General features: G+C 34.3%; 208 protein-coding genes, 2 tRNA genes and 1 pseudogene (2 of these 211 cut by a window edge). 95 read left to right on the top strand and 116 right to left on the bottom strand.

Going from position 1 to position 230,686, the window contains the following annotated elements; translation table 11 throughout:
- Positions 1 to 331 carry the end of a uroporphyrinogen-III synthase gene (locus P2W75_RS07340; protein WP_071635369.1) on the top strand. It extends 419 nt beyond the left edge of the window, so 331 of the gene's 750 nt are visible here — the last part of the coding sequence; the start codon falls outside the window, past its left edge; its stop codon occupies positions 329 to 331.
- Between the two features lie 359 nt (positions 332 to 690).
- The gene (locus P2W75_RS07335; RefSeq protein ID WP_012022648.1) at positions 691 to 1,161 is read left to right on the top strand and encodes an Lrp/AsnC family transcriptional regulator; all 471 of its coding nucleotides are present in this window, start codon (positions 691 to 693) and stop codon (positions 1,159 to 1,161) included.
- Between the two features lie 122 nt (positions 1,162 to 1,283).
- Here the strand turns inward: P2W75_RS07335 and P2W75_RS07330 are convergent, their stop codons facing one another.
- From P2W75_RS07330 to P2W75_RS07320, 3 genes are all read right to left on the bottom strand, one after another.
- A complete protein-coding gene (locus P2W75_RS07330; RefSeq protein WP_207294518.1) occupies positions 1,284 to 1,970 on the bottom strand; it encodes a zinc metallopeptidase in 687 nt (228 codons plus the stop codon).
- Positions 1,971 to 2,067: 97 nt separating this feature from the next.
- A complete protein-coding gene (locus P2W75_RS07325; protein ID WP_207294517.1) occupies positions 2,068 to 2,703 on the bottom strand; it encodes a response regulator transcription factor in 636 nt (211 codons plus the stop codon).
- Complete coding sequence (locus P2W75_RS07320; protein ID WP_276379837.1) at positions 2,696 to 4,708, bottom strand: ATP-binding protein; 2,013 nt, start codon at positions 4,706 to 4,708, stop codon at positions 2,696 to 2,698. Before P2W75_RS07320 ends, P2W75_RS07325 begins: the two co-directional genes overlap by 8 nt.
- A 168-nt stretch (positions 4,709 to 4,876) precedes the next feature.
- On the opposite strand from P2W75_RS07320, the gene P2W75_RS07315 reads away from it, so the two are divergent.
- On the top strand, positions 4,877 to 5,281 hold the full coding sequence (locus P2W75_RS07315; RefSeq protein WP_207294515.1) for an MmpS family transport accessory protein: 405 nt from the start codon (positions 4,877 to 4,879) through the stop codon (positions 5,279 to 5,281).
- A gap of 78 nt (positions 5,282 to 5,359) precedes the next feature.
- Here P2W75_RS07315 and P2W75_RS07310 read toward each other — a convergent pair whose 3' ends face one another.
- From P2W75_RS07310 to leuS, 4 genes are all read right to left on the bottom strand, one after another.
- Positions 5,360 to 5,956: a hypothetical protein gene (locus tag P2W75_RS07310; protein WP_276379836.1), complete on the bottom strand. Its 597-nt coding sequence runs from the start codon at positions 5,954 to 5,956 to the stop codon at positions 5,360 to 5,362.
- The gene (locus P2W75_RS07305) at positions 5,943 to 6,416 is read right to left on the bottom strand and encodes an RNA polymerase sigma factor (protein ID WP_207294513.1); all 474 of its coding nucleotides are present in this window, start codon (positions 6,414 to 6,416) and stop codon (positions 5,943 to 5,945) included. The genes P2W75_RS07310 and P2W75_RS07305 overlap by 14 nt, the downstream gene beginning before the upstream one ends.
- 2 nt (positions 6,417 to 6,418) lie before the next feature.
- Entirely contained in the window at positions 6,419 to 7,267 is an 849-nt protein-coding gene (locus P2W75_RS07300) for an alpha/beta fold hydrolase (protein ID WP_276379835.1), read from the bottom strand.
- 327 nt (positions 7,268 to 7,594) lie between these two features.
- Positions 7,595 to 10,504: a leucine--tRNA ligase gene (leuS, locus tag P2W75_RS07295; protein WP_276379834.1), complete on the bottom strand. Its 2,910-nt coding sequence runs from the start codon at positions 10,502 to 10,504 to the stop codon at positions 7,595 to 7,597.
- A gap of 413 nt (positions 10,505 to 10,917) precedes the next feature.
- On the opposite strand from leuS, the gene P2W75_RS07290 reads away from it, so the two are divergent.
- The 4 genes from P2W75_RS07290 (at position 10,918) to truB (ending at position 13,719) form a co-directional block, all read left to right on the top strand.
- Positions 10,918 to 11,793 (top strand): ABC transporter permease, encoded by an 876-nt coding sequence (locus tag P2W75_RS07290; protein ID WP_207294510.1) that lies wholly within the window; start codon positions 10,918 to 10,920, stop codon positions 11,791 to 11,793.
- 114 nt (positions 11,794 to 11,907) lie between these two features.
- A complete protein-coding gene (locus P2W75_RS07285) occupies positions 11,908 to 12,159 on the top strand; it encodes a DUF3098 domain-containing protein (protein WP_207294509.1) in 252 nt (83 codons plus the stop codon).
- Between the two features lie 73 nt (positions 12,160 to 12,232).
- Positions 12,233 to 13,030, top strand: coding sequence for an undecaprenyl-diphosphate phosphatase (locus tag P2W75_RS07280; protein ID WP_207294508.1), 798 nt, complete (start codon positions 12,233 to 12,235; stop codon positions 13,028 to 13,030).
- A complete protein-coding gene (truB, locus tag P2W75_RS07275) occupies positions 13,030 to 13,719 on the top strand; it encodes a tRNA pseudouridine(55) synthase TruB (RefSeq protein WP_207294507.1) in 690 nt (229 codons plus the stop codon). Before P2W75_RS07280 ends, truB begins: the two co-directional genes overlap by 1 nt.
- Before the next feature lie 456 nt (positions 13,720 to 14,175).
- On the opposite strand, the gene P2W75_RS07270 is transcribed toward truB, so the two are convergent.
- Complete coding sequence (locus tag P2W75_RS07270; RefSeq protein ID WP_276379833.1) at positions 14,176 to 14,793, bottom strand: thioredoxin family protein; 618 nt, start codon at positions 14,791 to 14,793, stop codon at positions 14,176 to 14,178.
- 190 nt (positions 14,794 to 14,983) lie between these two features.
- Between P2W75_RS07270 and pyrH the strand changes: the two genes are divergently transcribed.
- The 3 genes from pyrH to P2W75_RS07255 all read left to right on the top strand — a co-directional run bounded on the left by pyrH (position 14,984) and on the right by P2W75_RS07255 (position 18,938).
- On the top strand, positions 14,984 to 15,691 hold the full coding sequence (gene pyrH, locus P2W75_RS07265) for a UMP kinase (protein ID WP_207298697.1): 708 nt from the start codon (positions 14,984 to 14,986) through the stop codon (positions 15,689 to 15,691).
- A gap of 74 nt (positions 15,692 to 15,765) precedes the next feature.
- Entirely contained in the window at positions 15,766 to 16,329 is a 564-nt protein-coding gene (frr, locus tag P2W75_RS07260) for a ribosome recycling factor (protein WP_207294505.1), read from the top strand.
- Positions 16,330 to 16,448: 119 nt separating this feature from the next.
- Positions 16,449 to 18,938 carry a DUF5686 family protein gene (locus tag P2W75_RS07255; RefSeq protein WP_276379832.1) on the top strand — a complete coding sequence of 830 codons (2,490 nt, stop codon included), beginning with the start codon at positions 16,449 to 16,451 and terminating at the stop codon, positions 18,936 to 18,938.
- 263 nt (positions 18,939 to 19,201) lie between these two features.
- On the opposite strand, the gene P2W75_RS07250 is transcribed toward P2W75_RS07255, so the two are convergent.
- The 3 genes from P2W75_RS07250 to P2W75_RS07240 form a co-directional block, all read right to left on the bottom strand.
- A complete protein-coding gene (locus P2W75_RS07250; protein ID WP_207294503.1) occupies positions 19,202 to 21,472 on the bottom strand; it encodes a cation:proton antiporter in 2,271 nt (756 codons plus the stop codon).
- Between the two features lie 113 nt (positions 21,473 to 21,585).
- Positions 21,586 to 22,305, bottom strand: coding sequence for a LytTR family DNA-binding domain-containing protein (locus P2W75_RS07245; RefSeq protein ID WP_207294502.1), 720 nt, complete (start codon positions 22,303 to 22,305; stop codon positions 21,586 to 21,588).
- Positions 22,268 to 23,029: a sensor histidine kinase gene (locus P2W75_RS07240; protein ID WP_207294501.1), complete on the bottom strand. Its 762-nt coding sequence runs from the start codon at positions 23,027 to 23,029 to the stop codon at positions 22,268 to 22,270. Before P2W75_RS07240 ends, P2W75_RS07245 begins: the two co-directional genes overlap by 38 nt.
- A 229-nt stretch (positions 23,030 to 23,258) precedes the next feature.
- On the opposite strand from P2W75_RS07240, the gene P2W75_RS07235 reads away from it, so the two are divergent.
- The 4 genes from P2W75_RS07235 (at position 23,259) to rpoN (ending at position 29,254) form a co-directional block, all read left to right on the top strand.
- On the top strand, positions 23,259 to 25,625 hold the full coding sequence (locus P2W75_RS07235) for an RND family transporter (RefSeq protein ID WP_276379831.1): 2,367 nt from the start codon (positions 23,259 to 23,261) through the stop codon (positions 25,623 to 25,625).
- Between the two features lie 237 nt (positions 25,626 to 25,862).
- Positions 25,863 to 26,054, top strand: coding sequence for a hypothetical protein (locus P2W75_RS07230; RefSeq protein WP_207294499.1), 192 nt, complete (start codon positions 25,863 to 25,865; stop codon positions 26,052 to 26,054).
- Between the two features lie 163 nt (positions 26,055 to 26,217).
- A complete protein-coding gene (asnS, locus tag P2W75_RS07225) occupies positions 26,218 to 27,663 on the top strand; it encodes an asparagine--tRNA ligase (protein ID WP_207294498.1) in 1,446 nt (481 codons plus the stop codon).
- Positions 27,664 to 27,793: 130 nt separating this feature from the next.
- On the top strand, positions 27,794 to 29,254 hold the full coding sequence (gene rpoN / locus P2W75_RS07220) for an RNA polymerase factor sigma-54 (RefSeq protein WP_207294497.1): 1,461 nt from the start codon (positions 27,794 to 27,796) through the stop codon (positions 29,252 to 29,254).
- Positions 29,255 to 29,655: 401 nt separating this feature from the next.
- Here the strand turns inward: rpoN and P2W75_RS07215 are convergent, their stop codons facing one another.
- Together P2W75_RS07215 and P2W75_RS07210 are read right to left on the bottom strand one after the other, a co-directional pair.
- Positions 29,656 to 30,093: a hypothetical protein gene (locus P2W75_RS07215; protein WP_276379830.1), complete on the bottom strand. Its 438-nt coding sequence runs from the start codon at positions 30,091 to 30,093 to the stop codon at positions 29,656 to 29,658.
- Between the two features lie 42 nt (positions 30,094 to 30,135).
- Positions 30,136 to 30,726, bottom strand: a complete 591-nt coding sequence (locus tag P2W75_RS07210; protein ID WP_207294495.1) for a thymidine kinase — start codon at positions 30,724 to 30,726, stop codon at positions 30,136 to 30,138.
- Positions 30,727 to 30,958: 232 nt separating this feature from the next.
- On the opposite strand from P2W75_RS07210, the gene P2W75_RS07205 reads away from it, so the two are divergent.
- The 8 genes from P2W75_RS07205 (at position 30,959) to P2W75_RS07170 (ending at position 39,535) form a co-directional block, all read left to right on the top strand.
- Positions 30,959 to 32,086 (top strand): hypothetical protein, encoded by a 1,128-nt coding sequence (locus tag P2W75_RS07205; RefSeq protein ID WP_276379829.1) that lies wholly within the window; start codon positions 30,959 to 30,961, stop codon positions 32,084 to 32,086.
- A 113-nt stretch (positions 32,087 to 32,199) separates the two neighbouring features.
- A complete protein-coding gene (rsmI, locus tag P2W75_RS07200) occupies positions 32,200 to 32,919 on the top strand; it encodes a 16S rRNA (cytidine(1402)-2'-O)-methyltransferase (protein ID WP_276379828.1) in 720 nt (239 codons plus the stop codon).
- A 116-nt stretch (positions 32,920 to 33,035) separates the two neighbouring features.
- Entirely contained in the window at positions 33,036 to 33,380 is a 345-nt protein-coding gene (locus tag P2W75_RS07195; protein ID WP_207294492.1) for a HopJ type III effector protein, read from the top strand.
- 116 nt (positions 33,381 to 33,496) lie between these two features.
- Positions 33,497 to 35,200 carry a single-stranded-DNA-specific exonuclease RecJ gene (recJ, locus tag P2W75_RS07190; protein ID WP_276379827.1) on the top strand — a complete coding sequence of 568 codons (1,704 nt, stop codon included), beginning with the start codon at positions 33,497 to 33,499 and terminating at the stop codon, positions 35,198 to 35,200.
- Complete coding sequence (locus tag P2W75_RS07185) at positions 35,187 to 36,470, top strand: MFS transporter (protein WP_276379826.1); 1,284 nt, start codon at positions 35,187 to 35,189, stop codon at positions 36,468 to 36,470. Before recJ ends, P2W75_RS07185 begins: the two co-directional genes overlap by 14 nt.
- 240 nt (positions 36,471 to 36,710) lie before the next feature.
- Positions 36,711 to 37,625 (top strand): alpha/beta fold hydrolase, encoded by a 915-nt coding sequence (locus P2W75_RS07180; RefSeq protein WP_276379825.1) that lies wholly within the window; start codon positions 36,711 to 36,713, stop codon positions 37,623 to 37,625.
- 258 nt (positions 37,626 to 37,883) lie between these two features.
- On the top strand, positions 37,884 to 38,240 hold the full coding sequence (locus P2W75_RS07175; RefSeq protein WP_276379824.1) for a hypothetical protein: 357 nt from the start codon (positions 37,884 to 37,886) through the stop codon (positions 38,238 to 38,240).
- A gap of 83 nt (positions 38,241 to 38,323) precedes the next feature.
- A complete protein-coding gene (locus P2W75_RS07170) occupies positions 38,324 to 39,535 on the top strand; it encodes a cytochrome c3 family protein (RefSeq protein WP_276379823.1) in 1,212 nt (403 codons plus the stop codon).
- Here P2W75_RS07170 and P2W75_RS07165 read toward each other — a convergent pair whose 3' ends face one another.
- From P2W75_RS07165 to P2W75_RS07150, 4 genes are all read right to left on the bottom strand, one after another.
- A complete protein-coding gene (locus tag P2W75_RS07165) occupies positions 39,536 to 40,279 on the bottom strand; it encodes a UDP-2,3-diacylglucosamine diphosphatase (RefSeq protein ID WP_276379822.1) in 744 nt (247 codons plus the stop codon).
- Between the two features lie 105 nt (positions 40,280 to 40,384).
- Positions 40,385 to 40,837: a 6-carboxytetrahydropterin synthase gene (locus P2W75_RS07160; protein WP_073415753.1), complete on the bottom strand. Its 453-nt coding sequence runs from the start codon at positions 40,835 to 40,837 to the stop codon at positions 40,385 to 40,387.
- A 33-nt stretch (positions 40,838 to 40,870) separates the two neighbouring features.
- Positions 40,871 to 41,047 (bottom strand): hypothetical protein, encoded by a 177-nt coding sequence (locus tag P2W75_RS07155; protein WP_207294485.1) that lies wholly within the window; start codon positions 41,045 to 41,047, stop codon positions 40,871 to 40,873.
- Between the two features lie 123 nt (positions 41,048 to 41,170).
- Positions 41,171 to 41,935, bottom strand: a complete 765-nt coding sequence (locus P2W75_RS07150; RefSeq protein ID WP_276379821.1) for an enoyl-CoA hydratase/isomerase family protein — start codon at positions 41,933 to 41,935, stop codon at positions 41,171 to 41,173.
- 195 nt (positions 41,936 to 42,130) lie between these two features.
- Between P2W75_RS07150 and P2W75_RS07145 the strand changes: the two genes are divergently transcribed.
- A tRNA-Ala gene (locus tag P2W75_RS07145) sits at positions 42,131 to 42,207 on the top strand.
- 62 nt (positions 42,208 to 42,269) lie between these two features.
- Here P2W75_RS07145 and P2W75_RS07140 read toward each other — a convergent pair.
- On the bottom strand, positions 42,270 to 42,446 hold the full coding sequence (locus P2W75_RS07140) for a hypothetical protein (RefSeq protein ID WP_276379820.1): 177 nt from the start codon (positions 42,444 to 42,446) through the stop codon (positions 42,270 to 42,272).
- A 179-nt stretch (positions 42,447 to 42,625) separates the two neighbouring features.
- Here P2W75_RS07140 and P2W75_RS07135 point away from each other — a divergent pair, with 179 nt between their 5' ends.
- The 4 genes from P2W75_RS07135 (at position 42,626) to P2W75_RS07120 (ending at position 45,401) form a co-directional block, all read left to right on the top strand.
- Entirely contained in the window at positions 42,626 to 43,081 is a 456-nt protein-coding gene (locus P2W75_RS07135; RefSeq protein ID WP_276379819.1) for a hypothetical protein, read from the top strand.
- 4 nt (positions 43,082 to 43,085) lie between these two features.
- Positions 43,086 to 44,114, top strand: coding sequence for an oxidoreductase (locus tag P2W75_RS07130; RefSeq protein WP_276379818.1), 1,029 nt, complete (start codon positions 43,086 to 43,088; stop codon positions 44,112 to 44,114).
- A 62-nt stretch (positions 44,115 to 44,176) separates the two neighbouring features.
- On the top strand, positions 44,177 to 44,761 hold the full coding sequence (locus tag P2W75_RS07125) for an SMI1/KNR4 family protein (protein WP_276379817.1): 585 nt from the start codon (positions 44,177 to 44,179) through the stop codon (positions 44,759 to 44,761).
- A 70-nt stretch (positions 44,762 to 44,831) separates the two neighbouring features.
- Entirely contained in the window at positions 44,832 to 45,401 is a 570-nt protein-coding gene (locus P2W75_RS07120) for a hypothetical protein (RefSeq protein ID WP_276379816.1), read from the top strand.
- 84 nt (positions 45,402 to 45,485) lie between these two features.
- Here P2W75_RS07120 and P2W75_RS07115 read toward each other — a convergent pair whose 3' ends face one another.
- From P2W75_RS07115 to P2W75_RS07105, 3 genes are all read right to left on the bottom strand, one after another.
- The gene (locus P2W75_RS07115; protein WP_276379815.1) at positions 45,486 to 45,683 is read right to left on the bottom strand and encodes a hypothetical protein; all 198 of its coding nucleotides are present in this window, start codon (positions 45,681 to 45,683) and stop codon (positions 45,486 to 45,488) included.
- 112 nt (positions 45,684 to 45,795) lie between these two features.
- On the bottom strand, positions 45,796 to 46,272 hold the full coding sequence (locus P2W75_RS07110) for a hypothetical protein (protein WP_207294477.1): 477 nt from the start codon (positions 46,270 to 46,272) through the stop codon (positions 45,796 to 45,798).
- A gap of 97 nt (positions 46,273 to 46,369) precedes the next feature.
- Positions 46,370 to 46,921 (bottom strand): RNA polymerase sigma factor, encoded by a 552-nt coding sequence (locus P2W75_RS07105; protein WP_207294476.1) that lies wholly within the window; start codon positions 46,919 to 46,921, stop codon positions 46,370 to 46,372.
- A 298-nt stretch (positions 46,922 to 47,219) separates the two neighbouring features.
- On the opposite strand from P2W75_RS07105, the gene P2W75_RS07100 reads away from it, so the two are divergent.
- A complete protein-coding gene (locus tag P2W75_RS07100) occupies positions 47,220 to 47,615 on the top strand; it encodes a helix-turn-helix domain-containing protein (protein WP_276379814.1) in 396 nt (131 codons plus the stop codon).
- A 68-nt stretch (positions 47,616 to 47,683) separates the two neighbouring features.
- On the opposite strand, the gene P2W75_RS07095 is transcribed toward P2W75_RS07100, so the two are convergent.
- From P2W75_RS07095 to P2W75_RS07085, 3 genes are all read right to left on the bottom strand, one after another.
- On the bottom strand, positions 47,684 to 48,103 hold the full coding sequence (locus tag P2W75_RS07095) for an arsenate reductase ArsC (RefSeq protein WP_207294474.1): 420 nt from the start codon (positions 48,101 to 48,103) through the stop codon (positions 47,684 to 47,686).
- 133 nt (positions 48,104 to 48,236) lie between these two features.
- Entirely contained in the window at positions 48,237 to 48,707 is a 471-nt protein-coding gene (locus P2W75_RS07090; protein ID WP_276379813.1) for a DUF6428 family protein, read from the bottom strand.
- A 58-nt stretch (positions 48,708 to 48,765) separates the two neighbouring features.
- The gene (locus P2W75_RS07085) at positions 48,766 to 49,092 is read right to left on the bottom strand and encodes a helix-turn-helix transcriptional regulator (protein ID WP_276379812.1); all 327 of its coding nucleotides are present in this window, start codon (positions 49,090 to 49,092) and stop codon (positions 48,766 to 48,768) included.
- 529 nt (positions 49,093 to 49,621) lie between these two features.
- Between P2W75_RS07085 and P2W75_RS07080 the strand changes: the two genes are divergently transcribed.
- Entirely contained in the window at positions 49,622 to 50,023 is a 402-nt protein-coding gene (locus P2W75_RS07080) for a hypothetical protein (protein WP_276379811.1), read from the top strand.
- Between the two features lie 22 nt (positions 50,024 to 50,045).
- Here the strand turns inward: P2W75_RS07080 and P2W75_RS07075 are convergent, their stop codons facing one another.
- Genes P2W75_RS07075 through P2W75_RS07065 form a run of 3 tightly spaced genes read right to left on the bottom strand, consistent with a single transcriptional unit; the run spans position 50,046 to position 52,886 of the window.
- Entirely contained in the window at positions 50,046 to 51,008 is a 963-nt protein-coding gene (locus P2W75_RS07075; protein ID WP_276379810.1) for a lipid A deacylase LpxR family protein, read from the bottom strand.
- A complete protein-coding gene (mtgA, locus tag P2W75_RS07070; RefSeq protein ID WP_276379809.1) occupies positions 50,992 to 51,774 on the bottom strand; it encodes a monofunctional biosynthetic peptidoglycan transglycosylase in 783 nt (260 codons plus the stop codon). The genes P2W75_RS07075 and mtgA overlap by 17 nt, the downstream gene beginning before the upstream one ends.
- Complete coding sequence (locus tag P2W75_RS07065; RefSeq protein WP_276379808.1) at positions 51,774 to 52,886, bottom strand: FAD-binding oxidoreductase; 1,113 nt, start codon at positions 52,884 to 52,886, stop codon at positions 51,774 to 51,776. The genes mtgA and P2W75_RS07065 overlap by 1 nt, the downstream gene beginning before the upstream one ends.
- 373 nt (positions 52,887 to 53,259) lie before the next feature.
- On the opposite strand from P2W75_RS07065, the gene P2W75_RS07060 reads away from it, so the two are divergent.
- Positions 53,260 to 55,161 carry a S9 family peptidase gene (locus P2W75_RS07060; protein ID WP_276379807.1) on the top strand — a complete coding sequence of 634 codons (1,902 nt, stop codon included), beginning with the start codon at positions 53,260 to 53,262 and terminating at the stop codon, positions 55,159 to 55,161.
- 181 nt (positions 55,162 to 55,342) lie between these two features.
- On the top strand, positions 55,343 to 57,784 hold the full coding sequence (locus P2W75_RS07055) for a hybrid sensor histidine kinase/response regulator (protein ID WP_276379806.1): 2,442 nt from the start codon (positions 55,343 to 55,345) through the stop codon (positions 57,782 to 57,784).
- Here the strand turns inward: P2W75_RS07055 and P2W75_RS07050 are convergent.
- From P2W75_RS07050 to pdxA, 12 genes are all read right to left on the bottom strand, one after another.
- Positions 57,781 to 59,142 (bottom strand): sigma-54 dependent transcriptional regulator, encoded by a 1,362-nt coding sequence (locus tag P2W75_RS07050; protein WP_207294462.1) that lies wholly within the window; start codon positions 59,140 to 59,142, stop codon positions 57,781 to 57,783. The two genes, P2W75_RS07055 and P2W75_RS07050, sit on opposite strands and share 4 nt — an antisense overlap.
- 130 nt (positions 59,143 to 59,272) lie before the next feature.
- The gene (locus P2W75_RS07045) at positions 59,273 to 59,569 is read right to left on the bottom strand and encodes a hypothetical protein (RefSeq protein ID WP_207294461.1); all 297 of its coding nucleotides are present in this window, start codon (positions 59,567 to 59,569) and stop codon (positions 59,273 to 59,275) included.
- Between the two features lie 15 nt (positions 59,570 to 59,584).
- Positions 59,585 to 59,881 carry a PepSY-like domain-containing protein gene (locus P2W75_RS07040; protein ID WP_207294460.1) on the bottom strand — a complete coding sequence of 99 codons (297 nt, stop codon included), beginning with the start codon at positions 59,879 to 59,881 and terminating at the stop codon, positions 59,585 to 59,587.
- Positions 59,882 to 59,899: 18 nt separating this feature from the next.
- Positions 59,900 to 60,190 carry a hypothetical protein gene (locus P2W75_RS07035; RefSeq protein ID WP_276379805.1) on the bottom strand — a complete coding sequence of 97 codons (291 nt, stop codon included), beginning with the start codon at positions 60,188 to 60,190 and terminating at the stop codon, positions 59,900 to 59,902.
- 28 nt (positions 60,191 to 60,218) lie between these two features.
- Positions 60,219 to 60,515 (bottom strand): hypothetical protein, encoded by a 297-nt coding sequence (locus P2W75_RS07030; RefSeq protein WP_207294458.1) that lies wholly within the window; start codon positions 60,513 to 60,515, stop codon positions 60,219 to 60,221.
- A 108-nt stretch (positions 60,516 to 60,623) separates the two neighbouring features.
- Positions 60,624 to 60,920 carry a hypothetical protein gene (locus tag P2W75_RS07025; protein ID WP_276379804.1) on the bottom strand — a complete coding sequence of 99 codons (297 nt, stop codon included), beginning with the start codon at positions 60,918 to 60,920 and terminating at the stop codon, positions 60,624 to 60,626.
- 304 nt (positions 60,921 to 61,224) lie between these two features.
- Positions 61,225 to 62,571, bottom strand: a complete 1,347-nt coding sequence (gene accC / locus P2W75_RS07020) for an acetyl-CoA carboxylase biotin carboxylase subunit (protein ID WP_207294456.1) — start codon at positions 62,569 to 62,571, stop codon at positions 61,225 to 61,227.
- Between the two features lie 110 nt (positions 62,572 to 62,681).
- The gene (gene accB / locus P2W75_RS07015) at positions 62,682 to 63,167 is read right to left on the bottom strand and encodes an acetyl-CoA carboxylase biotin carboxyl carrier protein (RefSeq protein ID WP_207294455.1); all 486 of its coding nucleotides are present in this window, start codon (positions 63,165 to 63,167) and stop codon (positions 62,682 to 62,684) included.
- 23 nt (positions 63,168 to 63,190) lie between these two features.
- Positions 63,191 to 64,189, bottom strand: coding sequence for a beta-ketoacyl-ACP synthase III (locus P2W75_RS07010; RefSeq protein ID WP_207294454.1), 999 nt, complete (start codon positions 64,187 to 64,189; stop codon positions 63,191 to 63,193).
- Positions 64,190 to 64,363: 174 nt separating this feature from the next.
- The gene (rpmF, locus tag P2W75_RS07005) at positions 64,364 to 64,558 is read right to left on the bottom strand and encodes a 50S ribosomal protein L32 (protein WP_008465217.1); all 195 of its coding nucleotides are present in this window, start codon (positions 64,556 to 64,558) and stop codon (positions 64,364 to 64,366) included.
- Positions 64,559 to 64,567: 9 nt separating this feature from the next.
- Positions 64,568 to 65,110 carry a DUF177 domain-containing protein gene (locus P2W75_RS07000; protein ID WP_207294453.1) on the bottom strand — a complete coding sequence of 181 codons (543 nt, stop codon included), beginning with the start codon at positions 65,108 to 65,110 and terminating at the stop codon, positions 64,568 to 64,570.
- Between the two features lie 105 nt (positions 65,111 to 65,215).
- Positions 65,216 to 66,265 (bottom strand): 4-hydroxythreonine-4-phosphate dehydrogenase PdxA, encoded by a 1,050-nt coding sequence (gene pdxA / locus P2W75_RS06995; RefSeq protein ID WP_276379801.1) that lies wholly within the window; start codon positions 66,263 to 66,265, stop codon positions 65,216 to 65,218.
- A 57-nt stretch (positions 66,266 to 66,322) separates the two neighbouring features.
- Between pdxA and P2W75_RS06990 the strand changes: the two genes are divergently transcribed.
- Entirely contained in the window at positions 66,323 to 66,913 is a 591-nt protein-coding gene (locus P2W75_RS06990; RefSeq protein ID WP_276379799.1) for a riboflavin synthase, read from the top strand.
- Between the two features lie 34 nt (positions 66,914 to 66,947).
- Here the strand turns inward: P2W75_RS06990 and P2W75_RS06985 are convergent, their stop codons facing one another.
- On the bottom strand, positions 66,948 to 67,157 hold the full coding sequence (locus tag P2W75_RS06985) for a hypothetical protein (protein ID WP_276379797.1): 210 nt from the start codon (positions 67,155 to 67,157) through the stop codon (positions 66,948 to 66,950).
- 541 nt (positions 67,158 to 67,698) lie between these two features.
- Here P2W75_RS06985 and dcm point away from each other — a divergent pair.
- A complete protein-coding gene (gene dcm / locus P2W75_RS06980; protein ID WP_276379796.1) occupies positions 67,699 to 68,688 on the top strand; it encodes a DNA (cytosine-5-)-methyltransferase in 990 nt (329 codons plus the stop codon).
- Here dcm and P2W75_RS06975 read toward each other — a convergent pair.
- From P2W75_RS06975 to P2W75_RS06955, 5 genes are all read right to left on the bottom strand, one after another.
- Positions 68,685 to 69,104, bottom strand: a complete 420-nt coding sequence (locus P2W75_RS06975; protein WP_207294448.1) for a very short patch repair endonuclease — start codon at positions 69,102 to 69,104, stop codon at positions 68,685 to 68,687. The two genes, dcm and P2W75_RS06975, sit on opposite strands and share 4 nt — an antisense overlap.
- Positions 69,105 to 69,253: 149 nt before the next feature.
- A tRNA-Ile gene (locus P2W75_RS06970) sits at positions 69,254 to 69,327 on the bottom strand.
- Between the two features lie 146 nt (positions 69,328 to 69,473).
- A complete protein-coding gene (mce, locus tag P2W75_RS06965) occupies positions 69,474 to 69,878 on the bottom strand; it encodes a methylmalonyl-CoA epimerase (protein WP_276379793.1) in 405 nt (134 codons plus the stop codon).
- Between the two features lie 6 nt (positions 69,879 to 69,884).
- On the bottom strand, positions 69,885 to 72,245 hold the full coding sequence (locus tag P2W75_RS06960) for a hypothetical protein (protein WP_276379791.1): 2,361 nt from the start codon (positions 72,243 to 72,245) through the stop codon (positions 69,885 to 69,887).
- On the bottom strand, positions 72,205 to 73,209 hold the full coding sequence (locus tag P2W75_RS06955) for a hypothetical protein (protein WP_276379789.1): 1,005 nt from the start codon (positions 73,207 to 73,209) through the stop codon (positions 72,205 to 72,207). The genes P2W75_RS06960 and P2W75_RS06955 overlap by 41 nt, the downstream gene beginning before the upstream one ends.
- Before the next feature lie 152 nt (positions 73,210 to 73,361).
- Between P2W75_RS06955 and P2W75_RS06950 the strand changes: the two genes are divergently transcribed.
- Positions 73,362 to 75,050, top strand: a complete 1,689-nt coding sequence (locus tag P2W75_RS06950; protein ID WP_276379787.1) for an Ig-like domain-containing protein — start codon at positions 73,362 to 73,364, stop codon at positions 75,048 to 75,050.
- On the opposite strand, the gene P2W75_RS06945 is transcribed toward P2W75_RS06950, so the two are convergent.
- The gene (locus P2W75_RS06945) at positions 75,047 to 75,814 is read right to left on the bottom strand and encodes an amidohydrolase (protein ID WP_276379785.1); all 768 of its coding nucleotides are present in this window, start codon (positions 75,812 to 75,814) and stop codon (positions 75,047 to 75,049) included. The genes P2W75_RS06950 and P2W75_RS06945 overlap by 4 nt on opposite strands.
- Before the next feature lie 233 nt (positions 75,815 to 76,047).
- Here P2W75_RS06945 and P2W75_RS06940 point away from each other — a divergent pair, with 233 nt between their 5' ends.
- From P2W75_RS06940 to P2W75_RS06905, 8 genes are all read left to right on the top strand, one after another.
- Positions 76,048 to 79,203, top strand: coding sequence for a SusC/RagA family TonB-linked outer membrane protein (locus P2W75_RS06940; RefSeq protein ID WP_276379783.1), 3,156 nt, complete (start codon positions 76,048 to 76,050; stop codon positions 79,201 to 79,203).
- 11 nt (positions 79,204 to 79,214) lie between these two features.
- Entirely contained in the window at positions 79,215 to 80,744 is a 1,530-nt protein-coding gene (locus P2W75_RS06935) for a SusD/RagB family nutrient-binding outer membrane lipoprotein (protein ID WP_276379780.1), read from the top strand.
- A gap of 12 nt (positions 80,745 to 80,756) precedes the next feature.
- Positions 80,757 to 82,076, top strand: a complete 1,320-nt coding sequence (locus P2W75_RS06930; protein WP_276379778.1) for a GntP family permease — start codon at positions 80,757 to 80,759, stop codon at positions 82,074 to 82,076.
- A 4-nt stretch (positions 82,077 to 82,080) separates the two neighbouring features.
- A complete protein-coding gene (locus P2W75_RS06925) occupies positions 82,081 to 82,548 on the top strand; it encodes a RidA family protein (protein ID WP_053473321.1) in 468 nt (155 codons plus the stop codon).
- Between the two features lie 198 nt (positions 82,549 to 82,746).
- The gene (locus P2W75_RS06920; RefSeq protein ID WP_276379767.1) at positions 82,747 to 83,778 is read left to right on the top strand and encodes a sugar kinase; all 1,032 of its coding nucleotides are present in this window, start codon (positions 82,747 to 82,749) and stop codon (positions 83,776 to 83,778) included.
- A 14-nt stretch (positions 83,779 to 83,792) separates the two neighbouring features.
- Complete coding sequence (locus P2W75_RS06915; protein WP_276379766.1) at positions 83,793 to 84,440, top strand: bifunctional 4-hydroxy-2-oxoglutarate aldolase/2-dehydro-3-deoxy-phosphogluconate aldolase; 648 nt, start codon at positions 83,793 to 83,795, stop codon at positions 84,438 to 84,440.
- A 3-nt stretch (positions 84,441 to 84,443) separates the two neighbouring features.
- Complete coding sequence (locus tag P2W75_RS06910; RefSeq protein ID WP_276379764.1) at positions 84,444 to 85,559, top strand: D-TA family PLP-dependent enzyme; 1,116 nt, start codon at positions 84,444 to 84,446, stop codon at positions 85,557 to 85,559.
- Positions 85,560 to 85,576: 17 nt separating this feature from the next.
- Positions 85,577 to 86,647 carry a dipeptidase gene (locus P2W75_RS06905; protein ID WP_276379762.1) on the top strand — a complete coding sequence of 357 codons (1,071 nt, stop codon included), beginning with the start codon at positions 85,577 to 85,579 and terminating at the stop codon, positions 86,645 to 86,647.
- Here the strand turns inward: P2W75_RS06905 and P2W75_RS06900 are convergent.
- Positions 86,644 to 87,420 carry a DeoR/GlpR family DNA-binding transcription regulator gene (locus P2W75_RS06900; protein WP_207294435.1) on the bottom strand — a complete coding sequence of 259 codons (777 nt, stop codon included), beginning with the start codon at positions 87,418 to 87,420 and terminating at the stop codon, positions 86,644 to 86,646. The two genes, P2W75_RS06905 and P2W75_RS06900, sit on opposite strands and share 4 nt — an antisense overlap.
- Before the next feature lie 188 nt (positions 87,421 to 87,608).
- On the opposite strand from P2W75_RS06900, the gene P2W75_RS06895 reads away from it, so the two are divergent.
- Complete coding sequence (locus P2W75_RS06895; protein ID WP_276379759.1) at positions 87,609 to 89,909, top strand: family 20 glycosylhydrolase; 2,301 nt, start codon at positions 87,609 to 87,611, stop codon at positions 89,907 to 89,909.
- A 60-nt stretch (positions 89,910 to 89,969) separates the two neighbouring features.
- On the opposite strand, the gene P2W75_RS06890 is transcribed toward P2W75_RS06895, so the two are convergent.
- The 3 genes from P2W75_RS06890 to P2W75_RS06880 all read right to left on the bottom strand — a co-directional run bounded on the left by P2W75_RS06890 (position 89,970) and on the right by P2W75_RS06880 (position 93,493).
- Positions 89,970 to 90,716 carry a succinate dehydrogenase/fumarate reductase iron-sulfur subunit gene (locus tag P2W75_RS06890; protein WP_207294433.1) on the bottom strand — a complete coding sequence of 249 codons (747 nt, stop codon included), beginning with the start codon at positions 90,714 to 90,716 and terminating at the stop codon, positions 89,970 to 89,972.
- A 95-nt stretch (positions 90,717 to 90,811) separates the two neighbouring features.
- Positions 90,812 to 92,812: a fumarate reductase/succinate dehydrogenase flavoprotein subunit gene (locus P2W75_RS06885; RefSeq protein ID WP_207294431.1), complete on the bottom strand. Its 2,001-nt coding sequence runs from the start codon at positions 92,810 to 92,812 to the stop codon at positions 90,812 to 90,814.
- A gap of 15 nt (positions 92,813 to 92,827) precedes the next feature.
- Positions 92,828 to 93,493: a succinate dehydrogenase cytochrome b subunit gene (locus P2W75_RS06880; protein WP_276379756.1), complete on the bottom strand. Its 666-nt coding sequence runs from the start codon at positions 93,491 to 93,493 to the stop codon at positions 92,828 to 92,830.
- A gap of 361 nt (positions 93,494 to 93,854) precedes the next feature.
- On the opposite strand from P2W75_RS06880, the gene P2W75_RS06875 reads away from it, so the two are divergent.
- Entirely contained in the window at positions 93,855 to 95,216 is a 1,362-nt protein-coding gene (locus P2W75_RS06875) for a hydroxymethylglutaryl-CoA synthase family protein (protein ID WP_276379754.1), read from the top strand.
- A gap of 345 nt (positions 95,217 to 95,561) precedes the next feature.
- On the opposite strand, the gene P2W75_RS06870 is transcribed toward P2W75_RS06875, so the two are convergent.
- Positions 95,562 to 96,398 carry a tail fiber domain-containing protein gene (locus P2W75_RS06870; RefSeq protein WP_276379753.1) on the bottom strand — a complete coding sequence of 279 codons (837 nt, stop codon included), beginning with the start codon at positions 96,396 to 96,398 and terminating at the stop codon, positions 95,562 to 95,564.
- A 41-nt stretch (positions 96,399 to 96,439) separates the two neighbouring features.
- Complete coding sequence (locus tag P2W75_RS06865; protein ID WP_207294427.1) at positions 96,440 to 96,655, bottom strand: hypothetical protein; 216 nt, start codon at positions 96,653 to 96,655, stop codon at positions 96,440 to 96,442.
- 85 nt (positions 96,656 to 96,740) lie between these two features.
- Between P2W75_RS06865 and P2W75_RS06860 the strand changes: the two genes are divergently transcribed.
- Entirely contained in the window at positions 96,741 to 97,097 is a 357-nt protein-coding gene (locus P2W75_RS06860) for a hypothetical protein (protein WP_207294426.1), read from the top strand.
- Positions 97,098 to 97,401: 304 nt separating this feature from the next.
- On the opposite strand, the gene P2W75_RS06855 is transcribed toward P2W75_RS06860, so the two are convergent.
- The 4 genes from P2W75_RS06855 to P2W75_RS06840 form a co-directional block, all read right to left on the bottom strand.
- Positions 97,402 to 98,190, bottom strand: a complete 789-nt coding sequence (locus P2W75_RS06855) for a hypothetical protein (protein ID WP_276379751.1) — start codon at positions 98,188 to 98,190, stop codon at positions 97,402 to 97,404.
- Positions 98,191 to 98,375: 185 nt separating this feature from the next.
- The gene (locus P2W75_RS06850) at positions 98,376 to 98,813 is read right to left on the bottom strand and encodes a GNAT family N-acetyltransferase (protein ID WP_276379749.1); all 438 of its coding nucleotides are present in this window, start codon (positions 98,811 to 98,813) and stop codon (positions 98,376 to 98,378) included.
- 3 nt (positions 98,814 to 98,816) lie between these two features.
- Positions 98,817 to 99,428 carry a hypothetical protein gene (locus tag P2W75_RS06845; RefSeq protein ID WP_276379747.1) on the bottom strand — a complete coding sequence of 204 codons (612 nt, stop codon included), beginning with the start codon at positions 99,426 to 99,428 and terminating at the stop codon, positions 98,817 to 98,819.
- A 111-nt stretch (positions 99,429 to 99,539) separates the two neighbouring features.
- Positions 99,540 to 100,145: a hypothetical protein gene (locus tag P2W75_RS06840; protein WP_276379745.1), complete on the bottom strand. Its 606-nt coding sequence runs from the start codon at positions 100,143 to 100,145 to the stop codon at positions 99,540 to 99,542.
- Positions 100,146 to 100,621: 476 nt separating this feature from the next.
- Here P2W75_RS06840 and P2W75_RS06835 point away from each other — a divergent pair, with 476 nt between their 5' ends.
- Entirely contained in the window at positions 100,622 to 101,914 is a 1,293-nt protein-coding gene (locus P2W75_RS06835) for an aminopeptidase P family protein (protein ID WP_276379744.1), read from the top strand.
- 59 nt (positions 101,915 to 101,973) lie between these two features.
- On the opposite strand, the gene P2W75_RS06830 is transcribed toward P2W75_RS06835, so the two are convergent.
- Entirely contained in the window at positions 101,974 to 102,492 is a 519-nt protein-coding gene (locus tag P2W75_RS06830) for a ferritin (RefSeq protein WP_207294418.1), read from the bottom strand.
- Positions 102,493 to 102,581: 89 nt separating this feature from the next.
- Complete coding sequence (locus tag P2W75_RS06825; RefSeq protein WP_276379740.1) at positions 102,582 to 102,938, bottom strand: hypothetical protein; 357 nt, start codon at positions 102,936 to 102,938, stop codon at positions 102,582 to 102,584.
- Positions 102,939 to 103,266: 328 nt separating this feature from the next.
- On the opposite strand from P2W75_RS06825, the gene P2W75_RS06820 reads away from it, so the two are divergent.
- Positions 103,267 to 104,043, top strand: coding sequence for an alpha/beta fold hydrolase (locus tag P2W75_RS06820; protein WP_276379738.1), 777 nt, complete (start codon positions 103,267 to 103,269; stop codon positions 104,041 to 104,043).
- A 65-nt stretch (positions 104,044 to 104,108) separates the two neighbouring features.
- Here the strand turns inward: P2W75_RS06820 and P2W75_RS06815 are convergent, their stop codons facing one another.
- Positions 104,109 to 104,483: a hypothetical protein gene (locus P2W75_RS06815; protein WP_207294415.1), complete on the bottom strand. Its 375-nt coding sequence runs from the start codon at positions 104,481 to 104,483 to the stop codon at positions 104,109 to 104,111.
- A gap of 23 nt (positions 104,484 to 104,506) precedes the next feature.
- Positions 104,507 to 104,827 (bottom strand): hypothetical protein, encoded by a 321-nt coding sequence (locus P2W75_RS06810; RefSeq protein WP_207294414.1) that lies wholly within the window; start codon positions 104,825 to 104,827, stop codon positions 104,507 to 104,509.
- Positions 104,828 to 105,108: 281 nt separating this feature from the next.
- Between P2W75_RS06810 and P2W75_RS06805 the strand changes: the two genes are divergently transcribed.
- Positions 105,109 to 105,252 carry a hypothetical protein gene (locus P2W75_RS06805; RefSeq protein WP_207294413.1) on the top strand — a complete coding sequence of 48 codons (144 nt, stop codon included), beginning with the start codon at positions 105,109 to 105,111 and terminating at the stop codon, positions 105,250 to 105,252.
- A 428-nt stretch (positions 105,253 to 105,680) separates the two neighbouring features.
- Here the strand turns inward: P2W75_RS06805 and P2W75_RS06800 are convergent, their stop codons facing one another.
- From P2W75_RS06800 to P2W75_RS06775, 6 genes are all read right to left on the bottom strand, one after another.
- On the bottom strand, positions 105,681 to 108,443 hold the full coding sequence (locus P2W75_RS06800) for a PD-(D/E)XK nuclease family protein (RefSeq protein WP_276379736.1): 2,763 nt from the start codon (positions 108,441 to 108,443) through the stop codon (positions 105,681 to 105,683).
- Positions 108,444 to 108,507: 64 nt separating this feature from the next.
- Complete coding sequence (locus tag P2W75_RS06795; protein WP_207294411.1) at positions 108,508 to 109,974, bottom strand: OmpA family protein; 1,467 nt, start codon at positions 109,972 to 109,974, stop codon at positions 108,508 to 108,510.
- A gap of 113 nt (positions 109,975 to 110,087) precedes the next feature.
- Positions 110,088 to 111,281, bottom strand: a complete 1,194-nt coding sequence (kbl, locus tag P2W75_RS06790; RefSeq protein WP_207294410.1) for a glycine C-acetyltransferase — start codon at positions 111,279 to 111,281, stop codon at positions 110,088 to 110,090.
- A gap of 82 nt (positions 111,282 to 111,363) precedes the next feature.
- Complete coding sequence (locus tag P2W75_RS06785; RefSeq protein WP_276379733.1) at positions 111,364 to 114,519, bottom strand: exodeoxyribonuclease V subunit beta; 3,156 nt, start codon at positions 114,517 to 114,519, stop codon at positions 111,364 to 111,366.
- Between the two features lie 162 nt (positions 114,520 to 114,681).
- Positions 114,682 to 115,281: a lipoprotein signal peptidase gene (locus tag P2W75_RS06780; protein WP_276379731.1), complete on the bottom strand. Its 600-nt coding sequence runs from the start codon at positions 115,279 to 115,281 to the stop codon at positions 114,682 to 114,684.
- A 116-nt stretch (positions 115,282 to 115,397) separates the two neighbouring features.
- Positions 115,398 to 115,604 carry a hypothetical protein gene (locus P2W75_RS06775; protein ID WP_207294407.1) on the bottom strand — a complete coding sequence of 69 codons (207 nt, stop codon included), beginning with the start codon at positions 115,602 to 115,604 and terminating at the stop codon, positions 115,398 to 115,400.
- A gap of 177 nt (positions 115,605 to 115,781) precedes the next feature.
- Between P2W75_RS06775 and P2W75_RS06770 the strand changes: the two genes are divergently transcribed.
- Together P2W75_RS06770 and P2W75_RS06765 are read left to right on the top strand one after the other, a co-directional pair.
- Positions 115,782 to 116,138 (top strand): roadblock/LC7 domain-containing protein, encoded by a 357-nt coding sequence (locus P2W75_RS06770; RefSeq protein ID WP_207294406.1) that lies wholly within the window; start codon positions 115,782 to 115,784, stop codon positions 116,136 to 116,138.
- 30 nt (positions 116,139 to 116,168) lie between these two features.
- Positions 116,169 to 116,549 carry a hypothetical protein gene (locus P2W75_RS06765; RefSeq protein ID WP_207294405.1) on the top strand — a complete coding sequence of 127 codons (381 nt, stop codon included), beginning with the start codon at positions 116,169 to 116,171 and terminating at the stop codon, positions 116,547 to 116,549.
- A gap of 236 nt (positions 116,550 to 116,785) precedes the next feature.
- Here the strand turns inward: P2W75_RS06765 and P2W75_RS06760 are convergent, their stop codons facing one another.
- The 5 genes from P2W75_RS06760 to gdhA all read right to left on the bottom strand — a co-directional run bounded on the left by P2W75_RS06760 (position 116,786) and on the right by gdhA (position 125,265).
- Positions 116,786 to 117,166, bottom strand: a complete 381-nt coding sequence (locus tag P2W75_RS06760; protein WP_012022792.1) for a TraR/DksA C4-type zinc finger protein — start codon at positions 117,164 to 117,166, stop codon at positions 116,786 to 116,788.
- Between the two features lie 7 nt (positions 117,167 to 117,173).
- Positions 117,174 to 120,575 (bottom strand): isoleucine--tRNA ligase, encoded by a 3,402-nt coding sequence (gene ileS / locus P2W75_RS06755; RefSeq protein ID WP_276379721.1) that lies wholly within the window; start codon positions 120,573 to 120,575, stop codon positions 117,174 to 117,176.
- Between the two features lie 130 nt (positions 120,576 to 120,705).
- Complete coding sequence (gene recO, locus P2W75_RS06750; RefSeq protein WP_276379719.1) at positions 120,706 to 121,419, bottom strand: DNA repair protein RecO; 714 nt, start codon at positions 121,417 to 121,419, stop codon at positions 120,706 to 120,708.
- Positions 121,420 to 121,509: 90 nt separating this feature from the next.
- Positions 121,510 to 123,789 (bottom strand): T9SS type A sorting domain-containing protein, encoded by a 2,280-nt coding sequence (locus tag P2W75_RS06745; RefSeq protein WP_276379717.1) that lies wholly within the window; start codon positions 123,787 to 123,789, stop codon positions 121,510 to 121,512.
- Positions 123,790 to 123,921: 132 nt separating this feature from the next.
- Positions 123,922 to 125,265: an NADP-specific glutamate dehydrogenase gene (gene gdhA / locus P2W75_RS06740; RefSeq protein ID WP_207294401.1), complete on the bottom strand. Its 1,344-nt coding sequence runs from the start codon at positions 125,263 to 125,265 to the stop codon at positions 123,922 to 123,924.
- 322 nt (positions 125,266 to 125,587) lie between these two features.
- Here gdhA and P2W75_RS06735 point away from each other — a divergent pair, with 322 nt between their 5' ends.
- Positions 125,588 to 126,382, top strand: a complete 795-nt coding sequence (locus tag P2W75_RS06735) for a glutamate dehydrogenase (protein ID WP_207294400.1) — start codon at positions 125,588 to 125,590, stop codon at positions 126,380 to 126,382.
- Positions 126,383 to 126,462: 80 nt separating this feature from the next.
- On the opposite strand, the gene P2W75_RS06730 is transcribed toward P2W75_RS06735, so the two are convergent.
- On the bottom strand, positions 126,463 to 127,605 hold the full coding sequence (locus tag P2W75_RS06730; RefSeq protein ID WP_276379714.1) for a cystathionine gamma-synthase: 1,143 nt from the start codon (positions 127,603 to 127,605) through the stop codon (positions 126,463 to 126,465).
- A 104-nt stretch (positions 127,606 to 127,709) separates the two neighbouring features.
- On the opposite strand from P2W75_RS06730, the gene P2W75_RS06725 reads away from it, so the two are divergent.
- Positions 127,710 to 128,453 carry a DUF3298 and DUF4163 domain-containing protein gene (locus P2W75_RS06725; RefSeq protein ID WP_276379712.1) on the top strand — a complete coding sequence of 248 codons (744 nt, stop codon included), beginning with the start codon at positions 127,710 to 127,712 and terminating at the stop codon, positions 128,451 to 128,453.
- Between the two features lie 41 nt (positions 128,454 to 128,494).
- On the opposite strand, the gene P2W75_RS06720 is transcribed toward P2W75_RS06725, so the two are convergent.
- The 3 genes from P2W75_RS06720 to P2W75_RS06710 form a co-directional block, all read right to left on the bottom strand.
- Positions 128,495 to 129,637: an ATP-binding protein gene (locus P2W75_RS06720; RefSeq protein WP_276379710.1), complete on the bottom strand. Its 1,143-nt coding sequence runs from the start codon at positions 129,635 to 129,637 to the stop codon at positions 128,495 to 128,497.
- 90 nt (positions 129,638 to 129,727) lie between these two features.
- Positions 129,728 to 130,483, bottom strand: coding sequence for an SDR family NAD(P)-dependent oxidoreductase (locus tag P2W75_RS06715; RefSeq protein WP_276379708.1), 756 nt, complete (start codon positions 130,481 to 130,483; stop codon positions 129,728 to 129,730).
- 199 nt (positions 130,484 to 130,682) lie between these two features.
- Positions 130,683 to 131,558 carry an aldo/keto reductase family oxidoreductase gene (locus P2W75_RS06710; RefSeq protein ID WP_276379707.1) on the bottom strand — a complete coding sequence of 292 codons (876 nt, stop codon included), beginning with the start codon at positions 131,556 to 131,558 and terminating at the stop codon, positions 130,683 to 130,685.
- A gap of 213 nt (positions 131,559 to 131,771) precedes the next feature.
- On the opposite strand from P2W75_RS06710, the gene P2W75_RS06705 reads away from it, so the two are divergent.
- From P2W75_RS06705 to P2W75_RS06665, 9 genes are all read left to right on the top strand, one after another.
- A complete protein-coding gene (locus P2W75_RS06705; protein WP_008465328.1) occupies positions 131,772 to 132,776 on the top strand; it encodes a MoxR family ATPase in 1,005 nt (334 codons plus the stop codon).
- A gap of 78 nt (positions 132,777 to 132,854) precedes the next feature.
- Positions 132,855 to 133,718, top strand: a complete 864-nt coding sequence (locus tag P2W75_RS06700) for a DUF58 domain-containing protein (protein ID WP_276379703.1) — start codon at positions 132,855 to 132,857, stop codon at positions 133,716 to 133,718.
- Between the two features lie 74 nt (positions 133,719 to 133,792).
- On the top strand, positions 133,793 to 134,149 hold the full coding sequence (locus P2W75_RS06695) for a four helix bundle protein (RefSeq protein WP_207294391.1): 357 nt from the start codon (positions 133,793 to 133,795) through the stop codon (positions 134,147 to 134,149).
- Positions 134,150 to 134,236: 87 nt separating this feature from the next.
- Entirely contained in the window at positions 134,237 to 135,871 is a 1,635-nt protein-coding gene (locus tag P2W75_RS06690; RefSeq protein ID WP_276379699.1) for a hypothetical protein, read from the top strand.
- The gene (locus P2W75_RS06685; protein ID WP_207294389.1) at positions 135,871 to 136,875 is read left to right on the top strand and encodes a VWA domain-containing protein; all 1,005 of its coding nucleotides are present in this window, start codon (positions 135,871 to 135,873) and stop codon (positions 136,873 to 136,875) included. The genes P2W75_RS06690 and P2W75_RS06685 overlap by 1 nt, the downstream gene beginning before the upstream one ends.
- A gap of 91 nt (positions 136,876 to 136,966) precedes the next feature.
- Entirely contained in the window at positions 136,967 to 138,001 is a 1,035-nt protein-coding gene (locus P2W75_RS06680) for a VWA domain-containing protein (RefSeq protein ID WP_207294388.1), read from the top strand.
- Between the two features lie 41 nt (positions 138,002 to 138,042).
- Entirely contained in the window at positions 138,043 to 138,813 is a 771-nt protein-coding gene (locus P2W75_RS06675) for a tetratricopeptide repeat protein (RefSeq protein ID WP_276379696.1), read from the top strand.
- Positions 138,814 to 138,908: 95 nt separating this feature from the next.
- Positions 138,909 to 140,654 carry a BatD family protein gene (locus tag P2W75_RS06670; protein ID WP_276379694.1) on the top strand — a complete coding sequence of 582 codons (1,746 nt, stop codon included), beginning with the start codon at positions 138,909 to 138,911 and terminating at the stop codon, positions 140,652 to 140,654.
- A 71-nt stretch (positions 140,655 to 140,725) separates the two neighbouring features.
- Positions 140,726 to 141,472 (top strand): tetratricopeptide repeat protein, encoded by a 747-nt coding sequence (locus tag P2W75_RS06665; RefSeq protein WP_276379692.1) that lies wholly within the window; start codon positions 140,726 to 140,728, stop codon positions 141,470 to 141,472.
- A gap of 161 nt (positions 141,473 to 141,633) precedes the next feature.
- Here the strand turns inward: P2W75_RS06665 and P2W75_RS06660 are convergent, their stop codons facing one another.
- Both P2W75_RS06660 and P2W75_RS06655 read right to left on the bottom strand, forming a co-directional pair.
- Complete coding sequence (locus P2W75_RS06660) at positions 141,634 to 142,203, bottom strand: 5-formyltetrahydrofolate cyclo-ligase (protein WP_276379689.1); 570 nt, start codon at positions 142,201 to 142,203, stop codon at positions 141,634 to 141,636.
- Positions 142,190 to 143,170 (bottom strand): succinylglutamate desuccinylase/aspartoacylase family protein, encoded by a 981-nt coding sequence (locus P2W75_RS06655; RefSeq protein ID WP_276379687.1) that lies wholly within the window; start codon positions 143,168 to 143,170, stop codon positions 142,190 to 142,192. The genes P2W75_RS06660 and P2W75_RS06655 overlap by 14 nt, the downstream gene beginning before the upstream one ends.
- Before the next feature lie 137 nt (positions 143,171 to 143,307).
- On the opposite strand from P2W75_RS06655, the gene uvrC reads away from it, so the two are divergent.
- The 14 genes from uvrC (at position 143,308) to P2W75_RS06585 (ending at position 160,880) form a co-directional block, all read left to right on the top strand.
- Positions 143,308 to 145,101 carry an excinuclease ABC subunit UvrC gene (gene uvrC, locus P2W75_RS06650; protein WP_276379685.1) on the top strand — a complete coding sequence of 598 codons (1,794 nt, stop codon included), beginning with the start codon at positions 143,308 to 143,310 and terminating at the stop codon, positions 145,099 to 145,101.
- Between the two features lie 10 nt (positions 145,102 to 145,111).
- A complete protein-coding gene (locus P2W75_RS06645; RefSeq protein ID WP_207294381.1) occupies positions 145,112 to 147,412 on the top strand; it encodes a patatin-like phospholipase family protein in 2,301 nt (766 codons plus the stop codon).
- Positions 147,413 to 147,670: 258 nt separating this feature from the next.
- Positions 147,671 to 148,828: a homogentisate 1,2-dioxygenase gene (locus P2W75_RS06640; protein ID WP_207294380.1), complete on the top strand. Its 1,158-nt coding sequence runs from the start codon at positions 147,671 to 147,673 to the stop codon at positions 148,826 to 148,828.
- A gap of 140 nt (positions 148,829 to 148,968) precedes the next feature.
- Positions 148,969 to 149,328, top strand: coding sequence for a four helix bundle protein (locus P2W75_RS06635; RefSeq protein ID WP_276379682.1), 360 nt, complete (start codon positions 148,969 to 148,971; stop codon positions 149,326 to 149,328).
- 96 nt (positions 149,329 to 149,424) lie between these two features.
- Complete coding sequence (gene hppD / locus P2W75_RS06630) at positions 149,425 to 150,585, top strand: 4-hydroxyphenylpyruvate dioxygenase (protein WP_207294378.1); 1,161 nt, start codon at positions 149,425 to 149,427, stop codon at positions 150,583 to 150,585.
- A gap of 298 nt (positions 150,586 to 150,883) precedes the next feature.
- Positions 150,884 to 151,660: a DUF3108 domain-containing protein gene (locus P2W75_RS06625; protein WP_207294377.1), complete on the top strand. Its 777-nt coding sequence runs from the start codon at positions 150,884 to 150,886 to the stop codon at positions 151,658 to 151,660.
- The gene (locus P2W75_RS06620) at positions 151,657 to 152,589 is read left to right on the top strand and encodes a tryptophan 2,3-dioxygenase family protein (RefSeq protein WP_276379678.1); all 933 of its coding nucleotides are present in this window, start codon (positions 151,657 to 151,659) and stop codon (positions 152,587 to 152,589) included. The genes P2W75_RS06625 and P2W75_RS06620 overlap by 4 nt, the downstream gene beginning before the upstream one ends.
- 33 nt (positions 152,590 to 152,622) lie before the next feature.
- Positions 152,623 to 153,846 carry a peptidoglycan DD-metalloendopeptidase family protein gene (locus tag P2W75_RS06615; protein ID WP_207294375.1) on the top strand — a complete coding sequence of 408 codons (1,224 nt, stop codon included), beginning with the start codon at positions 152,623 to 152,625 and terminating at the stop codon, positions 153,844 to 153,846.
- A 138-nt stretch (positions 153,847 to 153,984) separates the two neighbouring features.
- Complete coding sequence (locus P2W75_RS06610) at positions 153,985 to 154,605, top strand: hypothetical protein (RefSeq protein ID WP_276379676.1); 621 nt, start codon at positions 153,985 to 153,987, stop codon at positions 154,603 to 154,605.
- Between the two features lie 39 nt (positions 154,606 to 154,644).
- Positions 154,645 to 154,953, top strand: coding sequence for a hypothetical protein (locus tag P2W75_RS06605; protein ID WP_276379674.1), 309 nt, complete (start codon positions 154,645 to 154,647; stop codon positions 154,951 to 154,953).
- Between the two features lie 117 nt (positions 154,954 to 155,070).
- A complete protein-coding gene (gene pgi / locus P2W75_RS06600) occupies positions 155,071 to 156,714 on the top strand; it encodes a glucose-6-phosphate isomerase (RefSeq protein ID WP_276379672.1) in 1,644 nt (547 codons plus the stop codon).
- Between the two features lie 313 nt (positions 156,715 to 157,027).
- On the top strand, positions 157,028 to 159,775 hold the full coding sequence (locus P2W75_RS06595) for a TonB-dependent receptor domain-containing protein (RefSeq protein ID WP_276379670.1): 2,748 nt from the start codon (positions 157,028 to 157,030) through the stop codon (positions 159,773 to 159,775).
- A 107-nt stretch (positions 159,776 to 159,882) separates the two neighbouring features.
- Positions 159,883 to 160,308 (top strand): hypothetical protein, encoded by a 426-nt coding sequence (locus P2W75_RS06590; protein ID WP_276379668.1) that lies wholly within the window; start codon positions 159,883 to 159,885, stop codon positions 160,306 to 160,308.
- An 83-nt stretch (positions 160,309 to 160,391) separates the two neighbouring features.
- On the top strand, positions 160,392 to 160,880 hold the full coding sequence (locus P2W75_RS06585) for a septal ring lytic transglycosylase RlpA family protein (protein ID WP_276379666.1): 489 nt from the start codon (positions 160,392 to 160,394) through the stop codon (positions 160,878 to 160,880).
- A 31-nt stretch (positions 160,881 to 160,911) separates the two neighbouring features.
- Here the strand turns inward: P2W75_RS06585 and P2W75_RS06580 are convergent, their stop codons facing one another.
- Positions 160,912 to 161,367 (bottom strand): DinB family protein, encoded by a 456-nt coding sequence (locus P2W75_RS06580; RefSeq protein WP_276379664.1) that lies wholly within the window; start codon positions 161,365 to 161,367, stop codon positions 160,912 to 160,914.
- 79 nt (positions 161,368 to 161,446) lie between these two features.
- Here P2W75_RS06580 and P2W75_RS06575 point away from each other — a divergent pair, with 79 nt between their 5' ends.
- The 5 genes from P2W75_RS06575 (at position 161,447) to P2W75_RS06555 (ending at position 164,834) form a co-directional block, all read left to right on the top strand.
- On the top strand, positions 161,447 to 161,794 hold the full coding sequence (locus tag P2W75_RS06575; RefSeq protein ID WP_276379662.1) for an arsenate reductase family protein: 348 nt from the start codon (positions 161,447 to 161,449) through the stop codon (positions 161,792 to 161,794).
- Positions 161,795 to 161,967: 173 nt separating this feature from the next.
- Complete coding sequence (locus tag P2W75_RS06570) at positions 161,968 to 162,828, top strand: YicC/YloC family endoribonuclease (protein WP_207294367.1); 861 nt, start codon at positions 161,968 to 161,970, stop codon at positions 162,826 to 162,828.
- Positions 162,829 to 162,883: 55 nt separating this feature from the next.
- The gene (gene gmk, locus P2W75_RS06565; protein ID WP_207294366.1) at positions 162,884 to 163,456 is read left to right on the top strand and encodes a guanylate kinase; all 573 of its coding nucleotides are present in this window, start codon (positions 162,884 to 162,886) and stop codon (positions 163,454 to 163,456) included.
- An 82-nt stretch (positions 163,457 to 163,538) separates the two neighbouring features.
- Positions 163,539 to 164,120: a nicotinate (nicotinamide) nucleotide adenylyltransferase gene (gene nadD / locus P2W75_RS06560; RefSeq protein ID WP_276379659.1), complete on the top strand. Its 582-nt coding sequence runs from the start codon at positions 163,539 to 163,541 to the stop codon at positions 164,118 to 164,120.
- Positions 164,121 to 164,834 carry a hypothetical protein gene (locus P2W75_RS06555; RefSeq protein WP_276379657.1) on the top strand — a complete coding sequence of 238 codons (714 nt, stop codon included), beginning with the start codon at positions 164,121 to 164,123 and terminating at the stop codon, positions 164,832 to 164,834. It begins immediately after the preceding gene.
- Positions 164,835 to 165,122: 288 nt separating this feature from the next.
- Here the strand turns inward: P2W75_RS06555 and P2W75_RS06550 are convergent, their stop codons facing one another.
- The 14 genes and pseudogenes from P2W75_RS06550 to P2W75_RS06485 all read right to left on the bottom strand — a co-directional run bounded on the left by P2W75_RS06550 (position 165,123) and on the right by P2W75_RS06485 (position 176,047).
- Positions 165,123 to 166,592 carry a nicotinate phosphoribosyltransferase gene (locus P2W75_RS06550; RefSeq protein ID WP_276379655.1) on the bottom strand — a complete coding sequence of 490 codons (1,470 nt, stop codon included), beginning with the start codon at positions 166,590 to 166,592 and terminating at the stop codon, positions 165,123 to 165,125.
- An 11-nt stretch (positions 166,593 to 166,603) separates the two neighbouring features.
- The gene (locus P2W75_RS06545; RefSeq protein ID WP_276379653.1) at positions 166,604 to 167,536 is read right to left on the bottom strand and encodes an ADP-ribosylglycohydrolase family protein; all 933 of its coding nucleotides are present in this window, start codon (positions 167,534 to 167,536) and stop codon (positions 166,604 to 166,606) included.
- A gap of 1 nt (position 167,537) precedes the next feature.
- The gene (locus P2W75_RS06540; protein WP_276379651.1) at positions 167,538 to 168,269 is read right to left on the bottom strand and encodes a metallophosphoesterase family protein; all 732 of its coding nucleotides are present in this window, start codon (positions 168,267 to 168,269) and stop codon (positions 167,538 to 167,540) included.
- A gap of 2 nt (positions 168,270 to 168,271) precedes the next feature.
- A complete protein-coding gene (locus tag P2W75_RS06535; RefSeq protein WP_276379649.1) occupies positions 168,272 to 168,820 on the bottom strand; it encodes an RNA 2'-phosphotransferase in 549 nt (182 codons plus the stop codon).
- Positions 168,821 to 168,891: 71 nt separating this feature from the next.
- A pseudogene (locus P2W75_RS06530) lies at positions 168,892 to 169,410 on the bottom strand (O-acetyl-ADP-ribose deacetylase).
- On the bottom strand, positions 169,407 to 169,820 hold the full coding sequence (locus P2W75_RS06525; protein ID WP_276379648.1) for an ADP-ribosylation/crystallin J1: 414 nt from the start codon (positions 169,818 to 169,820) through the stop codon (positions 169,407 to 169,409). The pseudogene P2W75_RS06530 and the gene P2W75_RS06525 overlap by 4 nt, the downstream one beginning before the upstream one ends.
- 7 nt (positions 169,821 to 169,827) lie before the next feature.
- Positions 169,828 to 170,355, bottom strand: coding sequence for an NADAR family protein (locus P2W75_RS06520; RefSeq protein WP_276379647.1), 528 nt, complete (start codon positions 170,353 to 170,355; stop codon positions 169,828 to 169,830).
- Positions 170,352 to 171,425, bottom strand: a complete 1,074-nt coding sequence (locus P2W75_RS06515; protein ID WP_276379645.1) for an adenylosuccinate synthetase — start codon at positions 171,423 to 171,425, stop codon at positions 170,352 to 170,354. Before P2W75_RS06515 ends, P2W75_RS06520 begins: the two co-directional genes overlap by 4 nt.
- A 168-nt stretch (positions 171,426 to 171,593) precedes the next feature.
- Positions 171,594 to 172,463: a hypothetical protein gene (locus P2W75_RS06510; RefSeq protein ID WP_276379643.1), complete on the bottom strand. Its 870-nt coding sequence runs from the start codon at positions 172,461 to 172,463 to the stop codon at positions 171,594 to 171,596.
- 2 nt (positions 172,464 to 172,465) lie between these two features.
- Complete coding sequence (locus P2W75_RS06505) at positions 172,466 to 172,801, bottom strand: hypothetical protein (protein ID WP_095928446.1); 336 nt, start codon at positions 172,799 to 172,801, stop codon at positions 172,466 to 172,468.
- Between the two features lie 152 nt (positions 172,802 to 172,953).
- A complete protein-coding gene (gene prs, locus P2W75_RS06500; RefSeq protein ID WP_276379638.1) occupies positions 172,954 to 173,787 on the bottom strand; it encodes a ribose-phosphate diphosphokinase in 834 nt (277 codons plus the stop codon).
- A 74-nt stretch (positions 173,788 to 173,861) separates the two neighbouring features.
- On the bottom strand, positions 173,862 to 174,554 hold the full coding sequence (locus P2W75_RS06495; protein WP_276379636.1) for an NUDIX domain-containing protein: 693 nt from the start codon (positions 174,552 to 174,554) through the stop codon (positions 173,862 to 173,864).
- A 109-nt stretch (positions 174,555 to 174,663) separates the two neighbouring features.
- On the bottom strand, positions 174,664 to 175,026 hold the full coding sequence (locus P2W75_RS06490; protein ID WP_207294353.1) for a PKD domain-containing protein: 363 nt from the start codon (positions 175,024 to 175,026) through the stop codon (positions 174,664 to 174,666).
- Positions 175,027 to 175,141: 115 nt separating this feature from the next.
- Positions 175,142 to 176,047, bottom strand: a complete 906-nt coding sequence (locus P2W75_RS06485) for a LysR family transcriptional regulator (RefSeq protein ID WP_276379634.1) — start codon at positions 176,045 to 176,047, stop codon at positions 175,142 to 175,144.
- A gap of 85 nt (positions 176,048 to 176,132) precedes the next feature.
- On the opposite strand from P2W75_RS06485, the gene P2W75_RS06480 reads away from it, so the two are divergent.
- The 3 genes from P2W75_RS06480 (at position 176,133) to P2W75_RS06470 (ending at position 179,584) form a co-directional block, all read left to right on the top strand.
- Positions 176,133 to 176,894 carry a type 1 glutamine amidotransferase domain-containing protein gene (locus P2W75_RS06480; RefSeq protein ID WP_276379633.1) on the top strand — a complete coding sequence of 254 codons (762 nt, stop codon included), beginning with the start codon at positions 176,133 to 176,135 and terminating at the stop codon, positions 176,892 to 176,894.
- A 181-nt stretch (positions 176,895 to 177,075) separates the two neighbouring features.
- A complete protein-coding gene (locus P2W75_RS06475) occupies positions 177,076 to 178,233 on the top strand; it encodes an iron-containing alcohol dehydrogenase (protein WP_276379631.1) in 1,158 nt (385 codons plus the stop codon).
- A 355-nt stretch (positions 178,234 to 178,588) separates the two neighbouring features.
- On the top strand, positions 178,589 to 179,584 hold the full coding sequence (locus P2W75_RS06470) for an NAD(P)H-dependent glycerol-3-phosphate dehydrogenase (protein ID WP_207294349.1): 996 nt from the start codon (positions 178,589 to 178,591) through the stop codon (positions 179,582 to 179,584).
- A gap of 194 nt (positions 179,585 to 179,778) precedes the next feature.
- Here P2W75_RS06470 and P2W75_RS06465 read toward each other — a convergent pair whose 3' ends face one another.
- The 4 genes from P2W75_RS06465 to P2W75_RS06450 form a co-directional block, all read right to left on the bottom strand.
- Positions 179,779 to 180,186, bottom strand: a complete 408-nt coding sequence (locus P2W75_RS06465; protein WP_276379629.1) for a hypothetical protein — start codon at positions 180,184 to 180,186, stop codon at positions 179,779 to 179,781.
- A 90-nt stretch (positions 180,187 to 180,276) separates the two neighbouring features.
- A complete protein-coding gene (locus P2W75_RS06460) occupies positions 180,277 to 181,296 on the bottom strand; it encodes a phenylalanine--tRNA ligase subunit alpha (RefSeq protein WP_276379627.1) in 1,020 nt (339 codons plus the stop codon).
- A 138-nt stretch (positions 181,297 to 181,434) separates the two neighbouring features.
- Positions 181,435 to 181,884, bottom strand: coding sequence for a hypothetical protein (locus P2W75_RS06455; protein ID WP_276379625.1), 450 nt, complete (start codon positions 181,882 to 181,884; stop codon positions 181,435 to 181,437).
- 153 nt (positions 181,885 to 182,037) lie between these two features.
- Positions 182,038 to 182,394, bottom strand: a complete 357-nt coding sequence (locus P2W75_RS06450) for a hypothetical protein (protein WP_207294345.1) — start codon at positions 182,392 to 182,394, stop codon at positions 182,038 to 182,040.
- 396 nt (positions 182,395 to 182,790) lie between these two features.
- On the opposite strand from P2W75_RS06450, the gene P2W75_RS06445 reads away from it, so the two are divergent.
- On the top strand, positions 182,791 to 183,336 hold the full coding sequence (locus P2W75_RS06445) for a CvpA family protein (protein WP_276379623.1): 546 nt from the start codon (positions 182,791 to 182,793) through the stop codon (positions 183,334 to 183,336).
- Positions 183,337 to 183,467: 131 nt separating this feature from the next.
- Here P2W75_RS06445 and P2W75_RS06440 read toward each other — a convergent pair whose 3' ends face one another.
- From P2W75_RS06440 to P2W75_RS06390, 11 genes are all read right to left on the bottom strand, one after another.
- Entirely contained in the window at positions 183,468 to 185,876 is a 2,409-nt protein-coding gene (locus tag P2W75_RS06440; protein WP_276379621.1) for a glycoside hydrolase family 95 protein, read from the bottom strand.
- A gap of 216 nt (positions 185,877 to 186,092) precedes the next feature.
- Complete coding sequence (locus P2W75_RS06435) at positions 186,093 to 188,039, bottom strand: sialate O-acetylesterase (RefSeq protein ID WP_276379619.1); 1,947 nt, start codon at positions 188,037 to 188,039, stop codon at positions 186,093 to 186,095.
- 113 nt (positions 188,040 to 188,152) lie between these two features.
- Entirely contained in the window at positions 188,153 to 189,652 is a 1,500-nt protein-coding gene (locus P2W75_RS06430) for a cellulase family glycosylhydrolase (protein WP_276379617.1), read from the bottom strand.
- 145 nt (positions 189,653 to 189,797) lie between these two features.
- Positions 189,798 to 192,035 carry a glycoside hydrolase family 3 C-terminal domain-containing protein gene (locus P2W75_RS06425; protein WP_276379615.1) on the bottom strand — a complete coding sequence of 746 codons (2,238 nt, stop codon included), beginning with the start codon at positions 192,033 to 192,035 and terminating at the stop codon, positions 189,798 to 189,800.
- A gap of 281 nt (positions 192,036 to 192,316) precedes the next feature.
- The gene (locus P2W75_RS06420) at positions 192,317 to 193,879 is read right to left on the bottom strand and encodes a glycoside hydrolase (RefSeq protein ID WP_276379614.1); all 1,563 of its coding nucleotides are present in this window, start codon (positions 193,877 to 193,879) and stop codon (positions 192,317 to 192,319) included.
- Positions 193,880 to 193,991: 112 nt separating this feature from the next.
- The gene (locus P2W75_RS06415; RefSeq protein ID WP_276379613.1) at positions 193,992 to 195,998 is read right to left on the bottom strand and encodes a glycoside hydrolase family 97 protein; all 2,007 of its coding nucleotides are present in this window, start codon (positions 195,996 to 195,998) and stop codon (positions 193,992 to 193,994) included.
- 76 nt (positions 195,999 to 196,074) lie between these two features.
- Positions 196,075 to 198,474, bottom strand: coding sequence for a TIM-barrel domain-containing protein (locus P2W75_RS06410; protein ID WP_276379611.1), 2,400 nt, complete (start codon positions 198,472 to 198,474; stop codon positions 196,075 to 196,077).
- Between the two features lie 119 nt (positions 198,475 to 198,593).
- Entirely contained in the window at positions 198,594 to 201,077 is a 2,484-nt protein-coding gene (locus tag P2W75_RS06405; protein WP_276379610.1) for a glycoside hydrolase family 2 TIM barrel-domain containing protein, read from the bottom strand.
- 138 nt (positions 201,078 to 201,215) lie between these two features.
- Entirely contained in the window at positions 201,216 to 202,070 is an 855-nt protein-coding gene (locus P2W75_RS06400; protein WP_276379608.1) for a hypothetical protein, read from the bottom strand.
- A gap of 18 nt (positions 202,071 to 202,088) precedes the next feature.
- The gene (locus tag P2W75_RS06395; protein WP_207294334.1) at positions 202,089 to 203,669 is read right to left on the bottom strand and encodes a RagB/SusD family nutrient uptake outer membrane protein; all 1,581 of its coding nucleotides are present in this window, start codon (positions 203,667 to 203,669) and stop codon (positions 202,089 to 202,091) included.
- 12 nt (positions 203,670 to 203,681) lie between these two features.
- Positions 203,682 to 206,771: a TonB-dependent receptor gene (locus tag P2W75_RS06390; RefSeq protein WP_276379604.1), complete on the bottom strand. Its 3,090-nt coding sequence runs from the start codon at positions 206,769 to 206,771 to the stop codon at positions 203,682 to 203,684.
- 493 nt (positions 206,772 to 207,264) lie between these two features.
- Here P2W75_RS06390 and P2W75_RS06385 point away from each other — a divergent pair, with 493 nt between their 5' ends.
- The 5 genes from P2W75_RS06385 to P2W75_RS06365 all read left to right on the top strand — a co-directional run bounded on the left by P2W75_RS06385 (position 207,265) and on the right by P2W75_RS06365 (position 212,619).
- On the top strand, positions 207,265 to 207,981 hold the full coding sequence (locus P2W75_RS06385) for an NUDIX domain-containing protein (RefSeq protein ID WP_207294332.1): 717 nt from the start codon (positions 207,265 to 207,267) through the stop codon (positions 207,979 to 207,981).
- A gap of 19 nt (positions 207,982 to 208,000) precedes the next feature.
- Positions 208,001 to 208,735 (top strand): NUDIX domain-containing protein, encoded by a 735-nt coding sequence (locus P2W75_RS06380; protein WP_276379601.1) that lies wholly within the window; start codon positions 208,001 to 208,003, stop codon positions 208,733 to 208,735.
- Between the two features lie 162 nt (positions 208,736 to 208,897).
- Complete coding sequence (gene lepA, locus P2W75_RS06375; RefSeq protein ID WP_276379599.1) at positions 208,898 to 210,694, top strand: translation elongation factor 4; 1,797 nt, start codon at positions 208,898 to 208,900, stop codon at positions 210,692 to 210,694.
- A 241-nt stretch (positions 210,695 to 210,935) separates the two neighbouring features.
- On the top strand, positions 210,936 to 211,550 hold the full coding sequence (locus P2W75_RS06370; RefSeq protein WP_207294330.1) for an outer membrane beta-barrel protein: 615 nt from the start codon (positions 210,936 to 210,938) through the stop codon (positions 211,548 to 211,550).
- Positions 211,551 to 211,656: 106 nt separating this feature from the next.
- Positions 211,657 to 212,619 carry a YafY family protein gene (locus tag P2W75_RS06365; protein ID WP_276379597.1) on the top strand — a complete coding sequence of 321 codons (963 nt, stop codon included), beginning with the start codon at positions 211,657 to 211,659 and terminating at the stop codon, positions 212,617 to 212,619.
- Between the two features lie 44 nt (positions 212,620 to 212,663).
- Here P2W75_RS06365 and P2W75_RS06360 read toward each other — a convergent pair whose 3' ends face one another.
- Positions 212,664 to 213,164, bottom strand: a complete 501-nt coding sequence (locus P2W75_RS06360) for a DinB family protein (protein WP_207294328.1) — start codon at positions 213,162 to 213,164, stop codon at positions 212,664 to 212,666.
- Positions 213,165 to 213,210: 46 nt separating this feature from the next.
- Positions 213,211 to 213,690 carry a DinB family protein gene (locus P2W75_RS06355; protein ID WP_207294327.1) on the bottom strand — a complete coding sequence of 160 codons (480 nt, stop codon included), beginning with the start codon at positions 213,688 to 213,690 and terminating at the stop codon, positions 213,211 to 213,213.
- 259 nt (positions 213,691 to 213,949) lie between these two features.
- Between P2W75_RS06355 and thiL the strand changes: the two genes are divergently transcribed.
- The gene (gene thiL, locus P2W75_RS06350) at positions 213,950 to 214,996 is read left to right on the top strand and encodes a thiamine-phosphate kinase (protein ID WP_276379594.1); all 1,047 of its coding nucleotides are present in this window, start codon (positions 213,950 to 213,952) and stop codon (positions 214,994 to 214,996) included.
- Positions 214,997 to 215,079: 83 nt separating this feature from the next.
- On the opposite strand, the gene P2W75_RS06345 is transcribed toward thiL, so the two are convergent.
- The 5 genes from P2W75_RS06345 to P2W75_RS06325 form a co-directional block, all read right to left on the bottom strand.
- Positions 215,080 to 215,766, bottom strand: a complete 687-nt coding sequence (locus P2W75_RS06345) for a response regulator (protein WP_276379593.1) — start codon at positions 215,764 to 215,766, stop codon at positions 215,080 to 215,082.
- Position 215,767: 1 nt separating this feature from the next.
- Complete coding sequence (locus P2W75_RS06340) at positions 215,768 to 217,567, bottom strand: tetratricopeptide repeat-containing sensor histidine kinase (protein ID WP_239023066.1); 1,800 nt, start codon at positions 217,565 to 217,567, stop codon at positions 215,768 to 215,770.
- 354 nt (positions 217,568 to 217,921) lie between these two features.
- The gene (locus P2W75_RS06335) at positions 217,922 to 218,164 is read right to left on the bottom strand and encodes a hypothetical protein (protein WP_276379592.1); all 243 of its coding nucleotides are present in this window, start codon (positions 218,162 to 218,164) and stop codon (positions 217,922 to 217,924) included.
- Between the two features lie 178 nt (positions 218,165 to 218,342).
- Positions 218,343 to 219,152: a LytTR family DNA-binding domain-containing protein gene (locus tag P2W75_RS06330; RefSeq protein WP_207294322.1), complete on the bottom strand. Its 810-nt coding sequence runs from the start codon at positions 219,150 to 219,152 to the stop codon at positions 218,343 to 218,345.
- Positions 219,153 to 219,435: 283 nt separating this feature from the next.
- A complete protein-coding gene (locus P2W75_RS06325; protein WP_276379589.1) occupies positions 219,436 to 220,977 on the bottom strand; it encodes a glycine--tRNA ligase in 1,542 nt (513 codons plus the stop codon).
- A 161-nt stretch (positions 220,978 to 221,138) separates the two neighbouring features.
- Between P2W75_RS06325 and P2W75_RS06320 the strand changes: the two genes are divergently transcribed.
- The gene (locus tag P2W75_RS06320; protein WP_306801521.1) at positions 221,139 to 221,759 is read left to right on the top strand and encodes a phosphoribosyltransferase family protein; all 621 of its coding nucleotides are present in this window, start codon (positions 221,139 to 221,141) and stop codon (positions 221,757 to 221,759) included.
- An 83-nt stretch (positions 221,760 to 221,842) separates the two neighbouring features.
- Here P2W75_RS06320 and P2W75_RS06315 read toward each other — a convergent pair whose 3' ends face one another.
- Complete coding sequence (locus P2W75_RS06315; RefSeq protein WP_276379586.1) at positions 221,843 to 224,512, bottom strand: reprolysin-like metallopeptidase; 2,670 nt, start codon at positions 224,510 to 224,512, stop codon at positions 221,843 to 221,845.
- A 202-nt stretch (positions 224,513 to 224,714) separates the two neighbouring features.
- Between P2W75_RS06315 and P2W75_RS06310 the strand changes: the two genes are divergently transcribed.
- From P2W75_RS06310 to P2W75_RS06295, 4 genes are all read left to right on the top strand, one after another.
- The gene (locus P2W75_RS06310; protein ID WP_276379584.1) at positions 224,715 to 225,647 is read left to right on the top strand and encodes a bifunctional riboflavin kinase/FAD synthetase; all 933 of its coding nucleotides are present in this window, start codon (positions 224,715 to 224,717) and stop codon (positions 225,645 to 225,647) included.
- Positions 225,648 to 225,763: 116 nt separating this feature from the next.
- Positions 225,764 to 226,201, top strand: coding sequence for a hypothetical protein (locus P2W75_RS06305; protein WP_207294318.1), 438 nt, complete (start codon positions 225,764 to 225,766; stop codon positions 226,199 to 226,201).
- Positions 226,202 to 226,377: 176 nt separating this feature from the next.
- Entirely contained in the window at positions 226,378 to 227,466 is a 1,089-nt protein-coding gene (bioB, locus tag P2W75_RS06300; RefSeq protein ID WP_276379583.1) for a biotin synthase BioB, read from the top strand.
- Between the two features lie 78 nt (positions 227,467 to 227,544).
- Complete coding sequence (locus P2W75_RS06295; protein ID WP_207294316.1) at positions 227,545 to 228,411, top strand: cupin-like domain-containing protein; 867 nt, start codon at positions 227,545 to 227,547, stop codon at positions 228,409 to 228,411.
- A 65-nt stretch (positions 228,412 to 228,476) separates the two neighbouring features.
- Here the strand turns inward: P2W75_RS06295 and P2W75_RS06290 are convergent, their stop codons facing one another.
- Positions 228,477 to 230,686 carry the 3' portion of a T9SS sorting signal type C domain-containing protein gene (locus tag P2W75_RS06290; RefSeq protein WP_276379581.1) on the bottom strand. Its footprint extends 1,336 nt past the window's final position, so the window shows 2,210 of its 3,546 coding nt (coding positions 1,337-3,546); the start codon falls outside the window, past its right edge; the stop codon is at positions 228,477 to 228,479.

The following is a 230,686-nucleotide window of genomic DNA, read 5'->3' as shown; positions in this document are numbered from 1 at the left end:
AAATGCCGATGCTCCTATTACACTAAACAGCCTTAAAGTAGATTGGGCACAAGCTATTTTTTACAGAACTGTAATGAGTGACTTATCTGATCTTGCAGATGTTTATTACGATGTTTTAGCATTTTTTAGTCCAACCGGAATTAAATCATTGTTTAAAAACTTTCCTGATTTTCAACAAAACAATACCAGAATAGCTGTTTTTGGAAGTACAACTCAAAAAGAGGCTTTAGATCACGGTTTAAGAATTGACATTCTTGCTCCAACACCTGAAACTCCTTCTATGACAATGGCTTTAGAAAAATATATTGCTGAGGCAAACAAAGGAAAATAAGTTCCTTAAAAATAAAGAATTTTTAAAATTCCAAATTCCAATTTAATCACTTGGAATTTGGAATTTTCTTTTTGCGGGAATTTCAAATCAAATTCCAAATCTTAATTCCAAATTCCAACCTAAACAACTCTGCGTACTCAAGGTTGAAACCTTGGGCTATGTTTTTTAAATACACAAATCTTAAATTCCAAATCCCAATTAATCGCAACGTGATTGGAATTTGGATTTTTAATATTGGTATTTCCTCTTTTTTGGAATTTGGAATTTAAAAAATTGGAATTTTCTTTTCTACAGCATTTTAATTACATTTGATTTCTATTCTAAACCCAAATCACAAAAATAGTTTCAAATTATAAGTTATGAAAATCAACTCCCTTTTAATTGAAATTGACGGTATCGACAAAGAGATTCTCCGTTATCTTATGGACGACGCCCGAAAACCTATACTTCAAATCGCTAACAAAATTGGGATTTCTGGAGCAGCAATTCATCAGCGATTAAAAAAACTGGAACAATCTGGCGTAATTTCAGGATCTAAATTTACCGTAAACCCAAAAGTGTTAGGATATAATACAATGGCATTTATTGGTGTTTACTTAGACAAAGCTTCTCGAAACTCTGAAGCTGTAAAAGAATTACGAAAAATTCCTGAAGTTTTAGAATGTCATTATACCACGGGAAACTGGTCGGTTTTGATTAAAATTATCTGCCGCGACAACGAACACTTAATGCAGCTTTTAAATACTAAAATTCAGGCGATTGAAGGAGTTTCCAGAACGGAAACTTTTATTTCACTGGATCAACAGATTGATAGACAGATACAGCTTTAGAATTAGAAAATGTGCCAATTTGATAATTAGATAATTCCTAAAAAACAAAAAACCCGACAGGTTTTAAAACCTGTCGGGTTTGCTACTAATTATCTAATTGACTAATTATCTCAATTAACTAATTAATTCCTCCTGCTTCCAGAATAAATAGATATATAGTACAGCAGCGTTGCGATTGAACCTAAAGCCGCTACTACATACGTTCTTGCAGCCCATTTTAAGGCATCTTTTGCTCCTGCTTGTTCTTCTGCTGTAAGCATGTGTTTGTTTTCAAGCCAAGCTAACGCTCTGTTACTTGCATCGTATTCTACGGGCAAAGTAACAATTGAAAATAATGTTGTTACCGCAAAAATGATAATTCCCACTAATAATAACTGTGGAAATGTTCGTATCATTAAAATTCCGGCTAACAAAATCCACTGCATAAAGTTTGAAGCCACACTAACAATCGGAACTAATTTAGAACGCATAGTAAGCCATTCATAACCAATGGCATGTTGCACAGCGTGCCCGCATTCGTGCGCCGCCACAGCCGCAGCCGCAGCATTTCGATGATTATAAACTGCCTCGCTTAAGTTTACTGTTTTATCTGCCGGATTGTAATGATCTGTTAACTGACCCGGCGTTGAGATAACACGAACATCAGTGATTCCGTTATCAGCAAGCATTTTTTCTGCGATTTCTCGGCCGCTCATTCCATTTCGTAATTGCAGCCTTGAATATAATTCGAATTTACTTTTAAGTTTTGAACTCACCATCCAGCTAAATAACATAATAGCTCCGGCAAGAATTAAATATCCACTTCCCATTTTATTAACTTTTTTTGATTGATTTTAAATTTACAAAAGAAACAGCAAATTATAAACCATTTTAACAAAATGTCATTTTGGCATTTTTTCGGACATTTTAGTCCAAAAGATTATTCTTTAAAAGCAATGTTATTAGTTCTGCTACGTTTTTGGTCTTGTATTTTTGGAGAATATTACGTCGGTGTGTTTGTACGGTTAAGAAACTCAAGAAAAGTTCATCGGCAATTTCTTGTGTCTGTTTTCCTTTTGAAAGCAGTATTGCAATGTCTTTTTCCCTTCTGCTTAAACTCGGAACTACATCCAAATCTTCAGATAAAGGCTGGCTTACAATTGTTTTAACTTCATCGCTAAATACAATTTCACCATCAATAGCTTTGTAAATACAATCTTTGAATTCGTCAAAAGAAGCATTTTTAAGAATATAACCGTTTCCGCCGTTTCGGATAAACTGCATTACTAAACTTCTTTCAGACTGGCTGCTCATACCGATAATTACAATTTCAGGAAACTTCTGTTTAATGGATTTACATAAATCAATTCCTGTAATAACCGGCAGAAAAATATCTACTAGAATCACATCTACTTTATTATTTTCAATATAATCCAAAAGCGTTACGCCCGAATGCATTTTCTGTACAATTTCAACATCATCCAGATCCGAAAGCAATCCTGTAATTCCTGATATTACAATTGGATGATCGTCCACCACGACCATTTTATATTTTTTACTCATTTTCCTGTTTTTCGTTTAATACATTCAATTCAATATAAATTGAAGTTCCTTCGTTTATTTTACTATCAATTTCGAGTTTTCCGTTTAGGAATTCCACGCGATTTATAATGTTTTTTAATCCCATTCCTTTTTTCTTTTTAGAATCCGAAACATCAAATCCTAGTCCGTTATCTTCAACAGTTATAAAAAACACATCTTTATTCTGCGAACAGGAAACCAAAACCTGAGAGGCATTGGCATATTTCAAAGCATTATTCAAAAGTTCCTGAATAATTCTGTAAATCATAATTTCGTCAGTTTTAGACAATTTTGATTTTTTAATCAGATATTGAAATTCGATTTTGGTAACTGCATTTGAATTTGCAGCACATAAATCTCTCAAAGCATGCTCCAGACTCAGTTCTAATAATGTTTCAGGCATTAAATTCTGAGATATATTTCGAAGTTCTTTAATTGAATTATCCAATAAATTCCCTACTCCTGGCAACGCCTCTCCTTTTTCTTTCTGCGCCAGATTTAAATGAATTTTCAAACTCGAAAGCATACTTCCTAAACCATCGTGTAAATCTCTGGCAATACGCTTTCGTTCTACTTCTTCGCCTTGAATCAATGCTTTTGAAACAGATAATTTATGTCGGTTTTCAAAGGCTTTTAATTCCTGCTTTAAATTGATTTCTTTCTGGGCACTTAATTTCTTTTGGTTTTTATTGAAAATCCACAGAAACAAAACGGTAAGAAATAAAAGAAAAGACAAAACGGCAAAAAGAATTGAGTTCAAGTGATTGTTATACACCATTAAAGCTGCTTTTTCGTTTTCTGACTGCAGCAGTGTAATTTTCTTTTCGCTTTCGGCTTTTTTGTATTTGGCCTCAAGTTCTACAATTTCAGTTTTAAACTTGGTATTGTTTAAACTGTCATTGATCACATTATATTTGTTAGAATAGTAATAGGCTTTATCGTATTCTTTTGTAGCGTTATAAAGTTTAGCCATTTCATTGTAGTAATCTTTTTTTTCCACAATAAAAGGCGTGTTGGCTAATAAATAATCAATATTATTTTTGGCTTTCTCGTAATTCTTTAATTTAAAAAGTACTTCATATTCAGCAAACTTTAATCGGTTTAAGGCAATTGTATTGTGATGTTTTTCTGCTGCCTTAATTCCTTTTTCGTAACTTTTTAATGCTTCGGTACATTTATTTTGTTTGGCAAAATAAAGTCCTTCCGAATAATAATACGAATCGTTAAGATTGGATTCTGGGAAATCTTTTAAAGTCGAAAAAGCTTTATCGAGAACTTTTTTGGCATCATAAAAATGCTTCAGCTCGACTAAGTTTTCGGCATTTATAATATAGGTTTCCATTTTCGATTCGGCCAAAGTAGGCGTTTTTCTCAATGCCCTTTCGATGTATTTTTGAGCTTCACTTAAATATTCATTGGCTTTTTCGCGTTCGCTGGTATTCATAAAAATAATAGCAACCGCTTTGTAAAGACCGCTTATAAGTTCGTAATCCCTGCTTTTTTTGGCTATTGGGATAGCTTCATTAATCAGCAGTTTCATATATGCCTTTTCGTTGTTTTTTCGCTGCTGCATAATACCATAATTCTGAAGTATTACGGCACGAAGTCTAAAAGCTTCGGTATTAAAATATTTTTTAAGCTTTTCGTTTGCTCTTAAAAGTTCTTTTTCAAAACCATCAACATCGCCTTTTTCTAAAAAGCTGGTAGAATTGTAATAAATGGAAGCATCTTGTAAAAAAGGGAATTTATTTTTGAGTGCATTCGCTTGTTTTAAATATTGTTTTGATTTTTCGGCATCCTGAACCATCAAATACAATTTCGATAATCTAAAACTATAAAGACTTTTCAAGCTGTCGGACTTTGTATTTTTAGTCACCTTTGCGATACTATCAATATAAACAGAGTCATCATCGAGAGAAAGAATAACCTGTGAATATGAAAAGGCGGATAAAAATAAAAAGAGGATTACAAAGTAGTTTTTCTTCATAGAATGAGATTTCTCCAAATTTATTAAATTAAAAACCGTACAAAAAAGGATTTTTACTTTTTTACCTGATTACAGGTAATATAAAATGCATTTTATCAGGTATTGCCCTCTCTCTAATAAGCGCTTAATTTTGTTTAAACAAATTTATTAATTATAAAAATGTTTATTATGAAATCAGTTTTAAAAACACTTGCTATTGTATTAACACTTGCTTTTACAGCAGTTTCTTGCAGCAGCGATAACGATAAAGATGACAATTCAGCAGGAGCTTCAAGAGATGTAAAATACGAAATTACAGGAAATTACACCGGAAGTCTTTCTGCAACCTACATTGAAAAAGGTGGAAATGCTTTAAATGAGGACGTTAACTCTCTTCCATGGACTAAAGAATTTACAGCTGAACCTAAATCTATGGGAGCTTCAGTAAGTGCTAGCGGAAACGGAGGAGTTACAGGACAAACAATTACTGTAAAAATGATAGTTGGCGGTAAAGTAGTAAACGAGTTAACTGCCACAGCAGATAACAGTGGAATTATTGTAGCAGCGCTTACTGCTCACGTATTTCCTCAATAAATTTTAAAGGTTAGAATTTAATTTTTTGTTTTTGGTAAGAGTAAAGCTTCGTAATTTTTTTTACGAAGCTTCTTTTTTTTATCCTTCTAACTGATTGTTTACTTCTTCAAACTTTTCAATCAGGCTGTTTATTTTATCCTGCTGCTTTTTAATTTGTTTTGGACGAATGAAGAACCAGTTGAACAACATCCACAATAGTGTAATTCCGTAGGTTAAACCTGCTCCTAAAACACTCATTCGGCTGGCGTATTCATACATGTACAAACAAATGCCTGCGGTTAACATTACAAAGTAGAAACTCATCATTTTGGTTTGCAAAAATTGTTGTTTCTTTTTAATAACAATTAGCTTTTGCAGATATTCTTGATTGGTTTGCGTTGCATCAATATTTTTATAACTGCTTAGTAATTTGTTATACACAAACAGATAAATCACCATGGCAAGAATTACTAGAACAATTCCAATTTTAGTCGAAATAAATTGCGGCTGATAATATATCCAAATAAATATTATAAAAGCACTTGTCAAGCCAAGCAGAATATTGCTAATCCATAAACTGCGCAAAGCTGCTTTTTTAAACTTACTCACTCTAATTAGCAAATCCTGCATATCGGGTTGATTTATGGTTTGTTTTTTCCATAAATCTTTAAAATTTATAGTGTTATCGTTGTCCATTTTCTTTAAATTTTTGAGTCAGTTTTTCTTTTATTCTGTGAATTTTCACTCTAACATTGGCTTCTGAAAGTCCGACGATTTTAGCAATTTCATTTTGTTTGATATCTTCTAATTCTAATGAAATAATGATACGATCGGTTTCTGGAAGCTCAGCAATACATTTATACAAAAACTGAATTTGTGGTTCTAATGAATACTGTTTTTCTTCTGAAAGATGAATTGGCAGTTCTGATTTTGGGAAACGCTTTTGTTTTTCAATCTGCCTTAAGCAATTATTAGAAGCAATTCTAAAAATCCAAGTTCCAATTGCTGATTCGTTTCTGAAGGTTTCGAGTTTCTGCCAGACAATTATAAAAGTTTCCTGAGCCAGATCCTGCGCTGCATCGTAATCGTTGACAAATCCCATGCAAAGCCTGAAAATTCGATCCCAATACGTTTTGTAGATTTGTTCAAATTCCATTTTTACGATTTTAAAAAAGCACTTAATTGCTGTAAATACCAAGCTGTATCATCGTACATAATAAAATGCAGCCCATTTGTGGCGTATTGAAAATTAGCCGTTTTTAAATTTTTATACTGATCTTCGATAGTTGGTTTTAAATTTATAAAATAAGATTCTAATAGAATTAAAGCTGGACATTTTATCTGTGCGATTCTGTTTCTTAAATCGACATTATAGAAATCACAAAACATTTGTCCAAAAGTCGTTCTGTCTGATTTCATACTCCAGTCTACCACCATATCCAATTTGGTTTGATTTTGCAAAAGTCTTGGCATGGTTTGTTTCTGCATATCGTAAAATTGATCATTGGTCATTCCTGTGATTTGACTTACCGAAGCCGAACAATCGTTATTTTCTTTTGATTTAAAAGCAGGGTCAGTCATGGCAGCCAGACAAGGAAGCGCATCTACGACTACAATTTTACCAATTAAATCGGGATAATCAGATGCAAGAGCAAGTGCCAGTCCGCCGCCCATACTGTGACCAATTACAATGGGTTTGTCAATTTTATTTTCTTTAATATAATTGGCAATTCCGGTTTTCCAGTTTTCAAATGAGGCATTTGGCTGAGGCTGTCTTCCGGCAAAACCAGCCATTGTAAGTGTATAACAAGTAAATTGATTTTCGAATGTGGCTCTGGTTTCATTCCAAACGTCACCAGAAGAGGCGAAACCCGGAATAAATATAATAGATTGATCTCCGCTTCCGGTTTTTAAAACTTCAAACGGAAATTGTTTGGTTTGTCCGAAAACATTTAAACATAATGCTGAAAATAAAAATGCGATAATTAAGATGATATACTTTTTCATTTTTAATAGTTTTTAAGTTGTTAATTAAATCGGATCCATGCTTTTGATACGACAACTATTAAAATGTTACAGATTTTTTTAAAATTTCAATAAAAAAATTCCAAATCCCAATGTTTACTTGGGAAATTCCAGTACTAAAATTTCGAATTCCAAACCGATTTGGGTAATTTTCCGCCACGACTCGAGCGATAGCGAACAGGCAAAGCAATTCACGAATGAATTGAATAAAAATTCGTGAATTCGTGGCGGAAAAAAAAACATAAAAAAAATCCCAAACCCCAATCGTAAAATTGGAATTTGGAATTTTTATATTGAAAATTAATTTGGTTATCCTACCAAATTGATGATTTTCCCAGGAACAATAATTACTTTATTTGGTGTTCTACCATCTAATTGTCTTTGTGTTCTTTCGTCTTTCATGACGATTTCTTCGATTTGTGCTGCGGTTAAATCCAAAGGCAATTCGATTGTGAAACGCATTTTTCCGTTGAAAGAAACTGGATATTCTTTATTGGTTTCAACCAAATGTTTTTCCTCAAAAACTGGAAACGCAACCTCAGAAATTGAAGTTGTATGTCCTAATTGCGACCATAATTCTTCAGCAATATGCGGCGCGTAAGGCGAAACCAAAATGGCTAATGGTTCTAAAATTGCTCTTGAATGACAGTTTTGAGAAGACAATTCGTTTACACAAATCATAAACTGAGAAACTGAAGTATTGAAAGAGAAATTCTCGATATCTTCTGCTACTTTTTTGATGGTTTTATGCAGCGATTTTAAGTTGTCTTTTGTTGGTTCGTCGTTGTTTACGATTAGACCATTGTCATCAAAATACAATCTCCATAATTTTTTAAGAAAACCAAAAACACCTGAAATACCAGCCGTATTCCAAGGTTTTGCCTGCTCCAATGGCCCTAAAAACATTTCATATAAACGTAATGTATCTGCACCATATTCTGCACAAATATCATCTGGAGTTACTACATTGTATTTCGATTTTGACATTTTTTCAACTTCGCGGCCTACAATATATTTTCCGTTATCATCTAAGATAAATTCCGCATCAGCATAATCTTCTCTCCACGCTTTGAATTTTTCAACATCTAATTCATCAGAAGAATTCACCATCGAAACATCAGCATGAATTGGCTGTACTTTATGATCTCCAATTTTATTTTTAGAAACAAAACTATTCGTTCCTTCGATTCTGTAAACAAAAGCACTAGTCCCTAAAATCATTCCCTGATTAATCAGTTTTTTGAATGGTTCTTCGGTTGGCGCAAAACCTTTGTCTTTCAAGAATTTGTTCCAGAAACGAGAATACAATAAATGTCCAGTTGCATGTTCACTTCCTCCAATGTATAAATCTACACTTTCCCAATACGCCAAAGCTTCTTTACTTGCAAATTCATTTTCATTGTGCGCATCCATATAACGCATCCAGTACCATGAACTTCCCGCCCAACCTGGCATTGTGTTCAATTCTAAAGGAAAAATAGTGACATTGTCAATCAACTGAGTACTAACAACTGAATTCTGAACACTGTCCCAAGCCCAAACTGCAGCATTTCCTAATGGTGGCAATCCGTCTTCAGTTGGCAAATATTTCTCTACTTCTGGCAAAATAATTGGCAAATACTGCGCATCAATCATTTTTGGAAGTCCATTCACATAATACACTGGGAATGGCTCACCCCAATAACGCTGACGAGAGAAAACAGCATCACGCAAACGGTAATTGGTTTTTCCAGTTCCCTGACCAATTTCTTCCAGTTTTTCGATCGCTTTTTTAGTTCCCTCTTTATAATTTAATCCGTTTAAGAAATCAGAATTTGCGATTTCAACGTTGTCTTTAGATCCGTAAGCGGCTTCAGAAATATCAACATTGGCGAAGATATTTTTAATCTCTTGCATCCCGTTTTGGCCTTTAAAGAAATTAGCAAAAGCATAATCTCTTTCGTCGCCGCAAGGAACCGCCATAACCGCTCCTGTTCCGTAACCTGCCAAAACGTAATCTCCAATCCAAACCGGGATTGGTTCTTTTGTGAATGGATGTTCCGCATAAGCTCCTGTAAATGCACCTGAAATCGTTTTTACATCAGCCATACGTTCACGTTCAGAACGTTTAGACGTTTTTTCGATATACGCTTCAACTTGGGCTTTTTGTTCTGGAGTTGTAATTTTAGCCACCAAATCATGCTCTGGTGCCAAAGTCATAAAGGTTACTCCGAAAATAGTATCAGGTCTTGTTGTGAAAACTGAAATAGTTTCTGGTTGTTGGTTGTTGGCTGTTGGAATTACATTGAAAGTAACCATTGCGCCAACACTTTTTCCGATCCAGTTTCTTTGCGATTCTTTAATCGATTCGCTCCAGTCAATCTCATTTAAACCATTAAGCAAACGCTCTGCATAAGCAGAAATTCGCATGCTCCATTGTGTCATTTTTTTACGGATAACCGGAAATCCTCCACGTTCCGAAACTCCGTTTACAATTTCGTCATTGGCCAAAACAGTTCCTAAACCAGGACACCAGTTTACTTCTGTTTCTGCCAAATAAGTCAATCTGTATTGTAAAAGGATTTTTTCTTGTTCGTCTGATGAAAGCGCATTCCATTCTTCTGCTGAGAAAACAGCAATATTATCATCAGAAACTGCATTTACATTGGCATTTCCTTCTTTTTCAAAAACAGAAACTAATGTTGCAATATCTTCGGCTTTATCAGAATTTTTATTGTACCAAGAGTTGAACAATTGAATAAAAATCCATTGTGTATGTTTGTAATAATCTGGATTTGAGGTACGCACTTCACGTGCCCAGTCAAAAGAAAAACCAATTTTATCCAATTGTTTTCTGTAACCAGCAATTTGTTTTCCTTCTTTATCTACGCCGCCGTCAATGTTTACGCGAGTTGTATCTTCTGGACGCTGACCTGTTTGAATTGCATATTGTTCTGCTGGCAATCCGAAACTATCGTATCCCATCGGATGCAAAACATTGAATCCTTGGTGTCTTTTGAAACGAGAATAAACATCTGAAGCAATATATCCCAGCGGATGCCCAACATGCAGTCCTGCTCCTGACGGATAAGGAAACATGTCTAAAACATAATGCTTCGGTTTAGCTTCGCTCTGTTCGGCTTCGCCTCGAGTTTCAGAATTGTTTTTGGCAGCAAAAGTTTGATTTTCTGCCCAATACTTCTGCCATTTGGCGTCTATTTCGTTTGGATTGTATTTCATTTCTAAGTGACTAAGATTCTAAGCTACTAAGGTTCTAAGCTTTTCACTAATTAATTTAAGCCGCAAATTTACATTTATTGTGCATTGTAGCAAAGCTATTTACATTGACAAACAAAATAAAATAACAATTATGCATTCAAGATTAGTAAAAAAGCGCATTGTTTCGATCATAAATGCTTATTTATATCAAAATTATGGATCAAAACAGACCATACACGTACAAAAATTTGGAGCTTGCGTTTTAAATAGCTCAACATTAAAATATTTTGTACTCTTTATAATTAAATTACTTTTTTACCACTAAAATGGACTTTTTATTCGATAACGAATCGTACATTTATAGTATAAAAGTTTGTTATTAACTTTAAATAAAGAAATTCTTTATTATTTTTACCACATAATTTAAGCATACTATGAGTTCTAACTTTGATAAATTTCAAAAACGCAGGTTAATTTCCTCTTATTTTTCGGTAGTATTAAGTGTCTTTCTAGTTTTATTCCTTTTAGGAGTACTAGGATTATTTATTATTAATTCTAATAAACTGGCTGACGATTTTAAAGAAAAAATTGCAATGACCGTTTTCTTTAAAAATGAAGCAAACGATAGTATTATCAAAGCTTTTAATACTGAATTGAAAAGAGCACCTTATGCTAAATCATTTGTTTATGTCACAAAAGAAAAAGCAGCGAAAGAACACACTGATATTATCGGCGAAGATTTCCTTACATTTTTGGGAGAAAATCCATTATTGAATTCTTACGATATTCATTTAAAAGCAGATTATGTTGAAAGAGACAGCATTTTGGAAATTGAAAGCAATCTGCGTAAAAACACTATGATTTCTGATATTGTTTACGACAAACAATTGGTAAATCTGGTAAACGACAACATCAAAAAAGTTAGTATGTGGATTTTGATCATCAGTGGTTTCTTAACAGTTATCGCAGTATTATTGATCAACAGTTCACTGCGTTTATCAATACACTCAAACCGTTTTATTATTAAAACCATGCAGATGGTTGGCGCGACAAAATCTTTTATTCGTAAGCCATTTGTAATGAGAAGCGTAAAATTAGGAATGCTTGGGGCAGCTTTAGCAATAATTGCTTTAATTGCTCTTTTAGGATATGTAGAAACTAATTTTCCTGGTTTAGGAATCTTAGAAGATAAAGCTTTAATCGGGTTGGTGTTAGTAGCCGTTTTTGGATTAGGGGTTTTAATTACATGGGTAAGCACACATTTTGCAACACAACGTTTCTTGAATTTAAGAACTGACGATCTTTATTAATTTTAGATTGCAGATTTTAGATTTTAGATTGAAAAAAGCCTTCGGCTTCGTTCGGGCTGACAAACATACACAAAATAGCCTCTGACTTTACTCACGCTAAAAAATAAATAAAAAATGAAAAACGATAATAATAAAGAACAACAGCAAAAACAAGAATTCCTTTTTGACGGGATTAACTACAAAATCTTATTAATCGGAATTGCCGTTATTACTTTAGGATTTATTTTAATGTCAGGCGGAGGAAGCGATAATCCAAATGTTTTCAACGAAGATATTTTTAATTTTAGACGTATTCGTTTAGCTCCAACTACTGTTTTAATTGGTTTTGGAATCACGATATATTCTATTTTCAAAAAAACTAAATAATAGATTTATAGATTTTGGACATCGCTAAGCAAAGCGAAGTATGAAATCTAAAATCTGAAATCTAAAATTCTAAATGAACACATTACAAGCTATCGTTCTTGCCATTATTGAAGGAATTACCGAATTTTTACCCGTTTCTTCAACAGGCCACATGATTATTGCCTCTTCATTTTTTGGAATCGCTAAAGACGATTTCACTAAACTTTTCACCATTGTAATTCAGCTTGGCGCAATACTTTCGGTTGTTATTTTATACTTCAAACGTTTCTTTCAAACATTTGATTTCTACTTTAAACTTTTAGTTGCTTTTATCCCTGCTGTGGTTTTAGGATTATTACTGAGCGATTTTATCGACGATTTGTTAGAAAATCCAGTTACAGTTGCGATTTCTCTTTTAATTGGGGGTATTATTTTATTGAAAGTAGACGAATGGTTCAACAAACCAAATGATCCTGAAGTTTCTTCTGAAATCACGTATGCAAAAGCACTGAAAATTGGATTTTTTCAATGTCTGGCTATGATTCCTGGAGTTTCACGAAGCGGTGCCAGTATTGTAGGTGGAATGTCTCAAAAATTGACCAGAACATCTGCTGCCGAATTTTCATTCTTTTTAGCCGTACCTACCATGTTAGGTGCAACAGTAAAAAAATGCTATGATTATTATAAAGCTGGATTTGAATTGTCTCACGACCAGATAAATCTTTTAATTATCGGGAACATTGTTGCTTTTATTGTAGCTCTTCTAGCGATTAAAACTTTTATTAGTTTTTTGACTAAAAATGGTTTTAAAGTATTTGGCTATTACCGAATTATTGCCGGAATCATTTTATTATTGATTCACTTTTTCATTCACCCGCTTACGATTATATAATGGCACCTGAAGAATATTTAAACGGACAAGTTTTATTGATTGACAAACCATTAAAATGGAGTTCGTTTCAAGCTGTCAATAAATTAAAATACCTTTTGATTAATAAAGTTGGACTTCCAAAAAAGTTCAAAATTGGCCATGCAGGAACTTTAGATCCTTTAGCAACCGGACTTTTATTAATTTGTACTGGAAAATTCACAAAAAAAATCTCCGAGCTGCAAGGTCAGGCAAAAGAATATACAGGAACATTTTACATTGGAGCGACTACTCCATCATATGATTTAGAAACTGAAATCGATCAGACTTTTCCAACTTCTCATATTGATGAAGCTTTGATTCATGAAACTGTAAAACAATTTTTAGGCGAAATCGATCAAAAACCGCCTATCTTCTCGGCTATTAAAAAAGATGGTGTTCGTTTGTACGAGCATGCGCGTGCAGGAGAATCTATAGAAATCGAAAGCCGAAAAACGACCATTCATGAATTTGAAATAACTAGAATTGCCTTACCTGAAATTGATTTTAGAGTAGTCTGCAGTAAAGGAACTTATATTCGTTCATTGGCGTATGATTTTGGAAAAGCCATGAATTCAGGTTCTCATTTAACAGTTTTGCGACGAACAAAAATTGGCGATTACGATGTAAAAAATGCAATTGACATCACGTTATTTGAAGAAAGCCTGAAATAGATTTATAAAGAATGCAGGAAGTGTAATCTTTTACAATGACTTTAAAAGATTTTTTCTGTTTGCTTGATCACATTATTTTGAACTCCCCAGAAAAGAAATTAGCACACCACTCCAAAAAGTAATGTGCCGACTTCTAAAATAATGTTATGCCATACTTATTTATTTTAATTAATAGTGAGGAACATTTTTCCCTCCGAATAAGTATGCAGAAAAAAAATCATAAAACCTTTCGAATAACTTTTTCATAATAGTGAATTTTTAAATGGTTAGAGTTAAAATAGACACCAGTACAAGCAGTAAATCAAAAAATATATAATAGAAGTGGGATCATGACAGCAAGTTACAAAATTTTATAATAGAAAAAACATTTTCTGATTTTTTTTAAATCATTATAACATTTATTATCAATACTTTAACACATCACAACTTCAGACATTTATTACAAAAATAAAAACGTTATAATCGGTTATATTTTATATTTTCCATAATCTCAACAAGCTCTTGTTGAACAGAAATTCCCTTATCGGCCAGATACCATAATTGTAAATCTGTTTTTATTTTCTCGTCAATGGCTCCAACATCTCTTTTATGATTGTTCATCAATTCTGTCGCGCCTTTTGGTCTTGGTCCCCAATCCGCACGAACAATTCCGGCTTCTTTACAAATAACAATTATTTTTGGGATTGCTCTTCCGCCATTGGTCAGATACTGGTTCATTAATTCGTCGTTTTCGTCCCGAAGTACGATTCGAAGATCAATTTTTTTATTTGATGCTAAAGCCATCTTATTTAAAATAGGTAAAATCTGTGCTGCATCTCCGCACCAGCCTTCCGAAATCACAAGCCAGATATAATGATTATTTAAGTGCTGCAGTTTTGAAATAACATCTTCAGAAATGGTGATGGTTTTTTCCAGTCGGTTCATTCTTGCTTCGTTAAGCTTAGAATAATTGGTAAGGCTTTCAGATTGTTGGCTTCCGGTTGATTTACCTTCAGAAAGCAGATCAGTAACTAATTTTCGATATTCAACATACGAATGACTATTGAATAATGCTTTGGCTACAATACTTTTCATAGATATTTATTTTGCTACTATAAAATTACGGATTTTCGAACGATCTGAGAATGACTTTTGTCACATTCAATCTAAAAAAATCAAAAAAGTCTTTATAAAAAATTCAATCCCAGGTCTAATTAATTTTTTGTAAATTATTTTTAAAAATCAGAATATGTCTATATTTGCACAAATTAACGCAACACACAATATGAAATATAAAAGAATTCTTCTAAAACTTAGCGGAGAGGCCTTAATGGGTGATTTACAATACGGAATTGACCCGAAAAGATTAGGCGAATATGCAGATGAAATTAAGCAGATTCACGACAAAGGAGTAGAAATTGCTATCGTTATTGGAGGAGGAAATATTTTTAGAGGCGTTGCCGGTGCAAGCTCAGGAATGGACAGAGTGCAGGGAGATTACATGGGAATGCTTGCTACTGTAATTAACGGAATGGCTTTGCAGGGCGCACTTGAAGACAAAGGAATGAAAACGCGTTTGCAAACTGCTTTAAAAATGGAATCTATCGCAGAACCTTATATCAAAAGAAGAGCAGATCGCCACCTTGAAAAAGGCAGAATCGTAATTTTTGGTGCCGGAACTGGAAATCCATACTTTACAACTGATACCGCAGCAGTTTTAAGAGGTATCGAAATCAATGCTGATGTAATTTTAAAAGGAACCCGTGTTGATGGTGTTTACGATTCAGATCCTGAAAAAAATGCAGCAGCCGTAAAATTTGATTTCATTTCTTTTGATGATGTAATCAAAAAAGGATTAAATGTAATGGACACTACTGCTTTTACTTTAAGCCAGGAAAACAAACTTCCAATCGTTGTTTTTGATATGAACAAAATTGGAAACCTTCTAAAAATCTGCGAAGGTGAAAACATTGGAACTGTAGTAAATATATAGTCGTCAGTAAAGTTTACAGTCACAGGTGCTGACTTTAACTGAAACTGAGAATAAAAAACTGAAAACTAAAAAAAATGACTGAAGAAATCGATTTTATATTAGAAAGTACTGAAGAATCTATGAACGGTTCTATTGCACACTTAGAAAAAGAATTTCTAAATATTCGTGCAGGAAAAGCTTCTCCAGCAATGCTTGGAGGTGTTTTTGTTGATTACTACGGATCTGCAACACCACTTTCTCAAGTATCAAAAATTAGTGTTCCTGATGCTAGAACAATTACATTACAGCCGTTTGAAAAAAACATGCTGTCTGCAATTGAAAAAGCAATTATGGTGGCTAATATTGGTTTCAACCCAATGAACAACGGAGACGTAATCATCATCAGTGTGCCACCTTTAACAGAAGAGCGCCGTCGTGATTTGGCAAAACAAGCCAAAGCAGAAGCTGAAGATGCAAAAATTGGTATTCGTAACTCTCGTAAAGATGCCAATACAGACATTAAAAAGTTAGAAAAAGAAGGAACTTCAGAAGATATCTGTAAATCTGCAGAAGAAGAAGTGCAAAACTTAACAAATGCATACATCAAAAAAATTGACGAATTATTAGCTTTAAAAGAAGCTGAAATCATGAAAGTCTAATTTTTTGAAAATGAAATTTAAAAATCCGTTTGGTCAAAGTGTGCCAAACGGATTTTTTTATTATTACTTTTGCATACCAAAATCAAATTTTATTCGTTTCTGACACTATATAATTCTGTATGAGGCTTTTTTGTTTCTTAACTTTATTTTTTACACTTAGTATTCAGGCGCAGTTTCAAATAAACGGAATTGTAACCGATGCAGACAACAAACCTCTTCCGTTTGCAACCATTACTACTATAGATAACAACAATACAATTACAGATGTCGACGGAAAATTCATTTTAAATTTCAGTTCAAAATCAAGTTTTTTTACGGTTTCTTATATTGGTTTTCAAACTAAAAAAATTGCTATAGACGAAAACAAAAAGTTTTATCCGATTTCTTTAGTGCAAAAAACAGATGATTTAAAAGAAGTGGTGGTTTCAAATGAAAATCCAGCTTTGACGATAATCAAAAAAGTTATTGCCAATAAGAACAATAACAACCCACAGAAAAAGCTCAAAACTTTCGAATATAAAACTTATAATAAACTTATTGTTACCGCAAATCCTGATTCAATTCAGGGAAGAATAGACTCTTCTGCCACTTATAAAGATCTCGAGAAAAAGAAAATCAACATCGATTCATCTGATTATAAGTTCAAAGAAATCATTACCAAACAACATTTATTTCAAACTGAAAAAGTTTCACAATACCAATTTGGCGATCGTAAGCTTAAGGAAACAGTGCTTGGCACCAAAATAGCTGGTTTTAAAAATCCTATTTATGAAGTTATAGCTTTTAACCTGCAGTCGATTTCTATTTACGATAATAAATATGAACTTTTTGAAACCAAATACGAAAACCCAATTTCGAATACCGCTCCTGCTTCGTATAATTACAAACTTCTTGACACCGTAAACATAAAAGGCCGCGAAACTTTTATGATTTATTTTAAACATAAAAGAAAAAGCTCTGGTCTTGAAGGTGTTTTGTATATCGACCAAGAAAATTTTGCCATTGCAAAAGCAGTTATGCGTATTAAAGGCGTTTTAGACATTAGCGGTATTCATGAATTTGAATATGTGCCGAGCGAAAAGATATGGTTTCAGAGCAATACCACTTTCAAAATTGTAAAAGGAAAAAATGATGATGATATTAAGATTTTAGGAGGTACCATTCAATTTGACGGCGATATCTCTGACGATTTTGAGCCGAGAAAAAAAACTGCTTCGGATTTTACCTATTTGCTTTCTGAAAGCAACAATTTCGATATTCATTATAACAATCCCACTGTTATTAAAAATCCATCACTTTATATTGAAATTAAAGATGATGCAAGCCAGAAACCTGAAGAATTCTGGAATACTTACCGAAAAGCAACATTAGACGAAAAAAGCGAAAAAACTTATGAATTGCTAGACAGTTTATCTGTAAATCGAAGAATTGAAAAACGTCTTGGTTTTGGCCGAAAAATATTAAACGGTTACATTCCAGTTGGTCCAGTTGATCTGGATTTGAAGAAAATAATCAGCTATAATAATTATGAAGGATTCCGTTTGGGACTTGGAGGCATAACCAATGAGAAATTTTCAAAAAACTTCAGAATTGAAGGATATAGTGCTTACGGAACAAAAGATGGTGTTGTAAAATACAATCTGGGCGTTGGATTTTTATTAGACAAAAACACCAACACTTGGTTAAACGGATCGTATACTGATGATATTCGAGAGATTGCGAGTACCGTTTTTGCGGTTGACAAACGTGTTTTTAAAATCTATGATCCACGACCAATCAACATTAGTACTTTCTATAAATACGACAGCTGGAAAGCCAATATTCAAACGAAAATTATTCCGAAAACAGAAGCGGTTGTTGAATTAGCCAGAACGTATGTTGAACCTAAGTTCGATTATCTTTTTAATTACAACGAACATTTGTATTCAAATTATATTATGACAACGGCAATGGTTTCTATTGTTTGGGCGCCTTTTAGCGATTTCATGCAGACACCAACCGGAAGAAATGAATCAGATAAACGATTTCCTAGATTTACATTTCAGTATACGCAAACGCTGCCAAACGTATTAGGAAATGATTTTACTTTTGGAAAAATAGATTTCAAAACCGAATACGAAAAGAAGTATTTAAACGGACAAAAAACAAGTCTGCTTTTACAAGGTGGTTATGCCATGGGCGATGCCCCGTTAACGCATTTATACAACACAATGCCCAACAACCTTACGAAAGAAACCATAATACAGCGTATTACTTTTGCGGGAAGAAACAGTTTTGAAACGATGTTTTTTAATGAGTTTTTCTCGAGTCAATACGTGTTTTTCCAAGCCAAGCACGGATTTAAACGAATGCAGATCGTGAAAAAAGTAAGTCCCTCTTTGGTTTTGGTTACCAGAATGGCTTGGGGACATATGGAAAATCCGGAACAACATGTTGGTCCTTCTTATAAAACTTTAGATAAAGGTTTCTTCGAATCTGGTCTTGAGCTCAACAAAATCTACAAAGGTTTTGGTCTAGGCGGATTCTATCGTTACGGACCGAATCAATTATTGAAATTTGAAGATAATATCGCGGTTAAGATTTCTTATGTTATTGATCTAGGGCTTTAAATTCCAATTTTAAAAATTCCAAACTCCAATACTTTCTTAAACTTTTTTTTGCCACGAATTCACGAATTTCACTTCGTAACTTTGCGCAGTTTAGCACTAGATTACACAAATTTTTACAAATAATTAAGTAGTAATTCGTGAAATTCAACTAGAATTTTAAAAGGTTAAAGCAATGAAATTCGTGAATTCGTGGCAAAAAAAATCCCAAATCCCAATCGCATTGCATTTGGAATTTAGGATTTATTTATGGGAAATTAGCCCTTCTAAGGTTTAAGTATCAAAACCGAAGGCGTATTATTCAGCCATGTACTTTGAGATTCTATAAGCTTTTTCCAGCTTTCTAAACTAATCATCATTAAATCCTGGCTTTCTAAAAATTCTTTTTTAAGCGTTCTGTCGTGCATAATCATAATGTGATTTGGAGCAATCTGTTCGATAGAACGTATTGTTTCCTGAATTTCGCGTGTATTTTTCACTTCGCCACTCGCATCCAGAACGATAATTTGTGAACCATTATTATTGATTAATTTCTTGGCATATTCAATTAAAAAAGCATCTTCTTTGGTAAAAACCGGAATAAATACCTGATTAACTTCTTCTAAATTCTTATCAATGAAAATACCAACCGGCATTTTTGTTTTCGCAAGAATATGACGGGTTCTTTCATCAAAAGGATTATTTTCAAACAAACCTTCTTTTCCAGTAAACTTATCAATCAAACGATCTGGATTTACAATTCGGGTTGTAAAACCAAGAATCTTTCCAAGCAATGTTCCGTCAAAAATCGATTGTCCCAAACCAACCAGTAATAAATCATATTCCCCTTGATTCGCAGCATCGACAATATCGGTATCAATATCATTAGACACTTTAAATAGACTTACCATATTCTGATTCAGTTTATGAGATTCATCAACAACCGGAACCAGCATTTTGCGTTCGTGTTCTTTTACATCAAACGAATGTATTTCGGTACTTAAAGACAAATGCATGGCGGTAACAATAGAATTGTCTTGTTGTTTTTTCACTAAACTATTAGCAATTTTCAACAGCTTTTTACCTCTTTCAGGTGTTGCAAACGAAAGCAGCACTTTGTATTTGCTTTTATTGCCAATTTCCTGCGGAATAGCTGTTATTTTATCTTTAAATAGAAATCCGATAAAATCCAGAGCAGGTCCAGTCATAAAAGTAGTCACAAGAGCCATAATTACCATCATGGTAAAAACTTCTGTAGATAAAACGCCTAGATCATAACCAATATTTAAAACTACAAGTTCCATTAAACCACGAGTATTCATAAGAGCTCCAATAGCCAGACTGTCTTTCCAATTTTGCCCCACAAATTTTGCCGCCAACGCGCTTCCAAAGAATTTACCAATAACAGCAACTGCGATAATCAATCCTGTAATTTTCCATAATTCAGGATCATTCAAAAGACCAATCTGCGTTCGCAAACCTGTAAACACAAAGAATAATGGTAATAATACAATGATCGAAACATCTTCTACTTTTTCAATAAATATATTTCTGAATTTATTGTTTTCCGGCATAATTGCACCTGCAAGGAAAGCGCCAAACAAAGCATGAATTCCGATTAATTCTGAAGCATAAGACGAAATTAAAAGCGTAATAAAGAAAATCGCAACAACTGGTTTGTTTAAACTTTCGCGCGTTGCATTCAAATCTCCTACTCTTTTTAGGAACGGACGCACGATTTTCAGCATGATAATCACATATAAAACCGCCATTCCAATTACATATAAAGAACTTGAAAGTGAACCTGCTTTTACAATCGCGATTACAACTGCCAGAATACACCAAGCGGTAACATCATCTGCGGCAGCGCAAGTAATGGCAATAGTTCCAAGTTTGGTTTTCTGCATGCCTCTTTCTTGAACAATTCTGGCTAAAACAGGAAAAGCGGTAATACTCATGGCAATTCCCATAAACAAACCAAAAGAAGAAAACTCAACACCTTTTGGAGCAAAAGTTTCATAAATAAAATAGGCTAATGTAACTCCTAATGTAAACGGAATTACGATACTCGCATGGCTGATAACCACCGCATCGTGTGCTTTGTTTTTTAAAACTTTCAAGTCTAATTCCATTCCAATCACAAACATGAAAAGAATTAAACCTATCTGGCTTAAAAACTGGAGATTTCCTAAAGATTCTTTTGGGAATAAAGCCGCTGAAAATTCCGGAAAGTACATTCCAACTAAAGAAGGCCCTAAAACAATTCCGGCAATCATTTCACCAATTACAGAAGGTTGTCCAATTTTTCTAAAAAACCATCCGAACAAACGTGCCGTTAGAATAATCGTTACAATTTGAGCCAGTAAAATTGCCAGAGGATGCTGAAGATTTTGCACCATCGAATTTAAAAAGTCATTCCAGTGGTTGCTTTCTACTTGCTTTTTTACAATTTCACGTCCAGTTTCAAGAGCCGCTCCTTTTGTAATAATCCAATACATCAGCGCTGTAAAACCACCAATCACTGTAACGTAGAATAAAGAGTTTTTAAACTTGTTCATAACGCATTCTTTTAATTTTATGCGGCAAATATCAGAACAGAACTTTACGTGAAAAAGTGATTTTTAAGCTAATTTTCAAACCATGTAACAAGACCGAAAAACTTTGTAATAAGTTATATTTTTACCTTTCTCAAAAAATCAGAACGATAGGTTTCGCTTAAAATCAGAGTCGTGTTTTTGTGGTTTTCTTCAACATGATGAAGTACAATTTCGTTATGATTAAAAAACTTAATGGCTTTTACAGCCACAATTTCTTTTTTATTGACACGGCAGAAATCAGTTTCGGGAAGTTCTTTTAAAAGCGTATCAAATTTTACATTTTTCAAATTCAGAAAACTGCCGTCGGCCATTAAAACCGTTTTATCACGGCTGTCACTTAGAGCTGTTTTAATGTATTGAATTTTATTAAAATACAACAGCGTCTTTCCTTTATCAGTATTTAACTGAATGAATTTTTTAGCCGAATCTGATTTGTCAAAACGTTCAAAAGCTTTTGTAATGGCTTTTTGCAGACGTTCTAATTTTACGGGTTTTGTAATATAATCGACCGCATCAATATTAAAAGCTTCTGCCGCATATTCTTTATATGCCGTGCAAAAAATCACCAGTTTGTCTTGTAGTTTTTCAGCCAGATGCAGACCATCAATACCCGGCATTTCTATATCCGAAATCAATAAATCGAAATCAAGATTAGAAACATCAGATAAAAGTTTCTCAGGATTGTTGTATGTCTTTACGATTTCCAGTTCTGGAATTTGTTCGCAAAGCATTTTCAGGTAGGTCAATCCCGGAATCTCATCGTCCAGAAGCAAGCATTTCAGTTTTGTATTCAAGTAAATCTATTTTTAGATGAGCAATATATACACCATTTTCTATAAACTTATCCAGTTTAAAATTATTCTTGTAAATGATGCGCAAACGATGTTCGAGTGTGGCTTGACCTAATCCGCTTCGTTCTTTTTTCAAAACCTTTTTATCTGAAATTTTATTCGAAACCGTCATAAAAAAAGCATTGTCTTTAAACTCAAACACAACCGAAATAAAAGCATCTGGACTTTGCAGATCGGCGTGTTTAAAAGCATTTTCGATCAGATCAATTGAAATCAAAGGCGCCATCAAAGGCTGATCGTATAATTTATCTTCTTTATTAATATTGGTTTTAACCTTCAACTCAAAAAGCGGACTGATTTTAATTTTGTTGATTTCAATTAAATTCAACGCAAAATCAATTTCTTCTCTCGCTGTGACAAATTTATTTTTGCTTTCATACAAAATGTAATCAAGCACATTTGCGAGTTTATCGAGTGCGAAATACGTTTGGTAAGCATGCGACTGAATTGAATTTAAAATATTTTTAAACAAATGCGGATTGAGTTTTGACTCTAAGTTTTCTAACTGAAGATCATTCACTTTTACTTCGAGTGCGTAGAAACTTTTTTCGGCATCATCCTTTGCTTTTTTGGCCTGCATGAGCTGGTACATCATGATACAAATAATGACAATCAGCAATAAAAGAATTGCTAAAAAAATAAAAGTTGTCGTATTGTTTTCCTGCATTGTATTTGTTTTTACTGCTGTAGATTTTGCAGATTAAAAAAATCGAATTCTTTTTCTTTCGATGTAATTTCAATACAAATATGAGAAAAGCAGATGATTCTATCGCAAAAATTACGAAATTATCGTCTGTAAAAGACACTGAAATTTGTGTTAACATTAAGTAAAATAGAGTTGATTATTTATGATTTCGAGCACTTTTCACTACATTTGCATCCATTTTTAAAGATTTATGAAAAACACTATTCAAGTTGGATTTTGGGAAAAACTAGCCCGAATTATACTTAAAAACAGAATAACAATTCTGATTATCCTTGCTGCTTTAACCATTTTTCTTGGTTTTCAGTGGAAAAACCTTTCTATGACTTATACTGAAGCAAACCTGCTTCCAAAAGATCATATCGCTAATAAAGAATATCAAAAATTCTTAGATAAATTTGGTGAAGAAGGAAATCTTGTTGTTATTGGTTTTCAAGATAAAAACTTTTTTACGCCTAAAAATTATGCGGCTTGGAATGAGTTAATGACAGGTTTAAAAAAATCAAAAGAAGTTGATTTAGTGGTTTCTTTAAATGATTTAAAAAAACTGGAAAAAGATACCGTTAACGAAAAATTTGTCTTAACTCCATTTATTGATCAAAGCAAAACCTTAGATCTTGCGTACTTAAAAAGTGTTCAGTATGATTTATTTCATAACCTGCCTTTTTACGAAGGACTTTTATTTAATAAAGAAAGCGGAAGTGTACGTTCTGCTATTTACATTAACAAAGCGCTGGTAAATACGCCTGAAAGAAAAACTTTTATACTTGAAAATTTAGTTCCGAAAATCAACAAGTTCGAAAAAACAACCGGAATTGATTTGAAGGTTTCCGGAATGCCGTACATCAGAACCATCAATGCTGACGACATGAAAGGCGAAATCGGACTTTTCATTGGTGCGGCTTTATTAACCGTCTCATTGATTTTCTTTTTCTTTTTCCGTTCGTTCAGAGCCACTTTTATTTCGATTTGTATTTTAATTGTCGGCGTAATCTGGTCCTTTGGAACACTTGGATTGTTTGGCTACAAAATCACGATTTTAACAGCAATCATTCCACCGCTGATTATTGTAATCGGAATTACAAACTGTATTTTCTTAATTAATAAATACCAGCAGGAAATTAAATTGCATAACAATCAGGCGAAAGCCTTGCAGCGTGTTATTTCTAAAATTGGAGTTTCGACTTTAATGACGAATTTGACAACGGCAATTGGTTTTGCAACATTCATGATTACAGGAAACGATTTGCTTTTCGAATTCGGAATGGTGACTTCAATCAACGTGATTTCTGTTTATTTACTGACACTTTTTATCGTGCCGATTATTTACAGTTTCCTGCCGCTTCCAAAAGAAAAACACTTATACCATTTAACGAAAACTTATATTTCAACTTTATTAAATGTGGTTGAAAATTTGGTAAAAACAAAGCGCAGATTCGTTTACATCATTTACGGTTTACTTTTAGTTTTCAGTATCATTGGAGTTTCGCAAATGAAAGTTTCAGGAAGTTTAATTGGCGAAATGCCAAAAAGCGCTTCTTTCTTTAAAGATATTTTATTTTACGAAAAAGAATTCAACGGAGTTATGCCTTTGGAAATCATGATTGATACCAAAAAGAAAAAAGGCGTTATGAAAGCTTCTACGATTCGTAAAATGGACGAGTTGCAAAATACAATTGCTGAAATTCCAGAATTGGCAAAGCCAGTTTCTGTAGTGAATTTGGTTAAATATTCGAAACAAGCTTTCTATAACGGAAATCCAGAATATTACCAATTGCCAACTTCGCAAGAGCAGACTTTCATTTTAAGTTATGCTAAAAATGCGACGAAAAACAGCAAAGAAAATCTAATGAAATCGTATGTTGATTCGACTGGACAATATGCCAGAATCACCACCTTCATGAAAGATATCGGAACGGATGAAATGGCGAAAGTGGAGAAAAAATTACATTCTAAAATTGATGAAATTTTCCCAAAAGACCGTTTTGAAGTTACCGTTACCGGAAAAGCATTAGTATTCCAAAAAGGAACTTCGTACTTGGTTGACAACTTAATCGAATCTTTAATTTTCGCAATTTTAACGATTGCTGTTCTGATTTTGTATTTATTCCGTTCTTTCAAAATGGTAATGGCCTCGGTAATTACGAATATTTTACCGCTTTGCATTACGTCTGGATTAATGGGTTATTTTGGAATTCCGTTAAAACCCTCAACAATTTTAGTATTCAGTATTGCATTCGGAATCTCGGTTGATAATGCAATTCAATTTATGGCAAAATACCGACATGACTTGCTACAAAGCGGCGGAAAAGTGAAGAAATCGGTTTTCAGTGCTTTAAGAGAAACTGGAATCAGTACTTTTTATACTTCCGTGGTTTTGATTTTAGGTTTTGCAACTTTTACCTTATCAAGTTTCAGCGGAACGATTGCTTTAGGAGGATTGATTTCTTGCACTTTAGCATTTGCGATGTTTGCTAACTTAGTGGTATTACCTTCTTTAGTTTTGACTTTTGAGAAGAAAAAAACTAAGAAAGAGGATTTGGAAAATTTGGAAAAATAAGAAATGGGATTCATTTTTAAAATTTTATACTTAACATATTTTATTTCATTAAATTATACTATTTATAAATTTTTGAATGTAAGCTTTATGGGCAACAGAAAGCAAATAATATACTTTGCAGGAAGTTTCATTCCTTTAATTCTGATTCATAAATATCTTTACATTAAAGAAATGATAAATCTGTTTTGCTTTGTTCTGTTAATCTTTTTCAGTTTATCACCAATCATAATGTATTTTATGAATAAAGATGCAATGAAATTGATTAGAAAAATGGTTGAGAAAAATCCAGATTTAAACAATTCTAAAAGATATGATTCTTTTAATAAATCGGTTGAATTTCAACAAAAGATGGTTATGCCAATAATGCTAACGCTATTTCAAGTCCTAATGATTATTAGCCCAGCATTACAAAAAGCAATTGCAAGATAACAAACATCTGCCGAGCGTTTTTTCAGAAAAACTTACTCTTTATCATTTTGTTTAAAAGATAAAGATACACGGATGACAGTAAACAACTTCTCAAATTAATTATTATCGATTATATTTGCAGTTGTTCAAAATGAATATTACTTAATATCAATTATATATAAAAATGAAACACACAAAAGTTAGAGACTTATTAAACAGTACGACGACGTTACAGGAAGTGAATGCAAAAGGTTGGGTGAGAACTTTTAGAAATAATCAGTTCATCGCTTTAAATGACGGTTCTACAATTAATAATATTCAATGTGTTGTTGATTTTGAAAATACACCAGAAGAGACTTTAAAAAGAATCACGACTGGAGCTGCAGTTTCTGTAATTGGAACTTTAGTTGAAAGTAAAGGTGCGGGTCAGAAATACGAAATTCAGGTTTCTAAATTGGAAATCCTTGGAGATTCTGATGCTGAGAAATTCCCAATGCAGCCTAAAAAACACTCTTTAGAATTTTTACGTGAAAATGCTCACTTACGCGTGCGTACAAATGCTTTTGGTGCCATTATGCGTGTGCGTTCGGTATTGTCTTATGCGGTTCACAAATATTTTCAGGATAAAGGTTTCGTATATGTAAACACGCCAATTATTACTGGAGCTGATGCTGAAGGTGCTGGAGAAATGTTCCAAGTAACATCTTTACCACTTGACAATCTTCCTAAAAATGAAGAAGGAAACATCGATTTCAAAAAAGATTTCTTTGGAAAACATACCAACTTAACGGTTTCTGGACAATTAGAAGGAGAAACTTTTGCAATGGCTTTGGGTCAGATTTATACTTTTGGACCAACATTTAGAGCAGAAAATTCAAACACTTCTCGTCACTTGGCAGAATTCTGGATGATTGAGCCTGAAGTTGCTTTCAACGACCTTGATGACAACATGGATTTAGCTGAAGATTTTATCCAGTACGTAATTAAATATGCTTTAGACCACTGTAAAGACGATTTGAAATTCTTAGAAGGAAGACTTCTTGAGGAAGAAAAATCAAAACCACAGGCAGAAAGAAGCGAAATGGCGTTATTGGAAAAGCTAAACTTCGTTTTAGAAAACAACTTCAAACGTGTTTCTTATACGGAAGCTATTGATATTTTAAGAGATTCAACTCCAAATAAAAAGAAGAAATTCCAATACCTAATCAACGAATGGGGAGCTGATTTACAATCAGAGCACGAACGTTATTTGGTGGAGAAACACTTTAAATGTCCGGTAATTTTATACGATTACCCAGCAAACATTAAAGCGTTTTACATGCGTTTGAACGACAACACAGAACCAGGAAGAGAAACGGTTCGTGCAATGGACATCCTTTTCCCTGGAATTGGAGAAATCGTAGGTGGTTCTGAAAGAGAAGAGCGTTACGATGTTCTGGTTCAGAAAATGGAAGCACTAGGAATTGACAAAGAAGAATTATATTGGTATTTAGATACCAGAAGATTCGGTTCTGCAACACACGCAGGTTTCGGTTTAGGATTTGAGCGTTTGGTATTGTTTGTAACAGGAATGACAAACATTAGAGACGTAATTCCTTTCCCAAGAACGCCTGGTAGCGCAGAGTTTTAATAGAAAGTTATAAGTTATTTGTTATGAGTTAAGCGTAAAACCTTAGCTCATAATATTTTAATAGAAAAAAAATGTTATTGGTTTTGCGTTACAATTCTTAACTCCTAACCCTTAACTCTTAACCCAAACTATGCTAAAGCAATTTTTAAATTTAAAATTATCCCAAAAATTATCTCCACAGCAAATTCAGCTGATGAAGTTAATTCAATTGCCTACGCAAGCTTTTGAACAACGTTTATTAGAAGAAATGAACGAAAATCCAGCACTTGAAGCTGGAAAAGAAGATGAATACGAAGCTGACGAATATGCTAATGAAGACTACGACGATTATGATGATGCAGAATCTGATAGAATCGAAGCAGACGATATTAACATTGACGAATACTTAAGCGACGACGATACGCCTGATTATAAAACTCAGGTAAACAATTATAGTGACGACGAGGAACGCGAAACACCATTTGCAGCTCCAATTAGTTTTCATCAGGATCTAATCAATCAACTGAATACTTTTATCTTGAATGATGAAGAGCGCGAAATCGCTGAATTCCTTGTAGGAAGTATTGATGACATGGGTTATATCCGCAGAAGCATTCCGGATATTGTAGACGATATGGCTTTTACTCAGGGAATTTATACTGATGAAGCAATGGTCGAAAAAATGATGACGGTAATTCATGAACTAGAACCTTCGGGAGTTGGTGCACGTGATTTGCAGGAATGTTTATTGCTTCAGTTAAAGCACAAAACACCAACCGAATATGTTGATCTAGCGATTGACATCATTGAAAATCAGTTTGATGCTTTTACGAAAAAACATTACGACAAACTCCTTCAAAAATACGGCGTTTCAAACGAACAGCTTAAAAAAGCAATTCACGAAATTGAAAGACTAAATCCAAAACCAGGCGGTTCTTTCACTGGAAACAATAAAGTAACTGAAAATATAGTTCCCGATTTCGCCATTAGAATTATTGACGGTGAACTGGAATTAACTTTAAACGGACGTAATGCTCCTTCCCTGCACGTTTCTAAAGACTATCAGGAAATGATGCAGACCTATAAAGATTCCAGAGATAAATCGGCGGCACAAAAAGATGCAGTTCAGTTTATCAAACAAAAACTGGATTCGGCAAAATGGTTTATCGATGCGATTAGACAGCGTCAGGAAACTCTTTTTGTTACTATGAATGCAATTATGCATTATCAGGAAGAATATTTCTTAGACGGTGACGAAACCAAACTAAAACCAATGATCCTAAAAGACATTGCCGATATGGTAGGTTTGGATATTTCAACAATCTCACGTGTGGCCAACAGCAAATATGTTGAAACCCCATACGGAACCAAACTGATTAAAGAATTCTTCTCTGAAGCCATGAAAAATGATCAAGGTGAAGATGTTTCCACTCTTGAAATCAAAAAGATTCTTCAAAATACTATTGAGGAAGAAGACAAGAGAAAACCGCTTCCAGACGATCAATTGGCAGAAATCTTAAAAGAAAAAGGATATCCAATTGCGAGAAGAACAATCGCTAAATATCGCGAACAGCTAGATATTCCAGTAGCAAGAATGAGAAAGAAAATTTAATTTTATTATATCTAAATTTAATATATCAGCCTGACAGATTTTAAAAATCTGTTAGGCTTTTTTAATAGGTTGAATATTTAGATTGTGAAGAAATTTTCATATATCACTCCTAAGGAGCTTTATATTCTTTGCGTACATTTTTCTATAGATATTTTATTACGATGGAGCATTTTATCATACAACAAATTTTAGAGTCATGTTAGTTAGATGCGCATCAAAGATCAAAACAATTGTATACAAATAAGTCGTCAATACAACATCTTTTAAATTGCCGCAGCGAGGCTAAATAGGTATAGAGTTTTATCAAGCCTAAAGATAAAAGCTCCGTAGGAGTGAAATATAAAAACAAAACCCAACAGCTTTTAAACTATTGGGTTTACTATCGAAAATTAAATTTCTATTTATTGATACTGATCAGGCAGTACATTTACTTTAAATAAAAACTTTTTCTTATTATCGTAATAACTGTAAATCAATGTATAATCATTTTCTCTAAAAACCTGTAATCCTGGATTTGCTTTTGCTGTACTCAAAATACTTTTTTTGATTTCATCTCGAATAACAGCAATCTCAGCGGTTTCTTTTTCTACTTTTACCAAAGTTAAATTGTATTGAACAGCTCTTTCTTCCGGCAGATTTACACTGTCTAAACGAATTCCTTCCTGAATTAATAAGGGACAATTTTTATTGTATTTATCAACCAGCTGCGTGATTTCAGTATGTTCGTGCTGTGTATTTTCACTTAGGTAAAACTGAAAAAAAGTAACCAAAGCCAATGCGATTGCTATGGCTACGAACAGCCATATATTTCTTTTTAATTTGCTTTCTTTTTCTTGCATAGTTATTTCGGCTTAAATCGTTTATTAGAAATTAAAAAGAACTTACTTTTCCTGACTTTTTTTCATTGCATTAAAATATGCTGCGCGGCTTAACGGCTCGTATTCTTCCGTTTCTCCAAGCATAACCAATTTGTCATTATCCGTTTTACGAAAACTATAATTTGCCAGATTTCCAGTTCGGGTGCAGACTGCGTGAACTTTCGTAACATATTCGGCTGTAGCCATAAGAGCAGGCATTGGCCCGAAAGGATTTCCTTTAAAATCCATATCCAGTCCAGCAACAATTACACGAACACCGCGATTAGCAAGATCATTGCATACGGTTACAATTTCATCATCAAAAAACTGAGCTTCATCAATTCCTACAACATCACATCCCTGCGCCAAAATAGAAATATTGGCAGCAGCCGGAACTGGTGTCGAACGAATTTCATTAGAATCGTGAGACACCACCATTTCGTCATGATAACGGGTATCGATTGCGGGTTTAAAAATTTCAACTCTTTGTTTGGCAAACTGCGCGCGCTTTAATCTGCGGATTAACTCCTCGGTTTTACCCGAAAACATTGACCCACAAATAACTTCAATCCAACCAAATTGTTCTTTGTGATTTACTGTATTTTCGAGAAACATTTTGTATTTTTCTGCCTTTAAAAATGAATAGTTTTTATTACTTTGTACTGGTAATAAATTGAGGTTAAAAACTGCTGTTTTTAGACTTTTTCAAAAGTAGACAATTTTTATCAAATCGGAAATTGGGAAACGCTTATTAACAGAAATAAAAAGCAGCTGTAAGATTTCTTTCCGAAAAAAATCAGACATTAAATACACTAAAATACCGTATTCACTATAATTTTCAACAGTTATGAAAAAAAAATTGGAAGCTGAATTAATCAGCATTGCACATCGAATTTTAAAACTTAAAAACAAATCCGATATCAATCAATTATATCTTGAAACTCAAAAATTATATGAGAAATTAGCGGTTTTAAAATTCGTGGAAGAAAACTTCGATACGCAGAAACCAACTATTGGACAAAGCGAAATCAATTCTGAGCTGGAAACTATTTTCAACAAAGAAGAAGAAATTATTCCAGTACAGATTCAATCTGAAACTCCAGCAGAAGAAGTAATTGCTCTTGAAGAATCTTACGAAGCTGAAAATACAGAAGAAGTTACCGCAGAAGAAATCACAGAACCAGTTGCTGAAAAAACGGAAGAATCGATTGCTGAAGAAAAAACAGAATCCATTATTCCAGAAACTACAGAACCTGTTTTAGAAAAAGCAGAAGAACCTATTGCTGAAGAAAAAGTAGAATTTGTGGTTCCAGAAATAATAGAGCCTATTTTCGAAAAAATAGAAGAACCTGCCGCATTGATTCCTGATCCTGTACAAGAAATCCAAAAAGAAATTGAAATACCAGAAGAACCCAAAAATACATCTGACGAACTTTCATTTACTACTGTAAGTGATTTAAAACCTATTCCAGATTTTAAACCTGCTTTTGAATTGGATCAGGAAGAAATTCAAGAAGTGGCAAAAGAAGAACCCAAAACGGAAGAAAAAACAGAACCAAAAGCAAGTCCTATTCCAATCGCGTTTGAAGATTTCGGAATTAATTATGCCGATGCACAATTTGTAAAAGTAGACAGTTTTGAACCTATTTCTTCGAATGATTCAAAAGAGAAAAAAGCAACAGAAACAACTCTTTTTGAAACCGTAAAAGAGCCTGTTAAACCTGTAAGTTTAAACGAAAAATTAGCAAGAGGTTTTCATATTGATTTAAACGACAGAATTGCTTTCACAAAGAATCTTTTCGGAAACAGTACTGAAGATTACAGCCGAGTTTTAAACCAATTATTGACTTTTGATTCTTTTGCAGAAGTAAAAGATTTTATCGAAAACATGGTAAAGCCGGATTACAACAACTGGGAAGGAAAAGACGATTACGCAGAACGTTTTCTTGGAATTATTGAGAAGAAATTCTCTTAAAAAATAAAACACCCATTTCACGAATTAGCACCAATTTTTTCTTTGTGCAATTTTTAAAGTCTTAGAATTTGTGCCAATTCGTGCAATTTGTGTCAAAATTATCAAACTAAATTATGTCCAAATTATATATCGTTCCAACGCCAATTGGCAATCTTGAAGACATGACTTTTAGAGCCATTCGGGTTTTGAAAGAAGTCGATTTGATTTTGGCCGAAGACACCCGCACAAGCGGAAAACTCTTAAAGCATTTTGAAATTGGCACGCACATGCACAGCCATCATATGCACAACGAACACAAAACAACCGAGAACCTAATTGCTCGTTTGAAAGCAGGCGAAACCATCGCTTTGATTTCGGATGCTGGAACTCCAGCCATTTCAGATCCTGGATTTTTGTTAACTCGTGCCTGTGTAGAAAATAATATCGAAGTAGAATGTCTTCCTGGAGCAACGGCTTTTGTTCCCGCTCTTGTAAACAGCGGACTGCCAAATGACAAATTTGTTTTTGAAGGTTTCCTGCCTGATAAAAAAGGACGTCAGACTCGTTTTTTGGCTTTAGCCGAAGAAACCCGTACGATGATTTTATATGTTTCTCCGCATAAACTCGTTAAAACTTTAAGCGAATTTATCCAGTATTTTGGAGAAGACCGACAAGTCTGCGTTTCGCGCGAATTATCCAAATTACATGAAGAAAACGTCCGCGGAACTGCTAAAGAAGTTCTGGCTCATTTTGAAAAAAACGCACCAAGAGGAGAAATCGTTGTGGTTGTTGCCGGAAAAACAATAACAAAAGAACCTAAGAAAAGTAAATTTTCTAAGGATGAAGAAGAATAAACTGTTGTTAGTTCAAATTCCATTTGTCACATCGAGCAAAGTCGAGATGCGCATTTGGTTCTCGACTCCGCTCGAACTGACAATGAGAACATAAAATATAATTCAAAGAATAAATCATGAGCATTCAAGCCTTTTTAGAAAAAGTAAAACAAACACCAACACAAATCACATTTCCAGAAACTATTGCAGTAATTGAAGAAAATTACAACTTTACTCCAACTGCTTTTCAAAACGGAACACAACATAACGCAGCAGGTGAAAATTCAGGTTCTTGTAAATTGTTTTCTTTTGCAAAACTTCAAAATTTAAATAAAGAAGAAACCTTAGCTTGTTTTGGCGCTTTTTATTTTGAAGAAGTTTTAGGCGATCCAAACGGAACCAATCACCAAAACATTAGAAACTTCATCAACTTAGGCTGGGACGGGATTCAGTTTGAAGGAAATGCACTTGAATTAAAATAATTATTTAAGATTTTTGATTAACGATTTTTGATTTCAGATCTTAAAATCAAGCAGTTTAAGATCTACTATAGCAACTCAAAAATCTAAAATCAACACTCTAAAATCTAAAATCAATTATGCGTTGGACATTAAAACCAAAACCTTCTGAAGAAAAAATCAAACATTTGGCACAAGCTTTAAATGTAGAAGATTTTGTAGCATCGCTCCTGATTCAGCGTGGTATTGAAACCTTTGAAGATGCCAAAAAGTTTTTTCGTCCGTCTTTAGAACATTTGCACGATCCGTATTTAATGAAAGATATGGATAAAGCCGTTGCACGAATAGAAAAAGCCATAGAAAATCAGGAAAACATTCTGGTTTTTGGAGATTATGATGTTGACGGAACAACTGCTGTTTCTCTGGTTTCCTCTTATTTAAAATCGCATTATCCTCATGTTGCCACTTATATTCCCGATCGTTATGACGAAGGTTATGGCGTTTCGTATAAGGGAATTGATTATGCAGATGATAACGGAATTTCCTTAATAATTGCCCTTGACTGCGGTATTAAATCGATCGATCATGTCGCTTACGCAAAAGCAAAAAACATCGATTTTATTGTCTGCGATCACCATAGACCTGGAGACATTCTGCCGGATGCCGCGGCAGTTCTTGACCCAAAAAGAGAAGACTGCTCCTATCCTTATGATGAATTGTGCGGCTGCGGTGTCGGTTTTAAATTGATTCAGGCCTTAGGTCAAAATCGAAATGAAACGGTAGAAGATCTTCTTCCATATCTTGATTTGGTTGCCACTGCAATCGCAGCCGATATTGTACCCATTACAGGAGAAAACCGCGTTCTGGCTTACTTCGGATTAAAAGTAATCAACAGTGAACCGAGACCTGGGATTAAAGCTCTAACGCATCAGGTAAAAAAGAAAGTTCTCGATATTACCGATGTCGTTTTTATCATTTCCCCAAGAATAAATGCTGCGGGAAGAATCAAACATGGAAATCATGCGGTGGAACTTTTAACAGAATTTGATTTAGAACAAGCCCAACAGTTTGCTTCAGAAATCGAACAATACAATGCCGACCGAAAAGATTTAGATAAAAAAATTACCAAAGAAGCTTTTCAGCAGATTCTAGAAAACAAGGAAGAAGAACGTTTTTCAACCGTTGTTTTTCAAGAAGACTGGCACAAAGGGGTTATTGGAATTGTGGCCTCAAGATTGATCGAAACCTATTATCGTCCGACTTTGGTTTTTACCAAAAGCGGAGACAAATACGCCGCTTCTGCCCGATCTGTAAAAGGTTTTGATGTTTACAATGCTCTTGATGCGTGTTCAGAACATTTGGAACAATTTGGAGGACATATGTATGCAGCCGGAATGACTTTAAAAGCCGAAAATTATCTGCTTTTTAAAGAAGCTTTTGAGAAATGTGTACAAGAAACCATTCTGCCCGAAATGCGAACTCCAGAGATAGAAATTGATGCCGAAATCAATTTCTCTGATATAACTCCAAAATTAATTCGAATCTTAAAGCAATTTGAACCTTTTGGCCCGCAGAATATGACTCCGGTTTTTATGACTGCAAACGTGAAAGATACTGGATATGCGAAAACATTAGGCGCAGAAGATGAACATCTGAGGCTTTATGCCAAACAAAACAACTCTGATGGCATTGCTGCTATTGGCTTTGGTCTCGGAAAAAAAATAAATATAGCGCAAAATCAAAACCCATTTCAAATTGCTTACTGCATTACAGAAAACGAATGGAATGGTACAATTTCAACACAGCTTATGCTGAAAGACATTAGAACAAATGGAAGAGATTAAATCAGCCAAACCAGATCCTTATCAGGCGCTTCGTTACCGAGAATTCAACGTTTTTTTACTATTGCGTTTTGCTATGGTTTTTGCCTGGTCTATGCAGTTTATTGTTATAGAATGGGAAGTGTACAGTTTAACCAAAAACCCACTTTCTTTAGGAATTATTGGCTTAATGGAAATTATTCCTGCGGTTTCGATGTCTTTGTTTGCAGGACATATTGTCGACCAAAGAGAAAAGAAAAGCTTATTGGTAAAATGTATTTTAGGATTCTCAGTAATTAGTTTTGGTCTTTTCTTATTGACTTGGCCAAGAGTAGTGGGTGATTTCTCTAAAGATTACATTTTATATTCAATTTATACTCTTGTGTTTTTTGGCGGAATCGTACGTTCTTTTATGGGACCAACCATCTTCTCACTTTTATCATTAATTATTCCTAAAAAAGTATATCCAAATGCTGCAACTTGGAGCAGTTCGGTATGGCAGATTGGAGCTGTTATGGGACCAGCGTTGGCCGGATTCTCTATCAACTGGATTGGTGTTCATTGGTCCATGTGTTTGGTTTTTGGATTTTCGATTCTTTCGTTAATTGCCTTATCACAAATCAGCCAAAAGCCAATTATAAATCCGAAAATGGGAGAATCTATAAAAGATAGTCTTATGGAAGGTTTGACATTTGTATTTAAAAACAAAATTGTTTTGGGCGCATTATCACTAGATATGATTGCGGTACTTTTTGGAGGAGCCGTTGCACTATTGCCCGTTTTTGCACAAGACATCTTAAAAGTAGGTCCTGAAGGTTTCGGCATTTTAAGAGCTGCTCCTGCTGTGGGTGCTTTTATTACGATGTTAGTTTCGGCCTATGTGCCTTTGTATGAAAATGCTGGAAAGAAACTTTTAATTGCCATTTTTGTTTTTGGTTTATCAATCATCTTATTTGGATTATCGACTTATTTCTGGCTTTCTGTTTTCGCCTTATTTTTAAGCGGATTGGCTGATGGAATTTCTGTTGTTATCCGTCAGACTATTTTACAGCTTAAAACTCCAGATCATATGCGCGGACGCGTTGGTGCCGTTAACTCCATTTTTGTTGGATCTTCAAACGAATTAGGTGCTTTTGAAAGTGGTGCAACGGCTAAGTTGATGGGCGTTGTAACATCAGTTGTTTTTGGAGGAAGTGTTACGCTTTTAACAGTAATCGTTACTGCCTTAAAATCGCCAACCTTTAGAAATTTAGATTTGAAAAGAGATATGGATGAACACCATAAATTGGAGTAAATTAATTTTATTAAACCCTTTAGGTGGAATGGAACAAAATTTAATTTAAACACACAGAAACATAGATTTTTATTGCTTTTGATTAAGATTATAGAAAAAGCAAGCTTTAACACATAGCTCTATGTGAAATATTCTAAGCGAAATACTTTTATTGATTCTCTAAAGGCTATGTTTCTATGTGTTAAAAAATTTTCATCCAACAGGTTAAATATAAATTATCAAAGAATTTCAATCTATATAATGAAATCATTAGTAACCGTTTTATTTCTTACTATTTCGCTTTTCGCACAGGCGCAAAACCTTTACATCAAAACTTACGGAAAAGAAAAGAATAAAGCTATAATTTTTATTCACGGCGGACCAAGCGGCAATGCGACTTTGTTTGAAGGAACCACAGCTCAAAAACTAGCTGATTTAGGTTTTTATGTAATTGCTTACGATCGAAGAGGTGAAGGAAGATCTGCAGATCCAAATGCGAAATTTACTTTCGAAGAAGCTTTTCAGGATTTAAATTCGATTTATGCAGCACATCATTTAAAGAAAGCAATTATATTAGGTCATAGTTTTGGCGGTTTAGTTGCAACACTTTATACCAATAAATATCCGCAAAATGTGAGCGCTTTGGTTTTGGCTGGTGCTTTGTTTTCGCAACAAGAAACCTATGATCATATTTTAAATACATTGAAGAAAAAATACAATACTGATTCTGAACAATTGAAGAAAATCAGTATTGTAGAGAATCTAAATAAAAATTCTGCCGAATATAGAAAAGGATGTTACGAACTTGCAGGAGAAAATGGCTTTTTTAAAATGCCAAATCCAACTGCAGCATCTAAAAAACTATACGCCGATTATGAAGCTGGAGAATTTTACAAGACCAACATTCGAAATAAAAATGCTCCATTGGTTTTTTATCAAAATGAAAAACAAAACAATATCGACAGCAGACCTTTTTTAAAGAAAATCAAAACTGCTGGCGTCCCTATTTATGGAATTTACGGAAAGGATGATGGCATTTTTTCATCAGCACAAATTAATTCTATAAAAGCAATAATGGGTGAGAAACACTTTGCTTTCCTTGATAATTGCTCACATTATTTATTTGTTGACCAACAGGCAGCGTTTCTTTCCAACTTAAAAAATTGGCTGAAATAATCTTTTTTTAAACCATATAAGAAATATAAGTTCATTTAACAAAGTGAGCTTTCAAGATAATTTTCTAATTCACTAGAATGAATTAAATTCAATAAGAGAATGAACTAAATTATTTCTACCTCATCTTACGCAACAAATCCAAACTTTTTAGCTCTTATAATGCATTGGCGAGTGAAAAAGTTTTTCAAACTTTTATGATTTTTTTATTTAGAATTAATATAAATAATATTTATATTTGTTGAAATAAAAGGATTTACGATGAGAGAAATAGAGCAAATATATCATAACAATTTTGGAATAGCCTTTTACTGGAAACAAAACAGTCAGCCAATTCTCGATAAAGTGCAATTGGTTTTTAAGGAAACTGGTTTTTATTTTACCATTCAAGAATTAAATCATTTTTGTGATTTAATAGAAGATAGCATGATCGAAAACACATGTTGTGAAACCTGCGAAATGAAATATTCTTGTCATAAATTTCTATTGAAAACACCATGTAATTCAATAGATTTAGCTGTTTCGATGACCGAATTAAAATCGATTAAAGATTTGGTCGAAGGTTCTTTATTTAAAATCGAACTTGACGAATATGTGTATGGCGTTGGGATGAATTAAGAAGTATTGCAAATATTTTAACAACATTTTTTCATTATTGAAATATATTTTGATTCCATTCAAAAAAAAGTATATTTACAGCAATGAAAAAAGCTGTATTTCGACTAACCTTAGCAATTCTGGCAATTCTCTTTGTCAGCTGCAATAACAAATCCGAAGAATATATTGATCCTCGCGGAACTGATTATGCAGGATCTGAAAGCTGTATTCAATGCCATAAAGTGCAATCTGAAATGGCTTTCAAAAGTTCGCATTTTAAAGCGACGGCGCCAGCTATTTTAGAAAATGTTTCTGGCGATTTCGATTCGAAAAATCATACTTTCATTTACGATAAAGACACCAGACTAGTCATGGAAAAAGATGGCGATAGTTTGTATCAGGTTTTATATAAAAACGGCAAAGAAACAGCGAGATATAAATTTGAAATCGTTTTTGGAACCAAACACGCGCAAACTTCTGTTTACTGGAAAAACAACAATACCTACGAACTTCCAGTATCTTTTTACCATTCTATAAACAATTGGGCTACAAGTCCAGGTTTTCCTGCCGACAAACCTTATTTTGACCGAATGGTAGTTAAGGATTGTTATGCTTGCCATAGTTCCAATATTAGTTCCAGAGCGCTTAATCAAAGCTCGGCAGACCGAAATTTTATGTCAATGGAAGTTGAAGATGTTGTAGACAAAAAAACAATTGTGTACGGAATTGACTGCGAGCGCTGCCATGGTCCAGCCAAAAAACACGTTGAATTTCATTTAAAAAATCCAAACGTAAAAGCTGCCAATAGCATTACGAGTTTTAAAACTTTAAGCAGAGAACAAAAACTAGACGCCTGTGCGCTTTGTCATGCAGGAAACGATGGTATGAAATTAAAATCTCGTTTTGATTTTAAACCCGGAGATCATTTATCTGATTATTTCCGTGAAACAAGAAGTATAAACGATACCACTCAATTTGATGTGCATGGAAATCAATTTCGATTAATGGCGCAAAGTAAATGTTTTGCCAACAGTCAAAAAATGGATTGTATTACATGCCACAATCCACATGAAAATGCTTCTAAAAGTATGGCTTCGTACTCAAAAATCTGTATGAGTTGTCACCAAGGATTACGACACAACGAAACGACTTTAAAAATAATGCCTGAGAAGTTAATGGCTAATAATTGTATTGAATGCCACATGCCGAAAAAATCATCAAATGCGATTAGTTTTCAGCTTTCAAACAGCAAACAATTATCGAATTATATTTTGAGAACGCATAAAATTGGGATTTATCCAAATGCGAAAAAGTAATTATTTTTTGTATTCTTTAATTTCAAATTTTTCACCATCAAAAACGCCGTACGTAAAATAGCCAATCCAATCGCCTAAATTAACATATTCGGAATTTTCACCAACGGAACGAATCATTGGCAGATGTCGATGTCCGAAGACAAAATAATTATAGTGTTTGGTTTCCAGCTTTCGCTTAGCGTACAAAATCAGCCATTCTTTTTCTTCGCCTAAAAACTTAATATCTTCATCGCCAGAAATCAATTTATTTTTAACGGATAAATATTGAGCTAAACTTACACCAACATCTGGGTGAAGCCAGCGGAAAAGCCATTTTGAAAATGGATTGGTAAAGACTTTTTTCATTCTTTTGTATCCTTTATCACCAGGTCCTTTTCCATCTCCGTGACCAATTAAAAACGTTTTTCCGTTAAAGGTAAATTCTTTATTATCATGATAGACCGGAATATTCAATTCGGTTTCGAAATAATCATTCATCCACAAATCATGATTTCCAACAAAGAAATAAATCGGAATTCCGCTGTCACGAATTTCAGCCAGTTTTCCTAAAATGCGCACAAAACCCTTTGGAACAACTGTTTTATATTCAAACCAAAAATCAAATAAATCTCCTAACAAAAAAATGGCTTCGGCATCTTCTTTAACCTCATCCAGCCAAGCCACGAATTTCTTTTCCCGCGGTAAACTCAATTCAGGAGTTGGCGCACCAAAATGCTGATCTGAAGCAAAATATATTTTTTTCATAGATGGGTTAGAAGTTATACGTTGGGGGGAGTTATGAGTCAGAAGTGTAATGTTACTCGTTTTCGGTTATAACCTTTAACTTTAAACATTTAGCTTCTAACTTAATTATAAATTATCAGAAGCGTACCATTCTGCAAATGAAGATTCGGTTTCTTGAAGTTTTAGTGAGAAAAGAGAAATTCCTTTTGGTAAACGTGCCATGATTCTTTCGGCAAAATCAACCACCATATTTTCGCTGGTTGGCTGATAATCTACTAAAATGACATGATGACCGCGGTTTTTTAATTCATTTGCCAGTTCAACATGCGGTGTAGTCTGATTGAAAACAGTTGCGTGATCAAACTGATCGACGATTTCTTCTTTTACAATCTTCTTTAGATCCGAAAAATCAATCACCATTCCGAATTTCACATTCGATCGATCCGTAATTGGAGAACCAATAACAGTTACTGATAATTTATAACTGTGCCCGTGAACATTTTTGCATTTTCCGTCGTAACCGTACAACGCGTGACCGGTTTCGAAACTAAATTGTTTTGTAATTCTGATATTACTCATCGATTTTTAATTTTAAGCTTGCAAATTTACAAATTAATAACCGTTTTCATCTCTTTTTTTAGCACGGTTATACAGCCAGTAAGCAATCCCGATTAAAATAACAAACGGAATAAAAGATCCAATCAAAACGCCTATTTGATAACCGCTGTCTGGAGCATTTTTAATTTTTTCCGCAACGTCTACGTTTTGGAATAGGGAAATGAGTTTCATTTTATTTTTTTTTATCCTGCAAGGTTTTTAAAACTTTGTAGGTATATTAATGTATTTAATTTTCTATTGTAATAATCAAAAACCTACAAGGTTTTGAAAACCTTGCAGGACATTATCCAAAGATTATTTTTTAAATTGTAATAAAGCCGTTCTTGTAAAATCAGACAAAACTAATTTTCCTGTTATAGCGGCACGTTCGAATAAAAGCGATTCCCAAGTTTCAGTTCCTTCCCAAATGATCTTTTTCATTTCGTGTAAAGCTTCGGGATTGTATGAACTTAGTTTTTGAGCATAACTTTCAACCTCTGCATCTAAAGCAGATGCTTCGCATAAAACTGAGAAAAGCCCTTTTTGAAAAGCCCATTCTGCAGATTTCCATTCGTGTGGCGCCAGCGTCATTTCGGTCATTGCTGTTTTGTCAATTTTTCTGGAAACGGCGGGTTCAATTACAAAAGGTCCAATTCCGATGGCGAGTTCTGATAATTTTACATCGCTTTCTTTCGCAGCAAAAACGTAATCACAGGCCGATATAATTCCTACTCCTCCTCCAACGGCTTTTCCTTGAACACGTCCGATTATTAATTTACTGCAGTTACGCATTGCATTGAGTAAATGAGCAAAACCAGAAAAAAATTCTTTTCCCTGTTCTTCATTTTCAACCTGCAAAAGTTCATCAAACGAAGCGCCAGAACAAAAAGCCTTAGCTCCTTCGCTCTTTAAAACAATAACAGATACGGTTTCATTTCGGCTCAACGAATTAATCTCTGCCGTAAGTTTATCCAATAATTGACGCGGAAAAGAATTGCTGGCAGGATGCCCAAATTGTACTGTTGCAATTGTATTTTGAAAAGAAGTTTCTAAACTTCCATTTAGATTTTCTAAACTCATAAAAATAGATTTAAAGGTAAAGTTACGCTTTTGAAAAATAATTCTCCTGAAACGCTGCGAAATTTGTTTTTTGACAATTAATTGATTTTATTTGTTATGACCATTTTGGGGGATTAGCTCATTTGGCTAGAGCGTCCCGATGAAAAATCGGGAAGGCGACTGTTCAAATCCAGTATTCTCAACAAAACAAAATCAGGGGGATTAGCTCATTTGGCTAGAGCGCTACGCTGGCAGCGTAGAGGCGACCGGTTCGAATCCGGTATTCTCCACCAAAATATAAACCCTTGTAAAGTAAAACTTACAAGGGTTTATCTTTTTATTGAAATTATGATTGCTATTTCTCATCTGCCGAATCCTCAGCATTCACCTCATCTTCCTCAGTTTTTTTGAAATCATTATTCAGTAAGTCAGTTAGTTTCTTTTTTTCTTTCTGATTTTTTCTAACTGTTAGAATAACCAAAATAATTACCAGTGCAGCCACTATTCCTATTATAGTCCAATTGATATCCATAGCTCTATTTTTTATTAAAAGTAAAAAATTAACCTATAGATCATATTATCAAAAGGTTAAGCATATCTTTTCTGATTATATTTCGTTTTAAAACCAATATAATTTTTGAAGGATATTTCTTTAAGAAATGTTTTATATTTTTGTGTGAATTGTAAACAAATATTACCGAAGATTTTCAAATGAGCCAACCGTTTTCAAATAAAACCATTCATCTTTTAAAGAAATACACTTTAATAGCAATACTTTTGTTTACAGCTACTTACTTAGAAATATATTGGGCAATGAGAAGTTTTTCCGAAAAAATATCGAGCGAATGTCTTGATTGTTCTTTTTCTAGCGATGTCAATTTTATTTCTATTTTCACCACTGTATTTTTAATCATTGTATTGCTTATTCTTTCATTGATCAAAAATGTCTATTGGAAAAACAGCCTACAACTTCTGTTTTTAATTGCAGTTTGGTTTTTCTGGAATTATGTCATTTTTGTAGACCGCGAATCTTCTTGGAGCACTTATACATTTAGCGAAGAAATACAACATACAATTTCATACTCTATTTTACCTATTTTAGTGTTATCTGCTGTTACGGCATTTAGTTTGCATACTATTCACAAAAATATTTCTAAACCTTTATAGTCCTATGAATTTAAAATACCACGCCATTATTGTCATTTCATTTCTTTTTATAGTTTCCTGCAAAAAAGAAGAAAATAAAACCATTGAAACACCTTCGGCAGAAAATGCAGTTGTTGAAAATGATACTTTACAAAACCAAGAACAAAGTTCACCAAAAGAAAGCATCAATTTATTTACGCTTATGCCAAAAGATAGCAGCGATGTTGCTTTTGTTTCCCTTTCGGATATTTATCCTGTAGGCGAAGAAAATGATACACTTGCGTTACCAAATATTGAAAAAATAGGCAAACTGAAGGCTCAATATTTTACGTTCGAAAAAAATTACAGAAAAAGATTTTTATCTAAAACCAATATTTCTGAAAGTGATTCGGTATTTGTTTATGATTATGCCAAAAATAAACTCGCTTCTTTTTTAGTTAAAAATCTAAAAACGGCCGCTTATTTAAACGGATATTCATCTGAAGAAGATTGGCCGTATCACAATTATGATTATATGATTGGTTTCGAAATCAATATAAAATACCTCAAAGGTTTCAGCGAATATTATCGTGATGCGATCGTATATGTAGGCAAAGAAAATCCGTTTGCGAAACAAAAATTAGTTCCGATTGACTGGAAAAAAATTACTGCTAAAGATTTTCCTTCGAAAGCCTTAAAAGGCGAAGATCAAAAAACGTTAAAAGGAACTTCAAAAGGAACTACTTACGCTTTTAAAACAGCTAATTATGATTATTTTCTTCAGGATTATTTAGACAATCGAAAAATTCTTTTTGGCAGACGTCTTTTGGTAACCGATGCTAAAACAAAAGAAATTATAATTGAAAAATTATACAGCCAGAGCGAAGGAACTTCTCCTTCTCCATTAAATTATGAAGAAAGTCCAGAAACAATTAATCAATGGACGGGGAAGCTTTTTAAAAATAAACCAGAAGTTGTGTTCGGTTTTTTATATGAATCATTTGGCTGTCCGGGAATTTCAATTATCGATAAATCAAATGAAGAAATTTATCTGCAGTGCGATAATCGTCATTAAGAGATAAGAATTACAATTACAATCACAATTACAATCACAATTACAAAATTATACTATATACAATGGAAGAAATTAAAAACCGTATTACTGAATGTGAACTTGAATATGATGAAATCCATGAATTAGCTCCTGCCACAAATGAGGAAATCGAAATGATTACGCCTTATTTTTCGCTGCCTATTCCCGAAGAATTAATCACTTTTTACAAAACGGTGGGCGGAATAGAATCGGATGAAATCTTCCGTATTTTTTCTCCTGAAAATCTTTTTAATCAAATTCAGGAACGAGCGGAACTTGAACACAACTCGATCGGAATTATCGATATGATTATTGCTTTTTGGGGAAATGACAGACCCGAATTTCAGCAATATGAACTCCTGACCGAAGAAGAAACCGAAAAAATAAACAAAGCTTTTCCTTGTATTGGCTGGATTATGTCTGAAGAAGACAATTATGAAAGCGGAGAGTATGTTATTTTTGATAAAAAGGGCCATTTCATGAATTTGTATTCTCATCAAGATGATTTGGGAAAGACTAAAAATCAACTACTTAAACTTTTAGAATCAGGTCTTCCTGAAAGATCCCTTGAAAATGTTCTTGAAGAACTTTTTGAAAGAGCCCAAGGAAATTTAAGCCGTTGGGACTAAATTGATATAAAAAATATTTCAACAAAAATTTATTTGCAATAAATATAATTAGCAACAAAACCCTAAAATCATGTCTGAATTAAGTTCATTATACTGCAAAGTCAAAATCACAAAACCACAGTTAGAAAAATTTTTAAATAGTCCGCTGGAAAAACCAGAATTAAACAAAAACTGGCTTGACTATTGGGACAGCCGTGAGATGTATTCGAAATCAGAATTGACTCAGAAAGAACTTTACACATACAATGACAACATTAATCAGGAAGTTATTGACGGTTGGATTAATTATCCAGAAGCGATGGCTTTTTCTGATTACGATGAAGCAACTGAAGAATGGCATTGGGGAATGATGTTTTTTAGTGAAAACTTTTCAGAAATGATTCCGATGTTTGCTTTTATCATCAGCATGGAAAAGTACGTTACCGAAAGTCCAGAAAATATGGCAATTGTTTTTCCTTTCTTTTGGGGAGATGATGCTGTTCATGCGCATATTTATTTCGAAAACGGAAAAGCAATATTAAATCCAAAAGCCCAAGTCTTAAAAGATGTAAATCCAGAATTTTTAGAACAAACCAAAAATTTCCTAAACAAAAAATGGGATCAGCTGGCGAAAGAAATGGATTTAGATAATCTGGATTAATTCACATTACTTCAATATATCAGAAAATAAAAAATTCCCCGTAAAGATCAGTGACTTTACGGGGAATTTTATTTTATCAGGCTTTTAATTAGCTAGTTTCTTTTTAAAAAGTTTCGAAATGTTATATCCTAAACTCATCATAACACACATTGGGCAAACGCCAAACCTGAAAAAGAAAAGGATAAATTTTTTATGAAAAGGTAAATTTGCAGGTACTATTGGACAGCTTATTCCATCGCCTTCAAACTCCTTAATACGCCAAACATTTAATGATTCTTTCATTTTTTTTCCTTTTAAATATGAATTAATTTAACCCCAGAAGTGATAAATACACATTGCTGTTAAGGCTACTGAAATAATACAAAGAATTAGTTTTGTTCTAGTTTTCATTTTTTTATGCTTTTAAAAGATTATCAATAATGGTTTTTATTTCTGCATCTGTAGCTGCGATACTTGTTTCGTTTACTACTTTAAGCGTTTTGGCATCTATAAAAGTTACGATACCAGTTACCATAGATTTATTTTTTCCGTCAACAAGACCACAGCTTTGCAGCATTCGGCCTACTCCTTTTCGGTTGGTTTTATAAATCTGTTTGTAAAGAGAAGATTTCTTCAGGTTTTCTTTTGACTGCTCGATAGTATTTTTATCAGTCATGTCGTTAATTACAATCGCTACACCTTTTGTAGTATAAGGCATAATGTTGTTTTGAAATCTTTCGCCATTTGCTTTGCAAACACTACACCAGTTGGCTTTGTTTACAACTGCAATTATTTTCGTTTCAACCGCTGTGGATTGATTACCTTTTGTTTGCTGTCCGTATGACAGAAAACTTACCGCCATTATCATATAGGCAGAAATTAATTTTAACATCGTACTTTATTTTTAAGTTATAAGTATTGATACCCATAATTTAAAAAAGTCACCCATTTAAAAAGAAAATATTTTTTTTTCAAAAAAAAAGAGGCTCTTACGCCTCATCTTCTTTTACTTTTTTTATTTGCTGAATACATTTATGTTTTTGATTGCTTGCCGAATGTGGATTTTTCCAGCCCATTTTTACCATCAAATGCTGCATTGGCACTTCATAAAAAAACAAAGCTCGGATTATATTCTGGCAATGACTTGTAATTTTTTGCAGCCAATTTTCCAGTTTTTCTTCTCTTAAATTTTCCGATTCTGTTTCTAAAAATGTTACTTCTTTTTTATAATCTGACAGACTTTGTTCATCGTCGATAATTTTTATTCTAGTATCACGAAGTTTTTTGAGCCATAAATTTTTAGAAATAGCATACAAATAGGTTTTTAAAGATGATGTTAAAACAAACTGAGGTTCTTTCACTTTTTGAAATAATACCATTATAGCTTCTTGAAAAATATCTTCGGCATCTTCAATATTTCCGTTATTTTGCTTTATATACGAAGCAACAGAAGGGAAATAAAACTTATACAGCAATCTATACGATTTGCTTTCTCCCGTTTTAAGCTCTTTCAGTAAATCATTGTCAGATATCGTTTCCATATAAACGTTTTATTTCCTTAATACCAAAAATCAAATCACTATCACCCACGTTTTCAAAATATTTTCATTTTTTTTCAATGGTACAAATTTCGAATCTATTTATATAAGTTAAAACATGAATAACTGATACACAATTTGTTAGTGCAAAGTTAGGTGTTTTAAAAATCAATTAATCTTAAAATTGTATGAAAAATTGTATTTTTGTTTCATTCTAATAAAGCAAAATTGTAATTTACTTCAAAAAAGCTGTTTTTTACGAAAGGCTATTTTGTAACCAAATTTTAAATACCTTTGAATTATGAGCACAGCAACAAAACCAAATCACATAGGGCGAAAAATAAGCCGTATTCGTGAACTTCGCGACATGAAACAAGAAGCATTAGCGTATGCTATGGGTACAAGCCAGCAAACTATATCGGCGATAGAAAACAGCGAAACTATAGACGAAGATAAACTTATCGAAATAGCAAAAGCACTTGGTGTAACGGTAGAAGCAATAAAAAGTTTTTCAGAAGAAAATGTAATTAATTACTTCAACACATTCACAGATAGTCATGGAAATTTTGGAAATTTTGCCAGTGGAGCAATTTGCAACTTTAATCCTTTAGATAAAGTTGTAGAACTTTACGAGCGATTGGTTCAAGCCGAAAAAGATAAAGTTGAATACTTAGAGAAAATATTGAAGGAGAAATAGTCTTTCAATTTAATATAGCAAAAAAGCCATTTCTTTTTCAGGAATGGCTTTTTTGTTGGTGAAAATATTTAATTCAAATTTTTCTCGACAAAATCTTGACAATATTTTTTTATCAATTGCCTCACTTTTCTAAATTCTTCTTTTACTTCTAAATCTGTTCCTGTTGCCTTTGCAGGATCTGGAAAATTGTAATGAAATTTTTCTGCTTTTGTTGGAAAAAAAGGACATCTTTCTTTTGCATTATCACAAACCGTAATAACAAAATCAAAATCGATATTATTATATTCATCAATATGGTTAGAAGTATGATTTGATATATCAATTCCATCTTCTTTCATAGTTAAAACAGCTTTCGGATTTACTCCATGAGTTTCTACTCCAGCACTGTAAATTTCGGCTTTGTTACCTGCAAAAAATCTCATATAACCTTCTGCAATCTGGCTTCTACAGCTGTTTCCGGTACAAAGTATTAGTATTTTCTTTTTCATAATTTTAAACAAACAACCACACAATATTTATAATACAGAATTTGGGATCAAAACCAAAAATGAGCTGCAATACAATAATCGAAGTGGTAATTATAATTACTTTTTTATATTTACTGATTTTTATTTTCATTTCTTAACAGCATCCTGAATTTGGCGTGCAACATGAAACATCATTTTTTAAATCTCCTAAATTTACTTTCATTTTTTCTGTTGGAATTCCACAAGAATCTTGAGCCAGACACGCTGTTGTTTTATTTTGAAGAACAAATATTTTCCCGTTAAAAGCCAAATCATACTTTCCAATTGTATCACTTTGATATTCAACTTCAATTTCAAAATCTCCAATACCAAGTTTAGATTCAGAAAGCTCTATGATGTGTAATAACTTGGCTGGTTTTAATCGGTGTTCAAAATCATTAGCGTTCCAAAGTTGAAAGTTTACAACCTGTTCTTCTCTAATTACACCACCACAATCAATGAAATGTTTTTTAATAATTCCAACTTCAGTTACGTGAAAATGTTCTGGTACAAAAGTTCCATTTTCTAATTGAAATTCAACATTTTGTAATTCTGGCAAAATCTGTTTTATTTCTGATAATTTCATATTTTCTATTTTATCGGTTAAATGCAATATTGCGATAATACATATCAAAAAAAATGTCTTAACAACATTTTGATTTCGAAATAGTTTCTGTGATATTCAAAAAGTAAGTATTTAATATTTCTATAGTTTTCTCATCAATACAATAACAAATAGCATTTCCTGAGATATTTCCTTTTATGATACCTGCAAGTTTTAATTCTTTCAAATGCTGAGAAACTGTTGCTTGTGCAAGTGGAAGTTCATTTACAATATCACCGCAGATACATTCATTTACTTTTAACAGATATTCAAGTATTGCAATTCTTGCAGGATGTCCCAAAGCTTTAGCTATTACAGCAATTTGATTTTGTGTTTCGGTAAAATGCTCTGTTTTAGTAACTCCCATCGTATTTTAATTTTATATCGCAATATTACGATAAAAGAATTAGAGATACAAAATTTTCATTCAAAAATTCAATATAATCCCTATGGGATACATTTCAGCGGTTTGTTTATATCCTACCGATATTAAACTCCTAGCGGAGCATTTCTTAGAAATTGATTATCGGTAGAATTAATATTCATAGATATTCGTGGGAATTATGCATCGAATTGATATCGGCAAATATTAAATAGTGGCGGATTTCTCCTAGCGGATTATTTCGTAGAAATGAATATTGGTAGAATTTATAGATATCCGTTAGAATTAATACAGTGGAAATTAATATCGGTAGATATTAAATATTGGTAGATCCCAAATATCCCGCATAAACATTGTCCCGTAGGGACTTTATCTTAAAAAGTTATTTCTTAAAATTTAGAAATAAACTTTTGATTTGTAGATCTGTCTTATTTTATCCATTATAAATCTTCTACGGGGATTTCATTATAAATGGTCAAGTTATTTTTGCCAAATAATTCAATAGAGAAATACAATGAAAAAGATAATTTTATTTTTCGCATTCACAATACTTACTTTAGTTTCATGTTCGTCAAACGATGACAATTCTGAAAACAAAAAACAGACAAACTCAAATCCGCCAGCGTGGATTATTGGAACATGGTCAAATGGAGATACCACGTATATTTTTACAGAAGATGATATAAAATATACGGTTAATGGCGTAACGACTTCAATGAAGGAAGTAATGAACGATTATTATAAATATAATACCGGCGTTTCTATAGCTTCAGAAGTTAAACAGACATCTAATAATAATAGTTATAATGCTATTTATACATTAGGAGATACTAAAACTACATTTAGTTTCACTAAGAATTCAAATACAAAAATTACCTCAAACAGTTATTTGGAAGGAGTTTATATCAAACAATAAAGCAGAAATTTTACACACCAAACTATCTCAACAAAAATCCCAATCGAATCGATCCGTAAAAATATCCTGAATTGGTATCGATTCCTGGATCATTTAATTCTCTTCCGCGGTAGATGAAAGAGTATGAAATATTGAAATTATTGCGTCGGTATTTTAAACCGGCTTCGGCATTAAAACGAAGCGGTTCTAAGTCGAAAGTAAGCGGACTTGTATCGTTAAACATACTGCCTTCGATTGTAGCATCGTAAAATTGATAATTGACACTTGGCGCTGCGTAGAAATAAAATTCTCGAATATCAGGTTGTGCATTGGCATTTACCGAAGCATCGTACATATTCGAATCGTATATGGGAAGCAGTTTTTTAAATCCAAATCTCGCCATAAATCCTGTAGAAACTCCTGTAAAAATAGTTCCCAGATTCGCTTCTGACTGAAAATGAAGATCTATAAAATCGTTATGTTTTGATGGAAACATTTTTTTAGAATAGACAACATGCGCCTGCAATCCCAAAGCGTTATGAATCTGGTTATCCCAGCCGTACACTTTTTTATAGCCAATCATGTTGTGAAAACCTTTCTGTAAATCTTCTCCAAGCGAATTCGGACCTACAAATCCAACCTGAAAATCAGTCTTCAAAACGGATTCACTTTGGTAGAAAAAGCTTTTTCCAACTTCAGCAAAAAGATATCCCGCAAACGGACGGTCGTTTATATCAACAGCTTCTTTATTAATAAATCGTGGATTATAAAGATACTGCCCTACTCTAAATTCGGTGATTTCTTTGTTTATTTTCTCGTTGTTGTTCTTGCTTAAAAATCGGTAAAAAATTTCAAGTCCGTTCGTGTAATACATATCATTTTTAGACGATGTGTATAAATCATTATCGGTTATAAAACCTATTTCAGTAGTTTTTCCTTGTCCAAAAGTCAACGTTGTGGTTAATATCAGAAAAGCAAAAATCGCATTTTTACTTCTCTTTGCCATTGTAATTTATTTTTCCAACGTAACGCATTTCGCGTACAATTCGTTCTTTTCTTCTATTGATATAACTTGACGAACCAGTCGCTTTAAATTTTCTTGGGTTGGGCAGAATCGCCGCAATACCTGCTGCCTGCATAGGTGTTAAACTCGAAGCATCTCGGCGGTACCAATGTTCTGTTGCGGCGTAAGCTCCGTACACTCCGTCACCCATTTCGATACTGTTTAAGTACACTTCCATGATACGTTCTTTGCCCCAGATCAATTCGATCAAGACCGTAAAATATGCTTCAAGACCTTTACGGAAATAACTTTTCCCCTGCCATAAAAAGACATTTTTAGCCGTTTGCTGCGAAATAGTACTCCCGCCTCGAATTCGGCGTCCGCGTTCGTTGCTTTTATATGCTTTTTGAAGTGCTTTAAAATCAAAGCCATTATGAGTTAAGAAAGTTCCATCTTCACTGGCGATAACGGCTTTTTGCAGATTCATCGAAATTTTCTCGATTGGTTCCCAGTCGTGGTCAAAATACACTTCTTTTCCGTCCATTTTATTTTCGATGGCGCGAATGAGCATTAAAGGTGTAAACGGAACAGGAACGTATTTAAAAAATACAACCGAAGCAATCGAAATGCCAAAAAACCACAAAGCGGCTTTGATAAAAAACCATTTTACTTTTTCGCCAAAAGATCGATTGCTTTTCTTTGGCGACGATTTTGGTTTAGATTTGCTTGCTGCGGGTTTTTTAGGTGCTGGTTTTTTGGTTGCTGCCATTATATTAAATCTGCTAATTCTGTTCCTATTAAACTTCCTATTGCTACTCCCATTCCACCCAAACGTACTCCGCAGAACACATTTTCAGAAAGTTGCGTTACAACAGGATTCTTACTATTTCCAATTCCCATAATACCGCTCCATCGGTGCGCAATCTGAAAATCCTGATTTGGTAAAATTACATTTTTCAGTAAATCTTCCAATTTATTTTGAATAATTTTCGTCTGTCCAAATTCGGTTGTGGTTTCACCTTCAAAATCAAGGTTTCGGCCTCCGCCTAATAAAATACGATCATTAATATTTCTGAAATAATAATACCCGCGATCTAAATGAAACGTTCCTTTGATATCTAAATTGTGAATTGGCTCTGTAATAAGCACTTGCGCTCGTGCTGGTCTAACCTCTCCTTTTGTCAATTCACCTGCAAAACCATTAGTTGCAAAAAGCAGTTTTTGGGTTTTAAAGCTAAAATCGTTTACGACAACTTCAACATGATTTCCAGCATCGGCATACGATTTTACAGTCTGCTGATTTAAGATTAAAATATCTGCCGAAACTGCCTGCTTCAACAATTCCTGCATCATATTTCCGGTATCAATTTGTGCTTCAAACGGATTAAAAATTAAATACTCCTGAATATTCGAAAATCCAAATCGATCTACTTCTTTCGAAAAAACATCGGCTTTAAAAAGCGGTTTTAAAATTTCATTGATAAACGGGATTTTAGAAACACATTCGCTAAACCCAAATTCGTCTTCTTTCAAAAATAATTCATATCCGCCGTGAGGTTTAAAATCAATTGCCTGATCTCCCAGCGTTTTTCGAAGTAATTGAAGTCCTTTCCAGCGTTTTTCGATCAATGCCACAACATCATCTTCTGAATGTGTTTTGAGGTCATCCATAATTTCAGACAAACTCCCAAAACAAGCAAAACCAGCATTTTTGGTACTGGCTCCTTGTGGCAGCATTCCGCGTTCTAAAACCAGAATTTTAGCAGTAGGAAATCTTTCGCGCAAGCGCAATGCGGTATGCAGACCCACGATTCCGCTGCCTACAATAGTATAATCAATATTTGCGAACCAGTTTTTTAGTTCCCAGTAGCTTAGTTCCATATTTTTGATAAATTCCAATATTTAAATTCCAAATTCCAATCTTGGGTTAAATTACAATTTTTAGATAAATTCCAATATTTTAAATTCCAAATTCCAATTAAAATTTTGCTTACGCTGTCAGGCTGAGCGGAGTCGAAGCCACTTTCTGGTTGTGCCCTTCGACTTCGCTCAGGGTGACAATTGGAATTTGAACACGAACGATAGCGAACAGCGAAGCAATTCACGAATTATTTTTGACAATCTTTGAGAATAAAAATTCGTGAATTCGTGGCGGAAAAACTTACATTAACTTTAACATTTTTGGAATTTGGAATTTAACTAATTGGAATTTAATTGTTGTATTTTTAGCACACAAAAAAATAGAATTTTTATTATGAAAAAAGTAGTAGTAACAACCTTAATAATGATGAGTTTAAATGCTATTGGACAAAATGTAATGTCTCCGGAATTGTTATGGAAATTAGGACGAGTAACTCCGCTCGGACTTTCGAAAGATGAAAAAAATATCGTTTACAAGGTTTCAACGCCTTCTGTAGCCGATAATAAATCGACTTCTAAACTTTATATTATTCCCGTAAACGGAGGTAATGCCACTGAAATCAAAGACACAAAAGATGTTCTAAAAGACAAAAATATTTCGCCTGACGGAAAATTTGTCGTTTACAATGAGGAGGTAAAAATCGAGAAAGTTTTAGGAAAAGATTTCTACCCAAGTCTGGACAAATCGGATGCTCAAATTTATAATGGTTTAGATTACCGCCATTGGGATACTTGGAATGAAGGCAAATTTAACCACGTTTTTTATAAAGAAAACAAAGACGGGGCAAAAGGAACTGACATTATGAAAGGCGAAACTTTTGATTCTCCGCAAAAACCTTTTGGTGGTGACGAAGATTATATCTGGTCGCCAGACAGCAAAAGCATTTTGTATGTGTGCAAGAAAAAAGCGGGAACTGATTATGCGATTTCGACTAACACCAATATTTACGAGTACAACTTAGAAACTCAAAAAACAACTAACAAAACCGAAGACAATTTAGGGTACGATACTGCTCCACAATTTTCTCCAACAGGAAATTTATCTTGGCTGCAAATGAAACGTGACGGTTACGAATCTGATAAAAACGATATTATTGTTGAGTTTAAAGGAATCAAAACGAACTTAACGGCAAATTGGGACGGAACTGTAGATAATTTTATTTGGAGCAAAGACGGAAAAACGGTATTTTTTGTAGCTCCAATTGATGGAACAAAACAACTTTTCTCGGTTAATTTTCCTGGTTTAACTAAAATTGCGATCAACGTTCGCCAATTGACAAACGGAGATTTTGATGTAAATGATTTAGTTGGTTTTTCTGGAGATGATATCATCGTTACCAGAACTGACATGAACCATGCAGGTGAGATTTATTCTTATAACTTGAAGAAAAACACTTGGAAACAAATCTCAAACATCAATACCGAAACCTATAAAACATTAGCCTTAAGCAAAACAGAAAAACGTTATGTTACAACAACTGACGGTAAAAAAATGTTGGTTTGGGTAATCCTTCCTCCAAATTTTGATGCCTCAAAAAAATATCCAACTTTATTATTCTGCCAAGGAGGACCACAAAGTCCGTTGACACAATCGTATTCTTTCCGTTGGAATTTCTCTTTAATGGCAGCCAAAGGTTATGTAGTAGTTGCTCCAAACCGTCGCGGAATGCCAGGACATGGCGTTGAATGGAACGAACAAATCAGTAAAGATTGGGGCGGACAAGTTATGGACGATTATCTTTCTGCAATTGATGATGTTTCTAAAGAAAACTATGTAGATAAAAGCCGTTTAGGATGTGTGGGTGCAAGTTACGGAGGATATTCTGTATTTTATTTAGCTGGAATTCATAAAAACCGTTTCAAAACTTTTATCGCTCATGATGGTGTTTTCAATACGGTTTCAATGTTAGGAACAACTGAAGAAGTTTTCTTTAACAACTGGGATTTTGGCGGTGCTTATTGGGAAAAAGACAATGCTGTAGCACAAAAAGCATACACGACTTTTAATCCGGCAACTTTGGTTCAGAACTGGAATAAACCTATTTTGATTTTTCAAGGAGGAAAAGATTTCCGTGTGCCAATTGGTCAAGGACAAGAAGCTTTTCAGGCTGCTCAATTAAGAGGAATCAAAAGCCGTTTTGTGTATTTTCCAGATGAAAACCACTGGGTTTTAAAACCGCAAAATGCACAGGTTTGGCAGGGTGAATTCTTTAAATGGTTAGATGAAACGCTGTAATTCTAAATAAAATTTTAAACGATAACCGCAGTATTATTTATATAATCTGCGGTTATTTTATTTTAGCCACATTTGAATTATGTAAATATTTGATTTGCATTTCCTTTCCTCAAATAGAATTTTTAAATAAATTGCGATGAATTCCAATTGTTAAAAACGTCCTTAACCCCAGACAAATATTATGGAGAGCAAAAAAAGTTATACAGCCCTCAAGGTTTTATTCAGCTATGTTGCATTATTGGCTCTCGTGGTTACGGTGGGATGGTTTTTATATTCGGAAAATGTGGTTTACAAAAAACTCGAAGATAAAATTGCGCATGAAAAAACCAAAATTCTACGAGTAAGTAAGTTATTTTCGAATGTGTACAAAACGGAAAGTCTGGCGCGAAAAACCATTCAGACCAATTCTGAAAGTGATTTCAAAAATTATCTTGTCGAAACCGATTCTTTAAAAGCCAGAATCGATACTTTAAAACAAATTGTTACTACCGAATATCAAAAAACACTTTTAGATAGTGTGACCTATTTATTGTCTGAAAAAACAGAAAACATCAGACAGTTAAAAACCATCAAAAACAAAGCTGAAGACGAAGTTTCTGTCAACAACGCGATTGACGAAATTACCAAAATGGAGTTTAATCTTCGAAAACTCGAACTTCAGGATTTTACCAAAAACCCAAACGAATTAGGAAGTTACCAGCGAAATGTTCTTCAAAAATATGTCGATTATCTCAATCAGAATATTCCGGATGACAGCACTAATACGTTGAGTAAAAAAGCTTCGGATTCTATTTTGGCGAATTCTAAAAAACTGCTCAGCAACGTAAAAATGAAAGCCGAGAAGAAAAAAGAAACGTTGAATTTTGAAGAAAATAAATTACTGAAAAATGAAATCGCGATTTCGGAACAGCTTCGAAAAGTACTTCGCATAATCGAACGCGAAATCATCAACAATTCTATTAAAAACAATTCTTTAAAAGAAAAATCACTTAAAAAAGTCAACGAAATTGTAACCGCTTCGGCAATCGCAGGTTTGATTCTGACTTTGTTTTTCTCTGTTTTAATTGTGAGCGATTATTCAAAATCGCAGTTATATAAAAAACAGCTTGAAATTGCGAATTTTAAAACCAAGAATTTATTAAAAAGCCGTGAACAGTTAATTTCTACGGTAAGCCACGACTTAAAAACGCCTTTGAGTACTATTGTGGGATATTCGGAACTTTTGGGAAATTCCGACATTACCACTAGACAGTCGTATTTCATCAAAAATATTAAAAATTCGTCTGAATATATTACACAGCTTGTTCAGGATTTACTGGATTTCTCCCGAATTGAAGCTGGAAAAATAACGGTAGAAAAAGTCCCTTTTTATCTTCCTGAATTGATTGAAGATACGGCTAAAAATATCCAGACGGTTTACAAACAAAAGGACATTGAACTAATTGTTAATGTTGATGAAAAACTAAATACCCGAATTGTTTCGGATCCTTTCCGATTAAAACAAATATTAACGAATATTATCGGAAACGCTTATAAGTTTACCGAAGAAGGTCATATCAAAATCAGTTCGTTTGCAACAGAAGATGAAAATTTCTTTGTCATTACAATTGAAGATACTGGAATTGGGATTGAAAAAGGCAATCAGAAATTAGTTTTTGAAGAGTTTACGCAGGCGAATGAAAGCATTGAGAAAAAATACGGCGGAACTGGTTTAGGACTTGCGATCTGCAAAAAGATCATTTCATTTTTAGGCGGAAGTTTAAATCTGGAAAGTACTATTGGAAAGGGAAGTACATTTGAAGTTAAAATTCCGTTGGTTTTTGACTACAGCCCAATTACAGTTGAGGAAGCTAAAAGAAATATTGCAAAAAACACCAAGAAACAGACTTTCATTGTGATTGATGACGACATCAATTTACTGAATCTAACGAGTGGTGTTTTACGACAAGAACAGCATCAGGTTTTATCTTTTACAAGTGCCGTGAAAGCCATTGAAGCGATTGAAGCTACACATTTCGATTTTGTAATCACTGATATTCAAATGCCGGAAATGGACGGTTTTATGTTTTTAAAACAACTCCGAAATTCTGAAAAAGGCATTTATAAAAATCAGCCTGTAATTGCCCTTACCGGAAGAACTGATCTAGATTCATCTGTATATACCGAAGCTGGCTTTACAACTGTGATTAAAAAACCATATTCGCCAAAAATTTTATTGGAGACGATTCAGCATATTTTAGATAATGATGTACTTCCACACACTGAAATAAATGACGACGAAGAAACGGTTTCCTCACAATTGTATTCTCTTGAAACGTTGAAAGATTTTTTAGGCAACGATAATGATGCTTTAAAAGAAGTTATAAAAGCGTTTATTTCCAGCAGTGAAGAAAATCTGGTTTTATTGGAAAATGCTATTACAGATGAAAATATTCCTGAAATTAATTCGATTGCACACCGAATTGCTCCAATGTTCAAACAAATTGAAGCAAGGGAAATTGGCACTATTTTAAAAATGCTGGAACAGAAAAATCTAGAAATCTCAGAACTGAAAGATGTGTATACTGATTTGAAAGTAAAAACCAGCGAACTTTTTGAAGCGCTGCAACAAGAAATCGTTTAATCGATATTGTATTGTTTCAGTTTATTGTAAAGTGTTTTTCTGGTAATTTTAAGCAGTTTTGCCGCTTCCGATTTATTATTCTGCGTTCTGTTGAGCGCGTGAATAATGGCTTCTTTTTCATTTTCTGATAATGAAAAAGCGCCTGTAAATCCTTGCTGTTGTTTTGAAACCTGAAAAAATTCAACAGGAAGCACATCGCTTTCTATAAAATCACCTTGAGATAACAATGTAGCACGTTTTACGCAGTTTTGAAGTTCGCGTAGATTTCCCGGCCAGTTGTAGTTTTGAAAAATAGAAACCACTTCAGGCGAAAATCCAATAATATCTTTATTTAACTGCTGATTGGCTTTTTCGAGAAAATAATCGGCAAAAAGCATTAAATCTTCGTCACGATCTTTTAATGATGGAGACTGAATCGAGAATTCATTGATTCTATGGTATAAATCTTCTCTAAAATCGCCGTTTTTTACTGCTTCGCGTAAATCTTCATTGGTAGCGGTAATAATACGTATATCGACGTTTATTTCTTTATTGCTTCCAACAGGTTTTACTTTTCGTTCTTGCAGCGCACGCAATAATTGAATTTGATTGTCATAAGAAAGGTTTCCTATTTCATCCAGAAAAAGAGTTCCGCCGTTCGCGGCTTCGAAATATCCCATTTTATCGTTGATCGCTCCCGTGAAAGAACCTTTTAAGTGTCCGAAGAATTCACTAGCTGCCAATTCTTTCGGAATCGCTCCGCAGTCAACCGCAATAAAATTGTTGTTTTTTCGATTGCTTTGCTGATGAATACTTTTGGCGATGATTTCTTTTCCGGTTCCGCTTTCGCCGATAATTAAAACTGACATATCGGTAGGACTTACCAATTGAATATGATCCTGCAGTTTTTTTGAAGCAACCGAAATTCCTTTTACAAATTCATTTTCACCCGTAACCGTTTTTTTTGCTGCTTTTTTTGGTTTAGGAGTTTCTTCTGTGTTTTCTTCCTCTACTTCTTGCGATGCTTTTAAGGCATTTGTAATTACAAGTAAAACTTCATCTGGATTAAAGGGTTTTGAGATATAATCAGCTGCACCATTTTTGATGGCTTTTACGGCAGTGTTCACATCAGAATAACCGGTCATTAAGATAACTGGAATATGCGGATATTCATTTTTAAACTCAGACATAAGACCAATACCGTCAGAATCAGGCAAACGAAGGTCTGTCAAAATCAAATCGAAAGATTCTTTTTTGATTGCTGATCGTGCTTCGGCAGCAGAGAAAGCGACTGTTACTTCGAATGATTTTTTTAGGAGAAATTTTTCTAATAATTTACAAAACGAAATATCATCTTCTATTACTAATATCTTGGGCATTTGTTCTAAAGGGAGTTTTTTGCTAAAATAACACTATTAAAATTGTAATTTCATAAAATTATGCAAAAAAAAAGAGATTGCACGATGCAATCTCTTTTTCACCAAAAACATAAATCTAATTTCACCTAATTTATATCTTCAACCAGTTGCCATTGACATCTGAATACACAGTAGCCTTTTGGTCTCCAACTGATATTTGTAATTTATATTCCTTTTTATCATTAATAAATGCTTTTTCCAATTTAGCATTTGGATAAGCGGTCTGCAGGGCGGTTTTTACAGCTGCCGGTACAGCATCTGTAGTAATCTCAGTATATTCTGCTTGCAGAGAAACCGAAGTTTGTACCTTTTTAGTAGAAGTCTCTGCTGTTACAGAGATTGACATGCTCCCTAAAATGATGGCTGTTGCGATGGCTAACTTTTTCATAACGCTCTGTTTTTATTATTTTTTAATGATATTTCCTGAAGCGTCTGTGAAAACAGTATACTTCTTATCTCCGCTTGAAATCTCAAGTTTGTACTCATTTTTGTCATTTTTGTATGCTTTTTCAAGTTTAGTACCTGGAAAAGATTTTTCAACAGTTGACTTTACAGCTGCCGGAACAGCATCTAATCCAACTTCAGTAAATGCATCCTGAAGGTTTACTGATTTAATAATCGAAATTGATTCTGCTGGAGCAGCTGCTTGTAGAGACAAGCCTCCTAAAACAATAGCTGCTGATAAGATTAACTTTTTCATAATGCTTAGTTTTTTATGTTATTTTTTAAGGATGTTTCCTGTAGCGTCTGTGTAGACAATCGATTTTTCACCTCTTACTGTGATTTCAATTTTATATTCTTTATTTGAATTCACAAATGCTTTTTCAAGTTTTACACCTGGATAAGCTTCGTCTAGAGATTTTTTAATCGCTGCAGGTACGGCATCTACTTCTTTATAATCATCTTGATATTTAACTGTGTTTACTGTATTGGTGGTTAAAACAGTATTTTCTGCTTGTATTGACAAACTACCCAATAGAATAGCTGTCGATAAGATTAGCTTTTTCATAATTAATAGTTTTTAGGTTAGTTTTTAATTATTTTTTTACCCAAGATCCGTCAGCATTAGCATAAAGAGCTCCTACTTTGTCTCCTACTGTAACTTCTAATTTATATTGAGAAGCACTGTTTTTGTATGCTTTATTTAGAACTGCGTCTGGATACGCTTTTTTAAGTGCGTCAGTAACTGCAGCAGGTACTTCTGTTACATTGATTTCTGTATAGTCATCTTGAAATGACGCTACTTTTACGATTGTATTTGAAATTGGCGAAGTTGAAGCAAATGATGTTAAACCTCCCAAAACGATTGCGGCTGATAAAAATAAATTTTTCATGATAATTGTATTTTAATGTTGTTAATTTAATCTTAGTATTCTTAATTTGAATTTCCACGGTTAAGACTAATTACTAAATTTTTACTATTATTTTTTTAGAATCCAGGATTATTTTTGAATCCAAGTTCCATCTGCGTTAGCGAAAAGATTTCCAACTTTGTCGCCAACTGTTACGTCCAGCTTATATTCTGACTTTTCGTTTTTATATGCTTTTGTAATTACTGCTGTAGGATAGGCTTTTTTCAAAGCTTCTGTAATGGCAGCTGGCAATTCCTCTAATTTAATTTCTGTATAATCGTCTTCAATAGAAGTAACTTTTACAATAGAATTTGAAACTGGAGAAGTTGAAGCAAATGATGTCAAACTTCCTAAAACAATCGCGGCTGATAAAAATAAATTTTTCATAATGTGTATAATTAAATAGTTAATAGTTTGTTTTACACTTTAGGTAAAGAAACTATCATGCCGAAACAAAGTAACTACACTTCAATACCCGTAAAGTATTGTTTTTAAAGGGATTTACTAATACATGCCAAAAAATAGGCATGTAAAAAAGTGTGTAACTTGAATAAAATGTGTGTAAAAAGTATACACAAATAGTGTTTACCTGCTGTACAGAATAAAAAAGCCCAACAGTGTTTTTTAAACTGTCGGGCTGAAATAGGATATATATAAAAGAAAAAAGGCCGTCGATTGACGGCCTTTTAAATTATTCTGGACTATTCATTTTGAAAGTCTCCATAAATGCAGTTGTATAATCTCCTGCAATATATTTTGGATCATCCATTAATTGTCTGTGGAAAGGTATTGTCGTTTTCACACCTTCAATTACGAATTCGTCAAGAGCTCTTCTCATTTTACTGATAGCTTCTTCACGAGATTGTGCAGTTGTAATTAACTTAGCAATCATAGAATCGTAATTTGGCGGAATGCTGTAACCAGAGTAAACGTGAGTATCTAAACGTACTCCGTGTCCTCCTGGCATATGAAGCGTAGTAATTTTTCCTGGTGAAGGACGAAAATCGTTGTACGGATCTTCAGCATTAATACGAACTTCAATAGCGTGTAATTCAGGAAGGTAGTTTTTACCAGAAATTGGAATTCCAGCAGCAACCATAATTTGCTCACGAATTAAATCGTAATCAATTACTTGTTCTGTAATTGGGTGCTCCACCTGAATACGGGTATTCATTTCCATGAAATAGAAGTTTCTGTGTTTGTCTACTAAGAATTCAACAGTTCCAGCTCCTTCATACTTAATAAACTCAGCCGCTTTTACAGCTGCCTCACCCATTCTTGTACGCAATTCATCTGTCATGAAAGGTGAAGGTGTTTCTTCAGTAAGTTTTTGGTGACGACGTTGTACTGAGCAGTCTCTTTCAGAAAGGTGACATGCTTTTCCATAAGAATCTCCTACAACTTGAATTTCGATGTGACGTGGTTCTTCAATAAGTTTCTCCATGTACATACCGTCATTTCCAAATGCTGCAGCAGCTTCTTGACGTGCGCTTTCCCAAGCTTTCAAAAGATCTTCTTCTTTCCAGATGGCACGCATTCCTTTTCCACCACCACCTGCAGTAGCTTTCATCATCACTGGATAACCAATTTCTGCAGCCGTTTTTTGTGCATGCTCGTAAGATTCTAATAATCCGTCTGAACCTGGTACACATGGTACTCCTGCAGCTTTCATTGTAGCTTTAGCAGAAGCTTTATCTCCCATTCTGTCGATCATTTCAGGAGCTGCACCGATAAATTTGATACCATGCTCTTGACAAATTTTTGAGAATTTAGCATTCTCAGAAAGGAAACCGTATCCTGGGTGTATTGCGTCTGCATTTGTAATTTCTGCAGCAGCAATAATATTTGACATTTTTAAATACGATAAGTTACTTGGAGGAGGACCAATACAAACCGCTTCATCTGCAAATTTAACATGCAGACTTTCTGCATCGGCTGTAGAATAAACTGCAACAGTTTTAATTCCCATTTCCTTACATGTACGAATTACACGAAGTGCAATTTCTCCTCTATTCGCAATTAATATTTTTTTAAACATCTTATTTTAATTAGATAATTAGACAATTTGATAATTAGATAATTTTAGATGTCTGTTGTATTAATTCTATCAGATCAATCTAAAACCTAAAATCTAAAATCTAAATTTATTTATGATGGATCTACTAAGAATAAAGGTTGATCAAATTCAACTGGAGACATATCGTCAACAAGAATTTTTACAATTTTTCCTGAAACTTCTGATTCGATTTCGTTGAATAATTTCATTGCTTCGATTACGCAAAGAACATCACCTTTTGATACTGAGCTTCCTACTTCAGTGAAAACTGGTTTGTCTGGAGATGGTTTTCTATAGAATGTTCCGATAATTGGAGATTTTATAGTAACATATTTAGAATCGTCAGAAGCAGGTTTTTCTGGAGTTACACTTACAACTGTTGGAGCAGTAACCTGCGGAACTGTTGCTTGTGGTAAAGCAGCCTGAGCTGGTAATTGCTGTACATAAGTTGCTTCTGTTACATTTGTTTCTAAGGTTGTTCTGATCGTGATTTTTACATCATCCATTTCCAACTTCACTTCTGCAACACCCGAATTTGCAACAAATTTGATTAGGTTTTGAATTTCTTTTAAATCCATAATGATTCGTTTTTAGTTTTAATTTATTTCTTATCGTAAGCCCATTTTAAATAGATAGATCCCCAAGTGAATCCACCGCCAAATGCAGCAAAGATAACATTATCTCCTTTTTTAAGCTTATCTTCAAAATCAGCTAATACTAGTGGTAAAGTTCCTGAAGTGGTATTACCATATCTTTCGATATTAACTAATACTTTAGACTCATCAAGTTCAAGTCTTCCTGCAGTAGCATCAATGATGCGTTTGTTTGCCTGATGCGGCACTAACCAGTCAACATCCTGATTAGTTAAGTTGTTTCTCTGCAAAATTAATTCGCTGGCATCTGCCATATTGGTAACTGCGTATTTAAATACCGTTTTACCATCTTGCATGATATTGTGCTGTCTGTTTTTTACAGTGTCTTCACTAGGCGGAATCAAAGATCCACCAGCTGGTATTTTAAGAAAATCACGTCCAACACCATCACTTCTTAAATATTCGTCTTGTAAACCAAGACCTTCGTAATTTGGTTCGAACAATACAGCTCCGGCACCATCACCAAAAATAATACAAGTTGCTCTATCAGTATAATCAACAATTGATGACATTTTATCGGCACCAATTAACAATACCTTTTTATATCTTCCAGACTGCACGTAAGCAGCTGCAGTTGACATTCCGTACAAGAAACTTGAACACGCTGCCTGCAAATCGTATGCGAATGCGTTTGTAGCGCCAATTTCTGTTGCAACATAAACTCCAGTTGAAGCCACCATCATATCTGGTGTTGCAGTTGCCATAATAATCATATCAATCTCTAACGGATCAATGTTAGCTTTTGCTATTAAATCCTTTGCTGCTTGTATGGCAAGGTACGATGTTCCTTTATCAGCATCTTTAAGAATTCTTCTTTCTTTAATTCCGGTACGAGTGGTAATCCACTCATCATTGGTATCCACCATGGTTTCCAACACCTTATTAGAAAGAACAAAGTCTGGAACGTAAGCTCCAACAGCGGTAATTGCGGCTGTGATTGTACTCATTATATTCTATTATTTCCTTCCAAATTAACAGTAATTTGAAAAATTTTTAAAAGACTTGAAAAATACAAAAAAAAACGAAGCGAATTTGTCTATATTTTCTTAAAAAACGAAAATTATAACCAACAAAAAAAACTCTCACTATGTGAGAGTTCCGGTATAATTTACAAAAACGTATTAAGCAACCGCTTCAGATTTATCGATAACAACTTGCCCTCTGTAGTACATTTTACCTTCGTGCCAGTAAGCTCGGTGGTATAAATGTGCTTCACCAGTAATAGGACATGTAGCGATTTGAGCTACAGTCGCTTTATAATGTGTTCTTCTCTTATCTCTTCTTGTTTTCGAGGTTTTTCTCTTAGGATGTGCCATTTTACTATATTATTTATCCGTTAATAGTTTCTTTAATTTTTCCCAACGCGGGTCAATATCTTCTTCTTTATTACTCTCTTCCTTTTGTTCTTTTACACTTAATTCATTCAATTTGGTTAAAGCATCGGTTTGTAATGTTCCGTCTTTAACACCTGGATGAATTCTTTTTTGAGGCACCGAAAGTGCAATCATTTCATAAATGTATTGTGACACATCTAATTCATGTTCTCCATGCGGCAAAATCAACAACTCTTCGTTATCATCATTAAATTCTTCTCCAAAACGAACAATCAACTTCATTTTCCCTTTTATAGGTAAATCAAAATCTTCGCCTGTTAGATCACAAGGTACATTTACAGTTCCTTTGTGTTTGAATTCTAATTCTAACATATTGCTCTTTTTATCAAAAAGCAAGTTCACTTTAATATCTGAACTCTGAAACTCATCGTACTCAAAGTCCTTAAAGAACGTGTTATTTATTTGATACTCAAAATGGTGTTTTCCTAGTTTTAATCCTACGAAAGGAATTAAAAATTCTTTTGTTTTGCTCATTTCAACATCAATTTGATCAACTCAGTTCTAAAAGCAGACATCTGAATTGGGGTGCAAAGATATAAAATTATTGTAAATTCAATAATCTTATTCACCTTTTTTTGTTTATAACTGTTTTTCTTTTATTTTAAGAGGTTTTTGGCTAATCTCCTCATACTGATTACGCGAGCGAAAAATATCAAGCGCAAGATAAACTGCTTCTTTAAACGAATTGAAATCTGCCATGTCTTTTCCAGCAATATCGTAACCTGTGCCATGATCTGGTGAAGTACGAACTTTATCAAGACCTGCCGTATAATTTACTCCTTTGCCAAAAGAAAGTGTTTTAAACGGAATCAATCCTTGATCGTGATAGGTTGCTACAACGGCATCATATTTTTCATATTGACCGCTTCCAAAAAAACCATCGGCAGAAAATGGTCCAAAAACCATCGTGCCGCTGTCAAATAATTTTTTCAAAACCGGTTTTAAAATCAAATCGTCTTCTTTTCCTATTACGCCGCCATCGCCACAATGCGGATTTAATCCTAAAACAGCAATTTTTGGCTTCACAATACTAAAATCCTGAATTAATGATTTTCGTATTGTTTCAATTTTTCTGGTAATTAATTCTTCTGTCAAATGCGATGATACTTCGTTTAAAGGAACATGATCCGTAAGCAGACCTACTCTTAAATTATCCTGAACCATCATCATTAAAGCATTTCCTTCTAATTCCTGATCCAAATAATCAGTATGTCCCGGAAATTTAAAATCTTCTGACTGAATATTGTATTTATTAATTGGCGCTGTAACCAGAACATCAATTAAATCTTCTTTTAAAGCTTTGGTCGCCGCTACAAAAGATTTTATAGCATATTCCCCGATTTTTTCATCATTTGTTCCAAAGTTAATATCTACTCCTTCTTTCCAAAGGTTATACACATTTACTTTTCCCGGAATGATTTGATCTAATTTATCTACACCATGAAACTGCACGGTTGATGTAAAACTTTTTCTAACAAAAGAAAGTATTTTAGCATTTGCGAAAATAACAGGCGTACATAATTCTAATATTCTTGAATCTTCGAATGTTTTTAGTATAACTTCGCTTCCAATACCGTTTAAATCTCCAACTGAAATTCCAACAATTATATTTTCTGCTTTTTTATTCATGAGCTCAGCTTATTTATTACTAATTTTGATGTGCAAATTTAGTAAAATAAAACTACAATGTTTACAGGAATTATCGAAACCCTTGGAAGGATTCACGAAATACAAAAAGACAAAAACAATCTGCATGTAACTGTAGATTCTTCTATCACTAACGAATTAAAAATTGACCAAAGCGTTTCTCACAATGGAATATGCCTTACAGTTGTCGCTATAAAGGATTCTTTTTACACCGTTACGGCTATTGAAGAAACTATTTTAAAAACCAATATTGGCGACTGGAAAGTAAATGATATTGTAAATTTAGAAAGAGGGATGAAGCTTGGCGATCGTTTAGACGGACATATTGTTCAAGGCCACGTTGACCAAACTGGAGTTTGTACCAAAATTGAAGAAGCAAACGGAAGCTGGAATTATACTTTTGAATACGACAGCGACCTCAACAACATTACAATTGAAAAAGGTTCGATTACAGTTAACGGAGTAAGTTTGACGGTTGTAAATTCTAAAACGAACGAATTCAGCGTTTCTATTATTCCGTATACTTTTGAAAACACGAATTTCAAAGATTTTAAAATCGGAACCAAGATCAATTTAGAATTTGATGTGGTGGGCAAATACATTTCCCGATTATATGCAATCAACAAATAGATCTGAAAAAGATATTCATAAAAAAAGCTTCAATTTAAATTGAAGCTTTTTTTGTTTTATTTCGATAAATAATTGTAAAACCTAAAATTAATCCCGCCACGATTAGATACGGAAGATCTTCATTTATTGGCAATCCTGGAGGCGGAATACCAGGTCCCCCTGGCGCAGGTGGCTGAGCCAAAACACTTGATGTATTCAATAAAATTAAAAAAAATGCTGAAAAAACAATTCTTATTATCTTCATAAATTTAAGTGCTGAAAATCAATACAATATATTACTGGCAAGTATTTTTTATTAGAAATTTCTCATAAAAAAAACTCTTTAAGGGAAATTCTTTGGCAAAAGTATACGATTTTTAGAAAAAAACAACTTTATGAGCAAAAATCTCACCTAAACTTAACATACGTATTTTACTATATTTTAGATTTTTTCAGTAAGCGTTTTTTCTGTTCAAAAACAATTAAAATAAACAGATTTTAAATCTATTTTCTGTTGCAGACCGCACTAAATAAGAACTTTAAATTATGAGGTATAGAAAACCAGCTTTATCTTAAAAACCTTTTTGATAACAACAAATCGCCGAATTTGAAAAAAAGTTCTCACAAAATAGTTTTTTCAAAAAAATGCATTAAAATCAAATAAGTCAGAAAGAACTGTAATTTTTAATATTGCATTTACATGAAAGAAACCTGCCGATTTTAGATTTTGAAAGCAAAAAAATATATTTGCATAAAATCAGGATTAAAAAACAATTTCAAACAGCCCGAAACCAAGCAAATTATAAATGGAAAATAAATACACAGTTGGAAGTTTGTATGCTGGTGTTGGCGGTATATGTTTAGGTTTTGAAAAATCTGGCTTTACTTTAAAATGGGCTAATGAATTTGATAAAAAAGCCTGCATTACCTACCGAAATAATTTCAAACACAACCTTATTGAGGGCGATGTAATGGAATTAGACGTAACTTCTCTAGAAAAAGTAGACATTTTAACGGCTGGTTTCCCTTGTCAGCCATTTTCTCTTGCGGGACATCGAAAAGGTTTTAACGACAGCAGAGGAAACCATTTTTTTAAAATCTTGGATTTTATTGACGAAATGCGTCCGAAAGTGGTGTTTCTGGAAAATGTAAAAAACCTCCGCGGACACGATAAAGGAAACACGCTTAAAGTCATTCAAAGCGAAATCAAAAAACGCAATTATACTTTCGATAGTTCTGTTTTAAACACTAAAGATTTCGGAAATACACCTCATAATCGAGAGCGGCTTTTCATGATTGCTTTTGACAAGGAGTTTATAAACAACAAAAAGTTCAAATTTCAATTTCCTGAAAAAGAGCACTTAACAAAATCTCTTAAAGATTTAATTATAACAGATAAAGTTCCTGATAAATTTTATTATACCGAAGACAAATACATGTATAATATGTTAAAAGAATCAGTTGTAAATAAGAATCACATTTATCAGTTCAGACGGCAGTATGTTCGAGAGAACAAATCGGGATTATGTCCTACTTTGACAGCCAATATGGGAACCGGCGGACATAACGTTCCGATCATTATAACCGATCATGGTTTCAGAAAACTAACCCCACGAGAATGTTTCAGACTTCAAGGTTTTCCCGATGAATATAAATTACCAGCTATATCCAATTCAAGTTTGTACAAACAAGCCGGAAATTCAGTAAGCATGCCTGTTATACAAAGATTGGCAGCCGAAATTTTTAAGGTGATTGAAAAAGTTGAAGCCAAAAAACTAAAAACCGAAAAAGCTTAAATACTTAAAAGCATTATCGTGCCTTCGATTTTTGCCAGACAAACTTCGAGATTCTTTTCGATGTCTTTACTCCAAAATCTCAAGACTGTCCAATTTTGAGAAATAAGAAAAGCGTTGACTTCTTCGTCACGTTGTATATTTCTTTCAATCTTCGGGATCCAATAGTCTCTATTCGATTTGATTCTTAATTGTTGAGTTTCCCAATCTTTTCCATGAAAAAACTCACTATCAACAAAAATGGCAATTTTATATTTGGCAAAAGTAATGTCAGGTCGTCCAAATATCTTTTTATTGTTTTTTCGATATCTGTAACCCAATTTCCATAAAGCTTTGGCAAGCCTTACTTCATCTTTTGTAGCAGTGCTTTTAATCGCCTGCATATTTCTGCTCCTTTGTTCTGGAGTCAAATTATCCATCTGAAGATTAAATTTGTTTCTTAAGGATAAAGTTAAGGGATTTTACAGAAAAGAAAGTTTAAATATTGAGGTGGAGAAATTTCAATTTTCACATTTAAAAGTAATGAAAACAAAAAAGCCTTTACATTGCTGTAAAGGCTTGAATTTTGTGGTCCCACCTGGGCTCGAACCAGGGACCACCTGATTATGAGTCAGGTGCTCTAACCAACTGAGCTATAGGACCGGTTTAGAGGATGCAATATTACTACTATTTTTCGTTCACTCCAAATATTTTATGACATGATTTGTATTTAATTTCAAATCAAATCGCAAGTCTTAAAAACAAGATTGATTTTCAACAGCTTATTTCAAAACAAAATCAACATTTTTTTATTTAATTTCTTGGCAAAGCTCTACTAAAACGCCATTTGTGTTCTTCGGATGCAGAAAAACGACCAATTTATTATCGGCTCCTTTCTTCGGAACTTCGTTTATCAGCACAAAACCTTCGTTTTTTAATCGGGAAATTTCAGCTTCGATATCATCGACATCAAAAGCGATATGATGAATTCCATCTCCTTTTTTTTCTATAAACTTTGCAATTGGACTTTCTGGGTTTGTCGCCGTCAAAAGTTCAATTTTATTCGTTCCTGTTTTAAAAAAAGAGGTTAACACTCCTTCGCTTTCTACGATTTCTTCTTTATAAGATGGAACACCAAGCAGTTTCTCGAACAATACATTCGCATCATTCATATCTTTAACTGCAATTCCAATATGTTCAATTTTGTTAACCATATATTTTTATTGTTGATTGATATATGTATTAAAGTAACCACATTCAGCTATAACATCTTTATAGTATTGCGTATCCGAATAGGAATTCTTCAATGTTTTAAACCCTTCCCAAGCGATAAAGTTTACTTTATCATCTTGAATATCCCACCAGTTTCTTACGTCGTTATATTTTTTATTGTAATATTCGTTTCTTTCGCATTTTGCCAGCAGGTAAATACATTTTGCTTTTTGCTCTTTTGTGGTAGCTGCTTCAAGTGCTTTTTGATAATACATTTTAGGAAGATCACAATTGGTAATCATTTTTTTCATAGGATTTCTAAATGAATACGGACTTGATCCATAACCCACAATATTTATTTCATAGAAAGTTCTTCCGTTTCCGAAATGTGTAATGTTGTAAAATGCATTTCCAAGCAGTAAACTATTCGTGTAAACATCTTCTTTTTGAGCTAGTTTATCCTGCATTTCTTTTATAGTAGTCAAAAATTCAAGCTGTGTGTATTTTCTTTTTTGATATGCCGCATGATCACAATCGTGGCAATCCTTAATACTTCCGTTAAACGGATTCCCTAAAAATTTATAGTACTGAACAGAATCTGCTTGCTGCATGAAAGCAATTGCTTCAGGGATTTTATTTTTGAAAGTCGACTGAACTGCCTGAAAGTTATTAATATCTTTTAATTTCAAACTATAAATTCCAGCAGCGATTTTTTCGATTTCGGTTTTGTCAGATTTCGCCAAGAATGATTTCATATCCAGCAAATTCTTTTCATTATCGTAAAAAGAATTTCCTCCATTCGAATAACCGTAATCAGATTCATTAAATAATTCTACCATTACAGGATTTTCTTTTGCTCTGTAAAGTGCTGCAATATAATTTTTACTCCACTCGGAAGCATTTGTATAACGAAATTCCTGTCCTTTATACGTTTTTGGAAGTTCAGTATACAACCAGTTCAAATCAGATAAAACGGTTTTGATGTTAGAGTCTGTTAGTTTATCAATTTTACTCAAGTTGTTTACAAAACGAAGAATTCTCAGCTGATAACTTGCCAATTGCGTTTTAGGAAGTATTTTAGCCGCTTTATCAAAGTTTTTATCCGCATTTGCATACTCTCCTTTTAAAGTCTGAAGATATCCCAAAGACAAATCCCATAAATACGGTCTTTCTGTATTTCCGGCTGCCGAAATTTTGGCAACTAAATCAAATGCTTGTTTATCAACTTTAGCTTGATTTTCTGTTTTATTTTCAGCGATGTTTAAAACTTTTTTAGGCTGATTTTCTCCGCCGTCTTTCTGAAATGAATTATTTATTGATTGTTCCAGCTTATTTACCAATCGCGTCGCGAGATAATTTAAATGTTCGCTTTTCGGATTTAACTCGTAAATTTTCTCAATCGCTTGCTTTTCATCTTTATAATAACCATGAATTGCCCAAAGCGCCGCTTTATCCTCATTACTTTTTGCCATTGCTAATGATTTATTCCAGTCGGAATCATTTTTCGGATTGAAACTGTATGCTGTTACTACACGAAGTTCCGGGCATTTATCAAAAACTTGTGCATACAAATAGTTCGCAGTTGCATATTTTTTCTGCTTATAATTAATTCCCGCAACATAAGCCAAAGCACGATAGTACAACGTATTTTTAGGAACTGAACTTTCTGTTTTATTAAAAAACTCAATTGCTTTTTGTTTGTTGTTACTATAAAAACGAGCTTTCATGGTCAAGAACCAATATCTATTTTTCAAAAACGGATCTGATAAAGTATTGTAGACATTTTCTATTGACTGAATCATTTTGGCATCATTGAAAGTTTTTTCAACACCAGGCTCGTAACTCCAATAATTTTCTAGAACAGAAACTGTTTCTATTTTCTGAGCTAAATATAAAAACTCAATGAAGTTTTTGATTTTATCATCTTTCAGATTGATTTTTTTACCCCATTTCAAAGAAACCGAATTGTCTTTTTTATTCTTATAAAAAACATGAAGCTGGGTCACTTCTTCTTTATTTTTAATCTGTTTTTTATCATCAGAATAATATCTTACACGTTCATCGCCAATTAAAAAATAATTCACGGTTGTCGTATCGGCTTTTCCTTTTAAATAAGAAGCCCAATCTGATTTTATGTTTTTATTGAAACGGGAATTATGTTCGGTATCAAAACCAATTCCATAGAAAATTCCACCCGATAAAAACAAAGGCGAATACGATTTGTCTGCGAAAGTTTCTGGCGTAAAATTCGAATTATATCCAAAAAAATCCCAGTCATCGCCGCCAGCACAGGCATATATTATTCCGTATACCGAAAGTAAACCAACACTAAAAACAAGAAATAACTTGTTTAAAAATATTCTTTTCATAATTTTTTAAATTGAATTCGTCTAAATCGTAAAATATAATTTCTTTTGGAGGCTGCGCTGTATTATCGTTTAAATCGTCAGCCATTTCTTTTAAATCTTCTGAAGAAATCGTTTCTGTTTTCAGCAGATCGTTTTCTTCATAATAAACACCGTTTTTATAATTTGATTGTTTTACCCTGAAAAAAATTGGACTTATCTGTTCAAATTTTTTGTCTTTTTTAAGTTCGCCAAAATTCAATTTTGAACGAAGTCCTAAAACTTTTTGATTTCTGATATGAATAGCCCAAGAATATATAGGCAAGGCAAAATCAAGAGAAAGCGGGTATTTTTTCAAGCTTTTTAAATACCTTTCAGATATTTCTCGGCTATAAATTGAGTTTAAAGAATCTGGTGCAATACTTCCCATATTGTAAAACATTAAAACTCCTGAATCGACATTGGGAATTTTCGTTTTTTTGAAATATTTTACCTGATGCAGTCTTATCGTAGCCGAAAGTTTTTTATGCGAAAGCTTTTTAACCTGCTCAATAAATTTCAGATAATTGTTCTTGCTGTCTAAACTCCAGTCGCAATCAATTTGAATTTCGGTGTATTTGATTCTATTGGCTGCATTAATTTCATCAATGAGATGAATGGTTTTCTGAGCCAGATCTTCAACATCAAGATTCGATTGCAGCATGACCTTGTTCTGAATAAAAACTATCGGAACAATTTCAAAGTGCTGAATACTGTCGTAAAAATGGATTGGGCTTATAGGAAACGGAACCTTTGTCTGCGGTTGTAATCCAATATCAAAATACCGGATATACAGTTTACTGACCTCATTGTCTTTTAAAACTTCTTTTTCTGTTTTTGAAAATTTCAGATTAGTTTTCCAATAATAGAAAACGATTATAGGTTTGTCATTTTTACTGCAGGAAGCCAGCAAAAGAAATAATGAAATCCAAAAAAACCTTTTTATCAAAACGGAGTAATCTTATAATTGAGATCAAAAGTAAGAAAATATATCTATAATGCCAAGCAAAAAGCAAAATTTGCAAATCCTAATAAATGGCTAAAAAATTTCAATTAAAGCAAATATAATTGTTATTTTGTGCAATCAAATTTAAAACCGCTATGTTTAAAAGCAAACTAAAGTATATTTCATTTTTATCTGTATTATTAATGATGAGCTGCGCCAAAAGGGGCAGTATTACCGGCGGATTAAAAGACACCCTTGCTCCTACCTTAGTATCGAGCGTTCCTAAAAACTTTAACACCAATTTTAAAGGAAATGTAATTACCTTAAATTTTGATGAGTATGTAAAACTTAAAAACACCAATAAGCAGCTTATTATTTCACCTCCTATGAAATACGAACCGCTTATTACTCCAACCAACGTGAGTAAGTTTATCAAAATTGAAATTAAAGACACGCTGCAGCCAAACACAACTTACAGTTTTAATTTCGGACAGAGTATTACCGATAATAATGAAGGAAATGCACTCAACCAGTTTAAATACGTTTTTTCTACTGGACCTTATATCGATTCGCTTACATTGGGTGGAAAAATTAAAGATGCATACAACAAAAACGTAGACAACTTTGTGTCGGTAATGCTTTATGAAGCAAATGACAAACTAAAAGATTCTACTATCTATAAAGAGTTTCCTAGATATATTACGAATACTTTAGACAGCATGCGCACTTTTAAATTTGAAAATTTAAAAGCTGGAAAATATCTTTTGGTAGCTTTAAAAGATAAAAGTTCAAACAATAAATTCAATCCTAAAGATGATAAAATCGGGTTTTTAAAAGGATATGTGACTGTTCCTTCAGATACGATTTATGAATTGGAATTGTTTAAGGAAATTCTTCCATTAAAAGCTTTCAAACCCATTCAGGCATCAGGAAACAGATTATTACTGCCTTACGAAGGAAAACAGAATTTTAAAAATTCGAAACCAAAAATTGTCCTGAAAAACAATAGCGAAATTTTGGAAACAATCGTAACCCAGTTTCCCAAAAAAGATTCACTTCAGGTTTGGTATAAGCCTTTGAAAGCAGACTCTTTATCGCTGGAAGTGAGCCGAGAGAATTACAACAAAAGATTTACTTTTAAGGTAAAAGACCAGAAAAAAGACACTTTGAATATTAAAGCGGTTCAAAATGGGGTTATTAATTTCAGAGATCGTTTTACATTAGAATCAGAAACGCCATTGGTTAAATTTGACAAATCAAAAATCAGGTTAGTCAATAAAGACTCTGCAGCTGTTGATTTCACTACCGAATATGATGAATTCGACCAAAAACTCTATGTTGATTTTAAGAAAGATCCTGAAGAGAAATACAATTTCACTTTTTTACCAGGCGCACTGACGGATTTCTATGAAAAGACAAACGATACTTTATCGTATAAATTAATCACTAAGGAACTCGCTGATTACGGGAATATTGTTATCAATTTAAAAAATGTAAAACGTTTCCCGATTATTGTGGAACTTACCAATAAAAAAGGAGAATCTGTTTTAGCAAGTGCCTATTCTGAGAAAGAAACCCGAATTGAATTCAATCTTGTTGTTCCTGATGCGTTTACTGTTCGCGTAATTTACGACGACAATAAAAACAAAATGTACGACACCGGAAGCTTTTTAGAAAGAAGATACGCCGAAGAAGTCTTTTACAGTCAGCAGGAATTTGATGTTCGTGCCAATTGGGACGTTGATCAAACTGTCGATCTGAGTATTCCGTTTAATCCAGAAGTGGAGAAAAAACAGGACGAGAAAAAGAAGAAAGAGGACGAAAAGAAACGAAAGGCATTCTAAATCTTAATTTCGAAATCATCTTTATCGCTTAAAAAATCGAGTTTTTTTCGCGTTTCCAACATTTCATTTCGATCTAAATCAACCACAAAAACACCTTCAGTTTCTTGTGGTTCTAGAATATAATTGCCTAAAAAATCTACTACTTGAGAATGGCCTGTATGTTCATAATCATGAGTATCCAGTCCTACTCTATTCACTCCAGCCACATAACTTAAATTCTCTATAGCGCGAGCTTTCAACAAAGCATCCCAAGCATTGGTGCGTACTTTTGGCCAGTTGGCAACGTATAGAAGCAAATCGTAATTTTCGACATTTCGCACAAAAACCGGAAAACGCAAATCGTAACACACTTGCAGACAAATTTTCCAGCCTAAATACTCCACAATTACTTTTTGATTTCCCGCAGTATAGAATTTATCTTCTCCTGCCAATGAAAACAAATGGCGTTTGTCATAATGCTGTATGCCGCCCGATGGAAAAACAAATAACATACGATTTAAATATTTTCCGTTTTCGGTTATTACTACACTCCCTGTAACTGCACTATTTTTCTGTTTAGAAACCGCTTTCATCCAGCTTACTGTTTCGCCTTCCATCGTTTCGGCAACAGCAGACGGATTCATCGTAAATCCAGTTGAAAACATCTCTGGAAGTACAATTAAATTAACTTCTGGATCGACTTGATTTATTTTCGATTCAAAATTACTTCGGTTGGCAGAAGCATTTTCCCAATTAAGATCTGATTGAATGAGTGCTATTTTCATATCTCAAAAATACACAATTTAAGCTAATTCTTATATTTTTCAAAAAAACCATATCTGCAATTTTTTCTCAAAATTCTTCCTGATACCGCATTTCTTTTCGGTTTTTAAATTCCATTGCAAAAAGTTATTGCAAAAAAAATGCATTCTTTGCAAAAAAAATGCAAATATGAAAAATTAATATTTATATTTGAATCGCCAACAAAAACCAAAAAAAACGTGAAAACCAAAAAATTATGAAAACAAAGCTTATTTCATTGGTATTTATTGGGGGGATTATCTTCTCAGCAAATGCAAAAGAGATTGCAATTAAAAAGCATCTTTTTGAACAAACGAGCAGTCAGATTGAAATTTCCGGCCAGATTTTAGGTCAGGATGATGGAATGCCAATTGCTGGAGCCACAATTTACGCAGAAAGCAATAGTAAAATCGCGACCATATCTGATGAAAATGGAAGGTTTAAATTAAATGTTCCAGAACACGAAAGCCATGTTATTGTATCTTACATGGGGTATGAAACTTTAAGTTTTCCATTAATTCAATCTACAAACTTAACCATACGATTAAAACCAGCTCAAAATGTTCTGGATCAGGTTGTCGTAACCGCATTGGGAGTTAAAAAAAGTACTAAAGCCATTTCATACGCTGTAACCGAGCTGAAAGGAACAGAGTTTACTAAAGCAAAAGAAGCCAATATATCAAACGCTTTAGTCGGGAAAATTGCCGGGGTTAACGTAAGCAGTACCTCAACGGGAGCGAATGGATCGACAAGAGTTGTAATTCGTGGAAACGGTTCATTAAACGGAAATAACCAGCCGATGTATGTTGTAAACGACCTACCAATCGACAACACACAATTGAATCTGCCAGGAATAGGAAACGGACCGGGATCGACAAGAATTAATGTGGATCGTGGTGACGGAACTTCTGTTATCAATCCAGATGATATTAAAAGTATTACGGTTTTAAAAGGAGGAACTGCTGCCGCTCTTTACGGATCGAGTGCCGCAAATGGTGTCATCCTGATTCAAACCAAAAGAGGCGCTGCGCAAAAAGGAATTGGTGTAGAATACAATTCGTCTTTTACATTTGAAACACCTTCAATTATACCAGACTGGCAGTATGAATACGGTTCAGGATCTCTTGGAAAAAAACCAACCACACAGGCAGAAGCTGTTGCTGCAGGCCGCTGGTCTTGGGGAGCCAAAATGGACGGTTCGAATGTGATTCAGTTTGATGGTGTTGCAAGACCGTATTCTCCTCAAAAAAACAATATCAAAAATTTCTATGAAACAGGAACAACTTTCATAAACTCTATTGCTTTATCTGGAGGAAATGAAAAAGCAGCCGGACGTCTTTCGTTTATGAATATGGACAATCAGAGTGTGGTTCCAAATTCAGATTTTAATAGAAAAAGCGTTAACATGGCGGGAAATGTCAACCTAACCAATTGGTTAAAGTTTGATGTTGTGGCGCAATACAATATTGACAAATCCAACAACAGAGTAACCGTTTCTGATGCCGAAGCCAATCCAAACTGGGGAACTTACATGATCGCCAATACGGTTGACATCCGAAATCTTGCCCCAGGTTATGATGCCAACGGAATTGAAGAAGCTTGGAATCCTGTTGCTGTTGCTACAAACCCTTATTTTGTAGTGAATAAAATTAAAAACAGCGATACCAAAAATCGTTTTATCGGGATGCTGAATGTAAAATTAAACTTCACACCTGACTTGTTTTTACAAGGAAGAATTGGTCAGGATTACACGAATTATGATTTCTTCGGATATATTCCAAAAACAACTTTAAACAATCCAGTTGGATATGCGCAGGGTTCAAAAATGAAATTATCTAATTTGAATACCGAAGCCATATTAAATTACACTAAGAAAAACATTTACAATAATTTCTCTTTAAATGCTTTAGTTGGGGTAAACTCAAGAACTTCTGAAAGAGACGAAACCAGATTTGAAGGATCAAATTTTGTATTGGATGATTTTTATTCCATAAGCAATCTTTCAACTTTAACGTACACGTATCCGTATGGAAAAACGAAAACAAATTCAGTATACGGAGCAGTTGATTTAGATTATAAAAACATCGTTTTCTTAAACTTTACTGGTCGTCAGGATTGGTTCTCTACACTTTCTAAAGACAACAACAGCGTATTTTATCCGTCAGTAGGAACAAGTATTATACTTTCTGATATTGTAAAAATGCCAGAATGGATTTCGTTTACAAAACTACGAACTTCATGGGCAGAAGTTGGAGGCGCAACACCAGATCCTTATGCTTTAAACCAGTCTTATACCATGGTTCAAGGCGGACACAACGGACAGCAGTTACAAGGTCCAACCAGTACAAGAGTTCCAAATGCAACATTGAGTCCGCTTACTTCAACCACATTTGAAGTAGGTACCGATTTAGGATTTTTCAACAACCGTTTAAATCTTGACTTTGCCTGGTACAACCGCGCTACAACAAATGATATTGTTGAAACCACTATTTCAAATGCTTCAGGAGCGAACACCGCTTTATTAAATCTTGGAAAAATGAGAAACAAAGGAGTGGAATTGTTATTAAGCGGCAAAATCATCAATTCGGATAATTTTTCATGGGATGCGAGTATCAACGGATCGTATAACGAAAATACAGTTGAAGCTCTTACAGATCAATTAAACTCTATCACCATGGCGACTTCTGTAAACGGATATGTAACAATTACCAGCGATGTGGGTCGTCCGTACAGTATTATAAAAGGATACAAACCTCGTAAAGATGCTAATGGAAATACGGTGTATAACGTAAGCGGCGGTTCTGCAAGTATTGCACAAGGACCTCTTGAAGAATTAGGCCAAGGTGTACATCCGTGGTCAGCGGGTATTACAAATGAATTTAGATATAAGAATTTCAATTTCAGCTTCTTGATTGATGGGAAATTCGGCGGAAGTTTATATTCAGGAACCGATTTATACGGAACTCGTATGGGATTAACCAAACTTACACTTGAAGGACGTGAAAGCGGTCTGCCAATTAAAGGAGTTGACACCAACGGAAATCCGGTTGATATGGTGATTGCCCCAGAAAACCTTAGAACCTACTATGATGGTTTAAGAAACATTTCGTCAACATTTGTGTACGATGCCAGTTTCGTAAAATTAAGACAAGTTGTTCTTGGGTATCAGCTTCCTATAGAAAAAATAAAAGGTTTATCTGTCCTTCAAAGCGCTTCGGTTTCATTCATAGCCCGAAACTTGTTCATCCTGTACAAGAAAACGCCAAACGTAGATCCAGAATCTGTATTTAGTGCTGGAAACGCTCAAGGTGTAGAACAATTTGGAGTACCAAAAACTAGAAGTTTTGGTTTAAGCTTAAATGTTAAATTCTAATTTACAAAGACATGAAAAAGATAACCCTTTTATATATCGCAGGAATACTTTTAGGAAGTATGTCATCTTGTACCAAAGATTTTGAAGAAATCAATACCAACCCCAATGCGGTTGAAAAACCAAATCCAAATTTCGTTTTCAGCAAATCACAGCTGGACGGATTAAACAACAATTACTTTTTTACCAATATTCTGGAATGCGGCGGTATGATGCAGCATTATGCGACTTACAAAGAAGCTTCTGGAGTGGGTGATAAATATTTAAGCAACGAGGTTTATTTTTCGGCTTATTTTAACCAAGCGTATCCAACTGCTATAAATGAAGTCGAAATTGTAATTGATGCGGTAAAAAATAATCCCGCAGAAAGCAACAAACTCAATATTGCCCGAATCTGGAAAGCATATTTATATCACAGAATTACCGATTTGTATGGAGATATTCCGTATTCAGAAGCGGCAAAAGCAAACAGCACCCAAGTGTTTTTACCTAAATACGATTCTCAGGAATTTATATATAAAGATTTACTGAAAGAATTGGATGAAGCAGCTACAAGTCTGGATGCGGCAAAAGCTAGTTTCGGAAAATCTGATTTTATCTATGATGGCGATGTAACCAAATGGAAAAAATTTGCTTACTCCTTAATGCTTCGTTTAGGTTTGAGACTTTCTAAAGTCGATGCTGCACTGGCTAAAAACTGGGTTACTAAAGCCGCAGCCGGAGGTGTAATCATAAACGGAACCGACAATGCGGTAATGAAATACACTGACGGACCAAATGATTTTAACCGAAATCCAGTTGGTTTCGATTCTAGAAGATGGGATTTCAGCGCTGGTTCGTACGGACAGAAAAACGTAGAAGGCGGAAAATTAGCCAAAACATTTATTGATGTTTTAAAAAATACGTTAGATCCAAGAATCAGTGTGTATGCAGGTGTTTGGGAAGGAACCACTCAAAATACAGCTCTTGCCGTTCAGAAAGGTTTTCCAAACGGACTTAAAGACGCTCCTACTCCTGCGCAACAAGCAACCTATTCTGAACCAAACCAAAGTACTGTTTTTAAATACGATGCTCCTTTAATGCTTTTAAGCAATGCCGAAACTAATTTCTATTTAGCCGAAGCTGCCGCAAGAGGATGGTACACAGCAGAAAGCGATAAAGATTTATATGAAAAAGGGGTAAAAGCATCGTTTCTAAACATGGGCATTTACGGCGCTGGTTATGCGATTACAGATGCTGCTCCGTATCTAACATTGAACCCTTATAATACTGCTGGAACATTCGACCAAAAAATGAATCAGATTCACACTCAAATTTGGATTGCTCTGTTTGTAGATGAACAAGAAGTGTATGCAAACTGGAGACGAACAGGTTATCCGGTATTGGTTCCTGTAAACTTTCCTGGAAATGTTACCAATGGCACAATTCCAAGACGTTTAAAATATCCAGTCAGCGAATATTCAGTGAATTCCAGTAACTTAGCTGAAGCACTAAAACGCCAAGGCGAAGATACTTTCACAACAAAAATCTGGTGGGATAAATAATATCGAAAATACATGAGCATTTTAATACTAACTGCGTGCATTGCCTTTTTAATCCTGCAAATTGCTTGGTTTAAAATCAACCCGTTTATTGCCTTTATCATAACTGCTTTATTGGCTGGTTTATTTTTAGGACTGCCTATAGAAACGTTATCGCAGACGGTACAAAAAGGTCTGGGAGAAATGCTGGGTTCCATTACTTTGATTATTGTTTTTGGAACCTGCATCGGGAAACTGACCGTGTCTTCCGGCGCAGCTAATGTTATTGCCAAAACCGTTATGGGATGGACGGGCAGAAAATACGTACGCCTCGGCTTAATGATTACCGGATTTATTGTTGGGATACCTCTATTTTATAGTGTTGGATTTGTTTTGTTAGTACCTCTGATCTTTTCAGTAGCCCATCAGTTCAAACTGTCAAAAGTATATCTGGGAATTCCAATGCTGGCGTCGCTTTCGGTAGCGCACGGTTTTTTGCCTCCACATCCGTCTCCAATGGCTTTAAGCAGTATTTTAAAAGCCGATATTGGTTTAGTTCTAGTCTACGGAATTATAATTGCTGTTCCTACGATTTTCATAGCAGGTCTGTTATTTTCAAACCTGCTTAAAAATATCAAAACCGAATCGAACCATGAGATTTTAAATGTAGAAGAAATAGCTAACGAAGGGAAACTTCCAAGTTTTTCCATCAGTTTATTTTCGGCATTATTTCCGGTTTTTGGTTTAACCTTGACCTCATTATTACCTTTAGTTTCAAGTAACGAAACAGTCATCAATATTTGTAAAACAGTTGGCGAACCAAGTATGATTATGCTGATTTCTTTACTTATCTGTACCTACACATTAGGCACACGCATGGATAGAAGTTTAGCTTCTGTTATGGATGATTATGCAATTGCCATTAAAGATGTCGCTCTGATTGTTTTAATTGTTGGTGGAGCAGGAAGTCTGAAAGAAGTAATGATTGTGAGTGGAGTAAACGAAACCATTGTTTCAACATTAACCATGACTAACATTCATCCCTATTTATTGGCTTGGATAATGGCCGCTATTATTCGGGTTTGTGTGGGTTCTGCTACAGCAGCAGGATTAATGACTGCCAGCGTTTTATTACCTTTACTACAAACTAACGGACTCGATCCCAATTTATTAGTATTGTCCGTTGGAGCCGGAAGTCTTATGTGTTCGCATGTAAACGACCCCAGTTTCTGGATGTTTAAGGAATATTTCAACATCAGCCTAAAAGACACTTTTAAATCATGGACTGTCATGGAATCATTAGTATCGGTTTTAGGAATTATTTTCGTTTTTATTTTAAACTCAATTATACATTAACATCATGAATTTATTACCACAGGAAAAATTTGAGACTTTAGGTTTATCCTTACCTCCGGCACCACAGCCGCTTGGTATTTACAAACCGTATTTAGTCGATGGTAAATATTTATATCTGTCAGGACATGGCCCGGTTCGCGACGACAAATCATTAATTATCGGGCGAATTGGCGATGATATGGATATCGAAGAAGGAAAACTGGCCGCAAGACAAGTAGGATTAACAATGCTTTCTACAATCGTAACCAATTTTGGAAGTCTTAACAAGGTAAAAAGAGTTATAAAAGTACTTGGAATGGTAAACTGCAACGGCGATTTTTTAAGACATCCTTACGTAATTAACGGCTGCAGTGAATTGTTTGCCGAAGTATGGGGACAAGAAAATGGAATTGGAGTAAGAAGCGCAGTTGGAATGGGTTCTCTTCCAGATAATATTCCTGTAGAAGTAGAAGCCGTTTTTGAATTGTTCTAATAAAAAACACGCCACAGAAAATAAAGATTAAAGAGTAATCTGTAATGGTTAATAGAAAATTTTTAATCCCAAATCTGTGGCTAGTTATTAAAATTGGCCGCAGATTTATACAGATTAAATGATTTTTTACAAATAAAAATTACACCGCCACAATTTGTGTGAATTCGTGTAATTCGTGGCAAAAAATAAAAATGAAAAATGAATACAAATATCCCGCAGACTAAAATTGCCACATTTGGAGAATTGTTGCTTCGAATGAGTGTGCCAAACGGAAACAGGTTTACCCAGGCCGGTGAAATGAAAATTCACGTGGGCGGAGCCGAAGCCAATGTCTGCGTTTTACTTTCGCAATTAGGAATTTCAAATGATTATATCACGCGTCTTCCTCAGAATGATCTCGCTCAGCTTGCTTTAAACGAACTTCAGAAATACAAAGTAAACACGACAAACTGTATATACGGAGGCGATCGTTTAGGTTTGTATTTTGTCGAAGCTGGAAACCAAATCAGGCAGTCGCAAGTCATTTATGACCGAAGCAATTCTTCTTTTGCCACCATCGGCGAAAAGCAGATTAACTGGGAAGAAGTTTTAAGTGATGCCACTCATTTTCATTGGTCAGGAATCAGTCCCGGAGTTTCACATGAAGCAGGTTTGGTTTGCAAAGAAGCAATTCTGGCTGCACATAAAAAAGGAATTCCAATTTCTTCTGATTTTAATTTCAGATCAAAATTATGGCAATACGGCAAACATCCGTCAGAAATCATGCCCGAACTGCTGCATTACAGTACGATAACGGTAGCTGATCTGGATTCGGTTGAAATTTATTTCGGAATCAAAACGGATCCGAAGGAATCTGAAGAAAATCGTTTTCAGAAAACATTCGAATTATTAAAAGCCAAAATGCCTTTCTTGAAAACACTAGCCATGAGTTTCAGAAAATCTGATGGGCCAGCACATTTATATTCAGGAATGTTACTGCACGATGGTAATTTTTATCAAACCAAAGAAAACAAAATACATTTGGTAACCGATCAAATTGGTTCTGGCGATGCTTTTACTGCGGGTCTTCTTTACGGCCTTTCACATCAGCTTTCTGGTCAGGAATGCATTGATTGGGCGGTGGCATGCGGTGTAATCAAACAAAGTATTCCCGGTGATTTTGCCATTACCAGCCCTGCTGAAATAAGTCATTTTATTAAAAACGGCTCAAGTAACAGAATTAACAGATAATAAATTCCCCAAATATGTACAGCATTTTAAAAACACAAGGCGTACTTCCGTTAGTAACACAAATCGACACTCAAACTGCCGAAATCATTTTGAAATCTGCTGCCGCGACAGGTATTAAAATCATCGAATTTGCCGCACGAGCCGCTAATGCAAAAGAAGTTTTCAACCATATGATTTCGTTTCGAAATGCTAATAATTTAGACTTAAAAATAGCGGTAGGCTCTATTTTAAATGTAGCCGATGCAGCTGTTTTTCATAAACTGGGAGCAGACTGTATTGTTTGCCCTCACACTGATCCTGAAATTGGCGAGTATTGTTTAAAAAACAATCTGTACTGGATACCGGGAGCGGCAACTTTAAACGAAATACTTCATGCCAACAAACTGGGTGCAGAAATAGTAAAACTTTTTCCTGCTGATAAAATTGGCGGCCCGGGATATGTAAAAGCAATCAAAGCGCCGTTTCCTGATTTGAAATTAATGCCAACTGGCGGTGTAACTTTAGAAGAAAGCAATTTAAAATCGTGGTTTAAAGTAGGCGTCGTTTGTGTGGGAATTGGATCGAATTTATTTTCAAAAGAACTTTTAGCGCAATTAACCTATGAAAAATCGGTTGAAGCTTTTCAAAATTTAATTGAAGTTATCGAAAAAACAAGAAACTAAATCATGAGAGAAAATTGGTGGAAAATTAATCCCGATACGCTTATCGACACTCCATTTTTAGCTGTCTACGAAGATCGTATCCGGTTCAATATAGAACGTGTAATAGGAGCTGTAAAAGGTGACACTACAAAACTTCGTCCTCATATTAAAACCCATAAAATGGGCGAAATACTCGAATTGTTTAAAATTTACAATATCAAAAAAGTAAAGTGTGCCACAATTGCCGAAGCAGAACTTGCCGCACTTTATGATATTCCGGATATTCTCCTTGCTTATCAGCCCGTAGGCATTAAAGCCGAAAGATGGGTTTCACTATTGCAGAAATATCCTGAGAGTCTTTTTGCGGCGATCGTCGATAATCTTGATTCGGCGAAAGCCTTAGATAAACTTGCTCAAGAAAATAATTTGACCTTGAATGTTTATCTCGACTTAAATACCGGAATGAATAGAACAGGAATTTCAGTTTCTGAAGATTGGTCTGCTTTAATTGAAAAAATTCTCAAATTAAAAAACCTTCATTTTTCCGGCGTCCATATTTATGACGGACATTTAAAAGGCACTGTTGAAGAAAGATCTGCAGCGGCTTCTGAACCTTTTTTTGCTGTTAGTGAACAAATCGAAACGCTGCAGCAAAAACTGGATTACGAATTAAAAATCGTAGCGGGCGGTTCGAATACCTTTCCTTTTTATGCCAATCAGGAAAACGTAGAATCAAGTCCGGGAACATTTGTTTTCTGGGATATTAATTACACGAATAATCTGCCGGAGCAAAACCTTAGACCAGCCGCAGTATTGGTAGGCACTATAATTTCAAAACCTACTCCATCGACTTTTTGTATTGATATTGGTTATAAAGCAGTAGCTTCAGAAAATCCTATCGATAAAAGACTCGTAATTTTAAATGATGAAAACCTGATTCCGGTTTCGCATTCAGAAGAACATCTGATAATAGAGAATCAAGGAAAAAATGAGTATAAAGTTGGCGATACCATTTATGCCGTTCCTTATCATGTGTGCCCAACCTGCGCATTATACAATACTGTTCAGGTTGTTGGAAAAGACCATCTCATTTTTAATGAATGGACAGTAGCGGCAAGAGCTCGAAAAATTACTATTTAAAATTAAAATTCGTTACTATGTTTATATTAGATGCCCATTTAGACCTGAGCATGAATGCGATGGAATGGAACAGAGATCTAAGAAATGATGTAAAAACCCTGCGTCATTTAGAAAAAGGAATGACCGACAAACCTGATCGTGAACGTGCGACTGTTTCGTTTCCGGATTTACGACGCGGCAATATTGGAATTGTCGTAGCCACCCAAATCGCTCGATTTGTAAAACCAGACAGTATTATTCCGGGTTGGAATTCTCCTGAACAAGCTTGGGCACAAACACAAGGTCAGCTGGCGTGGTACAAAGGCATGGAAGAAGCCGGCGAAATGACTGCGATTACCAATAAAGAATCGCTTTTAAAACATTTTGCTTTATGGAACGATGGAACGCCAAACGATAAAAAACCAATTGGCTATATTTTAAGTCTCGAAGGTGCTGATTCTATTGTCGACATTTCTTATTTAGAAAAAGCTTACGATTATGGTTTACGCGCTATAGGTCCTGCACATTACGGTCCCGGACGTTACGCCAACGGAACAGATGCGACTGGAAAAATGAACCAAAATGGTTTTGATTTACTAAAAGAAATGGAGCGTTTAAATATTATTCTTGATGCTACTCATTTGTGTGATGATGCTTTCTGGCAGGCAATGGATTATTACAATGGTCCAATCTGGGCGAGTCACAACAACTGCCGAAGTCTGGTGGATCATAACAGACAATATAGCGATGAAATGATAAAAGCATTAATTTCTAAAGGCGCTGTAATTGGCGGCGCTTTAGATGCTTGGATGCTGGTTCCGAATTGGAAACGCGGTGTTTCGACACCAAAAGGTACAAACTGCGATCTCGAAACCGTTTTTAAACACATGGATCACATCTGTCAACTGGCCGGAAATGCAAATCATATTGGCATAGGTTCAGATCTTGACGGTGCTTTTGGCACAGAACAATGTCCGTATGATTTAGACACTATTGCCGATTTGCAGAAATTGGTTTTGATTTTTAAAAACCACGGTTATACCGATGAAGATTTAAAGAAAATCTTTCACCAAAACTGGATTGATTTTTTAGTAAAAAACTGGGATTAAATAAATACTAAACTTGGAACTGCCTTTTTATACGACTGTAATTTTGGGTCATTCGGATCAACTTCGGTAACCACATAATCCACTTCGGATAAATTGGCAATTTTCATTTTTAGAACTGTATCCAATTTTTCAGAAATAGTCAGAATAGCCGTTTTTTCAGAAGCTTGAATCATCGCCTTTTTTACTTGAACCGTTTCCCAGTCAGAATCTGAGAAACCACCTTCAATATCTAAGGCATTCGTTCCTAAAATCAGCAAGTCAACTTTAATATTGGCCAGCTGATTGTAAACATCACCGCTTACGCACATCTGACTGTATGATGAAATACTGCCGCCAATCATAATGATTTTTACATTGGGTTTGTCTAGAAGTTCCACAGCAGATAAAACGGTAACCGTAAAAATAGTAAGATTTAAATCATTTGGAATTAAGCGGATAAATTCACGAATTGTGGTTCCGCCGCCAATTAATAAAACCATACCGTCATGAAGAAGTCCTAATGTTTTTTGCGCAATAATCTTTTTAGATTCGCCCGCATAGGTTTGATTAGATGAAGAATGATGATACGCTTTTGTCATCGCACCGCCTTTTACTTTAATAAGCAGCGATTCTGACTCAAGTTCGTTTATATCACGTCTTACCGTATCTTCTGAAACAAATAATTTAGAAGAAAGCGTTTCAAAACTTACCCTTGTATGCAGATTAATCTCTTTTAAGATAAGATTTTTACGTTCTTCTTTAGTGTAATTTACAACTTCATTGTCATTGTTCATGTAATCTCAATTTTGATAGACAAATGTAAACAAATATTGCAATATTATTGCGAAACAAAATATAACACAAAGTAATTAAAAAGTTAACAAGTCTATTTTAAAGACATTTAAATAAAAATCAAGATTGCAAAAAAAATGCAGCCTTAATATACAAACCGTAAATTTGTTTAACCAACCTGAAAACCATCATGCATAAAAACATATTTCTCTTTATAATGTTTTGCTGTTTCTTAGGAAATGCTCAAAATTCATCAGGCAATACTTCGATTATTCCAGCGCCAAATTTTTATAAAGTTTCTGGAGATAGTATTCGTTTAAATGGACAAATAAAAATTTCTTTCGAAAACAATAAGTACAGTCCAAGAGAATTGAAAACAGCACAAATTTTCGAGTCGGCTATAAATAAAAATACAAGTTCAAAAAAGAGCAACATCCAAGTTTTGTTTGTTACCAAAAATCCATCTTCTTCCACAAAAAAAGAAGCTTATAAAATCACTATTACTTCCAAAAAAATAACCGTTACCGGAAGTGAAGAAGGATTATTTTATGCGGTTCAAAGTTTAGTACAGCTTTTACCCAACAAAATCAAAAATCAGGAAATAAAATTGCCTTGCGTAACCCTTGAAGACGAGCCGAGATACAGCTACCGCGGGCTTCACCTTGATGTTTGCCGCCATTTTTTCTCTGTTGATGTTATAAAAGATTTTATAGCACAAATGTCATATTATAAATTAAATAACTTTCACTGGCATTTAACCGACGATCAAGGCTGGAGAATTGAGATCAAAAAATATCCAAAACTGACCGAAATCGGATCGAAAAGAGCACAGACTTTAGTGGGCAATAAATTCGAAAGATCGCCATACTTTTTTGATGGAAATCCGTATGGTGGATTTTACACTCAGGAACAAATTAAGGAAGTGGTAAAATTTGCCGAAGACCATTATGTAAATATTATTCCTGAAATCGAAATGCCGGGTCATGCTACAGCGGCCGTTACAGCTTACCCAAATTTATCGTGTTTTCCTGACCGAAATTATAAAGTTGTAGAATCGTGGGGTGTTTTTGAAGATATTTTCTGCGCAGGAAAAGAGGAAACTTTTACTTTTCTAGAAGATGTACTGACAGAAGTAATGGCACTTTTCCCAAGTAAATACATTCACATTGGTGGTGACGAATGTCCAAAAGCAAGATGGAAAGAATGTCCAAACTGCCAGAAACGAATCAAAGATTTAGGTTTAAAAAATGAACATGAATTACAAAGTTATCTCACCACGCGAATAGAAAAATTCCTAAACGCAAACGGCAGACAGATTCTAGGCTGGGATGAAATGCTGGAAGGCGGACTGGCACCAAATGCTGCTGTAATGTCCTGGCGTGGTGAATCGGGAGGAATCAGTGCAGCGAAACAAAAACATTTTGTAATCATGAATCCTGAACAGGTTTTATATTTAGATTACAATCAAGGATATTCACCACAAGAACCTTTAACGATTGGAAGATTAACCACAGTTGAAAAAATATACAATTACAACCCTACTCCTGTTGACAGCTTAACGGTCGATGAGCAAAAATACATTATGGGCGCACAGTCCAACCTTTGGTCAGAATATTTAACCAGCCCTGCCAAATTAAATTACATGCTCTATCCCCGCCTATTTGCTTTGGCAGAAATCACTTGGACAGAACCTCAGAATAAAAATTACAATCATTTTATTTTACATCAGATTCCGCATCATTTAGAAAAGCTGGAATCGCAAAAAAGATTGTATAAAGTCCCAACTCCATTTGGCTCTGAAGAAACTGCCTTAATTGCATCAAAATATACTTTAGATTTAAAACCTACGATTAAAAATGGAAAGATTTTCTATACTATTGACGGCTACAATCCTGATGAAACGGCTGAACTTTACAGCAAACCAGTAATTGTAAATATTCCAAAAGGGGAATTCAGGATTATCAAAGTGGTTCAAATCAGTGAAAGCGGCAGAAGAAGTTCTATTAATAAAATCATTGTCCGCAATCCCGATTCGAAACCTGCTTTGACAACTCAACCCAAAAAGAACGGTTTGAAATACGAATATTTTACTGGAAATTTTCAGCAGGTTCAAGATTTAGAATTTTCGAAACCTGTCAACTCAGGAATTTTGGAAGGCAAAATCAGCAGTGAAAAATGGAAAACAAAAATAGAGCGCTATATCGGTTTAAAATTCGACGGATATATCTTTATACCTGAAACTGGAAATTATACATTTTCAACACTTTCTGATGACGGATCGAAGCTTTTTATAGATAATGAGCTAGTTGTAAATAACGATGGGATACATTGGCTAAATGAAGCTTATGGAGCAGTGAAATTAGAAAAAGGATTTCACAAATTCAACATCAGTTATTTTGATCAAGTGGGCGGAACGGTTTTAAATTGTTTTATGCAACAGGAAGGCAAGGTAAAGCAAGAAATAAGTGCTTCACAATTATTTTACGAATAAAAACAAAAAACGCTTCCGTCGTAACGGAAGCGTTTTTTCAAATATACTAAATTGTATTCTTTATCCTTTTAAGCTCGCTGCTAAATACTCACGGTTCATACGCGCGATATTTTCAAGCGAGATTCCTTTTGGACATTCGATTTCGCAGGCTCCTGTATTAGTACAGTTTCCGAAACCTTCTAAATCCATTTGATGAACCATGTTTAATACACGGTCAACTGCCTCAACTTTACCTTGTGGTAATAATGCATATTGAGAAACTTTTGCAGAAACGAATAACATTGCTGAAGAGTTTTTACAAGTTGCCACGCAAGCACCGCAACCAATACAAGCTGCAGCATCAAATGATTTATCTGCATCGTGTTTGTTAATTGGAATTGTATTCGCGTCGATTGTATTTCCTGAAGTATTTACAGAGATAAACCCTCCTGCGTGCTGGATTCTGTCAAAAGAACTTCTGTCAACCACTAAGTCTTTAATTACAGGGAAAGCTTTTGCTCTAAATGGCTCGATAAAAATCGTATCTCCATCTTTAAACATACGCATGTGTAACTGACAAGTTGTAACACCTCTGTCTGGTCCATGCGCTTCACCATTGATGAATAAAGAACACATTCCGCAGATTCCCTCACGGCAATCGTGGTCAAATGCTACAGGCTCTTCTCCTTTGTTAATTAGATCTTCGTTAAGAACGTCTAACATTTCAAGGAAAGACATATCTGGTTCGATTCCATCGATAGGATATTCTACAATCCCTCCTTTATCTTGTGCGTTTTTTTGACGCCATATTTTTAATGTAAGTTTCATACCTTTTTCGTTTGAAAGTCATAAAGTCGAAAGTCAAAAGTCGCTTGGCACATTTTGCCTTTTGACTTTAAGACTTTGGGCTTTCGACCAAATTCTTATTTATAACTTCTTTGAACTAATTTAATGTTTTCGTAATTCAGAGGTTCTTTGTGTAATACGGCATCACTTGGTTTTCCTTTATATTCCCAAGCGGCAACGTATGCAAAGTTTTCGTCGTCACGAAGTGCTTCTCCTTCTTCTGTTTGGTATTCCTCACGGAAGTGACCTCCACAAGATTCGTTACGGTGTAAAGCATCTTTCGCGAACAATTCTCCTAATTCTAAGAAATCGGCAACACGAGTCGCTTTTTCTAATTCCTGATTGAATTCGTTAGCACTTCCAGGAACTTTTACATCTCTATAAAACTCTTCACGTAAAGCAGCAATTTCTTCGATAGCTTCAGTTAAACCTTTAGCATTACGAGCCATACCTACTTTATTCCACATAATTTTTCCTAATTTTTTGTGGAAGTAATCTACAGAATGTTTACCATTATTATTGATAAACTTGTCAATTTGATCTTTTACCGCTTTTTCAGCTTCAACGAATTCCGGTAAATCTGTAGAAATTGGACCCATTTTAATATCTGGAGCTAAATAATCTCCGATAGTATATGGCAATACAAAATATCCATCAGCTAAACCTTGCATTAAAGCAGAAGCTCCAAGTCTGTTTGCTCCGTGGTCAGAGAAGTTAGATTCTCCAATTGAGAAACATCCAGGAATTGTAGTCATTAAGTTATAATCAACCCAAGTTCCACCCATTGTGTAGTGAACCGCTGGGTAAATCATCATTGGCGTTACATAAGGATCTTCGTCAACGATTTTCAAGTACATTTGGAATAAGTTTCCGTATTTACTTTTTACGATTGCAGTTCCCAATTTAGTAACTAAAGCCGCATCGTTAGCATCTAAACCTTTTACGTAAGCTTCTTCAGTTCCGTAACGTTTGATTGCTGCTGCGAAATCTAAGTAAACTGCTTCACCCGTTTTGTTAACTCCAAAACCGGCATCACATCTTTCTTTAGCTGCACGAGACGCAACGTCACGAGGTACTAAGTTACCAAAAGCAGGATATCTTCTTTCTAAGAAATAATCTCTTTCGTCTTCAGATAAATCAGTTGCTTTTTTCTTTCCTTCGCGAATTGCCTGAGCATCTTCTAATTTTTTTGGTACCCAAATACGACCATCATTACGTAACGATTCAGACATCAAAGTCAATTTAGACTGATGATCTCCTGAAACCGGAATACAGGTTGGGTGAATTTGTGTGTAGCAAGGATTTGCGAAAAACGCTCCTTTTTTATGAATTTTCCAAGCTGCTGTTGCGTTACTTCCCATAGCATTTGTAGAAAGGAAAAATACGTTTCCGTATCCTCCAGAACCAATTACTACCGCGTGAGCAGAATGTCTTTCGATTTCTCCTGTAATTAAGTTACGAGCGATAATACCTCTCGCTTTTCCATCAACGATTACTAAATCTAGCATTTCGTGACGGTTGTACATTTTAATTTTTCCACGACCAATTTGACGGTTCATTGCAGAATAAGCTCCTAACAATAATTGTTGTCCTGTTTGTCCTTGTGCGTAGAATGTACGAGAAACCAAAGTTCCTCCAAAAGAACGGTTATCTAATAATCCGCCGTATTCACGAGCCAATGGCACCCCTTGAGCCACACATTGGTCAATAATGTTTGCAGAAACTTCAGCCAAACGGTGAACGTTTGCCTCACGTGCACGGTAGTCACCTCCTTTTACAGTATCGTAGAATAATCTGTAAACTGAGTCACCGTCACCTTTATAGTTTTTTGCCGCGTTGATACCTCCTTGTGCTGCAATAGAGTGCGCACGTCGTGGAGAATCTTGGAAGCAGAATGCTTTTACGTTATATCCTAACTCAGCAAGAGTAGCCGCAGCCGAACCTCCAGCTAAACCTGTACCAACAACGATAATATCTAAATTACGTTTGTTAGCTGGGTTTACTAAATTAATATGATCTTTATAATTTGTCCATTTGTCCGCTATAGGACCATTTGGAATTTTTGAATCTAATGCCATTATAATTGATATTAATTATTGGTTGAAATGATGAAATAAAGCGATAATTACAAAAGCTGCCGGAACAACCACTGCGAACCAGTAACCTACTTTTGCTAAAAATCTTGAGTATTTGTTGTACATCCCTACTGATTGAAGAGACGATGCAAACCCGTGCCATAAGTGAAATCCTAAAAGGATAAAAGAAATACAGTATAATGCTGTACGGATTGGGTCATGAAATTTGTGAACTAACTCACCATAATATCTTGTAGCATCTGGCGCTGTACCTGCTATATATTTGTAGCTAACTTCAGGAAACCAGAAATCATAAAAGTGCAATCCTAAGAAAGCCAAAATAACCAATCCAGAAATAATCATATTTCTAGAACTCCAAGAAGCGTTTGCAGCTCCGTTGTATTTAGCGTATGCAATTGGTCGTGCCGCGCTGTTTTGAGCCGTAAGAATAAATCCCATGATGAAGTGGAAAATTACCCCAAATGCCAAAATTGGCTGCATTACATACTGAATCAGCGGATTGTATCCCATAAAGTGAGAAGCCTCGTTAAAAACGTCTTCACTAATAATAGAAATAAAATTTAAGGAAACATGCAGCGCTAAAAACGTGATTAAGAATATTCCCGAAAGAGCCATAGCTACTTTCTTTAAGATGGAAGCATTCAATAGTGCAGATTGTGCCATAAGTGTTTAAGTAGTTTGTTTTAAAAAATTAGACAAAAATAACGCAATTACAAAAGAACTACAACCATTTCGTTGTTATTTATAATCATTTTAAAAAACATAACTTATAAGTACTTTTACGTATAAAAAATTATGCACCTCCAATTTATTTTATTATAAAATTTTGCAAACCTGAACATTAGCGATCATTTTTAACACAATAATTCACCAACAACAATTTCATAAAAGTTTATCAAATTATTATTTTATTCAAAGTTTTAATTTGTTTTCTTCAAAAGTGTCCTAAAACAGGATTTTATAAGAGTAAAAAATTGTCATTTCGACAACATAATTTTACCTTTAGCGCCTCAAAAAATAAAGAATGAAAACAGGAATTGATGCTATTTCGTTTGATGTAGCAAACATACATTTACCCATAAAAACTTTGGCTGCTGCCAGAAATATTGAACCAGAAAAATTAGAAAAAGGTCTTGGATTACTTAAAATGACTTTTCCAGACGTTCACCAAGATGCAGTGGTTTTTGGAGCAAACGCCTTAACCAAACTGATTACTGACAATAAAATCAACCTAAAAGAAATAAGCCGAATTTACGTAGGTACCGAAAGCGGCATTGACAGCTCAAAACCAATTGCTTCGTATTTAATTAGTTTAATGGAGCAGAAATTTGGCGAAGATGCTTTAGCCGAATGCGATGTGGTTGACTTTACTTTTGCTTGTATTGGCGGTGTTGATGCGATGCAAAACTGTTTGGATTTTATAAAACTAAATCCAACCAAAAAAGCAATTGTGGTAACCAGTGATTTTGCAAAATACGATTTAAACTCTGGCGGAGAATATACACAAGGCGCTGGAGCGGTTGCAATGCTGATTACAGCAAACCCAAAAATTATTGCTTTTGATGATAATTGGGCGACAAGCACAAAAGGTGTTTTCGATTTCTTCAAACCCTACAGAACAATTTCTAAAGACGACATTACCAAAAACGCCAACAACGATTCTTGGTTTGATAATTTAGAAGCTGAAATCGAAATCCACAAAGATCAGCCAGTTTTTGATGGCCAGTATTCCAACCAATGTTATATGGATCGTACGCGTAATGCGTATTTTTCATTCAAAAAATTAAAAAATACTACCGAGACTTTATACAATACTTGGACAAGTATTATCATGCATTTGCCATATTCTTTTCAAGGACGACGAATGTTGTCTGAAATTTACGCTTTAGACAGTGCCGAAAAAATTATTGCCGATGATATTGCGCCAGCAGATTATCAGACAAAAATTAAAGAAGTAGCAAAATCTGAGGATTACAAAACATTTGTAACCGAGAAATTGCAGCCTGCTGAATTGGCTTCTTCATTAATTGGAAACCTATATACAGGTTCTATTTTCATGGGATTGTTGTCGACTTTGGCTCATTTTTATGACACAAAGAAAGAAGTTGCAGGAACTAAATTCGGTTTCTTAGCTTACGGAAGCGGATCGAAATCGAAAGTTTTTGAAGGAACTATTCAACCAGAATGGCAATCTGCCTTGGCAAATGTGAAGCTTTTTGAAAACTTAGCCGAAAGCGTAGAAATTGATTTCAACACTTACGAAAGACTTCATAAAAAAGAACAAAAACAAAGCGTAAGAACTCCGAAAAACGAATGGGTTTTAGACCGAATCGAAAAAGAAATTCCTGTTTTAATTGGAGCGAGATATTATAAATGGGTGGATTAAATTTTAAAATTCCAATTTTTGAAAACCCAAATTACAAATAAAAACCGAAGCAGTAGCTTCGGTTTTTTTATTCTAACCACATAGTTTGTCCTCCTGAGCGAAGTCGAAGGAATCGCAAGTATTTCCACATGCAAAATCACAATCTTTGTAGAGCTACTAACAAGTCCTTCGACTTCGCTCAGGAAGACATACTTGATGCTAAAAAAACCTTTGTCAAAGTTTAAAACTTTGACAAAGGTCAGCTCGCAAACAAAAATAGCAATCTTAAAAACAAAAAGCTGTAAAACATTATTTTACAGCTTTTTTTATTTGATAAATGTGAGAGAAAATTTTTCTATACAACCTTTATTTACTGCTGTTTTCAACTTTTTGTAAACGATCTTTCAACCCATTAATCTCAGATTGTTGTTCTTTTACTGCATTAATAAGCACAGGTATCAACTCTGAGTAGGATATTGAATACAATGCCATATTTTCATCCTCTGGCACATTAACAGCTTCAGGGATAACCTGATACAAATCTTGAGCTAACAACCCTATATTACGACCTGTAACTTTTCCTAATTCTACCTTACCGTTTTGTATAGCATTCACTGTATGCATGTTATAGATTTTAGGCTCTAATTTCATTATTTCATTAAGACCATATTCAAGACTGCTCACTTCTGTTTTTAAACGTTTATCTGAAAGTTGGGTATAGGCTCCGTTCGAAGAAATAAAAGCTACTCTGTCTGTAAGTAAAGGGGCTCTCGTGCCAAAGAGGCTATAAAAAGAAAAACCTCCAGTACCGGTTCCAGCATAATTTATAAAGTCAGTCTCCCCTAAACCAACCCTCATTACGTTCCAACCAATAGCTGTGGCGTTAGTAGTAGATGGAAAAGAATTACCTCCATTTACCATTAGAGCACCATATACATCTAATTTAGTGCGAGGTTGTCCTCCAATTCCAACATTGCCCGTATTTGTAATACGCATTTGTTCTACTCCATTGGTCTTAAAAGGAAGATCAAAATTATCATTAGTACCTATTGTTTTGATACTTCCATTACTATTCCCATTAAGTATCCATTGAGGACTTGTGTCAACTTGTATTTTTTCACCATATGGACTAACTACAGTTTTAATTTGCGCTATTGCAAATACACTTTGAAACATTATCAGCAATAAAATAATCTTTTTCATTTTTCTTAAATTCTATTTTTAAATTATTAACTATCCGAAATTTACTTCATAGTTTTTCGCATCAGATTCATAACGGTATCTCGGTTTGCCTTTTCCATTATGGTATAGTCCTTCTTAATACTATCTGGTTTTATACCGCTCACAGTTCCGTTAATGCATTGTCGGATATAATATTTTGAAACCTTATATTTTAAAAACAAGGCTTCTAACACGGCAGCATCATAGGAATTGTAATTTTTTGTTTTACTTTTACCCATTGTTTTGTTTGTTTTAAAAATCGAAACAAATATAGAAGATAATTCTCAACAATCAAACAAATATAGAAGATAATTTCCTGCACAAATGAGTAGTATCCTTAAAAGCATACAGCAAATCGCTATCAACGAAGGCATTGGCATAACTAAATTAGAGCAAACAATTGGAGCTAGTAAAGGTGTTTTGTCACGAGCAATTGCAAGGAATAGTGACATACAAGCTAAATGGATTTTGAAAATTATTGAAAATTATCCCCAATACAACTGCGAATGGTTGATAAAAAACGAAGGACCAATGATTCGAAAAAACAATACAACCGAATCAGACACTATAATTTCTGAACAAAACATCAATTACAAAGAATTAGCAGAAGCTCGCAAAGAAACTATAGAGAGCATGAAGAAGGAAATTCTTTATTTAGAAGAGAAAATTGCTAGCAAATAAAAAACCGAAGCAATAGCTTCGGTTTTTTTTATTTACATACAGTTTTGTCATCCTGAGCGAAGTCGAAGGAATTGCAAGTATTTTCACATGCAAAATCACAATCTTTGTAGAGCTACTAACAAGTCCTTCGACTTCGCTCAGGAAGACATAATTGATGCTAAAAAAACCTTTGTCAAAGTTTAAAACTTTGACAAAGGTTTTATCTAATGATTAGGCATTTACTTTAAAAAAAGTCGAAATTTTCGGCAACAAAAAAACGGCAAGTTTTAACTACTGCCCTTTTTTATTTTTGCCTAATACATATTTATACTCCCAAGAAAATAACATCTAAACGATTTCTACCCGCTAGAGCCGCTGGAATAGTAAACGGAGCTCCGATAGCTGCAACAATTTTTATCCCTATAACATCTCCTTGGTTAGCCAAAACAATAGTTGGATAGTGAACATTCAAATAATTACCAGCTGTTACATAAGCATAAGTTTCATCACTTGAATATAACACTCCGTTCACACTTACCATAACATAAAAAGACTTCATTTCAGAAACAGATAGATTGTAAAAGAGACTATGAAAAATCAATTCATACTTTCCTGTGCTTGGCACTGTATAATCATTAATCCCCGGAATTGAAGTAGCCACATTACCCAGCAAACTTAAATCAGTGGTTAGATTACCCTTAAAAGATTTAAAATTAGACTTTTGCCCTTCCTGCCAAGTAGCTACACCATCTGCATTACTTGTCAACACCCTTCCTGCTGCCTCTGTTCCATCTTTTACTTGCAAAGCTCCGGCATTACTACTACTAATCTGGACTTTTGCATTTGTTCCGCCAGTCAAAGGTGTTGTAGTATTAATCAAAACCTGTCCTGTAGAAGTAACACGCATTCTTTCTACGTTATTAGTTTCAATTGGCAAATCAAAAGCGTCATTTGTTCCAATTGCTTTTACAGCACCATTATTATTCCCGTCAAGTATCCATTGAGGACTTGTGTCAACTTGTAATTTTTCACCATATGGACTAACTACCGTTTTAATTTGTCCTATTATGAATCCGCTCTGAATTAATAAAAGAATACATACAATCTTCTTCATATTAGTTTTTTTTAATATTAAATTCAGACGAAAGTATATTTCTTATACTTCAAAGTTTCCCTGTAAAAGTTTTTAAACTAATAGAATAGGACATTTTATTAATCCTTATTTATTGTTCCGTATAATTTTGATTTCATTTAATTCTGGTATTTTCAGTGTGTATTTAGTCTGACTAAAGCGTGCAATTACCTAGAAATCGTAAACTTATTATGACTCAAAGTAAAACCTAGATTTTCATAAATCGTCACGTTTTCTATTCGTTTTTTGTTTGTAGTTACTTCTATGCTTTTAAGATTATTTTCTTGAGCATATTTTAGAATTTCATCAATGAGTTTTCTTCCAACACCTTTTCCGCGGTGGTTTTTATCAATAAAAAATTCTTGAATTTCACCAACTAAACCGCAATGATGCAGTAAATTTTGAATGTGAAAAGTTATAAAACCCAAACTTTCATTTTCATCTTCTGCAATTAAATAAACATTGTTTGGTTTCGAAATATTTGAATTGAATATTTCACTGAAAACTTCAAAATCAAAAACCTCAGTTTCGAGTTCGCATATTGATTTGTAGACGAAATCTAAATCTTGTCTTTCAATTTTTCTGATGTTGATTTTTGAATTCATGTTTTATAAATTACCGTAAACCACGATGTAATCTGCATAAGCTAATTTATCATTCAGCCAGTTTATTAATTCGAACAGAAATCTTCTTTCTTTTTCATTATGAGTTTCAATTCTGCTTATCTTTTCAACAATAAGTTTACAGATTGCATTATCAAAGAAATTATGACCAATTTTATCAAATTCATCTTCGATAATTCCGTTCCATGGATTTTTAATTGGAAAGACAGACTGAAATGCTTTCAAAACAATCTCAAAATCTTCTGATGAAATAAAAACATCGTTTCTTTTTTCGGTTTTATAAAATTCTCCTTCTGCATTTTCCGGCCATAAAATAAACCCGATTTTTGAATCTCCATTATTACCTGTTGAAATTACAACTGGTTTCTGATTGATTCTTTCAATTGCTTTCGCGACATCATAATTGCAAATTTGATATTCTTTTCTGGCAGTTTCTTCTTCACAATCTGTCTTTTTGCAGATTTCGATAATGTTTTGATTATGAAAATCTTGTTCGGCAAGCGTTATATCGTCATTATTATTTTTAAGCAATTCAATGGCCTTGTTTAAAGGAATTGAGATTTTGGTTCTGAGTATTTTTATGTTTTCGATATTCATTTTATTTTTGAAAATCAATTGTTTTTTGGCTAAAGCCGATTTGCTTTTTGCTTTATCTAACCTCCAGCTAAAGCAGGAGGCTATTCAAAAACATTTTCGTTTCAAACTAGGTTAAAAATTAAACTCTCGTTTATTTTTTTCTAAATCGATTAGCCATTCTATTTTTATATACTTCGTACAATCTTTTTTAAGAATATCTGTCCAGTCAAATAATATTGCCGATCCTCCTTTTTCCACTTCTCTTTTCACAATCTGACCAGTTTGTTTGATTCCTTGAGAATCTTGCGCAACAACATCAAAAATTATATTTTTTGTCTTTGACAATACTGAATATAATGTAATTAATCTTCTAGGATTTCCTGGTAATATGTTTACTTTTGTTTTTTTATGAATCCACTCAATTTCATAAATTTTCTTAGCATACTCACTTTTTTCATTGGCATTTCTTTTCAAATATTCTCCAACAGTAATAGGAAAAAATCTCCTTCTAAACTCAGATTCCCTAAAATGTTTTGCATACGTTAAAGGTTTATAGATTATAACATCTTTATGCTTTACTTTTCCACTGAATATATCTATTAAACTAGATTCTGCCTCGTACGAAACAGGATGATTATCAAGATATATCAAAACTAATTCCCCTTCTCTCAACTCAAAGGGCGGAATGAAATATTGATCTGTTTGTATTCCTTTGTTTTCTAGGATTAACTCTTTCATTTATTTGGATAAAAAAATCTTTTTAAAATAATTTTAATGTATCAAGATTACACAATTCTAAATTCAAAACCAATTCGATAGTCAGAAAAATTGTATCCTAATCGATCAAAAAAATATTAATCTGAAGATTATTATGACTATTCTCATTTTGGAGTTCCTAGTGCGATTCTTCGTTCCTCAGAATGACAAACATTGCGCAGATCCCTCGACGTTGCTCAGGACGACAAAACAAGACTTAAACTTTGTGTTCCTCAACTTTTGCTAGCAAAAAAACAATCGTTGCGTACTTTGCGAAAAACCTTTGCGCTCTTTGCGTTAAAAAAATTTTCTGTCTTAGCGCCTTCGTGGCAAAAAACATCTCAACAAATAAGAAAACTTTAATAAATCAATTTCATGCTATTTACTTAAAAAACGTAATTTTGAAATTCGACTCGAGCGACAGCGACAGGCGAAGCAATTTCAAAAACGAAACAATTATGAAATATCATCAAATAAACAGCGCTCTTTTTATAAAAAACCGCAGAAAATTCATGGCAGAAATGAAACCTAATTCGGTTGCCGTGTTCAATTCAAATGACATTTACCCAATTAGTGCCGACAGTACTTTACCTTTTGCACAACACAGAGATATCTTTTATCTAAGCGGTGTAGATCAAGAAGAAAGCGTTTTGCTTTTGTTTCCAGATGCGCCTTATGAGCACCAAAGAGAAATTCTCTTTTTGAGAGAAACTAATGATCATATCGCAGTTTGGGAAGGTGAAAAATTGACTAAAGAACGTGCTTTTCAAGTTTCTGGAATTAGAACGGTTTATTGGTTACAAGATTTTCATAAGATTTTGAACGAAATGATGACGTATGCCGATACGATGTACATCAATACCAACGAACATTACCGTGCAACTGTTGAAACAGAAACTCGTGAAGCTCGTTTTGTAAAATGGTGGAAAGAGCGTTATCCAGCTCACAATGTTGCCAAAAGTAACCCAATTCTACAAAGATTGCGTTCTGTAAAAGAAAGCGAAGAAATCGATTTGATTCAGCATGCTTGCGATATTACAGAAAAAGGCTTCCGCAGATTATTAGGATTTGTAAAACCAAATGTAACAGAATATGAAGTTGAAGCGGAATTAGCACACGAATTCATTCGTAACCGCTCTAAAGGTTTTGCGTATACACCAATTATCGCTTCTGGAAACAATGCGAATGTTTTGCATTATATTGAAAACAATCAGCAATGTAAAGAAGGTGATTTATTACTATTGGACGTTGCTGCTGAATATGCTAATTATTCTAGCGACATGACGAGAACGATTCCAGTTTCTGGACGTTTTACAGATCGTCAGAAAGCAGTTTACAATGCTGTTTTAAGAGTTAAAAATGAAGCTACAAAAATGTTGACTCCAGGAACTCTTTGGAAACAATATCATGTGGAAGTAGGTAAAATCATGACGTCGGAATTACTTGGTTTAGGATTAATTGACAAAGCCGATGTTCAGAATGAAAATCCTGAATGGCCAGCTTACAAAAAATATTTCATGCACGGAACTTCTCACCACATGGGACTTGACACACATGATTACGGATTACTTCATGAGCCAATGAAACCAAATATGGTTTTCACGGTTGAACCTGGAATTTACATTCCAGCAGAAAAATTCGGAATTCGCTTGGAAGATAACGTTGTGGTTCAGGAAAAAGGAGAACCTTTTAACTTAATGCGCAACATTCCAGTTGAAGCTGATGAGATTGAAACCCTGATGAACGAATAAAAAAGCAAAGCCCTTAATAGTAATTATTAAGGGCTTTTTTAATTTATAAATCGGTTAAATTATCCGATTTTTGAAATCTGAAGATCTAATTGAAATTTACCATCAGCTTCGTTTACATTAATTAGTTCAAAAAGCTCTAAAGCTCTTCTTGCATTTTTCTCTTCTTCTCTTTGCTCCGCTACATACCACATCATAAAATCTTCTGTGGCATAATCATTTTCAGCTCTACATTTTGCGATTACTTTATTAATTGCTTGCGTAACTGCAATTTCGTTTTGTAAAGCAATTTCAAAAACGTCTCTAAAAGAAGCAAATTCTTGCTGTACTTCAGGAACCGATGGCGTAATAGCAATCCCTCCCATGTCTGTAATGAATTTAAATATTTTTAGAAAATGCTCTCTTTCTTCTTCGGCTTGCTTATATAAATACGAAGCTGTATTGTCAAAACCGTTTCTATCCAACCATGCAGCCATAGCTAAATATTTGTTAGACGCATCACTTTCTATTTTTGCTTGTAAATTCAATATATTTTCTACGCCTTCAGTTAATGACGTGTGTGTTCTTAGTAAATCTTTCATAACCTTAAATTTTAGTACTTGTAAAATTACAAAAATTAAAGGACTCAAGCCTAACTGCTTGAAAATTTGGATTTAATCTAAGTAAGAATCTAAATAAGCTCAACATTTACCATACTGCAAAGCATAGAATGTAAATTGAGCGTAAATTTTGTTCCGTTTAATAAATCTCTAAGCTGGACTATTTCACAGATGGTAAGATTTCTAGAAAAGTTTCTTTTGGTAGTTTCAATCAACTGTGCATCAGATTGATCAGACAAATCATAAAGCATATTAAGAATATCAACGTTATTGACTTTTCTTTGAAAAATCAAAAAATCATGAATTTTATAACTTGACACCGTATCAACAAAATTGATAATTATACTATTGGTCAAATCACATTGGTAACTGTATCCTTTTTCGGTTTCAAATAATACTTTGGTAGTCAAATCGCTAACTAATGCCATTCTGATAAAATTATAACGTTGCAAAAATATAGAATTAAACGCAATTAAACGCATAATTAAGACTAATTTAAAATAACAAACTTCAATTATATTTTTAAATATCCTAAGAGAACCAATAAATACAGCGTTCAAAAGAACCATTTGGCTAATTTTAAAACCACTATTTAGAAATAATGTAGACAAACGAAATAGTTAGATCTCATAGAAAAGTGACAATCGTTTCTAATTTTTGAACTCTATAACGTATATTTTTAACTGAATTGAACTTCTATTCCTTATATGATTTTTCAATTACTAACTTTGCATTTTACATTTTAAAAACATCATTTTGAAAAATATTTTATATAAAAACACCAAAATATCTTTTACCGATTCAGGAGAAGGAACTGCAATTGTTTTACTTCATGGTTTTCTGGAAAACAAAAAAATGTGGACCGAGTACGGCTCTTTTTTCTCCCAAAAACACCGTGTTATTACCATCGATTTATTAGGTCACGGCGAAACCGATTCTTTAGGTTATGTACATGGAATGGAAGATAATGCCAATGTAGTAAATGCTGTTTTAGAAAGTTTGAAAATAGAAAAAGCCATTATTCTTGGACATTCTATGGGCGGTTATGTGGCTTTGGCTTTCGCCGAATTGTATCCAGAAAAAGTCGAGAAAGTAGTGTTACAAAATTCGACTTCTAAAGAAGACAGCAAAGAGAAAAAAACAAACAGAACCCGCGCTATAAAAGCTGTAAAACAGAATTACATAAACTTTGTTAGTCTTGCGATTGCTAATTTATTCAGCGAAAACAATAGAAATCGTTTAGCAGAAGAAATCGAAAAAGCAAAAATCGAAGCTTTAAAAACGCCTTTGCAGGGAATCGTAGCATCACTAGAAGGAATGAAAATACGAAAAGACCGAGAAGACTTACTTCGAAAAAACCAATTCCCGGTTTTATTGGTTTTAGGAAAAAAAGATCCTGTTTTAAATTACGAAGAAAATCTTTCGCAGATTGAAGGCACAAATGTACAGTTGGTTTCATTTGAAGACGGACACATGAGCCATATTGAAAACAAAGAAGAATTAAAATCAGTTCTTGTAGATTTCTTCAATTAATTCATAAAGCAGAAAAGGCCATTCTGCTAAGCAGAAAAGCCTTTTCTTCATTGTGGGGGCAAAAATTATAATTTTGTGATAATGTCTTTTTTAAATTTTGACAAAGTCGCTCTTGTTAATCCAAGATTTGCTTTTTTGGCATCAACAGCAAGGTAAATAAAATAATTACCATCTTCAGAAACATCTATAATATGAATCTGATCTGTCAATGTAATTAAAATATCATTGATTTTTTGGCTTAGTCCTAAAGCTTTAATGGCGTTTAATTTTGCTTTTACAACTTCTAGATTGTAAGCAGAAGCTAGTTCAGGATCAAAATCCGGGTTTACAGAAAGTGAGCAGTAAGACATTCCTGTCTCAACCTCAGTGACTGAAACGGCAATAAATCCGTGAACATTTTCTCTTAAATCATTTTGAAAATTCTGTAAAAAATCTGACATGAGTATATATAATTTGGTTTAAATTAATTATTGAAAATAGTATCCATTTTTCTAAGCAACAGACCCATTTTACTAATGTCTTTAGAAAGAAGCGCCACACAATTATCATCTTGACTTTTGTTTGCTACTACAATTCCATCGTTGTTTTTAATCATTACTTGTTTTAAATCGCCGTTATTAACGTCCTCAGACATTTCAAGACACATTTTCAAAATCATTCCAATCATTGCAGCTACATTTCCGTCGTATTCTAAATTTACAGACTCAAGTAAAACTCCGTCTATGTTAAAAGTGATTCCAGATTCTGCTCCCGTTTCTTCTACAAGTGTATTTAAATCAACCATATACATTAATTTTGTTAAAGTATCAAAGTTATTTTTAAAAAAAAGAATAGTTCCCTAAACACTTGTTAAAAAACAGACGATAGCCAACTAACTGACACACTTTTATTTATCGTTTAGTTAAATGTAAATTTTAAAAGGAAATCTTTAAAAATATTTAACAGAAAAAATATATTTTACCGAAATTCTAACTATTTATTTGATAAAATTCAATACTTCCTTTAACATTGAGCTTTGTCGTAGATTAATCGAAGTTTTTCTTAAATTTGCGAAAAATTTTTCCAATGAAAACAGTTGACGAATTGCGTTTTGACTTAAATGTAAAACTAATGAAGTTTAGAAGATTTCGTTTTGAGAATGGGCCTATCAACAATCCTAACTTGGAAGAACCTGCTAAAAAAGGCTTCTTTAAAAAAATATTTAGTTAAAAACTACTTACAAAAAACCGCAATTATTACTTTATAATAAATGCGGTTTTTTCTTTTAAATCTGAACTTTATTTTTTCAGATAAACAATCATCGTTTACTTTTGGGATTACATTTTTAAAATTCCAATTCTAGAATCATAAACTTCAGTCTCCCACAAAGTCTATTTTTCGTAAAGAGAATATTGTAATTACTCTTCATCCAAAAAGTAGGTTTTAATACATATTGAATAGATATAAAAAAATCCTTAATAAGACGATTTTTTTATTAGAATCTACGCCGGATTGATTGGTTATTACATTTTTTAAATCTATTCAAAATCCCAAAATATACTGATTTTGTTTATCGGAGGTTATTTTACCTTCACTGAAAAACGCTGAAAAACTTAAAATTTGAATCCGTTTTAGAAATACTTAAATAGTCGTAATCGTTATACTTTTTCTTCAAAAGGAAAATTGGCATCAAATATTTCATTTAAAAGCAAAACGATTTCTTCTAAATAATATTGAAGCGTATTATGGGTTACCGTAATATCGAGATCTTTTTCTGCTCTAAACCCAAAAGGGAGAAATCCAGATTTCAAATTTTTAAAGGAAACAATCCCTACTTCGATTGGCGTTTCTCCAGCTTCTTTTTCAAACATAAAGGCATAAGCTAATACTTGAATAATTTTATCGTTTTTAAGCTCTTCTGTTAATCCATTCCATGATTTAAGCACAACGTTAGTTTTCTCTACTTTTCCGGTCTTATAATCAATTATTCGTATTCTTCCGTTACGAAGTTCAATTCTATCAACATTTCCTTTTATTAAAACCGGAAATGGCAATTTCGGATGCGTCAGTTCGCGCTCAAAAGTCTGCTCCAAAGCAATAATTTTAATTGCATCTCCATTTTTAATAGACTCTAATTCCATTTTAAGAAAATTAGAGACATTTCTCTTGGCAACTTCAAATGCTAAAAGATTACGACCTTTTTTAATTTCTCCTTCTTTATAAACCAGTTTAAATTGCTTCAACACTTCGTCATCCAATAATTTAAAACCATTTAAAAGATCTGTTTCCGAAATAAATTTTCCAATAAAGGGCTCGTACAATGCTTTAAGCGTTTCGTGAATAATGGTTCCTAAAGTATTTAAAGCAATGTTTTCTTCTACTTCTTCGACTTCTCGGATACGAAGGATTTTTTGAAAGTAAAATTCAATTGGATTTCGGATATAACTGGTCAGCGCCGAAGGAGAAAATCCTGTTAAGGCGATTTCTTTTAAGCGTTCCATCACCGCTTCCGACTTTGGAATCACCATCGGCTGATAAGCCGTTGTTGGAAGAACAGGATTATAAATATCAAAAGTAAGATTATGTTGTTTTTGTTTTTCAACTTCAAGCTGGGTAATAAAACGGCTTCTTTCTCCGGCATCGAGTCCATCATTTTCTGTATTATAAACCAGATAAATGTTTTTTGCTCTTTGCAATAAATGATAAAAGTGATAGGTATAAATAGCGTCTTTTTCTTTGTAAGTCGGCAAGCCTAATTCTTTTTTTACATCATATGGAATGAATGAATTCTGCGATTTACCAGCGGGAAATTTACCTTCATTCATCGAAGTTACAATCACGGTTTCAAAATCCAGGACACGGCTTTCCAACACCCCCATGATCTGAAGACCGCGAAGAGGTTCTCCTTCAAAAGAAACTTCGGCAATATCAATAATCTGCTTGTAAATAGCATGCAGCGTATCGATATTATCGATGTGTTTGTGTTTGGAATAATAATTAATCAGTTTATTGATGACTTTAAAAACAGCATATACAAAGGTCTTTGCTATTTTCTCTTCTTGATTATCGTTATTAAAATTACCTTTTATTAAAAGTAAAAGTGCAGAAATATTTTCCAAAACAGCAATTGATCCTTTGTCCCATTTTTCAAACAACAGCAAGAAAAGTTTCGAAGGATTGGCATTGAGTTCTAAAAGTTTATTGAGCGTAATAAAAGTATAATTGTTCTCTTTGATGATACGGACTAAATGACTGCAATTTGCATACGGTTCTACTAATGGATGAGTTAAAACATCGAGTACATCTTTGTAATAAAACACATAACTTCCACCTGTACGCGACAATGCTGTAGTATGCATTTTGAAAAATTTCGCCACTAATATCTGCGACGGATTATTCTTTCCAGAATATCCCATTGTAATATTGAGCGCTCCCACAGAAGCAGGAAGCGAATTCAAAACCGGAATCAGCAGATTTTCTTCTCCTAAAACCACCGCAACTTTATCGAGCGAAGCAACAGGATTTTGATTAATTATATCTTCAATAATACTTCCTGCTAATTTTGCCTGTCCAATTGTTTTTGGAGTACCAATTATCTGTATGTTTTTTGACTGCGAAAAATCGTCGACAATCCATTCAAAAGGATGTGATTTATAATGTTTCCACTTTTCTTTAAATCGACGCAGAAAAAGCCCCGCATCGTGAAAAGGGTCATTTAGAAAAACCTGATCTGCATCCCAATAAATTTTGGCTTGATCTAGTGCTAAAAGATGCTGTACTATTTTTTCTTCAGCGGCATTTAAAGCATTAAATCCTGCAAACACAAAATTGCGATCTTGAATAGTATTCGAAAAGTGATCCAGATTATTAACTGCTTCCCTATAAATTAACCCTTGGTATCCAATAGATTTATTTAATAAATGACCATAAAGAGATTCATAGTACAAAGGAAGAAGTTTCCAGAAATCAATATAATTTTCTAAAAGTTTGGTTTTGTTTTCTACTTCTATTCCCCATCGTTTAATATCTTCAATATCTTTCAGATAAGATAAAACATGTGAAGGTTCTAAAAGATAACGATCGATTTCATTAAAATCCTGTAAGAGTGTTTTGGCCCAGTTTGCAAACAACTCAAAAGACTGTTGGTGTTGCTTTTCTGTAATTGATAAATAAACTTCATAAAACTCAAACAAAAGTTCGATTGAATCAATAGAACGAATTGCTGCTACGTCCTGCACAAAATCTTCTATACTCACAATTTCGGGAGAAAGAATCGTTTTTGATGTTGCTTTTTTAAGAGCTTCAATAAGGAAAACTTTAGCTCTTTTATTAGGAAGTACGATTGTAGTTTCAGAAAGTCTTTCTGAATAGTTTTGTATTACGACACCCGCAATTTTTTCTAAGAAAGAAGTATTTATCATTGTATAAAAATAAAAAAAGCCATTCAATTAAGAATGGCTTTTCTATATTTATTTACAAAGTAAATTATAGTTTACCTTGGAATTTAGAACCTACGTGTTTGATTTCAGTTCTTCTGTTTTGAGCTTTACCTGCAGCAGTTTTGTTGCTTGCAACTGGCTGAGAAGATCCAAATCCTTTAGCTTCTAAGTTTTCTGGGTTAACACCTCTTTCAACTAAAGCGTTTAATACAGCGTTAGCTCTGTCTTCAGAAAGTTTTTGGTTTACTTTCGCAGAACCTGTACTATCTGTGTGACCTTCAATGCTGAATTTAGCGTTAGGGTAGTTTTTAAGGATTTCTTTAATAGCATCTAATCTAGCTGGAGTTTCTTTGTCACCAGTTTTGAAAGTAGCTTTACCAGAGTTAAAGTAGATAGCTCTTGCTTGAACTTTAAGATCTTCTAAAGCTTGAGAAGTTACTTCAGGACATCCTCTGTTACTAGCTGGACCAGGAACTGTAGGACAATCGTCATCTTTATCTAATACACCATCTTTATCAGCGTCTAAGAAAGGACAACCACCATTTTCTTTAGGACCAGCAACTGTAGGACATTTATCGTCTTTGTCAGCGATTCCATCACCGTCAGTATCAGGACAACCTTTTAAAGCAGCTAAACCAGCAGTATCTGGACAAGCGTCATCTTTATCAGCAACACCGTCACCGTCTCTATCAGGACATCCGTTTAAAGCAGCTAAACCAAATTCGTTTGGACAAGCATCAGAAGCATCAACGATTCCGTCACCGTCAGTATCAGGACATCCGTTGAATTGTTTTAAACCAGCAACATCTGGACAAGCATCATCTTTGTCATAGATTCCGTCTCCGTCAGTATCTTTACCTCCGAATTTGAAAACTAAACCTGCAGTGTGTTGGAAGTGAGATGGAGCATCTGGAGTTCCAGAAGCATCTTCTCTATCACCACTTACAGACCATTTGTATCTTGTAGCTAACTCAAGACCAATAGCATCAGTAAACCAGAAAGTTAAACCAGCACCTGGGTTAACAGTTCCGTAGCTGCTATCTCCGAAGAAAGTGTAACCACCACCAACAGATAACGAAGGATCAATCACTTTAGATTTGATTAATTCTTGGAAACTGTATTTAATAGTAGCATCAATTCCGTAGTACATTAAGTCTCCAGGATTAGTTACAATCATACCTCTTCCATCATGACCAGCAGCAGTTGGAGCGAAAATAACATATTTGTCAATTTTGTTCACAGATCCTTGTAAACCTACAGAGAAACCGCTACCAACATATCTAGACACACCAATGTAAGATAAAGAAGGAAGGATATTCCAGTTACTTTTTACGTCAAATGGCTGAGAAAAGTGTGCTGGGAAAAAGTCAACGTGATCTGGACTTGCACTAGTCCTTGTATCCACAGCATTAACCCCAAAAGAGATCGCCCATGGATTGTTACTGTCTTGTGCGTGAGAACTTAAACCCATCGCCATCAGTACAGCAACTAAAAGTTTGTTAAGATGTTTCATACTTAATTTTTTTAATTACAATTTAGTTAATTACAAGCAAAAGTAACACCAAATTTTTTAAATACAAAATCAAATGTTAAAAAAAACCTACAAAAAAACACTCAATGTGGTAATTATATAACTTTTAACATTTTACCTGTTAATATAAAAGCTTCGATAGCCTTGTCTAAATGTTCTTTGGTATGTGCTGCCGAAAGCTGTACTCTAATTCTGGCTTTATCTTTAGGAACTACCGGGAAGAAAAATCCAATAACATAAATCCCTTGTTTCAAAAGTTCGTTTGCCATTACTTGCGATAACTTGGCATCATACAACATGACTGGCACAATTGCTGAATCCCCGTCAATGATATCAAAACCTGCTTTTTTCATTCCTTCCTTAAAGTAATTAGTGTTCCACTCCAATTTATCTCTAAGCGCTGTATCTTTTTCTAAAAGTTCAAAAACTTTTATAGAAGCTCCTACAATAGAAGGTGCTAATGAATTAGAAAACAAATAAGGTCTTGAACGCTGGCGAAGAATTTCGATGATTTCTTTTTTGGCTGTTGTATAACCTCCCATTGCACCACCTAAAGCTTTACCTAGTGTTCCGGTTATAATATCTACACGCCCCATAACACCTTTTGCTTCAAGAGTCCCTTTACCAGTCGCTCCAATAAATCCGGCAGCATGACATTCGTCAACCATAACCATTGCATCATATTGATCAGCAAGATCACAGATTTTATCTAAAGGCGCTACCAAACCGTCCATTGAGAAAACACCATCAGTCACAATTAATTTAAAACGGGCTCCAGCCTCATTTGCCTTTATTAATTGCTGTTCCAGATCTTCCATGTTACTATTTTCATAACGATAACGAGCCGCTTTACACAAACGAACTCCATCAATAATAGAAGCATGATTTAAACTGTCTGAAATAATCGCATCGTTTTCTCCTAACAAAGGTTCGAAAACTCCACCGTTTGCATCAAAAGCCGCTGCATATAATATAGTATCTTCTGTACCATAAAAATCAGCAATCTTTTTTTCTAATGTTTTATGAATATCCTGAGTTCCGCAGATAAAACGAACAGATGACATTCCGAATCCGTGTGTATCCAGTGCATCTTTAGCCGCCTGTACCACTTCTGGATGCGATGAAAGCCCTAAATAATTATTGGCACAAAAGTTCAAAACCGTTTCTCCAGTCGAAATCGTAATCTCGGCACCTTGTGGAGAGGTTATTATGCGCTCTTTTTTGAAAATTCCATTTTCTTCGATAGTCTGCAGCTCACTTTGCAGATGCTCTTTAATTTTACCGTACATTTTTTATTTATTTAAAACGTTAAAAATTAACAACTTAACCATACAAAAGCTTCGTTATTTCTTTAACATCTGATTAATTTTTTCACAAATTTACCACTTCAATTTCCGATCCTACATACACCAAAACCCTTTTTAACACTTTGTATCCTAAATCTTCAATAGCATCTTGATATTCTTGAATTTGCTGTTTATATTTTGGATTAACAGCGCCAGTTTTATAATCCAGCAGATACGCTTCTTTTGTATCTGTCAAAACAATTCGGTCTGGTTTTAAAATCTTTCCTTCTTTTTGAACTATGGTCTGCTCATTTAAAACCTTTAGTTTCCCATCGAAACAAATACTTAATTCATCATGATTTACAATTTCAAAAAGTGTCTTTGTAACCATTTCTGATTGATCGATAGTAATCAAACCATTTTCTAAAGCTTTTACAACAGCAAGATCCACATCTGATTTATCTTTTATAAAAGCAAGGATTTCGTGAACGATATTTCCATACGAAATTGCTTCCTGCTGATGTGTTCCCCACATTAAAGCCTCTCGCTGCGCAATTTTTATATTTTTAGGATCAAGAACTTCTTTTACGACCGGAATGGTTTTTACAAAATTGACAGATTCTGTAGGAGCAGAAAGTTTCTTTTTATCTCCAAATTCATATTCGAGTTTTTCAGGATCGTAAACTCCATTATGCAGTAGGAATTTTATAAAATAGGAAGCCATATTATTAGGAAGCTCTCCGTCTTTTCTTTCTTTTAAGGATTGCGAAATAACATACAACTGTTCTTCTGCACGGGTCAGCGCCACATACAAGACATTTATATTATCCAGTAATTCTTCCTGTTTTTTCAAATTAAAAACAATTGAAGCTGTTTCTCCAAATCCTTCAACCGCGCTGCTGTTATCGATTAACGCTTTTGGAACTCCTAAATCAGCTTCTTCTGTATCGAGCCATAATTTATCTTTTGGTTTTCGATTGTAATCCTCTTCTGCAAAAGGCATTATGACAACTGGAAATTCCAATCCTTTAGACTTATGAATCGTCATAATTCGGACCGCATTGTTTCCTTCCGGAGAAGGAATACTGAATTTCTCAGAGTTCTTCTCCCAGTAATTTAGAAAATCAGCTATCCCAGCCTGATTTCTCATATCTCTTTCCAAAACAATATCCAAGAAAAACTGAACGTATGCATTTCCTTCTGATGGAAGAATAAATTTTGAGATAATTATTTCAACGGCTTCATAGAGCGATTTTTTGCGGACATTTTCAAACGAAAGAGAAACATCAAAAGTCAACAGCCATTTTTCAAATTCTTCTTCTACACGATGAGACATTCCCATAGCAATAAAATCATGAACAGGCATTTCTGATTCTATGTTTGATGCCAAGAAATGAAGAAAATAAGCTTTCGATTCTAAATCAGCACTATTATTAAGGTATTTCAAAAGGTGAATTATCAAACGAACTTCCGTAGAATTTTGAATCATCAAGGTTTCTGATGATAAAAGTGGAATATTTTGCTCTGTCAAATAATTCGCAATCGCAATTCCTTGATCTCTTTTTCGGGTTAGAATTACAATGTCCTTATATTGGAACCCTTCTTTTAATACTTTTTGAATTGTATTTAAAGTTGCTAAAACATATAAATCTGATTTTTCGATTACTTCTTCATCATCAGATTCGTTTTTTTCAATTATAGGAAGAAAGGATATATTGACATAACCTCCTTTTTTTGAATTGATATTCTGAAAACTATGATTCTCGTACAAATCTTTATAATCTTCATTTGAAAATTCAGATGAAATCAGCTTAAAAAAAGCATTATTAAATTCCACTACTTCACTGTAACTTCTGTAATTGGTATTTAAATGCCGAATTGCTTTATCAGGATTATTAAACGGATTTGCCTCTTTACTCAGTTCAATAAATTGCTCTGCTTTTCCGCCTCTCCATCGGTAAATAGATTGTTTGGGATCGCCCACAATCATCAAAGTTCCTTTGTTTCCATAATCGTCTAATCCGGAAAGTGAGTTATCAATCAACGGAATCAGATTCAGCCACTGCATTTCGGAAGTATCCTGAAATTCATCAATAAAGAAATGACGGTACTTTTCCCCTAAACGCTCATAGATAAATGGCGCTGGCTGATTTTGGATTTCGCGATGGATAATTGCATTAAATTCTGAAATGGAAAGAATATTTTGCTCCGATTGAATTTTAGCCAATTCATTGCTGACTGTATTTAACAACGAAAGCGGCGTTATATTTTTTAGAAAAGCTTTATAGAAATCTCTTTTTTCAAAATTTTTATATGCCTTTTCAAGTATCTGAAGCAGATCTGGAATTATGGCTTCGATTAACGATTTATCTTTTGCAGTTTTGTTAATCGCAATATCATCAAACTCATGAAATGTTTTGTTTCTTGGATTAAATTTACCATCACGAATACTTTCCAAATGATTTGGAAATGTTCCTCTCGAAAAAGATTTCAAATCAATTCCGTTCTGGTCAATCAAAGAAAGTGCTTCTATCGCATATTGCTCGTTTTGCGATTCTAGATCTTTACATAAATCGAGCATTTTCTTTTTGATCTCGACAAATTCTTCAATGGTTTTTTCATTAAAATGAAGAATTTCATTTCGATTGTTCTCATTCAAAACCAAACGTCCGGTTTCCAAGATTTCTCTCGAAACGTCCCAGCTTTTATCGTCGTCAGTTTTTTCCATCGTAAAATCGATGAGCAATTTGGTCAGCGTTTCGTCTTGACCCGCCTGAGCAATAATAGCATCGACCGCTTCTACCAATAAATTTTCGGTATCCAACGTCACATCAAAAGTCATGGGAAGATTAAGATCATGCGCAAAAGCACGAATAACTTTGTGGGTGAATTTATCGATGGTAGAAATATCAAAAGCCGCATAATTGTGAATTAAGTGCTTGATAATATTTTGGGATTTTACTTTTAATTGAATAATGGAAAGTCCAGTGTCGCGCGACAAGTCTTCCATTAAATCTACCGCTTTTGGCGAAGGCTCATCTTTAGCAAATTCAGATAAACTGCCTACAATACGGCTTTTCATTTCGTGAACCGCTTTATTAGTAAAGGTTATAGCGAGAATATTACGATAAGCATCGTTTCTGGGAGAAGAAAGAATAATTTTAAGATATTCCTTCACTAAAGTATAGGTCTTTCCTGATCCTGCAGAAGCATCATAAATAGAGAAAGACGGACTTTGCATAGTTTGATTTTTTTGTATCGTAAAAATAATACAATAAATATTAAAACCAATAATGTGAAGTTTTCAAATTCCAAAAAACAAAAATTCCAAATTCCAATATTCTGCAATAAAGACAGTAAAGATTGGAATTTGGAATTTTAATATTTTTTTGAATTCTAAAATTTAGGCGTGCTTTGGAAATGCTCTTTTATTAAATACTAACAAAATTCCAACTCCTGTAGAAATTGCCATATCGGCAACATTGAAGATTGCATTAAAGAACATAAAATGTTTTCCTCCAAAAATTGGCATCCATTCTGGCAGGTCGCCTTCCCAAATAGGAAAGTAAAACATATCAACCACTAAACCATGAAACCATGATCCGTATGGCTGTGGAGAAAACATAGTTGCTAAATTATGTGTGCTGTCATCGAAAATAACTCCGTAGAAAACAGAATCAATAATATTACCGGCTGCTCCTGCAAAAATCAAAGCAATCGAAACAATCAAATAAGCTGAATGACGTTTTTTAACTGCATCGGCAAGCCAATATCCAATTCCAACAACGGCAAAGATTCTAAAAACGGTCAAAATCAATTTACCATATTGTCCAGGTATTTTTGTTCCCCAGGCCATTCCTTCATTTTCAATGAAATGAATTCTGAACCAGTCAGCAATAACAACTTCTTCTCCTAAGATGAAATTTGTTTTTACATAAATTTTCGAAAGCTGATCGATAATTAAAACTAAAAATATAAGGAAATATGCTTTTCTTAATGACATTTGATAAATTTTGATGCGCAAAAGTAACAATTTAATCAAAAAAAACGCTCCATATAGAGCGTTAATTGTTTTGTAATAAATTAAGAAGCGTAGTTACTTCTAGAATAGTATAGGTTTTATTTCTTTTTTTGGGCATTTGCCGGACTGTCTGAAAAGAAATCTGAAATGGATTTAAATATTCCTTTACTTGGTTTTCCCGCAGCAGCCCTTTTCGCTTCTGCCTTTTTAACATCAGCTTTGAATTTAGTGCGCAGTTTTTCGAAATCTTTCATTCTGTGTTCCACATCAGAATTAACATCTTTGAATTTCAATACTTTAGCCATTGTGTAAGTTTTTTAAGTAAAATAATTAAATATTTAACGATTTGGTTCTACAATGATACATAATTTAAATTATATTTGTTAATAAAAATTAACACTTGTTTAGGACAAATCACAATAAAACCAATAAACACTGATACAAATGAACTAATTTTAACATTTCCCCCTAATCTTACAAATATGAATGAAATAACTACTATTTTAAACACTTTTTTGGTCGACACTAAAGCTAGCGCAGCTTTAATCTTAAATGGAAAAGGAAAACTAATCACTTCCCTGAACCTTGACTACGGTGACAGCATTGCGGCTATGAGTGCTGCTATTTTATCTATGAGCGAAAAATTTCTTGTCGATTTAGAAAAAGGCTCATTAAAACAACTTTATTTAAAGAGTTCTGACGGTGTTGTCGTTGGAAACAAAATAAGCGGTTCTAACTTCGTGATTGCTTTTTCAAGAGAAGGAAGCAACCTTGGCTTATTAATGCATTCAACAGATGAACTATCTGCTGAACTAAGCAAAAATTCCCTATTAAAATAACATATCTATTAACCGCAAACACCAAAAACTATGAGCAACGACTTTTTAAATGTGTTTTTGAATGAAATGAAAACCAACGTAAATGGCTTTATAGCTGTAGCTGTAACCGAAATTGAATCAGGATTAAGTTTTGGAAATATAACTATCGATCCTGCTTTTGATCCTGAACTTGCTGCCGCATACAATCTAGAAGTAGTAAAAGCCAAATTGAATGCTGTAAAAGCTTTAGGTTTAAATCAGGATATTGAAGATATTTTGATTACTCTTTCAAACCAAATTCACATTATTGACATTTCACCAAATAAAAAATTCATGATCTATCTTGCTGCAGATGCTAGTAAAGCAAATCTGGGAATGACAAGAGCAGTCTTAAGAAAACACAAAGCTGATTTAGAAAAAAATCTGGCTTAATTTTTCATTTTAATTAGAACTGTCTTTATTGGCAGTTCTAATTAAAACTATATTTCTTCATTCATTTCTTCCTCTTTTTCTTTCTTACAAAACAAAAGCCTTCTGTTTTCAAAGAAAATTTCACTTTATAATCGAATTCTTTCAAAAGAAGCGTATTCGCGCTTGAACAGAAACGGAACAAACATTAAACAAAAAACGCCCCTAAAAAGAAGCGCTTATTGGATGTATATTTTTGATTATCGCTGCAAGTTTTTAGCTTCGATACTCATGGTTGCATGAGGAACGATTTTAAGCCTTTCCTTGCTAATTAATTTACCTGTTACTTTGCAGATACCGTATGTTTTATTTTCTACACGGAATAAGGCATTTTTTAAGTCACGAATGAATTTCTCTTGTCTGATAGCCAACTGAGAGTTTGCTTCTTTTGACATGGTCTCACTTCCTTCTTCAAAAGCTTTAAATGTTGGAGAAGTATCATCAGTTCCGTTATTCAAATCGTTCATATAGGCACTTTTGATCAAATCAAGATCTTCTTGTGCTTTTTTAATTTTTGCCTGGATTATTTCTTTGAACTCTGCTAGATCTGCATCAGAGTATCTTGTAATTTCATCTATCATTTTCTAACTATTTTGAAATTAATATCATTGTTCTAATGTCATCAAACTCAATTTCTGTGCCGTTTTCTAAAGCGTCAGCAAAAACCAGTTCGTCTGTTAATGTTTCCGATTTTATGTAATCTTCATTTTTTGAAACAGCTTCTTCTAAAATACTGTCTCTTTTTATTTGTACTTTGATCTTATCAGTAACTTCAAATCCTGAATCTTTACGGATATTCTGAATTCTGTTTACTAATTCTCTCGCGATACCTTCATTTTTCAACTCTTCAGATATGGTGATGTCAAGTGCAACTGTAATTCCGTTTGAATTTGCCACTAACCATCCTTCGATATCCTGCGATGTTATTTCGACGTCTTCTAATGATAAAGTTACACTATTTCCTGCAATAACAATATCTAACGTTCCTTGCTTGTCAAGCTGATTAATCTGTTCTGCAGAAAAACCTTGTATCTCCTTAGAAATCAACCCCATATCCTTACCAAAACGTGGTCCTAATGCTTTAAAATTAGGCTTAATTTGTTTCACCAAGATACCAGAAGCATCGTCTAAAAGTTCAATTTCTTTCACATTTACCTCCGCTTTTACCAAGTCAGAAATCGCTTCGATTTCAGCACGCTGACCCTCGTCAAGTACCGGAATCATTACCTTTTGCAGAGGTTGACGAACTTTAATCATTTCTTTTTTACGCAGTGATAATACCAAAGATGAGATCGTTTGCGCCTTCTGCATTTTGCTTTCCAACGTTTTATTAACAAAGTTTTCGACAAATTTTGGGAATTCAGCCAAGTGAACGCTGGCAAAATTCTCAGTTCCTGTCGAAGCTGTTAAATCGCGATACAATTGATCCATAAAGAACGGCGCAACCGGAGCGCTTAATTTACTGATTGTAAGCAAACAAGTATAAAGCGTTTGGTAAGCTGCAATTTTATCTTTTGCATATTCACCTTTCCAGAAACGGCGACGGCATAAACGAACGTACCAGTTACTTAAATTCTCCTGAACGAAATCAGAAATCGCTCTTGTTGCTTTTGTAGGCTCGTAATCCTCATAACATTCGTCAACAAATTTTATTAACGTATGCAATTCAGAAATAATCCACTGATCGATTTCAGGTCTTTCGTTTAATGGAATTTCAGCTTCGGCATATTTAAATCCGTCGATGTTCGCATATAATGAGAAGAATGAATAGGTGTTGTAAAGTGTTCCAAAGAACTTACGACGAACCTCAGCAATTCCTTCGATATCAAATTTCAAGTTATCCCAAGGATTAGCGTTTGAAATCATGTACCAACGTGTTGCATCTGGACCGTATTCTGCGATGGTTTCAAAAGGATCTGTTGCATTTCCTAGACGTTTAGACATTTTTTGTCCGTTTTTGTCTAACACCAAACCGTTTGAAACAACATTTTTGTAGGCTACTTTATCAAAAACCAAAGTTCCGATCGCGTGTAAGGTATAGAACCATCCACGTGTTTGATCTACTCCTTCTGCAATAAAATTAGCCGGAAAATCTTTATTCTCATCAATTTTGTCTTTGTTTTCAAAAGGATAATGCCATTGCGCATAAGGCATTGCTCCAGAATCAAACCAAACGTCGATTAGATCACTTTCGCGCTTCATTGGTTTTCCAGAAGCAGAAACTAAAGTAATTTCATCCACAACATTTTTGTGCAAATCAATTAAATCATAATTTGATTCGGACATGTTTCCGATCTCAAAACCTTTAAACGGATTTTCTTTTTGAAAACCAGCTTCGATAGATTTCTCAATCGCATTGTACAATTCTTCAACAGAGCCAATAAGAACTTCTTCTTTTTTATCTTCAGTTCTCCAAATTGGCAACGGAATTCCCCAATATCTAGAACGAGATAAGTTCCAATCATTAGCATTTTTAAGCCAATTTCCAAAACGTCCTTCACCAGTAGACTTAGGTTTCCAATTGATAGTTTCGTTCAGGTCGAACATTCTATCTTTTACATCGGTTACTTTAATGAACCAAGAATCTAGTGGATAATATAACAACGGCTCATCAGTTCTCCAACTATGTGGATAACTATGTACGTATTTTTCAACCTTAAAGGCTTTATTTTCTTCTTTTAATCGAATAGCAATTTCAACATCTACCGATTTCTCTGGAGCTTGTCCTGCATCGTAATATTCGTTTTTAACGTATTTACCAGCCAAATCACCCAAATGAGAAGTGAATTTTCCTTGTAAATCTACTAATGGGACTGCAGTTCCGTTTTCGTCTAAAACTAGCATTGGTGGCACTTCTGGTTTTGCTTCTTTTGCTACTTTAGCATCATCTGCACCAAAAGTAGGAGCTGTATGTACTACTCCTGTTCCATCTTCAGTGGTAACGAAATCACCTGCGATTACTCTAAATGCATTTTCAGCATTTTCATAGGGCAATACGTAAGGCAATAATTGCTCGTAACGAATTTCTACTAAATCGGCTCCTTTTGCTTCGGTTAAGATTTTGTATGGAAGTTTTTTGTCGCCATTTTTCACATTGTCAAAATCAGCATCGTCTTCGCTTAAGAAAAATCCTTTTCCGAATTGTTTTCCAACTAAGTTTTTGGCCAAAATAACATTGATTGGCTCAAAAGTATATTGATTAAAAGTTTTAACTAAAACATAATCGATTTTTGGCCCCACTGTCAAAGCGGTATTTGATGGAAGTGTCCAAGGAGTTGTCGTCCAAGCTAAAATGTGGATATCTCCAAAACCCTGCAAGAATGAAGGCAACGTTTCTGGAAGTGTTTTAAACTGTGCTACAATTGTAGTATCAGTTACATCACGGTAAGCGCCAGGCTGGTTTACTTCGTGAGAAGACAATCCAGTTCCTGCTTTTGGAGAATATGGCTGAATGGTATATCCTTTGTACAACAAACCTTTATCGTAGATTTGTTTTAAAAGCCACCAAACAGATTCCATATATTTTGGTTTATAAGTCACATACGGATCTTCCATATCAACCCAATATCCCATTTTTTCCGTCAAATCATTCCAAACGTCGGTATAACGCATAACGGTTCTTTTACACGCTTCGTTATATTCTTCGATTGAAATTGTTTTACCAATATCTTCTTTTGTAATTCCTAATTCTTTTTCGGTACCTAATTCAACAGGTAAACCGTGAGTATCCCATCCGGCTTTTCTTTTTACTTGAAAACCTTTTTGAGTTTTATATCTGCAAAAAATATCTTTAATCGCACGTGCCATTACGTGGTGAATTCCTGGCAATCCGTTTGCTGAAGGCGGACCTTCAAAAAATACGAAAGGTTCAGCACCTTCGCGAGTTGTTACACTCTTTTCAAATATATTTTCTTTCTTCCAAAAATCAAGAACTTCAGACGCTACAGTTGGTAAGTCAAGTCCTTTGTATTCAGTAAATTTTGTACTCATTTTATCCTTTTCTTAAACGAGGTGCGAAAGTAAGGAATTTTGAGGAAAATAGATAAAAGATGACGGAAAAAAGACGGATTTGGATTAATTTGAGGTAGATTCCTCAAAAAAAGCGCTACTTTCAAGCAATCTAAGAGAAAACTTCTTTTAAAATATCCAAAGACTTTGGTTTTTTGAATCCTTCCAGATGCAAACTGTAATAATCAATCAGGATTTTAAGAAGTATTTGTCTTTCTGCCACATGAAAAACTTTTTGATCGTTATCAAATTTTAATTCCAATAATTTTTTAAACAAATTTGTTTCGTGTTCAGACAGTACATTTGCTTTTTGAAAAAGTGTAAAAATACCTTCATTCATTTCAAAAAAAGGCAAATCAATTTCAGAAACATCAGGATAAAACCCGAGGTATTTTGTGATTTCTAAAAGTAGAATTAAATGAAAATTGGAGATTTCGTCATGATGATCCAACCAAGTAAGTGCAGTTTCTAAAAACAGGAAAAGCTGTTCGTTTTTTTCTTCTTCTTGAATGGAATAATGCAGCATTTCTGAAAGAAACATTACCATTGTACTCTTCACAATATCAGTATGAATGCTCTGAAACGGAATGGCACTTTTTATTTCTTTAAAATTCTCTAAAGTGCCTTTATTTTTATGAACGGCTTCAATTTCTAAAATCGAAAACGGCTGAAAATAAGCAATCTTTTGATTTGCTTTCCGACTTGAAAAAGCATCGCGCACAAAATAAGATTTCAGTCCGTTTGAAAGCGTAAAGCATTTTACGATCAAGCTTTTTTCCTGAAATTTTAAAGAAGAGATTACTATGGCTTTGGTTTTGACGAGCACGACTAATTTTAGATTTTAGAATGTAGATTTTAGATTTTTATAGAAACCATTCCGACTGATCACTAAAACTGAACACTGAATACTGAACACTTATCGAATAATCATTACTTTCTTAACTTTCGTTTCTCCGCCGTCTTGTGCTGAAATAAAAATCATATAAACACCTGAAGAAACTTTATAATTTCCGAAAGCGGTTGTGTCCCATTCTATTGTTCCGCCTTCAGAAGTTGTTTCGTATACTAGATTTCCTTCGATATCGGTAATTTTTACATTTGCTTTATCCAGCAGTCCAGCAACTTTTACAGTTCCTGTATAATTAGGACGAACCGGGTTTGGATAAACATATACGTTATTTAAATCATCATTAGCACCTGTTGCGATTCCTTTGAAGGATATCATTCCTTTATTGGTCGCTATAAATACTTCTCCAGTTGTGCTGTTGATTTTAATATCGTTGATCACATTACTTGGCAGCGGCGAATTGTTTATCGTAAAATGGTATTTGGTTTCCTGACCATTTGGAGAAACCATAAAAATACCAGAATCTACCGTACCAATCCATTTATTATTCGCGCCATCGACTACAATTGAGGTAATAAATTGTTCATACATTAATTCCTGAGCCAGATTATCATCTGTAATAATAATCGGATTGGCTTTCATTTGCCCTTCTGCTTGAAAACTTCCAACATTAGACAAAACACGTAATCCTTTTGTTGTTCCAATCCAAAGTTGGTTTTTAGTATCTAACGCTACCGATCTGACATCGGCAATTGGTAAATTTCCGGCATCAGCTCCAGTGGTTATTTTTTTGAACGTGTTGGTGCTTTCATTAAAAGCAATTACACCTTCGCTGCTGGTTGAAATCCACTTGACATTATTTTTATCAATAACAATGTTTGAATAATTGGTTTGTTCTGCATCGGTCAAAATTGAACTTGTGGCAAAACTCTGCCATTGACCATTGGTTTTTAAAACTTTCAATCCGTTTTTGATTCGGCTGTTGGTTACCCATAAATTTCCTGTTTTATCGAAGGCAGTTCCGTTAATACGAACATCGATATAATTGGGCCCTGCAAAAGTCAAAGATTCGAGTCCGCTGTTTTTTTCGTTATATAAAAGATTCGGAATATCATTTTCAATTCGGAGCAATCCAGAGAAAAAAGAACTGGCATAAACCTGTTTTTCATTGTTTGGATTGACAATTATCCGTGTAATTGATTTTGCATCATAAACTTCTGAATATGGAATATCTAACCATTTTGAGTTATTAAGTTTACTTATACCATAACTGTCCAGTTCATAAGGATTGTAATAGGTGTCATAATCTCCATAAACCGCCCAAAGCACATTCGGAGTGGCATCTAATGAAAAGATGTTATTTCGAAAAGGGCCTTCAGGAGTGGAATTTTCAAAAGTTCCAGGATTTGAAAGAGAGGTGGAAAACAGCCCTTTTTCTTTTGTTCCGATGTATAAAATATCGCCAACTGCTGAAGCACATGAAAAGGTCAAATTGGCTTCGGGAAGTTGTGAATTTAAAATCTGACGAGTCAATGCTAATTGATTATTTAAAATAGAAACAGCTCCAGAAGTGGTTGCTAATAAATTATGATTGACAACATGAAATCCAGTTGGTGGAGATGGAAGCTGTAAAAACGCTGTAAAATCATTTCCGTTATAACGTTGAACATTTCCTGTAGAATTAACGACAGCGAGTTCAGCATCTACAGCTGCAACACCCAACCATGATCCTGCGCTTACAAGAGTCCACTGGCTAAAATCGTTTAAATTAGGATTTGTAATATTAGCTCTTCTGATACCGCTTGAAGTAGCTGCAAAAATAAATCCGTTATAAAAAGCGGTTTGTTTGACACTAATTTCGGCTCCGTTATCACCAATAAAATAGGTATCTCCAAATTGCGATGTCGTCAAATTAAATTGTACAATACCGAAATCACAAGAAACATACAGAAATCCGTTATGTTCCATGATGTGATTTATTTTTTTGAGATTTGCCGCCAGCTGTTTACTTATAATATCTACTTTTTTTACAATACTACCGTCAGCTTCATTAATTAAGGTCATTAAACCATTCTCGTAACCGACAATTGTTTTTTTGAAAGAAGGACTATAATAAACCGCTGATATGGTTTGCCCTGAAAGCCCATCAACCGTGGTGATGGTTTTTATAGCGTTTGAGGTTGAATTTTTAGAAAAGAGAGCATTTTCTGAAGCAGCAAAAACAGAGGTTGAAGATTCTGAAATACCTTTAATTTCATTAAATGAAAAGTAGCCCTGCCAAGATAATCCTTGCGCAAAACCAAATTGAAACAATAATAAACTTAGGATAGACAGAAAGTTCTTTTTCATTTTAAAATATATTCTCGGATAGACAAATATACTACAAACGAAAGTAATAGAATTTTGTTCTTTAGGAAACAAAAAAATGCCCTCGATTCATCAAAAAAGACAAATGAGGGCATTTTTCAATTGTAATTAATCTTAAACTACACCTTGTGCAAGCATAGCATCGGCAACTTTTACAAATCCGGCAATGTTAGCTCCTTTTACGTAGTTAACATATCCGTCTTCTTCTGCACCGTATTTTTTACATTGGTTGTGAATTCCAATCATAATTTCTTTCAATCTCAAATCAACTTCTTCACTTGTCCAGTTTAAGCGGATCGAGTTTTGAGTCATTTCTAATCCTGAAGCAGCAACACCACCGGCATTAGCGGCCTTTCCTGGGGCAAAAAGGACTTTATTGTCTAAGAAAAGTTTAATAGCGTCTAAAGTAGAAGGCATGTTTGCCGCTTCTGTTACACATAAAACACCATTATCAATTAATTTTTTAGCATCGTCTCCGTTTAACTCATTTTGAGTTGCACATGGAATAGCAATATCTACTTTTACTTCCCAAGGGCTTTTTCCTTTGTGGAAAACAGCATTTGGATATTTCTCTAAATATCTTTCGGCTCTGTTATCACCGCTTGCTCTCATTTCAAGCATGTGATCGATTTTTTCTCCAGAGATTCCTTCTTCATCATAAATATATCCATCAGGACCAGAAATAGTTACTACTTTTCCGCCTAATTCATTTATTTTTAAAGCAACTCCCCAAGCTACGTTTCCAAATCCAGAAATCGCCACTCGTTTACCTTTAATCTCATGTCCGATTGTACGAAGCATTTGATCTGTAAAATATACCACACCATAGCCTGTAGCTTCTGGCCTGATTAACGACCCTCCGTATGCAAGTCCTTTTCCAGTTAAAACTCCAGTAAACTCATTTCTGATTCTTTTGTACTGGCCAAATAAATATCCGATTTCTCTCGCTCCTACTCCAATATCTCCAGCAGGAACGTCAAGATCTGGACCAATATGACGGCATAACTCAGTCATAAATGACTGGCAGAAACGCATGATTTCTCCATCCGATTTTCCTTCAGGATCAAAGTCAGATCCTCCCTTTCCTCCACCCATTGGAAGAGTTGTCAAACTATTTTTAAATACCTGCTCGAAAGCCAAAAATTTTAAAACAGATAAATTTACTGTGTGATGAAATCTGATTCCACCTTTATAAGGACCAATTGCAGAGTTCATTTGAATTCTAAATCCTCTGTTTACAATGATTTCTCCTTTGTCGTCAACCCACGGAACTCTAAAAATTACCGATCTTTCTGGTTCAGCTATTCTTAACAGTAAATTTTTACCATCGTATTTTTTTCTTTCGGCGATAAATGGAATTACCGTCTCTGCAAATTCTCTAACTGCTTGAAGAAATTCTGGCTCGTTCGGATTTTTTGACTCAACCAGAGCCATAAATTCATTTATTTTTTGTTCCATTTTTAAATAAATTATTCAAATAATAGTTTTTAAATCAATCAATTATAACAGGAAAATACGTTTTAAGAAAACGTTTTCGTTACAACAGACAAAGATACATCAAATTGCATACGTTTTGTTATTTTTTTTTGTTTTCCGCAGAGAATTGTGTTATTTTTAAACAAACCCTGAAAACCAATTTTACACTTCCGAAATTACATCGAAAGCATCGAGTTAAAGTCAGAAAATTAAGTGTTTTGTTACTAATTGTTTAATAGACGAATTTAATATTTTGTTTGGACTAGCTTTTTTATATATTTGCCAATATTTTAAGCCCACGAAAATGTTTAAATACCTATATATCACATTATTCGCCTTATTTGGCATCTCGACAATTGCCAATGCTCAATCAGATCTTGCACACGAGATCGGAATTATAGCAGGTCCCATAACTTTACAATCTGATTTTGGAGAAAGAAATAATGCTGACACCAATATTAACAATACTGGTATTGGTATTGGTCTGGTTCACTGGCTGAACTTTTCTGCAGCAAATAGCAGAGATCGTTATTTTCCTGAGCATTTTAAAATCAGATCTGAATTGTCTTTCAGCAGAACTAACCTGAGACACTTTGGAGAATGGGTAGAAAGAAAACCTAATGAGTTATTTGCTACTCAGTTGAGAAACATGAAAGGAACTTCAACTTTGCTTGGAATTGGTGCTCAGCTAGAATATTCACCTTTTAGAAGTATTCACAATTTTGAAAATTCTGTTGGCGGAATAAGCCCTTATTTCAGTGCTGGATTTTTAGTATCTTATTATTCAGCTAAATTGAATTCAAAATTAGGAGATATGACACTTCCAACTGTTACGCCTGGTAAATATTTAACTCCTTCTGACGGACGTGCACATGGATTTTCTAATGAAACAGGAATCGCAGTGGCTGCAACAGCAGGTGTAGGAGTTCATTACAAATTGACTACCATGAGTGATTTAATGTTTGAAACACGTTTTCAAATGTACAGTTCTGACTGGATCGACGGACTAAATCCTAATAAACAAATCTATACAGAAAACAAGTCAAATGACTGGCAGGTATGGTTTAACTTCGGATATATCTACTATTTAGAATTCTAAATCTAGAAAAATTACAATATAAAAAATCCCAAATTCCAAGATTATTAAAATCGGAATTTGGGATTTTATTTGAGGTTTATTTAAGATAACGCTTGTTCTAAATCTGCAATTAAATCTTCTGCATCTTCAATACCAACACTTAATCTCACTAAGTCATCAGTAATTCCAACTTCGGCTCTTTTATCTGCTGGAATCGAAGCGTGAGTCATTAAAGCTGGATGATTTGCCAAAGACTCTACACCACCTAAAGATTCCGCCAAAGTAAATACCTCCAGTTTCTCTAAAAACGCAACTGCATCTTCTTTTTTACCTGATTTAAAAGTAAACGAAACCATTCCGCCAAACGCTTTCATTTGTTTTTTAGCAATTTCATGAAACGGATGATTCGGTAATCCCGGATAATAAACCGTATTAATTTTGGGATGTTTGCTTAAAAACTCTACGATTTTTTCTCCGTTTTCGCAATGTCTCTGTACTCGTAAAGCCAAAGTTTTGATTCCTCTTAAAACCAAAAAACTATCCATTGGCCCTAGAGTAGCACCAGTCGCAAACTGCTGGAAATGTAACTGCTCTCCAAGTGCTTCATCTTTTACAATTAAAGCTCCAGCAATAACATCAGAATGGCCGCCTAAATATTTCGTTGCTGAGTGCATTACAATATCAGCGCCTAAATCTAAAGGTTTTTGAAGGTAAGGTGTTGCAAAAGTATTATCGACAGCAAACCAGATTTTATGTTCTTTTGTAATTTTAGCAATTTCTGCAATATCTGCCAGTTTCATTAATGGGTTGGTTGGCGTTTCAACCCAGACTAATTTTGTGTTTTCATTAATTAAAGACTTCAGTTTGGCAATATCGGTCATATCTACAAAATGAAACTTAATTCCTGAATCCTTATATATTCTCGAGAACATACGGTAAGTTCCTCCGTATAAATCGTCCATTGCAATAACTTCGTCGCCTGCTTTAAACGATCTCAAAATACAGTCGGTTGCTGCCAGACCAGATGAAAAAGCCAGTCCGCGTGTTCCATTTTCAATACTTGCCAAAGCATTTTCTAAAGCCGTACGAGTTGGGTTTGATGCGCGGCTGTATTCATAATCTGCCAGAGGTTTTCCCGGACTTGTCTGAATAAAAGTCGACGTTTGATACACCGGAGGCATAACAGCTCCTGTACTTGGATCATGATGCTGACCGCCGTGTATTACTTTTGTATTGAATTTCATATAGTTACTAATTTTAAATCCTTAATTCTTTTACAAATTTACTTTTTAATTTATTTTATCGGGATACAACTTCTTACCTTTGTAGATAATTAACACTTTTTGATATGAAAAATTACATATTTATAATCTTATTGTGTTTGATTTTTACAAGTTGCAAAAAAGAGCTTTCATTTGACAATGAAGCATTTGAAGAAAAATCCACAATTCCGTGCAAAACGGACTGCCCAAATATCTCAATTGAAGTACCAATTGCCAAAAATAAAAAAGTTGTTGCCGACAGTATCAACAAAAAAGTTTTTAATGTCATAAAAGAAATTGTTTATTTTGGAGAGGACTCAACAAAAGTGAATGATTACCAATCATTGACCAAATCGTTTATTGCCTCTTATGAAGAAATGCACAAAAAATTCCCGCATGATACTTTTGGCTGGGAAGGAAAAATAACGGGCAATGTAGAATTTGAATCAGATCAGATTATAAACATCAAAATTGACCATTATACTTTTACAGGCGGCGCTCATGGTTATCAAGGATTCCGATCCTTACTATTTGATAAAAAAACTGGAAAATTCATTTTTAACGACCAATTGTTTAAAGACGAAAAAGCATTTAAAGCTTTCGCCGAAAAAGAATTCAGAGCCAAATATAAAATCCCCGCAAAAGCCAATATAAATGCAACTGGATTAATGTTTGAAAATGACAAATTCCAACTCTCGCAAAACATTTTTTATACTTCTGGAGGTCTTCTTTTATATTACAACTCATACGAAGCCGCTTCTTACGCAGATGGTCCAAAAGAAATCCTTTTTCCGTATGATAAAGTGAGGAAATATTTGAAATTTCAATAAGAAAACCTTTGCCACTTTGTAACTCTGAACCTTCATTTTCATTAAACATCATATTTCATCTTTCTTAAAACTCGTAAAGCTTCTTTAAAAGACGAATACACATTCCCAAAAGGTTTTAAAAGCAATTTGGCATCGATTAATCTTTGTCGAGCATCTTCAAAACCATTTAAATAACAAATCATAAAAGTCGAAGGCAGATTTGCCAGATCTTTTAATTCTCGATCAGATAAAGCGATTCCTTTATCCAATTTTTGAAGCAATGCCAGATTTGAATTGTAAATGTGATAGAGCATTTTTCGATTAAATTCTGGAGGCTGAAAAAGTATCTGACGGTCAATTTTATAATAACCGTTATCAAAAAAATGAATGGTTTGTTCTTCTAAAGGATAATAACTCGTTTTATCATTTAGCCCTAAAGGAACATATTCTGTAATCGTAAAACTATCATCATTATACACTATAGTCACTACATCTTGAGCCGAATAAAAAAGCTTAACCTGCTCGTTAATCAACTCAATATCGACACGTGATAAAAAAGTCTTATCTCTGGATTTTTTAGGAACTCCCGCCCAGCAAATCACAAACAGTTCTTTAAAAACACGGTATTTCGGTGCCATGTCTTTGTGCCTGAAATTCATAAAATCAATTACGCCGTCAAGTGTATATTGAATACTGTTTCGAGAACTGTTTTCGATTCCGATAACGGTTTCTGTATTTTGATAATTCTTTTCGATTTCTGTGCCTTCCTCGACTGGAACAGAATTACTGCCAATACGAATAAAAACGGTGTTTGCTAAAATGGTATGAATGCCTTTTTTGAAAAACGAAACCTGGCTTTTGGGTTTTATGGTTACAAGACCTATTACTCTATCTTTTGGAAGATTCGGAAATGGAACGTTTTCATATTGAATTTTAGGAGGATTTTCGAGGAAAGCATTAACGAGATTTTGTATTCGGCTGTCGTCAAAAAAATCGTCGCCTACAATTTCGTTATCCTGATCTTCAACACCTACAACAATATAAGAGTTGTTTGCAGGATTTGAATTGGAAAGTGCGCAGATGTGCTTTAAAAATTTAGCTTTACCTTCTCTCGAATGCAGATTCAGCTGCCTTTTTTTATCATAAAAACTGCTCTCGTCATTGTGAGCTAGTAGGTTTTTTATTAAAAGGCGCTTATTAATCATACTTTTTATTATTTATGGATAACCAATCAAAATGTAATCTTAAAACCTGAAAAGAGACGCATTGTTGTGCGCCTCTTTCAATAAATCTTCTTAAATATTTTTCTTCACAATTGTCGAAGAAGCTTGTGCCGTACTCATTACAACCAGATCAGCAATATTGACATGATACGGTCTTGAAACCACAAAATGAATAATATCTGCAATATCTTCTGCTTGAAGCGGATCAAATCCTTTATATACATTTGAAGCTCTTTCAATATCTCCTTTAAAACGAACTTCGCTGAATTCTGTTGCTACCATTCCAGGATGAATTGCTCCTACTCTAATTCCAAATGGATTCAAGTCAATTCGCATTCCAGCTGTAATCGCATCAACAGCATGTTTTGTACTGCAATACACATTTCCGTTTGGATATACTTCTTTCGCAGCCGTTGATCCAATATTGATAATGTGTCCAGAATTTTTAGCCGTCATTTTCGGAATCACCACTTTCGAAACGTATAAAAGTCCTTTTACATTAATATCGATCATAGCATCCCAATCATCTAAATCTCCTGTTTGAATTGGATCTAATCCATGGGCATTTCCTGCATTATTAATTAAAATATCAATATCCGAAAAAGCTTCTGGCAATGCGTTTATTTTTTCAATAACGGCATCTTTATCTCGAACATCAAAATCAAGAGAATATACTTCGGTAAAAGCCGAAAGTTCGTTTTCCAGTTCTTGTAAACGCTCTTTACGCCTTCCGCAAAGCACTACTTTATAATTGTTTTTTGCCAGAATCTGAGCAGTTGCTTTTCCAATTCCGCTTGTGGCACCAGTAATTAAAACTGTTTTTTTCATTGTAAATATTTTGTTTTAACACGTAGAAACATAGTTCAGCTTTATCTAGAAAGGCATTTCATTTAAATCAACACATAGCTATGTGAAAGTGAAACGCTAAAAAATCTCTTTAAAGAACATCAAAAATCTACGTTTCTACGTGTTTATTTTTTTTCAGTACAAAACCGAACACTAACTGTCCACTGAACACTAAAAGAAATTAAGGCACATCTTCGCCCATACTTTCTGTCCAGATGGCAAACCAATCTTCTTTATCCATTTCCAATTCTGCTGCTTTTACTAGAGATTGAATTCTGGCAACGTTAACCGTTCCAGCAATTGGAATAACTCCAGCCGGATGTTTTAAAACCCATGCTAATAAAAGAGTATCTGCGCCTAAGTGATATTTCTCCAATAAGGTCGAAAACAGTTTTTTCAAACGACGTGTTTTTTTGGTGTCTTCTCTAAAAACAGTTCCAAGCGGGTTCCAGGATAACGGACGAATTCCATGTGTCTGCATATAATCTAAACTTCCGTCAACCATTGGTTCAAAATGCGTTGCCGAAAACTGTACTTGATTGTAGCTTACTTCGGTTTTCTGGCGGATCAATTCAGTCTGGGAACTTGTGAAATTTGAAAGCCCAAAATCGATGATTTTTCCATCGGCTTTTAATTTTTCAACAGCTTCCGCAATTTCATCGGCCTGCATTAAGGGACTTGGTCTGTGCAGTAAAAACACATCAACATAATCTGTTTTCAAATTCTTTAACGATCCTTCAACAGATTTAATGATGTAATCTTTAGAATAATCGTAATATTTAATTTTGTTTTCAGGTCGGTTTTCAGTTACCATCTGAATACCGCATTTGGTAATTAACTGTAATTTTTCTCTTGAAATTTTACTTGTTTTAAAAGCTTTTCCAAAATCTGCTTCGGTGGTATAATCTCCGTAAATATCGGCGTGATCAAAAGTAGTAATTTTGTTTTCGATACAAATTTGTATCATGTTTTCCATTTCTTTAGTTGTCAGGTTTTTATCCCAGATTCCCCAATTCATAGTGCCTGAAATAATAGGCGATAATGCTGTTTTACTCATGGTTGTAATGCGTTATTTTTGATAAAAAATATGCTTTGAAAAAGCATATTCATCAAAGTTCTTAAAAATATAAAAATAGAATCACAATTCGTCCTTAAAATTAGGTTATTGGTCGAAGTTTTAACCATTCTTTAACATCTTACTTCTCAAAAAATATTCAATTTGCACTCTCAAAAAACAGGCGTAAAAATCAAGGTTTATAAAAATATCTATATGGAAGAAAATACAACGACTTTAGACATTAGAGCGATAAATGAAAAAATTGAGAGAGAAAGTGCTTTTATAGACCTTCTTACAATGGAAATGAACAAAGTTATTGTGGGCCAGAAACACATGGTCGAGCGTTTATTAATCGGTCTATTAGGTCAGGGTCACATTTTATTAGAAGGTGTTCCGGGGTTAGCAAAAACTTTAGCGATTAATACTTTATCGCAAGCAGTTCAGGGTTCTTTCAGCCGTATCCAGTTTACGCCGGATTTATTACCTGCCGATGTTATCGGAACCATGATTTACAACATTAAAGCAAACGAATTCTCAATTAAAAAAGGGCCAATTTTTGCCAACTTCGTACTTGCCGATGAGATCAACCGTGCTCCTGCAAAAGTACAGTCTGCACTTCTTGAGGCAATGCAGGAAAAGCAAGTTACAATTGGTGATTCAACTTTCAAATTAGACCGTCCGTTTTTAGTTTTAGCAACTCAAAACCCTGTTGAACAAGAAGGAACATATGCGCTTCCTGAAGCACAGGTTGACCGTTTTATGTTGAAAACTGTTATTGATTATCCAAAAATTGACGAAGAACGTTTCGTAATCCGCCAAAACCTAAAAGGAAGCTTTGAAAAAGTAAATCCTGTAGTTTCGGTAGATCAAATTTTACGTGCGCAGGAAGCGGTTCGTGAAGTTTATATGGATGAAAAAATTGAGAAATACATTTTGGATATCATTTTTGCTACACGTTATCCTGAAAAATACAAATTAGCCGATTTAAAACCGCTTATCAGCTTTGGAGCATCTCCGCGTGGAAGTATCAACTTAGCAAATGCTGCTAAATGTTACGCTTTTATCAAACGCCGCGGCTATGTAATCCCAGAAGATGTTCGTGCAGTTGTGCATGATGTTTTACGCCACAGAGTGGGAATCACGTATGAAGCTGAAGCCGAAAACATTACTTCTGTAGACATTATCAACAAAATCGTAAACGAGATTGAAGTACCTTAAAAAGTTGATGGTTGATAGTTTTTTGTTGATGGTTCATACGCCATCAACCAACAACCACAAACCATAAACCAAATCAGAATGGATACAAAAGAGCTTTTAAAAAAAGTACGGAAAATAGAAATCAAAACCAAAAGACTGAGCAATCATATCTTTTCGGGTGAATACCACTCTTCATTTAAAGGACGAGGAATGACGTTTAGCGAGGTACGTCAATACCAATACGGAGATGATATTCGTAACATCGATTGGAATGTAACCGCACGTTATAACGAAGCCCACGTAAAAGTTTTTGAAGAAGAACGTGAATTAACCATGGTTTTAATGGTTGATATTTCGGGTTCTGAAGGTTTTGGTTCCAAAAGCCAGTTCAAGAAAGATATCGTAACCGAAATTGCGGCTACAATGGCCTTTTCTGCTACACAAAATAATGACAAAATTGGTTTGATATTATTTTCGGATAATGTTGAACTATACATTCCTCCCAAAAAAGGGCGTTCGCACGTTTTGAGAATCATCCGCGAATTGATCGAGTTTGAACCAAAAAGTCACAAAACAGATGTTGGACAGGCTTTGAAATTCTTATCGGGAACACAAAAAAAGAAAGCCATTGTTTTTATGATTTCAGATTTTATGTCGGATAATTACGAGCATAGTTTGAAAATTGCTTCAAAAAAGCATGACCTTACAGGCGTTCGTGTGTATGACATCCGCGAAGAAAGAATTCCGAATTTAGGAATGGTAACAATGCTGGATGCCGAAACCGGAAAAACACAGTTGGTAGACACGAGTTCAAAAACAGTGCGATTGAATTACGAAAAGCATTATCAGGAAAGAGTGAATTATTTCAAAGATACTTTCCGTAAATCTGGAGCAGGAATTGTCAACACCAGAGTTGACGAAAATTATGTTACCAAACTATTAGGCTATTTCAAATCACGATAAATAATTTTTGATTTTTGATTAACGATTTTTGATTTATGATGTGGTGTGACTTGTGATTAAGGAAGTATTTAAAAATGACTAAACAAGAATTAGAAAACAGATTGATTGATTTTGCAGCAACAATTATAATTATAGCAAGTAAGTTTGAAAAAAATTATGCTGGAAATCATTTGTCAGGACAAATAATTAGATCAGGAACATCTCCAGCTTTAAATTACGGTGAAGCGCAAAGTGCAGAAAGTAAAAAAGATTTTATTCATAAAATGGGTATTTGTCTGAAAGAATTAAGAGAAACATTTGTTTGTTTAAAAATAATAGAAAAAGCAAATTTATCAACAGACCGAGAAGGTTTAATGAAAGTAAAAATAGAAGCAAATCAATTAATTTCAATTTTTGTATCTAGCATTAAAACATCAAAAATTAATTCATAAAAATTAAAGATTACAATTTTAAAGAACTATTGACAATCCTTGGAAAAATCAAAAATCAAAAATCGTTAATCTTCAATCGTTAATCAAATGAAATTTAAACTTTATATATTTTTATTGCTTTTTTCTACTATGATTTCTGCACAGCAGAAAACAGTAGAAACCAGTATTGACACCACAAAAAACAAAATTGGTGCTGAGTTTAAACTGACTCTTAAAACAGTGGTAAGCTCAAAATCAAAAGTTGTTTTCCCAAAGCTGAAAAACATTGGTGCTTTAGAAGTAATACAGTCTTATCCAATTGATACGGTTAAAAAAAATGATACTTACGAATTAATCAAAAAGTACGGATTAACTCAGTTTGATTCTGGTCGTTACACTATTCCTAGTATTAAGATTTTAATTGACAAAAAACCTTACTTAACAGATTCTATCAAAGTTGAAGTGGCGAATGTAAAAGTAGACACTTTGCAACAGAAAATGTACGACATCAAGGATATTACCCCAGCCGAAGATATTACAGGAGATTGGTGGAAATATGTTCTCGCAGCTATTATAATTTTAGGAATTGGCGCTTTTGTGTACTGGTATACCAAAAAACACCAGAAGAAAAAAATTGAAGAAGAAGTTTACAAGACTCCTATTGAAAAAGCGACAAGTTTATTAAACAATCTGGAGCAAAAAGAACTGGTTCAAAAAGGTGAAATCAAAGAATACTATAGTGAACTGACTGATATTGCGCGTAATTATATCGAAGAAGCCATTCATATTCCAGCGATGGAAAGCACTACTTCTGAATTGATTAATGCCATCAAAACAGCTTCAACTAAAAAGAAAATGGTTTTAACACCAGAAACAGTTGAAAATTTAGAACGCGTTTTACGTCAGGCCGATTTGGTAAAATTCGCAAAATCAAAACCGCTTGAATTTGAAATTACCGAAGACCGAAATAAAATTCAAAGAGTAATCTTAACGCTGGATAATGCCATTCCAACCGAAGTTACAGCGGAAGAAGAAGATCAGCTGTTGAATGAAGCACAAAGACAGAAACAAATTCAGCTTCAATTAAAGAAACAAAGAAACAAACGAATTGCTATTGCAGTAGGTTCTGTCGTGTTTTTAATATTGGCGACTACTACTTTCTTCATCATCACGAAAGGATTTAATTTCGTAAAAGACAATATCATTGGGCATCCAACTAAAGAATTATTAGAAGGAGAATGGGTAAAAAGTGAATACGGAAATCCAGGTATTTTAATCGAAACTCCAAAGGTTTTAAAACGTTTAGATACCGAAAAAGCACTTCCAAAAGAAACTATGGCATTGATTAAAGAAATGCAGCTTTTTGGATATGGAAGTTTAATCGACAATTTTTATGTTGCTGTTTCAACGACTAAATTCAAAAATCCAACAGAAATAGATTTATCAAAAGCTTTAGAAGGAAGTTTAAAAGTAATTGAACTTCAAGGAGGTCAGAATATAATCGTAAAACAAGAAGATTTCCAGACAAATCAGGGAATTCAAGGAATAAAAGGATACGGAACAATGACTGTTTTAAATCCTGCTAACAAAACAAGTACAAAAGGATATTACGAAATCCTGCTTTTCAAACAAGATCAAGGCTTGCAGCAGATTATAATTTTCCACGAAGAAGGCGACACCTATGCAAACGATATTACAACCCGAATTTTAAATTCTGTTGAACTTAAAAAAGCAAGTAACTAATGAATAATCAGATCACTTTTTTAAATCCAGAGTTCTTTTGGTTGTTTTTATTAATTCCAATTGTAATAGGATGGTACTTCTGGAAAAGAAATCAGCAGTCGGCTACATTAAAAATGAGTTCGACAGCAGGTTTCAAAAACAGCGAATCGTTTTGGACAAAAGCAAAACCATGTCTGTATGTTTTCAGAATTATCGCTTTAAGTTCATTGATTGTAGCACTGGCAAGACCTAGAACAGTCGACATCAGCAATCAAACCAAAACCACAAAAGGAATTGATATTGTAATGGCAATCGACGTTTCAGGGAGTATGCTCGCAAAAGATTTAAAGCCAAACCGTATGGAAGCTTTAAAAAGAGTCGCGGCTGATTTCGTAGGAGAAAGACCAAACGACAGAATTGGATTGGTTTTATATGCCTCTGAAGCCTATACTAAAACTCCGGTTACAAGCGACAAACCTATTATTCTGGAAGCTATAAAAGGCATTAAATACGATACCGTTTTACAAGACGGAACGGGAATTGGAATGGGATTGGCAACTGCAGTAAATCGTTTAAAAGATAGTAAAGCAAAAAGCCGTGTTATCATTTTATTGACAGATGGTGTAAACAATGCTGGATTTATCGAACCAGAAACCGCTGCTGATATTGCAAAACAATACGGAATAAAAGTATATACGATTGGTCTTGGAACTAATGGAATGGCTGAATCTCCTTATGCATACGCGCCAAACGGCGGTTTCTTATTCAAAATGCAAAAAGTAGAAATCGACGAGCAGTTAATGAAAAGCATTGCACGTAAAACCGACGGAACGTATTTTAGAGCAACCAGCAACGATAAATTAGCCGAAATATACAATTCGATCAACAAGTTAGAAACAACCGAAATCCAAGAATTGAAATTCTACGATTATGACGAAAAATTCAGATTTTTTGTTCTACTCGCGTTAGGTTTATTGGTATTGGAAGTAGGTTTAAGAAATACAGTTTATAGAAGCTTTATTTAATTTTTCAAATTAAAAAATTTCAATCTTAAAATTCCAAATAACGATTTGGAGTTTGGAATTTGGAATTTCAACATTGGAATTTAAAACATTTATGGAATTAGACGAAAAAAAATATTTATATCTCTTACTGCTTATCCCTATTGTGGTGTGCGTTTTTCTTTTCAATATGTATTGGAAAAGAAAAAAACAACGCGAATTTGGTGATTTGGAAATGGTTAAAAAACTAAGTCCGGAAAGATCTGTTTTTAAACCTGTTTTAAAATTATCGATTCTGCTTTTAGCATTTGCCTCAATTATTATCGGATTGGTAAATCCGAAGATTGGTACCAAAATGGAAACCGTAAAACGTGAAGGTATTGATATTGTTTTTGCAGTCGACGTTTCAAAAAGTATGCTGGCAGAAGACGTGGCACCAAGTCGTTTAGAAAAAAGCAAACAGCTTGTTTCGCAAATCATCAATTCATTAGGAAGTGATAGAATTGGTATTGTGGCTTATGCCGGAAGTGCTTTCCCAGTATTGCCGATAACATCAGATTACAGTGTTGCCAAAATGTTTTTGCAAAGTATGAGTCCAGATATGGTTTCATCTCAAGGAACATCACTTGATGAAGCAATCAGATTATCATCGACTTATTTTGATGAAAAAAGCAAAACCAGCAAACTTTTGATTTTAATTTCTGATGGTGAAGATCATTCTGAAGGCGCTGCAGCTGCTGCCGAAGAAGCCAACAAAATAGGAATGAAAATTATCACGATTGGTGTTGGTACAGAAAAAGGAGGAACCATTCCGTTAAAAGAAAATGGTATTGTTAGAAGCTATCAAAAAGATCAGGACGGACAAACGGTTATTACAAAACTAAACCAAGAAGGATTAAAAACTATTGCAAAAGCAACAAAAGGTGGTTACGTATATGGCGGAAGCACCAAAGAGGTTTTAGAATACATTAAAAATGCTTTAAACAATATTCAGAAAACCGAATTTGAATCGACTCAAATGGCCGATTACCAATCGCAATTTCAATGGTTCTTGGGCTTTGGATTTTTACTGTTGTTTATTGATATTTTCCTTTTAGAAAGAAAAACAAACTGGATAAAAGAGTTGAATTTATTTAACGAAAAGAAATAAAGATTCCGTTTAATTTCGGAACAAAAAATAAAAAAATCAGAATGAAAAATTTACTTCTTTATATTTTACTAACGCTTTCTTTTGCTGTTTCTGCTCAGGAAAAAGACAAGGTATTGCCTGGTGCCAATGAAGAATATAAACAGAATAAATTTACAGATGCAGAAGCTGGTTACAGAGTTTCAGCATCAAAATTTCCTAAAAAAGCAACGTCTTTATATAATTTAGGAAACTCGATTTACAAACAAAATCAGATTGCTGAAGCCAAGTACGCTTACGCAAATGCTATAAAAAATGCTAAAACTAGACCTGAAAAACACAAAGCGTATCATAACTTAGGAAACGTTTTAATGAAAGAGAAAGATTATTCGCAGGCAGTTGAAGCTTACAAACAAGCGCTCCGAAATGATCCAACAGATGAAGAAACGCGTTACAACTATGCTTACGCCAAACAAAAGCTAAAAGAAAATCCTCCTAAAAACGATCAAAACAAAGACAAAAATAAGGATAAGGACAAAGACAAGGATAAAAAAGACGACAAAGACAAGAACAAGGATCAAAATAAGGACAAAGACAAGGATAAAAAAGACGACAAAGGCGATAAAGATAAAGACAAACAAGACGGTAAAAATGATTCTAAAAAAGACGACAAGTCTGACAATAAAGGAGAACCAAAACCAATGCCTGGAGGAATTTCAAAAGAACGAGTTCAGAATCTGTTAGACGCTGTAAACAACGAAGAAAAGAAAATTCAGGATAAAGTAAACGCTCAAAAAATAAAAGGAAGTCCAAAAAAACCGGAAAAAGACTGGTAATAAGTTCAATCGTTTAATCGTTATTTATTTATCCACTAGGCATAAATAAAACTCGGTTAGGCGATTAAACAATTAAAAACGATTTAAAACAACTAATGAAAAGATATTTAATTTTATTTCTACTCACCTTTCAGGGACTTATGGCTCAGGTTCAATTTGAAGCCAGAGTAAGCAAAAACTCACTTGGAGTTAATGAAAGACTGCGTATTGATTTTATTATGAATGTTGACGGGGACAATTTTGACCAGCCGTCATTTGAGGGGTTTAAAATGGTTGCAGGTCCAAGCCAGCAAATAAGCCAATCTTGGATAAACGGCCGCAGTTCTTTTCAAAAAATATACTCCTACATTTTACAACCGGAGAAAAAAGGTACTCTTGTTATTAAACAAGCCGCAATCGAATACAATGGACAGATCTATAAAACGGCACCTATAAAAGTAACCGTTACCAATGCCGTTGCGCAAGAAAGAGATCCAAACGACAGACAGCAAGGATCTCCAAATGAACTTTTACAATTGGTAGCTGAGATTTCTAAAACAAATCCGTACCTAAATGAACCTATTACTGTTGTCTACAAATTATACTTTGGTAATATTGGTGTTACTGGTTTCAAAGAACTCGCAAAACCAAAATACAATGATTTCTGGAATCAGAATATCGAAATAAAACAACTTACTCCAGAAGAAGGAAGTTATCAAGGACAAAGATGCTATTATGTAGTCTTGAAAAAGACAATTTTATATCCGCAGAAAAGCGGCAGATTGACTATTGAACCTCTTTCATTAGACATTGGAGTACAGCTGCCAACGAATCGTCGAGATATGTTTGGACAGATGATTATTACCGAAGACAACAAAATAGTATCGGCAGGGTCAAAAACTATTAATGTAAAACCGCTTCCTGAAACAGGAAAACCAGAAGGTTTTACAGGTGCAGTTGGAAGATTTAATTTTACAGTTACACCATCAAGAACGACTTTAAAAAGTGGTGAAAGTCTAGATTTAGTAGTCAGCGCAGCCGGAAGTGGAAACATGAAATTATTTACACTGCCAAAACCTGTTGTACCAAATGCATTAGAAATGTACGATCCGGTTCATGATGAAAAAGTAAATACATCATTAACGGGAATGTCTGGAAAAATCACAGACAAATACACCATTATTCCGCAGTACAAAGGAAAATATGCCATTAAACCAATGACGTTCTCTTATTTTGATTTGAGTTCAGGTTCTTATAAATCGATCACATCTCAAGAAGTTATGATTGATGTTCTGGACGGACCAACATTGGCAGAAGCAAATCCTTCAACGGCATCTAAAAATGTAGTAGAAAAAATAGAGCATTTCAAATACATCAAACCAAAAACAACTTTGACAGCTATTGCTAAAAATGATTTTTATGGTTCTGATTTGTATTATGCATTACTATTCTTCCCATTTGCTATTATCCCAATTATTATATTGGTTAAGAAGAAAAAAGAGGCTATTGACAGTGATGTAACCGGAAACAGAATCAGAATGAACAATAAGCTGGCGAAAAAGTATTTATCGCAGGCTAAAAAACAGCTTAACAATAAAGAAGCATTTTATATTGCTCTTGAAAAAGCGATGCATAATTTCTTAAAAGCAAAACTGCATATTGAAACTTCAGAAATGAGTAAAGACAATATCCGTGAATTGCTTTTATCAAGAAATTCAAATCCTGAAACGGTTCAGAATTTCATTAATCTGACTGAAAACTGCGAATTTGCACGTTATGCTCCAGCTTCAAGTGCTTCGATTCAGCAAGATTATGACAAAGCAGTTTTAATTATTTCCGAATTAGAAAAACAGATTGTTTAATTTTTAAGGAAAGTTGATTTAGATTACGTGAATTAAATTCACAAAGCTGAAAATCTTATTACATATCTAAAATGAAAAATATACTATATCTTTTTTTACTAATCTCACAGGTTTTCTTTGCTCAAAGCAGTTTTGAGAAAGGAAATGCTTTGTACCAAAAGGGACAATATCAGGAAGCTGTTCAGGTTTATGAAGACATTATAAAAGAAGATAAACTTCAATCGCCTGAATTGTATTTCAATCTCGCAAATAGTTATTACAAACTAAATAAGGTCGCTCCTTCGATTTATAATTACGAAAAAGCTCTTGTGCTTAAACCAAACGACCCGGAGACTTTAAACAACTTAAAATTTGCCAAAAAGTTAACTATTGATGAAATTAAAGAAGTACCAAAAGTAGGATTCGCAAAACTAATCCAAAACTTCACTTCTATTTTTGATTACAATATGTGGGCAAAAATTTCTATTGGAATTGCTTTTGCCTTTTTACTATGTTTTATTGGATATTATTTTTCACAGCTTACCATTACCAAAAGAATTTACTTTATAGGAATGTTTATTCTTCTGGTGGCTTTAGGGTTAAGTGCTTCGGCGGGAATGTCTGAAAAAAACCACTTCGATAACGATCGCCCAGCCATTGTTTTTTCTGAAATGAGCGAAGTACGAAGCGAACCTCAAAAAGCAGGTTCGGCTATTATTCTGCTTCACGAAGGTGCGAAAGTATATGTGATGGAAAGTGTAGGCAAATGGAAAAAAATCGAACTGACAGATGGAACCGAAGGCTGGATTGATGGAAATACCATTAAAGAAGTCAAATAAATGGATTCAATATTTCAAATAAAAAATCCCAAATTCCAAAGTTAACAATTGGAATTTGGGATTTTCCTTTTCTTGGAATTTCAAATCAAGTGTTATAATCAAATTTAATTACAATCTCATTTAATGTTTAAAATAACTTATATCACTTATATGATTTAAAATTAGAAAGTGTAGATTTTTAAAGGCGTAACACAATAATCCAATTTTATATCCGATTCAAAAACGTCATCAATCATTTCTACAGATTCGAAGAAAGAAAGACCAATTTTTATCGTTTCGGGTTTGCATTTTGCCAAGAATTTATCATAAAAACCTTTTCCGTAACCAATGCGATTGCCATAAATATCAAATGCCAAAAGCGGTACAAAAACAACATCGATTATTGAAACTGGAACTTCAAGTCCGTTTACAGGTTCGGGAATATTAAATTCGTTTTTCTTTATTTTGGTATTATCGGTCAATAAAAAATGCGTCATTTCTCGAGTTTCAAAATCACTTTTTGAAATCACAATTTCTTTATCTTTTCCCGAAAGCAAATGCAGGATAAATTCCGTATCAACTTCTTTATGTTCTACGATAGGAAGAAAAACATGGTAATAACTTTTATCCCAAATTGGTAATTGGATCAAATTATTGGCAATAGCCAGACTTTTCTCTTCAATATCTTCGGTTGAAAGTTCTTTTCGAAGGTTTTTGTAATGAAGTCGTAATTCTTTTTTATTCGTCGGCATTTTCAGGAGTGGTTTTAGAAAGATGGTAAATCGCATCGCCTTCATACACAATAGGCGAATGATTGGCATTAATCACAAATCCATCATGCGGCGCTTTTACTTTCTGCTCAAATTTTCCAAACGGATCTGTAATAATCGCTAAGATAGTGCCTTTGGTTACAAATTTCCCAATCAAATTAAAATCATGTAAAAGTCCAGAACATTTTGCACGAAGCCAAACCGAATGTTTAATATAAATCGAAGGTGTTAATGCTTGCTCGACAATTTGTTTTGAATCCAGCATTCCTAAATGATGAAGCAAACGTTTTGTGCCTAAAACTCCTTGATTGGCAATCTCATTATTAATATCCAATGATTTTCCTCCTTCAAAAAGCAGCATTTTTACATTGGCAGTTTCAGAAGTTTTTCTAAAAGAACCATTTATATTTTTGGAATAAAGTGTAAAAGGCGCATTAAAAATATCGGCCAAGACTTTCAATTCGGGATTATTCTCGGTAATTCTAATTTGCGGTGCATTGAAACGACTTGCTCCGCCAGCATGAAAATCGACTGCGTAATCTAAAATTGGCAGAATTTCTTCGACAATATGATAGGCAAATCTACTGGCCAAAGAACCTTTTTTGCTTCCTGGAAAAACTCGGTTTAAGTCACGACCGTCTGGAAACTCTCGAGATTTATTCACAAAACCGTACATATTGATAATCGGAATACAAATAATAGTTCCCTTTTCAGGTCGGTTAATTTTTTTACTGATGATTTGACGAACGATTTCTACACCATTAATTTCGTCTCCGTGAATTCCTGCCGAAAATAAAACCACCGGACCTTCCTGCTTTGAACGACGGACAATAACAGGAATATTAAGTTTTGTTGTAGTATGTAATCGTGCTATTTCGACATTTATCGTTTTATGTTCTCCCGGCAGAATCGATTCGCCGAAAATAACCAAGGGCTTACTATTTTTCATGCAGAATTATAAAATCTAAATATAGAAATTATTCTTTTGATTTCGTAAATTTGAAACTAAATCAATGTTAAGGTTTTTTTCTCAAATCAGAATGGTTTTTGAAAAAGTCCACACACCATCTTCAGAAATAAAACAGAATGCAAAAACCGTCCTTAGATCTTCAAATTCTCACCTTACCGGACAATCCCGGCGTGTATCAATATTACGATAAAGACGGGAAAATTCTATATGTAGGAAAGGCCAAAAATTTAAAGAAAAGGGTTTCTTCTTACTTCAATAAAATTCATGATACAGCCAAAACGAATGTTCTGGTAAAAAAAATCGTGACCATAAAACACATCGTAGTTCCAACAGAAAACGATGCGCTTTTACTGGAAAACAATCTGATTAAAACATTACAGCCAAGATACAACGTCTTGCTTCGTGATGATAAAAGCTACCCTTGGATTTGTATTAAAAGAGAACCTTTTTCGAGAATATTTTCAACCCGAAGAATGGTCAAAGACGGTTCTGAATATTTTGGTCCGTATACCAGTTTCAAAACGGTGCACACTATTTTGGATTTAATTAAAGAATTATATCCGCTAAGAACCTGCAATTTCGACTTAAACAAATCCAATATCGATTCAGGAAAATTTAAAGTTTGTCTTGAATATCATATTGGAAATTGCAAAGGACCATGCGAAGGTTTGGAACCTCTGGAAGAATACCAAAAACAAGTCGATGCAATCCGAGAAATCCTGAAAGGAAATTTCAAAGAAAGCATGAAAGGTTTCAAACGCTTAATGGTAAAATACGCCGAAGAATTACGGTTTGAAGAAGCACAAAAAATCAAAGAAAAAATTGAAGTTCTTGAAAATTATCAATCAAGATCAACCATTGTAAATCCAAAGATTACCAATATCGATGTCTTTTCGATTGTTTCAGATGAAACGGCCGCTTACGTCAACTTTTTACAAATTTCCCACGGTTCGATTATTCGTTCTCATACTTTAGAAATGAAGAAAAAGCTGGATGAAAGTGATGAAGAATTATTAGAACTAGCAATCGTGGAACTTCGGGAGCGTTTTCATTTATTATCAAAAGAAATCATTGTTCCTTTCGAAATTGATTTGGGCGAAAACATCAAAACAACCGTTCCGCAGCTTGGAGACAAAAAACAGATTTTAGATTTATCCATCAGAAATGCAAAATTCTACCGAATCGAACAATTGAAACAATTACAAATTGTTGATCCGGACAGACATACTAATAGAATCATGGCACAGATGCAGAAAGATTTACGTCTGCCTTCTGAACCACGTCATATTGAATGTTTCGATAACTCGAATATTCAGGGAACCAATCCCGTTGCCGCTTGTGTAGTTTTTAAGGATGGAAAACCAAGCAAAAAAGATTACCGTCATTTTAATGTCAAAACCGTTGAAGGTCCAAACGACTTTGCTTCGATGACCGAAATTGTATACCGCCGTTACAAACGATTATTGGACGAAAATGAACCTTTACCGCAATTGATTATTATTGATGGTGGAAAAGGACAATTGTCTGCAGCACTAAAAAGTATCGATGATTTAGGATTACGCGGAAAAGTTGCGATTATTGGAATCGCCAAACGTCTGGAAGAACTTTTCTATCCAGGTGATTCGATTCCGTTATATCTGGATAAAAAATCAGAAACTTTAAAAGTAATACAATATTTGCGAAACGAAGCACACCGTTTTGGAATCACGTTTCACCGTGACAAACGAAGTAAATCTGCACTTAATTCATCAGTAGAAAGTATTCCTGGAATTGGTGAAAAAACCATGCAGACGTTAATACAACATTTCAAAAGTGTTAAAAGATTGAAATTAGCATCAGAAAAAGAAATATCTGCAGTTATAGGTGTATCAAAAGCCAAAAAAATTGTCGACTTTTACAAAACCAACTAGTTAAGTTTTTATGCGCCTTACCAAGATTTCCAAATCAAATACCTATTTTAAAGGTATTTCTTCTATTTCAATTACGATTGGAAACATTTGGTGCACCGTATTTTCAATTTTTATATGCTTACTTCTTCTTCTTCCTCAAAAATCATTTTCGCAGGAAGCAAAACAAGACAGCGTTAAAAGACCTAAAATTGGTTTGGTATTAAGCGGCGGCGGTGCAAAAGGTTTTGCTCATATTGGGGTTTTAAAAGTTCTGGAAGAAGCCGGAATCAAAATCGATTATATTGGAGGAACGAGTATGGGATCTGTTATTGGCGGACTTTATGCTTCGGGTTATAATGCTTCGCAAATTGATTCTATTTTCAAAAAAACCAATTTCGACGAACTAATCAACGATTACATTCCGCGTTCTTCTAAAAATTTCTACGGAAAGAAAAATGACGAATTGTATGCCATTGTTCTTCCGTTTAGTAATTTCAGAGTCGGTATTCCCGAAGCACTTTCAAAAGGAATGTACAATTACAATTTACTGAGCAGTTTAACTAGAAATGTACGCCATATTCGTGATTTCAATAAACTCCCTACTCCGTTTTTATGTATTGGAACCAACATTGAAACCGGCGAAGAAGTTTTATTAAATAAAGGAAATCTTGTTCAAGCCATGATGGCGAGTGCGGCTTTTCCTTCCTTATTTACACCTGTAGAAATCGATGGCAATTTATTGGTTGACGGCGGTGTGGTAAACAATTACCCTATCCAAGAAGTTCGCAATCTAGGTGCCGATATTATTATTGGTGTTGATGTTCAGGACGATTTGATGAAACGAAAAAACCTCAAAAACGCTACTAGAATTCTAGTACAGATTACCAATCTGCAGTCTATTGATAAAATGAAAAACAAAATCAAAGACACAGACGTTTATATCAAACCAGACATTCGTGATTATGGTGTTATTTCATTTGACAAAGGTGAGGAAATCATTCGAAAAGGTGAAGAAGCCGCTTTCGCTGTTTATGAAAAAATCAAATCATTGGTCAACGAAGACAACTTTTATAAAAAACCAAAATTAAAAGTCGCTACTGACACACTCCGAATCGAAAAAATAAACACCGATCGATTAGACAATTATACCAAAGAATATATTCGTGGTAAATTGCGTTTTAAGCCAGGAAGTACAATCACATATGATGACTTAAAAACGGGAATTAATAATTTAAATGCCACACAAAACTTCAGCACCATATCATACTGCCTGCAACCCGATGGCAAAAAGGATGATCTGGATTTGGTTTTAAGAGAAAATCCAACACAAACGTTTTTAAAACTGGGTCTTCATTATGACGGACTTTATAAAAGCGCTGTTTTACTGAATCTAACTCACAAAAAGACATTTCTAAAAAATGATGTTACTTCATTAGACATTATCTTGGGAGATAATTTCAGATATGATTTTAGTTATTATGTCGAAAATGGTTTCAACATCAGTTTTGGTTTCCGTTCGCGATTAAACCAGTTCAACCGAAATGTAACTACAAGTTTAAGCAATCTGGTTTCTGAAAATCCAAACGTCAATTTAATCAATGTTGACTTTATGGATTTATCAAATCAAGCGTATTTCCAGACCATTTTTGTACAGAAATTTTTAATGGGCGGCGGTTTAGAATACAAATACCTGAAAATAAATTCGCCTACACTTATCAATGAAGAAAATATAATCGACAAGAGCAATTATTTTAGCGCATTTGCTTATTTGAAATATGACTCTCTAGATGACAAATATTATCCAAGTTCAGGATTGTATTTCTCTACAGATCTGCAAACTTTTCTTGCTTCATCGGATTACACTAATAAATTCAAACCATTTTCTATTGCCAAAGCCGAACTTGGTTTTGTAAAAACCGTTTTCAACAGAGCTACCATAAAATTGGGTGCCGATGCAGGTTTCAATATAGGAAGCGACAGTATTCCATACTTTGATTTTATATTAGGAGGTTATGGTTATAACAAAATCAACAACTTTAATTATTTCTACGGATATGATTTCTTAAGTATTGCCGGAAATAGTTTTATAAAAGCTGATATTACACTGGATTACGAATTTTTGAAAAAAAATCACATTAATCTCTCTGCCAATTTTGCCAACTTGGGCGATGATATTTTTACTTCTGTCGATTGGGTTTCAATGCCTAAATATACGGGTTATGCTCTAGGTTATGGACTAGAAACTATAATTGGTCCAATTGAAATCAAACAATCATGGTCGCCCGAAATATCAAAAAGCTTTACATGGTTTAGTATTGGTTTTTTATTCTAAGCTGATTTTTTAGAAATATTTTATATTATAAATAATACAATGTGTAATTTTGATTAAAAAAAATTACGATATTTGTTGTGATGAAAACAAAATGGACAGGTTTATTAGAGTATCTTCAATTTCTCATGAAGAGAAATCCTGAATAATGGCTCTATCGAATTGAGATAATTAGTCAATTGAAAAAATTGAACTGATTATTGGTTAATGCAATTCAAATTTTCGAATTATCTAATTTACAAATTATCTAATTGAAAAGCCATGCCACTATATCACAAACTTGGGGATTTCCCTCAAAAACGACACACCCAATTCGAAAAACCAAACGGCGGATTTTACTACGAACAGTTATTTGGAACAGAAGGTTTTCACGGACATTCTTCTTTATCGTATCATGTTCACAGACCAACTCAGGTAAAAGAAATTTTAAACTCCTATTCTGTTGAGCCCAAAATTGCAATTGGCAAAAATATAAAATCACTTCTTTTTAAAGGTTTTGAGTTAAAACCGGAAAATGATTTTCTGGACAGCCGAAAAGCCATGTTAGTCAACAAAGACTGTATTATTGGTTTGGCTGCGCCGAAAGAATCGCTGCGAAGTTATTTCTATAAAAATGCCGATGCCGATGAAATGCTTTTCATTCATCGAGGAAAAGGAAAATTAAGAACCATGTTAGGAAATATTCCATTTGAATATGGTGATTACTTGATTATTCCGCGTGGTATTATTTATCAGATAGAATTCGAAACAGAAGACAACCGACTTTTCTATGTAGAATCATATACTCCTTTTTATACACCAAAACGTTATAAAAACCAATCAGGACAGCATTTAGAACATTCGCCATTTTGCGAACGTGATTTTATTCTGCCAAATGAATTAGAAACGCACGATGAAAAAGGTGATTTTTTAATGAAAATTAAAAAAGAAGGCATGATTCACGAAGTGGTTTATGCAACTCATCCTTTTGACGTTGTGGGCTGGGACGGATACAATTTCCCATACGGATTCTCAATCCATAATTTTGAACCTATAACGGGACGTGTTCACCAACCGCCACCGGTACATCAAACTTTTGAAACAGCTGCTTTTGTAGTTTGTTCATTCTGCCCAAGACTTTACGATTATCATCCAAAAGCGATTCCGGCACCGTACAATCACAGCAATATAGATTCTGACGAAGTACTCTATTACGTTGATGGCGATTTTATGAGCCGTAATAATATCGAACAAGGTCATATTACTTTACATCCAAAAGGAATTCCGCACGGTCCAGCACCAGGCGCAATGGAGAGAAGCATTGGTCACAAAGAAACTCAGGAATTAGCCGTTATGGTGGATACTTTCCGTCCATTAATGGTTACTGAAGAAGCAATGGGATTGGATGATGGGAAATATTACCAATCCTGGACTGAGTAGTAATTAGTTAATGTGGCAATTAGAAAATTAGATAATGCCTGAAAACGTATAAATGAAATAATTAAAATAATTATTGTAATTTTAAACTTACAAAATAAATTATCTCATTGACACATTGACAAATTATCTAATTGGACAAAATGACCTTTAACGAAAAATACAAAGACAACGCTCTTTTAATTAAGACTTTCAATTTCGCCTTAAACATTATTGATTACACTAATGAACTTCAAGAACAAAAAAGGTTTGTCATTGCCAATCAATTATTAAAAAGCGGAACATCAATTGGGGCAAATTCGAAAGAGTCTCAAAATGCAGAAAGTAAAGCTGATTTTATACACAAATTAAAAATAGCAATTAAAGAGGCAGACGAAACTGAATATTGGTTGTTCTTGTGTGATGCACATAGTGAATATCCAAATTGCAAACGTTTATTAAATGATCTTTCAGAAATTTTAAAAATTTTAAATAAAATAATATCAACATCTAGGAGGAATTAGAAAATTAGAAAATGTGTCAATTAGAGAATTATTTTAATTAACCTCATTTCAAAATTATCTCATTTTCTCATTATCAAATTATCTAATTATCTAATTATGAGCAAAGAAGTAAAATCAGTAGAATACGGATTAGAGAAAATATTTGAAGGAGCACAAGATTTCCTTCCATTATTAGGAACAGATTATGTAGAATTTTATGTAGGAAATGCTAAGCAGGCAGCACATTATTATAAATCTGCATTTGGATATCAGTCATTGGCTTACGCCGGATTAGAAACAGGAGTACGAGACAGAGCATCGTATGTTTTGAAACAAGATAAAATCAGAATTGTTCTCACAACACCTTTAACAGCTGATTCTCCAATAAACGAACATTTGAAAAAACACGGTGACGGAGTAAAAGTGGCAGCACTTTGGGTTGAAGACGCTACAAAATCGTACGAAGAAACAATGAAACGTGGCGCACGTTCTTTTATGGAGCCAACTGTAGAAGAAGATGAATTTGGTCAAGTAGTTCGTTCTGGAATTTATACGTATGGAGAAACCGTTCATATTTTTGTAGAAAGAAAAAATTACAACGGCGTTTTCTTGCCAGGTTATAAAGAATGGAAATCCGACTTCAATCCAGAACCAACTGGATTAAAATACATTGATCACATGGTTGGAAATGTGGGCTGGAATGAAATGAATACTTGGGTAAAATTCTATGAAGAAGTGATGGGATTTGTAAATTTCCTTTCTTTTGATGACAAACAAATTACTACCGAATATTCTGCATTGATGAGTAAAGTAATGTCTAATGGAAACGGAAGAATTAAATTTCCAATCAACGAACCGGCAGAAGGAAAGAAAAAATCTCAAATTGAAGAATATTTAGATTTCTACGGCGGACCTGGAATCCAGCATATCGCGATTGCAACCGATGACATTATTAAAACCGTATCTCAGTTAAGAGCACGCGGTGTTGAATTTTTATCGGCTCCTCCACATACCTACTACCAAGCAATTCCAGAAAGATTAGGAGTTCACATGGATATGATGAAAGAAGATTTAAACGAAATTGAAAAACTTGCCATTATGGTAGATGCCGATGAAGATGGTTATTTATTACAAATATTTACAAAACCTGTTCAGGACAGACCCACTTTATTTTTCGAAATTATTCAAAGAATGGGTGCAAAAGGATTTGGTGCAGGAAACTTTAAGGCTCTGTTTGAGTCAATTGAGAGAGAACAAGAATTGAGAGGAACTTTGTAAAAATGCGATATTTTTACATTATGCAAAAAAAATCCCTGCAAAGTGATGATTTTTATGCAAATGTTATGTTAAACTTACTTTTTGCTATTTTTTTTATGGATTTTGTATCTATCTTTGCACTCGCAAATCAAGAAGGGGTGGTTTCCTTCTGAATTGATATAAATTTCATAATTTATAGTTTTTTGGTTAGTTAATAGCATAAAAACTCAGTCATAATTGGCTGAGTTTTTTTGTTTAGGTACATTTGGAATAAAATTTGCATTTATCTATCTTTATAATGAAATGTAAAAATTGTACTATGAAAAAGCTCATTCTCATCATATTAGCACTAACAACACTTGGATTCGATTCGCAGAAAGAAGATGCGTTCGATACCGGTGAATTTTTTAAATTCAGAATTCATTACGGAATTGTAAATGCCGGATACGCAACACTTGAAGTTAAAGATGCCACTATAAACAACAAAAAAGTATACCACGCTGTTGGAAAAGGGTATACAACAGGAATGTCAAAATTTTTCTTTAAGGTAGAAGATCTTTATGAAAGTTATTTTGACAAAGAAAACGGAAGTCCTTATCGTTTCGTTAGAAAAATAGACGAAGGTGGTTACACCAAAAATCAAGAAGGATTTTTTAATCAAAACGACAATAGAGTTTTAGTAAAAGACTATAAAAGAAAAACCGAAAAAACGATTGTAGTTACTGATAATGTGCAGGATATTGTTTCTTCTTTTTATTTCTTAAGAAATCATCCAAATATTGACAAATTAAAATCGGGAGAAGCGATTACAATTGACATGTTTTTTGACGATGAAATCACAAAATTTAAGTTAAAATATGTAGGTCGTGAAGATATTACGACTAAATTTGGAACAGTTTCTACCATGGTTTTTAAACCACTTGTGCAAACAGGAAGGGTTTTTAAAGAAAAAGAAAGTTTAACGCTCTGGATTACAGACGACGACAACAAAGTTCCTATTAGAATTAAAGCCGATCTTGCTGTTGGATCTCTAAAAGCAGATCTCGATGAATACAAAGGGTTGAAAAATCCACTTAAAGTAAAAAAGAAAAAATGAATCTAACCGATCATTCAGAATCAATTTTAAAAGAAATTGACCTTAAATTTCAAGCCATAAACCAAAAAACTGATGTTCAGTTAGAAGGATTACTTTGGTCAAAACCAATCACTTATTGGGATTACATTCAAACCGATGCTCTTTTAAATTTACAAATACAACGCACTACGCTTCCTGATGAAATGGTATTTATTATGTATCATCAGGTAAACGAATTAATCTTTAAAATGATTTTGTGGGAAATCGACCAGATTGCCGACACACAAAACATTCAAGTAGATTTTTTCAGTGAAAGACTTTCAAGAATTACACGTTACTTTGATATGTTGACGAATTCATTCAGCATCATGGAAAACGGAATGGAAGTCGATCAATACATGAAATTCAGAAACACGCTTACTCCTGCAAGCGGTTTTCAAAGCGCACAATATAGATTGATCGAATTTACTTCTACAGACGTTATTAATTTAATCGACAGAAGATACAAAGCAAATTTTGACGAAAACACTGATTTAGAAACAAGCTTCGAACATTTATACTGGCAGGCTGCCGGAAAAGATTATCACACTGGAGAAAAATCATATTTGCTGCAGCAATTCGAAAACAAATATAAAGATCAATTTTTACGACAAATGGCTTCGTTTAAAACGAAAAACATTTGGCAGAAATTCACACAATTACCTGTTGAAGATCAGCAGAATCCTGAATTAATCAAAGCCATGCGTCATTACGATTACACGGTAAACATTACTTGGGTAATGCAGCACTTAAATACTGCTATTAAATATATTTTAGAAAGCGGAAAAGGAAACGGTGAAGCAACCGGAGGAAGCGACTGGCAAAAATATATGCACCCAAAATACCAAAGACGCATCTTTTTTCCTAAATTGTGGACCGAAGAAGAATTGTCCAATTGGGGAAATGAATAAATCACTCTAATTTCCCAACAAAATTTAAAAAGTTTGAAAAAAGCAGCCGTAATTATTATTGTCTTGTTTTCTATTTTCGCATGTAATAAAAAAGAAGAAACAATAGTCGAAAACAAAATTACTAAACCAAAAACCAAAAAAATAGAATTCGGTTTTAATTACGCTGACTTCAATGTTGTAAATGACACCATCTCAAAAGGAGATTCATTTGGATCTATTCTGCAGAGTCAAAATATTGGAGACAAAAAAGTGCACGACATCGTAGAACAAGTAAAAGATTCTTTTAATGTTACTTCGATTCGTTACAACAAACCTTTCACTTTACTTCGTTCTAAAAACAAAACCAACAATCTTCAGGTTTTTATTTATCAGCCAGATGCTTTAACCTATTATGTTATCGATTTAAGAGACAGCATTGCAAAAGCCTTTAAAAAGGTAAAACCGGTAACTTTAAAAAGAAAAATTATTGGTGGTGTTTTAAAAAGTTCTTTATCTGAAACATTAGGAAACGAAAGTGTCGAAACAGCATTGGCCAGCAGAATTACCAAAGTATTCTCATGGTCTATTGACTTCTTTAAACTAAAAAAAGGAGACCGCTATGGATTAATTTTTACAGAACGTTTTATAAATGGAAAAACCTATGATGGTGTAGAAGAATTAGAAGCGGCTTTTTTTGAATACAAAGGAAAAATTGTTTACGCTTTTCCTTTTGAAAAAGACACCCTTTCAGGAAAAATAGAATATTATGATGATGAAGGAAAAACTCTTAAAAATTTCTTCCTAAAAACACCAATCAAATTCAGCCGAATCACTTCAAGATTCACCATGAACAGATTTCACCCAGTACAACATACTTGGAAAGCTCATAAAGGAACAGATTATGCCGCTCCAACTGGAACTCCGATTTCAACAACCGCTTCTGGAGTTGTAGAAGCAACTGGATATACAGCAGGAAACGGAAACTTTGTAAAAGTAAAACACAACGGAACCTACTCTACACAATACTTACACATGTCTAGAATTTTGGTGAAACGCGGCCAGCGAGTTACACAAGGACAAACAATTGGATTAGTTGGAAGTACAGGTTTAGCATCTGGTCCGCACGTTTGTTATCGTTTCTGGAAAAATGGAGTTCAAGTAGATGCGCTTCGATTGAATTTACCAACCGGCGAATCTTTAACTGGAAATGACAAAACCCGTTTCTTAAAACAAATGGAACCTTTGAAAAGAGAATTAGACAGTATTGGAAATTTGTAAGATCTTTTTGGAGATGTTGAACAAGGACAAGCCGAAAAATGAACTGAAGAAATCGTTGAAGATTTATTCGGAAGAGATCTTGTAAAAAAGTGGCAATATTAAAAATCATCTAATAGTTCCAATTTAAAAATAGCACCCATGAAAAACTCACGAATTGAAACGATTTTTAATGAAACTTTTTCAGGATTAAAACTATTTTATAGAGATACTACACTTTCGCCGGATTTAATTGCAAAATATCAGATTGGGCAAATTATTAAAGAAAAAGGATTTACAGATATTACACGTATGAGCGGTGGACTTTCAGGAAACTTGCGATATTTAATTGCGAGTTCTGATGCCAAAGATTTATCCGTTTTCAATCCTGACTCGGCAAAAATTGGACATTATCTTCTGTCGGCTGATACCTTTTTTAAGGTTTTAGACATTCAGGAAGACGACCATAAAACACAAATTTTCTTATTGCACATTCCTGAAAATTCAATTCCACTTTTTAAAAATTCAACTTCAAATATTGAAGAGGAAATCATTGAAAAAGCTCAGAAACGCTTTCGCGAAAAAATCAATGCTAACTTAACTCCTGAATTGCAGACGGAAGCGTGGAAAGAAAGAACCAAATTACCAATTGGAATGAATGAAAATGGAGAATTTTTCTATGATGATTCTAAAGTTCAAAAACTAGAATCTATAAAACATCTTGAAATTTCAAAATCAGGAAAAGCAACCGAAGTAAAAAAACCTTGGTGGAAAGTTTGGTAAAATATAATGAAAACGATGAAACAGTTTTTATTGATATTTATGTCAGTGATAATAATCGGATGCACTAAATCAAAGACTTTTATCTTAAATGATTCTGGAAAAAACAGATATTACGTTTCTAAATTCATAAATGATATTTTTGAAGAAAACCAAATAGGCAAATGCCCTTTAATCGTAATAGACGGAATACCATTTAAATATGATAAAATCAAAGATACCATCTTATTACCATTAAAAAAATCTGACATCAATAGTTTAAACTTTTTAAATCAAAATAGTAGTCGAATTATTTATAATGAAAAAGAAAACGACGGCGCTATTCTAATAACCACAAGAATAAAAAACTAACAGAATCATAAAACGTTTTCGTAACTTATTGTTATATAATCATCAACCATTCTCCTTTTAAAAGTTATTTCAGTATTTTTGTGTTTCTAAAAAAAACAATTCAATAATAAAATACAAATGGCTTTAAACACTACCAACCCAACCGGAACTGAAGCGTGGAAAAATCTGCAGAAACACTTCGATGCAGTTCATGGAACCACAATACAGGATTTATTTAAACAAGATAACTCACGAGCTGAGAAATTCAACATACAATGGAATGACTTTTTAGTTGATTATTCTAAAAACAACATTAACCAAGAAACAGTTTCACTTCTATTAGAACTAGCAAATTCTATTGGATTAAAAAATGCAATTACTGATTATTTTGGAGGAGAATTAATCAATCAGACAGAAAATCGTGCAGTTCTTCATACGGCTTTACGTGCTCCTGAATCGGCAGTTATTAATGTTGATGGAGAAAATGTAATTCCTGAAGTGTATGAAGTGAAAAATAAAATCAAAAATTTCACGGAAGAAGTTATTTCTGGACAAAGAAAAGGATATACAGGAAAAGCATTCACAGATATTGTAAACATTGGAATTGGAGGTTCAGATCTTGGTCCGGTTATGGCAGTTGAAGCTTTACAATTTTACAAAAATCATTTAAATACACATTTCGTTTCAAATGTTGACGGTGATCATGTAAATGAAATCATCAAAAAACTAAATCCTGAAACGACTTTATTTTTAATTGTTTCTAAAACATTTACTACTCAGGAAACACTTTCAAATTCAGAAACGATTAGAGAATGGTTTTTAAAATCAGCTTCTCAGGAAGATGTTGCTAAACACTTCGTTGCGGTTTCAACCAACATTCAAAAAGTTACAGAATTCGGAATCAACCCTGACAATATTTTCCCAATGTGGGACTGGGTTGGAGGAAGATTTTCTCTATGGAGTGCTGTTGGTTTAAGCATTGCATTGGCAATTGGTTTTGACAATTATAACCAATTGTTAACTGGAGCAAACGAAATGGACGAACATTTCAAATCGGCAGAATTTGACAAAAACATTCCGGTAATTTTAGCTTTATTAAGCATTTGGTATAATAATTTTTACGGTGCCGAAAGTGAAGCTTTGATTCCGTATACTCAATATTTATCAAAATTAGCACCTTACTTACAGCAGGCAACAATGGAAAGTAACGGTAAAAGTGTAGGCCGTGACGGAAAACCGGTTAACTATCAAACAGGAACTATTATCTGGGGAGAGCCAGGAACGAATTCGCAGCATGCTTTCTTCCAGTTAATCCACCAAGGAACGAAGATAATTCCAACAGACTTTATCGGATTTGTAAAACCTCTTTACGGAAATGAGGATCACCATAATAAATTAATGTCGAATTTCTTTGCACAGACTGAGGCTTTAATGAATGGAAAAACCGCAGAACAGGTTCAGGCAGAATTTGACAAACAAGGACTTGCAGCAGATAAAGCTTCTTATTTATTACCTTTTAAAGTGTTTACAGGAAACAAACCTACCAATACAATTTTGGTTCAAAAATTAACTCCAAAAAGTCTAGGATCTTTAATCGCGCTTTACGAGCATAAGATTTTTGTTCAAGGTGTTATCTGGAATATTTTTAGTTTTGATCAATGGGGAGTTGAGCTAGGTAAACAGCTTGCTAATTCAATCTTAGACGAAATTAATTCTAACACAGTTAAAAATCATGATAGTTCAACATCGTTTTTGCTGAATCATTTCTTAAAAAATAAATAGTTTACAATTATATAATGGATTGAAACGCCTTAATTTAACTCTAATTAAGGCGTTTTTTCGTATAAATACCTTCCAAAAAGAGTATAAATTAACACATATTGCAAGTTTACAGCTACAAAGCAATTACAATCATTGCTGATTTAACAATATAACATCATAAAAATTCAATAAAAAATTATTTTCTTTAATAAAAAATCAAAAAATCATTTTAATACGCAACACAAACTTCAAAACTGATTTTTCTTAACATTTTGATAACATTATCTGATTTTATTGTTATAATTTTGCCAAAAACAATAAACTCAATAACAAAATGAAGAAAATGAAAAATTGGTTACTCACTGGACTATTTTTTATGATAGTTTCAACCGTATTTTCTCAAGGAAAAGTTACTGGTAATATTACCGACGGTACAGCAGGTTCGTTACCAGGAGCAAACGTACAGATCAAAGGATCTTCTACGGCAACTTCAACAGATTTTGATGGTAAATTTACTATCGACTCACCAAACGCTTCTGGCGAATTGGTAATTTCGTACATAGGTTTTGAAACTAAAACAGTTAAATTCACTGTTTCAGGATCTACAAACTTAGGTAACATTGTTTTAACTTCAAATTCTAACGAATTATCAGAAATTGTAGTTAAAAGTACTACAGTAGATATTGCTAAAGACAGAAAAACTCCGGTTGCTGTTTCTACAATTAAAGCTGCTGAAATTCAAGCAAAATTAGGAAATCAAGAACTTCCTGAAATGCTAAAAAGCACTCCATCTGTTTATGTAACAAAATCTGGAGGTGGATTTGGAGATTCGAGAATTACAGTTCGTGGATTTAGCCAAAACAACGTTGCTGTGATGGTAAATGGTATGCCAGTTAACGATATGGAAAACGGAGCTGTTTACTGGAGTAACTGGGCTGGTTTATCTGATGTAACTTCTTTCATTCAAGTACAAAGAGGTTTAGGATCTTCAAAATTAGCTATTGCTTCTGTTGGGGGTACCATGAACTACGTAACTAAAGCTTCTGACTTAAAACAAGGTGGTACTGTTGGTACTTCATTTGGTAACGATAATTACTTTAAATCTAATGTTGCTTACAATACAGGAAAATTAGACAACGGTTTCTCTGCTTCTGTATTATACAGCCATACTCAAGGTGATGGTTATGTTGACGGAACAGCTTTTAACGGAGACAACTACTATGTAGCTCTTGGATATACTACCAAAAACAACAAACACGATTTCCAATTTACGGTTACTGGTGCTCCACAATGGCACGATCAAAGATCTACATTTATTACGATAGCTCAATACCAAAAATATGGTACAGAGTCTGATCCAAATATCAAATACAACTCTGATTGGGGTTACAAAGGTGGTGAATCATTTAATATGGTAAGAAACTACTACCACAAGCCAGTTATTTCATTAAACTATGATTGGAATATCAACGAAACTTCAAAATTATCTACTGTAGCTTACGTTTCTTTTGGACGTGGGGGAGGCTCTAGAGGAGCTGGTGGTATTAGAGGTTTTAACTATGCTAATAACGCATTCAGAACTGCAGATGGTTTAATAGATTTTGACAAAATTGTTGCTTACAACTCAGGACAAACAGTAAACATAAATGGTACTAATTACACACGTACAACAAATGGCACAAGTGGACAATTCCAAAACAGCTCTGCTACAGGAAGTTTAACAAACTCTACAACAGGTATTTCTCAAATTTCATCTGTAAATTCTCATAACTGGTATGGTGCGATTGTTAACTTTAACAAAAAATTCTCTGATAAGTTAACTTGGGATTTAGGAATTGATGTAAGAGGATACAAAGGTATTCACTACCAAAACATAAATAACTTATTAGGAGCTGATTCATATATTGACAACTTTGATGCAAACAATCCAAACAGAGTTTTAACAAACACATATTCTACATATGCAGCTTGGAACGTATTCAAAAGCACAGATAAAGAAGAAAAAATTAACTTCTACAATGATGGTGATGTAAGATGGTATGGTGGATTTACTCAATTAGAGTACTCTTCAGATAATTTTACTGCATTCATTCAAGGAGCACTTTCTCAACAGGGATTCAAAAGAGTTGATTACTTCAAATATTTATCTTCAAACCCATTATCTAGTACAGATTATGAAAACATCTTAGGTGGTAACGTAAAAGGTGGTGTTAACTACAACATCAATGAGCATCATAATGTTTTTGTTAACTCAGGATACTACTCAAAACAACCATTCTTTAATGCGGTTTACCCAAATAATGCTTCATTAGTAAATGGTAACTTAACAAATGAGAAAATCTTCGGTATTGAAGCTGGTTACGGTTTACGTACACAGATGTTTACAGCAAACTTAAACTTCTACCGTACTTCATGGAAAGACAGATACCAAAGACAAAATGACGGAGCTACTGACAATCCTGGAGGTTACTATGATTTTGCTGGAATTACAGAAATTCACTCAGGTATCGAGTTTGATGCTACTGCTAAAGTTATGGACAAACTTACCCTTACTGGAATGTTCTCTATAGGAGATTGGAAGTATGACGGAACAAGTACAAGTAATCGTTACGATTCTGGAAACAATCCTATTGGTGGAGGAACTGCTACAACATTATATCTTGATGGTGTAAAAGTTGGAGATGCCGCTCAAACTACAGCAGCTTTAGGAGCAATTTATGAGATTTTACCACGTTTTACTGTTGATGCAAATTATAACTATAATGACAAATTATATGCTGCAATTTCTCCAGGAAACTTCACATCAGCAACTAATAGAGGTTCATTGCAATTACCTTCTTACGGTACAGCAGATGCTGGATTAGCTTACAAATGGTTAGTTGGTAAAAACAAAGATAACTCAGTTGGTTTCAGATTAAACGTCAACAACGTTTTTGATTACACTTACATCGCTGAAGCAAAAACAAACTACTTTGCTGCTGATTACCCTACTCAGCCAACATACAAAGGAATTTCTACTAACAACCAAGTATACTTCGGTTTCGGTAGAACTTGGAACTTCGCACTACGTTACGATTTCTAAGAATTTAGAATCTAAATAAATAATAAAAACGGCATTGACTTTTAAGTTTAATGCCGTTTTTTTATACCTGTTTTTGCTATATTTGTTTTTAACAAAAAAACACAGTTATGTACAACTTTATACAAAAATTACATTCGGGCTGGGCATATTTAGCATTATTGCTTTTATTGTTTGCCGTTGTAAATGCCCTTATCGGTTTTTCTTCAAAAAAAGAATTCACAGCAAAAGACCGCAAAATATCCCTATTTGCACTAATTGGAATTCATACACAATTATTGATTGGTTTAGTCCTTTATTTTGTGTCTCCATTAGGAAAAGATTCTTTAGGACAAATGTCAAATGCAGCCGTTCGATTGACTTCATTAGAACATCCACTAATTAACCTTATTGCCATTGCTTTAATTACTATTGGATGGTCTAAACATAAAAAACTAATCAACAGCGAAGCAAAGTTTAAAACATTCGCTATTTTTTACGGATTAGGATTAATACTTGTTTTAAGTAGAATTCCTTGGAGCCTATGGTTCCAATAACCAACTAGAGCCCTACAATAGGGCTTTTTTTATCTCGGCATATTATTTGTACAAACTCCCCCAAGTCTGAAAAAAAATAACCTATGAGAAATAAAAATATTTTACTCGCCTCTTTTACATTATTATTTATCTGCTGTTTTTCTTATGTCATAAGTCAAACGAAACCTACAACTGAACCTAAAATTATACAGGATACGGTAAAAAACGTAAAACCAAACCTTATTGCTTTACCAACAGACTCAGTATTCACAGATAAAGGATTAAAACTAAAACCCTATAAAAAAAACGCTCACGCCTCCTACTACGCAGATCGTTTTAATGGAAGAAAAACTGCTGACGGAAGTCGTTTCAACAACAACAAGTACACCGCGGCACACAAAAAACTTCCTTTTGGCACAAGAGTTAAAGTCACTAACGAAGCCAACGGAAAATTTGTAATCGTAAAAATCACCGATCGCGGTCCATTTGTAAAAACCCGCGAAATCGATCTTTCAAAAAGAGCTTTTATGGAAATCACTAAAAGTAAAGGTGCTGGAGCTATGAAAGTAACGCTTGAAACTATAGTAGAATAAAAAAATCCCGCTTAAAGCGGGATTTTTTGTTTTAAACTAATTTCTTAATTGCCATTACAATTCCGGTATGAATTCCTTCGTGATAATTATTAAAATTCAAAGCGTCATGCACATTGTGAAGTGTAAAACCCATACTTGTGGTATATTCTGTATAATCAACAAAAAGACCGCTTGCAAAGTCATTTTCAGTTTTTTCTAATGTAGTAAAAAGCAGTTCTCTGATTTCATCAACTTCTTCCTGCGAAACATCCCCTTCAGGTTTTGTGCCTTTTCGGTATTTTAAAATAAAATCTTCCGAAACTATCGCCGGTAATCCTGATAATTTATAAACCAATGACTGTTGTGCCGCTATACAGTGAGCCACATTCCAAACTATATTATTATTAAATCCATCTGGTATTTTATTTAATTGTTCTAGCGAATGACTATTTAAAAGTTTCAGCAGAATTTCCCTGCTTGTTTTCTGTACATTAAAAACTGAATTCATAATTTTATTTTTTTTCTAAAATTAGACATTTTTAAGCTCTAAATGGATTTTCTTTGCAATCTAATAAATTCACAACATCATGAATAAAATATATTACCTAGCTTCATGCGATACTTGCCGCAAAATCATTAAAAGCCTTCCAGAAAACAATCTTGTTTTTCATGACATCAAGCAAGATCCAATCACTGAGGAACAGCTGGAAGAAATGCACACACTTTCTGGAAGTTACGAAGCTTTATTCAGCAAGAAAGCGCAATTATATAAATCGATGGGATTAAAAGACAAATCATTGGCGGAAGCCGATTTCAAAAAATACATTCTGGAACATTACACGTTCTTAAGTCGTCCAGTTTTTATTATTGATGGCAAAATTTACATCGGCAACAGCCAAAAAAATGTGGCCGCAGTTATTGAGGCTTTGAGTTAATATTTTACCGAATTCAATTACTTATTTCGAGTAAATTTTTAAAACAAAAATTAGGACACAGTATTGAAAATCGAAACTAAAAAGCCTTAAGTTCTCTAAGATTTTACAGATTACTGAATTACAGTCCAACAGTGCAAACTTTTATTTATCTTTGCGCCTTTATACTCAATTATATGATACAATCTATGACAGGGTTTGGCAAAGCATCTTTGCAATTGCCTACAAAAAAAATTACCGTTGAAGTAAAATCGCTAAACAGTAAAGGTTTAGATCTAAACGTAAGAATGCCATCGGTTTACCGCGAAATGGAATTAGGTTTGCGAACTCAAATCTCGACAAAACTTGAAAGAGGAAAAATTGATTTTGCAATTTATGTAGAAAGTACTGCCGAACAGACTTCAACCAAAGTAAACGTACCTGTTGTAAAAAACTACATCGCTCAATTGAGAGAAGTTTATGCTGATGCTGATGAAACTGAATTAATGAAAATGGCCGTTCGTATGCCAGATACATTAAAAACAGAGCGTGAAGAAATTGACGAAAATGACTGGGAGCAGATTCAGGTTATTATTGATGAAGCATTGCAAAACATCTTAAATTTCAGAAAAGATGAAGGCGAATCGCTTGAAAAAGAATTCAATTTAAGAATTGGAAACATTCGCCAGCTGATGAATGATACTCTGGCTTTAGATCCAGAACGTGTTCAGGCTATAAAAGACCGTTTGCAAAATGCTATTTCAGAATTAGAAGTAAATGTAGACGAAAATCGTTTTGAGCAAGAATTAATCTATTATTTAGAAAAACTGGATATAACAGAAGAAAAAGTACGTTTAACAAGCCATTTAGATTATTTCATAGAGACTTTAAACGGTTCTGAAGCTAACGGACGAAAACTTGGTTTTATCACTCAAGAAATGGGACGTGAAATCAATACAATGGGTTCTAAATCGAATCATGCTCAAATGCAGAAATTTGTTGTGATGATGAAAGATGAATTGGAAAAAATTAAAGAACAAGTATTGAACGTTCTATAAATACTACACAAATTTAAAGCTTAGAGCATATAGCTTAAAGCCTAAAGCATACACAATGAACAAAGGAAAATTAATTGTTTTTTCGGCACCTTCGGGATCAGGAAAAACAACGATCGTAAAACATTTATTAGGACAGGAAGATTTAAATCTTGAATTTTCGATTTCGGCGGCATCGCGTGCACCGCGTGGTGAAGAAGTTAACGGAAAAGATTATTATTTCATTTCGTTAGAAGAATTCAAAAAGCACATTAAAGCCGAAGATTTCCTGGAATGGGAAGAAGTATATCGCGATAACTTCTACGGAACTTTAAAATCGGAAATTGAAAGAATCTGGGCTTTAGGAAAAAATGTTATTTTTGACATTGACGTGGTTGGCGGCCTTCGTATCAAACATAAATTTCCAGAAGAAACTTTAGCGGTTTTCGTGAAACCTCCAAGTGTTGACGAATTAAAACGCCGATTAAAACAGCGTTCTACAGAAAGCGAAGACAAAATCAATATGCGTATTGCAAAAGCATCTGTAGAATTGGCGACTGCACCTCAGTTCGATGTGATTATCAAAAATTATGATTTAGAGGTTGCTCTTGAAGAAGCGCATCAATTGGTAAAGGATTTCATAAACAAATAATTAGTGAATGCTTTTTCAAAAACACTAAAAGACTAATCCTTTTTTACTAATCACTAATTACTTTTTACTAGTTACTACAACTATGAAAATAGGTCTTTATTTCGGAACTTATAATCCAATTCATGTTGGTCATTTAATCATTGCCAATCACATGGCGGAGTATGCTGGATTAGATCAGATTTGGATGGTGGTAACACCTCATAATCCGTTAAAAAAGAAAGCAACTTTATTAGACGATCAGCAGCGCTTGCAAATGGTTTTTCTGGCAACAGAAGATTATCCGAAAATAAAACCGTCTGATATCGAGTTTAAATTACCTCAGCCGAGTTATACGGTTATAACGCTCGCACATCTGCAAGAGAAATATCCAAATCATGACTTTTCTTTAATTATGGGTGAAGACAATTTGAAAACGCTTCATAAATGGAAAAACTATGAATTGATTCTTGAAAATCATGATATTTATGTCTATCCTAGAATATCTGATGAACCTGAAAATGTAGAATTAAAATCGCATCCTAAAATTCATGTTATCGATGCACCAATTGTAGAAATCTCTTCGACTTTTATTAGAAATAATATTAAAGAAGGGAAAAATATTCAGCCTTTGCTTCCTCCGAAGGTTTGGGAATATATTGATCATAATAATTTTTATAAGAAGTAAATGCTTTTTTCTGCTTCGATATTTATTCCTGAAAAACCTAAATTCTTCAATTTAACCCAATCCGAAAAATTATCTTATTTTTCTTTTGGAGTAATATTATTATATGGATTAGTACTATTTTTAATAGAACATGTATTAGATCATAAACTATCCCCATCTTTTTATTATCCTGTAATAATTCCTTTGGTAATACAGATAACAAGTGTTATTATTAGATTAAAAGAATTTGAAAACCTTAATGGTTATTTTGAAGGAACAATTTCATTTAAAGAAGATTTATTACTTATAGATGAGATTGAATATAGATATTCCGAATTAGAAAATTTAGTGATTTATGGGAACTCTTTCTGTGGAGAAAAAACGCAAAATTACAGGTATGGTCCAATGTATGGAAATGGAATCGAAAATTTAATTTCATTTACCCATAACAAAATTAAAGTTGAAAAACATTTTCAGTTAAACTCAGAACGTCATCTTGATGAATTACAAAATACTTTGATTCATATTATTACTGAGGAAAAAATCCCTTTTAAAAAAGAATATTTATATTTCATAAATGAAGAATATCGATCATTTATACTTTTCGAATTCTTAATCGAAAAATTGATTACAGAGAAAAAAATTGAATTCAATGAAGGTTTTCGCTTGATAAAATTTAATTCAAATAAAGATGCTGAAGAATTTAAAACAAAATATTTCAATTATAAACATTGAATTGCCTCCTGCTTTAGCTGGAGGTTTTTTTATTTTCAGCAGTACAAGGCTTTAACCAAAATTAAAGATGTTTGGCTAAAGCCGATGTAGAAATCAATATTTTTGACCTCCAGTTAAAACTGGAGGCAATTGAATTTAACCATACACAATCTTGTCATTCCGAGAAACGAGGAATCACACTAGAATTTCCGCACAAGAATTTCTAGTGTGATTTCTCCTTCGTCGAAATGACAAAAAAATTAAATCATAAAAAAAGCCTGAATTTAAAATTCAGGCTTTTTGCCATAATTAAGCTTCGATACTCACGTTACTTTTTACTCTAGTTCTGATTTCACTCAGAGATTGATCAATCAAAAGCTTTCCATCTCTGAAAACTTCCTTCAATTCACCTTGTTTTTCTTCTTCCCAAGAAACATTATCAGTTAAATGATATTTACCGTCGATTAATTCGATTTTCATTAATCCTTTAGCCGATTTTTTAGTTCCGTCGTCAGTAATTGGATCTTTGAAGATAGCTCTTCCCTCTCCGTTCACTTCTCCGTAAGTGGCTTTCATCGCAAATCCGAAAGTATCTCTTGTATTGTATTGATATGTGAAAGAACCAATTCCTAAAACAACATTGGTAGAAGCAAATCCTTTTTCTTTTAATCTTTCGCAAATTTGAGTTGCTCTTGCTACGGTAATACTATCTCCATAAATGGCTCCAATTTGCGGCACCAATTCTTTGAATCCTTTAACATTTGTAGTCCCGCCAAAAACATCCCAAAGCAATTCGATAACCCCTTTTTTCTCTTGTTCTGTTTTTCCGTTTGGATTTCCGCAGATAATATCTACCGGATCGCCACTGTCAGGACGAATTACTACTTTACCTTCTCTTGAAACGATTTCTTCTTTTAATCTTGGAAGATAATCCGTTAGAACTTTCCATAAATCCCAAGTATCAGAAACGATAGAAACAATTCCTTTTGGATACACTTCTGTAATTAATCTTTTGAAAGTTTCGTACTCGCCCTCAGTTGTTCCCATACACATAACAGAATGCTCTGTTGCCGCTACTGAACCAGCCACAAGCTCCTGATCTGAATTGGCATTGTAATATTCTTCTAAGAAATCAATTGCTGGAATAGTGTCTGATCCTGTGAAACTCAATAAATGCCCTGCCGCAGAAGTTAAAGCCGCTTCGATGCCACCCATTCCTCGCATTGAGAAATCGTGCGCCTGCCAATCTACAAATTCTGGAACAGAAGAAGTTTCTGTCGCATATTTGTCTAATACTTTTCTGTATTCTTTTGCAATTGTAGCAGAATTACAAGGCAACCAAACTACCGCAGAAAGTAAAGTTTCGAAATAATTCGTCAGCCAGAAAAATTCTGGAATTGTATTATACATCGTAAACATAGGAACTCTCAACGGAACACTCGCACCTTCTGGCAAGGCTTTAAAAACCATAGGAATATATCCTAAATCGTGTAAATCTTCGATATGTTTAGTTCCAACTTGGTTTTCTCCCAAATAGTTATTGATTCTTCGTGAGTATTTTTTAACGACTTCTTCTTTTGATTTTTTAAAGAAATCTTCTTCAAAATCGTGGATAATATATTTTTTGATGAAATACTGCAATCCAAAAAAGATTACTTCATCAACTCCTTCAATTCTTGATTTTCTTGGTGTCCAGTTAGAATATACAATTGTAGTTCCGTCTGGGTATTGTCTTCTGTGGTCAACTTTGTAACCGTCGGTTAATAATAATGGGTTCATATATAAGTTATTTATATTTTATTTGATAATCGTTCTGCTAAATCTTTTATATCTTTTACTCTTACTAAATTGTCAATCCACTTTTGCGGAATATTATCGATTCCATAATAAATTCCTGCTAATCCTCCAGCAATTGCTCCGGTTGTATCAGTGTCTCCTCCCAAATTAACTGCCCTTAAAACCGTTTCTTCATAAGAATCCGAATTTAAAAAACACCAAAAACTTGCTTCTAAAGTATGTAGCACATAGCCCGAAGATTGAATTTCACTTTCCACATACAGAATATCATTTTTCAGAACTCTGTCAAACAACTGAACTTCAGCAGGATTATATTTTTTGTCTTCCAAAAACTTTGAAAGTATACTTTTCATATCCGTATAAGCTTCGAATTTATCTTTATCTTTTAGAATTTCCAAACAATAAATCACGTAAATAAAACAAGCGAAAACCGATCTGAAATGTGCATGTGTTATTGATGAAACTTCTTTTACTTTTTGGTAAATAACTTCAATATCATTTTCGTTTTGAAGATAAAAAACCAAAGGCAAAATACGCATTAACGAGCCATTTCCGTTATCTTCTTCAGAAAATCCACCGCATAAATCAGGTTGATGTCCTTTTGCAATATTAAGAATAGCATGTCTAGTTGCGATTCCGATATCAAAAACTTTTCCATGTGGCGTCCATAAATTTCCGCTGTACCATTTGACAAAGTTTCCTGCAATATCATTTAAATCATAACCCGAACATAAACTTTCAGCTAGACAGAAAGCAAGTGAACTATCGTCGCTCCAAGTCCCTATTGGTTGATGATGCGTTCCAAAACCAAACATTTCAGTAACTGGATTTTGTTTTAAATAAGCTCTGGATTTAAATTCAACTGGAACTCCCAAAGCATCACCAACAGCCAAACCAAATAAACCAGATTCTATTGTATTTTTCATTTTATTTATTTCTTCCTTTTTCATTTGGATAAAATGTCTGAACTACATCGCTTTGCCAAAATTCTTTTGTGGTTGTATTGATACAAGAAAGTTTTCCGTAAAAAGCGGCACCTGTATCAATATTCCAAACATTGCAGCCTTGCATTGGAATTTCTACATCATAATTTAGCGTTGGAGTATGTCCGATATAAATTTCATTATAAAGCAGTAATCTTTTCGGATACAAAAGCGAATCTTTTTTTATTCGTTTATCCATAGTCAGCGCCATTTCCCACAACGTTCTGTCCCACGAAAAATTGGTTTGATAATGTTCTTTTTCTGGTCCGTGCATCGATGCGAATCCGGCATGAATGAAAAGATTGTTGCTTTCATCTACAAAATAATCCTTCATTTGATTAAAGAATTCCAGATGTTTCTGTCTTTTGGAAAGATCAATATTTTCATAACTTTCTATAGTCGATTTTCCTCCATGCAAAAACCAAATATCATTTACAATATCGTTCATCAGCCATTCCTGACACCAGGCATCGTGATTTCCTTTTATAAAAATGCATTCGTGTTTTTGAGATAAATCCATAAGAAACTCAATTACCTGTGCCGATTCGCTCCAGCCATCCACATAATCACCTAAGAAAATCAGTCTGTCATTTTCCGATAAATCAATTCTTTCTAATAACTGAATCAGGGCTTTTAATCCTCCGTGAATATCTCCAAAAACAAGTGTTCTTTTCATTTTTAAAATTCAATATATTTTGGTGGAACCTCATCGGTCAACCAGACATTGTTTTCGGATAAATAAAATGTATATCCGTCTCTATGCATGGCGCCGCTTCTAACGGTTAAAATCTGTGGCACTCCTCTTCTGCTTCCAACTTTTGTCGCCGTTTCTTTGTCTTTGCTTAAATGCACATGCTGACGGCTCATTTTTTTCAAACCTTCTTTACGAATGCTTTCCATAAATTTTCCAACCGTTCCGTGATACAAAAATTCCAAAGGTGCCGTTTCTTCCAGATTTAGTTCTACCGAAATCGAATGTCCCTGACTTGCACGGATTTTGGTTTTATCTTCATTGTAAGCAAAACGCTTTTTATCGTTATTTTCTACAACATAATCTAAAAGTTCAACCGTCATTTCATTTTGACTTCCCTTTTTATTACATTTTATAATTAATTCCTCAACATCAGCCCATCCATTTTCGTCTAATTGTAATCCAATAGTTTCAGGCGAATGTCTAAGCACCAGACTTAAAAACTTGCTGACGCTTTTTGCTATTTTTTCATTCATTTTTTTACCAATCAAACGTTCCCACGGAACGTAAATTCAATTAATCTATTTTTTCTACCGATGAAATGCTCCTAGCGGAACAACGATAGAATACTTTTATAAATCTGATAATTTTCATCATCAAAACATACAAACAGTACTTTTTCTATTTCAGAAATTCTATAAAACTCTTTCACAGCTTTTACCGCGATTTCAGCTGCTTTATCTTTCGGAAAATGATAAATTCCTGTACTGATATTTGGAAAAGCAATAGTTTTGATTCCATTTTCTACCGCAAGAGTCAAACTGTTTTGATAACAATCTGCCAGCAATTTTGATTTTTCTTCTTTGTCTCAATTCCAAACTGGTCCAACAGTATGAATAACATATTTTGAAGGAAGATTTCCTGCTGTTGTGATTACAGCTTCACCTGTTTTACATCCTCCTTGCTTATTTCTAATTTGGATACATTCGTCTAGAATTGCTTTTCCTCCTTTTCTATGAATTGCACCATCAACACCACCGCCTCCAAGCAAAGAAGTATTTGCAGCATTTACTATTGCATCAACTTGAATTTCTGTTATGTCTGCTTTTAATAATTCTAAAATCATTTTCTAAAACTATCTAGTTTTTCATTGAGTTCTTTGTTTTCACTTACCAAAGAACGATCTGTAAAATGCACATTTACGATTTCAATTCCGTTTACTATGTTAGCATTAAAATCAATTAATTCTTCCGACGGAATCCAAAGTTCATTATGATTTTTATCGCCAACATTTTGAATTTCATACTTTTTCAAAAAATCTGAGTTAACATCAAAAGCAGTTACAATTCCAATGAATCCGGAAAATTCGTCAACGGTATTCCATTCAAAAGCAATTTGATCTGCATATTGCTGATTCGTTACCGGATAAAAAATAGGTTGCCATTCTAACCTTGGTGGAAAAGCATTGTAATCCAACTCTGCGATTAATTCCATTTCTTTTAATCCAACTGGACGATATAATCTTATTGTTTCCATAATCAATTTATCTCAATTCATCTCTAACCTCCATCAAAGCAAAACCCAAAAGATTCAATCCTTTCCAGGCTTCTGGTTTTAGAACATCTTTGTGATCTTCTTCCATTCCGATTCCCCAAATTGAATCGACTGGACTTGCTTCCACAATAACTTGTTCTTTAGTGTTTAATAAGAACGTTTTCAAATCAGCATTTTGACTGAATTTGTGAAAGTTTCCTTGTTTTACAATTTCATATCGGTTTTCTAACCAAACCGTATCTACATAATTTTTGACTTCTCTACCGAGTTTTTTTGCTTCAGCTGGAGAATCGGCTTTAAGGATTTTTACTAAAATTTCCTGATCGTTGAATAATTCTGCTTTCTTCGCCATCATCCAATGTTCAGCAGTTTTGTAAGTTACTTTATCTACTTTAAAAGAACTTAACCACCACTGGCTGAAACAGGTTTTGAGAATTTTTCCGTCTTTACTTGGTTGATGTCCCCAGAAAAATATAAACTTACTTTCTGGAGTTATGGTATCTATATTGTATTTCATTTTCTAATGTTTTTGAAATCTTTTGAATCGGGTGAAAATGATCCGTAGATTTCGCTGAATTCCGTTGTGAGATTTTCAAACTCATAATCCTGCTCCAGCTGATCCATACAAGTTACAACCAAATTTCGTTTTGCCATTGGGCTGTAAGCTGCATCGAGTTTTAGAGCGTAATTTAGAAGTTCGTAATTCAGAGTTCCAAAACGTAAATGTTTTTGGTATTCGTTAAAAACACAGGTTTCTTCTTCGTTATTTTTTAATTTAATTTCTTCTTCATTCGCCATCCAGCCGTGTCCGTGACGCGTGGAATAACTTCTGGTTACGTAATAAACGGCTAAGTCTTCAATCTTTAGTTTATTACAAATTTCAATGGCATTTTTTGAAGTGGTATTGGCATACGTCACATTCGGAAAAACGCCGTGATCCATATCGAGCAGAATGCCCTGACTGCCTTCAAAAATGAGATTTTCATATTTCGAAAGGAATGTATAATCGATAATATTCCATTGTATCTTATCAATTGTTTCCAGATATTGATTGATTTCTTCATCGATTCTGCTTTCATTTAAAAAACCATAGTAATACGCAATTTGGTTTAATTTTTCTAAAAGCATTTCGCGAGGCGCAATCAAATCGATGGCAAACAATTTATACGGACCTTCATTCCTTTTCATGGTTGAACCAATGCCTTTTCCGCAGGTTCCGTTTTCAATATTTCGTACATTTCCTCTGTTGTGCCAGACATCAAAAGGAGTGGTAACTTTTGCTAATGGATGAATGTACAAATCCAGATTACCATTTTTTTCTTTTAATTCTTCTCTTTCGTTATAAAGAAAAAGAGGATGAATCGTGCAATGTTCGCTGTAATAAGACGGAAGACCACGAAGTGCACCGCTGGCAAAACTCGAATGGACGTGTTTTCTATCGCCAATCATAACGGTATGCGCGGCTTGTTGTCCTCCCGAAAAGCGAATAACGATAGATTCAGGATTTTGTTTTGCCAGAAAATCTGTTGTTATGCCTTTTCCTTCATCGCCAAATCCTAAACCTATAACTATTTTCGCTGTTTTCATTTTGTTGTTATTTTAATCTCGCAAAGGCGCTAAGTCGCTAAGTTTTTCTTTTAACTTAACTTTCTAATTAAGAATCTTTGCGTCTCCGCGACTTTGCGAGCATAATTTCTCATTGCTAAGAAAAAAACTTTACATTTTAATCTCGCAAAGGCACAGAGTCGCTAAGTTTTAAAGCATCTCGATATTGTCTAAACCTGTGTTTGTTGCATCAGAAACCGGTATTGTTCCTAAACCAGAACTCTTATGTTTATCGCAGATGATCTTTTTGATCACGTTTGGAATTTCTCTGTGATCTTCAATAGACAAACAGTTTTGTCCCAGTAATTGTTTCCATTCAACATCGGCATTGATAGCTTGTCCTGAGTGCAATACACTGATGTGATATACATCGTATTTTTTTTGCGCTTCTGCTAATAATTCAAGATGTGTATAAGTCTGTTGTCCCTGCCCCATAATTTCTTTAATTGCTGAAGCTGGAAGCGTTTTTAAACCTGGTTCATCACCTACTGTAAACAATAATCCTTTTTGTCCTCTTTTTTCGAAAGCATCGATTTTAGTATGAAATGCTGCAAAATACCAAGCTAAAAGGTAACTTTCGCCAGCGTTTCCTCCTCCTCCGCCTTCAATGTACGTTCTTGTTAACCACATATCCAATTCTTCGTCACCAGATTCAAACTGTCCGACTTGTAACGGATATCGGTCACATTCATGATCTCCAATTCCCAAGAATAAAAGTGCTGGATCTGGAACGCCTCCTTGAATAATTCCTCCCATTAATTTTGGAAGTCCGTCTTTTATCAATTCGTGCGGAATATGTCCCATACTTCCTGTAACGTCCAATCCTAGAATAATCGGAACGGTGTTTGGATGAACATCAGAATCTCTTGCTTCTCTAAAAATCACTCCATTTGGATTCATAGATTCATGAGCCATTCGCAATGCATTTTGTGTAAAAATCTCGCTAGCTGATTTACTAGCGTAACCTACTTTTTTTGCTCTGCTTTCGCGAGCACCGAAATCATATCTTGTACCTCCCATGACTAATATTTTTTACCAAATAAATATTCAAATCTCTTTTTTGTAACCTCAAACTGAATGTTTAAATTTCTGATGGTCAGCGAAAGTTCCATGTCTTTCTGAACAAAGGCTTCCGGCTGAAAATCGGCGAAAGTCAAACTGTTTTTATCCAGCGGACTAATATCAATTAATCCTTCTTGTTCTCTTTCGAGTCTTTTGATTTTTAATTCGATGTCTTCGACTCTTCGTCTGTAAATTAATTCAGAATCTTCACCAATTACTTTGGCTCTGTCTTCTCTAATTTGATCATTGTTTCTTTTTAAAGATTCAATAAATCTTGGTTTTAAATCGTCGCTCATAATTTTTATTGGTTGTTTTTGTTTCAGGTTTTTCTTTGTTTCAAGTTTCAAGTTATTTGCACTAACTTGGAACCTGGAACTTGAAACTTGAAACAGTTAATAGTTTTTTAAGGTTTACAAAAACAACTTGAAACCTGAAATTTGAGACATTTTTAAATTAATTTGTCAAGTCCAATTACCTGAACACTTTCACCTTCAAAATCTTTAAAAGAATTGGTCGTGAAAATACCATCAAAGCAGTTTAAAACTTCAAATCCCTTATTGAAAATCCCGTGGCTTACTGCTAAGTATAAGTTTCCGGCATTTTTCTTTTTTAGTTCTTCTGCTAATCCTACGAAAGTTCCTCCTCCGTCGCAGATATCATCTACAATTAAACAATCCGTTCCTTCCAAATCATCGTTGTACACTTTGAAACCAGATAACTTTCCAGTTTTTACATCACGGCTTTTACTGCATTCTACAACCTCAACGCCACCTAAAAATTCAGATACTTTATAGATTTTTTTCAAAGCGCCACCGTCTGGAGAAATCAGTTTTACGTTCTCGCCAATTCTATTTAAAACTTCTTTGATAAAAGTATAGTTTGGGATTACAGTACAGTTATTCAACAAAGCTGGTGTAACTTCAGAATGTGCATCAAAAACAAATATTTTGTTCAGTTGCATCGCATTAATAATATCTGCATATACTTTTACAGACAATGGTTCGCCTGGAATCATAACGCGATCTTGTCTTGCCGCTGGAAAATACGGAATAAAAAGATCGATAATCTTAACGTCCATTCTGCGTAAAGCATCAACTGTAATACACAACAAACCCAAATCGTTGAATGAATTTAATCGGTGTGTAATCGTTACTTTTCTGTTGGTATCAAAATCAGGAACGATTTTAATGTGTGGTTCGCCACCAGAAAAAGTAAAACTTTGAAATTTAATTTGATCCTGATTTTGAAAAGGAGCGAATTTTGGGTCGAGATTTAGTATCATAGCGTTTAGGTTTGCGTTAATTATACGCAAATGTAGAATTTAATTTTAAATAAACAATATATTTTGTGTAAAAATTACGCAAACTTTATTTCGAAGTGGAAGCCTTCTCTAACTAATGAATTGTATTTCAATTTATTAAACTTAAAAAGTTTTGCTGGTCTTCCGTTTTTAACGGGAGCAATTTTATCGGTTTGCTCCAAAATACCGTAACTCAATATTTTTTTTCTGAAATTTCTTCGGTCGATTTCCTTTTCCAAAATGGTACAATAAAGGTTTTCCAAATCAGAAAATAAAAATTCATTAGGAAGCAAATCGAAACCAATTGGCTCGTAAGTCAGTTTTGATTTTAATCTTGTAATGGCTTTTTTCAAAATCAAATTATGATCGAATGCCAAAGACGGAATTTCATCAATCTTAAACCATTGCACTCTTTCGGCATCAGTATTGGCTTTAATTTCTAAATTCGAGGCATCGACCAAAGCGTAATACGCAACCGAAATAACACGGTTTCTGGAATCTCTAAAAATATCATCTCCAAAAGTGTAAAGCTGTTCCATGAAATTAAGCTGCACATTCGTTTCTTCGTGCAGTTCACGAATAACCGCATCGCTCAAAGATTCTTCATTCTGTACCAAACCTCCTGGTAACGCCCAATATTTATCGGCTGAACCAAACTTTTGTTCAATTAATAACACGTATAAATCATTGTTTTTATAACCAAAAACAATCGCATCAACTGCTATTCTAATATTTTGTAACTTTTCCATATTCAAAAATCATATCAAACAAATATAACGAATGAGAGTCAATTTTATAATCTGATGCAGAAGCATAAATTATAAAACTGACTCTCAAAAAAATCTTATTTTGGTTTTTCTAATTCACCGTAATTGTTTTCGTTTTCTCATGAGTACATTCTGAAGAACTACCTTTTTTTGTAGTAACTTCTGCCTTAACTGTATAAGAACCCGCTGTACTGTAGGTATGAGAAACTGAAAGACCTGTTGCTGTTTGTCCATCTCCAAAAGTCCATTTCACATTACTCAGCGTTCTATCACTGCCAGCGTATTCAATTGAAAAGTTAATTTTTTTTGAATCCGCTGCATCAACAGGATGTTTTAATTCAGTAAGAATAGAATCTCCTAAACAATCTACTATAGCTTCATCATCACTTTTACTGCAAGAATTAATTATAAAAAACAGCATTATAAACATTAAAATAGTTGAGATCTTTTTCATACTGGAAAATTTTAGTGGTTTGTATATCAAAAATATTCTTTTAAAAGATCAAGTCAAAGCAAAAAGAAGAATTTTCGCATACTTTATAAAATATTCCTATTCTATTTAAACTGTATTATAATCTATTACCAAAAAATAATTTGAGCTCTTTTTCAATTACATCGAAAATTGATTTGGCATTGTTATTTTTAGGCGTTAGCAAATACACAAATTCTTCGGGAACGTGAAAACTGTTCCACACCAACTGTAATTTGTTTTCTTTTATATAATTTCTTGCATTGCAATTCCAAGTCACGGCAACTCCATCATTTTTTGCCAACAATCTCAACATTTCAGATTCTGATGGAATGATATAATTAGGCACCATTGATGGTCTTTTTTTATTAAAAGCATGAAGCCAGAATAATTTTATATGTGGAATTCGCGCATCATGACTGTACCATTTTTGTGCATTTAGCCATTGTTCAATTTCCGTAAAATTATCTGCTTTTAATTTTTGGCGGAATTCAGTTATGTCCAAACTTGACGGCGCGACCAAAATCAGTTTGATTTTACCCACAATTTCATAAGTGGTATCAAAAGTATCGAATCGTTTTGTGGTAATGGCAAAATCGAGTTTTTTAGAATCTACCAATGCAAAAAGTTCGTCGTTTTCTGCGAAAGTAAAATCAATTAAATCAAACTTGGAGATCAAGAGGTTTCCAATACAGTCAAAAAGATGTTTTGAAATTCCAACCGAAATTAATCTTGTCGCGTCTTCTGCTTTGGCTCTAAAACCAGTTTCGACACTTTCAAGACGATCGAGCGCATCTATTATCAAATTATTCAGTAACTTAGCGTATTCGGTTGGCTCTACTCCTTTCGATTTCCGATTGAATAATTTATTTCCAACGTGAGCTTCCAACATTGAAATCTGCTGACTAACGGCTGGCTGGCTCATAAACAATTCTTTTGCGGCTACTGAAAAGTTTCCGTTTTTATACACCGCCTTAAAGGTTCTGTACCATTCTAAATTTACCATGACATAAAATTATTTATAACAAACATAGTTTATTTTATTTTTACAAATATCACATTCCCCGTAAATTTGTTCAAAATTTAATATTATGAAGAAAATAGCACTATTCGCAATAACTGCATTTACAGCCGTAAGCTTTTCAGCATTGGCTCAAAAATCAAATAAAAAAGGTATGAAAAAAGTATTGTTTGTTGTTACCAGCAATGATAAACTGGGCAACACAGGAGAAAAAACCGGGTTCTGGTCTGAAGAATTCGCAGCACCTTATTATGAATTACTAGATCAGGGAGTAGAAATTACAATTGCTTCTCCGCTTGGAGGACAACCGCCAATTGATCCAAAAAGTGCTGATCCAGCATCGGCAACTGAAGATACTAAACGTTTTGATGCTGACCAAGTTTTACAGGAAAAATTAAAAAACACTTTGAAGCTTTCAACCGTTAACCAAAAAGATTACGACGCTGTATTTTATCCAGGTGGTCATGGTCCGCTTTGGGATTTAGTGGAAGATAAAAATTCAATTGCTTTAATTGAATCTTTTTACACGCATAATAAACCTGTAGCCTTTGTTTGTCATGCTCCAGCAGTTTTGAAAAACGTAAAAGTAAAAGGTGAATATTTAGTAAAAGGTAAAAAAATAACTGGTTTTACAAATGCCGAAGAAGAAGCAGTTGGTTTAACTAAAGTGGTTCCATTTTTATTGGAAGATGCATTGGCATCAAACGGAGGAATTTTTTCTAAAGGACCAAACTGGCAGCCTTACGCAGTCGCCGACGGACTTTTAATTACAGGTCAAAACCCAGCTTCGTCTAAATTGGTAGCTGGGAAATTGCTACAAGAGTTAAAGTAAAAAAGGTGCTAAGGGACTTAGACGCTAAAGTTCTGAGGTGTTTTTCCTAGAAACTAAAATCTTAATCCTTTATTCACTAATCAATAAAATTAAATTAACAACGATGCTAAGTTGCTGATTAAGTTCAATCCAAAAAAACTTAGAACCTGAGTACCTTAGCATCTTAGAACCTTTAAAAAAAATGCTAAACTTTGAATTATACAACCCTACGAATTTAGTTTTCGGGAAAGGGCAGATTTCAAAACTTTCGACTTTAGTACCAAAAAATGCTAAAATTCTTTTGGCTTATGGTGGCGGAAGTATCTTTAAAAACGGAATTTACGATCAGGTAATCCACAATCTGAAAGGTTTTGAAATTGTAGAATTTGGCGGAATCGAACCAAATCCAAGATTTGAAACCTTGATGAAAGCCGTTGATGTGATTAAAGCAGAAAAAATCGATTTTATCCTTGCTGTTGGCGGCGGATCTGTAATTGATGGTGTGAAATTTATTTCCGCTGCGGTTAATTTTGACGGAAATCCAATTGATATTCTTCAAAAAAGAATCTTGATTAAAGAAAATGCAATGCCATTCGGAACTGTTTTAACGTTACCAGCAACGGGAAGTGAAATGAATTCTGGATATGTCGTAACCATTGAAGCTACTCAGGAAAAATTATCTTCTGGAGGTAGTGCCTTGTTTCCTCAATTCTCTATTTGTGATCCTTCGGTAATTGCATCTTTACCAAAAAGACAAATTGAAAATGGTGTTGTAGATGCTTACACACACGTAATGGAGCAATATTTAACGTATCCAACGGATGCTTTTCTTCAGGATAGAATTGCCGAAGGTGTTCTTCAAACTCTAATTGAAGTTGGACCTGGAATTGTAAAAAATCCAACCGATTATACTTTGGCTTCGAATTTTATGTGGAGCTGTACTATGGCTTTAAACGGATTAATTCAAAAAGGTGTTCCAAGTGATTGGGCAACGCATATGATTGGTCACGAATTGACTGCTCTTTACGAAATTGACCATGCCAGAACTTTGGCCATTATAGGTCCAAGTTTGTATCATGTGATGTTCGAAACTAAAAAGGGAAAACTGGCACAATACGGAAGAAGAATCTTTAATTTAACAGGTTCTGATGAAGAAGTGGCAAAAGAAGCGATCAACAAAACCGTAGAATTTTTCCATACCATGGGAATGGACACCAAACTTTCTCAATACACAGAAGATTATTCTAAAACAGCCGACTTTATCGTTAATCGTTTTGACGAAAGAGGCTGGAAAGGTTTAGGCGAAAATCAATTGGTAACTTTGGACAAAGTAAGATCTATTGTGGAACTTTCATATTAAATAAAATCCCATTTTTTTTAAATTCCAAATTCCAAGGTTTTCTAAATTCGGGAATTTGGGATTTAGAAATTATAATTTAGATAGAAAAGGCGTTCTTAACAAGTTTAGGAACGCCTTTTCAAATTACTAAAACAAAACTAACTAACTCAAATCTTGATAAATTCATTAAAATTCTAATTTCTAAACACTTACAACGCAAGTTTTTTTACTTTATTGTGCAAGGCGGTAATTTTTTTTATTTTTAGGTGAAACAAACTGAAAACCATTGTATTTAAAGGTGATTTATAAATTTCTTAAATCAGATTTTATGTTATTATTACATTATTAAGTACTTTTGTTTCAAATTAATAAAATAATGAGTGAAAAATTAAAATTTGCAGTAATTGGTGGTGGAAGCTGGGCAACGGCAATTGCAAAAATGTTATGCGTTAATCTTTCCGAAATTGCGTGGTATATGCGTAATGAGTCTGCCATAGAGCATATTCAGAAATACAAACACAATCCAAATTACTTAAGTTCAGTTGAATTTGACATTAACAAACTCAAATTAACAAGCAATATAAACGAGGCTATTGAATACGCAGATTATATCATTTTTGCTATTCCTTCAGCTTTTTTAGATGCCGAACTTCAAAATATGACAGTTTCGCTGTCTGATAAAATTATATTTTCAGCTATTAAAGGAATTGTACCCGAAACCAGTTTAATTGTTGGTGAGCATTTCCATATTCAATACGATATTCCCTATTACAATATTGGAGTAATTACTGGTCCTTGCCACGCCGAAGAAGTAGCATTAGAAAGACTTTCTTATTTAACTATCGCGTGTGGAGATCCTGATAAAGCCAAAATCGTGGCTAAGTCACTTTCAGGAAATTATATCAAAGCTAAAATTTCAGACGATATCATCGGAACTGAATATGCGGCGATGCTGAAAAACATTTATTCGATTGCTGCCGGAATTGCACATGGTTTAGGTTATGGCGATAACTTCCAGTCGGTTTTAATGAGTAACGCTATTCGTGAGATGAAGAAATTCATTAGAAAAGTACACAAAATGAAACGTAACATTAATGATTCAGCTTATTTGGGCGATTTATTGGTTACAGGATATTCGGTTTTCTCAAGAAATAGAATGTTCGGAAACATGATAGGAAAAGGATATACTGTAAAAAGCGCTATGATGGAAATGAGCATGGTTGCCGAAGGATATTACGCTACAAAAAGTGCTTACAAACTTAATCAAGGTTACGGTGCCAAAACGCCAATTATTGATGCTGTTTACGCTGTTTTATATGATGGAAAAGATGCTAAAACGGTTTTCAAGAAATTAACGGAGTCTTTGGATTAATCTTTTTAGACTGGATAGAAGAAAGAAGCAAGAGGAAAGATTTTTCTCTTTGTGCAGAAAATAAAAAAGAGCCAAACTGAATTTACAGTCTTGGCTCTTTCTCTTTTATTCTATCTTCAAGAAGTCTTTACTCTTTCTTCTATTTTCTCAAAGCATTAAGATCTTTCCTCTTGCTTCTTTCTTCTTCCAAATCTCTATTTCACCATTACCCCTTCAACAAACAAAATCGGTACTTCTTCAGTATTATTTTCATTGATTGAATTGGCTTTAAAAATGAATTTCTTATCGTATAGAGTATTTCGGATGAAGAATGTTACCATAAATTCGTTATTAAGTGCTAAAAGGCTTTTTTCTACTAATTCTATTTTCACAACAGAAACCGAAGGAACCTCAACAAAAGCATGACGCAGAATTGACGTCTTTTTCATTTCGCCGTCGATTGTTCCAAATGCTTTTGAAACCACCATTACGCTGTCTAAGTTAAAATCGCTGTCGTTAACTAAATAAGCGTACCACACTTTTTCCATAAAATCGTCGCTCCATTCCTGCACTGCAGCAAGAAACACGTTTTCAACTTCTGGAATTATTATATCTTTTTTCATATTAGTCGAAAGTTTGAAAGTCATAAAGTCGAAAGTCAAAAGCCTACTCTGAGACTTTCAACTTTCGACTTTACGACTTTATGGCTTAAATTATATATTTGCTTTAAATTGCTCTAAGAAACGAACATCATTTTCGTAGAACATACGGATATCTCCAATTTGATATAAAAGCATTGCTATACGCTCTACTCCCATTCCGAAAGCGAATCCGTTGTATTCGTCTGGGTTGATGTCACAATTTTTAAGAACATTTGGATCTACCATTCCGCAGCCTCCAATTTCTAACCAGCCCGTTCCTTTGGTAATTCTGTAATCGGTTTCTGTTTTTAATCCCCAATAGATATCAATTTCAGCACTTGGCTCTGTAAATGGGAAATACGACGGACGAAGACGAATTTTAGATTTTCCGAACATTTCTTTAGTGAAATAAAGCAATGTCTGTTTCAAATCGGCGAAAGAAACATCTTTGTCAATGTACAATCCTTCCACTTGATGGAAAATACAGTGCGAACGAGACGAAATTGCTTCATTACGGAAAACACGTCCCGGTGAAATCGTACGGATTGGCGGTTTGTGATTTTCCATATAACGCACCTGAACCGATGATGTATGTGTACGCAACAAGACATCTGGATTGGTTTGAATGAAAAACGTATCCTGCATATCACGCGCTGGGTGATATTCTGGTAAGTTCAATGCCGTAAAGTTATGCCAGTCGTCTTCGATTTCTGGACCTTCAGAAACGTTGAATCCGATATTGGCAAAAATATCTATAATCTGATTTTTAACGATAGAAATAGGATGGCGAGAACCAATAAGAACTGGTTCTGCTGCACGTGTTAAATCACCAAAAACACCTACACTTTCTTCTTTACTTTCAAGTTCTTCCTGAATAACTCTTACTTTTTCTTCGGCAACCGCTTTAAGAGTATTAATTACTTGTCCAAAATCTTTTTTCTGATCGTTTGGGATATTTTTAAACTCCGTAAAAAGTTCCTTTAATAACCCCTTACTTCCTAAATATTTAATTCGGAATTGCTCTAAAGATTCTTTGTTTTTATCATTAAAGGCTTTAGCTTCCTCTATATGTTGTTTTATCTTATCTATCATTTTCCTTCAATAATTGAAATACAAATTTAGTCTTTTTAGTTTAAAGTGCGCAGTCACAGCAACAGTTTTAAGAATTCTGCAAACCTATTTAAGGAATCACAGCTAATTTTTAAATGATTATTATTTGCTGACCTGTAATTATTTTATAAGATTTATTTTCTCTTCGATTTCTTTTATTTTTTGATGCCAATAATCCAGTCCTTCTTGATTCGTAACTATTTCTTTTTTGTAATTTGAAGAAATCTCTCCTAATTTAGACCAGTTTCTATTATAATCCTGTTCTTTTTCTTTTTTGGTAGAAGGCTCTACTCTATCGCGCCAGAATTCCATATTCTTGAGATATGTTTTTTTTATCTCTTCGAAATATTCAATTAGTTTTTCTTTCGAATTCGGAATATAACCTGGCCCGCTGCAACCGCAAGAATGAAAAGTAATCCCAACAGAATACAGACTTTTAAGATGTTCCCATTTCTTTAAATCGTCCTTTTTGGGCGATTCAAAATCCAGCCCCATATTAGCCATTAACTCTTCACATTCAGGACATTTGGCTTCAAAAAGCGATTTTTCTCCTTTTTTTATATCTCTCATAAATCTTCTTTTAAATGTCTTTCGACAATTAAAACAAGCGTAATGAGGTTTATAAGCTGTCATTGCGTATCTACACATATTTTTTCAAGTTTTCAGTCGCGGTTTTCAGTCTCAGTACTGCAAACTGCGACTGCGACTGAAAACTATAAAAAACTACTCAATAAGTTTTCTTTCTAAAAAATAATTTACAATCGCTTCTTTCATTAAAACTGATTGTTCACCTGCTTTTAACGAAGGCAATTGTTCTTTTATTTTATAATGCGGCCATCCTTCTTCATCAAAATATTCGAATTCGTAAAACCCGTATGGTTCCAGCAATCTGCAGATTGCAATGTGCATTAAATTTAGTTTTTCATCTTTTTTGTATTGACGGTGCACTTTTCCATATTCCTGAACTCCGATTAAGTAAATTATCGAATCCAAATCTAAATCTTCGCCTTGCGAAAATTGATTGGAAAGTATATCAACGAGCTTTTCCCATCGCTCTTTTAATTGTGTATCTCTAGACATTTAATTTATGATTTTTGATTGTAGATTTTAGATTGCGGATTAAAAAATATAATCCTGAAGGCTCAGAATCGCAATCTAACTCTAAAATTAGATTTGCAAAGATACATAGTTCAAATGCAAACACATTAAAAAATTTAAACACGTAGAAACATAGTTTAAAAAAATGAAGAAGAGAAAATTTAAAAAAACAAGTTTTTACACATCGCTATATTTGCTAAAAATAAGTGAAACGCCTTTTAACAAAGAAAAAACTATGATTCTATGTGTTTAAAACATATTCAAGTAAATCAAAATAAACCTTTGCCGCTTTATAACTCTGAACCTTTGCCACTTTGAAACCTTTGTCCCTCAAAAAAAAATCTATCTTTGCGCCTCATTAAACACCAAACCCAAAACATGAGTTTTTTTGATATTATCGTCGGTGCGCTTTTGTGTTACAGTTTATACAAAGGCATTAAAAACGGACTTTTTGTAGAAGTTGCTTCTTTTATTTCGCTGTTATTAGGCATTTATCTTGCTATTAAATTTTCTTCTTTAATGACGGGAATGATTTCAAAACATGTTTCTTGGAACCCGACTAATATTCAGATCACGGCTTTTATCTTAACTTTTATTCTGGTTGTCATTGGTGTTTATTTCTTGGCCAAAATTCTAACCGGAATTGCCGATTTTGCCATGTTAGGCTGGATGAATAAGTTGGGTGGCGGATTTTTCAGAGTCTTAAAAACCATTCTGATTCTGAGTATTTTTATTGCTTTGTTCGAAAAAATCAATTTCAACAACACTTTTGCCAAACAAGAAACTTTAGATAAATCTATTTTTTATAATCCAGTGAAAAAAGTCGCCGCTTTTGTTTATCCGTCGATCGAAAAATGGTACGAAAGTTTTAAAAAAGAGCATTCTCAGAAACCTGAAGAAAAGGAAAATTCAGAGAAAGAATAGTTAAATATACATGAAACCCGACAGGTTTTAAAAACCTGTCGGGTTTATTTTATCGTTTGTCAGTCTGAGCGGAGTCGAAGCCCAGTCCCAATTGGAGCGCCCTTCGACTTCGTTCAGGGTAACAATAATTATTAAAAATTAACCTCTTTCTTCTCTCCTTTTTTCAAAACGATTTCCTGTTTTTTATCACCGAAAATCAAAGTTGTTTTTCCTCCATTTTTTGAAGAAATAATTACTTTTTGTGGTTTTTTATTGCTCCAATTCATTTCGATTTCGAAACCGCCTCTAGCGCAAATTCCTTTTACAGAACCTTCTTCCCAATCATCTGGCAAAGCAGGAAGCAATCGGATTTCGTTTTCGTCTGACTGAATTAACATTTCTGCAACGGCTGCAGCGCCTCCAAAATTCCCATCAATTTGAAATGGCGGATGTGCATCGAATAAATTCGGGTATGTTCCTCCACCTCTTCTTGGTTTGTCTGTTTTTTTTCCATCTGGATCAACGTAACGCAATAATTCGCGGTACATTTTGTAAGCACGATTACCGTCCCAAAGTCTTGCCCAAAGATTGATTCTCCAGCCTTTTGACCAGCCTGTGGTTTCGTCTCCTTTTATCTCTAAAGTTTTCTTAGAAGCTTCTGCCAAATCTGGCGTTTTCAAAGGCGTGATATGATCGCCAGGAAAAAGCCCAAATAAATGCGATTGATGACGGTGCTTTGGATCATTATCGTCCCAATCAAAATACCATTCCTGTAGATTTCCTTTTTTGCCAATTTGATACGGATGAAGTTTAGCCAATGCTTTTTCTAATTTATCTCTGAAAGCAGCATCCGTATTCAACACTTTTGAAGCTTTTATCGTTTTATCAAAACATTCACGAATCATCGCTAAATCAGCAGTTCCTCCATACATTGTTGCACCAACAAAACCATCTGCTAATCTATATTGGTTTTCTGGCGAAGTGGATGGCGATGTAATGAGATTTCCATTTTTATCGGTTACCAGCCAGCCCAAACAAAATTCTGCCGCGCCTTTCATTAACGGATAACCTTCTTTTTTTAAGTAATTTAGGTCTTGAGTAAAAGTATAATGCTCCCAAATATGTGTGCTTAGCCATGCTTGTGCCATTGGCCAGCATGCCCACATTGGATCTTCTTTTCCAAATTGTCCAACGGGATTCGTCATCGCCCAAATGTCTGAATTATGAGCCGCTGCCCAACCTTCATTTACTCCATAAAAAGTCTTTGCTGTAATTTTTCCGTTTACCGAAAGGTTTTTTATAAAACTCAAAAGAGACTGATGCATTTCTGAAAGATTGGTGTTTTCTGCCAGCCAATAATTTTCTTCCAGATTAATATTCATCGTATAATTACTGCTCCAAGGCGGATTTACATACGGATTCCAAAGTCCTTGTAAATTGGCAGGAACACCCAAAGTTCGTGAAGAACTGATTAGTAAATATCGTCCGAAATTGAAATACAAAATTTCCAGATTTTTATCTTCTTTTCCATCAGCATAACGCAATAAACGTTCGTCTGTTGGTAGATCTGGAGCGGTTGTTTTACCTAGATTCAAGTCCACACGATTGAAGAATTTTTGATAATCGGCAATGTGATTTTCCTTTAGTTTGTCGAATGGTTTAGCATACGCTTTATTAAGATTTTGCAAAGCAATTGATACATCGTCTACACCTTCGGTAGCTGGATTTTTGTCAAAGCCGTTAAAACTGGTTGCCACCGAAACATAAATATAAACTTCAGATGCATTTTTTATCGTTAATGCTGCTCTCGAACTGGTAAGCTGACCATCTGTTTTTTTGACTTGCAGTAAAGTTGTAAATCTTGTTCCTCTTTCTGGAATCTGCAAATATTTTTCTTGGACTTTATATCCTGCATTTTCATGAATTGGCGCTGTGCCGTTCATTACCAAAACATTATTTCGAACGGCAACTTCTGATTTTAATAAACTTTTTAAACTAATGTCGAAGTTTAAAGCTCCTTTCTCACTACTCGTCAATTTAATGACCATAACTTGATCTGGAGCCGAAACAAAATATTCGCGCGTGTATTTTACGCCGTCCATTTCATACGTCACTTTTGATGTTGCGTTGGCAAGATCCAATTCTCTATAATAATTGGTCGCTTTTCCTTTCTCTGAATTGTTGATTTCTAATGTTCCCAAAGGGGCATACGATTCTGAGTTTTTTCCTTGAACTTTTTTGTTCAGTTCCTCGGCTAGTTTATAATTTTCGTTTTTTAAGGCATCGCGAATTGCGGGAATATTTTTATAAGCTTCTGGACTCATATTGGCGTTTACGGGTTCGCCCGACCAAAGTGTAATATCATTCAAATAAATTTTATCTGAATTCACGCCGCCAAAAACCGTTGCTCCCATTTTTCCGTTTCCTAAAACTAAACTTTCTTCAAAGAATTCTGCGGGCTGTTTGTACCACAAAACATTTTTGGATTGTGCCGAAATGTTTTTGGTGTAAAATGTGAGGAATAAGATGAAAAATGTTTTTTTGATGAAACTTGAATGCATTGGGTTTTATTTTAATGTTATAATCAGATGTTCCTCTGGAACATTCTCGCAATTTGTTTATTTAACCAACGGATTTCATCCGTTGCTACCGACCAGATGTTCCTAACGGACATTTTCACGATTTCTTTTTTCACCAACGGATTCATCCTGTTGCTACCGACGAATTGTTCCTAGTGGAACATATTAAGTTTTTTGCTTTTTGCTAATTACTTTTCATTACTTACTCACTTTATAAATTTCGTTTGCCGTAATCATTTCCCAATTATCGGTTCTGAATGGTGATGCAGGGAATTTTTCTTTATTGAAAAGATTGATCGCCGTATCGTCGTCTGCCCAACCGTAATGCACTGCAACTGGATTTTGAACCTGATCGCTGGAAACGATTATTTTGTTGTCTTTGATAATCGCTTTCGCGGAATGAAAAACTTTGTCTGCACCTGCAATCTCAAATCCTTTTAATTCATCGCTATTTGGCGTTGATAGTCCGCTGCCGATGTTATCGAAAGTTAGGATAATTTGGTTTCCTTTTATTTCCTGAGATTTATACGTTGGTCCGCTGTTAATTTGTTTTTTACCGTAAATATTGTTCATTGCGATGGCTGCCAAACGCAGACCAATATCTTGTTTGTTGGTTGGGTGAATGTCTTTTGCATTTCCAATGTCTGTTGTCACCGCCATTCCTGTGTTTGGTAATTTCAAAGTTTCAGATTGTGCTTCTCGAAGTTCTGCCCAACGGCTTCCTTTTTGACTGTTGCCGCCAAACTCGTCAAAAGTTGATAATTGCACAAAATAGAATGGAAAATTGCCTTGTTTGAATTTGGTTCTCCAATCATTAATCAATAATGGAAAAGCTTTTTTGTATTGTTTTGCTCTCCAAACATTTGACTCTCCTTGATACCACAGAACACCTTGAATCACATAAGGAACCAACGGATTCACCATGGCATTGTACAATAACGACGGATAACTGTTTGGCGATAATGACGTTTTGACCACAATAACTCTAAATTTCCAATTTCCGTCAAGCGGAATAACTTTAGTTCCTATTGTTAATTTCAAATCTTGGGATTCTCCATAAATACCTCCGCCTCCACTGTTATCTACAATTCTAACGGCAATTACATTTTTTCCTTCTTTTAAAATATTGTCTGGAACTGTGTATACTCTTTTTAAATCATATTGTGTATTTCGCCCCACTTCAATTCCGTTTACATAGGTAATATCTTCGTCATCGATTTTTGCAAGACTTAAAATCGCTTTGTTTTTAATATCTTCTGCGGTTAAGGTAATTGTTTTACGCATCCAAACCACACCATCTAAATCGCCAAGCGGTTGATTTTCCCATAAACTCGGTGTTTTTAAATCGCCCCAATTTTTATCCTCGAAAGAAAGTTCTTTAAATGTATTTTCGTTTGCAGTACTTACTTCTGTTCCTTGAATCTTTTCGACTCTTTCTTTCATTTTTTGGGCGTACAGTTTCGAAATTGAATCCACGTTCATCACGGGAACATCGGCAATCATTGATTTAAAATCAGGACTATTTTGAAACGCTTCACGGCTTGTCCAAGTTTCTACATTGGTTCCGCCCCAAGAAGTATTGATGATTCCGATTGGAATTTTTAATTCTGAATATAATTTTCTGGCGAAATAATAGCCGACAGCGGTAAAGTTCCCTACGTTTTGTTTGTTAGCTTCTTCCCATTTCCCTTGTTTTAAATCGTCTTTTGGGGTTCCGCTTAAATCCTGCGCTATACCAAAATGGCGAATCATTGGATAATTGGCGTCTGCAATTTCTTTTTCAGCATTGATAGTTTTGGAAACTTGAAATTCCATATTCGATTGTCCGCTGCAAATCCAAACTTCTCCAACCAAAACATTTTTGATGGTAATTTTATTTTTTCCGATTACAACCAATTCGAATGGTCCGCCGGCTTTTTCGGCAGCTAAATGTACCGTCCATTTTCCGTTTTTATCGGCTGTTGTTTTCTTAATTTGTTTGTTGAAATGAACTTCTACACTTTCATTGGCATCGGCAAAACCCCAAATCGGGATTTGCTTGTCTCTTTGCAACACCATTCCGTCAGAAAAAAGTATAGGCATTCGTACATTAGCGCTAGATATTGCACTAATTATCAATAAAATAAAAACTATTAACTTTTTCATTTATTCTAATTTTATTTTTTTGAATCATATAATTGATATAAGTAAATTTAAGATTATCCTTTTCATTGAATTTATATTTACTTATATCAATTATATGGTTTTATAACATTTTTTTACTTTAATCCGTCGATTAATGCGTTTAAAGCTTGTGTGTCGAAGACGGTATTGTTGGTTCTGTTTATGATTCCGAAACCGTTATTTCCTAAGCTTCCTTCGTCCCAATAAAACGGCAATAAACCGTTTGCTTTTGCTGTTTTGACTACCGTTTTTAAATAATAGGCTCTAGAATTTAAATGCAAAGTCAGCGCGTCTCCCGTTAAAGTGGTTCTTCGGATTGCTCCAAATTCTCCTAACAAAACAGGAATTCCTTTATCGACAAACTGCGTTTTCATCAATTTGAAATTCTTTTCTAAATCGGCTTCTTCGCCCCAAGTTGCATTTCGTTCGGTATCGGTTGTAGAATGAAATCCTGAACCCCAATAATAGAACATTTTACCCCAAGTTTCGTCTTTGGTTAATCCAGCAAAATTCCACGGAGAATAATAATGCACTTCGACCATCATTTTATTTGCCGTCTTATCTGTTGGCAATGTAGTCATTAATTTGTTTGTTTTTTCAATATCTGTCGTTGGACCTTGAACAACTAACACTCTATTAGCATTTTTTCCTCCTGTTGAACGAACGGCATCAATAAAAGTTTGATGATAAGACATTAAAACTGCCATTTGCGTTGCATCTTCAACCGCTGGTTCGTTGGCACTCGCAAAAAGCAAATGTTCGTCGAATCCGCGTAAATGCGTGGCGATTTGTTCCCAGAAAGCTTTTTGTTTAGCATTATTTTCTACTTTTTTGGCTTCATTGATATTGTTTTCCAGCCATCCGCCGTCCCAGTGAATGTTTACTACAACGTACATATCGTTATCTACACAATATTGTACCACTTCTTTAACACGATTTAACCAATCGGTTTTGATTTTTGCTGTTGCTGCATTTTCTAAATTCTGATTCCAAGAACATGGAATTCTAATGGCATTAAATCCGTTTGCTTTTACAGCATCAATTAATGCTTTGGTCACTTTTGGATTTCCCCAAGCAGTTTCTCCGCCTGTAGCTTCCAAAGTATTTCCAATATTCCATCCTAATTTGATTTTTGCCGCCAATTCAACTGCCGAACTTGACATTCCAGAAGCATCGGCTGCAATTGGATTGGTATTATAACTCGGATATAAACTTGTCGCTACAGCCGCAGCCTGAGAAACTGAAATTGTTGCAGAAGGAACTTCGCTGCCTGATAGCGTAATCACCGCATTTCGTACTGAACTCGTTGTGTTTTCTAAAGCCGTTATTTTTACTACTGTACTTCCAGAAGGTCCAGAAGTCTGATTTACTTTTATCCAAGTAACAGGATTAGTCAAAGTCCAAGCAACTCCGTTAGAATTAACAGTTACTTCAATTGTATTTTCTTTACTGTCAAAATCGACTTTATCTTTGTTGACACTCAGCATTTTTATACTTACTGGCGTATTGTCTTTATCTGAACTGCAAGCTAAAACGCCTAAAAAAGCAAAGCATAATATAAAACTCAGGAGATAATCTTTGATTGTTTTTTTCATTTGGTTTAAGTTTTTACCAAATAGGCTTTTAAAAAATAACCATATAAGTAATTTAAGTTTATTTAATCAAGCTTAAAATTAATCTAGCAAAGATGCTGAGACGCAAAGCTTGAATGAACTTAAATTACTTATATGGTTAAAAAGACTACTTAATTGTTACTGAAATTTCTTTTTTGATGTCTCTTGAAGAAGTTCCTACTTTAATAGTATATTTTCCTGGCTCGACTGTCCATTTTTTAGCAGCAACATCATAATATGCTAGTTCTTTTACAGGCACTTTAATCGTTACTGTTTCTGAACCTCCAGATTTTACATCCACTTTTTTGAATCCTTTCAACTCTTGCGCTGCTCGAGTAATTTTAGAATCCGGTTTTGAAGTATATAATTGAACAACTTCTTTTCCGTCTACTTTTCCTGTGTTTTTAACGTCAACAGAAACTTCGATTACCTCATTTTGAGCAAATGAATCTTGGTTTGCTTTTGCATTTTCTAAAGCAAAAGTCGTATATGATAATCCGTAACCGAAAGGATATAATGGCGTAACATTTTTAGTATCAAACCAGCGGTATCCGATTAAGATTCCTTCTGCATAATTTACTGCTTTGTCTCCAGGGAAACTGTTTGTAGCGTGTGCAGGAGAATCTTTAAGCTGTTTTGGCATTGTCCAAGGCAATTTTCCTGACGGATTTACTTTTCCTAAAATAACATCTGCTAAAGCATTTCCGCCTTCAGAACCGTTAAACCAGCTCCAAACTAAAGCTGAAGACTTTTGGCTTATTTCATTAATATCGAATGGAGCACCAGCCACCATTACTACGATCGTTTTTGGATTAACTGCCAGAACTTGTTTGATTAATTCTTCTTGTCCGAAAGGCAAATGTAAATCTCTTCTATCAGAAGCTTCAGTTTCGTAATCACGGTTTGAACCTGCAAAAATGATGGCTACGTCTGAATTTTTAGCCGCTTCAACCGCTTCTTTTACTTTTGCAGGATCCAACTGATCGATTGTAACTGGACCGTTTGCCGTAATATTTCCTAAATTTCCTCTATTCCTTTTGTCGTAACGCTCTAGATATCCTTCTGCATAATTGATTTTGATTGAAGAAGGAAGTCTATTTTTAAGCCCTTCAAGAGGCGTAACTTCTCTTTTTGTTTTAACACCAGCGCCAAATCCGCCCAAAGCATTTTTCTTGGTTGCGTTGTTTCCGATTACCGCAATAGATTTTACTCCGTCTAATTTTAGCGGAAGCGCATTGTTTTCATTTTTCAATAATACAATTGCTTCTGCTGCAATTTTGTACGCATCTTGGTAATGTGCTTCTGTTGCGATGCTTCCTTTAGCGCGCTCGCCTCCGCCCATTGCTTTTACTTGGAATAAAACTCTTAAAATACGTTTTACATGAAGATCAATTTCTTTTTCTGAAACTTCACCCGATTTTACTGCTGCAATTAATTTATCTGCTAAGAAAAATTCGTTGAAAGGTTTTGGAGTTCCCATTTCAATATCTAAACCATTTTTCAAAGTTTTTGCTGTAGAATGTACCGCAGCCCAATCTGAAACGACAATACCTTTAAATCCCCATTCGTCACGAAGAATTTTATTCAGCATATAATCGTTTTCACATAGATATTCACCTCTAAATTTATTATACGCTCCCATGATACTATATGCTTTTGCTTCTTTTACAGTAGCTTCAAAAGCTGGAAGATAAATTTCGCGAAGTGTACGCTCGTCAATCTGCACATCTACAAAATCACGATTGGTTTCCTGATTGTTTGCCGCATAATGTTTCACGCACGCCATTACATCTTTTTCCTGTAAACCAACAACCAATGGCACGGCGATTTTTTTATTCAAAAATGGATCTTCTGACATGTATTCGTACGTTCTTCCTCCAAGCGGCGTTCTCACCATATTAATCGCTGGTGAAAGTAACATGTCTTTATCTCTTGCACGCAATTCTTCTCCTAAACTAGTTCCGAAAGTGTGTGCCATTTCAGCATTCCACGTTGCTGCCAAAGCTCCTCCTGCTGGATAATAGGTTGCAAAATCGTTTGTCCATCCTGCTGGCGCCCAATTGTCACGCGAAATTTCTTCACGAACTCCCAACGGACCATCGGCCATTTTTAATTCTGGAATTCCTAAACGTTTTACGCCTGAATTGGCAAACATACTGTTACCATGAAGCATTCCGACTTTTTCTTCTAATGTCATTTGCGAAATGAGTTTGTCGATTTCGGCATCATGTTCTGTTCCTATTTCTTTTCCAACGTATTCTTCGTTCTGCGCCGAAGTTGAAGCCGTAGTCTTCGCATCATTTTTACAAGAAGCAAAAAATGCAAAAACCAAAGCTGCCGAAAGGTATATCATTTTGTTTTTCATAGATAGTTAGGTGTTTTTGAATTTAAAGATTTGATTCCTCACGCAGGTCTTTAAACCCAGTTAATATTCTTTTATGTTTGTGGTTTTATCTAAAATTATTGTTCAATCTATTGTGTAAAATTATTTTTAACACATAGAAACATAGCTTTGAGAAACTTACAAAAGTCGTTTCACTTATAATATAACACATTAGTGTGTTAAAGCTTGCTTTTTTTATAATCTTAATCAGAAGCAATAAAAATCTATGTTTCTATGTGTTTAAATTAAATTTCCCCAATGGATTATTGTTTAATCAAATTCAGCATTACAACATCATTTTCATTGATTTTGAATTCTCTGCTAAAAGTTCCTTTTGCATCAATTGTAATTTTTTCTGTTGAAATTGGTGCTCCGTTATTTTTTTCTTTTATCGAATTAACTTGCTCACGAGTTAGCTGACTCGGTTTGTTCATTGCTAAATAATCCGCGTAAACATCGTTTACTTTATAACCAACTTTGTAGATTTCCAATACATATTTTCCTTTCTGCATTCCGTCGACTTCAATTTTGACTTTTCCTTTTTCTTTTGATGGAAGATCTTTAATGTAATACGTCTGATTCAGTTCTTTATCGCCCGGATGTGTATTCGTAAAATCCCACAATAAAACCTGAAGATCGCCTTTTGCATTTTTAGAAGTCCAAGACGCTTTATCTGAATTTTGAAGTTCTGTTTCTCCCAATTTATTCAGTAAATAATAAGAGAAATAGGCAGGTTTTTTAATTCCCTGCGTGTTCAACAATCCGAAACCGCCGTGAAAAGGCGTAAATCTTGGCCCCGGTTCTTCAAATATATCAGTAAAAACCCAATACGACATTGAGTTTGCAGCGTTCCCAACTTGTTTTAATTTCTGCAAAATATACGCCGCCGAATGATAACTGTCGTGAATGGGATCTGCTGGTGTGTATGAAGAACTCCATTCTGTATAATGCAGTTCCAGATTTGGCTTAGCCGATTCTGCAATCTGTTTGCGCGAATTGATCACTTCTCCGCTTACGCTAAATTCATCTTTGCTCAATATTGTTCCCGAAGTTCCAAATTCGTCCAAATAGCCATGTTTTACTCCGTAAGCATGTGTCGAAATAAAATCGATCGGAAGATTATTTTTAGTGCAAAAAGCAATCGTTTCTGGAACCCAAGCCGCTCCTGCAGTTGCTGGTCCGCCGACTTTATAAGCTGGGTTTACGGCTTTTATACCGCGAGCTGCATAATCGTATAATTTATAATATTCTTCTTGAGTTCCTGTCCAAAATCCTGGCGTTAAATTTGGTTCGTTCCACACTTCAAAATACCATGTCTTTACTTCTTCGTCTCCATAACGTTCTTTGAAATGTGCGGTTAGATTTCGAATTAAATCTTCCCATTTTTTATAATCTTTTGGAGGCGTTACATTTCCTTTCCACCAAAAAATAGTTTCTTTTCCGCTTGCCAAAGCATTCGGCATAAAACCTAATTCAACAAAAGGTTTCATTTTCAGACTTACAATAAAATCAAACAAAACGTCAACGTATTGGTAATTGTATTCTGGATTTCCTTTTTCGTCTTCGCGGTAAACGGCCATATCATCTGTCAATAAACCATGAAAACGAATGTATTTAAAATCACATTCCTTTTTTACTAATGCCAACTGCTGCTGCCAATCGGCTCGAAGACCTTCATTTGCTCTTCCTGCACCAATGCATTCTTTGAACATGGTGTTTAGTTTGCCAGCCGTTTTATTGAAATCGACTTTTATGGTTCGGTTTTCATTTTGTGCAAACGAATGGATTGAACTAAATAAAACTGCTAGTAGTAAAAGTTTTTTCATCTGAAAATGGTTTTTTGTCTTTATCTATTTCCGTTACCAAACCCGACAGGTTTTTAAAACCTGTCGGGTTTAACTTTGCGTAAAAAGACGCAATGCAGTGCGTCTCTACAAATTATAATTTCTTGAATCTCACTGCTCCACCGCCAGCTCCACCTAAATTTAATTTTAGAGAATCTGTAGATTTTACTGTTTTCTTAGAAATGGCCACTGCTTCTGGATTGCGTTTTTGATCTGTTCCTTCTGCATCCACATAAATCTGAGCTTCGTAAGTTGCATTTGGATCTAAGAATAACAATGAAACATTTACATTTCTAGGATTTTCGTTTGTCAAAGTTCCTAAATACCAATCGGCGCTGTTTCTGTCTTTTCTTGCTGTTGTGATGTATTCGCCAATTTTTCCTTCTAAGATTTTTGTGTCTTCCCAATCGGTCGGAACGTCTTTTAAGAATTGTAAAGCTGGTTTTCCTTCGTAGTTTTCAGGAAGATCGGCTAACATTTGAATTGGAGAATAAATTGTAACGTACAATGCTAATTGCTGCCCCACTGTTCCTTGAATTCTTTTTCCTGGGTAACCTTGTTTAACCTCAACATCAAAAATTCCAGGTGTGAAATCCATTGGTCCAGAAAGCAATCTTGTAAACGGAATAATGCTTAAATGGTTTGGCGGATTTCCTTCGCTCCAAGCGTTGTATTCTTGTCCACGCGCTGCTTCTCTCGAAACCATGTTTGGATAGGTTCTTCTTTCTCCTGTATCTTTAATCGATTCGTGGTATAAAACCGCTAAATCGTATTGTGCTGCTTTTTCTAAAATGTATCTGAAATAATTCACTCCAAACTGTCCGAAGTGCATTTGTTTCATGTTTAATTTAGAACCTACGTGACCAATTTTTACGGTATGAATTCCTAGTTTTTTGTATAACGCAAAACCTTCATCAACTTCTTTTAAGTAGTTTATTAAGTTGGAACCTGTTTCGTGATATCCGATTAATTCGATGTTCTTTTTCTTTCCATATTCCACTACTTTTTCTAAGTCGAAATTGTCAGCGCTTTTTGTGAAGCTGAACATGTGCATGCGGTTTTCATACCAGCCTGGTGTCCAACCTTTATTCCATCCTTCGATTAATAAGTGGTGAAAACCTTCTTTTGCCGTAAAATCGATATATTCTTCAGCATGTTTTGTAGTTGCACCTTGTTTGTCGCTCTCCCAAAAAGTATATTTTCCGATATGCATTCCCCACCAAATTCCTAAATATTTGTAGGGTTTGAAATAGCTGTTTGTATTCTTTAGTTTGTTTGGCTCGTTTAGGTTTAAAACCAAATAAGAAGTAATTAATTCTCCCGGATTTTCTCCAATTTGAATCGTTCTCCAAGAAGAAGTAAACGAATCTTTCACGCGAACTTTTACTCCGTCAGCCCATGGCACTAAATCCGATTTTAATTCTGTTCCTTTTGTGTTGACCAAAGTCATACTGGCAAAATCGTACAAGTTTGCTTCGTGGAAACTTAAAGCCAATCCGCTTTTGCTTTCGATAGTTAAGGGAGTTAAAACGGTATCAAGCGTACTTACTGGGGCATCTTTAAACAAATATTCGTCACGGTTTTCTCGGTTTGCAGGAATCCACCACGCTTTTCCATCTTCTTTTAAGTTGAAAGTCGTTTTTTCATCCATGATGAAAATACTGTCTTTTACATTTTGTTTTGGATAAACATATCTAAAAGCTACTCCATCATCAAAAGCACGAAACTGAATTTGTAATTTTCTTTTGTTTCCTGTTTTTTGCTGTAAATCGACTACTAATTGATTGTAATGATTTCTAATCTTTTTCTTTTCTCCCCAAACTTGTTCCCAAGTTTCATCAAACGTAGAAGTTTTTGCTCCTTTGATTTCAAAGTTGGTGCTTAAATCTTCGTTTCCTTTTAATACAAATCCCATTTCTGACGGAGAAATTACTTCGGTTTTTCCGTGAGAAACAGTGTATTTTGGAGCGTTTTTAACCAACTCAAATTTGATTTTATTTTGTCCGTTTGGCGATGCGAGTTCGTAGGCGTTTTTAGTTTTCTGACTGTATCCAACGGTAATTGAAAACAGTACAGCAGGGAGAATTAAATAATTTTTCATTTTTTTGGTATTATGTTTTTATAGCCACGAATTCACGAATTTAATTTATGGTATTCGTGAATTCGTGGCTAATCTTTTATTTTGCCCACTCTGTTTTGAAAGTGGTTTTTCCGTTTAATGGATTTGTTGTCACGTCAAAATTGTTTCCGTTTTTGGTTACTTTTATTTCTTGTACAGCATCTCCGTTTGGTAAATAAACTTTGGCTGAAGCCGAAGTCGTTTTATCGCTAGCGAATACTTTTAAGGTTAGTTTGCTCCAATCCATATCTTTTGTTGATTGTGCTAAACCGATGTGAGGTAATGCCGTTCCGTCTTTTACTAAAACTACGATTGGCACTTCGCCCGCTTTGATTTTGTGCCAGCCAGATTGATAGACTTTTTTAGTTTGATAATCGATCCAAGTTCCTTCTGGAAGGTAAACGTCTCTTTCTTCAACCTCTTCAAAAAGCGGTGCAACCAACATACTTGATCCGAACAAATACTGATTATCCACTAACCACGCTCCTGGATCGTTTGGATATTCTACAAATAAAGCTCGCATCATTGGCAATCCTTTTTGAGAACTTTCTTTTGCTTGAGCGTAGATATAGGGCATCAATTCGTAGCGCATATTATCTGCTTTTCTAAATCCTTCCAAGAAATCTTTGCTGTACAACCAAGGTTCGCGAGGTGGCTCTCCGTGGCTTCTTACGTGAGATGTAAACATTCCGAATGGTGTCCATCTTCTATAAATGTTTTCAGGAGATTTAGTTGCAAATCCTCCAACATCGTGACTCCAGAAACTGAATCCACTTAATCCTAATGAAAGTCCGCCGCGCAATTCTGCCGACATCGCGCCGTTTGTAGTTTCAGAATCTCCTCCCCAATGTAACGGATAACGCTGTGATCCTGCCCAAGTACTTCTCGCCCAGATTAAAGTGTATCCTTTTTCTTTCTGCGTGATTTCGGCAACTGCTTTGTTGTATCGTAACGGATATAAGTTGTGCTCATAGAAACCTGTTCTTCCAGAATGGTAAATTCCGTCTGGCGGTGCTGCTTCTCCAAAATCTACTTTAAAAACCGCAACTCCTTCGTCAAATAACTTTTTCAATTTTCCTTGGTACCAAGAAATCGTTTCTGGATTTGAGAAATCTAAAACCGCATCTTCATACGGCAGATTTCCTTTTCTATCTCTTACAGCTAAATTTTTATCCATGATTTCTGGGAACAAAGTGTTCTTTGGCGTGAAATAAGGCAATTGCCAAAGACAAACTTGGAAACCGTCTTTTTTCAAATCAGACATCATTTTGGTTGCATCTGGGAAACGAGATTTTGCAAACTCATAGTTGTTTCTCCAATCTACATCAAACCAACCGGTATCAAAGTGAATTACATCTGTTGGGATTTTGTATTTACGCAAATCTCTGGCAACATCGCGTCCTTCTTTTTCTGAGAAATAGGTAATACGGCTCATCCAGAAACCAAATGACCAAAGTGGCGGCATGGCAGCTTTTCCAGTCAAATTAGTGTATTGATCTAAAATATCTTTTGGTTCTCCGATGAAGAAAAACAAATCGGCTTCATCATCTCCAATGTACATTTCGTTTGCACTTGAAAAATATTTTCCGAAATCAACTGTAATTGGTGTTGAATGATGCATAAAAACTCCATAACCACGGCTGCTCATGTAAAACGGAATTGGTTTGTACATGGTTTCATTTTGGATTCCGTTAGCATCATCTGCCCATAAAACTACTTTTGAACCGCGTTTGTTGAATTGTGTGAAAGATTCTCCGCATCCAAATATTTTTTCGTCCGGTTCTAAACTGAACGCAGCACCCATACTTCTTGAATAATCGCTGTTTCTACGAACATAAGAAAACGGAAGTGTTGGCGTATAGGTGTTTTTAAAATCAGTATCGTGAAGCGTGCTTGTTAACAGTTTTCCTTTTTCATCGTAGATTTTTATGTGCCAAGGTTTTGTCAAAATTTCAACTTTTCCATGTTTACTTGTGTAGCTGTGACCACCTTCAATTTTTGAATATTTCCATAATTCTGGATGATTCGGCGCCACTCCGTCAACCAACATTAAAGATGTTGCCTGCGGATTAAATTGTGGTCCAGAAGTCGCTTTGATACGAAGGGTTCTGTCTGAAACAAACTGAATTTCGAATGGCAAAACAGGAGATTCTGCATATTCTGTTGTTGGAAATTCGTTTGCTTTTTCCACATCCGGTTTCATCATCATGTTGTTGAAAGCCTGACGTGTTTTATAGTTGTATCTCAAATATTTAATCGTTCCTTTTCCTGTTGCAGGATCAAAAGAAGCTAGTTCGTCTGCGAAATAAAAAGTGTTCAGATAGTTCTGAAAATCTTTACTGATATCGATTGGTGCGTTCAGTACATCTGCGTTTTGAATTTGTGCTGAAGCTTTTGGCGAAAGCAGCAATCCAAACATGAAGACTGAAAACAATTTGGTTAGTTGTGAGTTTTTCATTAATTCTAGATGTTAGTTTTCCTGCGAGGTTTTCAAAACCTCGTAGGTATTGTTTTTTATTTATTCAAAATATTATTTATACCTACAAGGTTTTGAAAACCTTGCAGGAACGTGGTATTCTATTCTGCTGTAATTACGATTGTGGCTTGTTTTAGTCCATTCGCTTTAGCGGTCAATTCTAATCTTCCAGATTTATCTCCCGATTGAACAATCACCAAACATTTTCCTGCCAAAGCGGTATGTTTTATTCCTTTGTAAGATTCATGGCTTACTGGATCGCCGCTGCAAACACCTACAATTTTTCCGTTTCCTTTTAATGAGAAGTTGATTTCATTGTTTGCATTTGGGGCTAAAATTCCGTTCGCATCCAAAATATCTACGGTTACAAAAGACAAATCAGTTTTGTCTGCTTTGATGGTACTTCTATCGGCAGTTAGTTTTAATTGCGAAGGATTTCCAGCCGTTTTGATTTCTTTTTCTAAAACTACTTTTCCGCCTTTACGAGAAATTGCTTTAAGCGTTCCTGCCTCAAAAGGAATTCTCCACATTACATGCAAATCATCTCCTTTTTTAGCTCTTTTTCCAACTGATTTTCCGTTTACGAAAAGTTCAATCTCATCTGCATTATTGTAATAAGCCCAAACGTCAACTGTCTGTCCCGCTTTCCAGTTCCAATTCGGAAAAATGTGAAGAACATCTTTAGTTGTCCATTCGCTTTGGTACATATAATACACATCTTTCGGGAAACCGGCTAAATCGACAATTCCGAAATAGGAACTTACCGATGGCCATTCGTACGGTGTTGGCTCTCCGATATAATCAAAACCTGTCCAGATGTACATTCCAGAAAGGAAATCGTATTTTTTAACTACTTTCCAAGTAGCTTCGTGCGTTGATCCCCAAGGCGCCTGCACTTGATCGTAGGCCGAAACGGTGTTACCAGGATTTCCTTCTGTAAATTTAAGATCCCATCTTACTGGCCATTTTTTGATTGTGTCTGAAACAGCGTCGTAATATCCTCTTGTCTGCAAACCTGAAGTGGTTTCGGTTGCGATGAAAGGTGTTTTAGGGAAATTTTCCTGATGATGCGAATAGGTTTGATGCGCATAATTGTATCCTATTAAATCTAAAACTCCAGAAGCGGCAATTGGATTAATTTGAACATTTTTCTTCTCAAATTGCAACGTTACCTCGTTCATATTCATATTGACTGGCGGATTCATCGCTGCAGTAAGCGGACGTGTTTTGTCATTTAAACGTACTATTGCTGCCAATTCTTTTGCAATTTGCACTCCGGTTTCGCTCCATTGATCTGGAATTTCGTTTCCGATGCTCCAAATAAAAATACTTGGATGATTTCTATCGCGACGCAATTGATCGATTAAATCTTGTTTGTGCCATTTGTCCCAATCATTAGCATAATCGTATTTTGTCTTATTTGTTTTCCACATATCAAAAGCTTCATCCATTACAATGAAGCCCATTTTGTCGCAAAGATCCAATAGTTCTGGAGCGGGAGGATTGTGTGAAGTTCTGATTCCGTTTACACCCATTTCTTTTAGAATTTCCAATTGGCGTTCTATCGCGCGCGTGTTGATTGCAGAACCCAACGGACCTAAATCGTGGTGCATACAAACTCCTTTTATTTTGACTTGCTTTCCATTCAGAATAAAGCCTTTGTTCAAATCAAATTTAAATTCTCTAATACCAAAGTTGGTTTTGTATTGATCAACCAATTTATCTTCAACTAAAATTTCGGTAACTGCTGTGTACAATTCCGGTTTTTCATTTGACCATAAAATTGGATTTTCAACTTCTAACTTTTCATTGAGTAGTATGCTGCTTTTTTTAGTAAGAGTTATTTCTCTTGAAGATGACGTTACTTTTGAATTTTCTTTATAAATAGTGGTCACAATTTTTGCTTTTTTTGAAGCTAAATGATCATTCTGAACTCGCGTTTCAATATTTACCGAAGCTTTTTCAGCGGTAACTTTTGGAGTTGTCACATAAGTTCCCCAATTTTCAACATGAAGTTTATCTGTGGTTTCAATCCAGACGTTTCTGAAAATTCCTGAGCCGGAATACCAGCGTGAATTAGGTTGTTTTGAATTGTCAACCTTAACAATTATTTCGTTGTTTTTGTCTCCGTAATTTAGGTAAGGAGAAATTTGATATTGAAAACCAATATATCCGTTTGGACGTTTTCCTAAATAATGGCCGTTTACCCAGACTTCGCTGTTTCTGTAAACGCCATCAAAAGTGATTGAAGTTATTTTTGTGCTGTCTTCTGCAGCGACTTTAAATGTTTTTTTGTACCAGCCTAAACCTCCGCTAAGAGATCCTCCTCCATAACCGGCAGGACTTTTTTCGTCAAATTTTCCTTCGATGCTCCAATCGTGAGGAACATCTAAAGTTCTCCATTTTGTGGAGGTTCCGATTGTATCTTTATCAACCAAACTGTCATTAAGATGAAAACTCCAATCTGCATTAAAAGAAACTTTTCGGTTTACAAATGCATCTTGCTTTTTTGTACAGGAATTCAAAAAAATGATTCCAGCGAGTGCTAATACATAACGGCTTATTAATTTGTTTTTGATCTGCATTGGTACTTTTTTTATTTGGAAAATTGAAGATAGAAATAAAAAACAACGCTTCTATTTCTGGAGGTAAATTATTTAAGTCTCAGTCATAAAGAACATTATAAAAATGTTTTTACAACTGAGACTTCAAAAACTAACTAATTACGGTTTTGGTTTGAAATGGAAAACAATCAGACAAACTCCTTCTCCTGTTCTACTCTGATCACGTTTTACTCCCAAACGTAATGAGGTGGAAGTAAGTTGAACCAATTTTACATTTGTCCAGTTACTACAGTCAGGGTGATAATCTCCTCCATACTGCATTTCAACTCCATTGTTAAAAATCAGTCTATTGTTGGTCAAATCAAGACTAAAGGTTCCGGCTTTTGTGGTTTGTGCATTCGATGTTTGAGCAGTCTGAATCACTTTTGTATTGTATCCTCCATTTAAGTTAAATTGCATTTCTCCCCAGTTTTTATTTGGCATAACCCAAGAGTTGCTCGCGTAATCTGGAAACCAGTTCCAGTTGTCGCCTGTTGTTCCGGGATAGTCTAAACCAGACCAGCCAACTGGGTCGATAAAATCTAAAACCCATGTTTTTCCTGCGGTGCCATTGGTCAGCATTTCCCATCTTGGATCGCTGAAGAATGTTTCATCATTTTCAGGCACATCAACGGTTACAGGCGCAGCATCTACAGAACCTCCTCTTACGTAAGCGGTATAATAAATGGTATATTTTCCAGCAAACGGAAATGTGATTTTATCATCGCTTTTATTAGAATGTCCTAATTCATTACCACTTGCATCTACATATTTCCAATACGGAATTACGGCCGCATCATTATTTTTTAAAATAATCTCGTTTTTATTTGCTGTATTCTGGGTTACCGAAAACTTAATGTTTTCAGGTGTAAGGTTTACGGCTGGCAGGCTTTCACGATCTTCAACCGGTTCGCATGAAAACAAAAGTGAGCCAATTGTTACTGCCGCGATCAATATATATAATAAACGTTTCATAATTATTTTGTGTTAAAATTAATTCCAACCCGGATTTTGAGTAATCGAGCCATTTGAAAGTATTATTTGAGACTGCGGTAATGGAAACCATCCTTGCGTTTCTGTTCTAAAGGTTACTGCAAATTGAGAACCTCCTGTTGTGTTATCAATTGCGGCTTTTGTTTTTGCCATTCCTTGTCTCAATAAATCGAAATAACGCAGTCCTTCAAGTGCCAATTCTAGTTGACGTTCTTTCATAATGTTATCCAGCGTTGCAGTTACACGGTTCGTTGTGTTTTTAAATGCACGGTCACGAACTCTGTTTAAATCGGTTTGTGCTAAAGCTGGGTTTGATTCTAAATTCAATTCGGCTGCCATTAACAATACATCTGCAAAACGAATGATGGCATAATCTTGATAGTTGTCTATTTGGAAATTTCCTCCGTTTGCTTCTACTACACTTACACCGGCAGCGTTGGTAATCGGGCAGTATTTTTTCCATGAATATCCGGTGTACTGACGTTGTTCTCTGGCTTCGGCATTAAAGTTTAAACCTTCACCTGCATAGTCAATAAATGAAGCGGCTTTTCTGGTATCAGTAGCGCTGTATTCCCCAACCAATTTCGGGTTTACAGTTGCTCCTCCCCATCCTGTTGCATATTTTCCAATTGCACCACCACGAGGTGCGATGTTAACTTGAAAACGGTTTCCTTCGTGTAAATCCCAGTTTCCTTTTCCTGAACCGTTAAAACGTACAGCCCAAACCATTTCGGTATTGTCTTCTCCGGCAAAAGTTTCAAAAGAAGCCGCCAGCCAAAGGTTTGCAAAATCTGGAACTAATGCATGACCACTGTTGTTTACAGCATCATTGATATAAGTTATCACTTGAGGTTTTGTAACTACTCCAGCTAAATCTGTTTTGTTGTAAACGCCTGTATAGAATAAAAATGTTCTTGCTAAATATGCTTCTGCAGCCCATTTTGTAATACGACCATAATTTGCATTTCCGTTTTGAGAATAATTCTCTGGTCCTAAATTATCAGCTGCAAATTTTAAATCGTTTGCAATTAATGCATAGGTAACTTCTGGTGATTGTCTTGGCAATTCGAACTCGCTTGTAGTTACAGTATGATCAAGAGGAATAATATCTCCAAACATTTTAGCTGCTGTAAAATGAAAGTGCGCTCGTAAAAAACGAGCTTCTGCTTCGTAACGCGTTTTTAATTCAGGAGTTGAACCCCAGTTTACACGGTCAAGATTTTCTAATAAAACATTGGCTCTGTAAATTCCTAAATAGGCATTTGACCAAACATCTTTATTCATGTCTTTATCGGACACATATAGAAAACGATCCCATTCAATATCTGTTTGGGCATCGGCAATGCCATAACCTCCAAAACAGTCATCAGAAGCCTGCTCGCTAATTAACAAAGGCCCGCCATATGCTTCACGCTGTAATACATCATAAACTGCTACCAATCCTTCAAAAGCATCAGATGGTGTCTTATAAAAATTCTCGGTTACTTTATCTGTGTATGGTTCATTTTCCAAAAAATCCTCCGAACAAGCACCTAAAACAAGTACGCTTGAAAGGGCAAATAATTTTATATATCTTTTCATGGTTTTCATAATTTAAAAGTTAACATTTAACCCCATCATATAGGTTCTTGGCTGTGGATAATATCCAACATCGATTCCTTTAGCCCAAGACTGATTTACGTTTCCGAAACCAATTTCAGGATCCATTCCTTTGTACTTCGTAAATGTGTAAATGTTATTTCCGGCAACATACAATCTGAATTTTGTGAAGAAGCTTAACTTGTTTGTTAGTTTTGTCAAATCACATCCGATAGTTGCATTTTTAATTCTAAAGAAATCTGAATTCTGAATGTATAAATCAGAGAATTTCGTGTAGTTTCCGTTGGCATCAGTTCCGTATGTTACTCTTGGAATTCTGTTTGAAGTTCCTTCAGATGTCCATCTGTTTAAAACATCAGTTGTGTTATTGGTGTAAGCACGTGTGTAATCGTGGATTCCGAATACGTTTTGTCCGCCTGCAATACCGTATGTATTAATCGACAAGTCAAAAGCTTTGTACGATAATTCTAAATTAACCCCGTAATTAATATCTGGATTTGGATTACCAACCTGCGTTTTATCATTAGCGTCAATTTTTCCATCACCATTTAAATCCACAAAACGAACGTCTCCCGGTTGTGCATTTGGCTGAACTCCTGCAGCAACTTCAGCAGCATTTTGGAAAATTCCGTCTGTTTTTAATCCGTAGAAATAACCCATTGGTTTTCCAACCTCAACACGGTTCATCTCATCTAAACCTTGAAATAAAACGTTACTTTCTCCGTGAATAATTCCTTCGTTGTTGGCAATTCTAAGTACTTTATTCTGGTTACGTGAAAGGTTGGCGTTGATACCAAAATTCCAATCTTTTCCAAAATGAGTGCGGTATCCTAAACCAATCTCAAAACCTTTGTTGCTTACGTCACCTCCGTTGATATACGGTGCAGTTGCTCCGGCATACGCAGGAATCGAAGCAAGTACTAACCAGTCTTTTGTTTTCTTATCGTAGTAATCAAAAGTTAAAGTAAAATTGGTAAATAAAGTAGCATCAAAACCTAAGTCTAACTGTTCTGAAGTTTCCCATTTTAAGTCACGATTCGCGAGCTGATCTGGGCTTGAACCTACCAAAAGTGTCTCGTCTCCAGTACCAAAATGATATGTTTTATCGGTAGAGTTTACTGTTGACATATAAGCAAATCTTCTCGCAAACTGGTCGTTACCATTTTGTCCCCAGCTTGCTCTTAATTTGAATGTATTTAAAACTTTGTTTTCTGTAAAGAAAGCTTCTTTGTCTAAATTCCATCCTGCAGAGAACGATGGGAAAATTGCATATTTATTATCCGGACCAAATTCTGAAGAACCGTCACGACGAATTGTAGCAGAGAATAAATATTTATTGTTGTAGTCGTAAAGCAAACGTCCGAAATAAGACTGAATTGCGTAATCTCTACGATTTCCTTTTACCACATTTGAAGTAGGATCTTTTGCGTTATCTAAATAAGCGTGTTTAAAATCGTCGAAGATTAAGTTTCTTCCTTGACCTTCCATATAATCAGCTGTATTTTTTTTAGCCGATGTTCCTACCAAAACATCAATATTATGAGAATTGGCGATGGTTACTTTGTATTGAAGTGTATTCTCAAAAATCCATCCCATTGATTTCGTTGCGCTTTGTGTTACGCTCGAAACAGTATTATTATCATTTGAAGAAAGTGAATAAACCGGTCTGAAAGAACGATAATTACTATCTGTCATATCAACACCAAAACTAGTTCTATAGGTAAAGTCTTTTAAGAATTTTAATTCTGCAAAAATGTTGCCTACATAACGGTTATTTTTCGTTTGATTAAAGTTATTGTAATACAATGATCCCACTGGATTGCTGATATCTGCTGAAATAACAGAATGCGCAAAATCTCCGTTTGCATCATACGCAGCATCAATTGGAGCGGCGTTCAAGAAGCTTCTAATACCGTTGCTGTAAATTCCGTCATCGGCAATTCCGCTGCTTTTTGTGTTTGCGAATGTGAAGTTTTCACCAATTTTTAAATGATTTTCGATTACTTCTGAAGTTGAGTTCACACTAAAAGTAACACGATCGTATTGTGATTGATTGGCCACACCGCCAATCATACCTTCTTGTCCGTAGTACGATAATCCAGTTGCAATGGTTGATTTTTTGTCACCGCCAGAAATTAAAAGAGAGTGATTTTGTTTGATCGCACCTTCATTAAACAAATCGTCCTGCCAGTCGTGGTTAGGAAATGCAGCAATTTGCGCTTTCGTATATAATGGAGTATATCCTGAATTAACTCGGGCTTCGTTCATAATGGTTGTATACTCCTGCGTGTTCATTAAATCCAGTTTTTTAGCAACTTGCTGAAAACCTGTATAGGAATTAAAAGAAACATTCATTTTTCCGTCTTTTCCTTTTTTGGTTGTTACCAAAATAACTCCGTTTGCCGCTCTCGCACCGTAAATAGAAGCCGCCGAAGCATCTTTTAAAACGTCAACCCTTTCGATAATCGAAGGATCAAGATAGCCGATACCGTTATCAACCACAACTCCATCGACTACATACAAGGGATCGCTGTTTCCTGCTGTACCGGCACCACGAATGTTTACCACCATATTAGCACCCGGCTGTCCTGAAGAAGAAGTTACAGAGACCCCTGAAGCCTGACCTTGTAAAGCATTGACAACATCAAGGCTGGCAACCTGCTGGATATCTTTTCCAGATACTAATGAAGTGGCAGCTGTATTTACCTTTTTCTTCTGAGTTCCATATCCAATTACTACAATTTCTTTAAGTTCTGCGGTTTCTTCTTGTAAAGTAACATTGATTGTTTTTTGAGTTCCTACAGTTACTTTCTGTGTTTTAAATCCAATAAAAGTAAACACAAGCACGTCGCCGGTTTTGGCTTCTATTTTATAATTTCCATCAAAATCGGTTGCGGCACCGTTTTTTGATCCTTCTACTGCAACAGTAGCTCCTGGAACGCCCATTCCGTCAACAGCCGATGTTACAGTTCCACTTACAGATTGGGATTGTGCCTGTGCAAAACCCGACTGTATCATAAATAAGCTAAAAAACAAAGCCGTGCAAAACGGAAGCAGTGTTTTAATACAATATTTGCTTTTCATACTAAATAAGAGTTGATTTAAATTAAGTTAGTTACGGTTTTTTTATATTGATTAAGTGTAAGTTTTCATGCAGCCGATTTACCCAAAACGAATAATTCAAAATATTTTCTGCCGATCTCATCTTCCAAAATACGAGTTATTTAAACTTATAGTCATTTTGAAAATATCTTATGGTAAATTTGACTACAAGTGTAAAACTTTTTTTCTATTTTAGCAAAATATTAAGGTTATTTTTTTTCTATTCTGATTTATATGAAGTCATTTTTATCAATCTAACAACAGAGATGAGAAAAGTGAAATAAAAAATGTTGAAAAAATCACAAACTAGCATTTTGACAATCAATCATTTAAAAGTTTTAAATTTCAAACTGTATTTTAAACCCATTTTCAAACAATTGAGTATCAATTTTTTGGTTTGTTAAAAAAATATTAATTCATCAATAAGGGCACTTTAGCATTTTATTTGCTTAATTTGTCCATAATTAATTCGCACATGGAGAAAAAAGTAGATGCCGAATCTGTTTCAAAAAATGAACAAAATGCAATGAACGCAATCACAATTGACTGTGTAATATTTGGTTTTGATGAAGGAAGCCTGGAAGTACTTTTGGTGCAGCATGCAGAAGGAATTAGCAAAGGAAAATGGGGTCTTCCTGGAGGATGGATTTACAAAAAGGAAAGTACTGACGATGCTGCTCATCGTTTATTGAATGAACTTACCGGACTTGACAATATTTATCTGGAACAGCTTAAAGCTTTTGGCGATCCAGATCGTTTTCCATTGCGCCGTGTTATTACAATAGGATATTACGCTCTTGTAAAAAGAGAAGATTATAATATTAAAGCGGGTTTTACAGCCGCCGATGCAAAATGGTATAAAATCAACAGTATTCCTGATTTGATTTATGACCACAACGAAATTCTGGCGTATAGTTTGAAAAATCTCCGCAGCAGAGTCCGTCAGGCACCTATTGGTTTCAATCTTCTGCCGGAAAAATTTACGTTATTGCAGCTCATGCATTTGTATGAAGAAATTCTGGGTGTTGAAATGGACAAATCGAATTTCCGACGAAAAATTCTGCACATGAAGTTACTGGTAGCTTTAGACGAAAAACAGCAGGATGTTTCACATAGAGCCGCAAAACTCTATAAGTTTGATCCTGACATCTACAAAAAACTAACCGAAAAAGGGTTTAATTTCGAATTTTAAAAACTGCTTATAAAGCAAAATGAAAGCATCATCTAAAAAAACTTCAAAAACAAACGAATGCATTTCCGAAAATACTGTAACACCAGAAATTGACGGTATTTCGATTGACTGTGTTATTTTTGGTTTTAAAAAAGAAAGTCTTGAAGTCCTTTTAGTACAACATGCCGGAGGTGAAAGCGAAGGAAGCTGGGGTTTATTGGGTGGCTGGCTTAAAAGAGAAGAAAGTGCCGATGATGCTGCACAGCGAATTCTATACGAACTTACCAGTCTTGATAATATTTACCTCGAACAACTTAAAGCGTTTACCAATCCAAAACGTGTACTCGATCGTCGTGTAGTTACTATTGGTTATTATACCTTAGTAAATCAGGAAGATTACGATGTAAAAGCAAGTCTCGCAGTTCGAGAAGCCAAATGGTGCCGAATTAACGAAATCCCAAACCTGATTTTTGACCATAATGAGATTTTAGATTTCAGTTTGATGCAGCTTCGAAACCGAGTTCGTCAAGCTCCGATTGGTTTTAATCTTCTTCCCGAAAAATTTACGTTGTTGCAGCTTATGCATTTGTATGAAGAAATCCTTGGTATTGAATTAGATAAATCGAATTTCCGAAGAAAAATTCTGCACATGAAATTACTTGTGGCCTTAGACGAAAAACAACAGGATGTTTCGCACCGTGCGGCAAAACTCTTCAAATTTGATCCTGAAATCTATAAAAAATTAACAGAAAAAGGATTTAATTTCGAATTTTAAAGCGCTTTTTAAGTTTCATGTTTAACTATCGGCTGTTCAGCATTCCAGAATCCAAAACTTTGCGCTATCTTTGCCCCTTAAATAAGATGCTCTAAAGCTATTGCAGCAGCGCAATTTATATACAAAAAATACTAAAACTCGTTAGAGAACTGATATAATACAATGAAGAAGATACGTAATTTTTGCATTATTGCACACATTGACCACGGTAAAAGTACATTGGCTGACCGATTACTAAGTGCCACTCAAACCGTTTCTGCCCGTGAGGAAAAAGCACAGCTGCTGGACAACATGGACTTAGAACGTGAGCGTGGTATTACTATTAAAAGTCACGCCATTCAGATGGAATACACTTATAAAGGTGAAGAATACATCTTGAATTTGATTGATACTCCCGGTCACGTGGATTTCTCGTACGAAGTTTCAAGATCTATCGCAGCCTGCGAAGGAGCACTTTTAATTGTAGACGCGGCTCAAAGTATTCAGGCGCAGACTATTTCTAATTTATATCTTGCTTTAGAGAATGATTTAGAAATTATCCCTGTTTTAAATAAAGTAGATTTACCAAGTGCAAATCCTGAAGAAGTAAGCGATGATATTATCGATTTATTGGGATGTAAATTAGAAGATATTATTCATGCCTCTGGAAAAACAGGTTTTGGTGTTGAAAATATTTTAGCGGCTATTATTGAAAAAATCCCAGCTCCAAAAGGAGATCCAGAAGAGCCATTACAGGCGCTAATTTTTGACTCGGTTTATAACCCATTCCGTGGAATTGAGGTAATATTCAGAGTGGTAAACGGTGAGATTAAAAAAGGTCAGAAAATTAAATTCATGGCTACGGACAATGAATATTTTGCTGATGAAATTGGAACCTTAAAACTAAATCAAGTTCCTAAAAATCTGGTTTCGGCTGGAGATGTTGGTTATTTGATTTCTGGTATTAAAGAAGCCCGTGAGGTAAAAGTGGGTGATACTATTACAGATGCAAAAATTCCGACAACGAATATGATTACTGGTTTTGAGGATGTAAAACCAATGGTATTCGCCGGAATTTATCCAGTTGATACCGAAGATTATGAAGACCTTAGAGCTTCTATGGAAAAACTGCAGCTAAACGATGCTTCTTTAGTATTTACTGCTGAAAGTTCTGCCGCTCTAGGTTTTGGTTTCCGATGCGGATTCTTAGGAATGCTTCACATGGAAATCATTCAGGAACGTTTAGAACGTGAGTTCGACATGACTGTAATTACAACAGTTCCTAACGTTTCGTATTTTGCTTACACTAAAAAAGATCCAGAAACGGCGATCGTAGTAAATAACCCTTCTGATTTACCAGAACCTTCAAAATTAGATCGCGTTGAAGAGCCATTTATTAAAGCAACCATCATTACAAAAGCTGATTACGTAGGAAACGTAATGAGTTTGTGTATCGAAAAACGTGGTTTAATTACCAACCAAACCTATTTAACAACAGAGCGTGTTGAGCTGAATTTCGATATGCCGCTTGCAGAAATTGTATTTGATTTTTACGATCGTTTAAAAACTGTTTCTAAAGGGTATGCTTCTTTTGATTACTCTCCTATTGGAATGAGAACTTCAAAACTAGTAAAACTGGATGTTCTATTAAATGCACAGTCTGTTGATGCGCTTTCGGCTTTGATTCACGAAGACAATGCGTATAACATTGGTAAAAAGATGTGCGAGAAATTACGCGAATTGATTCCAAGACAGCAATTTGATATTCCGATTCAAGCCGCGATTGGTGCGAAAATCATTGCGCGTGAAACGATTAAAGCACTTCGTAAAGACGTTACCGCAAAATGTTATGGTGGAGATATTTCGCGTAAGCGTAAACTTCTTGAAAAACAGAAAAAAGGTAAAAAACGTATGAGACAAGTAGGAAACGTTGAAATTCCTCAAGAAGCGTTTATGGCTGTTTTGAAATTAAATGACTAAGCCTTTTTTAGAAAAAAGAAGAAAGAAACAAGAATAAAAATATAAACCCAATAACGAAAGTTGTTGGGTTTTTTGTTTCTTAAATTCTTCTAAAAACATTCAATTATAAACAGGAAAAAACCTTCAAAAATATCAAAATATTAACCTAAAAAATTGTTTATTAACGCATTCAAGCAAAGATAAAGTCAATTAAAATCAGAAAATATATCTTTAATCTTACAAATTTTAAATATATATAATTATGAAAACCAAATTTTCTGTTTTATTAGCACTTTTCACTTTTTATTTTGCAAATGCCCAACAAGATCAAGTCGATTCAGAAATGCATTCTGCTAAAGGTGTAACTTTTCAATCAGGAGATATGATTCTTGAAGGAGCTATCAAAGTCAGCACTGGCGGCGATGAAGATTATTATGCAGTTACTCCATCATTTGGTTATTTTTTAAATGACAAATTTGCTGTTGGAGCAAAAGTAACAGTAGGAAGTAACAAAGTAGAATCTACTGATATTAAAACAAATGTTTTTGGAGTGGGTGCATTCGCTCGTTACTATTTTTTAGAATTAGATCAAAAACGTCTTAAAACATTTGCCGAAGCTGGTGTAGGTTACGGAAGAAATAGAGTTGAAGGTCCTACAACAGACGATACTACCAATAGTGTAACGGCTGACATTAATGTTGGTTTAAACTATTTTATTACCAAAAATATCGCTGTGACTTTTACATTAGCAAACATATTGTCGTACAACAGCGTTTCTCCTGAAGATGGCCCATCATCGGATACTTTCAATTTGAACATCAATTTGTTTGAAAACATCTTCGATCAGCCGCAGTTTGGGCTTTTGTATAGATTTTAATTCATTTTTATAACTTACAAAATAGAAAGCTGTCTCAATTTGGGACAGCTTTTTTATTTCTTAAAACTTTTAACCTTTGTAACTTTGAAGTTCAAAAAATAAAAAAATGCTTGACGAAACTCCAAAACGATTTGACCGAATTGTGGCTATCTTGATTCAATTGCAATCTAAAAAAATTGTAAAAGCTCAGGAATTAGCCGATCGTTTTGACTGTAGTCTCCGGACTATCTACAGAGATATTCGTACTCTTGAAGCTTCGGGCGTTCCTATTTATAGCGAAGCCGGCGTTGGTTATGCTTTAATGGAGGGTTACAGACTTCCGCCCGTTATGTTTACCCGCGAGGAAGTAAGCAGCTTTATCGCCGCCGAAAAATTGATGCAGAAATTTACTGATCCGTCTTTAGGAACACATTACGCTTCGGCGATGTATAAGTTGAAATCGGTATTAAGAAGTAACGATAAAGATTATCTTTCGAACATCGAATCGAGAATTTTGATGCAGACTGCAGAACCAATGTTCAATGATAATTCTCCCAATACTTTAGCAATTCTATTTGAAGGAATTGCCGAAAAGAAACAAATTCTTCTTACCTATAAAACTTTTGAAAAAGATGAAACCACACAGCGAAACCTGGAACCTGTGGGTGTTTTTCATGATAATAACAACTGGTATTTTTTAGGATATTGTCATCTTCGAAAAGATTACCGCCAGTTTAGAACTGACCGTATTCACGGAATTAAAAAAACAGAACTCGATTTTACAATCGAACATGAACCATTGGAAAATTATCTGGCTAAAGACAAAACAGCTCATCCAACTACAAAAGTTCGGATTTTGGTCGAAAAGAAAATCGCAAGATATCTGGCTCAAGAAAGAAAATATCATGGTTTTATTTCTCAGAAAGAAGTTGGCGACGAAATCGAAATGACTTTTATGAGCAGTGATATCAATAATGCTTTTCCGCGCTGGTTTTTAATGTTTGGTGATTATGCCAAAATCCTAGAGCCTGAAATATTAAAAACACGAACCTTAGAATTATTAGAAGTCAATAAAAAAAGGCTTTTATAAAAAAACTCCCAAAGAGATTTATTTCATCTTTGGGAGTTTTTTAGTTATTGTTTTGCCTTTACGACATTATAAAAATTATAATCGGTATTTGAGGCGTCTGTGATTCCAACATTTCGTCCAATCGTTACGATCTGACCTCTGTGATAGGTGCCATGATTGATGACCTGAATCAGATAATTTGAAATAGGTTCCTCACATTCAAACCACGGATTGATAATTTTAACTTCTTTAATTAAATCTTCATCAGACATTGAATGAATAAGGTTTCTCAATCTTGTAGACGAGTCCAGCAGACCAGCAAATATCTCATCTCTGGATAATTCGCTGATGTCTTTCTTTTCTTTCATTGGAGTTTCAGAAATAACCGAAAACCAATATTCTTCTGTGCTCCAGATGTGATCGAGTGTTTTCATTATACTTGAAAAACTCGAAATGGCTTCTGCATAAAGCAGTTCATCAGATTTCGGCGAAAGCCAACTTACGAATTGCTGGTTTACCCATAAATTATAATCTGCATAATTGGACATTATTCTTTTTAAACTCATAGTCTTAGGATTTAATTGTTAATGGAATAAAGGCATTTAATACTCATTATCTTTCCCAGAAAAATGGTGGTTCAATGTTTAGGGCTCTCAAATATACGTAAGCTTGTCCACGGTGATGTACTTCATTATCAATAAAATACAAAATATTTTGAATAATTGGAAATTCGTACTGTCCGAAAAGGTTAAAAGTTTCACTGAAATCTTCAATAGATAACTGCTCCCAGTATTTATTTATCTCTTCTGTAGCTTCGTCCCATTTTTCAAGATATTGAGCTTTAAAAATCAATTTTTCAGCTCCTTCTGTATAAGGCTGAGCTTCTCTGTTTACAATTCCTTTTAATGCTGGAGCTGCAATTGCCAAAAGCTCATCAACCAATTTTGCAAAAGGACGCATTCCTCCTATTGAAAATTCAAAGAAATCTTTTTCTGGAAACAATTCGATTAAACGACGCGTAAGTGCGCGGTGACCCTGCCAGTGTTTTAGTAAATCTTCTGATGTAATTACTTGTGCTTCTAATGTTTTCATGATGTATACGTTTTTAAATTTCTATACTCCAAAATTAAAATGGGTCGGTGACAACAGTTTGTCAGCAGGAAAAAACAATTTTAAAAATATTTTTTTTCATACTGAAAAACAGAGAAATACATAGCACTACGTCTGTAAAATTGATGCCTTTACTTAAAAATCAAAAAAAACTTCACTCCTTTGAACCTTTGTGCCTTTGTACCTCTAAAAGAAAAAACCTTTGTACCTTTGCCACTTAATAACTTTGGAACTTAAAGAAATGATCGAAGATAAAAACCCGCAGAGAACCAGTATAGCTCAATTGGGCGAATTTGGCTTGATTGACCACTTAACCCGAAATTTTGATGTTACTCAGGAATCAACTTTAAAAAGTATTGGTGATGATGCAGCTGTTCTTGATTTTAAAAATAAAAAAGTAGTTGTATCAACTGATTTATTAATAGAAGGTGTTCATTTTGATCTGGCGTATATGCCATTGAAACATTTAGGATACAAAGCCGTTGTTGTAAACGTATCTGATATTTGCGCTATGAACGCAAAACCGACACAAATTACAGTTTCGGTTGCTGTTTCAAATCGTTTTCCGCTGGAGGCTTTAGAAGAATTATTCGAGGGAATTACACATGCCTCAAAAGAATATAAAGTTGACGTAATTGGCGGGGACACTACCTCATCACAAAAAGGATTAATTATCAGCATTACTGCAATTGGTGAAGCCGATGAAGATGAAATTGTATATAGAAACGGCGCTAAACAAACCGATTTATTAGTCGTAACTGGAGATATTGGTGCGGCTTATATGGGATTGCAGGTTTTGGAACGTGAGAAACAGGTATTTCAGGTAAACCCAAACAACCAGCCAGATTTAGATCCTTACACGTATTTGGTCGAAAGACAATTAAAACCGGAAGCCCGCAAAGATGTTCGCACACTTTTGCACGCCCTTGAAATAAAACCAACTTCGATGATTGATATTTCAGACGGACTTTCTTCTGAAATTATTCATATCTGCAAACAGTCAAAAGTAGGCTGTAATTTGTATGAAGATAAACTGCCATTAGATCCGCAGTTTATTTCGACTTGCGAAGAATTCAATATCGACAGTACAACAGTTGCTATTAACGGAGGTGAAGATTATGAGCTTCTTTTTACTATTGATATTAATGATTTCAACAAAATAAAAGGGAATCCAAACTTCTCCATTATTGGTCATATGACCGAAGAAAGTGAAGGTATTCACTTAGTAACTCGTGCCAATACCAAAATCGCTTTGAAAGCAAGAGGCTGGGATGCTTTGAGTGAATAATTTTTTTTTAAATTTTAAAATAAAAAAAAATCCAAAATCCAATGGCTTACATTTGGAATTTGGATTTTTTTATTTGAATTTATTTAGAAAAGTCCTTTACTCTTGGCTTCTTTCACCAAATCACTATCGACACCAGATCGTACTTTTAGAAGTTCTTTTAGGCTTAGCAGTCGTTTTTCAATTTCATGCAGCGAAATCGGGATGTATTTTGGCATTTCGTGAACTGTGGTTCCTTTTGATAGTTGAAACAAAATCTGTTTATCAAACTCATCAATTTCTATTGAATTATGCGCGGATTGATTCAGCATTTTCATTACCGACTGGCTGTAATATTTTTCGTTTTTCATTACTTTATCAAACGCCAGAAGCAGTTCATCAAAAGTAAGATCGTTTTTAATGATTAGTCCGTTTGGGTTTATCGACCTGATGATGGTTTTAATTTTAAGAAGCTCGGTATACATTGTTAAAAGAACAATCTTGCATTCGGGCATTTTTTTCAAGATAAGTTTTGCCAGGTCTTCGCCCGAAAAAAGATCTTTTTCTTCATAAGCGGGCATGCTGATATCCAGAAATGCGATTTCAAACTTTGGCGTTTCCTGATCTTCGAGTAAATCATAAGCCGATCTGCAATCGTGAGCTTGCGAAATTATAAACTCATATTCTTTAGGTTTATATCGCGTTATGGCATTTTTATAGCCTTCGATGATAAAAGGATGATCATCGACGATTAAAATATTAGGTTTCTTTAAATCCGAAAGTGGGGTTTTCAAATTAAATCGTTTTTTGCAGGTTATTATTTGGGTCGATTGGAACTTTAATTATAAGAAGTGTCCCTTCTCCTTTGGCTGATTTTATGATAACCGTTCCGTTACATTCTTTTGCTCTGTATTCAATATTATGCAGTCCAATACCATTTTTAGTACGTTTTGTATTGAACCCTGCTCCATCATCTAAAATCGAAAGAATTACATCTTCCTTATGTTTTTTAAATTCTATTTTGATAAGATTGGCTTTAGCATATTTATTACAATTCTGAAGTGCTTCCTGAACAATACGGTACAAATTAATCTTGACCATATTGCTTATAGATTCCCATTTAATCTGATTATCAAAAGAAACTTCTAACTTAGACGGATATATATTCCTCTGATTTTCAAATAATTTGTTTAAAATTAAAATAAAATTATTAATTAATTCCGATTTTTCTCTATTTAAATCATGCGATATTTCCCGTATATCTTCTTCTATATTTTTTAACTCAGCCAAATATTTCTTTCTTTTATCGGCGGCTTCTGTTTCATCAATTTTATCAAGACTGTCCAAACTTATTCTTACCCCAAACATTCTGCCCAATACGCCGTCGTGTAATTCCTGCGCGACTCTTTTCTTTTCATTTATTCGGGTTGATTCAATTTCGTTTTGCTGAGAAATCATTAAATTGTATATATCTTCATTGGCAATTTGCTGCTGTTGTTTAAAAAGCAATTCTCGGTTTTTCGCCTGCTGCGTTTTATAGACATAAAAAAACAATCCAATTAAAGTACAAATACTGAAAACATAAATTAATGTGCGGTTTCGTTCCTGCAAATTCGAATTTTGATCTTTAATTTCGCTCGTTTCGTATTCAATTCGAGAGAATTTCTCTCCCATATTACGTTCAGCTTTCAGCATTTTATCATTCAACAAAATATATTCTCTTGAATATTTTGAAGCATTTCGAGGATCTACTACAGCGATTTGTTTTAAAGCTAGTAACGTATTTGCTAATTTATCTGAAGAACGCGAGAGAAGCAAAGCTTGTTTCGAAAATTGTATAGCTCTAAAAGTATCCCTTTTAAATGCATAATATTCAGACAAATGAATTTGATTGGATATTTTGGCCATTTTTAATCCCAGGCTATCTCTGATTTTTAGAGATCGGTAAAATTGATCCGGAAGTCCATCCAATCGTTCTGATTTCAATTTTGAATAAGCCAGATTATCAAGCAGCATCGCGTATAAAATAGTTTTTTCTTCGAATAGATTTTTTTCTTGAAGTCCTTTTTCAAAATAAACAATGGCTTGTTTGTAGTTTTTCATACGCATGTAAACAAATCCGATATTGTTTAAAGAAGTCGCTTTCAGCTGAAGATCGGCTGGAATCGATTTATCATTCAAAGTATTTAAAGCTTTATTCTGATATTCAAGGGCTTTTTCATATTCTTCTCTTTCATTATATAAAATACCCAACAAATTATAACATTCATAAAGCTGGTCATTTACATTTTTTTGATTTTTCAATATGCTTAAAGCTTTGAAGACAGATATTTCGCTTTCAAAAAAATCAGATTCATTGTATTGCAGACTTGCTTTGCTTAATAAGGTTTTTGCGAGATTATATTGATCGTTAATCTGCAAATAAATCTTTTGTGCTAGAAAATAATTTCTAAAAGCACTATCAGAAATTACTTTTGAACTGTAATAATCGCCCAGATAGATATACGCTTTTGCAATACTTGCCGAATCTTTACTGCTTATGGACCTGTCTAAAACCAATTGTGAAATTGCATGATATGATTTAAAATCATTCATATTGTAGTACCTATTAGCAATCTTAAACAAATTAACTCTATTAATAGAATCATTTTTTTGTTTTACCACTATAGAAAATGCCTTTTGAGCATATTTTTGCTTAAGGTCGTAATTTAGCTGAATATCATTTGCCAATGACAAATAAACAGGAAGACTATCCTGCACTGAAGTTAGTTCCTTTGATTTTTTCTTTTGGGTACAACCTGAAAAAATCAACAATAAAAACAATAATATTGGACAATATCTTTTCAATGCAAGTTTTGAATTTTACCAAAAATACTAAAACTACAAACATAAAAAAAGGCTGTCAAAAAATTGACAGCCTAAAAGACCTTTGTAAATATTTTCTTTTAATTAATCTATTTTTTTAGAATCACCGAAAGATTGGTTGATATTAGCAAAACCTTCGTTGTTTTTAACTACTACCTTATTATTAGCAATACGTGGATCTTGTTTTCTTCCTCCTCCAGTAGAACCATCTACAGGAGAAACTACGCTTAATTTTTCATTAGAAAGAGTTGTCGAAGCTGGTAATACAAATGAAGTTGCAACCATTGCTAATGAGAATAATCCGAATGTTAAAGCTGTTTTTTTCATAACTTTTAGTTTTTTTAAATTTTTGACTTTTTTTGGGGCTTTATGATTACTGGGTTGTGAATCATGGTGTAAAACTACTACCGAAATCAAAAAAAATGTATACGAAAAAATGGCTTTATGGTGAAACATACCCAATTGATAGTCAATGACTAAGAAATAAGATGTAACTTATTAATTACTAGACCTCTAAGTAATTTCCTTCAGAAAAATCTGCAATTATCTGATCTACATTGGATTTGTAAGTTTTTGAAAAAGGAATCTTTTTCGAGACGTTTTTAATATAACAAACTGAGTTTCCGCTATGAATTCTCGAAATGTAATTTCTATTCACAATATAGCTGTTATGAATTCGTACAAACGGATAATTCAAAACATGCTCAAAATGCTTTAAAGTTTTAAATGCTGTTATCATTTCACCCGAATTTAAGTAAATATCTGTTGAATTGTTATCGGCTTGAAAGTAACAAATGTCATCTGCATTTAAATAACGGTGATCGCCATAGGATTTAATGCAGATAATAAGCGGCTTGTTTACCACTTGAGGTTCAATTGGAACTAATGGTGCAGGAAGGAGAATTTCGGGTCTTAAATCGACCGGATTTATCTCCGCAGAAGTTTTATTAAGTTTTAAAATTGTTTTGAGCAGTTCAGACGAAACTACCGGACGTACAATGTAATCAAAAACACCATATTTAATCGCTTCAAAAGCTAAGTCTTTTTCATTTGTAATAACTACGATTTTTGGTATAACACTTAAATATCGATGTAGTTCATCAATAAAATTAAGTGATAAGAAGCTGGAAGGATTTTTTGGGTTTATTTCTAAAAAGACAATAGCAGGTCTATGTTCTAAAACCAGATCTAAACCTTCGTGATAATTTACTGCGGATGCCAAAAAAGATAGTTCCGAAAAACCTTCAGCTATCCTTTTGGTTTTCGAAATACTCTCGGCATCATCATCAATAATTATATATGAGTACTTTTTCAAATTAATTCACTACTAATTTTAAATTCTGCTATTTGATTTTTTGTGAATTTAGGAAACAGTTTTAAATTGTTTTTTTGAAGATATTATTTTTTTCAGCACTTTATTCACAATAAAATTACGAATTTGATTATTTCAACTTATTCATTGTTAATACATTACTTCAAAAAGTTAAAACATACAGACGAAATACACAAAAATCCGACGAAATACAATTTGCTGAAAACTAAAAATCCCAAACTCGTTTTAAAGTGAGTTTGGGATTTATATGATTTATAATCGAAAATTACATTTTCATTAACCAGTTTTTCATCGAAACTTCGTTTTCAATAATACCTCTTAATTCAGAGATTTTAACTCGGTCTTGTTTCATCGTATCTCTATGACGAATAGTTACTGTTTCGTCTTCAAGAGTTTGATGGTCAACTGTGATACAGAATGGAGTTCCTAATGCGTCTTGTCTTCTATAACGACGTCCAACAGCATCTTTCTCATCATAAGCTACATTGAAGTCCCATTTTAAATCTTCGATGATTTTTCTTGAAACTTCTGGTAATCCGTCTCTCTTAATTAATGGTAAAACCGCCGCTTTTGTTGGTGCTAATACTGCAGGGAGTTTTAAAACTGTTCTTTCTGAACCATCTTCTAAAGTTTCTTCTTGTAATGAAGTAGCAAAAACGGCTAAGAACATACGATCTAAACCAACTGAAGTTTCTACTACGTATGGCACATAGTTTTCGTTTAATTCAGGATCAAAATACTGAAGTTTTCTTCCAGAATATTCTTCGTGAGCTTTTAAATCGAAATCTGTACGAGAGTGAATACCTTCTAATTCTTTGAAACCAAAAGGGAAATTAAACTCGATATCAGCAGCTGCATTTGCGTAGTGTGCTAATTTTTCGTGATCGTGGAAACGGTAGTTTTCTTTTCCTAATCCTAAAGACAAATGCCAATTTAAACGAGTTGTTTTCCAGTGCTCGTACCATTTCATTTCTTCTCCAGGACGCACGAAAAACTGCATTTCCATTTGTTCGAACTCACGCATACGGAAAATGAATTGTCTTGCAACGATTTCATTTCTAAATGCTTTACCCGTTTGAGCAATTCCAAAAGGAACTTTCATACGACCTGATTTCTGAACATTTAAGAAGTTCACAAAAATACCTTGTGCAGTTTCTGGACGTAAATACAGATCCATTGCATTTTCTGCAGAAGCTCCTAATTTAGTTCCGAACATCAAGTTGAATTGTTTTACGTCTGTCCAGTTTTTAGAACCCGTTTCAGGATCAGCGATTTCAAGCTCTTCTATTAAAGCTTTTACATCTTCTAAATCGCCATTCCCTAAAGAACGCCCAAGACGCTCTCTAATTTCTTTTTCTTTTGCTAAATATTCAATTACGCGGGCATTTGTAGTTACAAATTCCTGTTCGTTGAATGCATCGCCAAAACGAGCTTTTGCTTTGTCTATTTCTTTTTGCGCTTTTTGATGAATTTTTTCAGCGTGATCTTCAACTAAAACGTCAGCTCTATATCTTTTTTTAGAATCTTTATTATCAATTAATGGATCATTGAAGGCATCAACGTGGCCTGAAGCTTTCCAAGTTGTTGGATGCATTAATATTGCAGCGTCAAGGCCCACAATATTTTCATTCATCTGAACCATTGATTTCCACCAATATTCACGGATATTCTTTTTTAATTCGACACCGTTTTGTGCGTAATCATAAACTGCACTTAAACCGTCGTAAACTTCGCTTGACGGAAATATAAATCCGTACTCTTTTGCGTGCGAAACCACATTCTTAAATATATCTTCTTGTTTTGCCATAGTACTGCAAAAATATAAAAAGTACTTATAAAAAAAAGAAAAATAAAAAAGATTGAAGCGGGTATTTTGCTATTTTTGTAACTAAATTCTTTCTATTTGTGTTTAATTTTATTATTGATCTCTTTTTTCCTAAAGTTTGCTCTGGATGCCGCTCTGTTTTAATGACAAATGAAGTGGTTTTATGTACCAATTGCCGTCATGAACTCCCTCTGACACAATATCATCTAGATCCCGATAATCAGGCAGTTAAAAAGTTCTATGGAAAAATCGATATTCAGCATGTTTCGGCATTTATTTATTTCAATAAAAAAGGAATCGTTCAAGAACTCATTCACAATTTAAAATACAAAGGACATGAAGAAATTGGAACTGTTTTGGGCAATTGGTATGTAGAAGACCTGCAGGAACTAAAACCAGAATTCCCTTTTGATATGATAATTCCGGTTCCGCTTCATCCTAAAAAGTTTAAAGAAAGAGGTTATAATCAAGTGACGACTTTTGGAAAAGCTCTTGCCGAAGGTTTAAAAATTCCTTTCAATAGTTCTGTTTTGTATCGAAAAAAGTATTCTAAAACCCAATCTAAAAAAAATCTTTTGGGAAGATCTGAAAACATTGAAAACATTTTTGATGTGGTTTCTACCGAAGAAAACCGAAACAAACATTTTGTATTGGTCGATGATGTGCTTACAACAGGCGCGACACTCGAAGCTTGTTCAAGAGCATTGTTAAAGATTCCCGGAGTCAAAATTAGTATTGTTTGTATGGCGATGGCGAATTCCTAAAATTTAAATTCCAATTTTTTAAATTCCAAATTCCAACTGTTTCAATTGGAATTTGGATTTTTAATATTGGAATTTTAAAACCTTTAGTTTACAATTATTTTTTTCACGGTTCTTTTATGACCATCAATTACTGTTACCAAATAAATTCCTGCTGAAATCGTTGGCAATTGAATGTTTTGATTAAAAGTACCTGAACTTTGGAATGTATTTGAATAAATAGTTTTTCCTAAAATATCATGTACAAAAACTTTAACCTGAGGAGATTCATTTTGGAACTGAATCGTAAAACTTCCTTTATTCGGGTTTGGATATAAAGCAAAATCGATCGTCTCAAAATCTTCTGTTCCTAAAGTAAAGGTTTGATTGCAAATATTTACCGAAGCCGAATTTATGGTTCCAAACATTCCTGAAACGGCATCACGAACTCTAAAAGTCCAAGTACCTTGAGCGGTTTGACCATTAAACGCACTTAAAGCTTCTGCAGGAATAACGATTTGTTCTGTAGTTGCATTACAGTCTAGAGAATTTCCAGAATCATCAAACTGAAGCGCTAAAGTAGAGTTGGTACTTCCACATGATTTATTAAATAATCGAACGATTGTTCCCTGCGGGCTTACGATTTGAATTTCAACATCTGAAAATCTTGCATGGGTTACATTAACCGAAACATTTACATCTGAAATAGTTCCTGTTGATGATGGAACACTAACCGTTCTTGTAGTATAACTTGTTGAATAAGGAATACTAAAAGCACTTCCAAAGCTATAAGTATTACAGCTTGTAGATGAAGTATATCCTACTGCAAAAGGTTTACTGTTAACCGCATAATAAATATTTGCGGTTGGCTCTATTAAAATTCTGCAGTTTGTAGAAGATGGTACACTTGCTGGAAGTGTAATCGCTTCAGAACCATCATTAGGTGTATTTGAAACCAATGTTATAGGAAAAGTCAAACCGCCATCTGTAGATAATTTAATATTTACATTTGATGAACCCTGAAGTGTATTAGTATTATTTACACTCCAGCTTACGGTTTGTACGGTATTTTGCTGCCAGCTTAAATCCGTACCGTTATGTGAAGTTACAGTAAAAGGCCCTGCTGAAGATACCACATTCACCACCATTGCATCTGTATTGGTTTGTGCCATACCCATAGCTGCATTGTCGCGTCCGGTTAACGTAAAATTCAATGTTCTGTCAATTGACGCAACAGACTCCCAAGTGGTAGTAAGCTGATTGGCAAGTACAGAACTTAAACTTGGCATATAACGTATTGGTGAACTTGTTGGAGGAAATGATCTAAACAAAGGTCCATCAGGTTTTGTTGGATAAGCGATACTGGTTGATCCTGCAGTATTAATGGCATTATCGTATTCTTCCCAAGTATAGGTTATCGCATCACCTTCAGCATCTGAACCAGTTCCTTTTAAAACAAATGCAGTTGAAATAGGAATTGTATAATCGATTCCTGCACTTATTACAGGAGGATTATTGGTTATGCTGGTACTTACGGGACACGTTTTATTGGAAAGTGTATTTTGAATCTGCCAAATACTGGCATAGGCAAAATAATCATCAGAATTATTTTGAATATCATAATCATTTGTTACTCCAGCATATCCCATAATAGTAGAACCACTTCCCGGCTCGACATTTACAGAAGTTCTTTCGCCTGAATCATATGAAAAAGTGTGATTGGCTCCTAATTGGTGTCCGATTTCGTGAATGACAAAATCAATATCAAAAGTATCGCCTTCAGGCTGTCCATTCGATGGTGACGTAAAAGCACTTCCTTTTCCTAACGGATTTCCAGTAGTTGGATTGGTGCAAATACAACCTATACATCCCGCATTTCCGCCTCCGCCAGAAGCACCAAATAAATGTCCAATATCATAATTGGCATTTCCAATAACAGAAGTAAGTGTACTTTGCACTTCCTGATTCCATGCTCCGTCTGCACCAGCTGCTGCATTAGAATATGGATCTGTAGAAGCGTTGGTATAAATTACGGCATCATTGTTGGCAATTAAAACCAATTGTATTGCTAAATCTTTATTCAACACTCCGTTAACACGGGTCAGCGTTGCATTCATTCCGGCCAATGCCAACGCTTTTGTTCCTCCAAAATATGATGTGTACTCACCTGTACAAGACAATGCCAGGCGAAGTGTTTTAAATACTTTATCATTGGAAGCTGTTTTTGCTGTTTTAGAAGTCAGGTGTGTTTCTGATAATAAATCCAAAGTTTTACACTCCAACCTTACTTTTGAAGCAGCATCTTTAGAAGAAAACAGAACATATTCTCCTTTATTTTCGGGGTTTGCTTCTATGAATTCTGTGTTTTTATCAGCACGAAAAACCATGGTCTGAATTCCTCTTGGAGAAAAACTAAAATGGATTACGGCTGATTTATCATCTATTCCTTTTCCTTGATAGGCTCTGATTTCAGGATATTTTGCTTGAAGTTCTGGATCAAAGTTTGATGATTCCCAAATCTGAAATTTTTCCAAAATTCCTTGAGAGTTAGGAATGGTAATTTCAGTAATGTTCTCTGAAGATGATTTATTGACAGTATTGCTGAGTTTAGCCGTTAAGAAATCAGTGTTTAATTTATAATATAGTTTCCTTTGTGAATCAGCAGATTGAATTTGTTTTCCTGAAACTGAACTGGATTTCTGCCACAAATCATCGCTTTGAGCATGAATTTTTGCAAACGAAAGTATAATCAGAAATAAAAGTAATTGTTTCTTCATGCTTATAGGATTTTTTTATTGGTTACTCAAAATTAAATGATTTAAATCAAATTCTTACATCTAAACGACATTTTACGTTTTTTAGTCGACGAATTGGATTTTTTTTCGACAGAAGAAATAAAATCAAACTAAAAAATCAATTCCTGTTAGTATTAAATTTAAAATAGATAGTATAAATTTGCAGCATCTTAAATAATTTGTTTTGAAGCTCTTTCATTCTATAAACGATTTCCATTCGGCCAAGAAAACTATTTTGACACTTGGTACTTTTGATGGCGTACATATTGGTCATAAAAAAATTCTGGAACGAATTACTCAAAACACTGAAAATGGGAAATATGAAAGTCTTGTTCTTACTTTTTTCCCACATCCGAGAATGGTTCTTCAAGAGAAATCAGAAATAAAACTTTTAAATACTATTTCTGAAAAAACAAAATTACTGGAGGCAACCGGAATCGAAAATCTAATCATTCATCCATTTGACGAAAGTTTTTCACGACTTACCGCAGAAGAATTCGTTCACTCTATACTAGTAGATCAATTTCATATTCATAAAATAATTATTGGACACGATCATCGTTTTGGAAGAAACCGTACTGCCAATATTGATAATTTAATTGCTTTTGGAGCCGAATATGGTTTTGAAGTTGAACAGATAACGGCACAGGAAATTCAAGATGTTTCTGTAAGTTCGACCAAAATCAGAAAAGCACTTCAGGAAGGAAACATGAATCTGGCAAATGATTATTTGGGATATGATTACTTCTTAACTGGTGAAGTTGTAAAAGGAAAACAATTGGGAAGAACTATTGGTTTTCCAACTGCCAATATTCAAATCGATGAAGAATACAAACTGATTCCCAAAAATGGCGTGTACGTTGTTAAGGCTTTCATAGACGATTTGGAAGTTTACGGAATGATGAACATTGGTTTTAATCCAACTATAAACGGACAAAAGCAAACCATCGAAGTAAATCTTTTTGATTTTGATGCCGACATTTATGGCAAAAAAATAGAAGTTTCGCTGCTGCAATATCTTCGTGAGGAGCAGAAATTTGGTTCTTTAGATCTTCTAAAAGCACAATTAAATAAGGATCAGCAGGATTCTCTAACATTTGTGAGCCGCTTACAGTAATAATACTTCATTTACTTTTGGTATTTTTTAAACCATCGTAGTTATTTTTTTAGTAAATTTGATATACCTACCTGCTTATCAAATAATTATAATACTAACCTCTAAAAATAATTATTATGAAACTACCGAAAGAAATACTAAACGGGTTTTTGATATTCCTTGGAATTGGCATTTATTTTTTACTAATGAACCTATTGGGTCTTGCTGATTTGTTTTACCTGCGTACACTTAATGTATTTTTTATATTTTATGGTGTAAACAGGACCATGCAGATGAACCTTCATGAAGGCGAAACGAATTTTGTATCGAATGCTGTTTCTGCCATGACAACTTCGGTTGTTGGAATATCACTAAGTGTACTGGCTTTACTGATTTACAGTTATGCAAAAGGTGGTGATGCGTATATACGAACTTTATCAGAAACTTTTATGTTTGGAGGAAATCCCTCAGTACCAACTTATTGTATCTGTCTTCTTTTTGAAGGACTTGCTTCATCAGTAATTGTAACTTTAATGATGATGTTATATTGGAACAACAAATATGCAGCCGATTAATTTATCGGAATAAAAATAACTTTTCAGGAATCCTAAAATCATAATAAATCTTAATTATATGATTTTAGGATGCTTATTTTTTGAAAAACAATTACAAATTGATATTTATCGTTACCTAATTAGGTGATTATAATATTTTACCTACTTTTAATACTCCAAAAAACAAATTTAAAACGATGAGTATTACTAAGCACAATTGGACAAAGGAAGAAATTATTGCTATTTATAATAAACCATTAATGGATCTGCTTTATGAAGCGGCTACTATTCACAGACAACAGCACGACCCAAATGTCGTTCAGGTTTCTACCCTTTTGTCTATTAAAACCGGCGGATGTCCAGAAGACTGTGGCTATTGTCCGCAAGCTGCCAGATACAACACAGGAGTTGAAGGAAATGATTTAATGACTGTAAGTCAGGTAAAAGCACAAGCTTTAAGAGCAAAATCAAGTGGATCATCTCGAGTGTGTATGGGTGCTGCGTGGCGAAATGTAAAAGATGGTGAAGAGTTTGATCAGGTTTTAGAAATGGTGCGAACCATTAACAAATTGGATATGGAAGTGTGCTGTACCTTGGGAATGCTTACCGAAAATCAGGCACAGCGTTTAGCCGAAGCAGGATTATATGCGTACAACCATAATCTGGATACTTCTGAAGAATATTATAAAGATGTTATATCAACGCGAGGTTTTGAAGATCGTTTGCAAACTATCGAAAATGTCCGCAAAACCAATGTTACTGTTTGCAGCGGCGGAATTATAGGAATGGGAGAAAGTATCGAAGATAGAGCAGGAATGCTTGTAGCGCTTTCGACTTTAAATCCGCAGCCGGAATCTGTTCCTATTAATGCATTAGTTGCTGTTGAAGGCACACCAATGGAAGAAGAAAAGCCAGTAGAAATCTGGGAAATGATTCGTATGGTGGCTACTACAAGAATTGTTATGCCGGAAACACAAGTCCGATTATCTGCTGGAAGAACCAATATGAGCCGTGAAGGTCAAGCGATGTGCTTTTTTGCAGGAGCAAACTCCATATTTGCCGGAGACAAACTGCTGACTACTCCAAATCCCGATGTGAATGAAGACATGAAAATGTTTGAAATGATAGGTTTGATTCCGCAAAAACCTTTTATCAAGTTGATGCAGCCTGAAACTGTTGAAGCTGCTGATTCTAAGTTTACTTCGTTGGGAGAAAAACCAAAATGGTCGAGACCAGGACATACAATTGAAAGAAACGTTGACGCATCGATCAAATCAAAAATTTAAGCAAATGAGTTAATCCATATCATTAATAATTAGTAAATTGCTTGTGACACAGTTATAAGCAATTTTTTTATTAGCAAAATGAAACTAAAAGAAATAGAAAGGGTAAAAAAAATTTCTAAAAAGGATTTTATTTCCCAATATGTAAAAAAACAAATTCCCGTTGTTGTTGAAGAACTGACCGAAGACTGGCCAGCGTATGAAAAATGGAAATTATCCTACATCAATGAAATTGCCGGTGAAATTACTGTTCCTTTATATGATGACAGACCTGTAAATCATGAAGAGGGTTTTAATGAAGCTCATACCAAAATGAAAATGAGCGATTATATTCATTTATTACAATCGAAACCTACCAATTATCGTATCTTTCTTTACAATATTATGAAAGAAGTTCCAGCACTAAAAAATGATTTCGTATGGCCGGATATTGGTTTAAGATTGGTTAAACAATTACCAATGATTTTCTTTGGCGGAGAAAACGCAAGGGTGTTTATGCATTTTGATATTGATTATTCAAACATTCTGCATTTTCATTTTCACGGTGAAAAGCAGTGTATGATTTTCCCTCCAGATCAATCAAGATACATGTATAAAGTACCGCACGCTTTAATTTCGAGAGAAGACATTGATTTTGATAATCCTGATTATGAAAAATTTCCTGCTTTGCAAAACGCCGAAGGTTATATAACCAATTTGAAACACGGTGAAATGTTATACATGCCAGAAGGTTATTGGCATTATATGAAATATTTAACTCCAGGATTTTCAATGAGTTTACGTGCATTTCCTAAAAACATCGTTAATTTATCAAAGGCGGCGTACAACATTCTTATAATGCGTCATTTTGATATTATGATGCGAAAGTTCAAAGGCCAGAAATGGATTGATTATAAGAATGAAAAAGCAATTCAAAACACGCATGAAAATCTGCGCAAGAGTGCATAATTGAAAAAAACAAAACCAGTTATAGAGTTATAACTGGTTTTTTGTTTTTATATCAACGTTTTTAATTAATGAAAACCGATTTTCTTAGTGGTTGTTTTTCCGTTATCCAAAGTTACTTTTACAATTAAAAGCTGTTCGCCGGTTATTAGATTTGCGATTTGGAATTCGGTATTTTCAATTTTTTTATTGTTATAGATTAATTTTCCTGAGATATCAAAAACAGAAACTTCTTGAATAAAACTTTCTGATCGCAATTTTACGGTTCTATCTTTTACAGAAATCATCACGCTGTTGTCTGGCAGATCAAACTGATCAACTCCTAAAGTACCCGAAGTAAATTTGATGGCAAAACGTTCCAAAAATGTCCCTGTTGTAGTCGTAAATGTATAATTACTTTCCTGTAAATTGTGTATAACATTTTTCACTTTATCTTCTAGATAAATAGCATGAGTGGCTAAATTTCCATCGGCATGATCTATCGAAATCGAAAATTCTCCTGAAATTGTAGATTTGTAACCTAATGGTATTACGTCGGTTTCAGAGAAAGGGAGTGCACGACCTTGAATAACTAAATTCATTCCTTCGTTTATGCTATAGAAATCTAAATATTTATTTCCATCAATTGTTACTCCGTCAAAATTTTGATCCCATGAATTGGTCGCGCCTTCAACATATCCAATCAGTAATTGCTTAAAAGCGCCTTGGGTATTGGTTAAATTAAGCCATACACGATGTCTTTCTATTGCCGTTTTATTACTTTCGGTAGATTTATAAAATTGGGCATTATTACCAGAAACTCTCATGGCATTTGTAAAAACAGCATTTCCTCCAGTTTTAGATATAGCAAAAAAGCCTTGTCCGGCTGCGATATATCCTAATGGCGCTGCTTGGTTTCCGGGAGTTGGAGCACCTTGACCTACAAGTCCGCCCACGGTTGTAGCTCCTGTTATATTATAAATGGCATAATCATTACTATTATAGTTGTACTGTGCATCTCCTGCATTCGCATTGCTTGGCGGACTATTATGTGTCCAGAAATATAAAGTTCCGTATACATTCGCCGCATTATCAAATATAAATTGGTCAGCATAAATAGCAGAAGGATATGGATTACCCAGCAGCTGCCATCTCTCGGCTGTTCCTAAAGAAACATTTATAGTACCGTTATTTGGAATTCCGACAAAAGCGGCAGCATAATTTACTCCTGTATTTATATCATTTGCTTGAGGTGCTCTTACCATATAACCACGCCCCGGAAGCATTTCCTGCGTACCATTGTAACTTATTATCCAACCTAGATTTGGATCATAGCTGTAATATTTATCTCCTAAAGTCCCAGCTGATAAATCATAGAGTGTAAAAGCTGGCGTTCTTGTAATAGGTGCTGACCAATAGGTTAAATCATAACGTCTTACTGGAGGTGTAATCCTTTTATACGTGATATTTCCTGTATTGGTAACATTATTGGTTTGTACCAGACTGGAATTATTTTCGAAAATCAACTGGCCTCCGTTATTGGTAACCGCATTTGAAATCGTAAAAGTATGATTGGAATTTACGGTAACAGTAACACCTGAATCAACCGTTAAAGAACAACCGTTTAAATCTCCTGTAGTAGAATAATTTCCTGAAAAACGTACAGCATCGGTACTGATTGGTGGACTTCCTTTTGACCAGCTTGTTCCGTTCCAGATATTTATAACAGCCGCAATAATATTTAAATTTGAAGTTGCCTGTGAAGGACAGTTGGTAGCATCTTGTACCGTAAAGGTATAGTTACCGGGCGCTAAATTTGCAACTGTATAGGTCGTTCCTGAAGAAGAATAGGTTTGAGAAGCAGTTCCGCTTTGATTTATAGTCCAGCTTGTAGCCGGCAGTCCAGTTAAAACAACGCTTCCTGTTGAAGAAACGCAAGTTGGCTGTGTAATGGTTCCATACGTTGGCGTAGCGAGTCTGGAATTTACGGTAATGGTAGCATTATCAACTGTAAATCCTGTACTTCGTGAACAAGTGTTGGCACCAGTTACTGAAACTAAAGTATAGATAGTAGTGGCCGTAACTGGATTTGTAAAGGGTGCAAAAGGAGTACCACTTGTAACATTTGTTACTGTACGATCTGCTCCGCCATTTTCTTTGTACACTATCGTATAAGGTCCAGTTCCTGCTGTTGCTGTAAAAGTTAATAGTCCCGATCCTGTTACACAAAATGGACCATTTGCCGTTAAACTTCCTTGTGGAAGTGGATTTACTGTAATAGTCGCAACCGATGAATTTA

It is taken from the genome of Flavobacterium sp. H4147 (assembly GCF_029360735.1).
In the GTDB taxonomy this organism is placed as follows: Bacteria; Bacteroidota; Bacteroidia; order Flavobacteriales; family Flavobacteriaceae; genus Flavobacterium; species Flavobacterium endoglycinae.
This window is presented reverse-complemented; position numbering and strand designations above follow the sequence as displayed.

Bases quoted from the DNA above. Each gene is read 5' to 3' on its own strand.
- P2W75_RS07140 (WP_276379820.1), bottom strand. From the start codon at position 42,446: ATGGATATCAATTGGACTATAATAGGAATAGTGGCTGCACTGGTAATT.
- P2W75_RS06670 (WP_276379694.1), top strand. From the start codon at position 138,909: ATGAAAAGATATTTAATTTTATTTCTACTCACCTTTCAGGGACTTATG.
- P2W75_RS07060 (WP_276379807.1), top strand. From the start codon at position 53,260: ATGAAAAAAGTAGTAGTAACAACCTTAATAATGATGAGTTTAAATGCT.
- P2W75_RS07170 (WP_276379823.1), top strand. From the start codon at position 38,324: ATGAAAAAAGCTGTATTTCGACTAACCTTAGCAATTCTGGCAATTCTC.
- P2W75_RS07330 (WP_207294518.1), bottom strand. From the start codon at position 1,970: ATGGGAAGTGGATATTTAATTCTTGCCGGAGCTATTATGTTATTTAGC.
- P2W75_RS06465 (WP_276379629.1), bottom strand. From the start codon at position 180,186: ATGAAAAAAGATATAATAATTCCAGAAGTTGAAAACGTGTTTCTTGCT.
- P2W75_RS06795 (WP_207294411.1), bottom strand. From the start codon at position 109,974: ATGAAACATCTTAACAAACTTTTAGTTGCTGTACTGATGGCGATGGGT.
- P2W75_RS06305 (WP_207294318.1), top strand. From the start codon at position 225,764: ATGAAACTACCGAAAGAAATACTAAACGGGTTTTTGATATTCCTTGGA.
- P2W75_RS06875 (WP_276379754.1), top strand. From the start codon at position 93,855: ATGAAAACAGGAATTGATGCTATTTCGTTTGATGTAGCAAACATACAT.
- P2W75_RS07210 (WP_207294495.1), bottom strand. From the start codon at position 30,726: ATGTTTCTCGAAAATACAGTAAATCACAAAGAACAATTTGGTTGGATT.
- P2W75_RS07075 (WP_276379810.1), bottom strand. From the start codon at position 51,008: ATGGCAAAGAGAAGTAAAAATGCGATTTTTGCTTTTCTGATATTAACC.
- P2W75_RS06770 (WP_207294406.1), top strand. From the start codon at position 115,782: ATGAATGAAATAACTACTATTTTAAACACTTTTTTGGTCGACACTAAA.
- P2W75_RS06405 (WP_276379610.1), bottom strand. From the start codon at position 201,077: ATGCAGATCAAAAACAAATTAATAAGCCGTTATGTATTAGCACTCGCT.
- P2W75_RS07310 (WP_276379836.1), bottom strand. From the start codon at position 5,956: ATGGACAACGATAACACTATAAATTTTAAAGATTTATGGAAAAAACAA.
- P2W75_RS06855 (WP_276379751.1), bottom strand. From the start codon at position 98,190: ATGAAGAAGATTGTATGTATTCTTTTATTAATTCAGAGCGGATTCATA.
- accC (WP_207294456.1), bottom strand. From the start codon at position 62,571: ATGTTTAAAAAAATATTAATTGCGAATAGAGGAGAAATTGCACTTCGT.
- P2W75_RS06550 (WP_276379655.1), bottom strand. From the start codon at position 166,592: ATGAACCCATTATTATTAACCGACGGTTACAAAGTTGACCACAGAAGA.
- P2W75_RS07195 (WP_207294492.1), top strand. From the start codon at position 33,036: ATGAGCATTCAAGCCTTTTTAGAAAAAGTAAAACAAACACCAACACAA.
- hppD (WP_207294378.1), top strand. From the start codon at position 149,425: ATGAGCAAAGAAGTAAAATCAGTAGAATACGGATTAGAGAAAATATTT.
- P2W75_RS07160 (WP_073415753.1), bottom strand. From the start codon at position 40,837: ATGAGTAATATCAGAATTACAAAACAATTTAGTTTCGAAACCGGTCAC.
- P2W75_RS07045 (WP_207294461.1), bottom strand. From the start codon at position 59,569: ATGAAAAAGTTAGCCATCGCAACAGCCATCATTTTAGGGAGCATGTCA.
- P2W75_RS07010 (WP_207294454.1), bottom strand. From the start codon at position 64,189: ATGAGTACAATCACAGCCGCAATTACCGCTGTTGGAGCTTACGTTCCA.
- P2W75_RS07100 (WP_276379814.1), top strand. From the start codon at position 47,220: ATGAGCACAGCAACAAAACCAAATCACATAGGGCGAAAAATAAGCCGT.
- P2W75_RS06990 (WP_276379799.1), top strand. From the start codon at position 66,323: ATGTTTACAGGAATTATCGAAACCCTTGGAAGGATTCACGAAATACAA.
- P2W75_RS07155 (WP_207294485.1), bottom strand. From the start codon at position 41,047: ATGAAACTCATTTCCCTATTCCAAAACGTAGACGTTGCGGAAAAAATT.
- kbl (WP_207294410.1), bottom strand. From the start codon at position 111,281: ATGTACGGTAAAATTAAAGAGCATCTGCAAAGTGAGCTGCAGACTATC.
- P2W75_RS06725 (WP_276379712.1), top strand. From the start codon at position 127,710: ATGAAAAATTACATATTTATAATCTTATTGTGTTTGATTTTTACAAGT.
- P2W75_RS06610 (WP_276379676.1), top strand. From the start codon at position 153,985: ATGAAAAACTCACGAATTGAAACGATTTTTAATGAAACTTTTTCAGGA.
- P2W75_RS06850 (WP_276379749.1), bottom strand. From the start codon at position 98,813: ATGAATTCAAAAATCAACATCAGAAAAATTGAAAGACAAGATTTAGAT.
- P2W75_RS06390 (WP_276379604.1), bottom strand. From the start codon at position 206,771: ATGAAAAGCAAATATTGTATTAAAACACTGCTTCCGTTTTGCACGGCT.
- P2W75_RS06585 (WP_276379666.1), top strand. From the start codon at position 160,392: ATGAGAAATAAAAATATTTTACTCGCCTCTTTTACATTATTATTTATC.
- rsmI (WP_276379828.1), top strand. From the start codon at position 32,200: ATGTCCAAATTATATATCGTTCCAACGCCAATTGGCAATCTTGAAGAC.
- P2W75_RS07055 (WP_276379806.1), top strand. From the start codon at position 55,343: ATGGAGAGCAAAAAAAGTTATACAGCCCTCAAGGTTTTATTCAGCTAT.
- rpoN (WP_207294497.1), top strand. From the start codon at position 27,794: ATGCTAAAGCAATTTTTAAATTTAAAATTATCCCAAAAATTATCTCCA.
- P2W75_RS07130 (WP_276379818.1), top strand. From the start codon at position 43,086: ATGAATTTAAAATACCACGCCATTATTGTCATTTCATTTCTTTTTATA.
- P2W75_RS06295 (WP_207294316.1), top strand. From the start codon at position 227,545: ATGAAACTAAAAGAAATAGAAAGGGTAAAAAAAATTTCTAAAAAGGAT.
- P2W75_RS06645 (WP_207294381.1), top strand. From the start codon at position 145,112: ATGCGCCTTACCAAGATTTCCAAATCAAATACCTATTTTAAAGGTATT.
- P2W75_RS07080 (WP_276379811.1), top strand. From the start codon at position 49,622: ATGAAAAAGATAATTTTATTTTTCGCATTCACAATACTTACTTTAGTT.
- P2W75_RS06730 (WP_276379714.1), bottom strand. From the start codon at position 127,605: ATGAAATTCAATACAAAAGTAATACACGGCGGTCAGCATCATGATCCA.
- P2W75_RS06890 (WP_207294433.1), bottom strand. From the start codon at position 90,716: ATGAAACTTACATTAAAAATATGGCGTCAAAAAAACGCACAAGATAAA.
- P2W75_RS06490 (WP_207294353.1), bottom strand. From the start codon at position 175,026: ATGAAAAAGATCTCAACTATTTTAATGTTTATAATGCTGTTTTTTATA.
- P2W75_RS07180 (WP_276379825.1), top strand. From the start codon at position 36,711: ATGAAATCATTAGTAACCGTTTTATTTCTTACTATTTCGCTTTTCGCA.
- P2W75_RS07215 (WP_276379830.1), bottom strand. From the start codon at position 30,093: ATGCAAGAAAAAGAAAGCAAATTAAAAAGAAATATATGGCTGTTCGTA.
- bioB (WP_276379583.1), top strand. From the start codon at position 226,378: ATGAGTATTACTAAGCACAATTGGACAAAGGAAGAAATTATTGCTATT.
- P2W75_RS07135 (WP_276379819.1), top strand. From the start codon at position 42,626: ATGAGCCAACCGTTTTCAAATAAAACCATTCATCTTTTAAAGAAATAC.
- P2W75_RS06570 (WP_207294367.1), top strand. From the start codon at position 161,968: ATGATACAATCTATGACAGGGTTTGGCAAAGCATCTTTGCAATTGCCT.
- truB (WP_207294507.1), top strand. From the start codon at position 13,030: ATGGCACCTGAAGAATATTTAAACGGACAAGTTTTATTGATTGACAAA.
- P2W75_RS06385 (WP_207294332.1), top strand. From the start codon at position 207,265: ATGGAGAAAAAAGTAGATGCCGAATCTGTTTCAAAAAATGAACAAAAT.
- P2W75_RS06370 (WP_207294330.1), top strand. From the start codon at position 210,936: ATGAAAACCAAATTTTCTGTTTTATTAGCACTTTTCACTTTTTATTTT.
- P2W75_RS06415 (WP_276379613.1), bottom strand. From the start codon at position 195,998: ATGAAAAATTATTTAATTCTCCCTGCTGTACTGTTTTCAATTACCGTT.
- pdxA (WP_276379801.1), bottom strand. From the start codon at position 66,265: ATGAATAAAAAAGCAGAAAATATAATTGTTGGAATTTCAGTTGGAGAT.
- P2W75_RS06675 (WP_276379696.1), top strand. From the start codon at position 138,043: ATGAAAAATTTACTTCTTTATATTTTACTAACGCTTTCTTTTGCTGTT.
- P2W75_RS06735 (WP_207294400.1), top strand. From the start codon at position 125,588: ATGTTTAAATACCTATATATCACATTATTCGCCTTATTTGGCATCTCG.
- P2W75_RS06595 (WP_276379670.1), top strand. From the start codon at position 157,028: ATGAAGAAAATGAAAAATTGGTTACTCACTGGACTATTTTTTATGATA.
- P2W75_RS07240 (WP_207294501.1), bottom strand. From the start codon at position 23,029: ATGCAGGAAAACAATACGACAACTTTTATTTTTTTAGCAATTCTTTTA.
- P2W75_RS07335 (WP_012022648.1), top strand. From the start codon at position 691: ATGAAAATCAACTCCCTTTTAATTGAAATTGACGGTATCGACAAAGAG.
- P2W75_RS06440 (WP_276379621.1), bottom strand. From the start codon at position 185,876: ATGCATTCAAGTTTCATCAAAAAAACATTTTTCATCTTATTCCTCACA.
- P2W75_RS06635 (WP_276379682.1), top strand. From the start codon at position 148,969: ATGACCTTTAACGAAAAATACAAAGACAACGCTCTTTTAATTAAGACT.
- P2W75_RS06845 (WP_276379747.1), bottom strand. From the start codon at position 99,428: ATGAATATCGAAAACATAAAAATACTCAGAACCAAAATCTCAATTCCT.
- P2W75_RS06360 (WP_207294328.1), bottom strand. From the start codon at position 213,164: ATGAGTTTAAAAAGAATAATGTCCAATTATGCAGATTATAATTTATGG.
- P2W75_RS06950 (WP_276379787.1), top strand. From the start codon at position 73,362: ATGTTTAAAAGCAAACTAAAGTATATTTCATTTTTATCTGTATTATTA.
- P2W75_RS06810 (WP_207294414.1), bottom strand. From the start codon at position 104,827: ATGGTTGATTTAAATACACTTGTAGAAGAAACGGGAGCAGAATCTGGA.
- P2W75_RS06510 (WP_276379643.1), bottom strand. From the start codon at position 172,463: ATGGGAGGTACAAGATATGATTTCGGTGCTCGCGAAAGCAGAGCAAAA.
- P2W75_RS07305 (WP_207294513.1), bottom strand. From the start codon at position 6,416: ATGGAATTTGAACAAATCTACAAAACGTATTGGGATCGAATTTTCAGG.
- P2W75_RS06315 (WP_276379586.1), bottom strand. From the start codon at position 224,512: ATGAAGAAACAATTACTTTTATTTCTGATTATACTTTCGTTTGCAAAA.
- P2W75_RS06590 (WP_276379668.1), top strand. From the start codon at position 159,883: ATGTACAACTTTATACAAAAATTACATTCGGGCTGGGCATATTTAGCA.
- P2W75_RS06715 (WP_276379708.1), bottom strand. From the start codon at position 130,483: ATGAAAAAAACAGTTTTAATTACTGGTGCCACAAGCGGAATTGGAAAA.
- P2W75_RS06660 (WP_276379689.1), bottom strand. From the start codon at position 142,203: ATGCCGACGAATAAAAAAGAATTACGACTTCATTACAAAAACCTTCGA.
- P2W75_RS06920 (WP_276379767.1), top strand. From the start codon at position 82,747: ATGAATACAAATATCCCGCAGACTAAAATTGCCACATTTGGAGAATTG.
- uvrC (WP_276379685.1), top strand. From the start codon at position 143,308: ATGCAAAAACCGTCCTTAGATCTTCAAATTCTCACCTTACCGGACAAT.
- P2W75_RS06380 (WP_276379601.1), top strand. From the start codon at position 208,001: ATGAAAGCATCATCTAAAAAAACTTCAAAAACAAACGAATGCATTTCC.
- P2W75_RS06475 (WP_276379631.1), top strand. From the start codon at position 177,076: ATGCTAAACTTTGAATTATACAACCCTACGAATTTAGTTTTCGGGAAA.
- P2W75_RS06720 (WP_276379710.1), bottom strand. From the start codon at position 129,637: ATGATTAATAAGCGCCTTTTAATAAAAAACCTACTAGCTCACAATGAC.
- P2W75_RS06460 (WP_276379627.1), bottom strand. From the start codon at position 181,296: ATGATAGATAAGATAAAACAACATATAGAGGAAGCTAAAGCCTTTAAT.
- P2W75_RS07065 (WP_276379808.1), bottom strand. From the start codon at position 52,886: ATGGAACTAAGCTACTGGGAACTAAAAAACTGGTTCGCAAATATTGAT.
- P2W75_RS07320 (WP_276379837.1), bottom strand. From the start codon at position 4,708: ATGAAGAAAAACTACTTTGTAATCCTCTTTTTATTTTTATCCGCCTTT.
- lepA (WP_276379599.1), top strand. From the start codon at position 208,898: ATGAAGAAGATACGTAATTTTTGCATTATTGCACACATTGACCACGGT.
- P2W75_RS06745 (WP_276379717.1), bottom strand. From the start codon at position 123,789: ATGAAAAAGAACTTTCTGTCTATCCTAAGTTTATTATTGTTTCAATTT.
- P2W75_RS06705 (WP_008465328.1), top strand. From the start codon at position 131,772: ATGGAAGAAAATACAACGACTTTAGACATTAGAGCGATAAATGAAAAA.
- P2W75_RS06960 (WP_276379791.1), bottom strand. From the start codon at position 72,245: ATGAAAAGAATATTTTTAAACAAGTTATTTCTTGTTTTTAGTGTTGGT.
- P2W75_RS06455 (WP_276379625.1), bottom strand. From the start codon at position 181,884: ATGAGAGATATAAAAAAAGGAGAAAAATCGCTTTTTGAAGCCAAATGT.
- P2W75_RS06605 (WP_276379674.1), top strand. From the start codon at position 154,645: ATGTCAGTGATAATAATCGGATGCACTAAATCAAAGACTTTTATCTTA.
- P2W75_RS07185 (WP_276379826.1), top strand. From the start codon at position 35,187: ATGGAAGAGATTAAATCAGCCAAACCAGATCCTTATCAGGCGCTTCGT.
- P2W75_RS06800 (WP_276379736.1), bottom strand. From the start codon at position 108,443: ATGATAAATACTTCTTTCTTAGAAAAAATTGCGGGTGTCGTAATACAA.
- P2W75_RS07050 (WP_207294462.1), bottom strand. From the start codon at position 59,142: ATGCCCAAGATATTAGTAATAGAAGATGATATTTCGTTTTGTAAATTA.
- P2W75_RS06575 (WP_276379662.1), top strand. From the start codon at position 161,447: ATGAATAAAATATATTACCTAGCTTCATGCGATACTTGCCGCAAAATC.
- P2W75_RS06700 (WP_276379703.1), top strand. From the start codon at position 132,855: ATGGATACAAAAGAGCTTTTAAAAAAAGTACGGAAAATAGAAATCAAA.
- P2W75_RS07270 (WP_276379833.1), bottom strand. From the start codon at position 14,793: ATGAAAAGTATTGTAGCCAAAGCATTATTCAATAGTCATTCGTATGTT.
- P2W75_RS06895 (WP_276379759.1), top strand. From the start codon at position 87,609: ATGCATAAAAACATATTTCTCTTTATAATGTTTTGCTGTTTCTTAGGA.
- P2W75_RS06685 (WP_207294389.1), top strand. From the start codon at position 135,871: ATGAATAATCAGATCACTTTTTTAAATCCAGAGTTCTTTTGGTTGTTT.
- P2W75_RS07255 (WP_276379832.1), top strand. From the start codon at position 16,449: ATGAGGCTTTTTTGTTTCTTAACTTTATTTTTTACACTTAGTATTCAG.
- P2W75_RS06830 (WP_207294418.1), bottom strand. From the start codon at position 102,492: ATGAAAGATTTACTAAGAACACACACGTCATTAACTGAAGGCGTAGAA.
- P2W75_RS06445 (WP_276379623.1), top strand. From the start codon at position 182,791: ATGAGTTTTTTTGATATTATCGTCGGTGCGCTTTTGTGTTACAGTTTA.
- pgi (WP_276379672.1), top strand. From the start codon at position 155,071: ATGGCTTTAAACACTACCAACCCAACCGGAACTGAAGCGTGGAAAAAT.
- P2W75_RS06410 (WP_276379611.1), bottom strand. From the start codon at position 198,474: ATGAAAAACTCACAACTAACCAAATTGTTTTCAGTCTTCATGTTTGGA.
- P2W75_RS06525 (WP_276379648.1), bottom strand. From the start codon at position 169,820: ATGGAAACAATAAGATTATATCGTCCAGTTGGATTAAAAGAAATGGAA.
- P2W75_RS06695 (WP_207294391.1), top strand. From the start codon at position 133,793: ATGACTAAACAAGAATTAGAAAACAGATTGATTGATTTTGCAGCAACA.
- P2W75_RS06760 (WP_012022792.1), bottom strand. From the start codon at position 117,166: ATGATAGATGAAATTACAAGATACTCTGATGCAGATCTAGCAGAGTTC.
- P2W75_RS07230 (WP_207294499.1), top strand. From the start codon at position 25,863: ATGAATAAAGATGCAATGAAATTGATTAGAAAAATGGTTGAGAAAAAT.
- P2W75_RS06900 (WP_207294435.1), bottom strand. From the start codon at position 87,420: ATGAACAATGACAATGAAGTTGTAAATTACACTAAAGAAGAACGTAAA.
- P2W75_RS06680 (WP_207294388.1), top strand. From the start codon at position 136,967: ATGGAATTAGACGAAAAAAAATATTTATATCTCTTACTGCTTATCCCT.
- P2W75_RS07325 (WP_207294517.1), bottom strand. From the start codon at position 2,703: ATGAGTAAAAAATATAAAATGGTCGTGGTGGACGATCATCCAATTGTA.
- P2W75_RS06665 (WP_276379692.1), top strand. From the start codon at position 140,726: ATGAAAAATATACTATATCTTTTTTTACTAATCTCACAGGTTTTCTTT.
- P2W75_RS06860 (WP_207294426.1), top strand. From the start codon at position 96,741: ATGAGTAGTATCCTTAAAAGCATACAGCAAATCGCTATCAACGAAGGC.
- P2W75_RS07040 (WP_207294460.1), bottom strand. From the start codon at position 59,881: ATGAAAAAGTTAATCTTATCAGCAGCTATTGTTTTAGGAGGCTTGTCT.
- P2W75_RS06815 (WP_207294415.1), bottom strand. From the start codon at position 104,483: ATGTCAGATTTTTTACAGAATTTTCAAAATGATTTAAGAGAAAATGTT.
- P2W75_RS06925 (WP_053473321.1), top strand. From the start codon at position 82,081: ATGAATTTATTACCACAGGAAAAATTTGAGACTTTAGGTTTATCCTTA.
- P2W75_RS06580 (WP_276379664.1), bottom strand. From the start codon at position 161,367: ATGAATTCAGTTTTTAATGTACAGAAAACAAGCAGGGAAATTCTGCTG.
- P2W75_RS06395 (WP_207294334.1), bottom strand. From the start codon at position 203,669: ATGAAAAGATATATAAAATTATTTGCCCTTTCAAGCGTACTTGTTTTA.
- P2W75_RS07315 (WP_207294515.1), top strand. From the start codon at position 4,877: ATGAAATCAGTTTTAAAAACACTTGCTATTGTATTAACACTTGCTTTT.
- P2W75_RS06425 (WP_276379615.1), bottom strand. From the start codon at position 192,035: ATGAAAAACAAAATGATATACCTTTCGGCAGCTTTGGTTTTTGCATTT.
- P2W75_RS06985 (WP_276379797.1), bottom strand. From the start codon at position 67,157: ATGAAGATAATAAGAATTGTTTTTTCAGCATTTTTTTTAATTTTATTG.
- leuS (WP_276379834.1), bottom strand. From the start codon at position 10,504: ATGAAATACAATCCAAACGAAATAGACGCCAAATGGCAGAAGTATTGG.
- accB (WP_207294455.1), bottom strand. From the start codon at position 63,167: ATGGATTTAAAAGAAATTCAAAACCTAATCAAATTTGTTGCAAATTCG.
- P2W75_RS06885 (WP_207294431.1), bottom strand. From the start codon at position 92,812: ATGGCATTAGATTCAAAAATTCCAAATGGTCCTATAGCGGACAAATGG.
- P2W75_RS06520 (WP_276379647.1), bottom strand. From the start codon at position 170,355: ATGAAATACAATATAGATACCATAACTCCAGAAAGTAAGTTTATATTT.
- P2W75_RS07285 (WP_207294509.1), top strand. From the start codon at position 11,908: ATGAAAAACGATAATAATAAAGAACAACAGCAAAAACAAGAATTCCTT.
- nadD (WP_276379659.1), top strand. From the start codon at position 163,539: ATGAAAATAGGTCTTTATTTCGGAACTTATAATCCAATTCATGTTGGT.
- P2W75_RS06865 (WP_207294427.1), bottom strand. From the start codon at position 96,655: ATGGGTAAAAGTAAAACAAAAAATTACAATTCCTATGATGCTGCCGTG.
- P2W75_RS07030 (WP_207294458.1), bottom strand. From the start codon at position 60,515: ATGAAAAATTTATTTTTATCAGCCGCAATCGTTTTGGGAGGTTTAACA.
- P2W75_RS06825 (WP_276379740.1), bottom strand. From the start codon at position 102,938: ATGGCATTAGTTAGCGATTTGACTACCAAAGTATTATTTGAAACCGAA.
- P2W75_RS07000 (WP_207294453.1), bottom strand. From the start codon at position 65,110: ATGAGCAAAACAAAAGAATTTTTAATTCCTTTCGTAGGATTAAAACTA.
- P2W75_RS06945 (WP_276379785.1), bottom strand. From the start codon at position 75,814: ATGAAAATAGCACTCATTCAATCAGATCTTAATTGGGAAAATGCTTCT.
- rpmF (WP_008465217.1), bottom strand. From the start codon at position 64,558: ATGGCACATCCTAAGAGAAAAACCTCGAAAACAAGAAGAGATAAGAGA.
- P2W75_RS06480 (WP_276379633.1), top strand. From the start codon at position 176,133: ATGAAGAAAATAGCACTATTCGCAATAACTGCATTTACAGCCGTAAGC.
- P2W75_RS06690 (WP_276379699.1), top strand. From the start codon at position 134,237: ATGAAATTTAAACTTTATATATTTTTATTGCTTTTTTCTACTATGATT.
- P2W75_RS07290 (WP_207294510.1), top strand. From the start codon at position 10,918: ATGAGTTCTAACTTTGATAAATTTCAAAAACGCAGGTTAATTTCCTCT.
- P2W75_RS06355 (WP_207294327.1), bottom strand. From the start codon at position 213,690: ATGAAAACATTAGAAGCACAAGTAATTACATCAGAAGATTTACTAAAA.
- P2W75_RS07205 (WP_276379829.1), top strand. From the start codon at position 30,959: ATGAAAAAAAAATTGGAAGCTGAATTAATCAGCATTGCACATCGAATT.
- P2W75_RS07300 (WP_276379835.1), bottom strand. From the start codon at position 7,267: ATGAAAAAGTATATCATCTTAATTATCGCATTTTTATTTTCAGCATTA.
- P2W75_RS07150 (WP_276379821.1), bottom strand. From the start codon at position 41,935: ATGAGTTTAGAAAATCTAAATGGAAGTTTAGAAACTTCTTTTCAAAAT.
- P2W75_RS06540 (WP_276379651.1), bottom strand. From the start codon at position 168,269: ATGAAAAGAACACTTGTTTTTGGAGATATTCACGGAGGATTAAAAGCC.
- P2W75_RS06325 (WP_276379589.1), bottom strand. From the start codon at position 220,977: ATGGCAAAACAAGAAGATATATTTAAGAATGTGGTTTCGCACGCAAAA.
- mce (WP_276379793.1), bottom strand. From the start codon at position 69,878: ATGGTTAACAAAATTGAACATATTGGAATTGCAGTTAAAGATATGAAT.
- P2W75_RS07035 (WP_276379805.1), bottom strand. From the start codon at position 60,190: ATGAAAAAGCTAATCTTATCGACAGCTATTCTATTGGGTAGTTTGTCA.
- P2W75_RS06935 (WP_276379780.1), top strand. From the start codon at position 79,215: ATGAAAAAGATAACCCTTTTATATATCGCAGGAATACTTTTAGGAAGT.
- P2W75_RS06420 (WP_276379614.1), bottom strand. From the start codon at position 193,879: ATGAAAAAACTTTTACTACTAGCAGTTTTATTTAGTTCAATCCATTCG.
- P2W75_RS07280 (WP_207294508.1), top strand. From the start codon at position 12,233: ATGAACACATTACAAGCTATCGTTCTTGCCATTATTGAAGGAATTACC.
- P2W75_RS06930 (WP_276379778.1), top strand. From the start codon at position 80,757: ATGAGCATTTTAATACTAACTGCGTGCATTGCCTTTTTAATCCTGCAA.
- P2W75_RS07115 (WP_276379815.1), bottom strand. From the start codon at position 45,683: ATGAAAGAATCATTAAATGTTTGGCGTATTAAGGAGTTTGAAGGCGAT.
- P2W75_RS06400 (WP_276379608.1), bottom strand. From the start codon at position 202,070: ATGAAACGTTTATTATATATATTGATCGCGGCAGTAACAATTGGCTCA.
- P2W75_RS06505 (WP_095928446.1), bottom strand. From the start codon at position 172,801: ATGAGCGACGATTTAAAACCAAGATTTATTGAATCTTTAAAAAGAAAC.
- P2W75_RS06775 (WP_207294407.1), bottom strand. From the start codon at position 115,604: ATGGCTAAAGTATTGAAATTCAAAGATGTTAATTCTGATGTGGAACAC.
- P2W75_RS07085 (WP_276379812.1), bottom strand. From the start codon at position 49,092: ATGGGAGTTACTAAAACAGAGCATTTTACCGAAACACAAAATCAAATT.
- P2W75_RS06655 (WP_276379687.1), bottom strand. From the start codon at position 143,170: ATGAAAAATAGTAAGCCCTTGGTTATTTTCGGCGAATCGATTCTGCCG.
- P2W75_RS07105 (WP_207294476.1), bottom strand. From the start codon at position 46,921: ATGGAAACGATATCTGACAATGATTTACTGAAAGAGCTTAAAACGGGA.
- P2W75_RS06365 (WP_276379597.1), top strand. From the start codon at position 211,657: ATGCTTGACGAAACTCCAAAACGATTTGACCGAATTGTGGCTATCTTG.
- prs (WP_276379638.1), bottom strand. From the start codon at position 173,787: ATGATACTAAATCTCGACCCAAAATTCGCTCCTTTTCAAAATCAGGAT.
- P2W75_RS06975 (WP_207294448.1), bottom strand. From the start codon at position 69,104: ATGGATAATTTGACTCCAGAACAAAGGAGCAGAAATATGCAGGCGATT.
- P2W75_RS06430 (WP_276379617.1), bottom strand. From the start codon at position 189,652: ATGAAAAAAACAATCAAAGATTATCTCCTGAGTTTTATATTATGCTTT.
- asnS (WP_207294498.1), top strand. From the start codon at position 26,218: ATGAAACACACAAAAGTTAGAGACTTATTAAACAGTACGACGACGTTA.
- P2W75_RS07175 (WP_276379824.1), top strand. From the start codon at position 37,884: ATGAGAGAAATAGAGCAAATATATCATAACAATTTTGGAATAGCCTTT.
- P2W75_RS06515 (WP_276379645.1), bottom strand. From the start codon at position 171,425: ATGAAAACAGCGAAAATAGTTATAGGTTTAGGATTTGGCGATGAAGGA.
- P2W75_RS06495 (WP_276379636.1), bottom strand. From the start codon at position 174,554: ATGGAAAAGTTACAAAATATTAGAATAGCAGTTGATGCGATTGTTTTT.
- P2W75_RS06940 (WP_276379783.1), top strand. From the start codon at position 76,048: ATGAAAACAAAGCTTATTTCATTGGTATTTATTGGGGGGATTATCTTC.
- P2W75_RS06785 (WP_276379733.1), bottom strand. From the start codon at position 114,519: ATGCAAAGTCCGTCTTTCTCTATTTATGATGCTTCTGCAGGATCAGGA.
- P2W75_RS07110 (WP_207294477.1), bottom strand. From the start codon at position 46,272: ATGTTAAAATTAATTTCTGCCTATATGATAATGGCGGTAAGTTTTCTG.
- P2W75_RS06535 (WP_276379649.1), bottom strand. From the start codon at position 168,820: ATGAATGAAAAAATAGCAAAAAGCGTCAGCAAGTTTTTAAGTCTGGTG.
- P2W75_RS06335 (WP_276379592.1), bottom strand. From the start codon at position 218,164: ATGAAAAAAACAGCTTTAACATTCGGATTATTCTCATTAGCAATGGTT.
- P2W75_RS06835 (WP_276379744.1), top strand. From the start codon at position 100,622: ATGAAATATCATCAAATAAACAGCGCTCTTTTTATAAAAAACCGCAGA.
- gmk (WP_207294366.1), top strand. From the start codon at position 162,884: ATGAACAAAGGAAAATTAATTGTTTTTTCGGCACCTTCGGGATCAGGA.
- P2W75_RS07235 (WP_276379831.1), top strand. From the start codon at position 23,259: ATGAAAAACACTATTCAAGTTGGATTTTGGGAAAAACTAGCCCGAATT.
- recJ (WP_276379827.1), top strand. From the start codon at position 33,497: ATGCGTTGGACATTAAAACCAAAACCTTCTGAAGAAAAAATCAAACAT.
- P2W75_RS07120 (WP_276379816.1), top strand. From the start codon at position 44,832: ATGTCTGAATTAAGTTCATTATACTGCAAAGTCAAAATCACAAAACCA.
- P2W75_RS06870 (WP_276379753.1), bottom strand. From the start codon at position 96,398: ATGAAAAAGATTATTTTATTGCTGATAATGTTTCAAAGTGTATTTGCA.
- ileS (WP_276379721.1), bottom strand. From the start codon at position 120,575: ATGAGTACAAAATTTACTGAATACAAAGGACTTGACTTACCAACTGTA.
- P2W75_RS07250 (WP_207294503.1), bottom strand. From the start codon at position 21,472: ATGAACAAGTTTAAAAACTCTTTATTCTACGTTACAGTGATTGGTGGT.
- dcm (WP_276379796.1), top strand. From the start codon at position 67,699: ATGGAAAATAAATACACAGTTGGAAGTTTGTATGCTGGTGTTGGCGGT.
- gdhA (WP_207294401.1), bottom strand. From the start codon at position 125,265: ATGGAACAAAAAATAAATGAATTTATGGCTCTGGTTGAGTCAAAAAAT.
- P2W75_RS06780 (WP_276379731.1), bottom strand. From the start codon at position 115,281: ATGTCATTAAGAAAAGCATATTTCCTTATATTTTTAGTTTTAATTATC.
- P2W75_RS06555 (WP_276379657.1), top strand. From the start codon at position 164,121: ATGCTTTTTTCTGCTTCGATATTTATTCCTGAAAAACCTAAATTCTTC.
- frr (WP_207294505.1), top strand. From the start codon at position 15,766: ATGACTGAAGAAATCGATTTTATATTAGAAAGTACTGAAGAATCTATG.
- P2W75_RS06545 (WP_276379653.1), bottom strand. From the start codon at position 167,536: ATGAAAAATACAATAGAATCTGGTTTATTTGGTTTGGCTGTTGGTGAT.
- P2W75_RS06805 (WP_207294413.1), top strand. From the start codon at position 105,109: ATGAAAACAGTTGACGAATTGCGTTTTGACTTAAATGTAAAACTAATG.
- P2W75_RS06840 (WP_276379745.1), bottom strand. From the start codon at position 100,145: ATGAAAGAGTTAATCCTAGAAAACAAAGGAATACAAACAGATCAATAT.
- P2W75_RS06340 (WP_239023066.1), bottom strand. From the start codon at position 217,567: ATGAATGATTTTAAATCATATCATGCAATTTCACAATTGGTTTTAGAC.
- P2W75_RS06470 (WP_207294349.1), top strand. From the start codon at position 178,589: ATGAGTGAAAAATTAAAATTTGCAGTAATTGGTGGTGGAAGCTGGGCA.
- P2W75_RS06915 (WP_276379766.1), top strand. From the start codon at position 83,793: ATGTACAGCATTTTAAAAACACAAGGCGTACTTCCGTTAGTAACACAA.
- P2W75_RS07125 (WP_276379817.1), top strand. From the start codon at position 44,177: ATGGAAGAAATTAAAAACCGTATTACTGAATGTGAACTTGAATATGAT.
- P2W75_RS06710 (WP_276379707.1), bottom strand. From the start codon at position 131,558: ATGAGTAAAACAGCATTATCGCCTATTATTTCAGGCACTATGAATTGG.
- P2W75_RS06435 (WP_276379619.1), bottom strand. From the start codon at position 188,039: ATGAAAAAGTTAATAGTTTTTATTTTATTGATAATTAGTGCAATATCT.
- P2W75_RS06765 (WP_207294405.1), top strand. From the start codon at position 116,169: ATGAGCAACGACTTTTTAAATGTGTTTTTGAATGAAATGAAAACCAAC.
- P2W75_RS06640 (WP_207294380.1), top strand. From the start codon at position 147,671: ATGCCACTATATCACAAACTTGGGGATTTCCCTCAAAAACGACACACC.
- P2W75_RS07025 (WP_276379804.1), bottom strand. From the start codon at position 60,920: ATGAAAAATTTATTTTTATCAGCCGCGATTGTTTTAGGAAGTTTGACA.
- P2W75_RS06880 (WP_276379756.1), bottom strand. From the start codon at position 93,493: ATGGCACAATCTGCACTATTGAATGCTTCCATCTTAAAGAAAGTAGCT.
- mtgA (WP_276379809.1), bottom strand. From the start codon at position 51,774: ATGGCAGCAACCAAAAAACCAGCACCTAAAAAACCCGCAGCAAGCAAA.
- pyrH (WP_207298697.1), top strand. From the start codon at position 14,984: ATGAAATATAAAAGAATTCTTCTAAAACTTAGCGGAGAGGCCTTAATG.
- P2W75_RS06320 (WP_306801521.1), top strand. From the start codon at position 221,139: ATGACAAATGAAGTGGTTTTATGTACCAATTGCCGTCATGAACTCCCT.
- P2W75_RS07095 (WP_207294474.1), bottom strand. From the start codon at position 48,103: ATGAAAAAGAAAATACTAATACTTTGTACCGGAAACAGCTGTAGAAGC.
- P2W75_RS07090 (WP_276379813.1), bottom strand. From the start codon at position 48,707: ATGAAATTATCAGAAATAAAACAGATTTTGCCAGAATTACAAAATGTT.
- P2W75_RS06620 (WP_276379678.1), top strand. From the start codon at position 151,657: ATGAATCTAACCGATCATTCAGAATCAATTTTAAAAGAAATTGACCTT.
- P2W75_RS06905 (WP_276379762.1), top strand. From the start codon at position 85,577: ATGTTTATATTAGATGCCCATTTAGACCTGAGCATGAATGCGATGGAA.
- thiL (WP_276379594.1), top strand. From the start codon at position 213,950: ATGATCGAAGATAAAAACCCGCAGAGAACCAGTATAGCTCAATTGGGC.
- P2W75_RS07165 (WP_276379822.1), bottom strand. From the start codon at position 40,279: ATGAAAAAAATATATTTTGCTTCAGATCAGCATTTTGGTGCGCCAACT.
- P2W75_RS06910 (WP_276379764.1), top strand. From the start codon at position 84,444: ATGAGAGAAAATTGGTGGAAAATTAATCCCGATACGCTTATCGACACT.
- P2W75_RS06625 (WP_207294377.1), top strand. From the start codon at position 150,884: ATGAAAAAGCTCATTCTCATCATATTAGCACTAACAACACTTGGATTC.
- P2W75_RS06450 (WP_207294345.1), bottom strand. From the start codon at position 182,394: ATGTCTAGAGATACACAATTAAAAGAGCGATGGGAAAAGCTCGTTGAT.
- P2W75_RS06485 (WP_276379634.1), bottom strand. From the start codon at position 176,047: ATGGTAAATTTAGAATGGTACAGAACCTTTAAGGCGGTGTATAAAAAC.